This is a genomic window from Bacillus sp. TH50 (assembly GCF_016650565.1).
Taxonomy (GTDB): domain Bacteria; phylum Bacillota; class Bacilli; order Bacillales; family Bacillaceae_G; genus Bacillus_A; species Bacillus_A mycoides.
In genome coordinates this window covers 922,745-1,153,430 of sequence record NZ_JAEKFM010000007.1, presented here as the reverse complement: position 1 = coordinate 1,153,430, position 230,686 = coordinate 922,745, and the positions used below count along the sequence as shown (strand labels likewise).

General features: G+C 35.3%; 240 protein-coding genes, 1 tRNA gene, 8 pseudogenes, 5 riboswitches and 5 other annotated features (2 of these 259 cut by a window edge). Of the genes and pseudogenes, 75 read left to right on the top strand and 174 right to left on the bottom strand.

The window, feature by feature from the left end:
- Positions 1-526, bottom strand: partial view of a transglycosylase domain-containing protein gene (locus JFU23_RS23040; protein WP_201032780.1) — the 5' portion only. Its footprint begins 1,514 nt before the window's first position; 526 of the gene's 2,040 nt are visible here — the first part of the coding sequence; its start codon is at positions 524-526; the stop codon falls past the left edge of the window.
- A 310-nt stretch (positions 527-836) separates the two neighbouring features.
- Between JFU23_RS23040 and JFU23_RS23035 the strand changes: the two genes are divergently transcribed.
- From JFU23_RS23035 to JFU23_RS23025, 3 genes are all read left to right on the top strand, one after another.
- Complete coding sequence (locus tag JFU23_RS23035; RefSeq protein ID WP_000231445.1) at positions 837-1,457, top strand: DUF47 domain-containing protein; 621 nt, start codon at positions 837-839, stop codon at positions 1,455-1,457.
- Between the two features lie 11 nt (positions 1,458-1,468).
- The gene (locus tag JFU23_RS23030) at positions 1,469-2,467 is read left to right on the top strand and encodes an inorganic phosphate transporter (protein ID WP_002030715.1); all 999 of its coding nucleotides are present in this window, start codon (positions 1,469-1,471) and stop codon (positions 2,465-2,467) included.
- A gap of 117 nt (positions 2,468-2,584) precedes the next feature.
- Positions 2,585-3,385 (top strand): sulfite exporter TauE/SafE family protein, encoded by an 801-nt coding sequence (locus tag JFU23_RS23025; protein WP_201032779.1) that lies wholly within the window; start codon positions 2,585-2,587, stop codon positions 3,383-3,385.
- A 293-nt stretch (positions 3,386-3,678) separates the two neighbouring features.
- On the opposite strand, the gene JFU23_RS23020 is transcribed toward JFU23_RS23025, so the two are convergent.
- Complete coding sequence (locus JFU23_RS23020; RefSeq protein ID WP_201032778.1) at positions 3,679-3,906, bottom strand: hypothetical protein; 228 nt, start codon at positions 3,904-3,906, stop codon at positions 3,679-3,681.
- A gap of 170 nt (positions 3,907-4,076) precedes the next feature.
- Between JFU23_RS23020 and JFU23_RS23015 the strand changes: the two genes are divergently transcribed.
- Complete coding sequence (locus tag JFU23_RS23015; protein ID WP_002149445.1) at positions 4,077-4,589, top strand: Crp/Fnr family transcriptional regulator; 513 nt, start codon at positions 4,077-4,079, stop codon at positions 4,587-4,589.
- Positions 4,590-4,618: 29 nt separating this feature from the next.
- Here the strand turns inward: JFU23_RS23015 and hmpA are convergent, their stop codons facing one another.
- The 3 genes from hmpA to JFU23_RS23000 all read right to left on the bottom strand — a co-directional run bounded on the left by hmpA (position 4,619) and on the right by JFU23_RS23000 (position 7,748).
- Positions 4,619-5,827 carry an NO-inducible flavohemoprotein gene (gene hmpA, locus JFU23_RS23010; protein ID WP_002193219.1) on the bottom strand — a complete coding sequence of 403 codons (1,209 nt, stop codon included), beginning with the start codon at positions 5,825-5,827 and terminating at the stop codon, positions 4,619-4,621.
- A gap of 190 nt (positions 5,828-6,017) precedes the next feature.
- The gene (locus JFU23_RS23005; protein ID WP_201032777.1) at positions 6,018-6,536 is read right to left on the bottom strand and encodes a hypothetical protein; all 519 of its coding nucleotides are present in this window, start codon (positions 6,534-6,536) and stop codon (positions 6,018-6,020) included.
- Positions 6,537-6,650: 114 nt separating this feature from the next.
- On the bottom strand, positions 6,651-7,748 hold the full coding sequence (locus JFU23_RS23000; RefSeq protein ID WP_201032776.1) for a site-2 protease family protein: 1,098 nt from the start codon (positions 7,746-7,748) through the stop codon (positions 6,651-6,653).
- 152 nt (positions 7,749-7,900) lie between these two features.
- Between JFU23_RS23000 and JFU23_RS22995 the strand changes: the two genes are divergently transcribed.
- Positions 7,901-8,098 (top strand): hypothetical protein, encoded by a 198-nt coding sequence (locus JFU23_RS22995; protein ID WP_000776287.1) that lies wholly within the window; start codon positions 7,901-7,903, stop codon positions 8,096-8,098.
- 183 nt (positions 8,099-8,281) lie between these two features.
- Here JFU23_RS22995 and JFU23_RS22990 read toward each other — a convergent pair whose 3' ends face one another.
- Positions 8,282-9,133, bottom strand: coding sequence for a YhfM domain-containing protein (locus JFU23_RS22990; protein ID WP_201032775.1), 852 nt, complete (start codon positions 9,131-9,133; stop codon positions 8,282-8,284).
- Positions 9,134-9,241: 108 nt separating this feature from the next.
- Between JFU23_RS22990 and JFU23_RS22985 the strand changes: the two genes are divergently transcribed.
- Entirely contained in the window at positions 9,242-10,018 is a 777-nt protein-coding gene (locus tag JFU23_RS22985) for a class I SAM-dependent methyltransferase (RefSeq protein ID WP_201032774.1), read from the top strand.
- Positions 10,019-10,057: 39 nt separating this feature from the next.
- On the opposite strand, the gene JFU23_RS22980 is transcribed toward JFU23_RS22985, so the two are convergent.
- On the bottom strand, positions 10,058-10,267 hold the full coding sequence (locus JFU23_RS22980; RefSeq protein ID WP_000880630.1) for a hypothetical protein: 210 nt from the start codon (positions 10,265-10,267) through the stop codon (positions 10,058-10,060).
- 263 nt (positions 10,268-10,530) lie between these two features.
- Positions 10,531-10,789 (top strand) — a binding site (T-box leader).
- A gap of 57 nt (positions 10,790-10,846) precedes the next feature.
- Between JFU23_RS22980 and brnQ3 the strand changes: the two genes are divergently transcribed.
- Positions 10,847-12,202: a branched-chain amino acid transport system II carrier protein BrnQ3 gene (gene brnQ3 / locus JFU23_RS22975; protein ID WP_002140993.1), complete on the top strand. Its 1,356-nt coding sequence runs from the start codon at positions 10,847-10,849 to the stop codon at positions 12,200-12,202.
- A 24-nt stretch (positions 12,203-12,226) separates the two neighbouring features.
- Here the strand turns inward: brnQ3 and JFU23_RS22970 are convergent, their stop codons facing one another.
- The 6 genes from JFU23_RS22970 to JFU23_RS22945 form a co-directional block, all read right to left on the bottom strand.
- The gene (locus tag JFU23_RS22970; RefSeq protein ID WP_002126339.1) at positions 12,227-12,583 is read right to left on the bottom strand and encodes a DUF3992 domain-containing protein; all 357 of its coding nucleotides are present in this window, start codon (positions 12,581-12,583) and stop codon (positions 12,227-12,229) included.
- Between the two features lie 10 nt (positions 12,584-12,593).
- Positions 12,594-13,226, bottom strand: a complete 633-nt coding sequence (locus tag JFU23_RS22965) for a response regulator (RefSeq protein WP_000598709.1) — start codon at positions 13,224-13,226, stop codon at positions 12,594-12,596.
- Positions 13,223-14,278: a sensor histidine kinase gene (locus tag JFU23_RS22960; RefSeq protein ID WP_002011673.1), complete on the bottom strand. Its 1,056-nt coding sequence runs from the start codon at positions 14,276-14,278 to the stop codon at positions 13,223-13,225. The genes JFU23_RS22965 and JFU23_RS22960 overlap by 4 nt, the downstream gene beginning before the upstream one ends.
- Positions 14,278-15,018 carry a cell wall-active antibiotics response protein LiaF gene (gene liaF, locus JFU23_RS22955; protein WP_002126337.1) on the bottom strand — a complete coding sequence of 247 codons (741 nt, stop codon included), beginning with the start codon at positions 15,016-15,018 and terminating at the stop codon, positions 14,278-14,280. Before liaF ends, JFU23_RS22960 begins: the two co-directional genes overlap by 1 nt.
- Before the next feature lie 106 nt (positions 15,019-15,124).
- Entirely contained in the window at positions 15,125-15,787 is a 663-nt protein-coding gene (locus JFU23_RS22950; protein WP_201032773.1) for a PspA/IM30 family protein, read from the bottom strand.
- A gap of 44 nt (positions 15,788-15,831) precedes the next feature.
- Positions 15,832-16,188 (bottom strand): lmo0954 family membrane protein, encoded by a 357-nt coding sequence (locus JFU23_RS22945; RefSeq protein WP_002011676.1) that lies wholly within the window; start codon positions 16,186-16,188, stop codon positions 15,832-15,834.
- 310 nt (positions 16,189-16,498) lie between these two features.
- Here JFU23_RS22945 and JFU23_RS22940 point away from each other — a divergent pair, with 310 nt between their 5' ends.
- Positions 16,499-16,921, top strand: coding sequence for a GNAT family N-acetyltransferase (locus JFU23_RS22940; protein ID WP_002011677.1), 423 nt, complete (start codon positions 16,499-16,501; stop codon positions 16,919-16,921).
- 68 nt (positions 16,922-16,989) lie between these two features.
- On the opposite strand, the gene JFU23_RS22935 is transcribed toward JFU23_RS22940, so the two are convergent.
- The 3 genes from JFU23_RS22935 to gltP form a co-directional block, all read right to left on the bottom strand.
- Positions 16,990-18,306: a Na+/H+ antiporter NhaC family protein gene (locus JFU23_RS22935; protein ID WP_201032772.1), complete on the bottom strand. Its 1,317-nt coding sequence runs from the start codon at positions 18,304-18,306 to the stop codon at positions 16,990-16,992.
- A 94-nt stretch (positions 18,307-18,400) separates the two neighbouring features.
- Positions 18,401-18,506, bottom strand: a riboswitch (SAM riboswitch).
- A gap of 120 nt (positions 18,507-18,626) precedes the next feature.
- Positions 18,627-19,145 carry a ribonuclease FAU-1 family protein gene (locus tag JFU23_RS22930; RefSeq protein ID WP_201032771.1) on the bottom strand — a complete coding sequence of 173 codons (519 nt, stop codon included), beginning with the start codon at positions 19,143-19,145 and terminating at the stop codon, positions 18,627-18,629.
- 68 nt (positions 19,146-19,213) lie between these two features.
- Positions 19,214-20,488, bottom strand: coding sequence for a glutamate/aspartate:proton symporter GltP (gltP, locus tag JFU23_RS22925; RefSeq protein ID WP_078203009.1), 1,275 nt, complete (start codon positions 20,486-20,488; stop codon positions 19,214-19,216).
- Positions 20,489-20,980: 492 nt separating this feature from the next.
- Between gltP and JFU23_RS22920 the strand changes: the two genes are divergently transcribed.
- On the top strand, positions 20,981-22,252 hold the full coding sequence (locus JFU23_RS22920; protein WP_201032770.1) for a murein hydrolase activator EnvC family protein: 1,272 nt from the start codon (positions 20,981-20,983) through the stop codon (positions 22,250-22,252).
- Positions 22,253-22,350: 98 nt separating this feature from the next.
- Entirely contained in the window at positions 22,351-22,515 is a 165-nt protein-coding gene (locus JFU23_RS22915) for a hypothetical protein (RefSeq protein ID WP_165762392.1), read from the top strand.
- Positions 22,516-22,542: 27 nt separating this feature from the next.
- Here the strand turns inward: JFU23_RS22915 and JFU23_RS22910 are convergent, their stop codons facing one another.
- The 12 genes from JFU23_RS22910 to JFU23_RS22855 all read right to left on the bottom strand — a co-directional run bounded on the left by JFU23_RS22910 (position 22,543) and on the right by JFU23_RS22855 (position 33,567).
- Complete coding sequence (locus JFU23_RS22910; protein WP_201033306.1) at positions 22,543-23,898, bottom strand: sodium-dependent transporter; 1,356 nt, start codon at positions 23,896-23,898, stop codon at positions 22,543-22,545.
- Between the two features lie 111 nt (positions 23,899-24,009).
- Positions 24,010-24,256, bottom strand: a binding site (T-box leader).
- Between the two features lie 61 nt (positions 24,257-24,317).
- Positions 24,318-24,935, bottom strand: a complete 618-nt coding sequence (locus JFU23_RS22905; protein WP_002166092.1) for an NAD(P)-binding protein — start codon at positions 24,933-24,935, stop codon at positions 24,318-24,320.
- Complete coding sequence (locus JFU23_RS22900; RefSeq protein WP_002030685.1) at positions 24,910-25,662, bottom strand: sirohydrochlorin chelatase; 753 nt, start codon at positions 25,660-25,662, stop codon at positions 24,910-24,912. The genes JFU23_RS22905 and JFU23_RS22900 overlap by 26 nt, the downstream gene beginning before the upstream one ends.
- A gap of 1 nt (position 25,663) precedes the next feature.
- A complete protein-coding gene (cobA, locus tag JFU23_RS22895) occupies positions 25,664-26,440 on the bottom strand; it encodes a uroporphyrinogen-III C-methyltransferase (protein ID WP_002030683.1) in 777 nt (258 codons plus the stop codon).
- Positions 26,441-26,524: 84 nt separating this feature from the next.
- Entirely contained in the window at positions 26,525-26,725 is a 201-nt protein-coding gene (locus JFU23_RS22890; protein ID WP_000366913.1) for a DUF3906 family protein, read from the bottom strand.
- A 10-nt stretch (positions 26,726-26,735) separates the two neighbouring features.
- Positions 26,736-28,358, bottom strand: coding sequence for a nitrite/sulfite reductase (locus JFU23_RS22885; RefSeq protein ID WP_201032769.1), 1,623 nt, complete (start codon positions 28,356-28,358; stop codon positions 26,736-26,738).
- Between the two features lie 11 nt (positions 28,359-28,369).
- Positions 28,370-28,963, bottom strand: coding sequence for an adenylyl-sulfate kinase (cysC, locus tag JFU23_RS22880; protein WP_201032768.1), 594 nt, complete (start codon positions 28,961-28,963; stop codon positions 28,370-28,372).
- A gap of 12 nt (positions 28,964-28,975) precedes the next feature.
- The gene (gene sat, locus JFU23_RS22875; protein WP_002011693.1) at positions 28,976-30,112 is read right to left on the bottom strand and encodes a sulfate adenylyltransferase; all 1,137 of its coding nucleotides are present in this window, start codon (positions 30,110-30,112) and stop codon (positions 28,976-28,978) included.
- Between the two features lie 39 nt (positions 30,113-30,151).
- Positions 30,152-30,856 carry a phosphoadenylyl-sulfate reductase gene (locus tag JFU23_RS22870; protein WP_002011694.1) on the bottom strand — a complete coding sequence of 235 codons (705 nt, stop codon included), beginning with the start codon at positions 30,854-30,856 and terminating at the stop codon, positions 30,152-30,154.
- Between the two features lie 106 nt (positions 30,857-30,962).
- Positions 30,963-31,106: a YezD family protein gene (locus JFU23_RS22865; protein ID WP_000116159.1), complete on the bottom strand. Its 144-nt coding sequence runs from the start codon at positions 31,104-31,106 to the stop codon at positions 30,963-30,965.
- Positions 31,107-31,178: 72 nt separating this feature from the next.
- Positions 31,179-31,287: riboswitch (SAM riboswitch) on the bottom strand.
- A gap of 116 nt (positions 31,288-31,403) precedes the next feature.
- Complete coding sequence (lysA, locus tag JFU23_RS22860) at positions 31,404-32,720, bottom strand: diaminopimelate decarboxylase (protein WP_201032767.1); 1,317 nt, start codon at positions 32,718-32,720, stop codon at positions 31,404-31,406.
- A gap of 180 nt (positions 32,721-32,900) precedes the next feature.
- Positions 32,901-33,082: riboswitch (Lysine riboswitch) on the bottom strand.
- Between the two features lie 89 nt (positions 33,083-33,171).
- Positions 33,172-33,567 carry a DUF3888 domain-containing protein gene (locus tag JFU23_RS22855; RefSeq protein WP_016092994.1) on the bottom strand — a complete coding sequence of 132 codons (396 nt, stop codon included), beginning with the start codon at positions 33,565-33,567 and terminating at the stop codon, positions 33,172-33,174.
- Between the two features lie 253 nt (positions 33,568-33,820).
- Here JFU23_RS22855 and JFU23_RS22850 point away from each other — a divergent pair, with 253 nt between their 5' ends.
- Positions 33,821-35,707 (top strand): LTA synthase family protein, encoded by a 1,887-nt coding sequence (locus tag JFU23_RS22850; protein ID WP_002086724.1) that lies wholly within the window; start codon positions 33,821-33,823, stop codon positions 35,705-35,707.
- 182 nt (positions 35,708-35,889) lie between these two features.
- The gene (gene pssA / locus JFU23_RS22845; protein ID WP_002011698.1) at positions 35,890-36,591 is read left to right on the top strand and encodes a CDP-diacylglycerol--serine O-phosphatidyltransferase; all 702 of its coding nucleotides are present in this window, start codon (positions 35,890-35,892) and stop codon (positions 36,589-36,591) included.
- 32 nt (positions 36,592-36,623) lie between these two features.
- On the opposite strand, the gene JFU23_RS22840 is transcribed toward pssA, so the two are convergent.
- From JFU23_RS22840 to ilvE, 20 genes are all read right to left on the bottom strand, one after another.
- Entirely contained in the window at positions 36,624-37,604 is a 981-nt protein-coding gene (locus tag JFU23_RS22840; RefSeq protein ID WP_080448125.1) for a 2-hydroxyacid dehydrogenase family protein, read from the bottom strand.
- A gap of 135 nt (positions 37,605-37,739) precedes the next feature.
- On the bottom strand, positions 37,740-37,904 hold the full coding sequence (locus tag JFU23_RS22835) for a YozQ family protein (RefSeq protein ID WP_002011700.1): 165 nt from the start codon (positions 37,902-37,904) through the stop codon (positions 37,740-37,742).
- Between the two features lie 68 nt (positions 37,905-37,972).
- Positions 37,973-38,992, bottom strand: a complete 1,020-nt coding sequence (locus JFU23_RS22830; protein WP_002011701.1) for a histidinol phosphate phosphatase domain-containing protein — start codon at positions 38,990-38,992, stop codon at positions 37,973-37,975.
- A 12-nt stretch (positions 38,993-39,004) separates the two neighbouring features.
- The gene (gene hisE / locus JFU23_RS22825; protein WP_002011702.1) at positions 39,005-39,328 is read right to left on the bottom strand and encodes a phosphoribosyl-ATP diphosphatase; all 324 of its coding nucleotides are present in this window, start codon (positions 39,326-39,328) and stop codon (positions 39,005-39,007) included.
- 10 nt (positions 39,329-39,338) lie between these two features.
- Positions 39,339-39,644: a phosphoribosyl-AMP cyclohydrolase gene (gene hisI, locus JFU23_RS22820; protein ID WP_002086731.1), complete on the bottom strand. Its 306-nt coding sequence runs from the start codon at positions 39,642-39,644 to the stop codon at positions 39,339-39,341.
- Positions 39,641-40,399: an imidazole glycerol phosphate synthase subunit HisF gene (hisF, locus tag JFU23_RS22815; protein WP_088034932.1), complete on the bottom strand. Its 759-nt coding sequence runs from the start codon at positions 40,397-40,399 to the stop codon at positions 39,641-39,643. The genes hisI and hisF overlap by 4 nt, the downstream gene beginning before the upstream one ends.
- A complete protein-coding gene (gene hisA / locus JFU23_RS22810) occupies positions 40,393-41,112 on the bottom strand; it encodes a 1-(5-phosphoribosyl)-5-[(5-phosphoribosylamino)methylideneamino]imidazole-4-carboxamide isomerase (protein WP_002086736.1) in 720 nt (239 codons plus the stop codon). The genes hisF and hisA overlap by 7 nt, the downstream gene beginning before the upstream one ends.
- Positions 41,085-41,714: an imidazole glycerol phosphate synthase subunit HisH gene (hisH, locus tag JFU23_RS22805; protein WP_002011707.1), complete on the bottom strand. Its 630-nt coding sequence runs from the start codon at positions 41,712-41,714 to the stop codon at positions 41,085-41,087. The genes hisA and hisH overlap by 28 nt, the downstream gene beginning before the upstream one ends.
- Positions 41,715-42,299 (bottom strand): imidazoleglycerol-phosphate dehydratase HisB, encoded by a 585-nt coding sequence (gene hisB / locus JFU23_RS22800; RefSeq protein WP_002030662.1) that lies wholly within the window; start codon positions 42,297-42,299, stop codon positions 41,715-41,717.
- Positions 42,299-43,588: a histidinol dehydrogenase gene (hisD, locus tag JFU23_RS22795; RefSeq protein WP_201032766.1), complete on the bottom strand. Its 1,290-nt coding sequence runs from the start codon at positions 43,586-43,588 to the stop codon at positions 42,299-42,301. Before hisD ends, hisB begins: the two co-directional genes overlap by 1 nt.
- Positions 43,589-43,599: 11 nt before the next feature.
- On the bottom strand, positions 43,600-44,235 hold the full coding sequence (gene hisG, locus JFU23_RS22790; RefSeq protein WP_033708301.1) for an ATP phosphoribosyltransferase: 636 nt from the start codon (positions 44,233-44,235) through the stop codon (positions 43,600-43,602).
- Positions 44,211-45,473: an ATP phosphoribosyltransferase regulatory subunit gene (locus JFU23_RS22785; protein ID WP_201032765.1), complete on the bottom strand. Its 1,263-nt coding sequence runs from the start codon at positions 45,471-45,473 to the stop codon at positions 44,211-44,213. Before JFU23_RS22785 ends, hisG begins: the two co-directional genes overlap by 25 nt.
- Before the next feature lie 309 nt (positions 45,474-45,782).
- Positions 45,783-46,364 carry a 3-isopropylmalate dehydratase small subunit gene (leuD, locus tag JFU23_RS22780; protein WP_002126281.1) on the bottom strand — a complete coding sequence of 194 codons (582 nt, stop codon included), beginning with the start codon at positions 46,362-46,364 and terminating at the stop codon, positions 45,783-45,785.
- Positions 46,342-47,736, bottom strand: a complete 1,395-nt coding sequence (leuC, locus tag JFU23_RS22775; RefSeq protein WP_002011716.1) for a 3-isopropylmalate dehydratase large subunit — start codon at positions 47,734-47,736, stop codon at positions 46,342-46,344. The genes leuD and leuC overlap by 23 nt, the downstream gene beginning before the upstream one ends.
- Positions 47,736-48,800, bottom strand: coding sequence for a 3-isopropylmalate dehydrogenase (gene leuB, locus JFU23_RS22770; RefSeq protein WP_201032764.1), 1,065 nt, complete (start codon positions 48,798-48,800; stop codon positions 47,736-47,738). The genes leuC and leuB overlap by 1 nt, the downstream gene beginning before the upstream one ends.
- A 78-nt stretch (positions 48,801-48,878) precedes the next feature.
- Positions 48,879-50,399, bottom strand: coding sequence for a 2-isopropylmalate synthase (gene leuA / locus JFU23_RS22765; protein ID WP_002064438.1), 1,521 nt, complete (start codon positions 50,397-50,399; stop codon positions 48,879-48,881).
- 1 nt (position 50,400) lies between these two features.
- Positions 50,401-51,417, bottom strand: a complete 1,017-nt coding sequence (gene ilvC, locus JFU23_RS22760; RefSeq protein WP_201032763.1) for a ketol-acid reductoisomerase — start codon at positions 51,415-51,417, stop codon at positions 50,401-50,403.
- Between the two features lie 21 nt (positions 51,418-51,438).
- Positions 51,439-51,948: an acetolactate synthase small subunit gene (ilvN, locus tag JFU23_RS22755; RefSeq protein ID WP_000822948.1), complete on the bottom strand. Its 510-nt coding sequence runs from the start codon at positions 51,946-51,948 to the stop codon at positions 51,439-51,441.
- Complete coding sequence (ilvB, locus tag JFU23_RS22750; RefSeq protein WP_201032762.1) at positions 51,945-53,645, bottom strand: acetolactate synthase large subunit; 1,701 nt, start codon at positions 53,643-53,645, stop codon at positions 51,945-51,947. The genes ilvN and ilvB overlap by 4 nt, the downstream gene beginning before the upstream one ends.
- A gap of 73 nt (positions 53,646-53,718) precedes the next feature.
- Positions 53,719-53,947 (bottom strand) — a binding site (T-box leader).
- A 15-nt stretch (positions 53,948-53,962) separates the two neighbouring features.
- Entirely contained in the window at positions 53,963-54,859 is an 897-nt protein-coding gene (ilvE, locus tag JFU23_RS22745) for a branched-chain-amino-acid transaminase (protein WP_201032761.1), read from the bottom strand.
- 415 nt (positions 54,860-55,274) lie between these two features.
- On the opposite strand from ilvE, the gene JFU23_RS22740 reads away from it, so the two are divergent.
- Both JFU23_RS22740 and JFU23_RS22735 read left to right on the top strand, forming a co-directional pair.
- Entirely contained in the window at positions 55,275-55,514 is a 240-nt protein-coding gene (locus tag JFU23_RS22740; RefSeq protein WP_002011724.1) for a DUF3911 family protein, read from the top strand.
- An 86-nt stretch (positions 55,515-55,600) separates the two neighbouring features.
- Complete coding sequence (locus tag JFU23_RS22735) at positions 55,601-55,840, top strand: YkuS family protein (protein WP_002011725.1); 240 nt, start codon at positions 55,601-55,603, stop codon at positions 55,838-55,840.
- A gap of 428 nt (positions 55,841-56,268) precedes the next feature.
- Here JFU23_RS22735 and JFU23_RS22730 read toward each other — a convergent pair whose 3' ends face one another.
- Positions 56,269-56,358, bottom strand: coding sequence for a hypothetical protein (locus tag JFU23_RS22730; protein WP_000608225.1), 90 nt, complete (start codon positions 56,356-56,358; stop codon positions 56,269-56,271).
- Positions 56,359-56,466: 108 nt separating this feature from the next.
- On the bottom strand, positions 56,467-56,874 hold the full coding sequence (ytfJ, locus tag JFU23_RS22725; protein WP_201032760.1) for a GerW family sporulation protein: 408 nt from the start codon (positions 56,872-56,874) through the stop codon (positions 56,467-56,469).
- A 307-nt stretch (positions 56,875-57,181) separates the two neighbouring features.
- Between ytfJ and JFU23_RS22720 the strand changes: the two genes are divergently transcribed.
- Positions 57,182-57,556, top strand: coding sequence for an imidazole glycerol phosphate synthase (locus JFU23_RS22720; protein ID WP_201032759.1), 375 nt, complete (start codon positions 57,182-57,184; stop codon positions 57,554-57,556).
- A 34-nt stretch (positions 57,557-57,590) separates the two neighbouring features.
- Here JFU23_RS22720 and JFU23_RS22715 read toward each other — a convergent pair whose 3' ends face one another.
- On the bottom strand, positions 57,591-58,934 hold the full coding sequence (locus tag JFU23_RS22715; RefSeq protein ID WP_201032758.1) for a TrkH family potassium uptake protein: 1,344 nt from the start codon (positions 58,932-58,934) through the stop codon (positions 57,591-57,593).
- Positions 58,935-60,150: 1,216 nt separating this feature from the next.
- On the opposite strand from JFU23_RS22715, the gene JFU23_RS22710 reads away from it, so the two are divergent.
- Positions 60,151-61,386, top strand: a complete 1,236-nt coding sequence (locus JFU23_RS22710; RefSeq protein WP_098636234.1) for a dicarboxylate/amino acid:cation symporter — start codon at positions 60,151-60,153, stop codon at positions 61,384-61,386.
- Between the two features lie 22 nt (positions 61,387-61,408).
- On the opposite strand, the gene JFU23_RS22705 is transcribed toward JFU23_RS22710, so the two are convergent.
- Positions 61,409-61,564: a hypothetical protein gene (locus tag JFU23_RS22705; protein WP_002011733.1), complete on the bottom strand. Its 156-nt coding sequence runs from the start codon at positions 61,562-61,564 to the stop codon at positions 61,409-61,411.
- 153 nt (positions 61,565-61,717) lie between these two features.
- Positions 61,718-62,137: a MarR family winged helix-turn-helix transcriptional regulator gene (locus JFU23_RS22700; RefSeq protein ID WP_002064429.1), complete on the bottom strand. Its 420-nt coding sequence runs from the start codon at positions 62,135-62,137 to the stop codon at positions 61,718-61,720.
- Between the two features lie 162 nt (positions 62,138-62,299).
- Between JFU23_RS22700 and JFU23_RS22695 the strand changes: the two are divergent.
- Both JFU23_RS22695 and JFU23_RS22690 read left to right on the top strand, forming a co-directional pair.
- Positions 62,300-62,730 (top strand): annotated as a pseudogene (locus tag JFU23_RS22695) (regulatory YrvL family protein).
- 33 nt (positions 62,731-62,763) lie between these two features.
- Complete coding sequence (locus JFU23_RS22690) at positions 62,764-63,351, top strand: thioredoxin family protein (RefSeq protein WP_201033305.1); 588 nt, start codon at positions 62,764-62,766, stop codon at positions 63,349-63,351.
- 31 nt (positions 63,352-63,382) lie between these two features.
- Here the strand turns inward: JFU23_RS22690 and uppP are convergent, their stop codons facing one another.
- Positions 63,383-64,174, bottom strand: coding sequence for a bacitracin resistance undecaprenyl-diphosphatase (uppP, locus tag JFU23_RS22685; RefSeq protein WP_002011643.1), 792 nt, complete (start codon positions 64,172-64,174; stop codon positions 63,383-63,385).
- Between the two features lie 182 nt (positions 64,175-64,356).
- Here uppP and JFU23_RS22680 point away from each other — a divergent pair, with 182 nt between their 5' ends.
- The 3 genes from JFU23_RS22680 (at position 64,357) to JFU23_RS22670 (ending at position 66,133) form a co-directional block, all read left to right on the top strand.
- A complete protein-coding gene (locus tag JFU23_RS22680; protein ID WP_201032757.1) occupies positions 64,357-65,715 on the top strand; it encodes an MATE family efflux transporter in 1,359 nt (452 codons plus the stop codon).
- Between the two features lie 76 nt (positions 65,716-65,791).
- A complete protein-coding gene (locus JFU23_RS22675) occupies positions 65,792-65,965 on the top strand; it encodes a hypothetical protein (RefSeq protein WP_000343684.1) in 174 nt (57 codons plus the stop codon).
- Between the two features lie 18 nt (positions 65,966-65,983).
- Positions 65,984-66,133 carry a hypothetical protein gene (locus JFU23_RS22670; RefSeq protein WP_000743737.1) on the top strand — a complete coding sequence of 50 codons (150 nt, stop codon included), beginning with the start codon at positions 65,984-65,986 and terminating at the stop codon, positions 66,131-66,133.
- A gap of 26 nt (positions 66,134-66,159) precedes the next feature.
- Here the strand turns inward: JFU23_RS22670 and JFU23_RS22665 are convergent, their stop codons facing one another.
- A complete protein-coding gene (locus tag JFU23_RS22665; protein ID WP_201032756.1) occupies positions 66,160-66,669 on the bottom strand; it encodes a biotin transporter BioY in 510 nt (169 codons plus the stop codon).
- Between the two features lie 99 nt (positions 66,670-66,768).
- Here JFU23_RS22665 and JFU23_RS22660 point away from each other — a divergent pair, with 99 nt between their 5' ends.
- A complete protein-coding gene (locus JFU23_RS22660) occupies positions 66,769-67,677 on the top strand; it encodes an aminoglycoside phosphotransferase family protein (RefSeq protein WP_201032755.1) in 909 nt (302 codons plus the stop codon).
- On the opposite strand, the gene JFU23_RS22655 is transcribed toward JFU23_RS22660, so the two are convergent.
- The 5 genes from JFU23_RS22655 to JFU23_RS22635 form a co-directional block, all read right to left on the bottom strand.
- Positions 67,674-67,835: a hypothetical protein gene (locus tag JFU23_RS22655; protein WP_002126244.1), complete on the bottom strand. Its 162-nt coding sequence runs from the start codon at positions 67,833-67,835 to the stop codon at positions 67,674-67,676. The two genes, JFU23_RS22660 and JFU23_RS22655, sit on opposite strands and share 4 nt — an antisense overlap.
- A gap of 98 nt (positions 67,836-67,933) precedes the next feature.
- A complete protein-coding gene (locus JFU23_RS22650) occupies positions 67,934-68,707 on the bottom strand; it encodes a hypothetical protein (protein ID WP_012260605.1) in 774 nt (257 codons plus the stop codon).
- A gap of 24 nt (positions 68,708-68,731) precedes the next feature.
- A complete protein-coding gene (locus JFU23_RS22645; RefSeq protein ID WP_002086759.1) occupies positions 68,732-69,178 on the bottom strand; it encodes a flavodoxin in 447 nt (148 codons plus the stop codon).
- Positions 69,171-69,335: a hypothetical protein gene (locus JFU23_RS22640; RefSeq protein ID WP_002086761.1), complete on the bottom strand. Its 165-nt coding sequence runs from the start codon at positions 69,333-69,335 to the stop codon at positions 69,171-69,173. Before JFU23_RS22640 ends, JFU23_RS22645 begins: the two co-directional genes overlap by 8 nt.
- Before the next feature lie 223 nt (positions 69,336-69,558).
- Positions 69,559-70,737, bottom strand: a complete 1,179-nt coding sequence (locus JFU23_RS22635) for an amidohydrolase (protein WP_063219070.1) — start codon at positions 70,735-70,737, stop codon at positions 69,559-69,561.
- Positions 70,738-71,096: 359 nt separating this feature from the next.
- On the opposite strand from JFU23_RS22635, the gene JFU23_RS22630 reads away from it, so the two are divergent.
- The 5 genes from JFU23_RS22630 (at position 71,097) to dltD (ending at position 75,413) form a co-directional block, all read left to right on the top strand.
- Positions 71,097-71,243, top strand: coding sequence for a teichoic acid D-Ala incorporation-associated protein DltX (locus JFU23_RS22630; protein ID WP_002011626.1), 147 nt, complete (start codon positions 71,097-71,099; stop codon positions 71,241-71,243).
- A 12-nt stretch (positions 71,244-71,255) separates the two neighbouring features.
- A complete protein-coding gene (gene dltA, locus JFU23_RS22625) occupies positions 71,256-72,770 on the top strand; it encodes a D-alanine--poly(phosphoribitol) ligase subunit DltA (RefSeq protein ID WP_002140951.1) in 1,515 nt (504 codons plus the stop codon).
- Positions 72,767-73,933 (top strand): D-alanyl-lipoteichoic acid biosynthesis protein DltB, encoded by a 1,167-nt coding sequence (gene dltB / locus JFU23_RS22620; protein WP_201032754.1) that lies wholly within the window; start codon positions 72,767-72,769, stop codon positions 73,931-73,933. The genes dltA and dltB overlap by 4 nt, the downstream gene beginning before the upstream one ends.
- 68 nt (positions 73,934-74,001) lie before the next feature.
- On the top strand, positions 74,002-74,241 hold the full coding sequence (gene dltC, locus JFU23_RS22615) for a D-alanine--poly(phosphoribitol) ligase subunit DltC (RefSeq protein ID WP_002011622.1): 240 nt from the start codon (positions 74,002-74,004) through the stop codon (positions 74,239-74,241).
- Positions 74,238-75,413 carry a D-alanyl-lipoteichoic acid biosynthesis protein DltD gene (gene dltD, locus JFU23_RS22610; RefSeq protein ID WP_002126231.1) on the top strand — a complete coding sequence of 392 codons (1,176 nt, stop codon included), beginning with the start codon at positions 74,238-74,240 and terminating at the stop codon, positions 75,411-75,413. Before dltC ends, dltD begins: the two co-directional genes overlap by 4 nt.
- Before the next feature lie 17 nt (positions 75,414-75,430).
- On the opposite strand, the gene JFU23_RS22605 is transcribed toward dltD, so the two are convergent.
- Positions 75,431-76,567, bottom strand: a complete 1,137-nt coding sequence (locus tag JFU23_RS22605) for an NAD(P)H-dependent flavin oxidoreductase (protein WP_012260603.1) — start codon at positions 76,565-76,567, stop codon at positions 75,431-75,433.
- Positions 76,568-76,640: 73 nt separating this feature from the next.
- On the opposite strand from JFU23_RS22605, the gene JFU23_RS22600 reads away from it, so the two are divergent.
- Positions 76,641-77,561 carry a S66 peptidase family protein gene (locus JFU23_RS22600; protein WP_201032753.1) on the top strand — a complete coding sequence of 307 codons (921 nt, stop codon included), beginning with the start codon at positions 76,641-76,643 and terminating at the stop codon, positions 77,559-77,561.
- 27 nt (positions 77,562-77,588) lie between these two features.
- Here the strand turns inward: JFU23_RS22600 and JFU23_RS22595 are convergent, their stop codons facing one another.
- From JFU23_RS22595 to JFU23_RS22585, 3 genes are all read right to left on the bottom strand, one after another.
- On the bottom strand, positions 77,589-77,987 hold the full coding sequence (locus tag JFU23_RS22595; RefSeq protein WP_002011614.1) for an SseB family protein: 399 nt from the start codon (positions 77,985-77,987) through the stop codon (positions 77,589-77,591).
- Positions 77,988-78,074: 87 nt separating this feature from the next.
- On the bottom strand, positions 78,075-78,629 hold the full coding sequence (locus tag JFU23_RS22590) for a cysteine hydrolase family protein (RefSeq protein WP_016094496.1): 555 nt from the start codon (positions 78,627-78,629) through the stop codon (positions 78,075-78,077).
- Between the two features lie 13 nt (positions 78,630-78,642).
- Complete coding sequence (locus JFU23_RS22585; RefSeq protein WP_201032752.1) at positions 78,643-79,056, bottom strand: carboxymuconolactone decarboxylase family protein; 414 nt, start codon at positions 79,054-79,056, stop codon at positions 78,643-78,645.
- Positions 79,057-79,179: 123 nt separating this feature from the next.
- Between JFU23_RS22585 and JFU23_RS22580 the strand changes: the two genes are divergently transcribed.
- Positions 79,180-79,632: an Lrp/AsnC family transcriptional regulator gene (locus JFU23_RS22580; RefSeq protein ID WP_002011610.1), complete on the top strand. Its 453-nt coding sequence runs from the start codon at positions 79,180-79,182 to the stop codon at positions 79,630-79,632.
- Positions 79,633-79,732: 100 nt separating this feature from the next.
- Positions 79,733-79,915: a DUF3913 family protein gene (locus JFU23_RS22575; protein WP_000707108.1), complete on the top strand. Its 183-nt coding sequence runs from the start codon at positions 79,733-79,735 to the stop codon at positions 79,913-79,915.
- A 29-nt stretch (positions 79,916-79,944) separates the two neighbouring features.
- On the opposite strand, the gene JFU23_RS22570 is transcribed toward JFU23_RS22575, so the two are convergent.
- The 17 genes and pseudogenes from JFU23_RS22570 to JFU23_RS22490 form a co-directional block, all read right to left on the bottom strand.
- Positions 79,945-80,958 (bottom strand): CPBP family intramembrane glutamic endopeptidase, encoded by a 1,014-nt coding sequence (locus JFU23_RS22570; RefSeq protein WP_201032751.1) that lies wholly within the window; start codon positions 80,956-80,958, stop codon positions 79,945-79,947.
- Between the two features lie 313 nt (positions 80,959-81,271).
- Positions 81,272-82,048, bottom strand: a complete 777-nt coding sequence (locus JFU23_RS22565) for an ABC transporter permease (protein ID WP_201032750.1) — start codon at positions 82,046-82,048, stop codon at positions 81,272-81,274.
- The gene (locus JFU23_RS22560) at positions 82,048-82,950 is read right to left on the bottom strand and encodes an ABC transporter ATP-binding protein (protein ID WP_201032749.1); all 903 of its coding nucleotides are present in this window, start codon (positions 82,948-82,950) and stop codon (positions 82,048-82,050) included. The genes JFU23_RS22565 and JFU23_RS22560 overlap by 1 nt, the downstream gene beginning before the upstream one ends.
- Positions 82,951-82,964: 14 nt before the next feature.
- The gene (locus JFU23_RS22555; protein ID WP_201032748.1) at positions 82,965-83,756 is read right to left on the bottom strand and encodes an ABC transporter permease; all 792 of its coding nucleotides are present in this window, start codon (positions 83,754-83,756) and stop codon (positions 82,965-82,967) included.
- Entirely contained in the window at positions 83,753-84,451 is a 699-nt protein-coding gene (locus JFU23_RS22550; RefSeq protein WP_137057566.1) for an ABC transporter ATP-binding protein, read from the bottom strand. Before JFU23_RS22550 ends, JFU23_RS22555 begins: the two co-directional genes overlap by 4 nt.
- On the bottom strand, positions 84,448-84,828 hold the full coding sequence (locus JFU23_RS22545) for a GntR family transcriptional regulator (protein ID WP_002030586.1): 381 nt from the start codon (positions 84,826-84,828) through the stop codon (positions 84,448-84,450). The genes JFU23_RS22550 and JFU23_RS22545 overlap by 4 nt, the downstream gene beginning before the upstream one ends.
- A 193-nt stretch (positions 84,829-85,021) precedes the next feature.
- On the bottom strand, positions 85,022-86,395 hold the full coding sequence (locus tag JFU23_RS22540; RefSeq protein ID WP_201032747.1) for a putrescine aminotransferase: 1,374 nt from the start codon (positions 86,393-86,395) through the stop codon (positions 85,022-85,024).
- On the bottom strand, positions 86,396-87,889 hold the full coding sequence (locus JFU23_RS22535) for an aldehyde dehydrogenase family protein (protein WP_201032746.1): 1,494 nt from the start codon (positions 87,887-87,889) through the stop codon (positions 86,396-86,398). It abuts the gene before it with no gap.
- 269 nt (positions 87,890-88,158) lie between these two features.
- Positions 88,159-90,288 (bottom strand): sigma 54-interacting transcriptional regulator, encoded by a 2,130-nt coding sequence (locus JFU23_RS22530; RefSeq protein ID WP_201032745.1) that lies wholly within the window; start codon positions 90,286-90,288, stop codon positions 88,159-88,161.
- A 144-nt stretch (positions 90,289-90,432) separates the two neighbouring features.
- On the bottom strand, positions 90,433-90,681 hold the full coding sequence (locus tag JFU23_RS22525) for a biotin/lipoyl attachment domain-containing protein (RefSeq protein ID WP_002149602.1): 249 nt from the start codon (positions 90,679-90,681) through the stop codon (positions 90,433-90,435).
- Between the two features lie 418 nt (positions 90,682-91,099).
- Positions 91,100-92,449 carry an APC family permease gene (locus JFU23_RS22520; RefSeq protein WP_201032744.1) on the bottom strand — a complete coding sequence of 450 codons (1,350 nt, stop codon included), beginning with the start codon at positions 92,447-92,449 and terminating at the stop codon, positions 91,100-91,102.
- Between the two features lie 422 nt (positions 92,450-92,871).
- Entirely contained in the window at positions 92,872-93,840 is a 969-nt protein-coding gene (nrdF, locus tag JFU23_RS22515) for a class 1b ribonucleoside-diphosphate reductase subunit beta (RefSeq protein ID WP_002011508.1), read from the bottom strand.
- Between the two features lie 94 nt (positions 93,841-93,934).
- A pseudogene (locus JFU23_RS22510) lies at positions 93,935-95,320 on the bottom strand (ribonucleoside-diphosphate reductase subunit alpha); the annotation flags it as partial.
- Between the two features lie 401 nt (positions 95,321-95,721).
- Positions 95,722-96,420, bottom strand: a pseudogene (locus JFU23_RS22505) (ribonucleotide reductase N-terminal alpha domain-containing protein); the annotation flags it as partial.
- On the bottom strand, positions 96,407-96,766 hold the full coding sequence (gene nrdI, locus JFU23_RS22500; protein ID WP_000959445.1) for a class Ib ribonucleoside-diphosphate reductase assembly flavoprotein NrdI: 360 nt from the start codon (positions 96,764-96,766) through the stop codon (positions 96,407-96,409). The pseudogene JFU23_RS22505 and the gene nrdI, both read right to left, overlap by 14 nt.
- Positions 96,767-97,243: 477 nt before the next feature.
- Positions 97,244-97,561 (bottom strand): hypothetical protein, encoded by a 318-nt coding sequence (locus JFU23_RS22495; protein WP_201032743.1) that lies wholly within the window; start codon positions 97,559-97,561, stop codon positions 97,244-97,246.
- A 25-nt stretch (positions 97,562-97,586) separates the two neighbouring features.
- Complete coding sequence (locus JFU23_RS22490; protein ID WP_002011514.1) at positions 97,587-97,781, bottom strand: hypothetical protein; 195 nt, start codon at positions 97,779-97,781, stop codon at positions 97,587-97,589.
- 261 nt (positions 97,782-98,042) lie between these two features.
- On the opposite strand from JFU23_RS22490, the gene JFU23_RS22485 reads away from it, so the two are divergent.
- Positions 98,043-98,621, top strand: a complete 579-nt coding sequence (locus JFU23_RS22485) for a GNAT family N-acetyltransferase (RefSeq protein ID WP_201032742.1) — start codon at positions 98,043-98,045, stop codon at positions 98,619-98,621.
- Between the two features lie 60 nt (positions 98,622-98,681).
- On the opposite strand, the gene JFU23_RS22480 is transcribed toward JFU23_RS22485, so the two are convergent.
- Positions 98,682-99,284, bottom strand: coding sequence for a histidine phosphatase family protein (locus tag JFU23_RS22480; RefSeq protein WP_016093022.1), 603 nt, complete (start codon positions 99,282-99,284; stop codon positions 98,682-98,684).
- Positions 99,285-99,377: 93 nt separating this feature from the next.
- A complete protein-coding gene (locus tag JFU23_RS22475; RefSeq protein WP_162531637.1) occupies positions 99,378-99,533 on the bottom strand; it encodes a hypothetical protein in 156 nt (51 codons plus the stop codon).
- A gap of 256 nt (positions 99,534-99,789) precedes the next feature.
- On the opposite strand from JFU23_RS22475, the gene JFU23_RS22470 reads away from it, so the two are divergent.
- Positions 99,790-99,975, top strand: a complete 186-nt coding sequence (locus JFU23_RS22470; RefSeq protein ID WP_002064385.1) for a YkvS family protein — start codon at positions 99,790-99,792, stop codon at positions 99,973-99,975.
- A 50-nt stretch (positions 99,976-100,025) separates the two neighbouring features.
- Here JFU23_RS22470 and queF read toward each other — a convergent pair whose 3' ends face one another.
- From queF to queC, 4 genes are read right to left on the bottom strand one after another with little or no spacing between them, the layout of a single operon-like run.
- Entirely contained in the window at positions 100,026-100,523 is a 498-nt protein-coding gene (gene queF, locus JFU23_RS22465) for a preQ(1) synthase (RefSeq protein WP_201032741.1), read from the bottom strand.
- Positions 100,524-100,541: 18 nt separating this feature from the next.
- A complete protein-coding gene (gene queE / locus JFU23_RS22460; protein ID WP_201032740.1) occupies positions 100,542-101,258 on the bottom strand; it encodes a 7-carboxy-7-deazaguanine synthase QueE in 717 nt (238 codons plus the stop codon).
- Positions 101,251-101,742 carry a 6-carboxytetrahydropterin synthase QueD gene (gene queD, locus JFU23_RS22455; protein WP_002011526.1) on the bottom strand — a complete coding sequence of 164 codons (492 nt, stop codon included), beginning with the start codon at positions 101,740-101,742 and terminating at the stop codon, positions 101,251-101,253. Before queD ends, queE begins: the two co-directional genes overlap by 8 nt.
- Positions 101,742-102,404: a 7-cyano-7-deazaguanine synthase QueC gene (queC, locus tag JFU23_RS22450; protein WP_002168840.1), complete on the bottom strand. Its 663-nt coding sequence runs from the start codon at positions 102,402-102,404 to the stop codon at positions 101,742-101,744. Before queC ends, queD begins: the two co-directional genes overlap by 1 nt.
- A 93-nt stretch (positions 102,405-102,497) precedes the next feature.
- A riboswitch (PreQ1 riboswitch) is annotated at positions 102,498-102,541 on the bottom strand.
- 208 nt (positions 102,542-102,749) lie between these two features.
- On the opposite strand from queC, the gene JFU23_RS22445 reads away from it, so the two are divergent.
- Positions 102,750-103,958: an ATP-binding protein gene (locus JFU23_RS22445; RefSeq protein WP_201032739.1), complete on the top strand. Its 1,209-nt coding sequence runs from the start codon at positions 102,750-102,752 to the stop codon at positions 103,956-103,958.
- Positions 103,959-103,967: 9 nt separating this feature from the next.
- Here JFU23_RS22445 and JFU23_RS30645 read toward each other — a convergent pair whose 3' ends face one another.
- From JFU23_RS30645 to JFU23_RS22430, 4 genes are all read right to left on the bottom strand, one after another.
- On the bottom strand, positions 103,968-104,084 hold the full coding sequence (locus JFU23_RS30645) for a DUF6254 family protein (RefSeq protein ID WP_242483533.1): 117 nt from the start codon (positions 104,082-104,084) through the stop codon (positions 103,968-103,970).
- A 105-nt stretch (positions 104,085-104,189) separates the two neighbouring features.
- Entirely contained in the window at positions 104,190-104,723 is a 534-nt protein-coding gene (locus JFU23_RS22440; RefSeq protein ID WP_002030551.1) for a DinB family protein, read from the bottom strand.
- A 139-nt stretch (positions 104,724-104,862) separates the two neighbouring features.
- Positions 104,863-106,557: a M3 family oligoendopeptidase gene (locus JFU23_RS22435; protein WP_201032738.1), complete on the bottom strand. Its 1,695-nt coding sequence runs from the start codon at positions 106,555-106,557 to the stop codon at positions 104,863-104,865.
- Positions 106,558-106,717: 160 nt separating this feature from the next.
- Positions 106,718-107,164 carry a MarR family winged helix-turn-helix transcriptional regulator gene (locus tag JFU23_RS22430; RefSeq protein ID WP_002011538.1) on the bottom strand — a complete coding sequence of 149 codons (447 nt, stop codon included), beginning with the start codon at positions 107,162-107,164 and terminating at the stop codon, positions 106,718-106,720.
- 194 nt (positions 107,165-107,358) lie between these two features.
- Here JFU23_RS22430 and JFU23_RS22425 point away from each other — a divergent pair, with 194 nt between their 5' ends.
- The gene (locus JFU23_RS22425; protein WP_137057671.1) at positions 107,359-108,855 is read left to right on the top strand and encodes a DUF3149 domain-containing protein; all 1,497 of its coding nucleotides are present in this window, start codon (positions 107,359-107,361) and stop codon (positions 108,853-108,855) included.
- A 29-nt stretch (positions 108,856-108,884) separates the two neighbouring features.
- Here the strand turns inward: JFU23_RS22425 and JFU23_RS22420 are convergent, their stop codons facing one another.
- Complete coding sequence (locus JFU23_RS22420; RefSeq protein ID WP_002011543.1) at positions 108,885-109,166, bottom strand: aspartyl-phosphate phosphatase Spo0E family protein; 282 nt, start codon at positions 109,164-109,166, stop codon at positions 108,885-108,887.
- Positions 109,167-109,655: 489 nt separating this feature from the next.
- Between JFU23_RS22420 and JFU23_RS22415 the strand changes: the two genes are divergently transcribed.
- Positions 109,656-110,426, top strand: coding sequence for a divergent polysaccharide deacetylase family protein (locus JFU23_RS22415; protein WP_201032737.1), 771 nt, complete (start codon positions 109,656-109,658; stop codon positions 110,424-110,426).
- 67 nt (positions 110,427-110,493) lie between these two features.
- Here JFU23_RS22415 and cbpA read toward each other — a convergent pair whose 3' ends face one another.
- From cbpA to JFU23_RS22360, 11 genes are all read right to left on the bottom strand, one after another.
- The gene (gene cbpA, locus JFU23_RS22410) at positions 110,494-111,117 is read right to left on the bottom strand and encodes a cyclic di-AMP binding protein CbpA (protein ID WP_201032736.1); all 624 of its coding nucleotides are present in this window, start codon (positions 111,115-111,117) and stop codon (positions 110,494-110,496) included.
- A 125-nt stretch (positions 111,118-111,242) separates the two neighbouring features.
- Positions 111,243-111,872 (bottom strand): class II aldolase/adducin family protein, encoded by a 630-nt coding sequence (locus JFU23_RS22405; RefSeq protein WP_002011549.1) that lies wholly within the window; start codon positions 111,870-111,872, stop codon positions 111,243-111,245.
- Between the two features lie 249 nt (positions 111,873-112,121).
- On the bottom strand, positions 112,122-114,422 hold the full coding sequence (locus tag JFU23_RS22400; protein WP_201032735.1) for an NEAT domain-containing leucine-rich repeat protein: 2,301 nt from the start codon (positions 114,420-114,422) through the stop codon (positions 112,122-112,124).
- 438 nt (positions 114,423-114,860) lie between these two features.
- Positions 114,861-115,643 carry a DeoR/GlpR family DNA-binding transcription regulator gene (locus JFU23_RS22395; RefSeq protein ID WP_002030497.1) on the bottom strand — a complete coding sequence of 261 codons (783 nt, stop codon included), beginning with the start codon at positions 115,641-115,643 and terminating at the stop codon, positions 114,861-114,863.
- A gap of 40 nt (positions 115,644-115,683) precedes the next feature.
- Positions 115,684-116,868, bottom strand: coding sequence for a saccharopine dehydrogenase family protein (locus JFU23_RS22390; protein WP_201032734.1), 1,185 nt, complete (start codon positions 116,866-116,868; stop codon positions 115,684-115,686).
- Positions 116,865-117,962, bottom strand: coding sequence for a 2-aminoethylphosphonate--pyruvate transaminase (phnW, locus tag JFU23_RS22385; RefSeq protein ID WP_201032733.1), 1,098 nt, complete (start codon positions 117,960-117,962; stop codon positions 116,865-116,867). The genes JFU23_RS22390 and phnW overlap by 4 nt, the downstream gene beginning before the upstream one ends.
- A gap of 34 nt (positions 117,963-117,996) precedes the next feature.
- The gene (phnX, locus tag JFU23_RS22380) at positions 117,997-118,773 is read right to left on the bottom strand and encodes a phosphonoacetaldehyde hydrolase (RefSeq protein ID WP_201032732.1); all 777 of its coding nucleotides are present in this window, start codon (positions 118,771-118,773) and stop codon (positions 117,997-117,999) included.
- A 21-nt stretch (positions 118,774-118,794) separates the two neighbouring features.
- On the bottom strand, positions 118,795-120,552 hold the full coding sequence (locus tag JFU23_RS22375) for a putative 2-aminoethylphosphonate ABC transporter permease subunit (RefSeq protein ID WP_201032731.1): 1,758 nt from the start codon (positions 120,550-120,552) through the stop codon (positions 118,795-118,797).
- The gene (locus tag JFU23_RS22370) at positions 120,553-121,554 is read right to left on the bottom strand and encodes a putative 2-aminoethylphosphonate ABC transporter ATP-binding protein (protein ID WP_016119857.1); all 1,002 of its coding nucleotides are present in this window, start codon (positions 121,552-121,554) and stop codon (positions 120,553-120,555) included.
- A gap of 19 nt (positions 121,555-121,573) precedes the next feature.
- Positions 121,574-122,650, bottom strand: coding sequence for a putative 2-aminoethylphosphonate ABC transporter substrate-binding protein (locus JFU23_RS22365; RefSeq protein WP_201032730.1), 1,077 nt, complete (start codon positions 122,648-122,650; stop codon positions 121,574-121,576).
- 228 nt (positions 122,651-122,878) lie between these two features.
- The gene (locus JFU23_RS22360; protein ID WP_000240799.1) at positions 122,879-123,031 is read right to left on the bottom strand and encodes a hypothetical protein; all 153 of its coding nucleotides are present in this window, start codon (positions 123,029-123,031) and stop codon (positions 122,879-122,881) included.
- Between the two features lie 100 nt (positions 123,032-123,131).
- Between JFU23_RS22360 and JFU23_RS22355 the strand changes: the two genes are divergently transcribed.
- A complete protein-coding gene (locus JFU23_RS22355; RefSeq protein ID WP_002011568.1) occupies positions 123,132-123,515 on the top strand; it encodes a DUF3905 domain-containing protein in 384 nt (127 codons plus the stop codon).
- Between the two features lie 39 nt (positions 123,516-123,554).
- Here JFU23_RS22355 and JFU23_RS22350 read toward each other — a convergent pair whose 3' ends face one another.
- The 5 genes from JFU23_RS22350 to phaR all read right to left on the bottom strand — a co-directional run bounded on the left by JFU23_RS22350 (position 123,555) and on the right by phaR (position 128,762).
- A complete protein-coding gene (locus JFU23_RS22350) occupies positions 123,555-124,904 on the bottom strand; it encodes a TrkH family potassium uptake protein (RefSeq protein WP_002011570.1) in 1,350 nt (449 codons plus the stop codon).
- A 23-nt stretch (positions 124,905-124,927) separates the two neighbouring features.
- The gene (locus JFU23_RS22345; RefSeq protein ID WP_201032729.1) at positions 124,928-126,121 is read right to left on the bottom strand and encodes an NAD(P)/FAD-dependent oxidoreductase; all 1,194 of its coding nucleotides are present in this window, start codon (positions 126,119-126,121) and stop codon (positions 124,928-124,930) included.
- 94 nt (positions 126,122-126,215) lie between these two features.
- A complete protein-coding gene (gene phaC, locus JFU23_RS22340) occupies positions 126,216-127,301 on the bottom strand; it encodes a class III poly(R)-hydroxyalkanoic acid synthase subunit PhaC (RefSeq protein WP_000206840.1) in 1,086 nt (361 codons plus the stop codon).
- Positions 127,302-127,384: 83 nt separating this feature from the next.
- On the bottom strand, positions 127,385-128,128 hold the full coding sequence (locus JFU23_RS22335) for an acetoacetyl-CoA reductase (RefSeq protein ID WP_201032728.1): 744 nt from the start codon (positions 128,126-128,128) through the stop codon (positions 127,385-127,387).
- Positions 128,129-128,279: 151 nt separating this feature from the next.
- Positions 128,280-128,762: a polyhydroxyalkanoic acid synthase subunit PhaR gene (gene phaR, locus JFU23_RS22330; RefSeq protein ID WP_000566956.1), complete on the bottom strand. Its 483-nt coding sequence runs from the start codon at positions 128,760-128,762 to the stop codon at positions 128,280-128,282.
- Positions 128,763-128,960: 198 nt separating this feature from the next.
- Between phaR and phaQ the strand changes: the two genes are divergently transcribed.
- From phaQ to JFU23_RS22295, 7 genes are all read left to right on the top strand, one after another.
- Entirely contained in the window at positions 128,961-129,413 is a 453-nt protein-coding gene (gene phaQ / locus JFU23_RS22325) for a poly-beta-hydroxybutyrate-responsive repressor (RefSeq protein ID WP_000903018.1), read from the top strand.
- A gap of 42 nt (positions 129,414-129,455) precedes the next feature.
- A complete protein-coding gene (gene phaP / locus JFU23_RS22320) occupies positions 129,456-129,980 on the top strand; it encodes a polyhydroxyalkanoic acid inclusion protein PhaP (RefSeq protein ID WP_002011575.1) in 525 nt (174 codons plus the stop codon).
- 101 nt (positions 129,981-130,081) lie between these two features.
- The gene (locus tag JFU23_RS22315; protein ID WP_001067911.1) at positions 130,082-130,525 is read left to right on the top strand and encodes a MaoC family dehydratase; all 444 of its coding nucleotides are present in this window, start codon (positions 130,082-130,084) and stop codon (positions 130,523-130,525) included.
- Positions 130,526-130,667: 142 nt separating this feature from the next.
- Positions 130,668-130,853 carry an alpha/beta-type small acid-soluble spore protein gene (locus tag JFU23_RS22310; RefSeq protein WP_000241212.1) on the top strand — a complete coding sequence of 62 codons (186 nt, stop codon included), beginning with the start codon at positions 130,668-130,670 and terminating at the stop codon, positions 130,851-130,853.
- Between the two features lie 112 nt (positions 130,854-130,965).
- Entirely contained in the window at positions 130,966-132,285 is a 1,320-nt protein-coding gene (locus JFU23_RS22305; protein ID WP_033708914.1) for a TrkH family potassium uptake protein, read from the top strand.
- 38 nt (positions 132,286-132,323) lie between these two features.
- A riboswitch (yybP-ykoY riboswitch) is annotated at positions 132,324-132,496 on the top strand.
- 79 nt (positions 132,497-132,575) lie between these two features.
- Entirely contained in the window at positions 132,576-133,370 is a 795-nt protein-coding gene (locus JFU23_RS22300; RefSeq protein ID WP_085309901.1) for a TerC family protein, read from the top strand.
- Between the two features lie 209 nt (positions 133,371-133,579).
- Positions 133,580-134,431, top strand: coding sequence for a formate/nitrite transporter family protein (locus JFU23_RS22295; RefSeq protein ID WP_201032727.1), 852 nt, complete (start codon positions 133,580-133,582; stop codon positions 134,429-134,431).
- A 27-nt stretch (positions 134,432-134,458) separates the two neighbouring features.
- On the opposite strand, the gene JFU23_RS22290 is transcribed toward JFU23_RS22295, so the two are convergent.
- The 9 genes from JFU23_RS22290 to JFU23_RS22250 all read right to left on the bottom strand — a co-directional run bounded on the left by JFU23_RS22290 (position 134,459) and on the right by JFU23_RS22250 (position 142,613).
- Entirely contained in the window at positions 134,459-134,770 is a 312-nt protein-coding gene (locus tag JFU23_RS22290; protein ID WP_002064363.1) for a cyclic-phosphate processing receiver domain-containing protein, read from the bottom strand.
- 14 nt (positions 134,771-134,784) lie between these two features.
- On the bottom strand, positions 134,785-135,507 hold the full coding sequence (locus JFU23_RS22285) for a prepilin peptidase (protein WP_085309897.1): 723 nt from the start codon (positions 135,505-135,507) through the stop codon (positions 134,785-134,787).
- 112 nt (positions 135,508-135,619) lie between these two features.
- A complete protein-coding gene (locus JFU23_RS22280) occupies positions 135,620-136,330 on the bottom strand; it encodes a LutC/YkgG family protein (RefSeq protein WP_060751333.1) in 711 nt (236 codons plus the stop codon).
- Positions 136,330-137,751 carry a LutB/LldF family L-lactate oxidation iron-sulfur protein gene (locus JFU23_RS22275; protein WP_002011586.1) on the bottom strand — a complete coding sequence of 474 codons (1,422 nt, stop codon included), beginning with the start codon at positions 137,749-137,751 and terminating at the stop codon, positions 136,330-136,332. Before JFU23_RS22275 ends, JFU23_RS22280 begins: the two co-directional genes overlap by 1 nt.
- Before the next feature lie 16 nt (positions 137,752-137,767).
- Entirely contained in the window at positions 137,768-138,487 is a 720-nt protein-coding gene (locus tag JFU23_RS22270; protein ID WP_002011587.1) for a (Fe-S)-binding protein, read from the bottom strand.
- 175 nt (positions 138,488-138,662) lie between these two features.
- Complete coding sequence (locus tag JFU23_RS22265) at positions 138,663-139,340, bottom strand: FadR/GntR family transcriptional regulator (RefSeq protein ID WP_307838371.1); 678 nt, start codon at positions 139,338-139,340, stop codon at positions 138,663-138,665.
- 229 nt (positions 139,341-139,569) lie between these two features.
- Entirely contained in the window at positions 139,570-140,970 is a 1,401-nt protein-coding gene (locus JFU23_RS22260) for a sensor histidine kinase (protein WP_201032726.1), read from the bottom strand.
- 3 nt (positions 140,971-140,973) lie between these two features.
- Positions 140,974-141,645, bottom strand: coding sequence for a response regulator transcription factor (locus JFU23_RS22255; RefSeq protein ID WP_201032725.1), 672 nt, complete (start codon positions 141,643-141,645; stop codon positions 140,974-140,976).
- A complete protein-coding gene (locus JFU23_RS22250) occupies positions 141,642-142,613 on the bottom strand; it encodes a YncE family protein (protein WP_002011594.1) in 972 nt (323 codons plus the stop codon). Before JFU23_RS22250 ends, JFU23_RS22255 begins: the two co-directional genes overlap by 4 nt.
- A gap of 288 nt (positions 142,614-142,901) precedes the next feature.
- Here JFU23_RS22250 and JFU23_RS22245 point away from each other — a divergent pair, with 288 nt between their 5' ends.
- The 4 genes from JFU23_RS22245 (at position 142,902) to JFU23_RS22230 (ending at position 148,162) form a co-directional block, all read left to right on the top strand.
- On the top strand, positions 142,902-144,011 hold the full coding sequence (locus JFU23_RS22245) for a CdaR family transcriptional regulator (protein ID WP_201032724.1): 1,110 nt from the start codon (positions 142,902-142,904) through the stop codon (positions 144,009-144,011).
- 117 nt (positions 144,012-144,128) lie between these two features.
- Complete coding sequence (gene glcD, locus JFU23_RS22240; protein WP_201032723.1) at positions 144,129-145,541, top strand: glycolate oxidase subunit GlcD; 1,413 nt, start codon at positions 144,129-144,131, stop codon at positions 145,539-145,541.
- Complete coding sequence (locus JFU23_RS22235; RefSeq protein WP_201032722.1) at positions 145,538-146,866, top strand: (Fe-S)-binding protein; 1,329 nt, start codon at positions 145,538-145,540, stop codon at positions 146,864-146,866. Before glcD ends, JFU23_RS22235 begins: the two co-directional genes overlap by 4 nt.
- A 465-nt stretch (positions 146,867-147,331) precedes the next feature.
- A complete protein-coding gene (locus tag JFU23_RS22230; protein ID WP_002030537.1) occupies positions 147,332-148,162 on the top strand; it encodes a CAP domain-containing protein in 831 nt (276 codons plus the stop codon).
- A gap of 35 nt (positions 148,163-148,197) precedes the next feature.
- Here JFU23_RS22230 and JFU23_RS22225 read toward each other — a convergent pair whose 3' ends face one another.
- The 11 genes from JFU23_RS22225 to inhA1 all read right to left on the bottom strand — a co-directional run bounded on the left by JFU23_RS22225 (position 148,198) and on the right by inhA1 (position 161,330).
- Positions 148,198-148,803 carry a DUF1648 domain-containing protein gene (locus tag JFU23_RS22225; protein ID WP_201032721.1) on the bottom strand — a complete coding sequence of 202 codons (606 nt, stop codon included), beginning with the start codon at positions 148,801-148,803 and terminating at the stop codon, positions 148,198-148,200.
- A 91-nt stretch (positions 148,804-148,894) separates the two neighbouring features.
- Complete coding sequence (locus tag JFU23_RS22220) at positions 148,895-149,818, bottom strand: RluA family pseudouridine synthase (protein ID WP_201032720.1); 924 nt, start codon at positions 149,816-149,818, stop codon at positions 148,895-148,897.
- A 100-nt stretch (positions 149,819-149,918) separates the two neighbouring features.
- Complete coding sequence (locus tag JFU23_RS22215; protein WP_002011605.1) at positions 149,919-150,335, bottom strand: hypothetical protein; 417 nt, start codon at positions 150,333-150,335, stop codon at positions 149,919-149,921.
- Between the two features lie 99 nt (positions 150,336-150,434).
- Complete coding sequence (locus tag JFU23_RS22210; protein WP_201032719.1) at positions 150,435-152,627, bottom strand: MMPL family transporter; 2,193 nt, start codon at positions 152,625-152,627, stop codon at positions 150,435-150,437.
- A 109-nt stretch (positions 152,628-152,736) separates the two neighbouring features.
- On the bottom strand, positions 152,737-153,384 hold the full coding sequence (locus JFU23_RS22205) for a phosphatase PAP2 family protein (protein ID WP_201032718.1): 648 nt from the start codon (positions 153,382-153,384) through the stop codon (positions 152,737-152,739).
- Positions 153,385-153,443: 59 nt separating this feature from the next.
- Positions 153,444-154,493, bottom strand: coding sequence for a spermidine/putrescine ABC transporter substrate-binding protein PotD (potD, locus tag JFU23_RS22200; RefSeq protein WP_002011485.1), 1,050 nt, complete (start codon positions 154,491-154,493; stop codon positions 153,444-153,446).
- A gap of 38 nt (positions 154,494-154,531) precedes the next feature.
- Positions 154,532-155,332: a spermidine/putrescine ABC transporter permease PotC gene (potC, locus tag JFU23_RS22195; protein WP_002011483.1), complete on the bottom strand. Its 801-nt coding sequence runs from the start codon at positions 155,330-155,332 to the stop codon at positions 154,532-154,534.
- Positions 155,333-155,338: 6 nt separating this feature from the next.
- The gene (gene potB / locus JFU23_RS22190; RefSeq protein ID WP_002126118.1) at positions 155,339-156,187 is read right to left on the bottom strand and encodes a spermidine/putrescine ABC transporter permease PotB; all 849 of its coding nucleotides are present in this window, start codon (positions 156,185-156,187) and stop codon (positions 155,339-155,341) included.
- The gene (gene potA, locus JFU23_RS22185) at positions 156,184-157,167 is read right to left on the bottom strand and encodes a spermidine/putrescine ABC transporter ATP-binding protein PotA (RefSeq protein ID WP_061675899.1); all 984 of its coding nucleotides are present in this window, start codon (positions 157,165-157,167) and stop codon (positions 156,184-156,186) included. The genes potB and potA overlap by 4 nt, the downstream gene beginning before the upstream one ends.
- Before the next feature lie 237 nt (positions 157,168-157,404).
- A complete protein-coding gene (locus JFU23_RS22180; protein ID WP_201032717.1) occupies positions 157,405-158,772 on the bottom strand; it encodes an aldehyde dehydrogenase in 1,368 nt (455 codons plus the stop codon).
- A 170-nt stretch (positions 158,773-158,942) separates the two neighbouring features.
- Positions 158,943-161,330 carry a M6 family metalloprotease immune inhibitor InhA1 gene (gene inhA1, locus JFU23_RS22175; RefSeq protein ID WP_201032716.1) on the bottom strand — a complete coding sequence of 796 codons (2,388 nt, stop codon included), beginning with the start codon at positions 161,328-161,330 and terminating at the stop codon, positions 158,943-158,945.
- Between the two features lie 342 nt (positions 161,331-161,672).
- Between inhA1 and JFU23_RS22170 the strand changes: the two genes are divergently transcribed.
- The gene (locus tag JFU23_RS22170) at positions 161,673-161,807 is read left to right on the top strand and encodes an anti-repressor SinI family protein (protein ID WP_000276222.1); all 135 of its coding nucleotides are present in this window, start codon (positions 161,673-161,675) and stop codon (positions 161,805-161,807) included.
- Between the two features lie 79 nt (positions 161,808-161,886).
- Positions 161,887-162,210, top strand: a complete 324-nt coding sequence (locus tag JFU23_RS22165) for a helix-turn-helix domain-containing protein (protein WP_002011473.1) — start codon at positions 161,887-161,889, stop codon at positions 162,208-162,210.
- 82 nt (positions 162,211-162,292) lie between these two features.
- On the opposite strand, the gene calY is transcribed toward JFU23_RS22165, so the two are convergent.
- The 6 genes from calY to JFU23_RS22135 form a co-directional block, all read right to left on the bottom strand.
- Entirely contained in the window at positions 162,293-162,886 is a 594-nt protein-coding gene (gene calY, locus JFU23_RS22160; protein ID WP_085309867.1) for a biofilm matrix protein CalY, read from the bottom strand.
- Between the two features lie 447 nt (positions 162,887-163,333).
- Complete coding sequence (locus tag JFU23_RS22155) at positions 163,334-164,167, bottom strand: DUF4047 domain-containing protein (protein WP_085309865.1); 834 nt, start codon at positions 164,165-164,167, stop codon at positions 163,334-163,336.
- Positions 164,168-164,328: 161 nt separating this feature from the next.
- Positions 164,329-164,916 carry a CalY family protein gene (locus tag JFU23_RS22150; RefSeq protein WP_085309863.1) on the bottom strand — a complete coding sequence of 196 codons (588 nt, stop codon included), beginning with the start codon at positions 164,914-164,916 and terminating at the stop codon, positions 164,329-164,331.
- A gap of 63 nt (positions 164,917-164,979) precedes the next feature.
- Positions 164,980-165,549, bottom strand: a complete 570-nt coding sequence (sipW, locus tag JFU23_RS22145; protein ID WP_105584185.1) for a signal peptidase I SipW — start codon at positions 165,547-165,549, stop codon at positions 164,980-164,982.
- 196 nt (positions 165,550-165,745) lie between these two features.
- Complete coding sequence (locus JFU23_RS22140) at positions 165,746-167,032, bottom strand: D-alanyl-D-alanine carboxypeptidase family protein (protein ID WP_002126097.1); 1,287 nt, start codon at positions 167,030-167,032, stop codon at positions 165,746-165,748.
- Between the two features lie 154 nt (positions 167,033-167,186).
- Positions 167,187-167,414 (bottom strand): hypothetical protein, encoded by a 228-nt coding sequence (locus tag JFU23_RS22135; RefSeq protein WP_085309857.1) that lies wholly within the window; start codon positions 167,412-167,414, stop codon positions 167,187-167,189.
- Between the two features lie 283 nt (positions 167,415-167,697).
- Between JFU23_RS22135 and JFU23_RS22130 the strand changes: the two genes are divergently transcribed.
- Positions 167,698-167,922, top strand: coding sequence for a hypothetical protein (locus JFU23_RS22130; RefSeq protein WP_201032715.1), 225 nt, complete (start codon positions 167,698-167,700; stop codon positions 167,920-167,922).
- Between the two features lie 172 nt (positions 167,923-168,094).
- Positions 168,095-168,167, top strand: a tRNA-Val gene (locus JFU23_RS22125).
- Between the two features lie 554 nt (positions 168,168-168,721).
- Here JFU23_RS22125 and JFU23_RS22120 read toward each other — a convergent pair.
- The 3 genes and pseudogenes from JFU23_RS22120 to JFU23_RS22110 form a co-directional block, all read right to left on the bottom strand.
- Positions 168,722-169,231 carry a hypothetical protein gene (locus tag JFU23_RS22120; protein ID WP_097881748.1) on the bottom strand — a complete coding sequence of 170 codons (510 nt, stop codon included), beginning with the start codon at positions 169,229-169,231 and terminating at the stop codon, positions 168,722-168,724.
- A 25-nt stretch (positions 169,232-169,256) separates the two neighbouring features.
- On the bottom strand, positions 169,257-169,418 hold the full coding sequence (locus JFU23_RS22115; protein WP_201032714.1) for a hypothetical protein: 162 nt from the start codon (positions 169,416-169,418) through the stop codon (positions 169,257-169,259).
- 95 nt (positions 169,419-169,513) lie between these two features.
- Positions 169,514-169,713: pseudogene (locus JFU23_RS22110) on the bottom strand (IS1595 family transposase); the annotation flags it as partial.
- Between the two features lie 569 nt (positions 169,714-170,282).
- Between JFU23_RS22110 and JFU23_RS22105 the strand changes: the two are divergent.
- Positions 170,283-170,606: a hypothetical protein gene (locus tag JFU23_RS22105; protein WP_242483547.1), complete on the top strand. Its 324-nt coding sequence runs from the start codon at positions 170,283-170,285 to the stop codon at positions 170,604-170,606.
- Here JFU23_RS22105 and JFU23_RS22100 read toward each other — a convergent pair.
- Positions 170,555-170,671 (bottom strand): annotated as a pseudogene (locus tag JFU23_RS22100) (IS1595 family transposase); the annotation flags it as partial. The gene JFU23_RS22105 and the pseudogene JFU23_RS22100 sit on opposite strands and share 52 nt — an antisense overlap.
- A gap of 117 nt (positions 170,672-170,788) precedes the next feature.
- On the opposite strand from JFU23_RS22100, the gene JFU23_RS22095 reads away from it, so the two are divergent.
- A complete protein-coding gene (locus tag JFU23_RS22095; protein ID WP_201032712.1) occupies positions 170,789-171,727 on the top strand; it encodes a BsuBI/PstI family type II restriction endonuclease in 939 nt (312 codons plus the stop codon).
- 48 nt (positions 171,728-171,775) lie between these two features.
- On the opposite strand, the gene JFU23_RS22090 is transcribed toward JFU23_RS22095, so the two are convergent.
- The 7 genes from JFU23_RS22090 to JFU23_RS22060 form a co-directional block, all read right to left on the bottom strand.
- Positions 171,776-173,287, bottom strand: a complete 1,512-nt coding sequence (locus JFU23_RS22090; RefSeq protein WP_097883074.1) for an Eco57I restriction-modification methylase domain-containing protein — start codon at positions 173,285-173,287, stop codon at positions 171,776-171,778.
- Between the two features lie 150 nt (positions 173,288-173,437).
- Positions 173,438-173,593 carry a hypothetical protein gene (locus JFU23_RS22085; protein WP_201032711.1) on the bottom strand — a complete coding sequence of 52 codons (156 nt, stop codon included), beginning with the start codon at positions 173,591-173,593 and terminating at the stop codon, positions 173,438-173,440.
- Positions 173,587-174,078, bottom strand: coding sequence for an MAE_28990/MAE_18760 family HEPN-like nuclease (locus JFU23_RS22080; protein ID WP_207200015.1), 492 nt, complete (start codon positions 174,076-174,078; stop codon positions 173,587-173,589). Before JFU23_RS22080 ends, JFU23_RS22085 begins: the two co-directional genes overlap by 7 nt.
- 4 nt (positions 174,079-174,082) lie before the next feature.
- Entirely contained in the window at positions 174,083-175,195 is a 1,113-nt protein-coding gene (locus tag JFU23_RS22075; protein ID WP_097883080.1) for a DUF262 domain-containing protein, read from the bottom strand.
- A gap of 347 nt (positions 175,196-175,542) precedes the next feature.
- The gene (locus tag JFU23_RS22070; protein ID WP_097883083.1) at positions 175,543-176,703 is read right to left on the bottom strand and encodes a site-specific integrase; all 1,161 of its coding nucleotides are present in this window, start codon (positions 176,701-176,703) and stop codon (positions 175,543-175,545) included.
- A gap of 63 nt (positions 176,704-176,766) precedes the next feature.
- Positions 176,767-176,979 carry a helix-turn-helix domain-containing protein gene (locus JFU23_RS22065; RefSeq protein WP_097883086.1) on the bottom strand — a complete coding sequence of 71 codons (213 nt, stop codon included), beginning with the start codon at positions 176,977-176,979 and terminating at the stop codon, positions 176,767-176,769.
- 111 nt (positions 176,980-177,090) lie between these two features.
- The gene (locus tag JFU23_RS22060; protein ID WP_097883089.1) at positions 177,091-177,549 is read right to left on the bottom strand and encodes a hypothetical protein; all 459 of its coding nucleotides are present in this window, start codon (positions 177,547-177,549) and stop codon (positions 177,091-177,093) included.
- Positions 177,550-178,184: 635 nt separating this feature from the next.
- Between JFU23_RS22060 and JFU23_RS22055 the strand changes: the two genes are divergently transcribed.
- The 3 genes from JFU23_RS22055 (at position 178,185) to JFU23_RS22045 (ending at position 181,430) form a co-directional block, all read left to right on the top strand.
- Positions 178,185-179,690 carry a P-loop NTPase family protein gene (locus JFU23_RS22055; RefSeq protein ID WP_201032709.1) on the top strand — a complete coding sequence of 502 codons (1,506 nt, stop codon included), beginning with the start codon at positions 178,185-178,187 and terminating at the stop codon, positions 179,688-179,690.
- Positions 179,663-180,142, top strand: coding sequence for a hypothetical protein (locus tag JFU23_RS22050; protein WP_201032708.1), 480 nt, complete (start codon positions 179,663-179,665; stop codon positions 180,140-180,142). Before JFU23_RS22055 ends, JFU23_RS22050 begins: the two co-directional genes overlap by 28 nt.
- A 232-nt stretch (positions 180,143-180,374) precedes the next feature.
- On the top strand, positions 180,375-181,430 hold the full coding sequence (locus JFU23_RS22045) for a hypothetical protein (RefSeq protein ID WP_097883094.1): 1,056 nt from the start codon (positions 180,375-180,377) through the stop codon (positions 181,428-181,430).
- A 345-nt stretch (positions 181,431-181,775) separates the two neighbouring features.
- Here the strand turns inward: JFU23_RS22045 and JFU23_RS22040 are convergent, their stop codons facing one another.
- Both JFU23_RS22040 and JFU23_RS22035 read right to left on the bottom strand, forming a co-directional pair.
- Positions 181,776-182,081, bottom strand: coding sequence for a DUF960 family protein (locus JFU23_RS22040; RefSeq protein ID WP_097883097.1), 306 nt, complete (start codon positions 182,079-182,081; stop codon positions 181,776-181,778).
- Between the two features lie 51 nt (positions 182,082-182,132).
- Positions 182,133-182,639 (bottom strand): JAB domain-containing protein, encoded by a 507-nt coding sequence (locus JFU23_RS22035; RefSeq protein ID WP_201032707.1) that lies wholly within the window; start codon positions 182,637-182,639, stop codon positions 182,133-182,135.
- A 588-nt stretch (positions 182,640-183,227) separates the two neighbouring features.
- Here JFU23_RS22035 and JFU23_RS22030 point away from each other — a divergent pair.
- Both JFU23_RS22030 and JFU23_RS22025 read left to right on the top strand, forming a co-directional pair.
- Positions 183,228-184,874, top strand: a complete 1,647-nt coding sequence (locus JFU23_RS22030; RefSeq protein ID WP_201032706.1) for a DUF262 domain-containing protein — start codon at positions 183,228-183,230, stop codon at positions 184,872-184,874.
- The gene (locus JFU23_RS22025) at positions 184,871-187,033 is read left to right on the top strand and encodes a DUF262 domain-containing protein (RefSeq protein ID WP_201032705.1); all 2,163 of its coding nucleotides are present in this window, start codon (positions 184,871-184,873) and stop codon (positions 187,031-187,033) included. Before JFU23_RS22030 ends, JFU23_RS22025 begins: the two co-directional genes overlap by 4 nt.
- A gap of 779 nt (positions 187,034-187,812) precedes the next feature.
- Here the strand turns inward: JFU23_RS22025 and JFU23_RS22020 are convergent.
- From JFU23_RS22020 to JFU23_RS21980, 9 genes are all read right to left on the bottom strand, one after another.
- Complete coding sequence (locus JFU23_RS22020) at positions 187,813-187,950, bottom strand: hypothetical protein (protein WP_201032704.1); 138 nt, start codon at positions 187,948-187,950, stop codon at positions 187,813-187,815.
- Positions 187,932-188,570 (bottom strand): hypothetical protein, encoded by a 639-nt coding sequence (locus JFU23_RS22015; RefSeq protein WP_201032703.1) that lies wholly within the window; start codon positions 188,568-188,570, stop codon positions 187,932-187,934. The genes JFU23_RS22020 and JFU23_RS22015 overlap by 19 nt, the downstream gene beginning before the upstream one ends.
- A gap of 942 nt (positions 188,571-189,512) precedes the next feature.
- Positions 189,513-190,754: an ABC transporter permease gene (locus JFU23_RS22010; protein ID WP_201032702.1), complete on the bottom strand. Its 1,242-nt coding sequence runs from the start codon at positions 190,752-190,754 to the stop codon at positions 189,513-189,515.
- The gene (locus tag JFU23_RS22005) at positions 190,747-191,646 is read right to left on the bottom strand and encodes an ABC transporter ATP-binding protein (protein ID WP_201032701.1); all 900 of its coding nucleotides are present in this window, start codon (positions 191,644-191,646) and stop codon (positions 190,747-190,749) included. The genes JFU23_RS22010 and JFU23_RS22005 overlap by 8 nt, the downstream gene beginning before the upstream one ends.
- Before the next feature lie 32 nt (positions 191,647-191,678).
- A complete protein-coding gene (locus JFU23_RS22000) occupies positions 191,679-191,837 on the bottom strand; it encodes an SDR family oxidoreductase (protein ID WP_043313409.1) in 159 nt (52 codons plus the stop codon).
- A gap of 253 nt (positions 191,838-192,090) precedes the next feature.
- The gene (locus JFU23_RS21995; protein ID WP_201032700.1) at positions 192,091-192,453 is read right to left on the bottom strand and encodes a hypothetical protein; all 363 of its coding nucleotides are present in this window, start codon (positions 192,451-192,453) and stop codon (positions 192,091-192,093) included.
- 136 nt (positions 192,454-192,589) lie between these two features.
- Positions 192,590-192,772, bottom strand: coding sequence for a DUF3976 domain-containing protein (locus JFU23_RS21990; RefSeq protein WP_002011459.1), 183 nt, complete (start codon positions 192,770-192,772; stop codon positions 192,590-192,592).
- A gap of 28 nt (positions 192,773-192,800) precedes the next feature.
- Positions 192,801-193,178, bottom strand: a complete 378-nt coding sequence (locus JFU23_RS21985; RefSeq protein WP_201032699.1) for a permease — start codon at positions 193,176-193,178, stop codon at positions 192,801-192,803.
- Positions 193,175-193,390 carry a helix-turn-helix transcriptional regulator gene (locus JFU23_RS21980; protein WP_002188807.1) on the bottom strand — a complete coding sequence of 72 codons (216 nt, stop codon included), beginning with the start codon at positions 193,388-193,390 and terminating at the stop codon, positions 193,175-193,177. The genes JFU23_RS21985 and JFU23_RS21980 overlap by 4 nt, the downstream gene beginning before the upstream one ends.
- 826 nt (positions 193,391-194,216) lie before the next feature.
- Here JFU23_RS21980 and odhA point away from each other — a divergent pair.
- The 6 genes and pseudogenes from odhA to JFU23_RS21950 all read left to right on the top strand — a co-directional run.
- On the top strand, positions 194,217-197,084 hold the full coding sequence (gene odhA, locus JFU23_RS21975) for a 2-oxoglutarate dehydrogenase E1 component (RefSeq protein ID WP_002011454.1): 2,868 nt from the start codon (positions 194,217-194,219) through the stop codon (positions 197,082-197,084).
- 129 nt (positions 197,085-197,213) lie between these two features.
- On the top strand, positions 197,214-198,470 hold the full coding sequence (gene odhB / locus JFU23_RS21970; protein WP_002168867.1) for a 2-oxoglutarate dehydrogenase complex dihydrolipoyllysine-residue succinyltransferase: 1,257 nt from the start codon (positions 197,214-197,216) through the stop codon (positions 198,468-198,470).
- Between the two features lie 125 nt (positions 198,471-198,595).
- Positions 198,596-200,515, top strand: coding sequence for a putative thiazole-containing bacteriocin maturation protein (locus JFU23_RS21965; protein WP_085309821.1), 1,920 nt, complete (start codon positions 198,596-198,598; stop codon positions 200,513-200,515).
- Positions 200,512-202,461, top strand: a complete 1,950-nt coding sequence (locus JFU23_RS21960) for a TOMM precursor leader peptide-binding protein (protein WP_201032698.1) — start codon at positions 200,512-200,514, stop codon at positions 202,459-202,461. Before JFU23_RS21965 ends, JFU23_RS21960 begins: the two co-directional genes overlap by 4 nt.
- Before the next feature lie 22 nt (positions 202,462-202,483).
- A complete protein-coding gene (locus tag JFU23_RS21955) occupies positions 202,484-204,046 on the top strand; it encodes a SagB family peptide dehydrogenase (protein WP_201032697.1) in 1,563 nt (520 codons plus the stop codon).
- Positions 204,047-204,120: 74 nt separating this feature from the next.
- Positions 204,121-204,324: pseudogene (locus tag JFU23_RS21950) on the top strand (SAM-dependent methyltransferase); the annotation flags it as partial.
- A gap of 32 nt (positions 204,325-204,356) precedes the next feature.
- Here the strand turns inward: JFU23_RS21950 and JFU23_RS21945 are convergent.
- Complete coding sequence (locus JFU23_RS21945; protein WP_002030461.1) at positions 204,357-204,767, bottom strand: DUF3908 family protein; 411 nt, start codon at positions 204,765-204,767, stop codon at positions 204,357-204,359.
- Between the two features lie 158 nt (positions 204,768-204,925).
- Complete coding sequence (locus tag JFU23_RS21940) at positions 204,926-206,260, bottom strand: FAD-dependent oxidoreductase (RefSeq protein WP_050000088.1); 1,335 nt, start codon at positions 206,258-206,260, stop codon at positions 204,926-204,928.
- Positions 206,261-206,459: 199 nt separating this feature from the next.
- On the opposite strand from JFU23_RS21940, the gene JFU23_RS21935 reads away from it, so the two are divergent.
- On the top strand, positions 206,460-206,882 hold the full coding sequence (locus tag JFU23_RS21935) for a hypothetical protein (protein ID WP_002188801.1): 423 nt from the start codon (positions 206,460-206,462) through the stop codon (positions 206,880-206,882).
- Positions 206,883-206,925: 43 nt separating this feature from the next.
- On the opposite strand, the pseudogene JFU23_RS21930 reads toward JFU23_RS21935, so the two are convergent.
- Both JFU23_RS21930 and JFU23_RS21925 read right to left on the bottom strand, forming a co-directional pair.
- Positions 206,926-208,163, bottom strand: a pseudogene (locus tag JFU23_RS21930) (TcaA 3rd/4th domain-containing protein).
- Positions 208,164-208,182: 19 nt separating this feature from the next.
- A complete protein-coding gene (locus JFU23_RS21925; RefSeq protein WP_002086912.1) occupies positions 208,183-208,965 on the bottom strand; it encodes a zinc ribbon domain-containing protein in 783 nt (260 codons plus the stop codon).
- A 351-nt stretch (positions 208,966-209,316) separates the two neighbouring features.
- Here JFU23_RS21925 and JFU23_RS21920 point away from each other — a divergent pair, with 351 nt between their 5' ends.
- Positions 209,317-210,150 carry a hypothetical protein gene (locus tag JFU23_RS21920; protein ID WP_078178304.1) on the top strand — a complete coding sequence of 278 codons (834 nt, stop codon included), beginning with the start codon at positions 209,317-209,319 and terminating at the stop codon, positions 210,148-210,150.
- Between the two features lie 14 nt (positions 210,151-210,164).
- Here the strand turns inward: JFU23_RS21920 and JFU23_RS21915 are convergent, their stop codons facing one another.
- The 10 genes from JFU23_RS21915 to trpE all read right to left on the bottom strand — a co-directional run bounded on the left by JFU23_RS21915 (position 210,165) and on the right by trpE (position 219,360).
- The gene (locus JFU23_RS21915; protein WP_033730649.1) at positions 210,165-210,848 is read right to left on the bottom strand and encodes a DUF2278 family protein; all 684 of its coding nucleotides are present in this window, start codon (positions 210,846-210,848) and stop codon (positions 210,165-210,167) included.
- A gap of 91 nt (positions 210,849-210,939) precedes the next feature.
- Positions 210,940-212,439 carry an L-lactate permease gene (locus JFU23_RS21910; RefSeq protein WP_063226134.1) on the bottom strand — a complete coding sequence of 500 codons (1,500 nt, stop codon included), beginning with the start codon at positions 212,437-212,439 and terminating at the stop codon, positions 210,940-210,942.
- Positions 212,440-212,566: 127 nt separating this feature from the next.
- Positions 212,567-212,917: a DUF4029 domain-containing protein gene (locus JFU23_RS21905; RefSeq protein ID WP_201032696.1), complete on the bottom strand. Its 351-nt coding sequence runs from the start codon at positions 212,915-212,917 to the stop codon at positions 212,567-212,569.
- Positions 212,918-212,991: 74 nt separating this feature from the next.
- Positions 212,992-213,768, bottom strand: coding sequence for a tryptophan synthase subunit alpha (trpA, locus tag JFU23_RS21900; RefSeq protein WP_002011422.1), 777 nt, complete (start codon positions 213,766-213,768; stop codon positions 212,992-212,994).
- Between the two features lie 3 nt (positions 213,769-213,771).
- Positions 213,772-214,965, bottom strand: a complete 1,194-nt coding sequence (gene trpB, locus JFU23_RS21895) for a tryptophan synthase subunit beta (RefSeq protein WP_002086917.1) — start codon at positions 214,963-214,965, stop codon at positions 213,772-213,774.
- Positions 214,962-215,576, bottom strand: coding sequence for a phosphoribosylanthranilate isomerase (locus JFU23_RS21890; RefSeq protein WP_201032695.1), 615 nt, complete (start codon positions 215,574-215,576; stop codon positions 214,962-214,964). Before JFU23_RS21890 ends, trpB begins: the two co-directional genes overlap by 4 nt.
- A complete protein-coding gene (trpC, locus tag JFU23_RS21885) occupies positions 215,573-216,334 on the bottom strand; it encodes an indole-3-glycerol phosphate synthase TrpC (protein WP_201032694.1) in 762 nt (253 codons plus the stop codon). The genes JFU23_RS21890 and trpC overlap by 4 nt, the downstream gene beginning before the upstream one ends.
- A gap of 1 nt (position 216,335) precedes the next feature.
- The gene (gene trpD, locus JFU23_RS21880; RefSeq protein ID WP_085309791.1) at positions 216,336-217,361 is read right to left on the bottom strand and encodes an anthranilate phosphoribosyltransferase; all 1,026 of its coding nucleotides are present in this window, start codon (positions 217,359-217,361) and stop codon (positions 216,336-216,338) included.
- Positions 217,358-217,945 (bottom strand): anthranilate synthase component II, encoded by a 588-nt coding sequence (locus JFU23_RS21875; protein WP_002086924.1) that lies wholly within the window; start codon positions 217,943-217,945, stop codon positions 217,358-217,360. Before JFU23_RS21875 ends, trpD begins: the two co-directional genes overlap by 4 nt.
- Positions 217,942-219,360: an anthranilate synthase component I gene (trpE, locus tag JFU23_RS21870; protein ID WP_201032693.1), complete on the bottom strand. Its 1,419-nt coding sequence runs from the start codon at positions 219,358-219,360 to the stop codon at positions 217,942-217,944. Before trpE ends, JFU23_RS21875 begins: the two co-directional genes overlap by 4 nt.
- 51 nt (positions 219,361-219,411) lie before the next feature.
- Positions 219,412-219,656 (bottom strand) — a binding site (T-box leader).
- A gap of 42 nt (positions 219,657-219,698) precedes the next feature.
- Positions 219,699-219,937: a binding site (T-box leader), on the bottom strand.
- Between the two features lie 308 nt (positions 219,938-220,245).
- On the opposite strand from trpE, the gene putP reads away from it, so the two are divergent.
- Positions 220,246-221,724 carry a sodium/proline symporter PutP gene (putP, locus tag JFU23_RS21865; protein WP_137058715.1) on the top strand — a complete coding sequence of 493 codons (1,479 nt, stop codon included), beginning with the start codon at positions 220,246-220,248 and terminating at the stop codon, positions 221,722-221,724.
- A gap of 163 nt (positions 221,725-221,887) precedes the next feature.
- Complete coding sequence (locus tag JFU23_RS21860; protein ID WP_016101541.1) at positions 221,888-222,286, top strand: Ig-like domain-containing protein; 399 nt, start codon at positions 221,888-221,890, stop codon at positions 222,284-222,286.
- Between the two features lie 30 nt (positions 222,287-222,316).
- Here the strand turns inward: JFU23_RS21860 and JFU23_RS21855 are convergent.
- Positions 222,317-222,712 (bottom strand): annotated as a pseudogene (locus JFU23_RS21855) (PH domain-containing protein).
- A gap of 87 nt (positions 222,713-222,799) precedes the next feature.
- On the opposite strand from JFU23_RS21855, the gene JFU23_RS21850 reads away from it, so the two are divergent.
- On the top strand, positions 222,800-223,471 hold the full coding sequence (locus JFU23_RS21850) for a DUF4386 domain-containing protein (protein ID WP_201032692.1): 672 nt from the start codon (positions 222,800-222,802) through the stop codon (positions 223,469-223,471).
- Here the strand turns inward: JFU23_RS21850 and JFU23_RS21845 are convergent.
- Positions 223,461-224,036 (bottom strand): Crp/Fnr family transcriptional regulator, encoded by a 576-nt coding sequence (locus JFU23_RS21845; RefSeq protein WP_061674952.1) that lies wholly within the window; start codon positions 224,034-224,036, stop codon positions 223,461-223,463. The two genes, JFU23_RS21850 and JFU23_RS21845, sit on opposite strands and share 11 nt — an antisense overlap.
- Before the next feature lie 186 nt (positions 224,037-224,222).
- Entirely contained in the window at positions 224,223-225,134 is a 912-nt protein-coding gene (locus JFU23_RS21840) for a DMT family transporter (protein WP_002030492.1), read from the bottom strand.
- A 203-nt stretch (positions 225,135-225,337) separates the two neighbouring features.
- Between JFU23_RS21840 and JFU23_RS21835 the strand changes: the two genes are divergently transcribed.
- From JFU23_RS21835 to exsF, 6 genes are all read left to right on the top strand, one after another.
- Positions 225,338-226,069 (top strand): alpha/beta hydrolase, encoded by a 732-nt coding sequence (locus JFU23_RS21835; RefSeq protein ID WP_002030493.1) that lies wholly within the window; start codon positions 225,338-225,340, stop codon positions 226,067-226,069.
- 90 nt (positions 226,070-226,159) lie between these two features.
- Positions 226,160-226,678, top strand: a complete 519-nt coding sequence (locus JFU23_RS21830) for a YjcG family protein (RefSeq protein WP_002011397.1) — start codon at positions 226,160-226,162, stop codon at positions 226,676-226,678.
- A 1-nt stretch (position 226,679) separates the two neighbouring features.
- Positions 226,680-227,102 (top strand): GNAT family N-acetyltransferase, encoded by a 423-nt coding sequence (locus JFU23_RS21825; RefSeq protein ID WP_002064289.1) that lies wholly within the window; start codon positions 226,680-226,682, stop codon positions 227,100-227,102.
- Positions 227,103-227,201: 99 nt separating this feature from the next.
- Positions 227,202-229,268: an ATP-dependent helicase gene (locus JFU23_RS21820; RefSeq protein ID WP_002140859.1), complete on the top strand. Its 2,067-nt coding sequence runs from the start codon at positions 227,202-227,204 to the stop codon at positions 229,266-229,268.
- Between the two features lie 143 nt (positions 229,269-229,411).
- Positions 229,412-229,882, top strand: coding sequence for a spore coat protein CotY (gene cotY / locus JFU23_RS21815; RefSeq protein ID WP_002011392.1), 471 nt, complete (start codon positions 229,412-229,414; stop codon positions 229,880-229,882).
- Between the two features lie 167 nt (positions 229,883-230,049).
- On the top strand, positions 230,050-230,553 hold the full coding sequence (exsF, locus tag JFU23_RS21810; protein WP_002011391.1) for an exosporium protein ExsF: 504 nt from the start codon (positions 230,050-230,052) through the stop codon (positions 230,551-230,553).
- Positions 230,554-230,629: 76 nt separating this feature from the next.
- On the opposite strand, the gene JFU23_RS21805 is transcribed toward exsF, so the two are convergent.
- Positions 230,630-230,686: the 3' end of a hypothetical protein gene (locus JFU23_RS21805; protein ID WP_033708144.1), read on the bottom strand. The gene runs 129 nt beyond the window's last position; the window shows 57 of its 186 coding nt (coding positions 130-186); its start codon lies off the right edge, out of view; the stop codon is at positions 230,630-230,632.

Genomic DNA, 230,686 nt, shown 5'->3' with positions numbered 1-230,686 from the left:
TCATATACATTTCAACAATGTCATCTTTCGTATAAGTACGTTCTATTTTTTTCGTTAGAAAGTATTCCTTTATTTTACGCGAGAATGTACGGTCTTGCGTTAAAAATACATTTTTCGCAAGTTGTTGTGTAATTGTACTACCACCTGCCACAACTTCACCGGCTGTAATGTTCTTAAATACAGCACTTATAATTCCACTATAGTAAATACCATGATGACTAAAAAATTCCTTATCTTCTACTGCAACAATTGCTTGAACCATAATATCAGGAATATCTTTCCTTTTGACCCCTTCTGTTTTAGAAGAAGCTAATTTAGTCGCAACTTCATTATTTGCATCATAAATTAAAGTCGGTTGTGGAACAGCTTGTTTTAATTCAGATATATCTTGAATGGAAATTATTATATTTACAACAATAAATAGAGTAGCAAGTAAACTTCCCAATACAATTAATGAATTGCGTAGTTTCTTCCTCTTATTGAACCACTCAAGCGTTTTTTTAAAGTGAGTGTTCTTCAATTTCATTGGTTCACTTCCTTCATTTGTTTACACTCTTTTTTTAAAAGGAAGAATATACCTCCTTTTAAATTTATTATAATAACGTAGTCGTTCCTATAGTGTAAAGCTTTTCTTTCACATTCATACTTTTTGCAAGAAAAGGACATTCTACAAGTAAGATATTCATTGTTGAGTATTAATATTATTAATACAACAATGAGAGTTTTGTTAAGTTTTTGTAAACTTTTCGATAAAATGTTTTAAAAAACGACAGTTTTTTGTTAGAATTGATTAGCCAATATATTTTACATATATTACTTTTGTGGGGGTAACAATAATGGTCTTTAAATCAAAAAAAGATAAATTTTCTGAAATGCTTATGAACGTTTCCGAAAATTTAAAAGAAGGCGCGCAGTTTTTCGTGGAGTATAAAATTAAAAATGCTAGCGATTTAAAAGAGTTTTCTATGCGCATGAAAGAGTATGAGTCAAAAGGTGACTCATTCATTCACGAAATCATTATGGAGCTAAACAAAGCGTTTATTACTCCTATTGAACGTGAAGACATCCTACAACTTGCAATGAGTATGGATGATGTATTAGACGGATTAGATCACAGTGCTGGTCTATTCGAAATGTATTCTATTACAGAAGCTGATGAATACATGATTAAATTCGTTGAAGCAATTAATCAATGTGCGATTGAGATTGCAAATTCTGTTGAACTACTTTCTAAAAAGAAATTAGTCGATATTCGTACAAATGCGATCAAGATTAAGGATTACGAGTCACAATGTGATGATATTCGCCGTCATGCGATTAAGCACTTATTCTCTCGTGAGAAAGATCCGATTAAGATTATTCAATTTAAAGAGATTTACGAAGAGCTTGAAGAAGTAGCTGATAGCTGTCAAAGCGTTGCAAACGTATTAGAAACAATCATTATGAAGAACGCGTAAGGAGTTTGATCATGGATACACTCTTGATACTGACCGTTTTAGTAGTCATTTGCGCTTTAGCTTTTGACTTTATCAATGGATTTCACGATACAGCAAACGCTATTGCAACGGCTGTTTCAACGAAAGCTCTAAAGCCTAGACATGCAATTGTTATGGCAGCTATTATGAACTTTTTAGGTGCGATGACATTTACAGGTGTAGCAAAAACGATTACAAAAGATATTGTTGACCCGTTTGCTTTGCAAAATGGTTCTCTTGTAATTTTAGCTGCTTTGCTTGCGGCAATAGTCTGGAATTTGATCACTTGGTACTATGGCATTCCAAGTAGTTCTTCGCATGCAATCATTGGCGCAATCGCTGGTGCAGCAATTGCTGCTGCTGGTATTAGCGCATTAAACTATAAAGGGTTTATAAAAATTCTTGAAGCTTTAATCATTTCACCGATCATCGCTTTTGTTATTGGTTACATCGTATATAGTATTTTTAAAGTGGTATTTAAAAACTTTAACTTAACGAAAACGAACAAGAACTTCCGTATATTCCAGATTTTCACCGCTGCATTGCAAGCTTATACGCACGGTACAAATGATGCACAAAAAGCAATGGGAATCATTACGATGGCTCTTATGGCCAATAACTATCATACTTCTGGCGATATCCCTTTCTGGGTACAATTATCTTGTGCAATCGCAATGGGTCTTGGTACTTCTGTCGGTGGTTGGAAAATTATTAAAACTGTCGGTGGACAAATTATGAAAATTCGTCCTGTAAATGGTGTAGCTGCCGATTTATCATCATCACTTGTTATTTTCGGCGCAACATTTATTCACTTACCGGTTAGTACGACGCACGTTATCTCTTCTTCTATTTTAGGAGTTGGTGCTTCACATCGCGTGAAAGGTGTAAAATGGGGAACTGCAAAACGCATGTTAATTACATGGGTTATTACACTTCCTATTTCAGCTTCTTTAGCTGCATTATTTTACTACTTATTACACTTAATCTTTTAATCAAAAGTCGTCTTCCTTATTTTTCTAGGAAGACGACTTTTTTGTGAACAAGCCTATTTCTTATTAAAAAGCGTGTATAATGATTGATGGATAAGTTATATAGAGGAGTTGGCAATTTTGGAATACATCATGTTACTTTTCATCGGATTAATCGCCGGGACAGTCGGGAGCCTAGTCGGACTTGGAGGCGGAATTATTATCGTTCCGTTATTAATTGGATTACACAGTTTATCACCACAACTCGCAGTAGGAACTTCTATGGTAACAGTCGTTTTTACAGGGCTGGCTTCTACCCTTACTTATATGAAACATAAACGGGTAGATTATAAAAGTGGACTTATTTTATTTATCGGGAGTGGCCCTGGTGGTATTATCGGATCATGGGCAAACAAATTTTTAAACCAAGATACATTTTCTTTATACTTTGGGATTTTTCTTATATTCGTCTCCATTCTTCTTATACTACGAGACAAATTGAAACCTCTTTCCCTATCAAATATGACTGTAATTAAGCGATCTTTTACAGATAACGAAGGAAATACTGTAGACTATCAATTCCCACCATTTCTCGCTATCTTTATTGCCTTTATAGTTGGATTTATATCCGGATTATTTGGAATTGGTGGTGGTGCCTTACTTGTGCCAGTGATGATGCTCCTTTTTGCGTTCCCAGCACACATTGCTGTAGCAACTTCAATGTTTATCGTATTTCTCTCAGCAATTGTAAGTTCTTTAACTCACATCTCTCTAGGAAATGTCAGCTGGGCTTATGCATTAATTCTTATTCCTGGTGCATGGATTGGCGGAAAAATCGGGGCTTATATTAACACAAAATTAAGCGGTAATGCAGTAATTAATTTATTACGTATCACATTAATTATTCTTGGAACTAGATTAATCATTACTTCATTTTTATAACGCGTTCTTTCTAGAATGCGTTTTTTCTTATACACATGAATATAAAAAGGCTCCTAGGAGAACAAATAAAACTAAACAAACACTTAATAGCATAAAATTTGAAATATGTAATTTCTTCAAGTTGATCACTCCTATAGCTATGACTGTTATCTTTATGATAGCGAAAAAACAGTTATCTTACAGTTACAAAGCGCTAACAATGCAAAATCATTTATTACAAATTTTATCCTTATATTTCATTTCTTTGTATAATCTATCGATTCAATAAAAAAAGATGTCATATTGACATCTTTTTAGTGAAGAAGTGACCATCCCATAAAGTCTTCATGTACCTGGCACGCCCTCTTATCGCTTCGATCATATAATTCAGCATAACTATCTGTTTCTTCATCATAAGCCATCGTATAAATAATTTGGCCGTCTATTTCAACGGATAAAACGACTCCACCTTTCATCTCTTCTACATGAATGATAGCATTCGCCGGAATTCTCATATCCGTCATCTTCATCGCATCTAACAATATACTAAACCCCCTACAGCGTATTCATTGCTAGTACTATTACACACTAAATAGTATACTACTGTAATAGCATACATTTCGTCAATGAAATTGCTGTTTAAAAAGCATATTGTCTTTATACATATACGCTAAAATATAAGAAATAGAAATGTTTTAATGGGGGGCTAACATTGATTCTACATAAGGGAGATGTATTATTCCGTCAAGGTGAGGACGGTCCATTATATTTTATAAAAACAGGTTTATTAAAAGTTATTCGGTTAGAAGAAGACGGAACACCATTTTTATTTAATATTATCGTTCCTGGTGAAACGATACCTCACCATTCTTTAATTTCACCGAAGGAATATCACGGTACAGCTATTGCTTTAATGAAAACAGAAGTGGAGCCTATAATTAGCAATGAATGGTACGACAAACTTCAGGCAAATCCTGCATCATATGAAAATATCGCTATACAATTACAATCGAAGTTAAGAATGATGCAACAGCGTATCGATCAATTGACAACTGTCTCTCCTAAAGAGCGCCTTCATCGTTTACAAGAGTGGTTCACCTTATATTTAGGTGACATCCCTATTTATGAAATATTAACACAAACTGAAATTGGTCAGCTCATAGGTGTACGCCGCGAAACAGTTAATCGCTTATTAAGAGAACAAGCAAAAAACGAGGTAAAATAATACCTCGTTTTTTGCTTGGCAACATTAATCTATTGTAAGCTTGCTGCGGGACCGAAAAATTCATAATGAATGTTCTCTTGTTTAACACCCAAATCAATTAATGCAGCATTTATATGCTTCATAAATGGTACTGGACCGCAAAAATAAAATTCTGCTTCAGTTGTTGGAATAATAGTTTGTAACCATTCACGTTCAATGAATCCTTCTTGATCAAAATTCTTCATTTCCACATCTTGCTCTGTCGGTGAAGAATAGCAAGTATATGCTTTAACTTGTTCATACTCTTTTTCTACTGTCTCAACATGCTCTTTCATCGCATGTGTATTACTATTTATCGCCGCATGAACAAAGCATACATTACGCTTTGATTCTTGTTCAATTAACGTATTTAACATACTCATCATCGGTGTAATACCTACTCCACCACTAATTAGTACAACAGGTAATGTTGACTCCATATTTAATACGAAATCTCCCGCTGGTGCACTTACTGGTAAGACATCCCCTTCCCCTACATGATCATGTAAGTAATTAGATACTTTACCATCTGGTGTATCTACACCTTTTTCTTTCTTTACACTAATACGATAATATTCTTTTCCTGGAGCATCAGACAAGCTATATTGACGATTATGTGTATATGTCTCACCTTTAATATTTATTTGAATCGTTACATATTGTCCTGGGATGAATGAAGAAACTTTCCCGCCATCTTCAGGTTTTAAATAAAATGATGTAACAACGTCGCTTTCCTTCACTTTTTTAACAATCACAAAGTTGCGGAAATCTTTCCATCCACCTTCTTTATGTGCAGCTTCTTCATACATACCCGCTTCAATGCTAATGAATGCATCAGCAATGACGCCATACGCTTCTCCCCATGCATTTAAAACTTCATCAGGTGCGCCTGCAACCTCTTTAATCGCTCGTAGTAAGCATGTACCTACTATTGGATAATGCTCTGCTTTAATACCTAAACTTCTATGCTTATGACCAATTTGTTTTACAACTGGAATAATAGCTTCTAAATTATCAATGTACATTGCAGCTGCATAAACAGCATTTGCTAATGCTTGTTGTTGTCTTCCTTTTTTCTGGTTCGTATGGTTGAAAATATTCAATAACTCCGGATGTTCCGAAAATAAAATTTGATAAAATCTCGTTGTAATCTCAACGCCTTTTTCTTGTAATAACGGTACTGTTGACTTTACGATTTCAATTGTTTTTGCACTTAACATTGTATCCCACTCCTCTATTTCCTTAACTGTTTTTAGTTTAACTGAATTGTATAATTCATATTGTGATTTTAATCACTATTAACATGGTGTTTTTGTGAAAAATATATGAACAATGCACATATTAAGTAAATTTTAATTAGCCCTCATTAATTATGCTCAAAAAAAGCTAACTAGAATTCTAGCTAGCCTACTACTTCGTTTGTATTGCTTGTTCAATTACTTGTATATGCTGCCCATCTCCAAACTCGGTATACCCCCATACATTCGTCTCACCTTTATATTTATTTACAAGTATATCCAAGTCATGATATACGCGATGAGCATAGATTACATACTCCATATTCTGAAGCTCCACACCTTTTTTTACAATTTCATAACTTCTATTCACATCGCGTTTTATTTTTTCATTTTTTATTTCTTTATGTATATTTTTTAAAGAAGCTTCTTGCTCTTGAAACCATTGTTTAAAATGTTTCCAATCCCCATCTGTATATTTCTCTGCCTTGCCATAATTCAAGAAATCATTATAACTTTCATGTGTCGTACGAACAAAATCGAGTGTCTTCTTCTTCTCTTGCACCTCTTCTATTTGTGCTACTGTATTTACTCCAGCAGACTTATTCGCATAATATAATAGTACTTTCATAAGACTATAGCTCGCTATTGCCATCACAGTAATAGTTACCAATACACTTAACAATTTCTTCATATACAGAACCCCTTTTCTACTATGAATATTACAATATACTGTTACACTTGTAACATTCTCTCGTAGAAATGTAATTCCTGTTTAAATCCTCCTTTTCATTTCGACACTATTTTTCTACAAACTTCTCCTTGGTAAATGCTCTTGTAAAACAACATAACCTTCATAAGCTGTATAACCGAGTATAGCCATTAATCCGATATAACAAGCAAATACTGTCCATTTCGTTTTCGTATCGACTTTATAATAATTTTCTTGTTGTTCCTTTTCTGTTTCCCATTCATTTAATTTTCTTTCTGACATTTCAAATGCTTCTCTTATATGAATTGTATGCATTTCTTTTTCATCTTCATATGGGACATAATTAAGTGGCTCAAATTTTGGTAAAAGGTACTCTAGCACTTCAATCTTTTGAAGTTCTCCTGTTTTTAATTCTTTTTCACGTTCTCTTTGTCTTAATACATTCATTTCATGGTGAATCATATAAATCGTTCGATGCACCGCACCAGTTTCTTTTAATTCCTCTTCAAGCCTAGCAACATATTCTTTCATTCCATCGATTTTATATCCTAATTCCTTAATCGGCTCATCTCTCTTTATTACTCTATATAGTTCCATACAGCCGATAATAAAAATAAATCCTCCTAAAATACTCTTGAAGTAAATAGAATAGCCGAGTAGTAAAACTAGCCCTGCTCCCCAAATTTTCGTGCTTACAACTGAAATTATTCGTCCACCATCTAATGGAGAAACTGGAATTAAGTTAAAGAAATTAATCATACTTCCAAGTAAAATAATAAGCGCCCAAAACGGCTCTTTCGTGATTATATACAGTGGGATCGCGGGTAAAAATGAAAGCAATCCGAAAAGAGGTCCCATATATGCAATGTAAGCTTCATCTTTTGCATTTTTCGGCATCTCTTTCATCCCAATAAGAGCTCCCATAAATGGTATGAAGATTGCTGGCGATGTTGGTATCCCTTTCTTTCTCGCTGCCCATAAATGCCCCATCTCATGTACAAACAATAAATATACGAGTGCTACCCCAAACTTCCAACCATATATGACTGCGTATGCACCAAGCGATAAAAACATACTAAATACTGTTGAAAATTTTGCTAACTTAAAAATTGCAAATATCCATTTTAACTTAGATAGTAAAAATAACCCTATTGCAACGATAACTCCCCATAATCCTTTTTTATTATTTTTCATATTCCTCTCCTTTATCTCGCTTTATTGAGCCATATACACTCATCAAAACTTATTCTTTTTCTCTATTATGACATATTTTTTTCTATTGTTAGAAATAATGTTTATTCCATCCATTTTTAGCCAAAAATAAAAATAAAAGGAGGTAAATACAAATGAAATTACAATCTCTTATGATAGGCGCTCTATCGTTTTTAGCTTCAACTCTTATTTTTTATACCGTCAGCTACGTATTATTATTAGATTGGTTGCCAAATCACTTATTTATAGCCCTTATTATTCTTTCTGCTCTTATGATTTCCTTTCTAATTACACGAAAATCAATGAATGAGCCATCTGCAAAAGCAAAATAATAGAGGGGATCTTTCCCCTCTATTATCATTTCCTAGGAAAGGCCATATAGACTTTATGATTCTTACTGCCCGCTATTTACGGACAGTAAGAATCCCACCTCAAAATTCGGCTGGAGCAAAGAATTTAGGTAGGAGTCGTGCTAATAATCAGCGGGGGATGCCCCCCCTGATTAAAATTTCACTTTATCTTTGTAAATTCATTTTTTCACCATACTCTTTAACAATTTGAATAATGTTTTGAAATGCTCCTACTTTTTCTTTCTTACTATTTAATATTTGTAAATCGTGATTATCATAATAGGTTTCTAGTGATTTTAATTGTGATTCTGAAGCATCTTTTATCGGAACAGTAACATTCAACTCATACTGTTTATACCCTTCCTTTACTTTTTCAGCTGAAATTATTTCACTCTCTTTTGCGCCAATTAATTTTTGGACCTTTTCCGGGAAAATTAATTGCAAATAATATTCTTGTTCCTTTGCTAACTTATTATATAGTGATTGTGAAATCGTATAACGTACTGTATAATTCATTTTTTGATCACCAGCTTTAATATGAAACGCAGTAATCTGCATGTCTTTTTTTGTTACTTCCGTTAAAGTGCCTACCTGCATCTCATCTTCTTTTTGTTCTGGAATCTTTGGAAAGATAGCCAAAAGCTTTTCCGTATCTTTTTCGTTAAGCATATACATATCTTTCTTATATTGAATCCATCCTCGGCGATCTTCTCCTCTTAACCATGCATAATATGTTTCTTTTTTTCCATCACTACTAATTTGTATTTCATATTCCGGTTCACCAAAACTACCCGTTACTTCTTGTTTTTCCGCTTTGTTTATAATATCCACCACCAACTCCGCATCCATTTTCTTTAAATTTTTTTCTTCTTTACCTTTTTGCATAACAGTTACTTGTAATGGTTCTCTCATTTCATTCACTGTCTCCTCTACTTGTTTCGGTTCTTTCTTTTGCTCGGATTGACCACACGACGCGAGTAAAATAACACATAAAAATATTAAATATTTCCCTTTCAAATCGATTCTCCTTTTCCAATAAGAAATTCTTATAATCCTCATGCATAAAACAAAAACGTTACATTATATAGAATGAGCTATACTATAAACTGAAGGGAGGATTTTACAATGTCCATTAATTTTCATGATGCAAATAATAAGTATACGTATGCAAATCGTAACGCACATATTTCATGGCAGGAAACAATAAACAATATTGTAGATGTGCAAAATAAACAAGTAATTGATATAGGTTGTGGTGGCGGCATTTACACGAAAGAACTTGCTCTTATGGGAGCCAAAAGTGTTGTTGGGCTTGATTTTTCAAAAGAAATATTACAAGCTGCAAAAGAAAATTGTAACGACTTCCCAAACATTTCATTCATTCACGGTGATGCACATAATATCTCATTCCCTAATGAAACATTCGACCTTGTCATTTCTCGTGCAGTCATTCATCATTTGCATGATATTCCCACATTTATACGAGAGGCTTCTCGCATATTAAAAAAAGACGGTATACTTATTTTACAAGACCGGACCATTGAAGATTGTATAATCCCAGGAAGTCCTGAACACCTTCGTGGATATTTTTTCTCTGTCTTTCCAAAACTCATTGAAACAGAAGCGAAAAGAAGACCAAAAACCACTACTATTCAGCAAGAATTACAACAATATTCTCTTCAAGCGTTCCCCATACAAACACAATGGGAAGTACGAAAAGTACATGATTCTGTAGAGGCTTTGCTACAAGATTTATCTCCTCGAACAGGCCGATCCATTCTATATGAACTAACAGATAATGAACTTTCTCAACTTCTACATCATATCCAAACGGCATTACAAAACGTCTCTCCTATCATCGAAAGAGATCGTTGGACAATTTGGAGCGCAAAAAAATTGTAAGGAAGGAAGCCTCACAAAGTAATGTGAGGCTTCCTTCTTTCATAATCTAATTTTGCAACACTCTTGATATCCTCCACTCCTGGCCTGTGCACTTCCACACTTCGGACATACTAAATATCTAGACTGATTTGTCAACAAACTACCTTTTTGAAAGAGTAAAACTTCTGCTTGTTTAAACGAACGCGAATAATATAACCACATAAAACCAATTATAGCAATAATGCCAAATAATACTCCCATCGCAAGCATTTCAGTCACCTCTTTTGGTTTGTTCTTTCCAGCAAGTGGATTGTTGTATTATTCTCTGCAAATTCAAACAATTCCTTCCTTACTCCTATAAATATCGATTTTCTCCATAAACTTTACAATTCTCTATAATGTTTTACAGCATTTTTACAAATAGTATTAACCCTTATATTCTCAGCTATATTTCTACAGGAAAGTGTATTTCCCAAAAAATATGTTGACTTTCTAAAAAAAACGTGTGAAAAATACTGTCAGAATACTTGAATTAAAATTCATTGACGAGAACGAGTACGTTATAGGACTGTTCCCCAGAGAGTTGGCGATTTGCTGAAAGCCAACGTTCAGTGCTTAACCGAAAATCATCTCCGAGAAGTAGAACCGAATGCTAAAGTAAGTTCTTACCGGATGTCCCCCGTTACAAGGAACACGTATCATGTTGTACGTTGCAAAGCCGTATACATATAGATTTATTTCTACATGTATAAATTAGGGTGGTATCGCGGGTAAATATAACTCGTCCCTTTCTTTAGGGACGAGTTTTTTGTGTTCTTACAATGAATTTACAAAAAAGGAGGAAAAACAATGAACACTGTATCAAAAAAACATGTTTTTTTCACAGGCCTTATGCTATTTTCTTTATTTTTTGGGGCAGGAAATTTAATTTTCCCTCCAATGCTTGGACAAAATGCTGGTGAAAACTTTTGGCCAGCAATGATTGGTTTTTTACTAACAGGAGTCGGCTTACCACTACTTACTGTTATCGCTATTTCTCTATCAGGAAATGGAATGCAACAACTTGCAAGTCATGTTCACCCATTATTCGGAATATTCTTTACGGTAGTTGTATACATTGCAATCGGTCCATCTATGGGCATCCCACGTGTTGCTAATGTCGCTTATGAAATGGGGGTTAGTTCTTTCTTACCAGAAACTATTCGCTCTAGCAGCCTAGTGCTATTTTTATACACAGTCATCTTCTTTTCTATCGTATTTTGGCTTAGTTTAAACCCTTCTAAGCTCGTCGATCGTATCGGAAGTGTATTAACACCTATTTTATTACTCTCTATTTTTTTATTATTCGTTAAGAGTGTATTTACACCACTTGGGCAATCTGGACCAGCCATGCAAGAGTATCAAACTTCTCCAATTTTCAAAGGTTTTATGGAAGGATACTTAACGATGGATACCATTTCAGCACTTGCATTTGGGATTATCGTTGTAAATGCAATTCGCTCAAAAGGTGTGAGTGATCGTAAATCAATTGCCATCGCTACAGCAAAAGCAGGACTTATTGCCGCTACTGGTCTCGTACTTGTATATGGTGCACTTGGCTGGCTCGGTACAACTAGTGTCTCTCTCGGATACGCAAAAAATGGAGGACAGCTACTTACCGTTATCGTACAACAATTATTCGGTCCATATGGTCTAATTCTATTATCTCTTATCGTTACACTTGCTTGCTTAACAACATGCGTTGGACTTGTATCTGCGTGCAGTCAATACTTCTCAACATTATTGACAAAATTTTCATACAAAATGTTAGCAAGTGTCATTTGCTTGTTAGGATTATTAGTTGCCAACTTAGGTTTAACAAAAATTATCGCCATCTCTGTTCCTATTTTACTTGTTGTATATCCAGTTGCAATTGTACTCGTGTTATTATCATTACTTCATAAATATTTCGGTGGCTATCGATCTGTTTATGTATGTGCTTTAATCGGAACAGCAGTTGTTAGCGTTTTTGACGGATTAAAACAAGGGAATATTCCTGTTTCATTTATCACATCTTATTTTGAGTTTATTCCATTATATAATGAAGGAATTGGCTGGTTAGTACCAGCATTAGTTGGGGCTATTATCGGTTTTGCTATCGCAAAATTAAGTGGCGCCAAAGCAGTACCATTAACGGATCATTCACCTGAATCGAAAGTATCATAAAAAAACTCCCATTTCGGGAGTTTTTTACATTTGATAAGAAGTATGATTAAAGCTACTTACTTTATAAGCTTTCGTATAGTAATCAATATTCGTATCCACTGTTTCTACTTTTACAACATCATAGCAATCTTCTTGCTTCACTAGAAATAAATAATATTCTTCTGTTGCCTCAATAATTGCAATACGATCTGTTTCAATATCATATTGTTCACAAAGTGCTTGCAACGCATTCACATAGTTACCTAATTTTTTCGTTTCATCCATTCCAAATATCGTTTGAACTAACATACACTCTCTCCCCTTTGTATGTACTGTTAACACCTTAATGATAACGCTTACATAAATAACCGTCAATAAAAAGCTTTGACCATATATAGTCAAAGCTTCCTTCTCATTTCGTCAATTGGTGTCTAAACGCATAAATAACCGCCTGTGTCCGGTCACTTACATTTAGCTTATTTAATATATTACTCACATGTGTCTTTACTGTTTTAAGGGCAATAAACAACTCATCTGCAATCTCTTGATTACTTTTCCCCTCTGCAATTAATAACAAAATTTCAGACTCTCTTTCTGTTAACTCCTCATGCAAAGGTTGTTCTTTCTTCTGACGCATACGAGACATCATTTTGCCAGTAACTTTCGGCTCTAATACCGTTTCCCCATCATAAGTAGCTCTTACAGCATCTGCAATATCACTCGCTCTTGATGTTTTTAATAAATAACTTGTCGCCCCCGCCTCAATAACAGGATATAACTTTTCATCATCTAAAAAGCTCGTGACAACTACAATTTTCGCTTCTGGCCATTCTTGAATAATAGCACGTGTCGCTTCAACCCCATCCATCTCATCCATAACAAGGTCCATTAAAATAATATCCGGTCTTAATTGCAAAGCTAACTCTGAACCTTTTCTTCCATTTTCAGCTTCTCCAACTACTTCAATATCTGGCTGCGTTGATAAATATGCTGATACACCCATTCGAACCATTTCATGATCATCAACTAGTAATACTTTTATCATGATTCTCCCCCTCTCTCAATCATAATAGGTACTTTCACTTCTATTTGCGTACCTTTATTCGGAAAACTAAGAACTTTTAATGTACCACCAATTTCATGAACTCGCTCTTGCATTGACCTTAAACCGTATGAACCAGCCTTATTAACACCAACTTTAAACCCAACACCGTCATCAATAATTTTCAAAATCGCATATTGATCAATTTTCCGAAGGCGTACTTCGGTTTTCTTTGCCTTCGCATGCCGTAAAGTATTAGACAGCGCCTCTTGTACAATACGGAATAAATGATCCTCTACACCTTTTTTTAATTGAATCGGTTCAATTAACCATTCAATTTTCATATGTTGCTTTCTAGACAGTTCTGTTAATAATTCTTCTATACCCTCTGTTAGTTTCTTACCTTCTAACTGCACTGGGCGTAAATGAAGGAGCAATGCTCTCATTTCTGATTGTGCATTTACAACCATATTCTCAACAAGCTGCAACTGTTTTTTCGTCGTGTCTGGAATTTCAGCTGCTTGCTCATTAATGGCTGACATCATCATCGACATTGCAAAAAGCTGCTGACTTACAGAATCATGTAGCTCTCTCGCTAATCGATGCCTTTCTTGAGAAATCGCTTCTTGTCTCATCTCTTCATTCCAATGGGCTCGTTCATTCGTTACTTTTTGAAATAGCCCAGCTTGCTCCTCTAAGCGACGAGCAAGACCAATTACTTTTCGTTCCACTTCATGAAATTCATCGTCCGCAGTAAATGAAACATCACTCGGAAAATTCCCTCGCTCTACTTCAAATAGAAAAGTATTTAATCCTTGTATACGCTGTTCTATATAATAACCGATTGCATATCCTACAATTCCTCCGATAAGAAGACTCGTACTCATAATAAACAAGCCAATTGGAACAGAAGCAATGGATTCTTTCCAGAGTAAATCATAAACTTGTTGCTCGCTTTTCCATACATATACAATTGTACAAATAAGTGCGATACTAACAGAGGACAACATAGAATAACGAATATACATCCACGAAATATTCCTTTGTTTTTTCATTATACTTTCCTCACTTCCGTATCGCCTACGACAAGCGAAGAAATAATTTTAATACGACGAGGGGCTTCTTTATACTGTTCTGTTCTAAACGTAACATTACGGTTAAATCCAGTTTCTTCGTGTCCTGGCAGGAGCACTCGCCCAACAATAACAGAATGATTTAAAGACAATTCAATATCATATGGTACATATAAGCGAATATTACCAATAACGCCCCTAATCACAATAACCGTTTCTCCCTCTGGAATCATAGCAGTTGTTAAATCAATCTCGACGTCACAAGCACCATATTGGACGTTAATATCCTCTATTTCATAAATATGATCCATCATTCGTACATTACCTACAAACATATTTTTTATATACGGTTCTGTACGATATATTTGTTTTTCTTCATTTATATATCCCTTTTCTTTAATTTCAACTTTCATTGCTTTTTGCCGATGTCCTTGTTGAATAAGTTGATAACCAATTAAAGCTAAACAAGCAAACACAACAAGTACGAATGCCGCTGATGAAAATAAGAAGAATAAGAAGACAATACCACCGACAAATAAAAATACATTCCCTCTTACATAACGGTTCTTCTTTCGATAATGTCTTCCAAACATAATCATAATAAATGCAAATATTAGACCACCTGGTTCAAAATGTCCAAGTATCATATCAAGAAAAAGACCGAATCCAAATATGATGAGGAGCATCCCCATAAATTGTGTTTTTGAAAATTGCTTCTTCATTTCAGCTCCCCCCTCCTTGTCACATATACATAGAAGAAAAGGCATTGCTTTCCAACACCTTTTCTCCTATCACTATATCATAAGCCTGTTTTATTATATACTACAATTATTTTGTTACTTCTTTCGTTAACGATACTTCATTTTTCTCTTTCATTTCACTCTCTAGTTTTGCAATTTTCATATCAAATGTATCACGCTCATGCTCTTCATTTATACGAAGCTCTATGTCACGAATGTGATCTTCAATTTCTTCGAATCGTAAGAACGGATTATTTTCATCCATTTTATGCATAGCAGTATTCATACGGCGGTTTGCATGCGCCATATTTTCGCGTGCCATTAATTCCATACGCTTTGCGTTCATTTCTTTTAATTTATTTTTCATTTCTGAAAGACGACGCTCTAACTCATCAATTTGCTCTACAACACCAGCATACATTTCTTCTAAGCGAGTTACTTGCCCTTCATAATACGCTACTTCTTCTAATGCACGTTCATGCAATTGCAATTCGCCTGCTTCTTGTGCCATGATAGCTTGCTTTGATCTTTTATTAACGAAATAACGTGCTTGCTCAAGCTCACGAGCGAAGTTAGATTTTAATGTTTTATGACGCTGAATTAACTTCTCAATTTTTGTTATTTCACGCTCACTATCGCGTAAATATTGGTTTAACATAGCAATTGGATTTTTTCTTTCTTTCTCATCTAACACATTATGAAAATCAGCTAAAATTGCATCGCGTACACGTCCGAATAAAGATTGTTTCATTATAATCTTCCTCTCTTCTACTTTATAATTTGATTTATTTTACATTAGTTTTTCATTAACTTGTTCCACTCATCTTCAAAGTTGCTATATGGTTTAGCACTTTCTGGAGCAGAATCAACAACTACATTTTTTCCTTTTTTCCACTCACGGTATCCGTAGTATAAAACTACTAATGCTGCGATACCGATTAATGCTGGGGAATGAGAAAGTGCAATGGACAAACCGATTAAACCAACAATACCCCAAGCTAACTTTCCAAAGAATGATTTAGCTCGCACAAATGATTTATAGCTCCAGTACACAACTCCTGCTCCAATGGCGAATCCTACAATACCAGCAAGACTACCAAGAGCAATTAAAGCCAAAATACCGGCTGCGATAAACGCTAGAAATTGTTTCATCTTGTGCTTGCCTCCCTTCGATTTGATACTCTTATCTTAACTATTTTTTCATTTTTTCATAACGAGCTTAAGAACCGTTTTTAACTCAGACTTAAGACTGAGTTAAATTCAGCCTTTTGCAAAACGAACATGTATGCGATGCGTATAGATACAGAAAAATTCTTATTCAATAACGGATGAAAATCTCAACTTGCGCGTCCAAAAAATTAGCAATACATACAAACGTTTATTAAATTACATTAAATATATTATTAAGAAAATTATGTTAAAATAAATCAGAAGGCTACATTTAAATTAAAGGGGATATATCATGAATTTACACATTACGAAAGAAATCAATACCGCCGCTAAAAACTATATAAACAATCAGCTTTATGAATATAATTTAAAGCACTTTCCATCTGATTTAAGAGACAGATACTTAGAGATTCATTTATTTCTTAAAGATGAAAATGGTAAAATATGCGGGGGAATATTAGGTGAAGTCTGTTGGAATTGGTTAGAGATTCACTCTTTTATCATCGATGAAGATATACGTGCATTAGGGTATGGAACTAAACTGTTATTAGAAGTAGAAAAAATCGCTTTAGAAAGAAATTGTGATTTTATAAAAGTTGACACTTTAAGCTTTCAAGCATTAGATTTCTATAAAAAATATGGTTATAAAGAGTATGGTATCCTCGATAATGTAGGAAGAGATTATAAACACTACTATTTGAAAAAGGATTTATAAATAATAAAAAACGCTCAGAGAATGTTCTCCGAACGTTTTCAACTGCTAATAATAAATGTCTCTTTATGTTATGCAGTTTTATGATACTCTTTTTTTTCCGCCACTTTAGAAAATCTCGGGAAACCAATTAATATAGAAATGATTCCACATACTCCAACTAAAATTGGATAAAATGCATATGGTAACAATTCGACCGGAGATAACGCAGCAAATCCTGCCGCTGTTAACATTTGAGCACCATATGGGATTAACCCCTGTACACAGCAAGAGAAAAGATCCAGTACACTCGCTGATTTACGGGGATCAATTTCATACTGATCCGCAATATTTTTCGCAAGCGGACCTGTAAAAATGATAGAGATTGTATTGTTTGCTGTACACACATTCGTCATACTCACTAAGCCAGCAATACCAAACTCCGCTCCTTTTTTCGAACGAATATTACGTGTTAAAAGATTCATTAAATATTGAATGCCACCATTATACTGGATAAGTTCAACCATACCACCGATTAAAATGGCAAGTAACACTAACTCCATCATACCGCCCATTCCAGTCGTTACACTTTTAAAGAAACTCTCTAACGTATAACTTCCATCTATAAGGCCGATAGCACCTGATAATATTGTTCCACCAGTTAACACAATAAGTACATTCCAGCCAAGTAGTGCTGTAATAAGTACTCCTGCATACGGTAAAATCTTTATCCAGTCAAAACTATGGGCTTTAACTTGTGTATCACTTCCTAAAGTAATTATTACTAATAGTACAATTGTAATAATAGCGGCTGGTAATACAATTAAAAAGTTCGTTTTAAACTTATCTTTCATTTCTGTTCCTTGTGAACGAACAGCAGCAATTGTTGTATCTGAAATAAATGATAAATTATCACCAAACATCGCTCCGCCCACAACAGTAGCCATCGTAAGCGCAATTGAGATATCAGTTTGCCCACTAATACCTACAGCAATCGGTGCTAATGCAGCAATTGTTCCCATTGAAGTTCCCATCGCTAATGAAATAAATGCCCCTATAACAAAAATTCCAGCAACGATAAATCCTGGTGGCAAAATGGATAACGCTAAGTTAACAGTGGAATCAACTCCGCCCATTCCTTTTGCTGTTTCAGAAAACGCCCCTGCAAGTACAAAAATTAATACCATAATCATAATATCAGGGTTTCCTGCACCTTTAGCAAATCGTTCTACTTTCACATTAAAGCTTTCCTTACGATTCATCACTAAAGCAATTCCTACAGCAATTGAAATTGCTACAAGTATCGGCAATTTATAGAAATCACCTGTAATAATTCCAGAACCAATAAATAGCGCCAAAAATATTCCAAGTGGTAATAACGCTACACCATTTCCTCTCGTTTCTTTCAAAGTATCATCTCTCCCTAGTTTTCAACCTTTTCTAATGAACAACAAAAGACCTCTTCCAATGAGAAGAGGTCTTATACATCTATAAGAAACACTCTTCTCATCTTTCAAGCACATGCTTGCTGGATTTGGCACAGCACTCTGAAATCGAGTCCGCTGCCGAGGCATCGTAGGGCCAGTCCCTCCGCCTCTCTTTATAAGAAGGTTTCATATTTATTTTTTAATAATAATTTCTTTCCTAACTTTACTCGCTTACAAAACAAAAGTCAATTATTTTTTGTATAGATTTTTTTGGTAATTATACAAAAATATGAATAAACCAATCATTTTAACTTTTCGATTTCTTTATCCAATATTGAGATCCAATAAAATTTTCTATTTTTTATCGTCGCGATAATCCATTTTGTTGTATTCCATGCTAACTCATATTCTTCTTTTGTAACATCACCAATTTTATAGGCATCCTCTAACTCGTCTTCATCCAGTACATAGATCTCACCGTTCGGTAACAATACTACATCTAAATATAAATCATCAAAATAAGGTAAACCACGCTCGTCTATTTTATATTCTTTCGTCACGTCGATATAATATTGTACTAATTGTTTTTGATTGTCTAACATAGCTGTAATTGCAAAGTTTTTTCCGTTTATAAAATATTGCATCCATGTATACCCATCACCTGCAATGCAAAGATTTTTACCATTGTATTCTTTATGACTAGGTTCTCTCACTTTTTTTATGTCCAGTATCCCTAACATTCCATCCTCTACTTGCTTAACCCTATAATCCTTCTCTATTAGTCGCTTCCACGAAGAACCGTCACCATATTTACGTTTCATTACGTCCGCTCCTCTTCTATATATAGAAAAGCCCCCACATATTATGTGAGAGCTTGTTCATATTATAATTAAGCCGCTTGACCCTTTTCAGATATCTCTTTTAAATAGGCTTGTCCTTTTTCAGCGTCATATTGACCTTCCCACTTAGACATAACTACAGCCGCTAAAGAGTTACCTACAACGTTAACTGCTGTACGAGCCATATCAAGAATACGGTCAATACCTGCAATAAACGCTAAACCTTCAGCTGGAATACCTACTGTACCAAGTGTTGCTAATAATACAACGAATGATACGCCCGGTACACCTGCGATACCTTTTGATGTAACCATTAATACAAGTAATAACGTAATTTGTTGTGTAATGGATAATTCAATACCGTACATCTGTGCTAAGAAAATTGCCGCAATTGCTTGATATAAAGTTGATCCATCTAAGTTAAATGAATAACCTGTTGGAATAACGAAAGATGTAATTGCTTTCGGACAACCGAATTTCTCCATTTTCTCCATAATTTTCGGTAAAACCGTTTCTGAACTTGCTGTAGAATACGCTAAGATCAGCTCGTCTTTTAAAATCTTAAAGAATTGGAAAATGTTTATTCCAAATATTTTCGCTGTAAGTCCTAATACAACTACAACGAAGAAGATCATTGCTCCGTATACTACAATGAGTAATTTCCCTAATGGAATTAATGAAGCTAATCCGAATGTAGAAACTGTAACACCAATTAATGCGAATACACCAAATGGTGCAAACTTCATAACTTGGTTCGTTACATAAAACATTGCATCTGCTACACCTTGGAAAAATTGTAGAACTGGTTTACCACGCTCACCAATTGCTGCTACACCTAAACCAAATAATACTGAGAAGAAGATAATAGCAAGCATATCACCTTCAGCTAATGATTTCATAATGTTCGTCGGAACAATATTTACAAACGTATCCGCGAACGAATGACTTTGTACTTGCTCTGTCGTAGCTGTATATTTTGAAATATCAGTCTTTGTTAACTTATCCATATCAACGCCTTTTCCAGGTTGGAAAATGTTCGCTATTAATAGACCAACAACAATTGCAAGTGTTGTAATAATTTCAAAGTAAATAATTGTTTTTCCGCCTAGTCGGCCTAACTTCTTAACATCGCCAACACCAGCAACACCAACAACGATACTTGCTACAACAATCGGTACAACGATCATTTTAATTAATCGGATGAAAATATCACCAATTGGTTGTAAGTACTTCACCACTTCCGGATTGCCAAAGAAAATCGCCCCAACTGTAATACCAAGCGCAAGTCCTATTAAAATTTGCCATGCAAGTCCTATTCTTTTCATACTTGTGGTAACCCCCTCTTCGATGTGTCACTCTATCTCTCATTCTATCTCTATAAAACATGAAATTAAGAGTATTACATATTATTCGACAATTCACTACATTTTGTCCCTGTTAAAAATCATAAATCAAAATTTAAAATCTGACAACAAAATAAGTTTGCACGAATGCAAATAATTTTCTTGACAAAAACAAACTTCATGTCAGAAAACCTCACATGAAATCGATTCCTTACTAGTGATTGCTAGGTTTTTAAAATACTGTTTCATTATGGAAAACTCCATCATTTCCCATGTTTTTTAAAAAAAATATAGAAATTGATATCTTTTTCTATACATTCAAGAATTTTAAATTTATGACAAACACTACGAAAAGATACTAAATTCCGACAAAAATTAGCAAAATTATAAAATTTTCTTTACATTATGATTACAACGATAGACACTCTTCTTCTTATGATATATAACATTCATAGGGAAAGGAGCAAGACAACCATGAAAAAGAAATTTGCAGCATTTAGTGTTTTAGCAGCTGGAACGATTTTCGTTTCCCCGTTACTTTCACCCGTATACGCTGAAACGAATGAGAATAAATTATCTAATATTCAATCCGAATTAGAAGGCAAACAAAATGACTTACAAAATAAATCAGCTGAGAAAGAACAAATAGAAAAAGAAATCCAGGAATTACAAAAGAAAATCGACGAATTAACTACTTCTATTAATAAAAACGAAACTGAATTAAACGATACAAAAAAAGAAATTAGCAACACACAGCAAGTTATTACTGAAAAAAAGAAACATATAGAGCAATTACAAACGAACATAGATACACGGCAGGAAGTTATTAAACAACGACTACAATCTATGCAAGAAAAGCCTCGTACGAGTATCATTACAGAAGTAATAACAAGTTCTGCAAATATTGCCGATCTTGTTGATAATATGTATTCTGTAAGTTTAATTTTAAATAACGATACAGATATTGTGAAAAAGCAAACAAGTGATCAGAATGCTGTGACGACAGAAAAAGAAGCTGTTGAGAAAAAAGAGCAACAATTGAAAGAATCCGAGCAACAATTAGTACAAAAACAACAAGAGTTACAAAGTAATCAACAGCAGCAACAAACTCTTATTAAAGATCTACATACGAAAGTATCAAAAGTAGATTCCGAGATTGAAGGATTAGAAGAGTCACAAGGTATTTTAGAAAACCAACGTCAAGCTGTTCAAAAAGCAATTGAAGAAGAAAAACGTGCGGAAGAAGCTCGGAAAGCTGAAGAGGCACGCAAGGCTGAGGAAGCAAAAAAGCAAGCCGCTGCTGCTAAAGAAAGCACACAATCCGCACCAACACCGCAAGATACGAACAAAGGTGGATTTATTAAGCCAGCCGCTGGATCAAAAACTTCTGGATTCGGCGCACGTTCTTTAGATAACCATAAAGGAATCGATATCGCAGCTTCGGGAACAGTTCCAATTATTTCCGCTGCAGATGGCGTTGTTATCCGTTCAGAATTATCCTCTAGTTACGGAAACGTTGTTTACTTATCTCACCGTGTTAATGGAAAAACATATACGACAGTGTATGCACATATGAATAGCCGCTCTGTATCAAATGGACAAACTGTAAAACAAGGCGATCAACTTGGCTTTATGGGAAATACCGGTCAATCTTACGGACAACATTTACACTTCGAACTTCATATCGGGGAATGGAATGTTGGTAAGACAAACGCAGTTGATCCGTCTCCTTATATCGGATTATAAAAAATCTCGGTGCATACCGAGTTTTTTTACTACTTCACACTTTTTAGGCGTTTTACATAAACTACAGCTAAATGCCTATATTTTGCGAGGTGATAAATATGAATACACAATTACAAGAAGAAATAGAAGAAGCTAGAGAAACATACATCGGCCGTTTATTTACATTCGGCGGCTCCGCGTTATTTTTAATTGGATCATTTATCGCAGTTGTCACAGCTTATAAAGCATATAATCGCTTATTAAATACTGCTACAACACAATAAAAAGACGGAGAAATCTCCGTCTTTTTATTATGCAAACATTTTAAATACGCCTATCGCATTTAAAAATACGATAATTACAGTTACCGGAATAACATAACGAAGTAAGAAGAACCAAATGTTAAATAATGTTTTCCCTTTCGTTTCCGTAACTTCTAATTCTTTCATTAATAACTCTTTACTCATTTTATTTGGTACGAATAGCGAAATGGCTAGCACTCCGAGTGGCAGTAATACATTACTTACCGAAAAATCGACGAAATCAAAGAATGTCTTACCAAATATTTTCACATCACTCATAATTCCAAACGATAACGCTGATGGAATACCAACTGCAAAAATAAGAATACCAATTAATAACGAAGCTGACGGACGCTTCTTCTCATTATCTTTCGCAACAGATGCTACTACAATTTCAAGCATTGAAATCGCAGATGTTAAAGTCGCAAAGAAGAATAAAACTAAAAACATAATGAAGAAAAATTGTCCAAATGGAATTTTTGCAAAGACAGCAGGAAGAACGATAAACAGTAGCCCTGGTCCTTCTGTCGGTTTAACTCCTAATGCGAAAATCGCCGGAAAAATCGCTAATCCTGCAAGTACTGTAATAAATACAGTTAAACTTACAATAGATGTTGCTGATTTAGCTAAATGCTCTTCTTTCTTTAAATACGAACTATACGTTACCATTACCGAGGCACCTACCGTTAGTGAGAAGAAAGATTGCCCCATCGCATATAAAATAGTATCTGCTGTAAGCTTTGAAAAATCTGGTTTTAAGAAGAACTCTACCCCAGCCATAGCACCATCAAGTGTTAACGCACGAATAATGATAGCAATAAATAAAATGAATAATAACGGCATCATGTACTTACTTGCTTTTTCTATGCCTTTTTCCACACCTTTACTAACAACAAAAATGGTACAAAGCATAAAGATGAATTGCGCCCCAATCGCACTTACTGGATTTGAAATTGTTTCAGCAAACAATTGTCCATAATCGACTACTCCGTTCCAGAAACTACCTGTGACACTATAGTATAAATAAAGTAAAATCCATCCACCTACAACACTATAAAAAGATAGTACGCTAAAACAAGTAACAACCCCCATACGACCAATCCAAGGATATAACTTGCTATTCGGTACTAATACTTTATAAGCTGTAACGGCCTCTTTTTGAGTACTACGGCCAATAACAAATTCAGCTAAAAGAAGAGGCATACCAATAAATAAAGTTAATAGTAAGAATACAAGGAAGAATGCGCCTCCCCCACCATTACCTGCAACATATGGAAACTTCCATATTGCACCAAGACCTACTGCGGCTCCGGCTGCTGCGAGTACAAAGCCAATTTTCGACGACCATTGCTGTGTTTCTTTCATCATAAATTCTCCTTTTCTGAATATTATAACTTTTATCAATTATACACTTTCATTTCATACTCGCACACCTCCTTTAGAAAATAAAAAAGTCCCCTACACGCAAATATGCATGTAGAGGACGATATATGTAATAGAATACCGTGGTACCACCTCAATTGGATCAATAAATCCCACTTGTTCAGGTACAGGAAAATTCCGATACCCTATCCTTTTAACGGCGGAACCCGGGTTGCCTACTGCAATGTTCAGCATACCTCTCGCAAGCCCATTCTGTATATTTTATCGTACCGGGCTCACACCTTACCCCAGCTCTCTGAACGCATCAAATATACGTACTCTTCTTGCTCATCGATTTCATCTTTTGAAGTTACTTGTGATTATAAATTATATTTTTATATTTGTAAAGCACAATTCGCTCACTATCCTATATAAATTCCCCTCTCTAATTCTTGTAAAAAAAGCTCTCTTTTTTGTTCACTTTGAACATATATCGACTTTAATACTTCTTGTAACAATATATTTTTTTGCCTTTTCTCTACTTGTAATTCTTTCACTTTTAGTCTAACTTCATATAAAAAATCAAGATACGATTCATACTTCTCATCATATTTATTTGCGATATCATCACGAATTTTTTTTGCAAGTTTCGGACTTGCCCCTCCAGTAGAAACAGCTACATTAAGCAATCCACGATGAATTGCCGCCGGAAAATGAACATTTCCACTTTCCGGATTCGTAATAACATTTACCAATTGATTCACTGCGGCATCTTCAGCAATTTGTTCATTTAGTACCGAATCACTAGTCGCTGCAACTACTAAAAAAGCATCTTTAATATCACTTTTCTCATACTCTCTTTGATACCAACGAATTTGCTTTTCTTCTACAAGTTTCACTAAATTTGCATCTAATTCTGTACTTACTACAACAATATCCGCACCTTGTTTTAGTAAAGGAATAATTTTAAACCCCGCTACTTTCCCTCCACCAATGACAACAACACGTTTCTTATCAACTCGCACTGTAAGTGGATACATATTGATCTCCCTTCAATATTTCCTCTGTTTTCTGAATTAACATCTCTCGAAACGCTACATTCTTTCCTAAATAGGGACTTATTTTTATCTCTTCCGACTCATATTGACGCACTTCTTTCTCAACATGTTTCATGAGTAAGCCTGTAAATAATAAGTAAGGTAACACAACAATGTTCCGTTCTTTTTGTTCTACAATTTCTTTCAACCTCTCATCAAACTTCGGCTCCGCGGCTGCTAAATAACAAACTTCCACCTCTTTAATGTTCTCTTCTTTTTGAAATAAAGAAGAAATCCACTTTATGTCTTGTAAAGTTTCCGGATCACTACTCCCTCTTGCAACGAGCAAAAGTGTTACTTCTTCTTTATAGTCTTTAATACCACTTCCGTTATATACCGCTTTTACAAGCACTTCTGATACACCAAATGGATTACCATACACTATTTTGATATCCGGATATTCCTCGTTTAACTTTCGTAATTCAAACGGAATATCTTTCTTTACATGTCCTGCCGCTAATAAAAAAACAGGAATAGCGACAATCTCTGTAGCACCACGCTTCACACATGTACGAAATCCTTCTTCAATAGAAGGATTCGCTAGCTCTAAAAAACAAATTTCTTGAATATTTGCCTCTACACGGTTCATACATGACGTAATAAATGCAACCGCTTCTTCTTTTGCTGCTTTCAAACGGCTTCCATGACATATATATATAACAGCCTTCATTTTACAATACTCCGCTTACTTGATATGCATTTTCCGTTTGTTTCTCAAACCAATGTATCTTTTCTCTAAAACGGACAACTTCTCCAATAACAATCATACTCGGATTTTGAATTCGTTCTTTTTTGGCAACATCTACAATTGTTCCTAACGTCGCTGTAACAGTACGCTGCATAGATGTCGTTCCCCACTCAATGATAGCGGCAGGTGTACTTTGATCTTTTCCATGTTTTATTAGTTGTTCACATATGTAAGGTAAATTACTAACCCCCATATAGACCGCTAATGTATCTACACCTTTCGCTAAACTTTCCCACTTCACTTCCTCTTCAGCCCCTTCTTTCCGGTGCCCTGTCACAACAGCAAAACTTGCACTTGCATCGCGATGCGTTACTGGAATTCCAGCATAAGCAGGAGCAGCTATACCAGCTGAAATACCAGGAATAATTTCAAATGGGATACTTTGCTTCGCTAACGCTTCAGCTTCTTCTCCACCTCTTCCAAATACAAATGGATCTCCGCCCTTAAGTCTCGTTACAACTTTTCCTTTTTTCGCATATTTAATAAGAAATGTGTTAATTGTCTCTTGCTTCATCGTGTGATAATTTGGAAGTTTCCCGCAATAAATTAAATCCGCTTCAGGCTTTGCATGAGAAAGCAATTCTTTATTTACGAGACGGTCGTACAATATAACATCAGCCTTCTCGATGCATCTCAACCCTTTAACAGTAATTAAATCCGGATCACCAGGACCCGCCCCGACGATATAAACCTTCCCCATAATCTCTCCTCATTTCTACTATAAAATGAAACTTCCACTCTTAATCACGAATGGAAGTTACTATTATTTCGTATTACATGTTCTCTACTCATGAATAACAAATGCCGCCCCTTTTCGAATCTTCTTTTTTTCAAACAAAGAAATCTCTTTCACTTCTGGTAACGGTAAAAAATGTTTTTCAAGCTCAATTTCCGCAAGCTTAAATGCCTGTTCTTCACTCTGAGCAACGACAACAATTGGAACAATACTATTTACTAATACAGCTTCAAATCGATATAAGTCCATATTGCCCCTCCTAAGATGCTATTACTTCTTCTAATACACGATTTAGTACAATTTGTAATTCTTCCACTCCAACACGTCCTACGAAATCATAAAACGTTTCGGCTAGTAATTTATTCTTTTGGAAATAACTTAAAAAGGACACGAGAACATCCGGCAAATCTTCTCCATCTATTTTCCCTTTTAACTTTTCGTTATATGCTCCTCCGTCTAATAGTGTTCCGCCCACATATATTTCAAACGCCTCAACGATTCCCTTTTCCTTCGTTTTCAGTTTTATCCCTTGCAAACCAATATCAGCAATTTGACGTTGACCACATGAGTTCGGGCATCCTACCATATGAATTCGAACTGGAACATCGAGTGCAATTTGTGTATCTAAGTACTCTGCGATTTTGCGTAATCTTTCTTTCGTTTCTACTAACGCAAGATTGCAATACTCAATGCCAGTACATGAAACCGCATGACCGATAAACGATTTCGGATTTGCTGAAATTGCTTCAAACAACGGTTCACTTAATAATCCTGCAACATTTTCTGGCAGAACATTCGGAATAATGAAGTTTTGTGAGTTACAAGTTCGAATTTGCCCGTTTCCATATTGCTTTGCAATTCTTGCAATCTCAAACATTTCCTTTGCGTGTAAACGCCCTACTGGTACATTAAAGCCGACATACTTTAATCCTGCTTGTTTTTGATCTTGAACGCCATAAAAGTATCCTGCATTCCAGCCTTTGAGAGCACTTTCCCCTTTACTTTGCAATGGGCCTGTGTATTCTACTAGTTTCTCTTTAAATTTCTCAGCGCCCCAGTCAGCGACAAGAAATTTCAAACGTGCTAAGTGGCGTTTTTCACGATATCCAAAATCACGGAATATAGTAGCAATTGCAATCGACACTGCCTTCACTTCTTCTGGTAAAACGAATACATCTAATTCTTCCGCTAAGTATGGACGAGCTGATAATCCTCCGCCTATTTTTATATGAAACCCAACCTTTTCCTCACCATTTATTTCTTTCGTAGCAGGTGTAAACGCCACACAGTTAATCTCTGCATTTGCTGAATTATAAATGTTAGAACTAATAGACATTTTGAATTTACGTGGTAGATTAGAAAACTCTTCATTATGTTGGAAGTAATCGTATATTTCTTTAACAATCGATGTTGTATCAAATAATTCATTCGCATCAATTCCAGCAAGTGGATTACCTGTAATATTACGCGTAATATCACCGCATGCCCCTGCTGAAGATAAACCAACTCTAGCTAACCTCTTAAAAATATCCGGAATTTGCCCAATTTCTAACCAATGAAACTGAATCGCCTGTCTTGTCGTAATATCTAACACATCACGCCCATAATCTTCAGCAATGGAAGCCAACACCTCTGCCTGCGCATTTGTAATAATTCCAGAAGGAATGTTGACACGCATCATAAAATAGCCCGCTTCTTTCGGCCTTTGCAAATACAATCCCGCCCATTTAAAAGCGTCCCACTCTTCTTTCGGAATAGATTCAAATCCATTCTCCGCATAGTAAGGAATATCATTAAAGATTTCTAATCCGTCTTTCTCTAATTTCTTTTTCTCTGTTTGATTTAATTTTTCATTATTAGCCCACACTTTTTCATAACTCATCTTTTATCCCCCTATATGAAACTACGCTCTTGCAAGTACTTCACAATTTGCTCTGCACATTCTTCAATAGAATACTTGTGCGTTTCTACAATTAATTCTGCTTGTTTTGGTTCCTCATACGGTGAATCAACACCAGTAAACTCTTTAATATCACCTTGTCTCGCTTTTTTGTATAACCCTTTTGGATCACGTTTTTCACACTCTTCAATTGGACATTTTACAAACACTTCTATAAACTCATCTGCCGCTAATAAATCCCTAACTTGTTTTCGATCTACTTGAAATGGTGAAATAAACGCTGTAAGGACAACAGTACCTTGATCTACAAATAGCTTCGCCACTTCGCCAATACGTCTTATATTTTCCATACGATCACTTTCAGAAAAACCTAAGTCTTTATTTAAACCGTGCCGAATGTTATCCCCATCTAGCACATAATTTCCGATATTCTTTTCAAATAGTTTACGAGCAACCGCATTCGCTACTGTAGATTTGCCCGAAGCTGATAAACCAGTAAACCAAACTACAAAACTGTGATGCCCATTCTTCACTCTTCTCTCATTTTTTGAAACAGAAGCTGTATGCCAAGTAATATTCGTATCCATCTCATTCTCTCCCTATTCTGTTACTACTTCTTTTTTCAAACCTTTAATTAGCACTTCCACTACTTCTTTACGACTAAATGTACTTGGCGGAATCTCACCATTCCTTAACATTTCTCGTACTTTCGTACCCGATAAGATGACACGGTCTTCTTTTCCATGCGGACATGTTTTCGTTGAAGCCATTGCTTCACATTTCGTGCAGTAAAAACTATGTTCAAAAAATAACGGCGTAATCCCTAACTCTTCTACTGTAAAATTCGTAAAGATTTCCTGCGCTTCATATGTTCCGTAATAGTCCCCTACCCCAGCATGATCACGCCCTACAATAAAGTGGGTACAACCAAAATTCTTTCTTACTAGTGCATGAAATATCGCTTCCCTTGGTCCTGCGTAACGCATTGCTGCAGGAAATACACCTAAAAAGACACGATCTTTCGGATAATAGTTTTGAAGTAATACTTCATAGCTTTCCATCCTTACATCAGCAGGAATATCATCTGACTTCGTTTCCCCAACGAGCGGATTTAAAAAGAGACCATCTACAATTTCAAGGGCAGATTTTTGAATATACTCATGGGCACGATGTACTGGGTTTCTCGTTTGAAATCCAACTACTGTTTTCCAACCGCGTTTTTTAAATTCTTCTCTCGTTTCAATTGGATCTAAATGATAAGAAGGAAACGGATTATTTCCAAAGCGTTTTGTAAGAATAATAGCTCCTCCAACGTAAACGTTTGGTCGCTCATATAATTTTTTCACACCTGGATGTGCTTCATCCGTCGTTTTATATACAAGTAACGCTTCTTTTTCTTTATCTGGTACAAAAATATCTTCTATTTGAATAACACCATATACATTTCCGGCGTTGACAAGTTTTACTTCCTCTCCAGCCTGCAGTTTCTCGGCTACTTCTTCTGTTACCGGTAGTGTAATCGGTATACTCCATACGCTACCATTTGCTAAACGAAGCGTTTCTACTACTGAATCATAATCTCTCTTCCCTAAAAATCCTGTAAGAGGGCTATATCCTCCTGTCGCCAAAAGTTCTAAATCACTAAGTGCAATTTTGTCTATCTCGATTTCCTTTACAATGTTCGATATTTCATATGTTTCATCAATGCGGTTTACTAATTCATTTGTTGTACTCATCTTCTTATATCCCTTCTTAGCTTTATTTCAAAATCTATCTCATTGAAAGTGAAGGCCACATTCCGTCTTCATTTTCCCAGCCCATCTTCCATCTCTTGAGTTGCCACCATCACCTACAGGTAATGTACATTTCTCACACCCAATACTCGGATAGCCAACATCATGCAATGGGTTATACGGCAAACTATGTTTATATACATATCGCCAAACTTCTTTCCAAGTCCAATGAATGAGCGGACAAACTTTAATAGATTGAAAACGACGATCTTGATTTATAAACTGTGTATGCTTACGCGTTTCTGATTGTTCCCTTCTTAAGCCTGATATCCACGCTTTTTCCGCTGCTAATGATTTTTCTAACGGTAAAATTTTTCTAATACTACAGCAAAGATTCGGATTACTTTCCCATAACTTCTCTCCATGAAGCTTCGCTTGTTCATCGAGTGTAAGTTCTGGCTGTTTTTCTATAATATTTAATGAAGGAAATCTCTCGCGTACCTTCTTAATTAATTCGTACGTTTCTTGAAAATGAACATTTGTATCCAAAAATACAACTTTAGCAGATGGATTTACTTGGTTTATAAGATGCAATAAAACCATTCCCTCCACCCCAAAGCTACATGCATATACAATTTCATCTTTATATTCGTTATAAGCCCAACTTAATACTGATAGCGCGCCTTTCGTTTCATCTTCTTCAGAAAATGAAACACTATTTTCTTTCCACGTTTCGTACGTCAACATGTTTTTTCCCCCTGTAAAAGCAAAAAGACGGCTTTAACCTATTAAAAATAGATTAAAACCGCCTCTAGTTTTTCTAGTCAGCGCTTTTTACTTTAAACGAACCTTTTTACTTTAAACGAACCTTTTCACTTTTTTCTAATTGAATCACTTTTCCATCTTGCACAACAATTGTAATGGAACCATATTTCATATCAGCAAGCATCGCTTGAATTTTCTCAGATACTTCATCAAAATGCTCCCGTACGCTCACGCAAACAGCCCCCCTTTTTATTCATAAAAAAAATCTTTCCCATTTCGAAAAGACTGTTCGGTAATATATTTTACCTTATCTTTCAAAATGGATTCCATTTTGCTGGATTTAGCACCTTGCTTTCTATAAGCAGGTTGCAGAGCTTCGTAGGGCCAGTTCCCTCAGCTTCTCTTGATAAGCTTTGTATTTGTATTTTATCACAATTCTGATTTTTTTCAATCCTAGTTTTCCGATATATTTAATTATTTTTCTTTTTTAAAAGGAGTTGCCTTTACTAGACAACTCCTTCTTTCTCATTCACACCAGCTCTTTAATACGTATGCGATCGTTCCCAATGATATTTTCATATGTTTCACGTTCTACGACAATTTGTGACGTCCCGCTTTTTGCAAAGACGACAGCTGGTCTACGAATACGATTATAATTATTCGCCATCGAGTACCCATATGCCCCCGTACAAGAAATTGCTAGTAAATCAGAAGAAGCAACTTGCGGTAAGTTAATATCCCAAATCAGCATATCTCCACTTTCACAGCATTTCCCAGCAATCGAAACGAGTTCCTCATTCTCATCATTCCCTCGATTCGCCAACATCGCCTCATAACGGGCTCCGTATAGAGCTGGTCTTAAATTATCTGTCATTCCACCATCGACTGAAACATATTTCCGAATGCCAGGAATCTCTTTCACCGCTCCGACTGTATAAAGTGTTGTTCCAGCATCACCTACAATACTACGACCTGGTTCAATCCATATTTCTGGAAGCGGATATTCACATAATGTAAATTGTTCTCTTATCGTACGTGTTACAGCGTGCACATACGTTTCAAGTGTTAACGGTGTATCTGAATCCGTATAACGTATACCGAAACCTCCGCCCACATTTAATACTTTCATCACATAATGTGTTCGCTCTCTCACTTCTTCTAAAAATTGGCGGAGTACTTCAATTGCTCGAACAAATCCAGCCGTTTCAAATATTTGTGATCCGATGTGCGAGTGAATTCCTAGCACATTATAATTTGATTTTTGCAAGGCAAGCTCAATTGCTTGCATCGCTTGACCATTTGAAACACCAAATCCAAATTTCGAATCCTCTTGACCTGTTGTTATATATTCGTGTGTATGTGCCTCTACTCCAGGCGTTACACGGATTAATATGTTCACAAATTTCCCATGTTGCATTGCTAAATCATGTAAAATTTCTAATTCTAAGAAATTATCTACTACAAAACAACCGATATTCGCCTGAAGAGCCATAATCATTTCTTCTTCTGTTTTATTATTTCCGTGAAAATGAATACGCGATGCCGGAAAACCAGCTTGGAGCGCAGTATATAATTCTCCTCCAGAAACAACATCTAAAGACATATTCTCTTCACGAGCTACTCGGCACATCTCCATGCACAAGAACGCCTTGCTTGCATATGCTACTTGATAAGAGAAGCCACTTTCTTTAAAAGCACGATGAAACGCGCGGCACTTTCCTCGAATAGACTCTTCATCGTATACATAAAGTGGTGTTCCGTATTGTTTTGCTAGCTGCGTCGTATCGCACCCACCAATTTCTAAGTGTCCTTGCCCATTGATTCGGCTTGTGCCGTGTAAATACATTTGAATTCCTCCCTTATTTCCTCTAAAACTCATAACCCCAATCTTCTATTCATTGCAGCACGCTTTTAGATAGACAAAAAACGCGCGGAACAATGTTCACACGCGTTTCTTATTAGGAAAAATATATATTGAAAAAATAAACGAGTTGTTATCTCCTCAAAATAAGAAACCGCATCAACATCTCCAAATAGCTCTTCATAAAATAAATCTTATGACAGTACTACATTTATTCAATGCAGTCCCAATATATGAATAAGATGGTTATTCTTATATTTCGGCAATAGTCCCTTTCAACCTATGATCACAGATTCCATTAAATCTCCCATAGCTTACTCTTTCCTATCGCGGCCTCTACCTTTGAGAGTAGATGAGGTAAGTCTATTTAATTTTCAAACATCTAATTGTTGCTATTAACAATACCAAAGGACCATTTTATTTGTCAAACAATTTTTTATATTGTTTTTTTACAGTTTAATTTTGTATCATTTGGTAAGCGCTTTACTGAAACCTTTGTCACTTCCCATTCGCCCTCTTCGTTATTAAATGTAATCGTTACCTTCTCAAATGGTGGAACAATTTTCCCACCAACCTGTTCATACTTCGTTACTTCAATACTCGCTTGAAATAAATATGTACCACTATACACTTTTTTTAAACTAATAATTTTAGGACATTGATAAGGCTTCAAGCTCCCATATTGTTTTTCAATTGCCTTATTTATTTTTGGAAATAAAACAGAATAAAGGGCATCTTCCATAAGGGGTGCATCATATTGTGCTACCGACACACTCGGTGAAGCAAAAAGTATAACACTACTGCATACTATAAAATATAATAATTTTCGCATTATAACCTCCGTTTTATTACTCGATTCTTTTTGCGCACGATAATTATCATACATAGAAACTCCGTTTTATTGTCTCCCACTGCCCTTTTTCTACTCAATTATTATAAAAAAGCCCACAACTCTCTTTTATTTTCGTATAATGATACTCATAGTATAATAAACATAATAACAAAGGACTGTTCGTATATATAAAATGAGGCGCTAATCAAACCGGCTCACAAGAACCGTCATGCTTTTAGGAGAGGAGTATATTATGCTACAAAATCTGTTTCCAAAACTGCGATTTGCACTAGTTGCAGTCGTTTTATTATGGATAAAAACATATATTGTGTACAAGCTAGCATTTGATATTAGAATTGATAACTTCTTTGAAGAGTTTATGCTTTTTATTAACCCACTAGCTTCGTTACTTTTATTTTTTGGTTTCGCTTTACTTGCATCTAAGTACCGAAACCGAATTATTATTGTAATTAGTTTTATACTGTCATTTATTTTATTTGGAAATGCAATGTTTTACGGGTTCTATAACGATTTTGTTACTTTCCCTGTTTTATTCCAAACAAATAATATGGCTGACTTAGGGACGAGTATAAAAGAACTCTTTACGTATAAAACATTACTTTTATTTGCAGACGCAATTATTTTAATGTTTATTTCGCGTAAATTCCCATCATTTGGTGATAAAACACCCCTTTCTCGCTCTGAGAAGCGAACTTTCTTTAGCGGTGTAACAGTATTATTAGCACTACAAATTGTTGTTTCAGTTATATATAAACCACAAATGTTCTCACGCTCATTTGATCGTCAAACTGTCGTGAAAAATTTAGGGTTATACACATATCATCTATTTGATATTACACTTCAATCTAAGTCTTCAGCTGAGCGTGTATTTGCAAGTGGAGACGGGTTCTCTGAAATTAAAAACTATACAGACTCAAAAGATAAACAAGTTGATAAAAACCTATTTGGAGCTGCAAAGGGTAAAAATGTAATTTTAATTTCAATGGAATCTACACAAAGTTTTGTTATTAATAAAAAAATAAATGGAAAAGAGATTACTCCATTTTTAAATGAGTTTATTAAAGATAGTTTTTATTTCGATAACTTCTATCATCAAACGGGACAAGGTAAAACTTCTGATGCTGAATTTATCGTTGAAAATTCCCTTTATCCGTTAGACCGTGGTTCTGTATTCTTTACTCATGCAACAAATGAATACACTGCCACACCAGAACAATTAAAGAAATACGGATATTCTTCTGCTGTCTTCCATTCAAACGATAAAACGTTTTGGAATCGTGACGTAATGTATCCTGCGCTTGGATATGATCGTTACTTTAATTTAAATGATTACGTAGGAACGGAACAAATGTCTGTCGGTTGGGGATTAAAAGATAAAGAGTTCTTTGAGCAATCTATTCCAAAGTTAAAATCTTTACCACAACCGTTCTATACAAAATTTATTACGTTAACAAACCATTTTCCATTTCTTCTAAATCCAGAAGATCAATATGTTGATGAATTTAATTCCGAAAGTGGTGTTTTAAATCGCTACTTCCCAACCGTTCGTTACACGGATGAAGCTCTTAAATTATTTATTAAACAATTGAAAGACGAAGGACTATATGATAATTCCGTTATTGTCATTTATGGTGATCATTACGGCATTTCTGAAAACCATAATGCAGCTATGGCTCAGTTCCTTGGGAAAGACGCTATTACACCGTTTGATTCTATGCAATTACAACGCGTCCCTCTCATTATTCATGTGCCTGGCCAAGAAGGAAAAGTCATCTCTAAAGTATCTGGTCAAATTGATATTAAACCAACGTTACTTCATTTACTTGGTATTAAAACAAATCAATCCGTAGAATTTGGAACAGACTTATTTACGAAAGAAAAAGACCCTCTTATGGTAATGCGGGACGGCAGTTTTGTTTCGGAAGATTATGTTTATACAAAAAATATGTGCTATAAAAGAAGCACAGGTGAAGAAGCTGATTTAACACTATGTCAGCCTTATATTGAAAAAGCAAAAACAGAATTAAAATTATCCGACAAACTCATTTATGGAGATTTATTAAGATTTGATCCTAACAATCGATATAAAACCGGAACGATGACAACGAAATTTGAATAGTGTAGGAAGCAACTTTACAAAAGTTGCTTCCTTTTTTTACTTATTTTTCAAATTTCTCTTCTATACAATCTTTCACAAATTGGGAATTTTTTTCGTATGAGAAAGAAATTTATGGTATGATAAAATAAGTAAACTTTCATACACTAATTAAGAATTTATAACAGAAAGCAAGGGATCAGATTTTGTATAGAGCAGCTATTCCAAACTTATTTACGCTCGGGAATTTATATAGCGGATTTTTGTCAATCGGCTATGCATCTTTAGGATATTATAAATCAGCTGCTATTTTAGTACTGATCGGGATGATGTTAGATAGTCTTGATGGTCGTGTCGCTCGTTTATTACGCGTTGATTCACAAATGGGAAAAGAGCTTGATTCACTCGCGGATGTTGTAACATTTGGCGCAGCACCTGCTGTTTTAATGTATTACACATCTTTTTCCAACTATGGAATCATTGGACTATACATAGCGGGATTATTCCCTCTGTTCGGAGCATATCGCTTAGCACGATTTAATGTAACACCATCTTCTACTTCTATGAAATATTTCACTGGAGTTCCGATTACTGCAGCAGGAGGGCTTGTTGCTTTCTTAACATTATTTTCACATACCATTCCAAAAATTGTTCTCATTACCGTATTTGTAACGTTCGCATTTTTAATGGTGAGCCGTGTTCGTATCCCAAGTTTAAAAGATGTACCAATTCCACGATATAGCATAATTATTACACTATTTTTAGTTGGAATTATTATCACAATGTACCAAACAAGTTTTGGCAACATTTCTGTTTTCTTATTCATTGCCATTCCACTATACATTTTGTATATGTTATCTCAATTTATTAGACAAAGACCTTCTAAAAAAGCGAATAAAGAAAAATAAAAAAACCTTCCGTATTTCGGAAGGTTTCTTTTTTATTTTGTAACTAATACCTTTTGATTTACAGGTGTTACAGGTTCTTCACCATTTAATACAGCTAAAATATTTCTTACTGCCATTTCAGCCATTGCATCACGTGTTTCGAATGTTGCATTTCCTACGTGAGGAGCAAGTACTACATTCTTTAATCCTTTTAGCTCTTCTGTAATTTTCGGTTCAAATTCAAATACGTCAAGAGCTGCACCTTCAATTTCATTCGTTTTTAGTGCATGAGCAAGTGCTGATTCATTCATAATTGGTCCACGTGAAGCATTTATAATATATGCTGTTTTCTTCATCATTTTAAACTGTTCTTCATCAATCATATGATGTAATTTCGGATTATAAGCACAGTTAATTGTAATAAAGTCCGCTGTTTGTAATAATTCTTCCAACGTTACGTATGTCGCTTCCAGTTCACTTTCAGCTTCAGGCTTTCGATTTGGTCCTGTATATAAAACATTCATTCCAAATGCTCTCGCACGCTTTGCAACTGCCTTCCCGATTTCTCCAAGGCCAATAATTCCGATTGTCTTACCGTGTACTTCGCGGCCCAAGAAGAATAACGGTGCCCATCCGTTAAATCCAGTTGTACGACATAACGTATCACCTTCAGGAATTCTACGTGCAGCTGCTAAAAGAAGTGCAAATGTTAATTCTGCTGTCGCTTCAGTTGATACTTTCGGTGTATTTGTAACAGCAATACCCTTTTCTCCTGCATATGTGTAATCAATATTATCGTAACCAGCACCATAATTTGCGATAATTTTCAAGTTTGGTGCTGCGTCAATAACCTCTTTCGATACCTTCGTAGAAAGTAAGCTTAAAAGTGCATCTTTATCTTTTACACGTTCTGCTAACTCTTCTACACTAATTAATTCTTCTTTATTGTACATTTCTACATCATGATTTTTCAATAATTTTAATCCGATTTCTGGAATTTTCCCTGCTACTAATATTTTCGCCACTACTAACACCTCTTCTATACAAAATATGATATCTCTTATATTTCATTGTAAGAAATCTACATATAAAAACCAAGGGATTTGATTATAGTTTTGAAAATCGACACTTTTCCATAAAAAAAGAGGAGATGCAACTCTCCCCTCTTTTTACGCTTTTTCTTGCGATTCTTTCCCAAGCTTCGCATCGATTGTTCCTTCTGCAACTGTATCGCTAATTTGTTCCTCAATAACTGAGTTAGCAGTATTATTTGTTTCAGAAGTATAGGCTTGATCTGCCGCTTGTACGTTTTGTTTATTTTGTTGTTTCACCATTTTTCATCCTCCTTTTCATTCTTTCTTATTTTGAACAAAAAGGGTGATTTTCATCAAAAAATCGTGTTTCATTTTGAAATTATTACTTCTTCTTCAAGCAATCTCATCGTTCTTACTCGTTTCGTAAATGTAGCTATGTGAGAAATATCATGATTGCGTAATGTCTTTATATTCTCTTCCACATACTTTCCTAAATCATTCGGATAATGGGCATCTGAGGATAGAGTAATCGGAACTCCATGCTTAGCTAATACTTGTAAATAAAGCGGACTTGGGCACATTTCGCGCACAGGATATCGATAGTACAATCCCGCATTTATTTCTGTTGCTGTATTTGTTTCCACTAACGCACGAGCAATTTCCTTATAATAAGAAAGCTGTTCATTCTCATCTAACCGGTAATTAAATACTTTTATGTTATCGAGGTGAGCTATAATATCAAAAAGCTCGGAACGAACAGCACTTTCAACTGTAGCGAAAAACGTGTGATATAAAGTATGTAACTCATGCGTACCAAAATACTCTTTCGTATCTGGATTATCAAATCCCCATCCATCTATAAAATGGACCGAACCGATTACATAATCAAAGTCTCCTAATGCTAGTAAACCTTTTAACTCTTGTTCACCCCCGATAAAATAATCCGCTTCAATTCCAAGTTTGAGCGTTATCCCTCGTTTACTCCATCGCTCTTTTGCCTCTTCAATCGCCTTTGTAAAATCATAAATAGACGTTACTCTTACTTGATCTAACCATTCTTTTTGCAGGCGACCAAGCCTAGAATCACTAATATCTACATACTTTTCATAATATCCTTTCGCTTCATGAAAACGATATAAATGATCGACAATACCAACTTCTTTTATACCTTTTCGCACAGCTTCTTCTAAATATAAATCAATCCATTTCGCTGTAAATGGACCTTCCTTCACACGTCTTTGCAGGCGTTCTTGTGTTTTCATAAGCCATTCCATAGAATGTTTTTCTTCTTTAAGCGGTTCAAAATATTGTAGCGCATCATTTATTTTAGCTAGCCACCCTATTGAATATGGTCCTTCTTCTAAATGAATGTGATAGTCCACTTTCATCCATATTCCCCCTTATAATGTATCTATTTCTCTTCTGTCCCCTACTCGCGAAAGCTTTCCATTTCTTTCTTTCACTTCTTGCATGACATCTTCTAATGGAATATTTTTTTCGGCTAATAGAACAAAACAGTGATAGAACACATCAACCATTTCTTTTACTATTTCTTCTTTATCATTATTTTTAGACGCAATAATTACTTCGGTGCACTCCTCACCAATTTTCTTTAAAATTTTATCTTCACCTTTTGAAAATAAATAATTCGTATATGATTCAGAGAGTGGATTTTTCTTTCGTTCTTCAATTGTTTCAAATAATAACTTAAGGATATCTTCCATATGTATCCCCCTATATAATTTTGTAGTGAAAACACGTTTTTTCTCCCGTATGGCAAGCAGGCCCTACTTGCTTTACGACAACAACGATTGCATCTTGATCACAGTCTAAATAAAGTGATTGCACATATTGGACATTTCCCGATGTACCTCCTTTATTCCATAACGATTGTCTCGAACGGGAATAAAACCATGTTCTTTTCGTTTCCAGCGTCTTGTCATACGCTTCTTCATTCATATAAGCTAACATTAAAACTTCTTTCGTATCTTCCTCGATAACAACAGCTGGTATCAATCCTTTTGCAAAATTAGGTTTCATAACCGCACCTCAACGTTTGCTTCTCTTAATTTTCTCTTTACATCTTGTACAGTCGCTTCACCATAATGAAAGATTGATGCCGCTAATGCTGCATCAACTGTTGTCTTTTGAAATACTTCTATAATGTGATCTACATGACCACATCCACCTGATGCGATTACTGGAACAGAAACGCTGTTTGAAATTGCTCCTGTTAAACGAAGATCATATCCATTTTTTGTTCCATCTGCATCCATACTCGTCAGTAAAATTTCTCCTGCCCCGAGCTTAACAACGCGCTTTGCCCATTCGATTGCATCCATCCCTGTATCGACTCTTCCGCCGTTCACGTATACATTCCATTTATCTTCCTCTACTTTTCTAGCATCAATTGCTACGACAATACATTGTGAGCCAAAATGTTCCGCACCTTCCTGGATTAACTTCGGATTTCTCACTGCCGCTGAGTTTATTGAAACTTTATCTGCTCCAGCTCTTAGTAAATTGTACATATCTTTAACACTTGAAATCCCCCCGCCAACTGTAAGAGGAATAAACACCTTTGAGGCTGTTTGTTCTACAACATCTATAATCGTTTTTCGCCCTTCATGCGTCGCAGTGATGTCTAAAAATACGATTTCATCTGCTCCCGCATCATTATATAATGCGGCTATTTCAACAGGATTACCGACGTCTTGTAACCCTATAAAATTCACACCCTTTACTACCCGCCCTTCTTTCACATCTAGACATGGAATAATTCGTTTTGCTAACATAGTTTTGTTACCTGTAACACTTTTTCTAAATCAATCGTTTTCTCGTAAAGTGCCTTCCCAATAATGACGCCATATATGTTCATATCATTTAATCTTTTCACATCTTGAATAGATGCGACACCTCCAGATGCAATCACACGAATACCCACGCTTTTTTGCAGTAACTCTAATTGCTCAAAATTTGGTCCTGCAAGTGTCCCATCTTTTGAAATGTCCGTAAACACAATCGTTTGAACACCTACACTTTCCATTTGCTTCGCTAAATCGATGTACGAAATTTCAGACACATCTAACCAGCCCCTCGTTGCTACGAAACCATTTTTCGCATCAATTCCAACTATGATTTGCTCCTTATATAGACGAACCGCTTCTTCTAAAAATGATTTATCGTAAAGAGCAGCCGTTCCTAATATCACTTTTTCTACACCTACTGACAACAACTTCTCCACTGCCGCGAGTGACCGAACTCCTCCTCCAATTTGCACCGGAATACGTACCGCCTTGCAAATTTTTTCAATGACAGGTAAATTTACTGACTCCCCAACAATTGCTCCATCTAAATCAACAACGTGTAGTATTTTCGCTCCAAGTTTTTCAAATATGATTGCTTGTGCGACTGGATCTTCATTCATCACCGTTTCTTTACTAAACTCTCCTTGATAAAGCCTGACGCATCGTCCTTCTTTTAAATCGATAGCTGGGAAGATTTCCATGCTTCTACCACCCCTTTGAAATTTTTTAACATTCGCATCCCAATTTCCCCACTTTTTTCAGGATGAAACTGTGCGCCAAATATATTTCCTTTTGCTACAAAACCAGGTACTTTCACTCCATATTCACTTGCCCCATACACAATTTCATTCGGACAATCTGCATAATAAGAGTGGACATAATATACGAAAGAACCGTCCTCTACTCCATTCCAAAGCGATATTTCTCCTTCTTTTTTTAATTCATTCCACCCCATATGTGGAATTTTATAAGGAACTTTTAACTTTCGAATAACACCTGGCAATAAATTTAATCCGTTACAATTTTGTAGTTCCTCACTTTTTTCAAATAAAAGCTGCATTCCTAAGCAAATACCCAGAAGCGGTTTTCCTAAGCTCCCAACTTCTTTTAGCACACATACTAAATCTTTTTCTTCTAAAACGCCCATCGCTTTCGGAAATGTGCCTACTCCTGGTAAAATAACTCCATCACTTCTCAATATTTCTTTTTTATCATCCGTTATGATGTACTCTGTTCCAATATATTTTAATGCTTGTTCCACACTACGAATATTTCCCATTCCATAATCTATAATTGCAATCAATTACAACATCCCTTTCGTTGAATTTACACCATTAATATTGGCATTTTTATCGACTGCCTCTCTAAGCGCTCGACCGAACGCTTTAAATAAAGCTTCAATTTTGTGATGTGTATTGCTTCCGTATAAAATGCGAGCATGTAACGTAATATTTGCAGCATGAGCCACTGCTCTAAAAAATTCTTCCGTTAATTCTGTGTCAAAATCCCCTAGCTTCGGATTTGTTAATTCACCTTGAAATACAATATATGAGCGCCCGCTTATATCAATCGCGACAAATCCTAAAGATTCATCCATCGGTACATACGCTGAGCCGTAACGGTTAATCCCTTCTTTATTTTGCAATGATTCTTTCAAGCAAGTTCCGAGTACAATTCCAACATCTTCAACCGTATGATGAGCATCAACGAATACATCACCTTCAGCTTCAATTTGCAAACCAAATCTTCCGTGTCTAGCAAATAAAGTTAGCATATGATCAAAAAATCCAACTCCTGTTTGCACAGAAACATTCGTACTTTCATCAAGTTGCAAACTTAATTTAATTTTTGTTTCCGTCGTCTCACGTACTTGACTAGACTCGCGCATTATTCTTCCTCCTTAAACCTAATTTGGATTGCTCTTGCGTGTGCATGTAAACCTTCTTTATTTGCAAGTTCTACAATATGATGCTGTACACTTCTTAACGCTTCTTCCGTATACGAAACGAAGCTTGATTTTTTTACGAAATCATCGACGGATAACGGAGAAAAAAATCTTGCCGTTCCACTTGTCGGTAATACGTGATTCGGCCCCGCCAAATAATCTCCGAGCGGTTCAGGTGCATATGGACCAAGAAAAATTGATCCAGCATGCTTTACATAAGCTAGAGCATTCATTGGCTCTTTTATGTGTAACTCTAAATGTTCTGGAGCGATTTCATTTGATAAATGAAACGCCTCTGCTAAAGAAGGGACAATAAAAATTGCTCCATTTCTTTTTATGGATTCACGAGCGATTTCACTTCTAGGCAACGTCTTTAGCTGCCTTTCTATTTCTCTTTCTACTTCTTTAGCAAGCTTTATATTTGTTGTAATACAAATAGCTGTTGCCCTCTCGTCATGTTCTGCCTGTGATAATAAATCAGCAGCAATATATTCGGCATTTCCTGTTTCATCTGCGATAACTACAATTTCTGATGGTCCAGCAATCATATCGATATTGACTATCCCATATACTTCTCTCTTCGCTAGCGCGACATATAAATTCCCTGGCCCAACTATTTTATCTACTTTAGGAATCGATTCCGTTCCATATGCTAGAGCAGCAATTACTTGAGCACCACCGGCCATATATATTTCATCTACACCTGCAAGACTTGCAGCAGCTAAAATATGCGGATCAATTCCTCCTTGCTTCGGCGGTGTTACCATTACAATTTTTTTCACTCCTGCGAGTTTTGCTGGCAATACATTCATTAATACTGATGAAGGATACGAAGCAGTCCCGCCCGGCACATATACACCTACATTTTCTAACGGACGAATAAGCTGCCCTCTAATTACCCCTTCACTCACGCAATCAAACATAGATTGTCTTTTTTGCTTTTCGTGATACGAGATAATATTTTTCTTCGCCTCTTTTAACGCTTCTAAAAAAGCTTGTTCTACAAACTTACTTGCTTGTTTTATTTCTTCCTCACTTACACGAAAATCTTTTGTCTCTACACCATCAAACTTTTTTGTATAGAACGATAAAGCCTCATCTTTACTCTTCCTTACGTTTTGAACAATTTCACTTACACTTCTTTGAACAGTTTCTTCTATTATATTAGCGCTTTCTCGTAGCGATTTTATTTTCGATAAAGCCTCTTGGAAATCTTCAAAAACTATCTCCATTTAAAGTCCCCCTATTTCCCTGACAAAATTTCTTGTTCCATCATATTTATAATACAGAATATTTCGTCTTTTTTAGTTTTCAATGCAGCCTTATTCACAATCATTCGAGCTGATATAGAGCACATTTCCTCAAATACAATTAACCCGTTTTCTTGTAATGTTTTTCCTGTTTCAACAATATCAACAATGGCATCTGCCAAACCTAGAAGTGGAGCAATCTCTACAGATCCTTCTATTTTAATAATTTCTACATCCTCCCCTTTATCATGAAAATATGTAGAAGTAATGTGCGGATATTTCGTAGCAATTCGTTTTTTTCGATAACTCTTCGGATTATACGTAGGAATAGAAGCGACACAAAATTTACACACGCCCACTCCTAAATCGACCATCTCATATATATCTTTCTCAAATTCCATTAATATATCTTTTCCAACGACTCCAATATCAGCTACGCCATGTTCTACATAAGTAGCAACATCTACCGCTTTCACTAAAATAAATGAAATGTTTGTGTTTTTACTTTTAAACACAAGTTTTCTTCCTTTATCTTTGAGCTCTGAACAATCAATTCCAATTTTTTCAAACAGTGGAATAACATGCTTTTCTAATCTTCCTTTCGTTAACGCAATTTGAATGTTACGCATGAAGCCTCCCCTTCTTTCTGGATGATCCATTTCTCTCTCCATACATATTCCACTAGTGACTCACTCTTCGCCTCAACGACTATCATTATTTTATTCTTGTTTGCAAATTGAAAAGTATCGTTTAAATTAGAGAATAAAGATAACTGGGCATTCTTCCCGTCCTTTTGAAGTAAATTTCGTAACCTTTCCGCTTCTGCTAATCTATTTAACTCATAATGAATCATAATATCTATTCTCTTTCGTTTATATGGTTCTTGCTGCTCTTGAAGTGCCTTAACTATTTGATTTACTTGCACCGCGAGCCCAACCGCTGGCATCATCTCTCCAAAATTTCCAATTAACTCATCATATCTTCCGCCACTAACAATCTCTTCTCCAATTTCATATATATACCCTTTGAAAATAACACCCGTATAATAATCCAAATGTTGAACCATACCTAAATCAATTGATATGTAAGAGCCATATCCTAACTGTTCAATTGTTTCATATATTTCTTTCACTCTCGCAATGGCCATTTTCATTTCATTACTTGAGGCGAGTTTTTCTGCTTCCTCAACAACATCTAAACTCCCGAATAACCTTGGTAGTTTCTCAAGTAACCTTACTGTTTCATCACACCGATTTAATTTCTTTTCTTCTATAAAGTGTGAGAGTGCGGCATAATTTTTACTTTCAATATACGTTCTAAGTAACTTCTCTTCTTCATCATTAATGGGGAGCTTTTTTACGATACATTTATATAACTGCACTTGCCCAATCTCAATTGTGAAAGATTGCACCTTTAATTTTTGAAGTGCTTGAATTACGCTTATCACACATTCAATTTCAGCCCTTACATTTTCAATCCCGATAATTTCAATACCACTTTGCACTATTTCATTATATTTCCCAGTAAGGGACTCATTCGCCCGAAATACATTCCCGCTATAAGTTACTTTAAGAGGAATATCTCCTCTCTGTGTTCCAATTACTCTTGCTAAAGGAATTGTCATATCTGGGCGTAAAACGATAATCCGTCCTTTTTCATCGAAAAATTTATACATCTTTTCTTCATCTATCGGCCTGTTTTGAAATGCAAAAACATCATAAAATTCAATTGTAGGTGTCCTTATTTCTTCATAACCTCTCTCTAAAAAGGTCCGTCTTAATTTTTGTTCCACTTCTTCAATTAACGTACATTCTTCGAATAAGTAATCTCTCGTTCCATTCGGATTTGCCCGTTTCCACTTTGTCATCTGAATTCACACACCCTTCCCTCTTTAATTTATGCCCATTACATCCACCCAAACCGAAAATAAAAAGAGCCTTGTAGACAAAATACCTACAAGGCTCTTTAGTAGAGTGTAGGTACAACGGGAATAACCCTTGTGCCTACACGTTTTCACGTTAGGTTCAAGGGTTTCATGTATGATGATGTAGTTTTGTAAGCATTTTAATAGATTGCATGATATTCATAATACTTACTCCCTTTCTCCTCTGATTTTTTACATATTATATAACAGTTAATTCTGAATGTAAATACATTTCGAATATTCTATTTTCAGTTAATGTGAAGCTACTTTTCTTTCATACTCTTCAATTTCTTGTTCATATTGCATTGTAATGCTGATTTCATCTAGACCATTTAATAATTTTTCTTTCCACATTTTCTCGATTGTAAAATGAAACCTGTGCGTATTCGTAATAATTACTTCATTCTCTAAATCAACTTCCATTTGATCTCTCGCATTCGTTTTGGCAAGTTGTTCACGCATCTCTTTATCCATTACAATCGGTAACATACCATTCTTCATACAATTCATATAAAAAATATCTGCAAATCCTCCGGCGATAATAACGCGGAAACCATAATCCGCAAGCGCCCAAGGGGCATGTTCTCTTGAAGAACCACATCCAAAATTATCACCTGTAATTAATATACTTGCTCCTTTTCGTTCTTGTGCATTAAGGGGGAAATTAGGATTTTCATGGCGCTCATTATCGTAACGCCACTCATCAAATAAATATTTTCCAAATCCCGTCCTTTCAATTCTCTTCAAATATTGCTTCGGAATAATTTGATCTGTATCAATGTTATCATTCATAAGTACTGCGGCAGTACCTTTATGAATATGAAATGGTTCCATCGTAACTCTCCTTTCTAATATCAACAAAATGACCATATAACGCAGCTGCTGCAGCCATAGCTGGACTTACTAAATGTGTTCGTGCTCCTTTCCCTTGCCTTCCTTCAAAATTACGATTTGAAGTAGAAGCACAATGTTCTCCTTCAGGTACTTGATCTGGATTCATCCCAAGACACATTGAACATCCAGGCTCTCTCCATTCAAATCCCGCTTCTTCAAATATGCGATGTAAGCCTTTTTGCATCGCCCGCTCTCTCACACTTTTTGATCCTGGTACAACGAGTGCTCGCACACCTTCTTTTACCTTTTTCCCTTTTACAACAGATGCAGCAATTTCTAAATCAGATAAACGTGAATTTGTACAAGAACCAATGAAGACATGCTTAACAGGAATTTCAAACGTACTTTGCCCAGGGCTCAATCCCATATATGAAAATGCTCTTTCATCATTTTCGTTATGCTTCTCTGGTAATTTTTCATCAATAGGAACACCCATACTAGGATTTGTTCCCCAAGTGACATACGGTGCTAAATCCGTAACATCTACCGAAATATGTAAATCATAAATTGCATCTGAATCTGTATAAAGCTCCGACCATTTTCCCGTAAACGTTTCATAGTCTTTCGGTGCATATTCACGCCCTTTTACATAAGAAAATGTTTTCTCATCTGGTGCAATGATGCCAGCTTTCGCTCCCCCTTCAATTGCCATATTGCAAAGTGTCATTCTCTCTTCCATACCCATATCACGAATCGTCTCTCCGTAGAATTCCATTACATGCCCCGTTCCAACCGCTACACCGTACTTTGAGAGAAGATGCAAAATAATATCCTTTGCATAAACGCCTTTCGGTAACTTTCCTTTTAATTCAATCCCCATCGCTTTCGGTTTTCGTTGCCACAGCGTTTGAGTTGCTAATACATGTTCTACTTCACTCGTACCAATACCAAACGCTAAAGCACCGAAAGCACCGTGGGTTGCTGTATGGCTATCACCGCATACAATCGTTTTCCCCGGTTGTGTGAGCCCAAGTTCTGGTCCTATAACGTGAACGATTCCTTGCTCTTCATCACCAATATCGGCTAATCGCACCTTAAATTGTTTACAATTGTCACGAAGTGTATCCAATTGCTGCTTCGCAATGCGATCGGTAATATTCCAAACATCTTTCGTTGGAATATTATGATCCATCGTTGCAAACGTTAATTCCGGTCTCCGAACAGTTCGATTTGCAAGCCGCAAGCCTTCAAAGGCTTGCGGTGACGTTACTTCATGAACGAGATGAAGATCGATATATAATAAATCCAATCCATTTTCATTCGTTACAACTACATGTCTTTCCCAAAGCTTATCTAGTAACCTTTTCCCCATTATCTTCCTCTCCCTACTAGTGCCTGCTCTTCCATTTCTTGAATAACTGCCCTCGTAAATGAAGTTGTCGTCTCATTCCCCCCAATATCAGCTGTACATTTCCCAGATTGAAGAACTGCAGAAATTGCCTCTTCAATCGCATACCCTTCTCTCGTTAATCCAAATGATTGCCCAAGCATCATCGCTACTGAACGCATCATCGCAATTGGATTCGCTTTATTTTTACCTGCAATATCTGGCGCTGATCCGTGAATAGGCTCATATAAAGACGGCCCGTTTTCCGCATGGCTCGCTGATGGAAGCATTCCTAATGACCCTGCTAATACAGAAGCCTCGTCGCTCAAAATATCACCAAATAAATTTTCTGTTACGATAACGTCAAATCTCCTTGGGTTTCGAATTAACTCCATAGCAGCTGCATCTACTAAAATGTGCTCTAATTCAACATTAGGATAACGAAGAGCTACTTCTTCCGTAACAGCTCTCCACAATTTACTAGATTCTAAAACATTCGCTTTATCAATAGAGGTTACTTTTTTCTCTCTCTTACTCGCTAATTGAAAAGCATACGACACGATACGTTCAATTTCATGACGATGGTACGTAAGTGTATCAGTTGCCGATTCTTCCGTTCTTTCTTTCGGATAAGAGAAATAAATACCGCCTGTTAGTTCACGAACGACAACGAAGTCAATTTCATCTGCGTTTTTTAATGGCGATAAATGTGCAGTTGCGCTTTCTACTGTTACAGGACGAACGTTCGCAAATACACCAAGTCCTTTTCTTAAAGCTAATAATCCTTTCTCTGGCCTTTCTTTCGCATCATCCCACCGCGGTCCACCAACCGCTCCAAGTAAAACCGCATCACTCGCTAAACAAGCGGCAAGTGTTCGCTGTGGTAATGGTTGCCCATTTAAATCGATAGCCGCTCCGCCAAAGTACTCATCTTGTAAATGAAAGTGATGTCCATATAGCCTCTCTACCATACGCAATACTTCCTTCGCGCTTTCCATAATTTCCGGACCAACACCATCACCCGCTAAACAAACGATACGTTTTTCCAATTAAAACACTCCTTTTTATCTGAATTTTCAGAAATATATTTTGATAAGTAAGGGACGATCCCCTCACTTATCAAACAGTTACTTCACAAGAGTAATAAAAGATTTTAATTTTCCGGCCGCATGAACATACGCTCTCGCCGATGCTTCTAATACGTCTTGCGCAACACCAAAACCTGATACTTGATGAGTTCCTTCTTTTAATTCAACATGAACATGTGCAAGTGCATCTTGACCTTGCGTTATAGATTGTATGCGATAATCCGCTAAGTCACATTCTAATCCTAAAATTCTTTGAATTGCATTATAGATCGCTTCAATACTTCCAGAACCAGTTGCTGCATCTTCGTACATATTTCCTTCCTCATCTTTTAGTACAACCGTTGCACACTGTGTACTATTTGATACGAAATGTACTTGCAATTGAGTAATGCTATATTGCTGGGCCGCAAATGCTGCTTCACCAAGCATAAGCGCACGTAAATCTTCTTCTGTAATTTCTTTTTTACGGTCAGCCAAGTTTTTAAATGCTTCAAACACCACATCTCGTTCTTCTTTTGTAAACTCATAACCAAGTTCTTTCATTTTTTCAGTAAACGCATGGCGCCCGGAATGCTTTCCTAATACAAATAAATTTTGTGACTCTCCAATCAGTGATGGTTCAATAATTTCATACGTCGTTACTTCTTTTAATACACCGTCTTGATGAATACCTGATTCGTGAGCAAAAGCATTTGCTCCAACAATCGCCTTATTTTTCGGTACAACCATACCCGTTAACCGACTTACTAACGTACTCGTCGCTTTAATTTCTTTTAATGTCATAGAGGATTCTGCTTCATAGAAATCTTTTCTAATATGGAGAGCAACCGCGACTTCTTCTAGCGCCGCATTCCCCGCTCTTTCTCCAATTCCATTAATCGTTCCTTCTACTTGTAACGCTCCGCCTTCAACCGCAGCTAACGAATTCGCTACTGCCATCCCAAGATCATCGTGACAATGACAAGAGAAAATTGCTTTTTCATACGACGGAACGGATTCTTGTAAGTATTTAAAAAGAGAATAATATTCTTCTGGATTCGTATATCCAACTGTATCAGGAATATTGATTACATTCGCTCCTGCGCGAATCGCGACTTCTACTGCTTCAGCTAAAAATGCTCTCGATGTTCTTGTTGCATCTTCTGCTGAAAATTGAACTGTTGGAAATAGTGATTTCCCGAGCGTAACCGAGCGATGTATGCTATCTAATACATCTTCTTTTGACATACAAAGCTTATATTTCATATGAATGTCACTCGTAGCTAAAAATACGTGTAAACGAGGAGAGACAGCGCCTTTCACAGCTTCATAGGCTCTTCGAATATCACTTTCTTTCGCTCTAGCTAAACTCATAACCGTAGCATTTTGAATGGTATTTGCGATACGTTTTACCGATTGAAAATCACCTTCAGAAGCTGCTGCGAATCCAGCTTCCATTACATTAATACCAAGTCTCTCTAGTTGCCTCGCAATCTGTAATTTCTCTTGTTCATTTAAATTAACTCCTGGTGATTGTTCGCCATCACGAAGCGTCGTATCCATGAACAAAATTTGCTTCATATTATTTAATCCCTGCCTTTACTCGCGGCTGTACAAACGGCATCATTTCACGTAATTTACGTCCAACTACTTCAATTTCGTGTTCATTCTCTTTCTCATTTGTCGCATGGAAATTTGGTTTTCCTGCTTTATGCTCTGCAATCCAGCCTCTTGCAAATGTACCATCTTGAATTTCTGCTAGCACTGCACCCATCGCTTTCTTCGTATCTTCCGTTACAACGCGTGGTCCTGATACGAAGTCGCCCCACTGCGCTGTATCTGAAACTGAATATCTCATATTTTCAAGTCCGCCTTCATACATAAGGTCAACGATTAGTTTTAGTTCATGTAAACATTCAAAATATGCAACTTCCGGTTGATAACCAGCATCAACTAACGTTTCAAACCCAGCTTTTACTAGTGCAGTCACTCCGCCGCAAAGTACAGCTTGCTCTCCAAATAAATCTGTTTCTGTTTCTTCTTTAAACGTTGTTTCTAATACACCTGCTCTCGTCGCCCCAATTCCATCTGCATATGAAAGTGCCTTTTCAGTCGCAACTCCTGTTGCATCTTGATATACTGCAAATAATGCAGGAACAGCTCCCCCTTCCGCAAACGTACGACGTACTAGATGTCCTGGACCTTTCGGTGCTACTAGAAATACATCTACATTAGCTGGCGGTTTTACTTGATCAAAGTGAACATTAAATCCATGCGCGAAAACGAGAGAATTGCCACCTTGTAAGTTTGGTGCAATTTCAGCTTCATATACTTCCGGCTGTAATTCATCAGGTAGTAGAATCATTACTACATCTGCTTTTTCTGCTGCTTCCGCTACTTTATATACAGAAAAACCGTCTTCTTTCGCCTTATCCCATGACTTCCCTTTCCTCAGTCCTACTACCACATCAAATCCGTTATCACGTAAGTTTTGCGCATGCGCATGGCCTTGCGATCCATATCCGATGATTGCTACTTTCTTTTCCTTTAATACATTTACCGTTACGTCTTTTTCATAATAAACTTTCGCCATTTTCATTTCCCCCTATTTTTTAAATAATTATTGAATTAACATAACTTGTTTATCTTGTTTTTTCATACTACGTGTAAATGCTGTTACACCTGTTCTAGCAATTTCTTTCAAACCATATGGACGAAGTAATTCAATTAACGCTTCTACTTTCTCCTGGGTACCTGTTACTTGCACCACTATGGAATCCTTCCCAACGTCTATTACAGCGGCTCGGAACGGTTCAATTAAACTATATAATTCTGCTCTTGCTACAGACGTTGCTACTTTAATAAGTGCAAGTTCTCTAGCGATCATCGCTTCTTCTGTAATATCTGATACTTTCAGTACATCGATTTGCTTATGCAGTTGTTTAATTAACTGCTCAACTTGCTGTTCATTTTCAACGTGTACAACAATCGTCATTCTCGAAATATCCGATGATTCCGTATGACCTACTGAAATACTTTCAATATTAAAATGTCTACGTGTCATAACACCTGTAATTCGATTTAACACACCGCTTTGATTTCGAACTGTCGCTGTTACAATTCTCTTCACCTTTTCTCCACTCCCTCCATTTGATGAACGCCTTTTCCTGGGGCAACCATCGGCATTACCTTTTCGGATTGAAGTACGCGGCAATCAATTAAAACAGGCTCTCTTAACTTAATTGCATACTGTAATTGTTGCTTTGCAAGAAGTGGGTCTTCAATACGAACACCTTTTATACCATAAGCATTGGCAAGCGCAACAAAATCTGGTTGGCATGAAAGTATGGAGTGCGAATATCGCCCATTATAAAATTCCTCTTGCCATTGTCTTACCATCCCTAAAGCTTCATTATTTAAAATAAAAACTTTAACTGGTAAAGAATGCTCTTTTAATACACTTAGTTCTTGCAAGGTCATTTGAAATCCAGCATCACCGACAATTGCAATAACTAGTTCTTCAGGCTTTGCGATTTGTGCACCTATTGCTGCTGGAAACCCGAAGCCCATTGTTCCCAACCCCCCAGAGGTTACCCATCTATCTGGGTTTTTCAGCGGATAATATTGAGCTGCCCACATTTGATGTTGCCCAACATCTGTTGTTACAATCGCTTCTCCTTTCGTAATTTCGTATAGCATATCAATTGCATATTGAGGTTTAATACGCTCTGCATGTTCTTTGTAAGAAAGAGGGTATTTTTCTTTTCTACTATTCAATAATGAGAGCCAATCATTGTGATTTATTTCCCCTTCCTTAAAGTTGAGTAGAGCTTCTAATGCTTGCTTCGCACTCGCAACAATAGGGATTTCAGTCGGCACATTTTTCCCAATTTCCGCTGGATCAATATCTATATGTGCGACAATTGCCTCTTTAGCAAAATAAGCTAAATTTCCAGTAAGACGATCATCAAACCTTGCTCCTATATTAATAAGTAAGTCACATTCGTATAACGCCATATTTGCGGTGTATGAACCGTGCATTCCTCCCATCCCTAGAAATAGTTCATCATCTGGCGGAAACCCACCAAGACCAAGTAATGTATGAACAACTGGAATATGATATTTGCGAGCAAAACTTGTTAATTCTTTCGATGCTTTCGCATGCAATACACCTGCTCCAGCTAAAATTAACGGTTTTTTTGAAGTCGCAATCGCTTGTAATAATTTGTTTATTTGTAGTAGATTCGGTTCGTAATTAGGCTGGTATCCTGGTAAATCCATTTGTACATCACTACATCGCTCACCTTTCTCTACTACCATATCTTTCGGAAGGTCAATTACGACTGGGCCTGGTCTTCCTGTTCTAGCGATATGAAATGCTTCTTTAATAATTCGGGGTAAATCCGATGCTTTTCGTACTTGATAATTATGTTTTGTCACCGGCATCGTAAGCCCCATAATATCAGCTTCTTGGAAAGCATCACTCCCGATTAACGTTGTTGCTACTTGCCCTGTAAATACAACAAGTGGCAATGAATCAATCATCGCGTCAGCTAGACCAGTAATAACATTTGTAGCACCCGGTCCACTTGTTGCAATTACCACTCCTGGATTTCCTGTAATTCTTGCATATCCTTCAGCAGCATGAATTGCACCTTGCTCATGCCTCGTTAAAATATGCGGAATTTCACAATCATAAAGCGCATCATATAGAGGTAAAACCGCACCACCTGGATAACCAAAAATCACCTCTACTCCTTCCTTTTCTAGCGCTTCTAACAATAGCTGTGCACCAGTTGCCAGTTTCTCTTCCGTTTTTGAAGACATTTTTCTTATAAGCCCCCTTTTTTAAAACATTTATAAAATAAAAAAATCCTACGTCCACACTCCAGCTATGTGCTGAAGGGACGAAAGATTTCGCGGTACCACCCTTCTTTGCAAGATTACTCTTGCCTCAGTGACTCGGGATATGAGTCTAGCTAATAACGGAGCTACCGTCTAAGCCTAAACAAACGTTTCAGCTTAGCACTCAAGGGTGATGTTCGTCGACGTGAACCATCGGTTTCCAGCAACCACCGACTCTCTGTGAGGCTTCACAGTCAACTACTCCTCCCTATCAACGCTTTATCATGTCATAAGAGCTATTATCCAACTTTATTTTCTTCGTAAATTTTCTCTCCATCTTCTACAACTAATTTACGGAATTCTTCTAATAAACGATTCGTATGTGGCCCTGTTCTACCTAAACCAATCGTTCTTCCATCTACTGTCGTAACAGCAATTACTTCAGCAGCTGTTCCTGTTAAAAACACTTCATCAGCTACATATACATCATGCCTTGTAAATAATTCTTCTCTTACGTCATATCCAAGTTTTTCGCCGATTTCTAAAATCGCGTTTCGTGTAATACCTTCTAACGCTCCAGCAGAACTTGGTGGTGTAATTAATTTATTTCCCTTCACAATAAATACATTATCTCCAGAGCCTTCAGCTACATATCCTTGGTCATTTAACATAAGTGCTTCTTGTACTCCAGCTAATTTCGCCTCAATGCGAACTAAAATATTATTTAAGTAATTTAAAGATTTTACTTGAGGCGATAAAACATCCGGGCGATTGCGACGCGTTGCAACTGTTATAATCGGAATCCCTTTTTCATAATATTCTTGTGGAAATAAAGATAATTGCTCTGCAATTACTACTACATTTGGTTTCGTACAAGAATCGGGATCTAATCCCAAGTCCCCAGGTCCTCTTGATACAACGAGGCGGATATATCCATTAGATAGCTTGTTTTGTCGAATCGTTTCAACAACGATTTTCGTTGCTTCTTCTAACGTATATGGAATTTCTAACATGATGGATTTCGCTGATTCATATAACCGGACAAGATGCTCTCTCAAACGGAAAACATTACCGCTATATACCCTAATTCCTTCGAACACTCCATCGCCATATAAATAGCCATGATCATATACTGAAACCTTTGCTTCGTCTTTTGGAACAAATTCTCCATTTAAGAAAATCCACTGCTCGTTCACTTGAAAGCGCCCCCTATGTTCTATGAGTTTTTTATTGTTTCCTAGTCTACTCTCCTTTTCAAATAAATCAAGTGAATTTTTAGAAAATTTTTAATTTTTAATCGTACGTACATCTTTGTTTATATTGATTTAATAACATTGTTAACGTTTACAAAAAAGTCAAAAAATTTTTTCGTCAAATTCTACTAAAAAAATATTTGTTTAAAAGAAGGGTTTTCGCCAATTGATACGAATCTATTGTATTCAATAAACGGACGTCCGATTTTATAAATCCGGGAATATACAACGACTTTTGGTGAAAAAGGGGGAAAATAACAAAAATAACGCTGTCTAAAAATAACATTCATATTTTTCATTTAGTAATCATAATCCTATTTTTAAAAAACAATTTGTCAAATTGAAGGAGGAAATAACAATGGCGTGTGTACAAATTAAAGGAACGAGACAAGAGGTAGTAGAAATGCTACAACTATTTGATCTAATGGATACGAAAGGATTTTGTAAATTCGATAATTACGTTGAAGTAGAACCAAATAGTAGGAAACATAACAACTACACAGCTTCAATCGATATTCAGTCTAATAACAGTTCAGCACAAGATACATTAAATGATCAATTCGTTAGTCAAATGCTTACTGGTGTATATAACGACTAAACAAATATTCTCTTCCTACCATCTTTTCATAAATATATGCTATGGACTTGAGCATACTAGCAACTAGATGGTAGGAGGTGAAAATTATGGCTAGAATTGGTGTTGAGAACTCTTTAACAGATGTTCAACAAGCTCTTCAGCAACAAGGACATGAAGTCGTTTCACTTAACTCTGAAAATGATGCACATGGGTGTGATTGTTGCGTTGTAACCGGGCAAGATTCTAATATGATGGGCATTGCAGATACATCGATAAAAGGATCTGTAATTAAAGCACATGGTTTAACAACAGATGAAATTTGTCAGCAAGTTGAAAACCGCACTTAATCATTTTTATCACATTATTTGTGAGCTAACATGTAAAGGGAATGGAATGGTCCCACTGATTATAGTTTCAATTTATTTATAGAAAGAGGGCTCCTTTTCAAAAGGAGCCCTCTTTTTTATATTCACCTAACGGGAAAGTAACATATACTGGATGAAAGCCCTACCTCTCTCTCATCATTACGGTTCCACTGACCGCTCCTTGATTCACTAGTATACATATAAAGCTTACATATACAATTTATAGGGTTTGTTCACAAAAGTTGTTGGTAAGACTACCCGATCTTTCGCAAACTTTTCGTATTATATTCATAAGATTTATTTACTTTACACTAGCTTTAACCGAGACACGAATTAAAATTTTAACACCAATACAATAACTTGTCAACATTTTTTACAAATTAAAAACAGACATTAACGGTTTGTCTGTTTTAGAATGGAGCTTTTTCTTTTATTACATATACAACAAAACCGCTTACTAACATACATAAGCCAACTACTAAGTTTTTGATATTAATCATAAATTCCTCTCCCTTATTCCACACATCATATATATTTACAGTTCAATTATTCCGCTCGTCATAAAGCGCACTTTTTCTAATATATCATAATTCCTAAAAAATGCAAGTTCACTTTTGGCGACCATTCACAAATTTATCCACAGTGCTTGGCACAGTATTTAACGCTTTTTCAATTAAATGTGTACTACTATTGAGATGCAACACTTGCACACCGTTAGAACCAACTACTAAAAAAGCAACTGGGCTAATAGAAACCCCAGCCCCGCTTCCGCCTCCGAATGGATGACTTTGCTTGTTCTCTTTATGCTGCCCTTGTCCGCTGTTATGTTTTTCGGAAATAAAATTACCTTTAAAGTCACTTCCACCAGCTCCAAAACCAAAAGCCACTTGAGATACTGTTAATACTACATTTCCATCAGCTGTTGAAACCGGACTTCCAACAATCGTATTTACATCTACCATCTCTTTTAAATTTGTCATTGCTGTTTTCATTAAATTTTCAATTGGATGTTCCATTATGTACTACACCCTTTCCTCATTATTCTTTTTTATACTTTCCAAAATAGAGGAAGTCATACTAAGTTTTCCTATTTCGAAAAAACATTTTCCACTTTCCAATTGGATATTACTCCCTGTACATGCTCGGATAAAGTGAAACTTTAATCAGTGGAGGTTTTGTTCATCCCCCACTGATTATTAGCCCACACCAATCGGGCGTTCACGAGCCGCAGGGCTCCAGCCAAATTTTGAGGTGGGAGTCTTACTGCTCGCAAATAGCGGGATAAAAACAGTAAAGAGATACATACTACTATTGAGCCTTGTTATGAAAGGAGTCCTTACTTTGACTGAGAAATTTGATGAATATAAAAAAAGAGATCGAATAGATAGTGATTATAAAGAAGAATACGCAGCTGAAGTTGCACCACATCGTATCGATTATGATGATAAAGATAACGATGATGTAAGATCGTCTGCAGCTGGATCGACTGCTGGTTTTATTGCTCTTGCCTTAGCAATATTATCATTATTCACATTCCCAACACTATTTGGTCTTGTGTCTGTTCTACTTGGTATTTACGCTTATAATCGCGGGGCTACTGTAACTGGCGGTACCGCTGCCATTGTGGGTGGTATCGCTGCACTCATTGCGATTTTATTCCGAGTGGCGCTTATTGGTTTATTGTTCTCTCTTTTTTAAAAAGAAAAAGGTATCTCGCTTTATGCGGGATACCTTATCCTGTAAATACATCTTCTGATGGATATTTAATTTTTTGTTTTGCTGGTCGTGCCAAAGAGAACACAAGTGTTAACGGTCCGATTAATCCACAAAACATAACAAACATAATAATACATTTTCCAAACGCCGATAGCTTCGCAGTAATCCCCATTGTTAACCCTACTGTACCAAACGCTGAAATTGTCTCAAATAATAACTGAATAAAACTGAAGTCTTCTGTAAGCATTAATACAAATACCGCTGTAAAAATAAGTATTTGACTAGCAACGACAATTGCTAACGCTCTCGTTACTGTCGACATTTTAATCGTACGCTGAAACAAAACAAAATCCTCTTTCTTTCTAAAGAAAGAAAGAACTGATGTAATTAAAATAACGAATGTCGTTAACTTAATTCCACCGCCTGTCGATACACTTCCCGCACCAATAAACATTAATACCATTGTAAATAGTATCGATGACTCTTCCATCCCCCCATAATCTACCGTGTTAAAACCAGCTGTACGAGGTGTAATTCCTTGGAAGAACGAAGCCCATAATTTTTCATTTAAAGGTAAGTGCCCCAAAGTCTTCACATTATTATATTCCAATACAAAAATCACAATCATCGCAATAACATTAAGTGCTATCGTTCCAACAATCATGATTTTGGAGTGCAGTGATAATTTTCGAAAACTACGGCTATACCATATATCAATTAATACCGTAAACCCTAACCCTCCTATTACAATTAAAGAACAAATCCCAATATTAATAATAGGATCTCCTACATATCTTGTTAAATTATCTGGCCAAAGCGCAAAGCCGGCATTATTATATGACGCAATAACGTGAAAAATACTATAGTATAAACCTTTTCCAAAACCAAACTCTGGAATAAAACGAATCGATAAAAAGATAACTCCAATTAGCTCAATACAAATAGAAAAAATAAAAACACGTTTTACTAATTTCACAAGACCACCAATATTTGTTTGATTAAATGCTTCTCCAATTAATAATCGGTGGCGTAAACCAATTTTTTTCCCTAATACCCAAACAATTAAAATGGCTATCGTCATAAGACCGAGACCACCCGTTTGAATTAAAAACATAATAACAATTTCACCAAACATCGTAAACGTACTCGCAGTATCTACAACACCTAAACCGGTTACAGTCGCTGCCGACGTAGCTGTAAAGAAAGCATCTACCCAACTAATATGTACTTTCGTTGCAAACGGTAACTTTAATAACAATCCTCCGACCACAATTAAACAAAAAAAGCCTAATGCTAAAATTTGTGGTGGATTCAATCGTATAAAACGATTATACAACCCTTGTTTTTTTGCTACTTCCATATCACTAACTCCCTTTATCAAGTGAAGCTTTTATCCCCTCATAAATAAAGAATCTTTAAGAGCCTACAAGTAGCGGGATAAACCTTATATTCTTATAATATAGTTGAGCATAATCCTTTTTTTCATAGATTTCAACTTTTATTTATATTCAGACTCCTATCGTTTTACAAAAGAATATTTTCTATTATATCTCCACTTATACTATAACTCTTACAACAACTATTTTATCCCTTTTCAAATTCCCATATCTTTCACTCCAAGTTCACACGAGGGTCACATCTACCTTTTATAGTATATGTATCGAAGCTGTTCCTCCCTAATTTATAAGACATTCCCCAGTGTCTTTGAATAGCTTCCATCCCTAATTAAATTGACATAAATTGTCCCCTTCCCTTGACCATCCTATATGTGATGGTCTTATTTTTTTATTCTTTCTATCTTTTATTTGAAACTCCCTCTCTCTTTCACTCCATGTTCACACGAGGATCACATCCACCTTTTATAATATATGTATCGAAGCTGTTCCTCCCTAATTTATAAGACATTCCCCAGTGTCTTTGAATAGCTTCCATCCCTAATTAAATTGACATAAATTGTCCCCTTCCCTTGACCATCCTATATGTGATGGTCTTATTTTTTATTCTTTCTATCTTTTATTTGAAACTCCCTCTCTCTTTCACTCCATGTTCACACGAGGATCACATCTACCTTTTATAGTATACGTATCGAAGCTGTTCCTCCCTAATTTATAAGACATTCCCCAGTGTCTTGAACAGCTTTCCATCCCTAATTAAATTGACATAAATTGTCCCCTTCCCTAGGCCATCCTATATGTGATGGTCTTATTTTTTTATTCTCTCTTTCTTCTTACTTAAAACTCCCTCTCTATTTCACTCTATGTTCACATCTATCTTTTATAGTATATGTATCGAAGCTGTTCCTCCCTAATTTATAAGACATTCCCCAGTGTCTTTGAATAGCTTCCATCCCTAATTAAATTGATATAAATTGTCCCCTTCCCTAGGCCATCATGTGATGGTCTATTTTTTTTCCAAATACATAAATGTATTCTTTCCACATATTTCAGCAAAACTGGACTATATACATTGAAACAGACAGCTTTATACTAAATATCAAGAAAATATTGTCAAAATAGGTATTTTTTCGGTATAATTAATTTAGAAAGCAATTTTACAAAAACAAAAAGGGGGGGGTATTGAAACAAACAAAGGCAATCTTAATTGCATTATTTCTCGGTCTAGTTGTCGGACTCACTTTAAATTTAGCTGCTCCATCTATTTTTGAGCCATTGAATCAATATGCGTTCAATCCACTTGGTCAACTGTTTATTCGACTTATTAAAATGCTAGTTGTTCCTGTTGTGTTCATTTCTATCGTACTTGGGGCTGCTGGTCTTGGAGATCCGAAACAACTTGGAAGAATTGGTTTAAAATCAATTTCATTCTTTCTCGTAACAACAGCTGTCGCTATCTCTATTGCAGTTACATTTGCACTTATCATAAAACCAGGAGCTGGCGGTAACTTTAAAACAGACGGGCTTAAGTATGAAGGTGCAAAAACTGAAACATCTTTCGTTGATACATTGCTGAATATTGTGCCAGATAATCCAGCAAAAGCGATGGCTGATGGGAACATGCTACAAATTATTGCCTTTGCCGCATTGATCGGACTCGGTTTAGCTGTTTTAGGAAAACGAGTTCAAGGTATCCATTCATTACTTGAACAGGGCAACGAATTAATGATGTATCTTGTTAATCTCGTCATGAAATTAGCTCCAATCGGAACATTCGGGTTGCTCGCTTCGTCCGTTGGTAAAATGGGTCTTGCAGGCGTCGCTGCGATGTTCAAGTATATGATTGTCGTTATGTTGGTACTCATTATTCACGGTGTCTTCGTATACGGCGGCTTATTAAAGGTACTAGCCAAAGAAAGTATTATTCGTTTCTTTAAACATTTCGGTCCGGTAATGGCAATTGGGTTTAGTACATCTAGCTCTAATGCGTCCCTTCCATTTGCCATGAAAACCGCCCAAGAAAAACTTGGAGTTCCAAAAGCGATAAGCTCTTTTGTACAACCACTAGGTGCAACGATTAATATGGATGGTACTGCTATTATGCAAGGGGTAGCAACTGTATTTATCGCTCAAGTATACGGCGTTGAACTTACATTACCACAATTAGCTATGGTCGTATTAACTGCTGTACTAGCTAGTATCGGTACTGCAGGTGTACCAGGTGTTGGACTAGTAATGCTTACGATGGTTTTAAATCAAGTAAATCTACCAGTAGAAGGCATTGCTTTAATTATCGGTATTGACCGCATTCTAGATATGTCTAGAACTGCTGTAAATATTTCCGGTGATGCAATTTGTGCAATGATTGTTGCAAAATCAGAAGAAAAATATAATACGGATCAATCTGCAGCATCTTAAATCAAAAAAGGAGTGAATCATTTCACTCCTTTTTTGATTTACTTCCTTTTTTCGAACGATATTCTTTTCCTTTATTATCATTTCCCGTTTCAAATTCAGTACTAAACTCCTGCTGGAATTGCCCTGATTTTGGTGAACCTTGATTTCCACTTCCTTGACTACCATTACGATTCGTCATATTTCTCCCTCCTTCCTTTATTAGTAGTATGGCGCTCTATCTTTTTTCATACACATTTTATTTTTTATCATCTATTACACACAGAAGAAGACCTTCCATATATGAGGAAGGTCTTCTTTTTCATTAAGTAAGCGTTTTCTTATTTGTAATTATTTAAATAAGTTTTTTAGAAATAGATATCATTATATCCATTTCATCTTCTGAAAGTGCGGAAAATCTTTCTTGTAAATATTTCTTTTTCTCACCTTCCATTTTCGCAACTAACTCTTTCCCTTGTTCTGTAATCTCTAAATATACAACTCGGCGATCTGATGTAGAACGTGAACGAGTTACAAAGCCTTTATTAATTAATTTTTCTGTAACAGCTGTAATATGACTATTCGACACATTTAACTCATTAGCTACACGTGAGACCATTTCTTTATTCGTACGGTTCAATATTCTAAGGACAATGAACTCATTCCACGGTATGTAACCACCAAATATTTTTCCAATATCATTACGCAACGTGCGAAACATTGCAAAAACATTTGTCGATAGTTCTTCCATTAATTGTTCTCGATTTTGAGACAACTTCGACAGCCCCTTTTATTTAATTTAGTTAAATAAAAACCTTATTAATAATTTTACACGAAATCTTACTTTTTGTCACCTTATTTCCCCATAATTCGTAGTTTTTTAATAGATATTTCATGGTACAATGAAATTGATTTTCCAAAAAAAGGAGTTGGGGTAATGAGTGAAGAAGACAAACTTTCTAATCTCAGTCTAAAAGATAAGACTATTATTATTAGTGTTGTTATTCTTATTCTCATTATATTCTTTGCATTTATATTTTTTGTATATGTGGGAATCTTTCATATTACAGGTATAGAATATTCATCAAGAACAGCTCTACTACTCTTTTTTTACTCATTCTTTTATTAGACGGTATTACATATTTTATATTCATTTTCTTTAAAGTGCTCCTACATCCAATGATGACAAGTATGCCCAATTGGCTCTCAATTGCTCTGCTCTCTATAATTGAAATTACGTTAGATTGGTTTGTCATACATACCGCCGATGACTGGATAGAGAGTGTACAAATGCCCAACATAGCTGAATTATGTGTCGCACTATTCCTTTACACACTAAATAAATTATTTAGTGATAAGAAAGAGTAAGAATACAAGCTTTTCTATATAAAAATTGGTACAATAAAAATAAATCATACTAAAGAGGTGTTACTTATGAACTTACTACAATGGGCTGATAAAGGCATGTCCTTTGATACATATGTGAATGAAATGAAAGTAAACCAATACGAGCTACTACACATTTACAATAACTTTTTAATTCCAAATGAATTACTTCCAGTTTTAGAAGAACGTCAAAATGATGGCTGGCGCGTTATCGTATTAACAGCTGACTGGTGCGGCGACGCTCTTTTATGTGTACCTGTTATGAAACGAATTTCTGAAGTTGCAAATATTGATATGCGTTTATTAATTCGCGATGAAAACTTAGAGTTAATGGATCAATACTTAACAAACGAAACAGCACGTGCGATTCCAATCTTTATTTTCATTGATAAAGACGGAAATGAACAAGCCGTCTTTGGACCACGAGCTCCAAAAATACAAGAATTAGTAACTTCAATGCGCGCTACATTACCTGAAAAAGAAGATCCAACATTCGAAGAGAAACAAAAAGAAATGTATGCTAATTTCCGTGCTACATTAGCTGATGATACTTCTCTTTGGGAACATGTAATGGAAAGCATGATTGAGAAAGTAGTAAAATAAAAAAACCTGCCGATTTCGGCAGGTTTTTTTATTACATAATGAAGAAATAGAATACCGCAGCTAAAATGAAACGATAGTAAGCGAACGGTGTTAGTTTTACACGAGCTAATAATTTTAAGAATGAAACGATTGCAAGCAACGCAACAACGAATGCTGTAATAAATCCAGTTGCAAATAACGTTATATCAGCCGAGCTTAATATATCCCAGCTTTTAATTAAATCTAAGCCACTTGCAGCTACCATCATTGGTACCGCTAAAATGAACGTATATTCAGCTGCCGCTGTATGCGAAACGCGAGCTAATAAACCACCACTTATTGTTGATCCAGAACGAGAAAATCCTGGCCAAAGTGCTAAACATTGGAACATTCCAATTGTAAATGCTTGCTTATATGTAATTTCATCTAACGTTCTTGCTGTACTTGGTTTTGAAAACTTCTCAGCAACAATCATTAAAATACCACCAACTACTAAGCTAATAACAACCGGTCCTGGACCGAATAAAACTTCTTTAATTGTACTATGGAATAATACACCAAGAATTCCGGCAGGGATCATCCCGATAATAATATGTAATAAATTTAACGATGGCCCATCTGTTACTTTCCCTATTCCAACCAATGACCATAAACGCTTCCAAAATATAACAACAACTGCTAAAATCGATCCCAACTGAATAACAACTTCGAAAACTTTCGCTCTATCGTCTTCAAATCCAATTAAGTGTCCTGTTAAAATCATATGTCCTGTTGATGATACTGGTAGAAACTCTGTTAAACCTTCAACAGCACCCATGATTAATCCAATTAACCAATCAGCCACAATTAGTGCCTCCTTAATAACGCATATGTAATTTTTTCACACCTTATCATAATACCTTATCCCTTTTCAAAGTGCATCCTTTTTTTATTGATTTCATTTGTTGTATACGCTTATTTCTTTTCTATTTTTTGATTAAATTGTATGATAATAAGAGTTTGTTTTTTACGTTGAAAGGGGATTTTATGAAAGAAATTAATTCATTCTCACAAAAGTTAAAGCAATTTTTATTACTCTTTTTCCCGATTTTTGTAACGCAAATGTCATTATTTGCGATGAGCTTTTTTGATACGACAATGTCAGGACATGCGAGTCCTATTGATTTAGCGGGTGTTGCTATCGGAACAAGTATATGGCTTCCCGTTAGTACCGGCTTAACAGGAATTTTAATGGCTACTACTCCTATTGTTGCACAGCTCGTTGGATCAAAGAAAAAGGAGGACGTTCCCCACATTGTCATACAAGCAGTATATTTAGCAATTTGTGCTAGTTTCGTTGTTATCCTTATCGGATTCTTCGCTGTTTCACCTATTTTAAATGGCATGCAATTAGAAGAACCGGTGGAACGTATTGCAGCACAATTTTTAATTATTATCGCGATTGGAATTATCCCTTTATTTACTTACACCGTCTTACGTGGATTTATTGATGCATTAGGAAAAACTCGAACAACGATGATTATTACATTACTATCATTACCAATTAATGTAGTATTAAATTACTTATTAATTTTTGGTCACTTTGGCTTTCCAAAACTCGGTGGTGTTGGTGCGGCAATCGCTTCTGCAGCAACTTATTGGTGTATTTTAATTATTACGGTTATTATTATTCGTACGAAAGAGCCTTTCGCTTCTTTCAATATCTTTAAACAGTTATACCGCCCTTCCTTTACAATCTGGAAGGAATTCCTGAAACTTGGCGTCCCTATCGGATTTGCTATCTTTTTTGAGACGAGTATTTTCGCTGCGGTAACACTTATGATGAGTAATTTTAGTACGACAACAATAGCAGCACATCAAGCAGCTATGAACTTTGCTTCCTTGTTATATATGACTCCTTTAAGTTTAGCAATGGCAATGACGATAGCCGTTGGATTTGAAGTTGGAGCAAAACGATACAATAATGCGAAACAATATGGGTTTATCGGAATTGGGTTAGCCCTTGCGTTCGCTCTTTTATATTCAATCCTTCTTTATTTCTTTGATGATGAAATTGCTTCTATTTATACGACAAATGCAAATGTCCATCATTTAGCTAAAGAATTTCTTATATTCGCGATTTTATTTCAAATTTCAGATGCGATTGCAACTCCAGTACAAGGAGCACTTCGTGGTTATAAAGACGTAAATGTTGCCTTAATTATGACATTAATAGCTTATTGGGTAATAGGTCTACCTCTTGGCTACATGTTAGCAACTTATACTGACTGGGCAGCAAAAGGTTATTGGATCGGTCTTATTATCGGTCTAGCATTTGGAGCAATCTTCCTGCTTATCCGTCTCTTTCAAGTACAAAGAAAATATACAACACAAAGCAGCCGCTAATGATATAGCGGCTGTTTTCTTCATGCATATTTTTTCTTGTAACGTGTAACATAATGAAAAAGAAAGGTGGATACATATGGACGAAAAACAAAAGAAACAATCATTCGATGAAGAATTCGCCCCTGAAATTTCACCTGGATATCGGCAAGATGTACATAAGCCACCTAAATATAAAAATACTTCTTTTTTAATGGGCATTACCATTTTCGCAGCTGTATTACTCGTGCTCATCATTTTCGTCTATTTTTAAAGAAGGGTGGTCTATTATATGAAGAAACAAGATTCAAATCGTTCAAAAAGAACTGTGAAAACGGAAAAAGGATATGCAGGAGATTCTGTTCATACACTGAAACAAGTTGAGCAAGGAAATTTATACATTGCTCAAAAAGAACTTGGTCAACAAAATGAAAATCTTTAAAGTCCCTCTGCTTCTAGAGGGATTTTTCATTGTACGTACTGTTTTTGATCTAACACCATAAATATATTATTAACCTTTACAATTTTCATGTCATAATTTAATTTCATTTCACTTCTCTTACCATTTTCAATACCAGCAACGTACGCTACAGCATGATAGCGAAAACTCTCATCTGTCTCTTCACGTATCTCTTCGTTTGTAAATTTATACTCTAAATCCCGAAAACGGTTTGGGTAATAATTTTCTATTAACTGTTCATACCCTCTATTTACAAATATTTCTTCACCTTTTCGTTTCACATCTTCTTTATTATTAAACTCAAACACTGATAGTTGCGCTGTCACAAAGTGTTCTCCTATCATTTTTATTTCTTTATCAGTTAAAGTTTCTATACTTTTGTTCTTTAATTCCTTATTTAACTCGTAGCGATCTATCGGTTTAAAGGTAGCAAAAACCTCCTCTTTATATGGCCAAAACAATCCAAAAGCGATACATAGAGAAATGATTAATATTCTTTTCTTCGTAATGCACCCCACCCTCCTCCATAATGATAGTTATATTTTAACATATAGAAAGAAAATTCTGATATCATAAAGTGGAATAACCTACCTTTAACTTAGAAACGAGGAACAATTATGGACTCTTACAAACAATATATAAAAGAAGCTCTACCAGATCTTTCTATACATTCATATATGCAAAATGAAGAAGGGTGGGATAATGTAACGGTTATTATAAATGACGAACTACTATTTCGTTTCCCACGAAAACTTGAATATGCAAACCGAATTCCGTTAGAAAAAGAACTGTGCACAATTCTTTCTCATTCATTACAAGAAATTGCAGTCCCTAAGTATAAACTATTGTATAAGAATAATTGTAATACCGTTCCATTTTGTAGCTATTATCCTCTCATTCACGGTGAACCGTTAACAACCGAAATAGTTACCAAGCTAGAGAAAAAAGAATTGAAAGCAATCATTACACAATTAGCCACTTTCCTTGCGGCTTTACATAGTATTCCTTTAAAACGTACTGAAACGCTAGGGTTCCCTATCGAAAAAACACTTACCTACTGGAAAGAACTACAAACAAAATTAAATCAATATTTTACTAACAATCTTACTTCATTACAGAAATCAGCCTTAAATCGTTTATTCGAGAATTTCTTTACCTGTATAGCTAAATCTACCTTTCAAAATACAATCATCCATGCTGACTTTACACATCATCACATTTTATTTAACAACCTGCACAAAAACATTTCGGGAGTTATTGATTTTGGTGATGCTCAAATTGGCGATCCTGCTTTTGATTTTGCTGGACTATATTATGATTTCGGTCATGAGTTTACTACTTCTGTATATGAACAATACAGTGCACGTATTTCTCACCACGATCCATTACTCATTCACCGCATCACTACCTTTTATCAATACAGCCCTTTACTACATAACCTTATTTATAACATTGAAACAAACAACGAAATAACATTAAAGAAGAATGAAGAACAGCTTAAAGCAATACTACAGGGACGAGATTAAATTCTCTCCCTATACTCTCTCTCCTCATACATCATTAACTTTTTATCCATTTCAACAATAACTTTATACAATTGAAACGCCTGTAAAATTTGCAGTTGAATTCCAAAAGGAGCATTCTGTTCTTTTAACCATTGAAATACTGCCGTTTCATCTTTCATTGATTATTCCTCCTCTTATTAAAATCTGCTACTTATATACCGTAAATGATGAAAAGCTTTTCATGTCAATAACAAAAAAGGATGCAAATTTGCATCCTTTAATGTACTATATTTTTCTTCTGCTTCGCTTCTTTCTTTACTTCTTCCCTTTGGCATTCACTACGAAACGCACAACTCATACACTCAGAACGAAAATGACGCTCTGTATAGTGCTCAGGTTGCTGCAACATTTCTTTCATTCTAAATAAATCATCCATTCCAGTTATAATATCTTCCTGCTTTGGAATGTACTCATACTTAGTTCCTTCTATTAAATTAATAACTTCAATTTTCCCTGGAAGAATACCGAAAGCTTTATAACTGAATACTGTCATTAGCTTCTGACAAAGAGCAAGCATTTCCTCATCCGCATCGATAACATACTTTTTAATTACAAACGATTCAGCACTCCACTCACCAACTTCAAATGTCAATGACATGTGGACACCTAACTCTTCCATATATGTTTGAAACTTCTCATATAAAAATAACGGCGGTGCCTGACTATCATCCCTTTCAACAAACTGTAATAAGTGATCAGTTAGCTTTGCTAAAACAATATAGTACTCCGCCTTTGAAGCAAACATATTAATCCTTACTTTTTTCCAATACTTTTCTATTAATATTAAAAGTACAATTTTCGTTTGTTGGCCCGCAGGTAGCGTGTAATATTCATTAATAATTTGATTCACAATCATTTGTGCTATTTGTTGCCATTCAAATGAAGAAGGTTCTCTTCTTTTTATATGACGGAAATAAAATTTATGCGGACAACGCATAAAATCATACAAATGGTAATCTGTCATCGTTTTGATTGAGATTTTCTCATGCAATTGCTCTTCATCTCCCTTCTGCCATTAAGAAAGGTGTTTTACGAATTCAGCTCCAAACTGTAAACATTTTTCTACATCTTCATCTTCTGGCGTTAATTCTACTTTCAATCCTTCTAACACAACTGCTGCCCCGCGCTCCTGCAGCTTTTCTATTAAAATATCAACCGCTACCCCGTATTTCGGATAAGCCGAATCACAAGAACCGAATGCAGCTGCTTTTTTACCAGTTAAGTTAATAGAATCCATTGCATCATAAAAATCTAAAAAATCATCAGGAAGATCACCATCTCCCCAAGTATAAGCACCTAAAATAATCCCGTCATATTGCTCTAATATAGAAGCTTCTGGTGTATCCATAATATCAATTACTTCAATCTCATTTTCTGTTTCACGAATCGCACCCGCAATATGGTCAGCCATTTCCTCTGTATTTCCACTCATACTTGCAAAAATCATTACTAACTTACTCAACTGAACCTCTCCTTTTACCTTGTATCTCTTTTTCTGTTTGAAGTGTACTCTTCTCACCTACATATTCAGAACGAATTACATTTCGTTGCCATTCAATATGCTTATCAACATCTTTATTTTTTAATTCCCTTCGTAAAAGGTGAAATGTTTTTCTCATTAAGGTTCCTCATCTGTTTCATTGATAATAATTATCAATTTCAATTATACCATTAGATTAATTGAAATTGATTATCAAAGTCAATAACTATTTTTTTAAAAATAGTTAAAATGTACAAGCTTGTCCGTTAGCTATTCATATACTATAAATGAGCATAGTTCTTTCTCAGCCCTCTCTGACGGAAGAAATAAAAGCAACTGCAATAGAGTGCAGTTGCCTTTTTTTATGCTTTATCAGTTTCTAGTAGTCTTATAGTTGTCTCTAAAAATAGTTCCACTCCATTAATTAAAGCCGATTCATCCACATCAAATTTCGGATGATGATGTGGATAACAAGTATCAATATTTTTATTCCCTGTTCCTAATTTAATGAAACAACCAGGTGCTTTTCTTAAATACGCTGAAAAATCTTCTCCTCCCATAGAAGGTTCAAGATGCACAATACGCTGATTTCCGAACAATTTTATCGCACTTTTTTCTACTATTTTCGTAATGTACTCATTATTAACAACTGGATCATATCCGTAACGATACGTATATGTATAATCTCCCCCATGTGCTTCTGTAATTCCTTTTACAATTTGCTCAATTTTCTCTTTTGCTTCCTCTCTTAATGTTTGATTAAAAGATCGAACAGTTCCCATTAAAGCTGCTGCACTAGGAATGATATTATCGGCCATCCCCCCATGAAATTGTGTAACTGACACTACTCTATGCATAAAAGCACTTGTATTTCTTGATACGATATGTTGTAAATTTGTAATAATTTGTGCTCCGATAGCAATAGGATCTATCGTTTCTTCTGGTCGTGCCGCGTGACCACCCTTTCCTAAAATTTCAATTGTAAATACGTCTGGTGCTGCCATCATAGGGCCATATACAATTCCTATCTTTCCACTTTCTAATCCAGACATAACGTGCAAACCTACTACATAATCGACGCCGTCCATAACACCGGCCTCCACCATTTCTTGTCCACCACCGGGATACACTTCCTCTGCGTGCTGAAAGAACAGACGGATTTCGCCTGCAAAATCTTCCTTCATATTTGCTATCGTCTCTGCTGCACTTAATAAAATAGCTGCGTGAGCATCATGCCCGCATGCATGCATTATTCCTTTATGCACAGACGTATAAGGTTTCCTTGTCTCCTCTTGGATTGGTAAAGCATCTATATCAGCTCGAATCGCAACTACTTTCCCTTGTTGCCTTCCTCTTTTAATTGCTAGCACACTGTACTGCGTTGGTCTCGTTATTTCAAAAGAAGAAAATGAGCATAATGTTTCATATATAAATTGCGAAGTTTCTTTTTCATGAAACGATAATTCCGGATACTTATGGAAATGCCGTCTCCATTTAATGATATTTTCCTCTGAAATAAAACTCCTCCACTCTCTTTTCATAATAATTACCTCCTTTTAAAAGGCTCTATACCTTGAAAATGTACTAAGTACCCAGTGATTATTAACCCACTCCAATTCAGGAATAACAAAACAAATATTATATTTTCCCGCCTTCTCACAATCCACTTTTATACATTCACACAATCCACTTCCTATTTACATGTCAAACCCATTACAAATTCATGCTGAATGTAATATAATTGCTAAGTTAGGGATTTTCTTTTTTAGTATTTAGTGCTAATATCAGAAAAGAGCCTTTTGACTTATTTTTACCTAAAATGTGGGATTTTGTTTTTTTCACAATAATGTAGGACATGATACCTACAAAGAGCTATTATTTCATTAAGCGAGGGAAAGACATGGAAAGATTAAAAGAGATATGGTCTCAACCACTCACACAATGGGTTGCAAAGACGGTTTATTACCTTGCAATTTTATTTGCATTGCTTTGGTTGTATGGATTCCATGATACAAACACAAGTACATTTATTTACAACGAATTTTAGGGTGGGAACGTTATGAAGTTATTAGAACAAATTGAAAAGTGGGCTGTAGAAACGCCTGATCAAACCGCTTTTGTTTGGCGAGATGCGAAAATTACGTACAAACAATTAAAGGAAGATTCTGATGCGTTAGCACATTGGATTTCTTCTGAGTATCCAGATGATCGTTCACCAATTATGGTTTATGGCCATATGCAACCTGAAATGATTATTAACTTTTTAGGTTGTGTAAAAGCTGGACATGCTTACATTCCTGTAGATTTATCTATCCCAGCTGATCGCGTACAACGTATCGCTGAAAATTCTGGTGCGAAATTACTTTTATCAGGAACTGAAGTAACTGTAACTGATTTACCAGTTCGCATTGTAAGTGAAGACAACTTAAAAGATATTTTCTTTACTCATAAAGGGAACATTCCAAATCCTGAACATGCGGTAAAAGGTGATGAGAACTTCTACATTATTTACACATCAGGAAGTACAGGTAATCCGAAAGGGGTTCAGATTACTTATAACTGTCTTGTTAGCTTTACAAAATGGGCTGTAGAAGATTTCAACTTACAAACAGGGCAAGTATTCTTAAACCAAGCACCTTTCTCATTCGATTTATCTGTAATGGATATTTACCCATCGTTAGTAACAGGTGGTACACTTTGGGCAATCGATAAAGATATGATTGCACGTCCAAAAGACTTGTTTGCTTCTTTAGAGCAATCGGATATACAAGTATGGACTTCGACACCGTCTTTCGCAGAAATGTGTTTAATGGAAGCCTCTTTCTCTGAAAGTATGCTACCAAACATGAAAACATTCTTATTCTGCGGTGAAGTGTTACCAAATGAAGTAGCTAGAAAATTAATTGAGCGTTTCCCGAAAGCAGCAATTATGAATACGTACGGTCCAACAGAAGCTACTGTTGCTGTAACAGGCATTCACGTTACAGAAGAAGTGCTTGATCAATACAAATCACTTCCAGTTGGCTACTGTAAATCAGACTGTCGCCTTCTTATTATGAAAGAAGATGGTACAATTGCACCTGACGGTGAAAAAGGTGAAATCGTAATTGTCGGTCCAAGCGTAAGCGTTGGCTATTTAGGAAGCCCTGAATTAACAGAAAAAGTATTTACCATGATTGATGGTGAGCGTGCCTATAAAACAGGTGATGCTGGCTATGTAGAAAATGGTCTTCTATTCTATAATGGTCGTCTTGATTTCCAAATTAAGCTTCATGGTTATCGAATGGAATTAGAAGAAATCGAACATCATCTTCGCGCGTGTTCTTACGTAGAAGGTGCAGTTGTTGTTCCAATTAAAAAAGGTGAAAAATATGATTACTTATTAGCGGTTGTTGTTCCTGGAGAGCATTCGTTTGAAAAAGAATTCAAATTAACATCTGCAATCAAAAAAGAACTCAATGAGCGATTACCAAATTACATGATTCCACGTAAATTCATGTATCACTCTTCTATTCCAATGACACCAAATGGAAAGGTAGATCGCAAAAAATTATTGAGTGAGGTTACAGCATGACCGCATATGGATCATTTTATTTTTTCGCTATAGTAGGCATTTTATTAATACCTACTATCATAGCTGGATTAAAAGGTAAAATGTTGCGTAAATATAATGCCGTTTTAACATTAGTAATGCTCGTTATTATCTTCTCTGATAAACCGAAGCAAGCAATCATGTTAGCCGCATTTATTATTTGGCAATATGCCCTTATTAAAGGCTATTTAATTTTAAGAAAACAAAATAATAGTACATTTAGGTTTTATATGGCTGTTATTTTGTCGATTTTACCGCTTGTTTTAGCAAAAATTGCACCGTTTGTACCTGAGCTAAAGTTTGTTGTATTTTTAGGAATGTCCTATGTAACATTTAGAGCAGTACAAATGGTATTTGAAGTTCGTGATAACTTAATTAAAGAACTTTCCTTCTTTAATTTCTGGGAATTCGTTTTATTCTTCCCAGCTATCTCAACGGGACCTATCGATCGTTACCGCAGATTCCAAAAAGATATTCAAAAGCCACCTAGTGTAGAAGAATATCAAAATTTACTATATACAGGGCTAAACCGTATTTTCCAAGGTTTCTTGTATAAATTTATTATTGCTTACTTAATAAAGCAATATTTTATGGATCCGGCATTCGCTCAGCAAGATACAATCCTATCAAATATGATTTACATGTATAGCTATAGCTTATATTTATTCTTTGACTTTGCTGGTTATAGCTCATTTGTAATTGGTGTAAGTTATATGATGGGAATTAAAACTCCAGAAAACTTTAATAAACCATTCATTAGTCGTAACATTAAAGACTTCTGGAACCGCTGGCATATGAGTTTATCATTCTGGTTCCGTGACTTTATTTACATGCGTTTCGTCTTTTTCGCAACGAAGAAAAAGTTAATTAAAAACCGTTACACAATTTCGTATATCGGTGCATTTTTAAACTTTTTCATCATGGGAATATGGCATATTACTGGTGAGCATGTGTATCAATACATTATTTATGGTCTTTATCACGCTGCCTTGTTTATCTTATTCGATATTTTCGAACGAAAAAACAAGAAGCATAAGTTTTGGCCAAACAATAAATTTACACACGTCCTTGCGATTGTAATTACGTTCCACGTTGTATGTTTCGGTTTCCTGATCTTCTCTGGACACCTTAACAGATACTTTTAATGCACCCTTCTTATACTATTAAGAAGTTGCACATATAATATATTTCGGATATAAAGGAGATTTTAAAAATGGCAGAATTCAAAGAGCAAGTATTAGATATTTTAGAAGAAGTATGTGAAAACGATATTGTGAAAGAAAACTTAGATGTTCAATTATTTGAAGAAGGTATTCTTGATTCTTTCGCTGTAGTATCTTTATTAGTAGAATTCCAAGAGCGTTTAGAGATTGAAGTTTCTATTTCTGATTTTGACCGCGATGAGTGGGCTACACCAAATATGGTTATTAAAAAGTTAGAAGAAATCCGATGAACAAAGTGAAATTTGGTCCGATGCTTTTAGCATTGGCCCTTTTTGCTGTATTCTTACTTATTCCTACGCGCTTCCTACTCCCACTTTTAAGTGATGAGAAAGTAGAACAAGCTGCGACTTCTTTAAAAGAAGAAAAGATTCAAAGTATGATTTTACAGCAAAAGATGTTAGCAGACCCGAAATATCTTCCGATGTACGGTTCATCGGAATTCGCACGTATGGATGCTTTCCATCCATCGAATTATTTCAAAGTAAAGCCTGAAGGATTCACACCATTCCTACTTGGGCGCGGTGGAACACAAGACCTTGTACACGTATTAAACTTCACATCTACAATGGATCAATTGAAAGATAAGAAAATGATATTCGTTCTTTCTCCGCAATGGTTTGTACCACAAGGTATTGATGAGACACACTTTGCACCTAACTTTTCAAAACAACAAGGTTACCACTTCATTTTCAACGATGATTTAAAACCTGAAATGAAAAAACAAATTGCAAAACGCTTATTAAACTTTGAGATTGTTAAAAAAGAAACTTTATTAAAAATTTCGCTTGAAGGTATCGCCTACGATGATACAAAGTATAAAGTAAAAGCACTTGCTGCTAAACCTTTCGCTTATATTTATCGTAACATTCTAGATCGTAAAGATTTATTTACAGTTATGTTTAATATTAAGCCGCATAAAGAACAGCTTGATCCATCATTGAAACAAATGAACTGGGAAGAAGCTCGTAAGCATGCTGATCAAACAGGTGCAGTAGAATCAAGCTCCAACGAATATGGTATCGAAGATGATTACTTCAATAGCAAAATTAAGAAGAAATTAAAACAACGTGAAGGTTACTTAAAAAATGATGCTTATGACCAATCACCAGAATATGAAGATTTACAAATTGTACTTGATTTATTAAAACAATCTGGCGCAAAACCGCTCTTCATTTCTGTTCCTGTAAAAGGTCCTTGGTATGATTACGCTGGCTTCCCGAAAGAAAAACGCGAATTATACTACAATAAAGTTCATGAGCAAATTAAGCAAGCTGGCTATCCAATTGCTGATTTCTCAAATCATGAATATGATAAGTACTTCTTAAAAGATCATATGCACTTAGGTTGGAAAGGCTGGGTTTACATCGACGAAGCTATCCAACAATTTTATAAAGCAAACTAACGAAAAGACCGCTTGAATTATTCAAGTGGTCTTTTTTTATATACATCTTGTAATTGTTCAATTACGTTCTCTGCTTCTTTCATGACACGTTTCACTACGTGCTGAGCTGATTCCGTTCGTGCTAATGATGATGCTTGTCCCGCCCAAAGCGACATATACTCTTCCTTATTTTGCTTCGCTGCTTCTTGACGTATTTTTGAAGTTAATACGTTTTGCACTGGATACATCGGTAAATTCTCTTCTCTTCCTTCATGTTTCTCTATAAATTCATTACGAATACCCCGTGCATATTTCCCGGAAAACGCACGGGTTACCGTTGTACTCGTATCTGTACTATGTAAAATCGCCTCTTTATACACGTCATGCGTAATACTTTCTTCACTCGTTAAAAAGGCTGATCCCATTTGAACAGCCTCTGCCCCTAACGCAAATGCCGCAACAAGCCCTTGCCCATTCATTACACCACCTGCTGCAACAATCGGGATATGAGGTACTTCCGCTACTAATTGCGGGATTAATGCAAATGTACCAATCATCGCATCTTGTTCTTTCCCAATAAACGTTCCTCTATGCCCTCCTGCCTCGCTACCTTGCCCGACAATAATATCTACCCCTAACTTAGCAAGTGCTTTCGCTTCCGCTACATGGGTAGCTGTTCCGATAACTTTTATCCCTTCCTTTTTCAAATCATCTATTTCTTCTTTTTCTAACGTTTGAAATGCAAAACTAACGACTGGTACCTTTTCCTCTAATAATACTTGTAATTGTTCTTTATAGCTTTTTGGAAGTTTTAAAGTCTTTTCTTCCTCTATACCTAATTCTCTATTCACTCCACTAAGTAATACTTTCGCCTCGTTTACCTTCTCTTCTTCTATCTGTATCTCTTTCGTTAAAAGTAAATTAACACCGAAAGGCTTATTTGTTAGTTCCCTTATTTTATAAATCGCTTCACGGATTTGTTCTGGGCTCATATACCCTGCTCCAAGCGTACCTAATCCTCCGCTATTACTCACAGCTGCAACAAGTTTTGACGTTGTAATCGCTCCTGCCATACCTGCTTGAATGATCGGATACTTAATTTGTAATATATCTATTACTCGACTTGTAAACATCATTTTCCCTCCTACTTTCCCTATACCTTCTTTATATGACATGCTTTCCCCTTCTTTTACAAGGATTGAACTTTCGCTCAAGCGAATATATTGAAAGAGAAGGAGGCTGAGAACAATGATTTATCCAAATGCTTTGCAAAAAGGTGATACAGTAATGGTTATTGCACCGTCTGGCCCACCAACACTTGAGAATATATTAAAAGGTGTGAAAGTATTACAAGAGATGGGATTATCCGTAATAATTGGAAAGAGTGTTTATGAAAAATATGGATATTTAGCTGGAAGTGATCAAGTTCGTCTTGATGATATACATGAAGCATTTACAAATACTGAGGTCAAAGCAGTCTTTTGTGCACGAGGTGGTTACGGCAGCGCTCGTCTCCTCCCTTACATTCAATATGAAATCATTCAACGGAATCCAAAGATTTTTTGGGGATATAGCGATATTACGGCTTTACATACTGCCTTTTCACGTTATGCGGAGCTGGTTACTTTTCATGGTCCAATGATTGAAGAATTAGGAAAAGGTATAGATTCTCTCTCCTTATCTTCTTTCAATCAACTATTCCATCCGTATTCATCTATCTTATATGCATCAGAATGTATCGTACCTACCTCTCCATGTACAGTTACAGGCACATTGACGGGAGGGAATTTAACTGTGTTAACAAGTATAATTGGCTCGCCCTATGAGATAAATACGTCAAATAAACTTTTATTGCTTGAAGATATTGGTGAAGAACCGTACCGCATTGACCGGATGTTAAATCAACTACTTTTATCTGGACAGTTTAATGAATGCAGCGGCGTTATTTTTACAAGTTGTCACGACTGCAACCCTTCTAAGCCATCTCAATCATTGCAAACAATATTATATGAATATTTCACGCCATATAATATACCTGTGTTATTCGGTTTACCGATTGGACATATAAGTCCAAATATCGGTATTCCCCTCGGAGCTACAGCAACAATAAATACAGCTAACAAAACTGTTTCTATTTCTTCTGGTATAGCCACTCCATGTTCAAATTAAAAAGGAAAAGCTGCTAAGCTTTTCCTTTTACTTATAATAATTAAAGATTCGTCCTGATGCTATCTCTGCAATTTCTTCTGGAATAAATGTTTTACTCATATCTGTTCCAACATTTAATACAGCTGTCGCATCTTTCTCGATGCTACCCAATAATTCTTTTCCACGTATCGTAATAAGGGGTGTACCTTCTGGCAACACATCTTTTACAAATTTCAATTGTGTAAAGAACGGAACGATCCATCTACCCTCTCCTTGGAAATGACGCAAACGAAGTGTTCCTTCCGTTGCCCCGTCTTCTGCTTCAAGTGAACCAGCAACATAAAACTCCGTTGTTAAGAGCAATTCATAAAATTCCTTTTGCTTTTGTTTATCATCTCCTGCTAAAACGAGTACTTCTTCTATTTTCTTTACTGGAATTTGCTCCATATGATGACACCCCTATTTTCAAAATGATTATACTTAGATTATACGAAATATTCTTATTTTTTTCTACATAATTCCACAATTATTTTCTTAAAATAATTTTAAAACACCTTCAGTCGTAACGATTTTGGCAAATTCATCATGTAAGTTTACAAGTGTCATATTGTGAATGTCCTCTGCACTATACTCTGTCCCGTCCAGACCTTTACGATTGAATGTAGCCGTCGCATCGCTCACTAAATACGTTGTAAGCCCTAAATTACCTGCCATCCGTGTTGTAGTCTCCACACAATGATTTGTTGTTAATCCTACAATCACTACCGTATTACATTTTTGTTCTCTTAATTGTTCTTCCAAATTTGTCCCAATGAACGCGCTATTAACGGATTTCTGGATAATTATTTCATCTGGCATTGGTTGCACTTCTTCTTTAAAGTTTACCGTTTCCGCATGTTGATAAAACATCGATTGAACATTTTCTTTATTTACATGTTGAATATGAAAAACTGGTAGTTTTCTTTTTCTCCATTCTTCTAACAAACTTTTCATATTTTCTTCCGCCAAAAGGTTATTCCTCACGCCCCAGTATGGTAAGTTGAATGCTTCCTGTACATCAATGATTATAAGTGCTGCTTGATTAAGCATAATATCCTCCTAATTAATTGGGCTGTAATTGAAACAGAAAACCAAGTTGCTGCGAAGCAGTAATAAAACAAATATAGGCACAAAGCTCTACAATTTCTTTTTCAGTCCAATATTGTTTTAATATATGAAATATATTATCATCTATCGCCTTTTGGTCATGAACAAATGCATGTGCAAAAGTAACGGCTACGCTAATTTCTTCTATTTTTTGTATATCATCCGGCTTTCCCTTTGCCATACAGTACGGACATTCATTCCCAAACGCTAATGTTCTTCTTACTTGCTCCTTTAACTCTATGGAAAGGGCCCCTGTACTATACAGTGTATTCTCTAACGTACTCCACGAATTTAATATATCTGGATTATGACCTAATAATTTTTGAAACTTTGTATCTCCTACATTTGATAATGTAATTCTCTCCATCATTTCCCCTCCTATTTCCTTCTTTTTTATTGTAAAATAAATAAAGTTCACTTTACATTTCATATGAATCTTAATTTTAAATTTTTCTTTACAAAAATTTTCATTTTACTGGAGGTATATTTACAAATGCAATTAGACCGTGTTGATCGAAAAATTTTAAATGAATTATATAATGATAGCCGCCTTTCGATGCGTGAATTAGCAAAACGAGTAAACTTATCGGCTCCGTCTACTACAGAACGTGTACGTAAACTTGAAAGTGAAGGGATTATTCAAAAATACACAATCGATATCAATTATAAAAAAGCAGGACTTGTTTTAGATTGTATTTTAGAAATCACTTTAAAAAATGGTGATACAACACGTATGCAACAGTTTATTCAGTCTTATCCATCTGCAAGTTTTTGTTACCGAGTAACAGGAAGCTTATGCTACATTGTAAAAATCTCTGTTCCTTCACTCGTTGAACTTGAAGAATTTATCAATGATGTTTCTTCATATGCAACGACAGTTTCTCATATCGTATTATCAGAAGTAGCTCTTACTCCGGACATTGAACATATATTCCCAGAAGATTAATTCATCTTTATTCACAAAAAGAGTAAAAACCCCTTACATTAAGAATAAAAATGATATATCATGTATTAAAATACATAAAGTTCGAGAAAGGGGCTTTACATTGAAAATCTGGTTTTATGAAAAAACGGCACAATTAGATGACTTGCTTGGTATTTGGGACAATGTTCCGACCATCCCTCGAATTGGTGAAAAAGTTGAACTTCTAAAAACCGTTCGGATCGTTACAGATATTAAATATGTAAAGAACGGTAATAATTTTCGTGTAGAGATTATTACAAATTAAAAAGTAGCTCTTTAGGAGCTACTTTTTAATTATCTATTATGCGCTTTCTTTATAACAATTTTATCTTCTTCTACAGAAACTATTACATAATCATTTTCTTCTAACCGAAGCTTATTTACAGCTTCATCAGGTAGTTCTACAGCCATCAATCTATCTGTTACTATCACTTGGCTATATATTTCATTTTCTTCTGATGTATTCACTACTTTTTCTTCATTTATGAAACGAATCGGTGGCACACCAACTTCTTTTACTGTACGCCATTGGTTCCAAGTAAAAGGAATGAACCATAATAAACCGATAATCACAAGACCAATGCCGATCCATAAATTACTTTGTGCTTGTAATTCAGTAATCGAGATTGCGTCACTTCCATCTCCACCTACAAATTGCATACTCGTTGCAATCAAATTATTTAGAGCATGCACAGCAATATTCGTCCATATATTTTTTGTCTTTATGTATAGAAGGCACATAATAACACCGAACATGAAAGCACCGATAACATCAAAATGTCCTAGTCCAAAAATAAGAGAGGATATAATAACCGCTCGTTTAATCCCCCATTTGTACGCCATTCGCTGCAAGAAAAAACCTCTAAAAATAACCTCTTCCATTATTGGGGCTAATACACATGCTGAAATGAAAGTAAATATCGTCATGTATATGTTACTCGTATTAATTACATTTCCATCTTCTAACATGGTAACTAAGAAATTAGGTAAAGTATGTGCTAAAATATAAAATTGAATTTGGGATATACCGACTGCAAAAATCATTCCCATGATCGTTGCTAATACAATTAACCCCCAATGTAAACGTCCAGGCTTATCAAAAAAGCTTTTAAAAACAACATTATTTTTACTTGTTTTTAAATATAGCCACAATAGTGGAAATGCAAAAAATATTGATATTTGTGACAGTAACTCTATCGTATTGTCAGAAGCACCTGATAAATTTAATGGAATCATCGTCAGGAACATCCCTATAATCATCCATCCAAAAAAACTACGTAGCCTTATACGTGAAAATGCATGTTGCATATGGAACACCTCCAGAGATGATATAAAGTGAAACTTTATTCAGTATTTTATGGGTAGCCCTTCTCCACAAATGGCCGGATAACTAAATTATAATATGAATATAGTTGAAAATCTTCCTATTTTTCTCACTTTATTCCGAATAATATACGTATTAAATTATATAATAACGATCCTATTTGATATACCATATCAATGTTCTTCAACTTAGTTAGAATTATGTTCCTAAGTAAATATGTATCTGCCACACTTAAAAGCTACATAAATCAAAAAAGCTGGTTAATAAAAATCCCCGTTAACACGGGGATTTTTTCGATTATAATACGTCACGTTTTTGGAATAATACACTTGATGCTACAAGTAATACAGCAAAGTATGCAACTACAAGTAATAATGAAGTTGTAAACGTAAATTCTGCAAATGGTGGTTCCATTCCACCGCTTACCAATTTATTACTGTCGTAAGCTCTTAAATCTAAATGGAAGAATACTACAAACTTCGCTACACCTTTTGCAAACATCATTAGTACCATATTAATTGGTCCTTGTAAGAAAAATAGGAACATCGTAATAATTAATGGTAATACAGAATTTCTAAATACATTAGCTAAGCAAAATGAAAGAGTTGCAAAGAAGAACGGTGAAAGTACTTGATATAAAATGGACTTCATTACGATTCCTAACGTTACTCCTGTTTTACTGCCATCCATTACAATTCCGCCAATAATCATTGCGATTAACGTGCTAGCAAATATGATAAATAATATAGTAAGTAACACTGTAATATATTTAGAGAACAAAACTGTAATTCGTTTTCTCGGACGGATTAATAACTGCTTAATTGTACCTTTTTGGAACTCATCAGTAATTGTACGAGACGCAATCGTAATTCCAAAAATTGTTGCAAATAAGGTAATTAAACCAATCTCTGAACTTACAAAATCTAAATATGATCCTTTAAACTCATTTCCTCCTCCCCATTTCAGCATCGCTAAAACTCCCAAAATCTCCAATGCTGCAATTACACCTATTAAAATGTACATACCTTTTTTCGCATGTAACTTTAAAAATTCATTTTGAATTAATTTAAACATTACGCTTTCACTCCCCCTGTAATCGCTAAGAACTCATCCTCTAACGTTTTATTTTGAACAGTAACACCGTATACGAGTACATCAGCATTCACTAACTGTTTTACAATTTGCGGAATCTCTTCTTTCATTACAGATGCCACAGCTACATTTCCTTGTACTTTACCTTTAATAATTTCGTTCGCTTTTTGAACTTGATCTACTTCAAATGCAACTACAACTGTTTCATCATGCTTCGCTTGTTCATGTAAGTTATACTCTTGTACAAACTCACCTTGCTTTATAATAACTACCCGATCACACATTAATTCAATTTCACTTAATAAATGACTTGATACAATGACTGCAATATTTTCTTCTTTCGCTAATCGTTGTAAATAATCACGAATTTGGCGAATACCAGCTGGATCTAATCCATTTGTCGGTTCATCTAAAATTAAGATTTTCGGCTGATGAAGTAACGCCTGCGCAATTCCCAAACGCTGTTTCATACCAAGTGAGTATGTTTTCACCTTTTTATGAATCGCATGCTCTAATTCAACAAGCTTTACAATTTCAGCGATGCGCTCTTTACTAATTGGGGTAATCGCCATGTTCGCAAAATGCTTTAAATTTTGCATTCCAGTCATATAATCATATAGCTCGGGATTTTCTACAATCGCTCCAATTTGCTCTAGCGCCTTTTCTCGCTCTGTGCGAATACTATGACCACAAATTGTAATATCACCTTCTGTCATAGAAATAAGACCTGTCATCATACGAATTGTCGTCGTCTTACCGCTACCGTTCGGTCCAAGGAATCCGTATACCTCTCCTTCACGAACCTCAAATGATAAGCCCCGAATAATTTCTGTTCTACCGATTTTTTTTCGGATATTTTCTAATTTCACTACTACATTTCCCAATGATGATTCCTCCTTTAAACTTCTAGTTTTTTGTCGATGATGCGCCCTGTAACTACTAATAATATAATTGTTAATAAACAGTTAAAACATAGATTTAAAACTGTAATATCTGTACCAGAATAAAATGATGTATTTAAAAAGCCGTTTTGATCTATAAATCCAATATTATTTATGGCAAACACATACTTTTCTATTTGCTGAAAGATATATGTTATTCCCCCATTAAATGCGATAAAAACAACGAATAAGATTACGCAAACAATCTTACTCATCGATGATTTCACATTGAATAGCTTCGTAATTACTATAATTAAATAAATAGAAACTATCATATTAACAAAATCTAGTCCCCATAAGAAAATAGATAACATATGATGTAATATTCCATAATCATATAAACTGTGGATTGCTTGCTGAACACCTAAATCTGTTTTTCCATTGTAAACATTTAAAGAAAAATAGTATAGAAAAATGATTCCTATTCCTAGCAAAATCATAAAGAGTAGTACACAAAATAAAACATTTGCACATATATACTTTTGTGCTGAAATAGAAGTACAACGTAACATAGAGTTTTTTAGCATTTTTCGAAAAGACGATATACCTGTTAGAAGAATTGCGAATCCATTTATACCTAGTACGATAAAAAATATAATAATGATTATATCTTGCCTACCTGAAATTCTAGCTCCTGAAACTCCTTTCATATTAAATAAAAGAATTAATGAAACTGTAATAAATCCGAAGTAAATAATGGCTATTTTTCTCTTATTACAATTATACAGATAAAGAAAAAGCTGACTCATTTCTCATAGGCCTCCTTAAACAGCTCATGTACTGCTTTCCCCTTTTGAAATCGTAGTTCTTCCACATTTTCATGCAATATTATTTCTCCATCTTTCAAAAAGATTACTTCATCAAATATATTTTCGATTTCTCTTATTAAATGAGTTGATATAAGCAGCGTACAATCTTCACGATAAAATTTAAGGATTAGCTCAAGTACATGCTCCCTAGAAACGAGATCAATCCCGCCAAGCGGTTCATCCAGTACGTATAACTTCGCTTTTCGAGAAAATGTTAAAATGATTTGCAGCTTCTCAATCATCCCTTTTGACAATGCTTTAATTTTTTCTTCTAACGGTATTTTAAATTCCGTAATCGTATCTACCGCTTTTTGAATGTCGAAGTCTTTATAAAAATCTCGATAGAAAAATAAAGAATCTTTTACCGTCATCCAATCATCAAAGACTGGCTTATCAGACATAAATGAAACAATTTCTTTCGTCTCTAACCCTACTTTTTTACCGTTAATTACTATGCTGCCTTCAGAAGGATGCTGCAATCCTGCAATCATTTTTAATAACGTCGTTTTCCCGCTTCCGTTATCTCCAACAAGCCCAACGATTTTTCCTTCTGTAATCTCTATGTTTAACTCACGGATCACTGCTTTTAATCCGTACCGCTTCCATAGATTTTCTATTTTTAATAACTCTGTCATTCGCTCTCCTCCCTTTTCTCATGTAATGAAGAACGAAGGATTGTAAGAATTTCTTCTTCTGAAAAACCTAAATTGTCCATTCCATCTATAAAAGAATGAAGTAATTCTTTCGCCATATCTTTTCGCAGCTCCATAATTTTCTCCCCTTCATTCGTTACATATCGCCCCATTCCTCTACGTGTTACAACAACTCCATCCCTCTCTAACTCTTGAAATGTACGTTGAATCGTATTTGGATTTACTTGTAATTCACTCGCTAATTCACGTACGGAGGGAATTTTATCGCCAGGCAATAAATGACCCGTTACAATTTCTTTCTTTATGTATTCCATTACCTGAATGTAAATTGGTGTATTTGGAGAAAACTCGATTTTCATTTCTCCCCTCCTGTCTTAGTGTGTTAGTTAAATAGTACACCAAGACAAATTATATGTAAATACTTACAATGAAAAATGTAATAAAAAGGCAGTGTAACTTTTCGTTACACTGCCTTCCTGTAATAACATACAGGTAAATCTATTCTAATTATAGTTTCAATCGTTTGAATTCACATATAACCTTATACAAAATTTATTTTACTTTTACTTGAGTTAGCACAGATTTAAACGTATTAATAACTGTATCTACTTCTTCATAACTAATTGTAAGGGATGGTTCAATACGAATTGTTTTTGAGTTAATTAATGTTCCCGCAACAAGAATTCCTTGATCAAACATCGCCTTTGACACTTCATAACCAATCTCGTCTTTATGGAATTCAATCCCAATCATTAAACCTTGACCACGAATTTCAAAGATTTTATCTTCGTGCCCTTCTGCAGCTTGTTTCAATCCATTTAAGAAATACTCCCCAACTTCCATAGCTCGTTCCGGTAATTTCTCTTCCAATAATACATGGATTGTTGCAATTGCAGCAGCACATGCAAGAGGATTTCCTCCAAATGTCGTTGTATGCATAAATGGATTTTCAAACCAACTTTTGAATACTGTTTCTTTCGCAACAATAGCTCCCGCTGGCATTACACCTCCACCAAACGCCTTCGCAAGACAAATAATATCCGGCACGATATCATATAATTCTGCAGCAAACATTTTTCCTGTACGTCCCATTCCAGTTTGTACTTCATCAAAAATAAGGAGTGATCCAAACTCATCACAAAGCTCTCGTACTTGTTTCAAATAATTTTCTGGAGGTAAAATAATACCGCCCTCTCCTTGAATTGGTTCTAAAATAACTGCTGCAACATCTTCTCCCACTAATGCACATGTCTCAAATGTTTTTCTCATCATATCAATATCGCCAAACGGAACATGACGGAAACCCGGAATTAATGGTAAAAATGGCTTACGGAACATTCCTTTTGCCGTCCCAGATAAAGCACCAAGGCTCTTACCATGGAAAGCACGCGTTGTAGCAATGAAAGTTGTTCGTTCACTATACATTTTTGCTAGTTTTAATGCTGCCTCTACGCTTTCTGTTCCACTATTTGTGAAGAAGGCGTATTTCAAATCACCAGGTGTAATATCCGCTAAAATCTTTGCAAGCATTGCTCGAAGTGGATCTAGTAAATCCTGACTGTGCAATGCTTGACGCTTTAATTGATCCGTTACAGCTTTTACCACTTTCGGATTACGGTGACCAACATTATAAATTCCAAATCCACCTAAACAGTCAATATACTTTTTGCCATTAATATCCATGAAGCAAGATCCTTCATCTGACCATTCTACTGCTGCAAATTGTCCATCTTTTGTTACTGTTTTTCTATAAGCAAGAAAACCAGGGTTTACATGCTCTCTAAATCCATCTACTGTTTCTTTTTGAATCCAGTTTGCCTCTTCTTCAGTAACCTTTTCTTTTTCAATTAACTGTAGTACTTTCGTAATATACTCATTTACATTTGATTCTTTCTCATTCAATTTATTTTTCACGTTCGTTTCCATCTAATTCACCTCTACATTTTTTTTATTTGCAAACCAACCAATAGGTTCTACTTCTAGATTTATATTAATCTGCTTAATTTCTTGAAATTCTTCTAAACCAAACGTTCCTAGACTACGACCTATACCACTTTGCTTATATCCGCCCCAAGGCGCCTCATTGTATGTTGGGTGATAGCTATTAATCCACGTAATTCCTGCGCGAAGTTTGCGAATTACGCGCATTGCTTTTGCACCATCGACTGTAAATACTCCTCCAGCCAAACCATAGTCTGTACCGTTTGCCAACTCAATTGCTTCCTGTTCGTCTTTAAACTTTTGAATTACTACAACAGGACCGAAGATTTCTTCCTGGACAATGCGCATATCAGGTTTTACATTGACAAAGACTGTTGGTTCAATAAAGAAACCATCACCTTTTCCATCCTCCATTATTCGTCTACCTCCGCAAGCAACGTTTGCACCTTCGTCTTTCCCAATTTCAATATAGCGTAATACTTTTTCCATATGTTCTTGACTTACAAGTGGCCCCATTTCTGATTCTGGATTATCACCAGGTCCAACGTTAATTTGATGTGCTCGCTCTACAAAACTATTAACAAATTTATCATAAATCTTTTCTTCTACAAGGATTCTTGATCCTGCTGAACATACTTGTCCGCTACCTGCATAAATACCGAATAGAGCATAATCAATAGCGGTCTCAAAATCTGCATCTGCAAAAATAATATTCGGAGATTTCCCTCCAAGTTCTAACGAAATCTTTTTCATATTATCTGCCGCTGTTCTCATAATGTGCTTACCTGTTTTTGTTCCACCTGTAAAGGAAATCATATCCACTTTATTACTCGCTGCAATTTCATTTCCTACTATTGGACCGGCCCCCATTACCATATTGGCAACACCTTTTGGTATCCCTACTTTTTCAAGGATTTCGAATAGCTTTGTTGCAGTGATTGGTGTCACTTCAGAAGGTTTAAACACAATTGTATTTCCAGCTGCTAAAGCAGGTGCAATTTTCCATACACTCATCAATAGCGGATAATTCCATGGAACAATTAATCCACAAACACCGACTGGCTCTCTTACAACCATCGCTTGCATCGGATCGGCTACATGATATGTTTGACCATCTGGCTTTGTAATCAATCCGGCATAATAGCGAAAACAAGCCGCTGCATCTCCAATATCTCCTTCTGCCTCACGGTACGTTTTTCCATTATCCATTGTTTCAAGGTATACTAATTCTTCCATATTTTTATCAATTTCATCTGCTATTTTAAATAAATATGATGCCCTTTCAGCAGTGGATGTCGCTGACCAAATTCCGCTATCGAAAGCCATTCTTGCCACTTCTATCGCGTATTTTGCATCCTCAATCGTTCCCTCAGGTGCATATGCTATACCCTTGCCATTCGCAGGGTTAATAATCGTTCTTTTCTCTTGATTACTAGACTCTCTCCATTCACCGTTTACATACATTTTTAAATCTAGCACTATATTGAATCCCCCTTCATCGATCGTTTATATATTTATAAGCAATTTTCATGCCAATATTTAAAATCCAAAGGAATCATACATAAACTGACTATTTTCTTAAAAACAATAAACAATTTATGCACTCTCGCATACAATATTCCATTTTGCATAAAACGGAATGTTAATCATTTCCGCTACCGCCTTCACCACTCGGGACTTGAATCCCAGAGAATATGTACATGCTGAGCGCACACAAAAAGGAGAAGTCTATGTGACCTTCTCCTTTTTTAGGAATATGAGATGATATCAGCCGCTATCTCTTTTTCACTAACAATCTTTTGATATTTACGACTCACTGAAGATTGGCTGATTCCAAGAGCTTTTGCAGCCTTAGTCGTTGTTTTATACTGCTTCATTGCAAGTAAAATCAATTGTTCTTCTACAGAATGTAGTGCCTCTTGTAATGGTAATACTCTTGTAATAACTGGTTTTGATTTTTTAAAGTCATAACCAGTTGTTAAAAACTTACTAACAAACTCCGCTTCAATTACTGGATCGTCTGCTGATACTACTAAACGTTCAATCATATTTTGTAATTCACGGACATTTCCTGGCCATGAGTAAAACTCTAGTAAGCTAAGCGCATCTGGAGTTAAATGATAATTTTTATTATATTTTTCATTTAACTGTTGCAAGAAATGAAAGGCAAGTACCGGAACATCTTCCATTCGCTCTCGTAGAGGAGGCACTCGCAACGGAATTACATTTAGCCGATAAAACAAATCTTCACGGAATGTTCCAGATTCCACCATCTTTTCAAGACTCTTATTTGTAGCAGCAATAATTTGTACATTTATTTTCGTAGGGATTGTACTTCCAATAGGAATTACTTCTTGTTCTTGCAAGACTCTAAGCAATTTCACTTGCAAATGTAAAGGCATTTCTCCAATTTCATCTAAAAATAAAATACCTTGATCCGCCCGCTTAAAATATCCTTCTTTTCCATTTTTATCAGCTCCTGTAAAAGCACCTTTCGTATAACCAAATAGTTCACTTTCTAGCAAAGTTTCTGGAATTGCACCACAATTTAATTTTAAAAATGGCTTTGAAGATCGGTTTCCAAGTTGATGAATTGCCTGAGCAATTACTTCTTTTCCGACGCCAGATTCTCCAGAAATAAGAACATTGGAAGAAAAATCTGCTATTTTTTTAGCTTGGTTAATAATTTGCTCCATTTTCGGACTACAGTAAATAAGCTTCTTAAGAAAACGATCTTTATTTTTAAAGTCATCTAACTCCTTCTTATATTGCTCTGATATCTTCTTTATTTCATGTAATTCCGTCTTCAATCTCGTTGCTTCGGTAATATCCCTTGAGGCAATAATAATACGATGAAGCTCTCCGTTTTCATTAAATACAGGGTTTCCAACAGCTAATATTTTTCTTCCGCTTTTTGTTTCTTGTACAACTGATACCTTTTTTTGTTTTTCCAACACTAATCGCGTAACAGACGGACTGAATAATCCTTTATTTTCTAATTCTAAAAGATTTTTTCCTAAAAGGTCTTTCAAACTACTCCCCCAAAAATCATTGATAACCGTTTCACTATAACGAATTAATTCCCCTTTATGATTAACAACTAATATTTCATCATAAATACTAGACAAGATTGCATGTAAATCTTTATTTAAATCCTTTATATATTCAATTTCCATCGCCATGTCCTCGACCATCGGCAAATCTTGTACAATTATAACCATCCCTTCAATACTTTGATCAAAGTTTGGAATCGGACTATAGTCAACTAATACACCCATCTCATTTGTGATTTGTAATTGATTCAAGATCGTTTTTCCCGTTGTAAATACGTTATTAATGTGCTCTTCATTAAAAATCAGTTCTGCTGGTACATTCATAACTTTTTCAGGAGTCGATTTAATCATCTTCAAACCAGACTCATTGCAATTTACAATTTTCTTTTCACGATCTACTACAAAAATCCCCATTGGAATAGACGTTAAAATAATTTTCAATATATCAACACTCTGATTTTCTTGTTTAAATAGTTCTGCAAAAACATCCTCTCTTCTTATATATCCTGTTAGCTCATCCACTTCATTTTTTACTATGGCAATCGGCGCTCCAATAATTTGAAAAAGAGCTGTTAAAGAAATATCTTTACTAAGATGACATATTGTATCTAGTGAAACAGCATTTGAAAGTAATAGCTTAGAAGTTAATTCCTTACTATTTGATAGCAGATCCTTCACATGAACGTATGCAAATAATTTCTCTCCTCTTTTTAAAAATAGAAACGATTCTTTTATATTTTTAACATCTATATTCCATTCCTTTTCAGATTGATCGATAGGTAGAGAAACTATGGGTCTAATTTTTGTATGAGCGATGGAAAACATTCTGCTATTCCTCCTTTGAACTATTTAATTTGTATTGTATCATTAAATACAGATTTTTTTAATTAATCTGAAAATAAAACATTTCTTTCTTTATTTAATAAAAAAAGGAAGATGAGTGCCTCCATCTTCCTCATTGTTCTATCATTAATCACTACCACTAACGAAAAGATCTTCTTGAATATAAGCTAATACCATACCTGGAATTACTTTATCCCCAGCCTCTACTTCTAAAGATTGAACTTCTCCACTACATCCCATCTTAATTACTTCCAGTTTACCATTCATATCTTTAATAGAGAATAATGGCTCCCATTCATAAATTCGAGAATCCTTATTAATAGACACTTTTTCAATTATTCCATAACACGGACTCGTAATAATATCATAATACACAATCAATCATCCCTTTCTTTTATTCTATTAATATTGTTCTTCTAACCTTTGTGACTGAAAACACCCCGCTTTTATATTTTTACTAATTGTACAAAGCAATAATTGTGCCAAATGAAAATACTATATTGATCATCATTTATCAGCCATACTCCCTAGACTTGCCCCTCTTCCTTATGAATCGTTGAATGAATTATGCAATACTGCATGGTTGCCCAATCTTCAAAGAAAAAGACATCGGATCCATTCCCGATGTCTTTTTCTTTTTTATCCCGCTATTTGTGGGCAGTAAAACTCCCACCTCAAAATTCAGCTGGAGCAAAGAAGTTAGGTGGGAGCCCCGCTGCCCGTAAACGCCCGATTGGTGAGGGCTAATAATCGGCGGGGGATGAACACCCCCCCCACTGATTATAGTTTCACTTTATATTTCCTGTGCTTCTTCAAAATGCATTTGCGGAGGAGCTGAACGGAACATATTTGTAACATATAGAAGGTACCCAATTCCAATAGCAGCCCAGCAAAGTCCCAAAATAAGTGAATGGATATTGAGATTAAACCATAGTACGGCTACAGTAGCAGCACCCAAAATAGGCATAACTAGGTAATTTAAGAAATCTTTTATCGTCTTATATCTTTTTTGCTTGATTATATAGTAAGAAATTACAGACAAATTAACAAATGTAAATGCAATAAGCGCTCCAAAGTTAATAAGAGATGCTGCTGTTTCTAAATCAATGAATATAGCGAAGAGCGAAATAATTCCTACAAAAATAATATTATATACTGGGGTTCTCCAGCGAGGATGAATGTATCCGAATATTTTCTTCGGAATTACATTATCTCGCCCCATTACGTATAATAACCTGGATACACTTGTATGAGAAGCTAAACCAGACGCAAGTGTCCCCATAAGGGTTCCTACTAAAAAGAAAGCTTGAAATAATTTCCCGCCAACATATAGCGCAATTTCTGGGGATGCTGATTCTTGATTTTTAAATACAGATGTATCTGGAAACATAGATTGTGTAAAATACGTTGTAGTAATGAATAAAACTCCGCCGATTAAAGCAGTAAGAAAAATAGCTCGAGGAATTGTTTTTTTGGCGTTTGGTGTCTCTTCTGAAAATGTAGTTATTGCATCAAAACCTAAAAATGAGAAACAAAGAATTGTCGCACCTGCAACTAACGGTGATATTTGTATATCTGATTGAAAAAATGGCTGAATGGAAAAGATTTCTCCTGTTCCCTCTCCCGCTAATAAGCCTTTTATAACTAGAAAAACAAACACGGCCATTACTAACACCTGAAATATTACTAAGAACGTATTGAAATTAGCAGTAACATTTACGCTAATCATATTTATTAATGTAACCAGGAGAACAAAGCCAATGACCCATACCCAACTAGGAACACTTGGGAAAAATGCTGACATATAAATTCTCGTTAATAGTGCGTTCACCATTGGTAGAAACAAATAATCCAATAACGCGGACCATCCAATAAGAAACCCAAGCCTTGCACTAATTGTCTTCTGTGTATACGTATAAGCAGATCCTGCCGTAGGAAAAACCTTTACCATTTTGCTGTAGCTTGCAGCGGTAAACAACATCCCTGCTAATGCAATAAGATAAGCTCCTGGAACATGACCACCCGTTTTTTCAGAAACGATTCCAAATGTATCAAACCCAACCATCGGTGTCATATACCCGACCCCTAGCATAACAATTGACCAAAGCCCTAATGAACGTTTTAAACCAACTACTTTTCCCACCTATCATTCCTCCTACTTTCTCTATCTAAGTTCCATTTAAAAATCGACAGTTAAAAGGAAGCGTTTTCAAATGACTATATTTCACACCGCATATTACCTCCCTTTCCTTTACTTTTTAAATATTCATGCAATTTTTAAGCCAAAATTTCTAGCATTTAAAAATTCAATAGTAAAAAGAACGTATAGGTGGAGTTGGTCCTCATTTCTTCTCATTTTTTATTCATTTTGACATAAGTTATTCAATCTCTCATACGACTAAATATGAAAAATAAAACTTTAATCCTTGTTTTTTCATTCCCACTTCCTCAAAAATTGGGCTTTTACAAGATTAAAATATTCCCATGAAATAATAACATTATGTAAACTATTCATAGCAAAAAAGCTGTCTTTTCTATAAAGACAGCTTTTTCTATAACACTATATTAAAAATTGAATACGAAGTCATCGTCTGCTAACTTTTCAACATTCGTTGCTTTTACGTAACCATTTCCTTTTACAGAGAAGAAGTCATGGTTTTTCGTATCTGTACGTAAACCATTTAAAACGATTGGATTAATTTCTTCCTCTTCAAACTTCGGCTCAAGCCCTAAGTTCATAAGTCCTTTATTCGCATTGTAACGAACGAAACGATTTACATCCTCTACAAGACCGATAGAAGTGTAAATTTCTTCTGTATATGCCAATTCAATTTCATACAGTTCCATTAATAACTCTTGCGTTTCCGTTTGTACTTCTTGTTGCTCTTCTGCAGAAAGTTCTGTGAAGATTTGTTGTGCTAAAATACCAACGAATACGCCGTGAATTGACTCGTCACGAATTATTAAGTTAATAATCTCACCACTTGCCGTCAATTTACCTTGACCCGCTAAGTAAAGTGGATAGAAGAATCCACTATAGAATAAGTAACTTTCTAAGAACACACTTGCTACCATTGCCATGTATAACTCTTTTTTCGTTACTTCAGGCTTTAATAAACGACGATAGTAACTAGTAACAATACCAGCTTTTTTCTCAAGTAATGGATGGTTATCTACCCATTCAAAAATATCATCAATTTCTTCTTCAGTAGCTAACGTTGTGAAAATATGGCTGTAACTCTTCGCATGTACTTCTTCCATAGCGCCCATGAAAGCTAATACACTTTTCGCTTGTAAATTTTCAAGATGAACAAGTACAAGTGGCATCCCTTCGCCACCTTGTTTCGTATCTAAAAGTGTTAAACCACCTAATACACGCTTATAAGCAATTTGCTCTTCTTTTGATAATTGTGCCCAAGTATTTTTGTCAGAAGACACTGCGATTTCTTCTTCTGTCCAAAACTGAGCGATGTTTTGCTTCCAAAACATTAAACTAAAATCATCTTCTTTTTTGTTCCAGTTTACCGCACGCATTAAATCGCCCCTTCTCTAAATAAACATAAAAAATTGATAACTAAGCATGAGCAGGGTTCAGAAAAACCCTGCTCATAATGTCTCACTTTTTATATTAAACGGTACAAGCCACGCACTCTTCCACGCTTAATTTACGTGTTCTCGTATAATAAAGACTCTTCAAGCCTTTTTTATGTGCATAAATGTAGTAACGTGCTAACTCACGTGTTGAAATATCACTATTAACATAAAGAATTGTACTAATTCCTTGGTCAATATGTTCTTGAACTTCTGCGATTAAATCAATTAATTTAAACTGATTCATATCATAAGAAGATTTATAGTACCAGAACGTATCTTTTGATAAATACGGCATTGGATAATATGTTGTCGCATTCGCATACGTTCTTGATTCAATTTGACTTACGATTGGCATTACGCTTGAAGTTGCATTTTGAACGTAACTGATCGATTGTGTCGGAGCGATTGCAAGACGATATGAGTTGTATAAACCATTCTTCTGTACTTGCTCTTTTAAACTTGTCCAATCTTCTTTTGTTGGAATATGAATTCCTTCAAATAATTGCTGAATTTTTTCAGTTACTGGGCTGTAATCTGTCGTTTCATACTTTTCAAAGTATGTGCCGTTTGCATAATCAGACTTATCGAAGTCTTTAAATGTTTCGCCTTTTTCTTTAGCGATCTCCATACTTTTCTCAATCGAGTAGTAATTTAACATCATAAAGAATGTACGAGCGAATTCTTTCGCTTCAGCACCTTCATAAGCGATTTTATTTTTTGCTAAATATCCATGTAAGTTCATTGCTCCAAGTCCAACTGAATGAAGCTCATCATTTGCTTTTTTCACAGTTGGAGCATTCGGAATGATCGTCATATCAGAAACAGCTGTTAAAGCTTCCATTCCCGCATGAACTGCTTCACGAATTTCTTTATTTTCCATTACGTTTACGATATTTAACGATCCTAAGTTACAGTTAATATCACGGCGGATAATGTCTTCTGTACCGTAATCATTTATTTCAGAAGTTTCTTGTAGCTGGAAGATTTCTGTACATAAGTTCGACATCTTCACAGTTCCAATATCCTTCAGTGGATGCTGGTTATTTGCATTTGATTTAAACATTAAGTATGGGTAACCAGACTCAAGCTGAATCATAGCAATTTTAATAAGCATATCACGCGCACTAATATCTAGTGGCTTCTTCTTCACTTTCGGATTGCTCATTAATTCATCGTACATTTCGTCGATATCTATATCATCTAAATGTTTTCCGTACTCTTTAAATACTGTATAAGGCGCGAAAACATGGAAAGGTTCGTTTTTCTCAGCAAGCTCAAAGAACTTACTTGGAACGATAATTCCGATTGATAGAGACTGAATACGGCTCTTCTCATCGGCATTTATTTTTTTGGTATCAAGGAATTCAATAATATCCCAATGGAAAATGTTTAAGTATACTGCACCTGCACCTTTTCGTTGCATATTGTTACTCCATATCGTCAAAACGTATGGGGGATAGTCATTTCTGCTATCCTCTCTATATCGCTATAGAGTTCAGACCATATCTTCTTCTCGCCAAATTCTTCATTTAACCATTTATCATATGTTTGATGCACATGAATATGGCATAAACTATAATAAATGTATACACCCTTTGAATTTGGTTGTTTTGAGAAGCCAGGTTCGAGCTACTTAGTCACCTACATAGCCACTTGGTCGTTGAACCTTCTCCTTATCTAATAAATTTAGGAGCTCGGCTGCTGATTTCCTGCAATCTTGGATTTTCAGGGTTCGCTACGTAATTTCTTCGTAGTATCCTACCTTGATATACTCAGGCGTTCCAGCAATTGACCTGGTTTTATAGTTGAGCCATAAAGTTAACCCAACTGATTCGCATACGAAAACGAATCTTCAAGTAATTTCATAACAGGTACTACACCACTTGCGGCGTTATCAATACCTTTAATTTGCTCACCACGTGCACGTAGCTTAGATAAGTTTAAAGCTACTCCACCACCGATTTTCGATAATTGCATTGCAGTATTAATGTTAAAGCCGATTGAATTTAAGCTATCATCCATTTCTAACAAGAAACAAGACACCATTTCTCCTCTTCTGCTTCGTCCCGCATTTAAAAAGGTTGGTGTCGCTGGTTGGTAGTTTTGTTTTACAATCATGCTTGCGAAGTGTTTTGCCTTCGCAACATCACCGCGTCCTAAGTATAATGACACAATTGCTACACGATCTTCATAGCTTTCTAAGTATTGTTTTTGATCATTCGTTTTTAACGCATAATCTTTATAGAACTTAGATGCTGCCATATAAGATTGGAACTCGAAGTTTTCACCATAAGCGATGTTATAAACTCCTTCTACTTCCTCCAAGCTATACTCGTCCAGAACATTGTAATAGTAATCATGTTCTTTCATATATTCCATTCGCTCTGCCACGCTATTAAAATGAACGGTATTCTCTCTAGCTTCTTCCATAAAGACTTCTAATGCCTCTTTATCTTTATGAAGCTGATAAAAACCGTCCTGCATTTGCGTGATTTCATTATTCAGTTCAATGTGTCGCAATCTCCCGCACCCTTTCTTTAAAATATTCTACATCATTATTTGTTCCAGATAACTCAAATTTTGATACAATAGGCACTTCATATTTAGTAGAGATTTTGTCAGCACTTGCACCAAACATGTCTCCCCAATTACGATTGCCACTTGCAGATACGCCTTTTAATTTTTCATTATTGCGTTCTAAAAAGTCTAAAACACGTTCCGGTACATTTCCAAAACCTGTTGTATACGTAATAAGAATAAAGTCTTCATCTAATACTAGAGCTTCATCAATTTGAACGGCCGGCATATTTAATTTGTGAATGAAACGCTTCACGTTTCCTGTCATAGAATCATATGCAACTAACATTTCCGACCCTCCCTCTCCAATCTATATTCTCTGTATGTCGTTTCTTGATTTCTCTATATATTGTATTACGTTTCAAAATAAGACACAAGATATATGTATAAATTCTTTCTTTTTTTAAATTTCACTTTTCGACATGACCGTCGATTTTTTTCAATACAAAGACTATGAAACAACATTCTAAAACTCATGTCAATAAAGTGCTTTTCAAAAAAGTTGTCAACGAATTTAACCTTATTTTTAAAAAAGTTACCAATATTTTTTGTCATAAAACAGTAAATGCTGGAGTAATATATTTCTCCAGCATCACGCAAAAAAGAACAGATATTAAACGATAATCTGTTCTAACAAACGATTACATTTATCAATTTTACTTTATTAAATATTATACATATTCTTTCGTTCCTCGTTACATACTAAAAGATAACTATTATAGAAAAAGATTATTATTATGGAACTTCAATTTATTTATGAAAAAAATTATTCAGGGTGCTCAATACGCAAAATATCTCTTACAAATATATGATGTGGATTCTCATCTTTATCGAGCATTGTACATATAGGAGCTTCTTCATCAAAGTATACGATCATTCCTTCTACGTACTGATATGTATGTTGAACTTGTACCGTTACTTTAATTTCTACTGCTTGTTCATACGCCCTTTTTATTTTCCGAAGCATTTTTGCTGAACATTTTCGTTTCTCTGGATACATAACCATTCCCATAAACCTATTCCCAGCTCTATCTTTCCACATATAATCCCAATGTGGCAATATGCCTTGTTTAAAATCTCCCATAATTCTCCTCTCCTTTATCTTCTATTTATGAACGTGGTGTTTCTGAATATGTATAAATTACCTGTCCACCGCGCTGTGCGTTCCCGATAATATGTTTAAAATCTTCTCGATTTACAACAACTTCTCTGAACGTATAAAATACATCTTTCGTCGCAACATACTCCTTTATTTCATCATTTTTCAGCTGATCCAAAATTGTATTTGCTAATTGTTTATCCATGTATTTCACCTCTCTGCAATATTTTATTCTATCGCATCTTCTATAGGTCCACAACGGTAAAATTATCCCGTTACTATTATGTAATTCACTTTCATTATTTTTATATCTATATCACTTTATTATATTCGCACTAAATATCATATACTAACATAGCTACTTCTCTATATCAAACTTTTTGATGCCCTGTATAACAAAGTTCCAAATCACTGTTTGATATTTTATTTTATGCTACAATATATATTTAGAACTAGGAGGGATACTATGATTCGGAAAGCAAAAAAGACAGATGCGGTAGAAGTAGCACCTTTATTGTATAACGCTCTGCACGAAATTGCTGAAAAAATCACAGGTAGCACAATTGAAGCAAAAGTAATACTAGGACTTGAAACATGGTTCATAAAAGAAAATAATCGATTGAGCTATGAAAACTGTTTAGTGGCTGAACAAGATGGAAAAGTAGTTGGGGTTATTGTCGTTTATCACGGTAGTGACGCTGAACAACTTGATGCACCAATCATACACTACTTAAGAGAACTACATGAAGACGAATCCATTACGTTAGAAAAAGAAGCTGAGCTTGATGAGTATTATATTGACACATTGTCAGTTTCAAATATGTACAGTGGACGTGGCATTGGCTCTAAATTAATCGATGCAGCTGAACTTCATGCAACTGAAAAAGGGCATGAAAAAATCGCCTTACTTGTTAATTTAGAAAACAAACGCGCTTTTTCACTATATGAAAAACTTGGTTACAAAGAAGATAAAACCGTTATGCTCGTCGGTGAACCGTATGCCCATCTAATAAAACCATTACGGTCATTGGTTTCTATATCTTAAAAGGACAATTCTTTTTTACTTGTTATGTAGAGAAAGAGGCTGCCAAAGGGACAGCCTCTTTTAAATTAATTTTGTATTTAATACATTTCCATCCATCGCCTCATGAAATGTATACGTTGTACATCCCCATGGCTTCCTATGGAAAATAGGCGAACCAGACCACCCCATTGCCCTCAGTTCAGTCCCAATCATCGCATTAAAATAACTATGACCTACAAGGGCAATATGTCCATGTACGAGCGCATAGCGGTGCAACATATTAGCGGCTTGCCTTGCTCTTTCTCGTACTTCCTTATAAGACTCAACCTCTTTACTATAACCAACTATCCATCGTGTACGTCCAATAAACATCCATACATTCGGTTTACATTTCAACCATTTCGGAGCATAAAAACTCGTTGGAACTTCAGCTTCCCTAAAAAGAGGATTTTGCATAAAAGATAGGGAATCCAATAACTCAGCCGCTGACTGTACAGCGCGCCTTTGATCACTCGTTACAACCAGTTTCGCTGATTCAATCGCCTCAATTGTTTCAATTGGTATAGGAGTTTCTTTTACTGTAGTCCCTAAATCATATTGCTTCATCCATTCACGAAATGAAATAATTGTCATTGGCTCTATAGTACTGTCCAAACGACCATGACGAATAAAAGAAATTCGCATTCTTTCCACTCCCCATTCATCACTTACGAACTATATTACGAACTATATTACGTACTATTTCTTATTGCCATCATACCATGCATAAAAAGAAAGTTATATATCCCCACCACTATCATGTGTTATCGAAGTGTGCACACCATCCAGTCCATCAAAATATGTAGTTGTTTCATGATGACGCACTTTCTTCAACTGTATATATGAAAATAAAAATAATAAAATCGCTATAAAGCTCCCCACAATTTCAAACATCATTTTACCGCCCCTAATTTCTCCCACTTTAGTAGGGTATTGTATCTTTTATTATACTCCCGTATAAAGATGTATGCATTTTCATCATTCCTCTCCTAAACAATATTTTTTACATATTTCCTTACAAAAAGTGAATATTTTTCGAATTTTTACTTTGGAAACATTTACAAAGTAGTAAATATAGTTCAAAATAAGAAGAAATAAAAAAGCCCAAATTATTCTTTTTTTGGGAAAACTGGAACAAGGAGAGTTGCTTATGCAGATCGCAGAAACTGGAGATATCATTGAATTTAAAGGTGGAATGCAAGGCCGTGTTCAAAAGGTAAATCAAAACTCCGTTATTGTTGATATAACAATTATGGAGAATTTTAGAGAACTAGATATGGAACCTCTTACAGTTGTAAGCCATAAAAACTATACTGTCATTAATCAACATGCATAATATAATAGAAAGAAAGGATCTGTATATCATACAGATCCTTTCTTTCTATATTAACGATTATCGATCTTTTCTGGATATAAATCGTGATTCATCATGCGGTAGTCTGCCATTTTCTCATACTTAGTTCCTGGGCGGCCGTAGTTACAGTAAGGATCGATTGAAATACCACCACGTGGTGTAAATTTCCCCCATACCTCAATATAGCGTGGATCCATTAATTTAATTAAATCATTCATAATAACGTTCATGCAATCTTCGTGGAAGTCACCATGATTTCGAAAGCTAAATAAATATAGCTTTAAAGATTTACTCTCTACCATTCTTTGTTCTGGAATGTAGCTAATATAAATTGTTGCAAAATCTGGTTGTCCTGTTTTCGGACATAAACTTGTAAATTCAGGACAATTGAATTTTACAAAGTAATCACGGTTTGGATGGTTATTATCAAATACCTCTAAAATTTCTGGGCTATATTCCAATAAATATTTTGTATTTTGATTTCCTAATAATGTTACATCTTTTAAATCTTCATCTAATCTTCCTGCCATTTTAAACATCCCTTCTCATTATACCCCTCGTTTATTTCCCCATACTAACGCATGAAGCTGAGGCAGTACTTTCGCATCATTCATTTCTTTACAATTCACAGCTTTTTCAATAAGCCACTCATATTTTTCTAATAGTTTTTTTATAAGCACCGCATCATCCACTGTTTTCGTATCATCATTCCCTACTTGTAAGAAAAATGGTACATTCGGATAACGCTCGTGCATCTTAACTGCATATTCGAAATCTTGATCATCGAATACTACTACTTTTAAACTAAAATCTTTCCCTGCTAGTTTATGAATAACAGAATCTAACATCTGAAAATCTGTTTTCATAGTTGAACTTGGTGGTTTTGGAGAAATCGTTACCTCATCAATTTGAAGCAACCAATCTTGCCATTTACTCCCTTGCGTTTCTACCGCTGTTCGCATTCCATTCTCCTTTAATATAGAAAGAAGAAATTGCATATTTTTCAGCAAAACAGGATTTCCACCCGAAATCGTAACATGAGAAAAATTTTCTCCACCAATTTTTACAAGCTCATTCCAAATGTCTTCCGGTGTCATTTGTTTAATTTGATCTTTGGCCGATCCATCCCATGTAAAAGCAGAATCACACCAAGCACAGCTATAATCACAGCCCGCTGTACGGATAAACATTGTCTTTTGTCCTACAACCATCCCTTCTCCTTGAATGGTTGGACCAAATATTTCTAAGACGGGGATTTTACTCATCGAGCATCCACTCCCGTCTTACTTCCGCATAACTAGTCGGCGTCTCAAAAAGACGAACAAATTCAACACGAGCTCCCTTATATTCGTTCGCACGATTATCTTTCGTTAATGCTTCTGCCATCTTTTCATAAATCCAAACGACCATATTTTCAGCAGTCGTATTCATTTCTGGCAATGTTTCGTTTAAATAACGATGATCTAAATAAATTTCTATTTCATTTTTCCAAATCTCTTTTATATCTCCAAAGTCAATTGCAAGGCCTATTTCATTTACATATCCGCTAATTCCAAATACGACTTTATATGTGTGACCATGTAAATTTTTACATTTACCTTCATAGCAGTGTAAATGGTGCGCTGCGTCAAATGTAAATTCCTTGCTGACCATTACTCTTTTATTATGATATTTGAGTTGTTCACGCTGAATATCCTTGTCCATTTTTTGCAAATTTTCTACGATGCGAAATCCAAAAAAGTTATCCATTAGTTGCTCGCTCCTTCGCGTTCTTGTAGATACGTATCTAATCCCGCTTTACGAAGTTGACATGCTGGACATTCACCGCAACCATCACCAATGATTCCGTTATAACATGTTAATGTTTTTTCTCTAACAAACTCAAATGCTCCAAGTTCATCCGATAATTTCCATGTCTCTGCTTTATCAATCCACATAAGTGGTGTATGAATAACAAACGGATAATCCATAGATAAATTTAATGTAACGTTTAATGATTTCACAAACACGTCACGACAATCTGGATAACCACTGAAATCAGTTTCACATACACCCGTTACAATATGACGTGCTCCAACTTGTTTTGCTAATACAGCCGCAAATGATAAAAATAGTAAATTTCGTCCATCTACAAATGTTGATGGCAATTCACCTTCTTCATGTGTAATCTCCATATCCGTTCTCGTTAACGCATTTGGAGCAAGTTGATTTAATAGGCTCATATCTAGTATCGTATGTTTAATTCCTAGCTCTTTCGCAATTTCCACTGCACAATCAATTTCTAATTTATGACGTTGATTGTAGTTAAATGTTACAGCTTCCACTTCTTCAAACTGCTGTATCGCCCAAAATAAACATGTTGTACTATCTTGTCCACCACTAAAAACGACAACTGCTTTTTCTTTTTTCATTTCACTCATTCTCCTTCTCTACTACGAATAAGAAGAAAGAACGTTCTTGAACTGTCACAATAAAAAAACAAAACAATACCTTAGGATATTGTTGTTTCCATAGTTTTTTATAGAGGGAGTTCGCGAACCTCTCCCATGCAGTGCACGGAATTTCTTCTTTCATTGACAAAGATTATTGTAACATATTGTATACTACCAGAAAAAATTTCTGATTTTTTCCGCTATTTCATATTTCATTTCTTTCATTTTATAGTATGATTAATTTAATGTGAGAAGAGAGGAGGCATCCCACTGAAACTCTTTATTATTTATCTCTTTTTAAATATATTATCCATCCTTGTTACAATGCTTGTGTATCATTTATTTTGGAATCAAAAAGGGAAACGCTCTCCTAAATTAAATTCAGCTATGTTTATTGCATTATGTTGCCTCGCTACCATACTATGTATCACTTTCGCAGCAAAAACAAACTATGGATTTCAATTTGATATGCGTCATATCGTATTAATTGTCGGTACATTAACAGGAGGTCCTATTGCCGGTGCTTCCATCTTAGCTGTATTAAACATATACCGCTTCTTATTAGGAGGAATAGGTGTTTTCCCATCCTTTATCGCTTCGGTTCTACTATTCATTGTTCTACTATTAACATACAAACTGTTTAACCGAAGTTCTAATCGTATAAAAATAGCACTCGCTATCTTTTACAGTCTCATATTCGGATTTGGCTGGATACCATTTTTCCTTTCAGAGGTTACAAATACGGCAGATTATATACCACATATCATCGTGTACGAACTATGTACGATACTTGGTACAATCCTTATTTTATATTTGCTACACATATTACAAACGCAAGTTCGTCTCCAAAATGAACTTATGAATGCTGAAAAATTTCATTTAATCGGTGAAATGGCAGCTTCTATCTCTCATGAAATTCGTAATCCTTTAACTGCAACGAAAGGTTTTTTACAACTTTTACAGTCAGATACATGTTCTGAGAAAGAACGAAAATTATATATCGACATAGCCATTAATGGTATCGAACAAGCAAATCACGTTCTTACAGACTACTTAACTTTTGCAAAACCGAGTATTGAAAAAGAACAACAATTACAAGTAGAGGAAGAATTACTTCATGCGTTGTCTTTGATCACACCTCTCGCCAATTTAGCAAATGTTCGTATAAATTATATAAAACAAAGTACATCTTTCTTTATCGCTGGCGAAAAGCAAAAACTGAACCAATGTTTATTAAATATTTTTAAAAATTGTATTGAGGCTATGCCTACAGGTGGCGACCTTATTCTTACATTAGTTCCAGACCATAAACATATACAACTATATATAAAAGATACAGGAGTTGGTATGGATCAAGAACAAATAAAACGCCTTGGATCACCTTTCTACTCAACGAAAGAAAAAGGGACCGGACTCGGAATGATGGTCGTCTTCAGCGTCATTCAAGCAATGGATGGAAAGATTGATATTATAAGCGAAAAGGGTACAGGTACAACTTTCTTATTAACTTTCCCACTCATACAAAAAACGTGATGAACTTCATCACGTTTTTTCTGTTCCTTCAACTAATTCTGCAAAAGCTTTCACTTTCTCATGTGGCTTTTGATTTTCTTTCCGAGCTTTCCAGGCGCGCTCTTCTTCTCTCTTTTTCTTTGACATGCTTTTCAACTCCTTCTTTTCTTTTCTCCATGTAGTATTCCAAAATGAGAAAGAAAACTATGCATGAGTAAAAAAGAAAAGAAGCGGTTCCCCACTTCTTTCATTTTAACGCTGTAAAATTGCATGTTTCGCTTCTTTTAGCTGTGTAAGATGTCTTTGTTCGTGTAAATCTAGAAATTGAACCCATTGATATAAATTCAAATCATTAAAAATAGGATGTTTTAATCCATTTTCAAATAATTCTTTTTCATCTATTACACTATGAAGGGCATGTAATAATTCTTGTCGTGAATGTTCTAGTAATTGAATTCCTTGCAGTTTTTTCATTAATGTTTCTGTTGGTTTCATTTGTTGAGGAGCTTCCCTTTTATGTGTGCGATCAAGCGTAAGTTGGAGGTCTTTAAATGGAGCAAGTTTTCTTTCTTTTTTTTGCAAAGCGTATACAAGGGCAGATGTGACAGACTGTTCAACTAAATGCAAATGATGCAAAATTTGAATAATACTCCATTTATCACGGCGTGGCTTTACATTCACCTCCGTATCATTTAACATTTCAATTTCTGATAACAGCGTGCTTCGTGTAGACTGTAATGAGTGGACTAAAGTTTCTAAACTAACATCCATATTAGATTGAAGCATAGTGCTTTCCCCCCTTTTGTTGGTGAAAAGGGGCGCTCCCCATTAGAAACACCCCTAAAATAATTCTGAATTTTCTTTTATTATCTCATCATTTTTCTATTATGTCGATGTTAAACATAGGAAAAAAGTGCATGTTTTTTTACAATTTTGTGTCGTCAACAGCACGTAACCACGATTCAATTTCTGTAATTACACTTTTTACACACCCTTCAGCGAATGGTGATGTTAAATTTGCAACTTCTACTAATTCTAAGAATGATTTACTTCCACCTTGTTGACAAAGATTCACATAATCTTCCCAAGCCTCTTGTCTATTATCTCTTGCACGTTTCCAAAATTGCAGTGCACAAATTTGAGCTAACGTGTAGTCAATATAATAGAAAGGTGAGCTATAAATATGACCTTGACGTTGCCAGAAACCACCACGCTCTAAATAATCATTATCTTCATAATCACGATGTGGTAAATACTTCTTCTCTATGTTACGCCATGCTGACTTACGTTCTGCTGGCGATGCTTCTGGATTTTCATATACATAATGTTGATATTCATCTACAGATACACCGTACGGTAAAAATAGAAGTGCTGAACTTAAGTGTGAGAAATAATATTTATCCGCATCTTCTTCAAAGAATAACTTCATCCATGGCCATGTAAAGAATTCCATACTCATTGAATGGATTTCACATGCTTCATATGTTGGCCAATTATATTCTGGAATTTCATACTTACGACTTTCATATACTTGGAAAGCATGACCAGCTTCATGTGTTAATACATCAATGTCCCCAGACGTTCCATTAAAGTTTGAGAAGATGAATGGCGCTTTATAATTCTCGATATATGTACAATATCCACCACCAGCTTTTCCTTTTTTCGCAACTAAATCTAATAAATCATTATCGAGCATGAAATTAAAAAACTCATCTGTTTCAGCTGATAATTCTTTATACATCTTTTTCCCGTGATTAATAATCCAATCGGCATCGCCTTTTGGAGTTGGATTACCTGTAGCAAACTCAAAGTTTTCATCATAATAAGCGAGTTTTTCTACACCAATGCGTGCTTTTTGTCTATTTCTTAACTCGGTTGCAACTGGAACGATATAATCTAATACTTGCTGACGATAGTTCGCTACCATTTCAGCATTATAATCTGTACGATACATTCTTGCATATCCTAAATCAACAAAGTTTTTAAAACCAAGTGTTTTTGCGATTTTCGTTCTCACTTTAACAAGCTCATCATAAATACGATCTAACTCTTCCTCGTTCTCAGCTAAAAATCCGTAGTATGCTTCACTTGCTGCTTTACGTTCACTTCTTTCTTTTCCTTGCATAAACGGAATAAGTTGCGATAACGTTCTTTCTTCTCCTGCAAAGTCAATTTTTGCAGATGCTAATAACTGTGTATATTGTGAAGACAATTTATTCTCTAATTGTAAATCTTTCACTACTTCATCTGAATATGTTTTTAAATCACATTCAGCTAGAGCAAATAATTGCTTTCCATAATACGCCTCTAATTCTTCGCGGAATGGAGAATGAATTAACGCATTATAATACTTTGTACCATACCCTTGTACAACTGGAGAGAATTCATCAAAGAAATCCTGCTCATCCTTATAAAAGGCATCTGTCGTATCAACAGAATGACGAATGTAACAAAGGTTACCCATTGTACCAAAGTCATTACGAATTTCGTTAATTGAATTGATAACTTGTTTTTGTTCTTCTACAGTTTTTGCGTTATCAAACTTCTCTAAAGCAACAGTAAATTTTCCTTTTAATTCTTCAATATTTGGCCGTTTATATTCATAGTCTTTAAATGACATGAACGAGCCCCCTCTCCATTATATGCATCATTATTATAATTCAATTCTTACTTACAAATCTCCTCTTATTCTTCAGCAAAATGCGGTAGATGATGTCATAAATACATGCACACAAAAAAGCCTTGGATTTCTTTATCCAAAGCTCCTTTGGAACATATCATCATTTTTCATACTTTCCAATTTTTTTCAATAGCTCGAGTAATTCATCCTTCTCATCCTTCGTTAACATTTCAAAAGACTGATATATAACTTGCTCATGACCTGGAAAAATAGAAGCAATAAAGCTCTCTCCAGACTCCGTTAATTGTGCATAAATAACACGCCTATCATTTGGACATGGAATTCGTTTTACAAGCCCTTTTTTCTCTAGCTTATCTACAACGTATGTAATGCTGCCACTAGCTATTAAAATACGCTCACCGATTTGCTGAAGTGGTTGGCCTCCTTTATGATATAGTAATTCTAATACAGCAAACTCAGTTGGATTTAATCCGTTACTTTGTATGGATTTATTTGTAGTATCCATAACAGAACGATGTACACGGGATAATGCAATAAATACTTTTAAAGATTGAGAAATGTCTTCTCGCTCATTATTTGATGTCATACTATTTCAACCCTTCACTTAAATTCTCCGCAACAAAAAGAAAAGCAACGTAGCACTTCATTACAACTTCCGAATGAATATTCACTCATTCCTTTTCCTTTCCCTAATGTAATGCAAATGATTCTTGAATAAAAACATGACAATTTTAACATAGTTTATATATAATGATAATAAAAAAAGAAGGAGTACCAAATTTGAAAGTCAAATTACAAAGCATAGTTTTTTACATACTGCTTGTTATACTGCCAACGATAGGGATTGGTGCCACATTTTTTTCATATCACACTTATCAAATGAAACAGGCAAACAAACTATCTGCTCACACTGTTCTCTTTTTATATAGAGACTATTTAGACCATCACCTTGGTGAAGCTATATCTGCCTTAGAAATGCTCGCAAAAGTCGTAGGGACCGAAACTGGAAACATCAATGGGATTAAACAGATTGTACATGATACCGATGGAAATGATGAACGTTTTTCCGGTCTATATTACGCTACGACAGATGGGATGATTACACTCGCATCCCAAGGCGATTCGCCGCCTATTGACGTTTCTGACCGCCAATACATCCAAGATGCATTGCAATCTAAGAAAACAACTGTATCATCAGTTATTACAGATCGCGTTCTTGGACATCAAGCTATTATGATTGCGTCTCCAATATTTAATAGACAAAAGGAACTCTCAGGCTTATTATTAGCAAGTTTACGCTTTGACTACATTTCAGCCTCTTTAAATGCTATTAAACCACAATATCATTTCGAAGTGACTGATAAACATGATGTAGTTTTTCTAACCGATGATAATAACGAAACAAGCGATGGGCATTCTAACATGCTTACTACCCCACTCCAAAGATTAAATTGGAAAGTCTCTGTTTCTCCGTTACCTATTCATCAACAAACTTTATACCAGTTAGTTTCAATAGAGTGTATAGCTACTTTATTTTTAATGTCTATTTTATTTTTACTTGCTCAATATATGTTATTAAAACGTCAAACAAAACTAGAAAGACAACAAAATGAACTACAAAAAATTGAATTGGTTGGAACTTTTGCAGCTAGTACAGCTCATGAAATCCGTAACCCTCTTACTGGAATTAAAGGACTCGTTGCTCTGTTAAAAGAGAAATATAAAGATGAACAGGATCAGTTCTACTTTTCCGTAATCGAACAAGAAATAGAACGGATTAATGAAATTGTAAGTGAATTTCTTATTCTTGGAAAACCAACTGCCATCATTGAACAAACATATGATGTAAGAACGATTCTTAATGAGGTAGCATTAATTATCCAATCTGAAGCGAATCTACATAACATTGTATTTCATTTACATTTGCCAGACCATCCTGTTCATATACGTTGCTCAAAAGACCATATGAAACAAGTGGTTTTAAACATTACAAAAAATGCAATTGAAGCTATGGCTTCTAGTGATACATTAACCATTGTAGTAACAAACAACGAAAAACACGCACACTTGCAAATTATTGATACTGGAAAAGGGATTCCTAAACATATTCAAAAACACCTCTTTCATCCGTTCTTTACTAATAAAGATACTGGAACAGGTCTTGGGCTTGTTATATGTAAACGAATTGTAGAGATGTACAATGGGCATATATTTATTGATAGTAAAGAAAACAAAGGAACGACAGTTCATATAGAGATTCCATTACACATAGTATAATTATCCTTATCCTAAAAGGGTAATTATACTTATTTCATAAAACCAGCTACAAACATTCTCCAAAAATTGTTTGATTTCCCTTCATACCCAATTTGAAAAATAGGAACCTTTATAATTGAAAACCATTTCGGTGTTTGTTTTTCTTTGTAACGCTGATACTGTACGATAAGCTTGTCCAATTCTTGACTAACTTGAATTGTCTCCATACTATTTAACCCACTTGTTAATCCTAAATGAATCATTTCTTCACGTTTCATATGAATATCATGCGAAAGCTTTTCTAATGTGTACTTCCTTTTTACAGTAAACATCCATATCCCCCTTATTTTTCTTCCATACTCTCAACGCCTCTTCTACTTTAGCCCTTTAAACACTTAATTCTATTTAAAATTGAAGAATCAGAAAATTTAACATTTTTCCCCTGTAAATTACAAATCTTTACCCTCACTTTGAGAATTATTACAAATTATTCTATCTTTGTAAATACATTCGCAATAATAGACATTTTTTTCATCTTCTTTTTTGTAAATACTCAGTAAACAGTGGATTCTCTATTTTCAATGTACTTTTCTTCGACATTTTTTGTTTAATTTATGTAAAAACGCAAAACATAATGATGATTGATAAAGTGAACTTTAATTAGTGGGGGTTTTGCCCATCCCCCACTAATTATTAGCCTTCACCAATCGGGCGTTTACGGGCAGTGGATTTTCCACCTAACTTCTTTACTCCAGCCAAATTTTGAGGTGGGAGTCTTACTGCCCGCAAATAGCGGGATAAAATAGAAAGGAAATATTTATATGCGCAAATATACTATTACAGTTCTCATCTTCACCCTGTTCATACCAGTCTTCCTCTTTCCTATTCAAGCTAACGCTCATACGAATAAAGTTGCTATTGTCATCGATGATTTCGGCAATAATATGAAAGGCACAGATAAGATGTTATCACTTCCTATTCCACTCACTGTTGCTGTTATGCCATTTCTTCCTTCTACTAAACAAGATGCAATAGCTGCCCATAAAAAAGGGCATGAAGTTATTATACATATGCCAATGGAACCAATTAGAGGAAAAAAAGAGTGGCTTGGACCAAAAGCGATTACAACAGATTTAAGCGATGAAGAAATAAACAACCGACTCGAACAAGCAATTCAAGAAATACCTCATGCAATAGGAATGAACAATCATATGGGATCAAAAGTAACCGCTGATGAAAGGATTGTACGTCTTATACTTTCTGCCTGTAAAAAGCACGGTTTATTTTATTTAGATAGTAAAACAAACCCTAATAGTGTTGTCCCAAAAATCGGTAAAGAATTAGGCGTTCCTATTATTGAAAACCAATTATTTTTTGATGATGTATATACGGTAAGTCACATTTCAAAACAAGCACAATTACTCATAAAAAAAATCCAAGACAAACCCATTATGGTAGCTATCGGACACGTTGGGGCTCCAGGTGAAATTACATCACGTATTATCGAAACTTCTATTCCTAAAATTCGTGAGCATGCAGACTTTATTTTTTTATCTGATTTAGCATTATCTCCACCTTCTGTTTCAAAATAAAATTCATTTCTCGCACTAAAAAAGATACCTATCTACACATAGCAGATAGGTACCTTTCCTTTTCAACTTAAATATAATCTACATGACTCACCCTAAATCCCTTTTTCTCTATCTTGTCAATTAATTGCTTTAATTTTTTTTCATTTAACTCATCCGATATATTTACGATAACACGGCGAATATATTGATCACCGTTATCAAGCGTAAACAGTCCACCGATATTATATGCTTTTAATAATGTCCCAAGCTCTTTAATTGTTCCCTTACAATCTTGTGTTGCAATTGTTAATATATAACCACCCGTCCGCATACCGAACGAATCCTCAATGACATCAAATACATTAGAATGTGTTAAAATGCCGACAAATTCATTATACTCATTTAAAACCGCTAAAAACGGGAGACGACGAATAACGTAAAAAGCTCTAAAAAAAGAATCCTTTTCAAAAATAAACGAATTTGGACTTTCCAGTACATCTTCTGTACTTACATCCTCTAATCTGCTATTACACTTCTTTTCTAAAAGATCTACTTTATAAATAATCCCCGTGAATTCCTTCTCATTTTCTGCTAATACAGGAATTGCGCGAAATCCCGTTTCATTCATAATTTGTAACGCCTTTTCACCAGAATCATTCGTTTTGCAAAATGTCACCTGCTGTTTTGGCAGAAAATGATATTTAACTCGCAAAATATGTTCCTCCTTACATGTCAACATGTAATCTATATATAATAAGGAGACCTATATTTTATGAGTAAAATTTCTTTTTAAAACGCTTTCATTTTTAAGGGATGATAATCTTTGTGAATACATCTTTATATAACAGAACTTTTTGCCCCTTTTATCATTAAAAGCTTTACGTGATAGTTCATTAAATACTCTATACCTTCCAACCATTTTTTCGCTTCTTCTGGAGTTTTCCCCCACACGATCATTCCGTAATTATGAACAAGGACTACTCCTCCACCTTCAATAAAATTCGGAACATTATTTTCTAATAAATTAGCGAATTTCTTTTCATCTTCTACAATTGGAATTGTCATTTCTGTAATACCGTCTTTTCCAAAAACACGTTCCACACTACGTTTTTCGAATGTTACTTCTCCTTCTTTCCCATATAGCTCTGACATTAAATGACTATCTACAGTCTGTACTTGTAAAATGCATTCTGCACTACTTTTTTTATAAATATCCGCATGCATAAATGACTCTATAGCTGGTTTTTCTTCGTTTTCAAATACTGGCTCACACATGCAATTTACGACAATAAAATCTTCTTCAGAAAATACCCCTTTATCTCTTCCCTCTACATTCACTAAAAATGTTAATGGCTCTTTTGACGTACACATAGATAAACTAATTTTCGTACCATAAAACCAATCGCGAAGTGCCAATTCTGCTTTCACATCTTTTAATTCGTTCCATTTTTTCAGAAAAAATAACATTTCGTCACCCCCGGCGTAATATTAATATAATATTCAAATCCTTTCTATATAAAAGGAGTATTTTTTGATTATTCTAAAAATTTAATTGAATTATCACACGAGAATGCCTTTTTGTCAATATGGTTTCAGCACCTATCGGAAAAATAGGCCTATCACATGTAAACACTCCTGTCTATTTAGCATTTGATTTTGTACATATAAAAAATACGTTATTCTTCTTATTAAAGAATAACGTATTTTTCTCATTTATTATTTTTTTATTGCCCTATACAGAAATTGCGCATATTGCTCACGTGTTACGAAATCATCCCCTAAAAAGTTCCCATTCCCGTCACCTTTTGATATATTATTATCCACTAATGCTTTCACATATCCTTCTGCCCAATGACCTGTTGGTACGTCTGTAAAGTTCTCCAAATTATTTTCAGTTTCATTTAACTGAAATACTTTTTGTAATACTACTGACATCTCGTACCTAGTTAATACTCCTTCTGGACGAAACTTACCTGTACCATCTCCTTGCATAATTCCAGCTTGTGCAACTGTAGCAATATCTTGCTCAAACATATGCCCTTTCGTATCAGTAAACATCTCTTTCTGCTCTACTTTATTTTCTAATTTCAAGTACCTTTGTACTAAAGACGCAACTTGTCCACGAGTAATACTATCCCCAAATCCAAATTGTCCATTTCCATATCCCTTGAAAATATTTTCTTTCGCTAAATAATGAATTGCTTCTTCTGACCAATGTCCTTTTGGTACATCTTTAAATTCTACTACCTCTACTTTCTCATCTTCTTTAGAAGTATTGTCTTCTTTAGAATTGTTGTCCCCTTTACTTTCTACTACATTTTGAATTACAGATCCTGTAAAGAAGATTCCTGTATCCGCAAATGGATCTTTCACTCCAAATTCATATACTTTCTCACCTGGTGTACTCCATTTCACTACACCATTACTATACGTACCACCATCACTCTTCAGACGGATTTTTGTAGATACCTCGCCGTCTTTTTCGTATATAGGTACTTTTACTTCTTTATTTACTTCTGTATCCTCTAAAAAGACTTTTTGGTTTTGGACATTAATATAAGCTTTCTTACTTAGTTCTATTACTGGTGTAACATCGCGGATTTCATTTGCAACAAAACTTAAATATACTAACTTATTCAACTTACTAACTGGCGATAAGTCTGAAATATAATTTGCTTCTAAATCAAGTTTTTGTAAGTTTACTAGATTTGATAATGGAGTAATATCCTTTAACTCATTATTAGGTAAATCTAATTCTGTAAGCTGAGTCATTTTAGCAAGTGGTGTCACATCTTCAATTTGATTTTTCCCGATAAATAATTTATTTAATTGATTCATTTGATCAATACCCGATAAATCTTTAACCTTATTACGCGTTAATACTAAGTCCTTTAAAGGTAATGAGTATAACGGTTTAATATCTTCAATTTGATTACCTGCTAAAGTTAAGTATGTTACATTTTTCAATGCGCTTAATGGAGCAACATCCGTAATTTTATTATTTGCTAAATTCAAGTAATCTAGTTGTTCCATTTTCGCTAATGCTGTTACATCTTCTATTTGGTTGCCTGATAGATATAAACTTTTTACATTTTTCATTTCAATTAGTGGTGCAACGTTTGTAATTTTATTATTACTCAAATCAAGAGATTCTAAATTTTCCATCTTAACAAGTGTTGTTACATCTGAAAATTCATTACCACGCAAAGCTAAATGATTTAATTGCTTTAAATTCGCAAAGAACGACGGATCTGTTATCTTCGCATTCGCAACTGTTAAAGATTTTAAATTTGGCATATATTTTAATGCACTATAATCCAGAATCTCATTCGTGTTTAAAAACAAGTCCTTTACTTGTAATAACTCTTCTTTCGTAATTGGTGTATTTAAATCTTTTCTATTAAATACTTTTTTATTAACAAGTTCTCTTAATTTGTTATCTGTTATCATATTTTGATTATCAACTGGATTATCTGTTTCCGTATTGCCTGAATTAGAGTTATCATCTGGTTTCTCTGTTTCTTTTTCACCTACAGTTGGATCTTTAATTTCAAATTGAACTTGATATTTGTGATCATATCCAATAGCCGGAATAAGTATATGCATTTGCATATTGTGCTTCTGCTCAAATTCGCCAATTTTAAATTGGACTACTTTCGTTCCATTTTTTCTTTTATCTTCTGACAGAACTTTCACATCATGAAATACACCAGGTTGATTTCTATCTTCTATTCTAAGATATTGAAAATAATCGCTATCTTGTATTGTTACAGTAACGATTTTTTTCCCATCTTCAATTGCTACTTTAGGATTTTTTATGTACTGAGAAACCATAGATGGCTCATCTTTTTGATCCTTATATATTTTAATCTCAGTATCATACGTGCGATCACTGGCTGCTGCTACCGACTGGTTTGCTTCAATTTTTATTGCTGCTAACGCTGGAGTAGAATACGCAGCAAATGGAATAGCTAATGTTGTTGCTACTACTAGAGCTTTAATATAACTTTTTTTCAAAATAATATCCCCTTATCTTATATATATTTCAATTGATAATTACTATCAATTGCTAACATAATAAATGATAATGAATCTCATTATCATTGTCAACAAGAATATTACATTAAGTTTATATTTCCATAGATAAAAAATAAAAAGCCCTTTACTCAAAGGGCTTTTTTGCCTATCGTATGAAGGATTTCACTTTTTTCTTTTTCATTAATAACACCAATTTTTTGCAAAATGTTTGCATACAATACAAGTTTATTATATATCCGTTCCGACATACTTTCCCTTCTTTCCTTCGACCAACTTTTTTTGTATTGGTAAATTATATGAACGAGATGAGAAAATGTGTCCACTTTTTGCATAAATACAAAGCTTTTATTTTTTTACTTGCTGATAGTAAAACTCCCACCTAAAAATTAGGTGGGAGTTTTAACGTATTCAATTCATTTAGCAAACTGTCCATTGAATATTATGCTTTTTGACTTCTTCTTCAAAACTATAGGGCATTTTCTTATCACAAATAATATGTTGAATACGAGAAAATCCTGCTATTCGGTAGTTCCCTTTGACGCCTACCTTTGTATGATCGCATAAAATATACGTTTTCTCAGCTAATTTCATCATCGCTTCTGACAGTTTCGCCTTTTCTAATTCAAAGCTAGAAACCCCAAAACCTTGCAACAACCCATCAATCGAAACGAATGCTTTATGAAAATGAAATTGATGAATTACTTGCTGTGAAATAGACCCCGACACACGTGAATGTTTTGGAGATACTTTCCCGCCTATAAATAAAACTTCACCGTGAAACATCTTTTTATTAATAGAAGAAATTAATTGTGTTGCTACTGGAAATGAACTTGTTACAATCGTTAAATTTTTACGATGAACAAGATATGGCACCATTTGAAGTGGTGTACTTCCATCATCAATCGCAATAACATCTCCATCTTCCACAAACGTTGCTGCTTTATACCCAATTCTTTTCTTCTCTTCTATATGCAGCATCTCTCGTTCTAACATCGGTGCCTCTATCCCAGCTCCCGGAAGTTGAACGGCTCCACCGTAAACTTTCTTCAATTTTTTTTCACGATCTAATTCTTCTAAATACCGACGAATCGTCTCTGTTGATACTGCGAACTCTCTCGCTAATTCTGAAACTTTTACTTTTCCTTTAAACTCTACCTTCTCAAGAATTGTCCTCTTTCTCTCTTCACCTACTACAGACATAGCCTCACCCCATTTATATCTACCTCATAAACTGTCTTACTTATACAAAGTTATAATTTTCTTTGTAAGTAGAAATCTCTTCATGAATATAAATACCGCGCTTTTCTAGTTCGTCAAAAATAATTTGTGGATTTTCGAAAGCTTCTTCAGGAGTAATAACACCGGCCTTATTAACTACTCCTTTTGCAATTAACTCTGTAGCGATTCCAAATGGGATACCAACATTTCTTGTATAGGCCCTTAATTTCTCCCAACCTACTACAGAACCGTCAGATAGCGGATGTGTATGGTATAACACATGCCTTTGTTTTTGATTATTTTTCATACCTACTACTTCTACATGAAGTGCATAACCATAAAGCTCTGTTGCTTGTCCTTCTTTCGATTTTAATAGATACTTCGAAATACAATCCATAATACCAATTTCTTTACCGTTTATTTCAATTTGATCATTACGCAATATACCATAATCATATAAAGCACGAACGAGCTGCATATTTTGCTCTGGCCAAGTTCCTCTTGTTTCAATAAGCTGTACACCTTTATCTTCCAGTGCCTTTGCTAACGTAATCGTTTCTGAATGCGGGATTATATACTGCATTGTTTTTCCGTAAGGCGCTGGTAATTCAATTTCTCTCGGGCGCGCAAACGGAGGTACTTGCTTAAATTCACTTTCCTCATACACTGTACGCGTTGGCAAATGTGGATCATATTCATATGTCGTTGTCTCTGTAATTGATGCAGAAAAAGCAATTGGACGATACGAGCCATGACTTACTCGAACTGACTCTACAGTATCTAGCTGATTTGCTGCATGCATGGCCATCATTTGCGTTACACCTGGTGTCATACCAAACCCAGGTAAACATGTTGTTCCATGTTGAACAAATTTAGAGTGGGATTCATTTTCTTCACCGAATCCATTTAAGTTCACACCGTGACAGCCGGCATCTGCGATACAGCGAGTAGACAATCCATTTAACTTTATCGTCGTACCATCCATTACAATGTCATAGCCTTTCATTTTTGCGACCGTATCCTCATGATTCGTCACATCGACTTTCACAAAATCAACACGAGGATCATTTAACCACTCTACTACTTTACGGCCCTCTTCTTCGTTAAAATCGGCTACCGTAATCGTCTCAAAAGATGAAAATTGAACTAAATCTAAAATTGCTTCACGACAAATTTTACCTGCTCCACCTAAACAAAATACTTTCATCCTATAACAACTCCTTTAGCAATACTATCAACTAAACGTTTTATATCTTCTTCATGTACATCACCGATATTTCCAATGCGGAACGTATCTACTTTCGAAATTTTGCCTGGATAAATAACAAATCCATATCGCCTCAATTCGTTATACAGCTGCAAAAATTCAAATCCTGCTTCTGGATAAATGAAAGATGTAATAATAGGAGATTGATATTTTTCATCTACTAATGGCTTAAAGCCTATTTCTTTCATTTTGTTCACTAATAATTTTTGATTATTATAATATCTATTATAACGGGCTCTTACCCCGCCTTCTTCTTCTAATTCAAGCAATGCTTGATAGAAGGCGCGTACAATATGGGTTGGTGAAGTAAAGCGCCATTTCCCATTTTGCTCTTCCATCGTTTCCCACTGATCATACAAATCTAATGATAAAGAACGAGCTTGCCCTTTACATTTCAATAGTTCATCACGATTTGCGATGACAAAACCGAATCCGGGAACACCTTGAATACATTTATTCACACTACTAATTAGAAAGTCAATTTGCAACTCAGCGATATCTATTTCAATACCACCGAAACTACTCATTGCGTCAACCAGTGTAACTTTTCCATATTGTTTTCCCAATTTACATACGTCTACAATTGGATTAATAATACCTGTAGTTGTTTCACAATGAACAACTACAATATGCGTAATCTCTTTATCTTGTTGCAATAACTTTTCTACTTCTGCAATATTAGTAGGCTCCCACTCTTCTGTTTGACTGACCATCACATCTATATGTAACATCTCTGCCATTTGTACAATCCGCTTACCGTACGCACCATTTGTACAAACTAGCAGCTTTCCGTTTCTAGGAATAACAGAACCAATTACTGCTTCAACCGCAAACGTACCGCTTCCTTGCATTAAAACTGTTGTGTACTTTTCTTCTTCCTTTGTCGCTAACGATACAAGCCTATTTCTTACATCTTGCACCATCGTGTTATATTCAACATCCCACGTACACCAATCGTATAACATAACTTCTTTTACAGTTTTTGTTGTCGTTAATGGTCCTGGTGTTAATAATAAATAGTGATTTTCATTCATGATCGTGTGCCCCCCTTTATGAAATAATAAGTTCTTATTTCTCGATATGTTCAATTACGTTTTCGAGCTCCTGCATCGTTTCAATTGTAAAATGAGCCCCATTTTCAATGAAACGATTACGAACTACTTCTATTTTTTCACGAAGCTCTAACGGATCCATATTCTCAACTTCCTCTTCCGTTAAACCGAGCTCACTACTACCGAGGATTACACCAACTGTCCACATTCCAGCATTTCTGCCCTCTTTCATATCTGACACGGTGTCTCCAACTTTTATCATATGATTCATTGGGTATACACAGAGTTCCATCGCATTTTTATAACACATCCACGGATATGGACGACCTGCTGGAACATCATTTGGCGTCACAAGAAAATCAGGTTTATACCCTTGTATTTCTGCTTCTTTTGCAACAATGTCCATCATTTCTCTCGTATAACCAGTTGTTGATCCAATTTTAATACCTCTTTCACGTAGTGAAGAAACCACTTCTTTTACCCCATCAATTGGCGTGGCATAGTACGGTAAAATAGCAAAGAGAATTTCTTCAAATTCTTCATACATCTCATGAATGTCTGCTTCTGTTGGTAATTGTCCGAAGACATGCTTCCACTCATTCGCAATACGAGGCATTTCTGTTAGTGCCCTTACATGATCTATTTTTAATAATCCCATTGGCTTACGTGCTTCTTCTACTGTAATTTCAACACCACGTTTATGAAAAATCTTCATGAATACTTCTAATGGTGCAAAACATCCGTAATCAACTGTCGTACCTGCCCAATCAAAAATAACTGCTTCAATTTTCATTCTATCCATCACCCTTCTTACTTATCTTTTTTGCCATTGTGAAGTTCGGTTACGAAGTGCTTTCGTTCCCCATTCGTATAAAACTCTCACTACAATATTGGTAACAACAATAAGTACACTCATCGCAGCTGCTGGTGCTACATTTCCTGCATCATCCATATTTACAATTGATACAGCAGCTAGTTTAAAATCAGCCGCATATAAGAACACTACTGCCGATACAGTCACCATTGAATTTACGAAATAGTACATAACAATTTCTAAAATAGCTGGTAAACACATCGGTACTGTTACTCGAAAGAAAGTTTTATAAAACGGTACGCTCATCGACTGTGAAACAAGTTCAAACTCTCGGTCCAGTTTCTTTAAAGCAGTCGTTGCGGTAACAAACGTTACAGAGTAAAAATGAATGATATTTACTAATACTAAAACAGCAATTGTGCCATATAAGGAATGAAACGGATTTGTTACTGAAAGTCCTAGAATTTGAATTGTTGGTTGACTGAAGAAAAAGACATATCCTAATCCAAGTACTAATCCAGGAATCGCTAACGGTACAATAGAGAAAAAGTAGCCTACTTTTCTGAAAAACCGTAGCTGTTCTATTTTTTCAATCGCATAAGCGAACACAAATGTTAAAATCGCCCCGATAACTGCCGTAATAGCTGAGACAATTACACTATTTTTAAATGCTTCAATTCCGTCTCCTGTCAAACTTGAAAAATTAAAATGCTCAAGTGTAAAACTCATATTATATGGCCATACTTTCACACTTGCAGCAATACCAACTGCCACAAATAAAAGAATGATCATAAACGTGACTACGCTACAATATACGAATGAAATAACATCTCTTTTCTTATTATTTATTATTCTGTAAGGTACTGCTTTTGAAGATAAGAGATTCGCCTGTTTTCTTTGCGTAATACGATCAACTGCAAATGCGAAAATAGCTGGGATCAATAAAATCATTCCGACAGTTGCGCCCATGGACATATTTTGCTGTCCAATTACTTGCTTATATATGTCAGTAGCAAGTACGTTATATTGTCCTCCAACAATTTTAGGTGCCCCAAAATCAGTGAAACTAAGTGTAAATACAACGAACATCGCACTAATTAATCCGTATTTCACACTAGGTAAAGTAACCGTAAGAAACTGTTTCACTTTACTTGCACCCAACATATTAGAAGCTTCATATAAACGATAATCAGAACCTTGGAGAGCAATTAATAAAATAAGGAATGCTTGCGGAAATGTATACATAACTTCAGCCATTACAATTCCTACTGGTCCGTATAACGGTATTTGTATTCCTTCAAATAAACCAAACATCCCTTTTGTTATTAACCCTTGATTACCAAATAAATATGTAAGCGCAATACCGTGCATCATCGTTGGTGCAAATAATGGTAATAATGCTATGTATTGAAATACGCGCTTTCCAAAAACATTTGTACGAGCGATCGCATATGCGTAAGCGAAAGCGAGTGTAACCGAAATAATTGTTGTAGCGCTCGAAATCCATATCGTATTTTGTAGTGATTGAACTAGCGTTGGTGTTGTGAAATATTTACTGAAATTCGCAACACCAACAAAAGCTCCATCTTTATCATAAAAGGCTTGTGTAAACAGTTGTAATAAAGGCAATACAAGCATGATAAAAAATGAAAGAAGCATACCAATAATTAATAGTCTTTGTATCCACTCTTCTTTACCGATACGTCTCTTAATCTTTTTTTTTGTACTTTCTGCCTTAAAGTTTTCTAACATCTCCATCTATACAATGACCTTCTTTCCATATGACAACATATGATTTTCTGAGAAAGAGATTTGAATTGGCTTTCCTTTTCTAATAGCAGTTTCCTCTACTTCTGATGCCAATATATCCACTACAATTTTCTCATTATAAAGGTGTGTTTTCTCTTCTATGACCCGCACTTCCGTCCGGTATACAGAACCGCGAAATTCCATGCTTTCTACAACTGTTTTAATACCATTATTTTGTACAACTGTTACATGTTCAGGACGAATCGCATGTTCTTCGTTATTTTTCGAAAAGAAATTAATAGAACCAATAAAATCTGCCACAAACGGATTGGCTGGTCTTTGATAAATCTCCTCTGGTGTTCCAATCTGCATAATTTCCGCATGATTCATTACAACAATTTTATCAGCCATCGTTAATGCCTCTTCTTGATCATGCGTTACCATAATAGTTGTTACTCCCACTTTTTCTTGTAAATCACGCATTTCTCTGCGCAACTTTTCACGCACTTTTGCATCTAAAGCAGATAACGGCTCATCAAGTAACAAAATATCGGGAGACAGAGCGAGCGCACGTGCAAGTGCTACTCGCTGCTGTTGTCCACCAGAAATTTGAGCAGGATATTTATCTTTTACATTCAGCAAATCAACAAGTTCTAACGCCGATAGCGCTTTTTCTTTTACTTCTGCTTTTCCATATTTTTTTGTTTTTAAGCCGTATTCAATGTTTTCAAGTGCAGTTAAATTCGGAAATAATGCATACGATTGAAAAACCATTCCGAAGTTCCTCTTTCCAGGTGGTAATGCTGTAATATCTTTTCCATTCACAGCAATACTACCTGTTGTTGCCTCTTCTAGCCCCGCTAAAATCCGGAGCAATGTCGTTTTCCCACAACCACTTGGACCCAATAAACAAACAAACTCATTTTTTTTCACAGTAAAAGAAATATCCTTTAACGCTGTAAATGCATCAAACTGTTTTTGAATGTGTTGAATTGATAAATATTCGCTCATTTTTCTCTCTCCCACTCACTTACTTTTTCGGTTCTGCTTTTTGGCCAAACTCTTTTTCCCATTTTTCTAAAATTTTGTCACGATTTTCTGCTGCCCATTTAAAGTCATTCTTTTTATATAACTTTTCTGTCACATCTTTAGGGAATCCATCTGGAAGTTTATAATCATTTTTAATTGTCGCAAATCCATTTTTCTCGAAGTATAACTTCATTACATCATCTGTAATTGCCCAATCTAAAAATGCTTGCGCTAATTTATCATTTTTAGCATTATCTTTCTTAATAAGTGCGTTCGCTTCTACTTCCCAGCCTAATCCTTCTTTCGGCAGTGCAACTTCAACTGGTGCACCTTTTTGTTTCTCTTTCAAAGCACTATAAACCATTGATACACCAACTGGATATTCACCTGCGCCTGCTAATTTCGCTGGTTTTGAACCTGAATGAGTATAAGTTGCCATATTATCATGAAGTTTCTTCATGTAATCCCAGCCCTTATCTTCTCCCATAATTTGTAGCCATGCAGAAACTGTTAAAAATCCTGTTCCAGAAGAAGCCGGATGCGGCATAACTAGCGTTCCTTTATATTCTGGTTTCGTTAAATCTTCATATGATTCTGGCATCGGTAAATTTTTCTTCTTCAATTCTTCTTTATTTACAGCAATCCCCGTCATAAATGCAGTATTTCCTACCCATTTTTCTGGTTTCTTATCGTCTTTAAATTGCGGAAGGACACGATCTGCTCCTTTTGGAGAGTATCCTTTTAACATATCTTTTTTATCTAAAGCTAATAGACTAGACGCTGCAGTTCCCCATACAACATCTGCTTGTGTATTTTTTCCTTCAGCTAGCAATTTCGCTGTAATAACTCCTGTTGAATCACGAACAATGTTCAACTTCACGTCTGGGTACTTCTGTTTAAAAGAATCAAGATAAATCGGTACAAGCTCTTCTTCAATCGCTGTGTAAACAGTTAATGATCCAGATAATTTATCATCTTTTACTTTTGCTCCAGCACTTTCTTCTTTCTTTGCACCACACCCCATTAATAACGAAAATACCATTCCAGTTGCTACAGCTTTAAAGATTGTTTTTTTCACTGTCTCTCTCTCCTTTTACAAATCTTATGTACAACTCTAATATAAACAACTAGTGTAAAAGCAGTATTAAACCAACATTAATCTTTTGTTTGTTGTTTGTTTTTGTGTAATACGTTGCTACTTCTATGTTTTTTCGCATTTTTCTGCTAATATCAAACGTGAAATTTACAAATACTTTAAAAAACCTTTATAATCCCACAAAAAAATGAAGCGTTTGTAAAAAACGCCTCATTTTTGTTTACCTTTTTTTGAATTACGATTTGCATACTTCGCACTATTTTCTCCTTCATACTCTAATGCAAATTCTGCATCTGGTAAGCTTTCTTTCGGAGTTTTATTATTATTAATTGCTGCATTTTGTTTTACTTTTCTTTTTACCAACATATTCACCTGCTCTCACGAAATAACTTTCTATTCTAGTTTGAAACAACTTACAGTAATTATTACTGGGAAGTGTTAACAAGTACATAAGTGCTTATAGATGGAAATACTACATACGAACAAGCCATTACAAAAAGGAGCGATTACTTTGAAAGAAAAAGAAACGATACAATCGCCAATTTTAGACGAGACGCTCCCTCATCAAATGAACTTTCCTTCTTTTAAAGGCACAGGCAAAAAGATGCAACAACCTTTTATAAATCAATATGATGTTGTAATTGGAGATAGTAAATACGATTCCACTAACAGTCCTCTTAATAATTGGAGTGATGAGGTAGATCCTGCCATTATGGCTGGGGAAGAATGGATCCATCCTACAAATGATATCGGATGGATTGCAGAAGAGAATCAAGAATTACTTAAAAACGAAGTTGATAATAAAAATGATGCTTTTATGCATCCCCAATTCGGAATTAACGACTAAAAAAACCATTCTACCTAACGCAGGTAGAATGGTTTCATACTATCCAATAATAATTCGCTCTTTCGGGTACTTATAGCGAGCTGGTTGCTCTCTTCCACCACTAGCTAAAATAAATGTCAAAATACCGACGCGTCCGATAAACATAAGTACAATAAGTACAAGTTTACCAACAGTTGTTAAATCAGGAGTAACACCTGTTGATAGTCCCGTCGTTCCGAAAGCAGAACAAACTTCAACGATTAAGCTCATAAGCGGTACATTTTCCGTAATAGATAAAATGAATAGCGCTGAGGCACATAATAAAATCCCCATCGTCATAACGACAGATGCTTTCAACACGTCCTCTTCATGTAGCTGACGTTTGAAAACTCGGACTGTTCTCCCGCCTCTTGCAAATGTATATAACGATAATATACTAACTGCAAATGTTGTTGTACGTATTCCGCCCCCAACTGAACTTGGAGATGCCCCAATGAACATTAATATACTCATAAATAAAAGCGTTGGTTGTGATAATTCACGTATGTCCATTGTAGCGAGTCCTCCACTTCGCGTCGTCACAGATTGGAATAATGTATAAAATACAGTTTCATGCCATGACTTTCCTACTAAAAAATGATTTCGTTCTAATAGAAAAATCATAATTGTTCCAACAATAACGAGTACAAAAAATGTCGTTGTCGTCAATTTTGTAAATAACGAAAAGCGAAATAGTTGTTGTCGCCTTTTACTAAGGAATTGTTTTACTTCCATTAACACTGGGAAACCAATAGCTCCTAAAATAATAAGCAACATATGAATCATTTGAACAATATAATCTTTTTTGTACGGAATAAGTGATTGTCCTGTTAAATCAAATCCTCCGTTCGTTGTTGCGCTCACAGCGGCAAAGAAACCGTGAAAATAAGCTTCTTGCCAAGTCGGGAAATATAGTAAGAACCTTGTACCTAACAGTATTGCTCCAATGAGTTCTATCGAAATAATTACAATTAAAATAGAACGCATCAATTCTACAAGGCCCGATAAATTCCCTTGGTTATGGTCTGCCATAATTAATCTTCTTCTTTGCAAACCAATCTTTTTCCCCGTTATAATCCAGACGAATGTACCAAGCGCCATAATTCCTAATCCGCCTAATTGTAAAATAAGGGCTAAAACAATAATTCCTGCCGTTGTAAACGTATCTGAAATTGTAACAACAGACAGTCCCGTAACACTTACCGCACTAACAGATGTAAATAGTGCATCGATAAATGTCCATTTCACTTCAGGCTTCGTAACAAATGGTAAACTAAGCAAAATTACCGACACGACTACTGCTAGTAAATAAAATACAACGATAAGTTGTACGGGACGTAACTTTTGTAAAAACTTTTTTATATCTCTCATTCCATCACTTCGCTACCTTTTTTCTATCGATTAAATAAAGAAAAATCATCACTTTCTTCATTTGTAAATAACTGCTGAAATAGTTTCGCAAATACCATTCCGTATACAGTTCCATTTCCCCCATACGGCAGTGCGTAATATAAATTATGTATTTTTTTATCTTCTTTTAAAATAGGAAGACCGTCATGACTGCCACCAAATGCTGCTGCCCAATAGTACTCTGCCCGTATATTTTTATACTGCGGGAACATTTCTTTTACAATGTTAATAAGAAGATCACGCTTATGCAGTAATTTCGTATCGCCGATTTTTTGAATTTTCAGCGCCTCATCTAATCCGCCTATAACAATGCGGTTTTGATACGTTCGACTATACAAATACGGACGTGCTGTTTCCCAAATTAACGATTGCTCATGCCAGCCTTCAAAATAATCTATCTTATTTGTCACAACGGCATAAGACGTTTCTACTGTTGTATTTTTTTCTTTCTTTCCAAAAATTGCTTCATAACCTGTCGCCATAATAATATTCTTTGCTACTATTTTATTTCCTGTATTCGTGTAACAAATTAAATCATTTTGGATTTGTTTAATATGTAATGCCTCTGTATGTTCGTATATAGTAGCGTCCATTTGTTTCGCTTTATGCAAAAGACTATGCGCTAATAAATACGGATTCACTTCTGCATCACCGCTTGTATATAACGCTGCTTGTTTTGCAAATGAATAACGTTTCTTAATATCAGACTCTGTAAAATATTCAACCGGAAATCCATAATGGCGTAACGTATTATATTCTTCTTGTAAAAATGAAACATCCTCATCTCTACTTGCATAATACAAACTATTTCGCGGAATAAAATGGGGATCAATATCGAGAGTTGGCACAACCTTCTCCATTGTTTGCAGCGCTTCATAACAAAGTCTATATGCTCGTACCCCTTTCTCTTCACCAAATGTATGAATAAGAGAGGTTAACGATTTATCATGAACAAATTGTAATAATCCTGTATTTGCAGCTGTGCTACCACATGCAATTGCTCTTTTTTCAATGAGCATAACACGCATTCCAATTTTAGCTAACGAATACGCTATATGAGCACCCGCTTCTCCACTTCCAATTACTAGTACATCACATATCATATCATTTTCTAACGTTGGATAACAAGGTACAGAAACTCCAGAATTCCAAAACAACTTACCAGTCATAAGCTTCATAATTATACTCCTACAATGTATTTTTCTCCTTCCTATGTTTCGTCATTTTCCATAAAAAAATCCAACTAACATAAGCTAGTTGGATTTCTTCTCTTTAATTAGAACGCTCTTCAAGCCAATTTCCAACCGTCGGATATGTTTGCTTTACAGCTGTTCCACCATACACGATAGACATATGTCCTGTCGGTAAACATACATACTGTTTATCTGTGCTAGAAATATGATCAAGTAAAGCTTCTACTTGACATGGCAGAGCGATATGATCACGTTTCGCAGAAATATTTAAGACATTCGCCTTAATATTTGCAAGGTCTACCTTTTGTCCGCGAATAACGAGTTCACCCTTCACTAATTTATTATTTTGATAAAAATCACGAATCCATTGTCTATACGATTCACCTGGGAACGGAATACCATCGCCTACCCACTTTTGAACTAATTTCCAACTTTCGACGAAGCGCTCATTTTCTGAACGATCGACTAAAGCAACATATGGACCGACAAAGTTTGTAATTGGTTTTAACATCTTATTTCCGAAATCAATCATTTCTGGCGGAATATTTCCGAATGTATCAACCGCTTTATCTAAATTGAAATATTTCTCATCTAATAAAGGACCGTATAATCCTGTTTCAGAGAAATCAAAAGGACTTGTCATAAAAATCAAGTTTCGAATTGGCATGTCCGGATGAAGCGCTGCATAAATAGATGTTAACGTTCCACCCATGCAATAACCAAGTAAAGAAATCTCGTCCGATTTTGCAGTTCTCATTACTTTTTTCACTGCTTTTGCAATATAATCGAACACGAAATCATCAAACTTCAAATGACTATCTTCTAAACCGAATGTGCCCCAATCAAGCATATACACATCAAAACCACGATCTACTAAATATTCCACTAAACTATTTCCTGGAGTTAAATCCATAATATACGGTTTATTAATAAGAGCGTATATTAATAAGATTGGAACTCTCTGTGTTTTTTCTTGTTTTGGAATGTAACGATACAGCTTCGTTTTATTCTTCGTCCAAATAACCTCTTTCGGTGTTAAACCAACTTGTGGTTCTGGTTCGCGTAATAAAACTTCGCTCGCTCTTTTCACACGGCGATATGCTTTACGATATTCTTCTGGGTACAACTCCAATTGCTTTTCCCATTCCGTTACGAATGTAGTCATTTTTCCTATCTCCTTTTTGGTCAATTTCTTTCTAAAAAAAGAAGTGCATTCCTGCTATGGATATGCACTTTTTTCCTACTTCATTACATGTATAATCCGCCGTTAATGTTTAATTGCTGACCTGTGATATACGCACCGTCACGGCATAGATATACTACACCTTTTGCAATTTCATCAGCTTGACCAAAACGTTTTTTCGGGATTTTCGCAACGATTTTTTGACGCACTTCTTCTGGTACTTCTGCTACCATTTCAGTATCAATAAATCCTGGGCAAATTGCGTTTACAGTTACATTTGTTCTTGCAAGTTCTAACGCTAATGATTTTGTAAATCCTAGCATACCTGCTTTTGCTGCTGAGTAGTTTGTTTGTCCAAATCCACCAGCTTGGCCAATAATAGAAGAAATACTAATGATTCTTCCTTCTTCTGCTTCCGATATGTATGGAAGTACCGCGCTTGTCGTATTAAATACACTGCTTAAGTTCACGTCAATTACGCGCTCCCAATCTTCACGATTTAATTTTTTGAATGTACGATCTCTTGTAATACCAGCATTATTAACAAGAATATCAACTTGACCAAAATGATTCACAGCTTCTTCTACAAGTCTGTTTGCATCTTCTACTTTAGAAACATCCGCTTGAACTGCATAAACGTCATGTCCTTCTTTTCCTAATTCACTTACTAAGTTTTCAGCTGCTTCTTTACTGCTGTTATAGTTAATAACTACTTTTGCTCCCTCTTCTGCTAATGCTACTGTAATTGCTTTTCCAATTCCTTTTGCCCCACCTGTTACGATTGCTACTTTGCCATTTAATTGAACCATTTCTTTTCCCCCTTAAATGAATTTGTGAACGATTGTTATGAATCATTTTGGTACTCATACTATTGAGTCCATATATTAATTATGTTTCGTTGTTTATACATGAAAAGAGATTCTCCCTCTCTCTTTTACACGTTATAAACAAACGCCATTATCATTTTTTATTTTCTGGCTTATTTACAGGCTTTACTTCTTCTTTTACAGGTACTTGTAGTTTAGCTAGTACTGCATTTTGCTTTTCTAGCAATTCTAAAATTTGATCAACTTTCGTTTCTAACGTGCGCATATCTTGTTTTACTTTCGTAACATCACGCTTTAATGTAGGAGCTTGTCCTAATGAATCCACTTTCTCTTCTAGAATTTCCTCGATGTTATCAACTTTATTTTCTAAGTTAATAACAAGCGTAGCTACTCTAGCGATATCCTCTCTCGTCGGCACATTCACCTGTTCTAAATAATTTTTTGTCGTATCATTTAATGCTTTTTGATAAAACAAATTCAAATCTAGAACGCTGCCCATCCAAGCAGAATATTCTTCTGTTTTAATTGTTTCATTGAGCGCTTTTCCCCAAAATGTTTCGGTTTGTTCATAAGCATTTTTCCATGCTTGCAATGGATCGAATTTTTGATCAATCACTTCGACTACACTCCCTTTTTCGTTTTTGAAACAATTCAACCTATTCACTATTTTCTAATATTCCGAATAAAACTTCAAGTATATATTTTATTTTTCTTTATTTTCTAACAAATGTATTGACATTAAAAACAGATAGGTGTAAATTGCACTTATAAGCAAAAAATTCCATCTAACTGATTCATGAGGTGATGCACAATCATGCTACATAATGAACCAGAACACCCAGAAAGTTTGGAAAAAAACCAAGCGAAACAACCAAACTCCATGCCAAAAAACTTCTTAGTTCCTTTCTTACTTCTCTGTCTAAAAGACTGGAGTCTTCATGGTTACAAACTTATTCAAATGCTAATGGACATCGGCTTTTCTTCTGTTGACCAAGGTAATGTGTATAGGACACTACGCAAATTAGAAAAAGAAAATCTTATTTCTTCTACTTGGGATACAAGCGAAGGCGGGCCAGCGAAACGAATTTATTCTTTAACAGAATATGGAGAGCAATATTTAACAACATGTGCGACTTCTTTTGAACATTATCAAAATATGTTGCGGACGTTTTTCACGTTATACACCAATGCATTCTTTCCATTTTCTACTTCTCCAGAAAAGGATGAAAAGGATTCTTCATCTTCACCTGGTGGTACAGCAGAGTAATCTGCGTTCACAATATGCAAAAAAACATTTGGAGGTCAAACAATGGAAACTAAGCCATACGAATTAGTCGATGCATTTTGGAAAAACTGGTCTCAATCTCTTTCCCTCTTCTCTTCAGCTGGGAAACAATTAGAGCAACTTACTTTAGAAACGTTAAAACAACAACAAGACGCTTTGCATAAATTAACATCAGGAGTAGATGAACTAGAAAAAGAACTACACCAATTCACTGCTCAGTTCAATAACCAATATACAGACTATGTGAAGCAATTAACTGGAAACTCCTTAAATGATCAAATTAACGAGTGGCAAGAAAAGTGGAATGAGCTTTCTAATCAAATGCACCAACTTACTGTTTCGCCTACGAAAACATCTTTGTCTATTCTTACTCAAACTAGCGGCCAATTTGAAGAAACAACAAAACACTTTATCGAACAACAACAGTCGCAACGTGAAGAGGTTCAAAAACAGTTAGAAGTTTTTTTGGGAGAGTTCAAGTCCAAACAACTAGAACTCGCAAAGCAGTTCGAGGAAAACTCAAAAAATCTATTTACTTCCATCAAGTAAGAAAAATGTGGCAACTAACTGCAGCACAAACAAAACTCTTTCTTCCTCCTACTACATCAAGATGGCTTACATTTTTCGATATGGAAAAGAAGGAGGACAAAATGAATCCATTTCAAGAAGCACAAACTGTTCCGGAGCTTCGTTACGATGAGATTCAAGTCGGTGATCAAGCATCACTTACAAAAAAAATTACGGATGAGGACGTTATCAATTTTGCAAAATTGACTGGAGATGTAAATCCTATTCACATTCTAGACTCTTTTGCAAAAACGACAATGTTCAAAGAACGTATTGCCCATGGCATGCTCGTTTCAAGTTTTATTTCTACCATTCTTGGAACGAAACTTCCTGGCAAAAATACGATTTATTTATCACAAAACGTTTCATTCCGTGCTCCTGTCAAAATCGGTGATACACTTCGCGTTGTGGCAGAAGTTATTAAAAAACGGGACGATAAAAAAATTATCACATTGCAAACAAACATATATAATCAATCTGATGATATTGTCGTAGAAGGTACAGCGACAATACTGAAAAAAGAGTAGCAAATTTGCTACTCTTTTTTCTATCCAAGAACTTCTAATCACACCGTTTACTTCCGTGTATGAGTACGTCGTTTACACATAAAATAACATTACCAGATAGCACTTAGCTAAACTGGATTACTCTTTAAGGATGTGTATCAACATGGTGAAAACAAACAAATTACTAGTTCCGGGTGCAGAGCAAGCACTTGAACAATTCAAATATGAAATCGCACAAGAATTCGGTGTAAGCTTAGGATCTAATACAGCATCTCGTTCTAACGGATCAGTTGGCGGTGAAGTAACGAAACGTCTTGTTGCTTTAGCTCAACAACAATTACGCGGATAACTATATAACCTATGGCTTAGAGGCAGATATTCTCTGCCTCTTTCTTTTTAACATACATAATAGTGATTCTTCACATACTAGTAAGAGCAAATCGAAAGGAACGATATGTGAAATGAAACGGATTAACATTAGCATGAGTCCTCCCCGTGTTCTTACTGTATCTTTTATTATGCTATCAATTATCGGTACATGCCTATTGAAATTGCCAATTGCTACAACAACGTCTATTTCATGGCTCGATGCTTTATTTACAACGGTTTCTGCTTGTACGGTTACAGGGCTTGGTGTTGTGGACACTGGTAAAGTATTTACCTTATTTGGCCAATGTGTCATTTTAACACTTATACAAGTTGGCGGGCTTGGCATTATGAGCTTTGCTGTTTTAATCGCAATTATGCTCGGCAGAAAAATCGGCCTTCAAAACCGGATTTTATTACAACAAGCATTAAACCAAACAAATGTCGGCGGAATCATTCGTCTTGCAAAAGCATTATTTTTATTTTCTTTTACTGTAGAATGTATCGCTACTTTACTTCTCTCTTTTGAATGGGTACCAAAATACGGGGTTGCCAAAGGTATATATTATAGCTTTTTTCATTCTATCTCAGCCTTTAACAATGCTGGGTTTTCTGTGTGGAGCGATAATTTAATGTCGCACTCCCATAGCATTCTCGTCAATCTCGTTATTTCTTCCCTCATTATTTTAGGTGGGATTGGTTTTACGGTTATCGTAGATATAAAAAGAAAGAAAAACTTTAAAAACCTTACTTTGCACTCAAAGCTTATGCTCTCTTCTACTCTAATCGTCAATATTATTGCTACAGCTTTTATCTTTATATTTGAGTTCCATAATTCAATTTCCATGAGAGGTTTTACACCATTTGAAGAAGGTATGGCTGCTTATTTTCAAGCGGTTTCAACACGTACTGCCGGGTTTAATACTGTTGATATCTCTGCATTATCAAAACCTTCACTTTTATTAATGATGCTTCTTATGTTTATTGGTGCTGGCAGTGCTTCAACTGGTGGTGGGATTAAGTTAACGACTTTTTTGATTATGTTTTTCGGCGTATTTAAATTTTTGCAAGAACAAGATGATATTGTCGTGTTTAAAAAATCCATTAAAGATACGCTCATTGTCAAATCATTAACGATTACTATTATTTCAATTTCTTTTATTTTTCTTTCCATTTTAATTTTAAGCATCACTGAGAAGGTTCCTTTATTAATGAGTGCTTTTGAAGTATTTTCAGCATTTGGAACTGTCGGCCTTAGCATGAATTTGACGCCACACTTAACAATCATCGGCAAAACAATTATTATCTTTATGATGTTTTTTGGAAAGATGGGGCCTTTAACATTAGCCTTTTCATTTGCACGTAAAAAACAAAGAAAAATAAAATATCCAAACGAAGATATTTTAACAGGTTGACAACCGTATAAATTATCCATATAATGAGAGTACAATAGCATATCTCCAAAGGGGAGTAGCGTCCAAGAACTATTTCTTGGAAACAAAGTCGTCATTACGTAGAACTTAGTTCTTCCGGCTTTGTTGGCATTTTCATTACATATGTCTAGCAAGACCTTTGCCTATCAACGGCAGAGGTCTTTTTTGTTTTCAAATTCCTTCCACCGTTGATACGCAGGAGTATGGGGAAACTAAACAGTGGGGAACTTCTTCACTTGTTTAGTCTTTATAGAAATGAGAGGAGAATGTACATGGATGTATCATTATTATTGGAGTATGGTTGGGTATTACTCATCCTAATTGCACTAGAGGGGATTTTAGCGGCTGATAACGCTCTCGTTCTCGCAATTATGGTAAAACATTTACCAGAAGAAAAACGAAAGAAAGCACTATTTTATGGATTAGCAGGAGCGTTCGTTTTCCGCTTCGGATCACTATTTATGATTTCGTTCCTAGTAGATGTATGGCAAGTGCAAGCAATTGGTGCGATTTATCTTATGTTTATCGCGGGGAATCACTTATTTAAAACGTATGTTAAAAAGAATACACATGAAGAAACAGAAGAAAAAGAAGCAAAGAAAAAACAAGAGAACTTTTGGTGGACTGTATTTAAAGTCGAAGTTGCTGATATCGCCTTCGCAGTTGATTCAATTTTAGCTGCTGTTGCATTAGCAGTGACTTTACCGAAAACAGGATTAGGTACGGTTGGTAGTCTTGATACAGGTCAATTTATCGTTATCTTTACAGGTGGACTTATCGGATTAGTGATAATGCGATTTGCAGCAACTGCTTTCGTACAAATATTAAAACGTAAACCAGGACTTGAAACTGCAGCATTTTTAATTGTAGGTTGGGTTGGTGTGAAATTAACAGTTTATACGCTAGCACACCCTGCTTTAAATGTCCTTCCGCATTCATTCCCAGAATCCACTCCGTGGAAGCTTACATTCTGGATTGTATTAGTTGGAATCGCAGTTTGCGGTTGGTTCTTCTCGAAAGAAGTAGAAGTAAAAGTAGAAAAGAATTTAGACGAAAAAGCGCTGTAATTACAGCGCTTTTTCTTTTTTCTTGTTTCAATTCCCCTCTCTATTTTCAGAAAAAATTCCATTATACTACCTTTTGTAAACGCTTCCTTTCTAGATGTATGTCCTTTTTGTGAAATATTGCACAAACTTATTGAAACTATGAACAAATCCATGTACCTTATTCATATAAGGAGTATTTATAGACGATGTATTAAAGGAGCGTATTACTCATGCTAGAACAAGGATTAGATTACGTTGTAAAACTGGCTAAGAGCAAAAAACAAATGCTAGATATAAATCCAATGCAATATTTCATTCGTGCTGCACTTGCGGGCATTTATATCGGTTTTATTATTGTACTATGTTTTAAATTAGGTAACTTTTTTCATATTGCAGATTCACCAGCAACATATTTAGCTTCCTCCATGTTTTTCGGAATTGCTCTCGTACTTATTATATATGGCGGCGCTGAATTATTTACTGGCAATACAATGTACTTCACAGTGGCAACTTTAAGAAAAGAAACAACGATTTCTGATACACTTCGCAACTGGGTTGCTTGTTATGCAGGTAACTTAGCTGGCGCTTTATTCTTTGCCTTACTATTTTACGCAACTGGAATTTTCGAAGCAATTGATCGCAGTCATTTAATGAATAAAGTTGTTGAAGGAAAGATGAATACACCTACAATGCAATTATTCTTTAAAGCGATTTTATGTAACTGGCTCGTATGTCTTGCCTGCTTCTTACCTTCTCAAGTGAAAGGTGACACAGCAAAAATATTAATGATGATGATGCTCGTTTTCACTTTCTTTTTATCTGGTTATGAGCATAGCATTGCAAACTTATCACTGTTTGCTTTATCTTTAGTATCACCACATCCTGAGACAATTTCTTTTGCGGGCGCTATTCATAACTTAATTCCAGTTACAATCGGTAACATTATTGGCGGATCCGTATTTGTCGGTATGGTATATCATTACTTAACAAAGAAAACACCTGTTGTTGAACAAGAGAAAACTCAATTAGTTGGAGCTCAAACGGAGGAAATTATTCCTTTACAAGCACATATGAAACATTAAAAACTCCAAAGTTTTACTTTGGAGTTTTTAGCTCCCTACATATTTCAAGGCAATATAAGGATTAATTTCCCCGTTTTCCTTCCCTCTCTCTATGCTCTTTTTCATCTGATGCATACCGATGACATCATTTGTATGAAGGTGAATTTCATTAACATATAAACCTTCGTTGCAGAAAGCTTCTACGAAATCTAACCCACTTTTTTGTCGCCATCCCATATTATAATCGAGGGAAATAATATTCACCTCATTATCCCTAACAATTTGCAAGGCAGATTCTACTGTAGTTGCCAAAACATATCCGTATGGGCAACTTCTTTGATCATCCATATATACATTCATTTTCTATCTCCTCTCTATTTTGCATATGTGACCAACACATAACATATTGCTCCTAGGCTAATAAAAGGTCCGAACGGAATTGGAGTTCTTATGTTTATACGTTTTAGCGCTATACCTATCCCGAAAAAACAAAGACTAAAGCAAGATGCTAAAAATAAAGTTATAAAAACCCCTTTCACTCCGACTATACATCCGAGTAACGAAAGTAATTTTACATCACCTCCGCCAAGACCATCTGGATAAATCTTTTGCATGCAATATAACAAAATGAATATAGTTCCACTACCAGCTAAACTATCTATCCAAGTAACTAACGGTACAAAAATACATTCTAAAATAAGCAAAAGCACAAACCAAATTAAAATACGATTAGGTATTAGCATATATACTAAATCTGTAACTGAAATAATTAGAAGTAACGAAAAAAGCGATAAAATGATGATGAGCTCTCTTTCCATTCCAATTACATATACAGTAAGAAAAAATAAACTGCCTGTAACAAATTCAAATACTATGTACAAACTTGAGATTTTGCTCTTACAATTCGTACAACGCCCTTTTTGTATACAAAATGAAATGATTGGAATAAGTTCTTTCGGCTGTAACGTATACTTGCAGTAATGACAGTACGAACGCGGTGTAATAATAGATTCCCCTACTGGAACTCTCATCGCAATCACCATAAAAAAAGAACCAAACACCATACCTATTAACAATGCATATAAATAAGTGAACATCCCTTCCTCTCCTTTCCAAAAAAACATAACAAAAAAAGGAGAGAACTTCTACTTCATATTATCTTTATTCTATTAAAAAAGCAGGCCGTTTTCCGGCCTGCTTTCCCCTATTTTATACGATGAAATATACTGCTTTTAACGGCCCGTGTACTCCGACAACAAGATTCATTTCAATATCCGCAGAGTTACTTGGTCCTGTAATAAAGTTAATACAAGATGCAACTGCTTCACCTTTTTCCACACGAGAGTTCATATGTTGAACTGCTTGTGTAATACGCGGTACAAGTGTTTCACGTGGAATAATAGCAAAGTATACAGTCGGTAAAAAGTGTAAAGAACGCCCTTGTCCTTTATGACTTTGTACAACAATCGTACCAGATTCAGCTAAAGTATAATCACTAAATGCAATACCGATATTCGCTTTTTCCGCTATACGCATATTCTCTTCTTTTTTCTGAGGATCCCATACATTTACCTCAACATTTTGCTTTGGAAGCTCTTCTTTAAATAAAGAAGTCAATCCATAGGAATCAAAACGTTCATCTGCTGATAATATAATAGGTCCTCCGCCGTTTTCAACGATTACTTTTTGAATATCTTCACGTAAGCGGTCGTTTGTCGTTTCCACAACAGTTGTATGAATGTTTGTACATTGCTTTTTAAATACTTCTAACAATTCTTCTTGTGAATAATCTTTTAACGTTTCTACATTCACATTACTTTTCCATGCTGGTCGTTCTACACCTTCTGTTTTACGCGCGCGCCCAAGTTCTTTTGCGATATTATCTAGAAAGGACTCACGGTTTTGAATTAATCCTGTCATTATTTGTCCCCGCCTTTCTTATGATCTTTATACCAATCACGGAATCGTTCTTTACTTGGAGCCGGGAATTCACGAATATCCGTCCAGTTTTTAAGTGGTCCAACACCTTTTGATACACGGTTACCAGATGTAAATGGGCTCATTGCTGCCGGTGCCATTTTCGATCCCATTTTATATAAAGCTGCTGAAGAAGCACCCATACTAAACATTTTCATTGCTAATTTTTCTGCAAGTGGGGCACGACCTTCTTGCTCAACGATAACTTGACGATGTTTTAATAATAAATCATGTAATGGAATTTTTACTGGACAAGCTTCTGTACATGCTCCGCATAAACTAGATGCATAAGGAAGCTCTTTGTAATCGTCATACCCACCTAAAAGTGGTGTTAATACCGCACCGATTGGTCCTGAATAAATAGATCCATACGAATGTCCACCAACGTGACGATATACGGGACATACGTTAACACAAGCGGCACAACGAATACATTGCAATATTGAACGGAATTCCGATCCAAGAATTTGAGAGCGGCCATTATCAACAACGACTAAATGAAACTCTTCTGGTCCATCTACCTCTTCCTCTTGAATTGGTCCTGCTACTGTTACATAACTTGTTAATTTTTGACCTACCGCACTACGACATAGTAAACCAACTAAAACATCTAATTCTTCCATTGTCGGAACCATACGTTCCATACCCATTACTGCAATTTGTGTTTTCGGAATCGACATGACAAGATCGGCATTACCTTCGTTCGTCACTAAACAAAGAGAGCCAGTATTTGCAACAGCGAAGTTACAACCTGTCACACCAATTTCTGCATCCATAAATTTCTCACGAAGTTGTTTACGAACAAACTTTGTCATTTCGTATGGATCATCAGAATTTTCATATCCAAGTTTTTCTTTAAATACATCACGAATTTGCGTTCTGTTTTTATGAAGTGCAGGCGCAATAATATGTGATGGTGGATCGTTATCTACTTGCAAGATATACTCTCCTAAGTCACTCTCTAACACTTCACAACCAATCTCTTCAAGGGCATGATTCATACTAATTTCTTCAGTTACCATTGATTTTGATTTTACAACTTTCTTCGCTTGTTTCTTTTTTGCAACGTCTTGAATATACTTTGCTGCATCCTCTTTCGTTTTCGCAAAGTAAACGTGACCGCCTCTTTTTGATACATTTTCACTTAACTGCATTAAATAATAATCAAGATTTTCTAACGTATGTTGACGAATTTGTTCACCTAGTTCACGCCACTCTTCCCAGTTTCCCAACTCGTCAGCTGCTTTTAATCGATTTGTATATAAACGCGTTTGTGCAGAAGATACCGCTCCGCGCATAAACGAATCTTGAATTCCATCGCCAACGCGATCATTAAATTTTTTCTCACTGATTTTCATAGACATAGCTTATGTTCCCCCTTCATGAGCGACTATTCAAGACCTCAGCAATATGCATTACTTTTACTTCTTTTCCTAAACGCTCAATACGTCCGCCAATGTTTAACAAACACCCACAATCTGCACCGATTAAATAATCAGCACCTGTTTCCATTACACTATCTACTTTTTCATCTACCATTTGCTCAGAAATTGGAGTCATCTTAACTGAAAACGTTCCCCCAAACCCACAACAATTTTGCACGTTCGGCAGTTCTCTCACAATTAATCCTTTTACGCTTGATAATAAAATTCCTGGTGCCTCTTTTACTCCAAGCAGGCGTGTCATATGACAAGATTTATGAATAGTAGCTATCCCTGGTAAACTTGCACCAACATCTGTAACTTTTAAAACATCTACAATAAATTGTGTAAATTCATATGTTTTATCAGCAACCTTTTGTGCACGTTTAGCCCACTTCGGATCATCTTTAAAAACATGCGGATACTCATGAAACATTGTCGCACAAGATCCAGATGGCGTAACGATATATTCTGCATCTTCGAAAGTTTCAATCATATGTTTCATCGCTTCTTTTGCTGCTTCTACATGGCCGCTATTATAAGCAGGCTGACCACAACAAACTTGTGCTTCTGGAAATTCAATTTCACAACCTAAACGCTCCAATACTTCAACTGTTGCTTTACCGACGTTTGTTTCAAACATATCGACTAAACAAGTAACAAATAAAGTAACTTTCATAACTATAATTCCCCCTCATTACAACTCCGCCAAAAATCATATGGTCATCAGATGACTAAGATTAGAAGAAGTAGGCTCAACCATGGCCTATCCTCTCCCCCTTCTAAAGAAAACGCTTACTTAATCTCTCTATTTTATCAGAAAATTAGATTTTTTAAAAGATTAAATTACGCATTTATATCGTACCTGTGACAATATGTTCTACATTTGTTAAATGATCTAGCATCGCTTGCTGCGCTAATTCCACATCTTGCTTTAACACCGCATCATATATAGATTGATGCTCTTCTAAAAGTCGTTCTGATGTTGTTTGTTCACCATATAAAATAATGCGTCTTGATTCACCAATCGTTTCAGCAATCATCTCTGAAACATGATTCATGAGCTCAAGCAAGATGTTATTATGCGAAGATTCTGCAATTCCCATGTGAAATTGAAAGTCTGCTTTTTCGCCAGCCTTCTCATCTCCAATGCTCTTTGCCATTTCATCTAACCACTGCTTCATATTTTGCAAATTAGCTTCCGTACGTTTTGCCGCTGCCGCTCGAACTGCCCCCACTTCGAGCACCTTCCGTACTTCTAATAAATTCAAAATATCCTCTTTCTTCATTAATAACTTGTTATTTAGTGATTTTGTTAATGAAGAAGGATCGAAATTCCTTACATATGTACCTTCTCCTTGTTTCATTTCAATTAAGCCCATTGCTCTTAGCGCACTTAGCGCTTCACGAACAGCAGATCTGCCAACTTGAAACTGCTCAGCTAATTGATGAACAGGAAGTAGTTTGTCACCAGGTTTTAACGTACCATTTTTAATCATTGTTAAAATAGCTTCAGATACTTCTTCGTAAATTTTTTTCGGTTTAATAGATTTGTACTCCAGTTAAATCACCTCAGTATCTTCCAAACAACAATTGTAACGTTTTATAAGAACTTAGCATCCATAACTATTTTAGAACGAATTAGTAAGAAGTACAAATGTTTTGTTCATAAAATAGTCAAATTTTTGATATTCGTTTGATATTAATTAATACATTTACGCGTAACTATTTACCTTCAATATGAAGAGCATATTCCAAAAGTTAGAATATGCTCTCCTCATCTTGTGCTTTTAATTTAATACTAACTGTCGTGCCCTTACCTTTTTCACTTTCTATTCTCCACTCACCGTCATGTATATGAACAATTTGCCTTACAATTGCAAGACCTAAACCTGTTCCACCGTGTTGACGACTTCTCGCTTTATCTACTCGGTAAAAGCGTTCCCCCAGATTTTCTAAATGCTCTCTATCAATACCTATTCCTGTATCTTTTATGTGCAATTCACAATAATCATCGATTTGCTTTAATGTTATTATGATATCCCCGTTTTGATTTGTATAACGTATCGCATTATCTAATACATTATGAAGTACTTGTTGCATACGATCCTCATCAATCATTACGATAATTTCAGGATTTAAATTCGTTGAAATACGAAGGTTTTTTTCTACAAACTGTAACTCGTACGTATTTAGTACATCTTCAATAAGCTGTGAAAAAACGATAGGTTGTTTCTTTAAGGGAAAGTGTTCACCTTCTAGCTGCGCTAGATCTAATAAATCATGAACGAGGCGCTGCATGCGACCTGCTTCTTTATGAATAAGTTGCGTTACTTTTTCCTGCTGCGGCCCCTTCGCTACACCGTCTAAAATAGCTTCACTATATCCTTTAATATAACTAAGCGGTGTTCTAAGTTCATGCGAAACATTAGCTAAAAATTCCTTACGCTTTACATCTTCTGTTTCTAAGGAATTTGCCATTTTATTAAAGGCTTTTCCCAATCGTCCAATTTCATCTTCTGAAGAAATTGTAATCCGCTCTGAGAAATCTCCAGTAGCCAAATGATTTGCAACTCGTTCCATTTGCGAAAGCGGTCTCGTAATGGCGATAATAATTTTTCTACCAATCCATATTGTAATTAAAATCATTGCAAGTGCTAACGGCGCTAAAATAAGACCCATATCAAATATTAAGTCTTTTATACTTTTTAAAGGAATATAAGAGTATACAATACCAACTAATTTTTTATTATCTAAAACAGGGATGACAACACCCATAATATTACGATCAAAATGTTCTTCATACCCTATCTTTGTCACAGTTTTCCCATCTAATAGCGCCTGTCTATCCCCTTCACTTATAAGAGAATGATGGTGAACATCAAAAGGCAAACATGCGCTTAAATCACGCGGATTGTATACGAAAAGGACATTTGAACTAGATATTTGATCATATGCCCTTACTTTCTCTTCAAAAGTGGATACTCCTTCACGTTTATCATATTGCGTGGCAAGGCGTTTCCCTTCCATTACTAATGAATCTTTTAAATTATCAACGTATAACTTTTCATATGAGTATAAAGATACAAAATAAAGAAAGGAAACTGTTACACATACTGCACATACTACTGTAAGCCAAAGCTTTTGTACCATCGTAAACATACGTTACACCTCAAATTTATAACCTACACCCCAAACGGTTTGAATGTAGTTTCCACTTTCTCCTAGCTTTAGACGCATCGTTTTCACATGCGTATCTACCGTTCTTGTACTTCCTGCATAATCATATCCCCACACCTTTTCAAGCAATTGTTCCCGGCTAAATACTTGTCCATTATGTTGGCAAAGAAAATATAGTAAATCGAACTCTTTTACCGTAAGAGGAATCGTCTCACCATTCGTCTCGACCCTCCTACTTTTTTCATTAATAAGAATCGGTCCAAATTGAATCTCTTCTTGCTGTTCTTGCTTTGTATATCGTCTTAAAACAGCTTCCATACGAGCAATTAGTTCCCCGGGACTAAATGGCTTTACAATATAATCATCTGCTCCCATACGTAAGCCGTTCACCCTATTCCACTCTTCACCTTTTGCTGTTAAAAATATAATAGGTACATCCGACGTTTTTCGAATCTCTTTACAAACTGAAAGCCCATCCATCTCAGGCATCATAATATCTAGTACAACGAAATCGTAATGATCCGTCTCTAATTTTCGAAGTGCCTCTTTTCCATTTTCAGCTTCTCCCCACTCGTATCCGAAGTTATCTAAGTACATTCCGACAAGTTGCCTCATATCATTTTCGTCATCTACGACTAGCACGTTATATTTACTCATTGTCCTTCCCCTTCTCTCTCTATGAGTTGAAACGGTCCTTTTCCGACTTTAATTGTTTGTTTTATTTTCATATTCTTCATATCCATTACGCATACTTCATCGCTATCATAACTAGCTACATATCCTTCTGCACCGCTTTTCAAAAATGCAAATGGATTAGATCCTACTTCTGCAAATCCTACCTCTTGATACGTACTTGCATCAAACTTTCTAAGCGTATTTGAACCGTGACTTAGCGCATATACATACTTATCATCCTTTGTTATATTCACAGGCATAAACGGAGCATGTAAAGAACGCATCATCTCTCCGCTCTGTAAAGAATACACTAATACTTTCTCATTCACTTGACTTCCATCACCATGTCCACCAATCCATATTTCTTTCCCATCAGCGCTAACCGTTGCTCCTGTTGATGCTGGTGGAATCATAAAGGACTGTATCACTTCTTTTTTCTTTGTATCAATGGTCGTTAGTTTCGTATCATAAAAGTTGAGTACAGATAACTGGTTATGATGCTCTACCATCGTTATCGGCCCTTTTCCTGTTGAAACACTCCCTGTCTCTTTTCCTTTTATCGTAAAGAACCTTACCTTTTGTTCATTTTGATCGGCAGCAAATAATTGTGTTCCATCATCTGATGCGATAACATTAGCAATTCCTTTTCCAATCTTATATTTGTCCACTTGTCTTCCTTCTGCTAGTGAATATACATACATATATTCTAATTGCTTACCATAAACAAGTATTTCCTCGCCATTTGGAAGTAGCGTAACCCCCGCAATCGGCTCATTTAATTCCCATGTTGTTAATAGCTTCTTTGTTTTTTTATCAATAAAACTAATACTACCTTCCTTTATATTCGTTGTTATAATAACACTTTTATCTTTAGCAATCGGTGTATACGAACTTCCTTGACACCCTACTAATAGAAATAAAAAACAGAGAAGAAAAACATACTTTCTCAAAAGATTCCCTCCATCTTCGGATGATTTCGTTATAATTGTAAAATAACAAATAAATGTGTGGAAAATGTGAAATCTTCCTTTATTAATAAAGTGAAACTTTAATCAGTGGGGGTTTTCTTCATCCCCCACTGATTATTAGTTGAACCAATCGGGCTTTTATGGGCAGTTGATCCCCCATCTAACTTCTTTGCTTTCGCTGAATTTTGAGGTGGGGGTCTTACTGCCCATTAATGCGGGATAAACTTACATCTATAATGTACAACAAATAGAATTTGAGGTGTGTAAATTATGCTTTTTCCTGATTTAGCGAATAAAATTGTACGTGAAGTACGCAGATTAATTACTGAAAACATTATTATTATACAAGGCGTTATTATCGCAAGTACAGATGCGGAAAGAATCGGTCAATTTCATGAAGGTGCACTCCGCTGTGCGAAACAAAAGAAAACTGTCATTATTACAAAAGACGATGAACGACGACTGCAAGGTGTAAAAGCTGGGATGAACCTTCCTTTACTATTCCATGACGAAGTAATCGGCGTGATTGGAATTACAGGAGAACCTGAAAACATTTCACAATACGGAGAAATATTACGTAAGATGACCGAATTATTAATTCATGAAAACTACTTTTTAGAACAATTAGAACTTGAGCACCGGTCTTATGAAGCATTTGTCTTTGATTGGCTTCAAAATACAGACTGGTCTCCAAGTTTTCTCGATCGTGCAAAAACGCTTGGCATTGATTTATATAAGAAGAAACAACTTATTTTATTATCAATCGCCCAAGATAATACGATGCTCCAGCGTAAAATTTGGCAACATATGCGCAACATTTTAGCAAAAGAAAATTTATTTGTTCGCTGGGGAAATGATCGGTTTATTTTGTTTACAACAATCCAATCCAAAGAGCAAACCTTTCAATTTTTAAAACGGTTAAAACAAGACTGTGAAACTTTATTTTCTATTACTTTATATATCGGGATTGGACAAGCAGTTACGCCAAGCAATATGAACTTATCGTACGAACAAGCATTACGCGCCCTTTCAGTATCACTTGAAACGAAAAAAATTGTATTTAATGAAGATTTACGTTTAGAAATGTGCTTACAAGATATTTCTACTGAAACTCGAGAACAGTTTCTAGAGCGTACCATTGAAAACTTAGTATCATCTCCTGAGCTTATGCACACTTTACGTTTATTTATCGATTATAACCAATCTTATAAGCAGACAGCTGAGCAATTACATATACACATTAACACATTGCATTACAGGCTAAAAAAGATTGAAGAACATACAGGACTTGACCCGAAACAATTCAAAGATTTAAATGTTTTATACTTCGCACTCCTCTTATTAGATAATCATACAAAAAATAACGATAAAATTGATTAATCTTTAGATGATTGTACATAGAAAGAATCCTCCAACTTTTTTATCATTATAATGAAAGCACTGTTACAACGTTTTTTATTATGACGAAATACGTTAACAGTTTGAGGGGGATTTCCAATGTTAGAAAAGCAAATTATTGATTCATTCGTATCTATTGTTGGCGAAGATAATGTAGATACATCCAATATGGGGCGTTTAACTTATAGTTATGATGCCACTCCAAACTTCCAAGCGATGCCTGATGCAGTCATTGCTCCTCGTAATACAAATGAAATAGCTGACGTGTTAAAAGTGTGTAACACTCATAAAATCCCCGTATACGTTCGCGGGTCTGGAACAAATCTTTGCGCTGGAACGTGTCCACTTGAAGGTGGTATCGTCCTTATTTTCCGCCATATGAACAATATTTTAGAAATTGACGAAGAGAATTTAACAATTACTGTACAAGCTGGTGTTATTACACTTGATATTATTAAAGCAGTAGAAGAAAAAGGTTTATTTTATCCACCAGATCCAAGCTCTATGAAAATTTCTACAATCGGCGGTAACATTAATGAAAACTCCGGCGGATTACGTGGTTTAAAATATGGCGTAACACGTGATTATGTAATGGGGCTTGAACTTGTCTTACCGAACGGCGATATCATTCGCACTGGTGGTAAATTAGCAAAAGATGTAGCTGGTTATGATTTAACTCGTTTATTTATTGGTTCTGAAGGAACACTTGGTGTTGTTACGGAAGCTATATTAAAACTTGTCCCTATGCCTGAAACGAAGAAAACGATGCTTGCGCTATATGAAGATATTAACGAAGCTGCTCGAGCTGTTTCTGCTATTATTGCAAATAAAATTATTCCGGCGACACTTGAGTTTTTAGACCAACCAACAATTGAAGTTGTAGAAGAGTTTGCACAAATCGGTTTACCAACTGACGTTAAAGCAATTTTATTAATTGAACAAGATGGCCCGCCCGAGGTTGTCAATCGAGATATCGAAAAAATGGCTAACGTTTGCCGTGCTATGAATGCGGTCGATGTTCGCGTTGCAAAAGATGAAGCCGAAGCAGATGCGCTTCGTACAGCACGCCGTAGTGCACTATCAGCACTTGCAAGACTAAAACCGACAACAATATTAGAAGATGCAACTGTACCACGTTCACAAATCGCTCCAATGGTTGAAGCAATTAATGCAATTGCAAAGAAATATAATATTCCTATTTGTACTTTTGGTCATGCTGGTGATGGTAATTTGCATCCGACTTGTATGACAGATGCCCGTAATGAAGACGAAATGCACCGTGCTGAACAGGATTTTGCTGAAATATTTGCGAAAGCGATTGAGCTTGGTGGTACGATTACTGGTGAACATGGTGTTGGCGCAATGAAAGCTCCGTATTTAGAAATGAAATTAGGTAAAGAAGGTATTGCTGCTATGCAAGGGATTAAACAAGCCTTCGACCCAAACAACATTATGAATCCTGGAAAGATGTTCGCGAAAGACTCTCGTAAAAGAGTGGTGGTTGAGCGATGACCACATTAAATAAAGAAAACATTCAAAAGGAATTTAAAGAACGATTAAGTGAAGATGAACTACTAAACTGTATGCGATGCGGCTTTTGTTTACCAACTTGCCCTACTTACATTCAATCTGGGTATAAAGAATCACATTCCCCACGCGGACGTATCGCCTTAATGAAAGCCGTCGTTGATGGTTTAATTGAGCCGGATGAAGATGTTGAAGATACATTAAATGTTTGCCTTGGCTGCCGCGCTTGTGAACCTGTTTGTCCATCTGGTGTGAATTATGGACATTTATTAGAAGAAGCTCGTGATATTATTAATCAAAATAAAAAGTTCTCCATGCCCGTGAGAGCTGTTCGTAAAGTTGTTTTTGAAGGACTATTCCCGCATCAAAACCGAATGCGAACATTAACAGGACTAATCGGATTTTACCAGCGTTCTGGTTTACAAACGCTAACACATAAAACAGGTATTATGAAGTTATTCCCTGAAACACTTGCAACGATGGACCTCGTTTTGCCAAAAGTCCCTAAAATGAAAGCAATGAAAGATCGTCCTGAATTTTTACCTGCTGAGGTGGCAAAGAAGAAACAAGTTGCATTCTTCACAGGTTGTTTAATGGATACGATGTTTTTAGAAACAAATAACGCAACGATGAAACTTCTTCAGTTAGCTGGTTGTGATATCGTTATTCCGAAAACACAAAGTTGCTGCGGGGCATTACATGGGCATGCTGGTGAAAAGAGTGGAGCAAAAGAATTAGCAAAACGAAATATAGAAGCATTCGAAGATTTACAAATCGACTATATCATTACGAATGCAGGTGGTTGCGGAGCTTACCTCGTAGACTATGATTATCTGTTAAAAGATGATCCCAAATGGGCTGAACGCGCAAAGCAATTTGTTTCTAAAATTAAAGATATTACTGCTATACTAGTAGAACTAGATTTCCATAAACGTAATGACTTACGACTCACGCCGCAAATCATTACGTATCAAGACTCTTGTCATTTACGCAATGTTATGCGAACATCTTCGGAACCTCGTATGTTACTAGAGGCCATTCAAGACGCAACATACCGCGAAATGAAAGATGCGGACCGTTGCTGTGGTTCTGCTGGTATTTATAATATTGTCCATTCGGAGTTATCAATGGAATTTCTAGATTACAAAATGGACCGTGTACATGAAACAGATGCAGCGACAATTGTTACTGCAAATCCTGGGTGTCTATTACAAATGAAACTAGGTATTGAACGTGAAGGTCTTTCTCATAAAATGAGAGGAATTCACATTGTTGATCTATTATTAGAAGCAATTGAAACCAACTCGTAATAACTCGTAACATACGTAATAATAGGAAAACGGCTATCTCCTTCGTCTATGTAAAGAGATAGCCGCTTTTTTGTCCGCTACAACATTAAAAATATGTTACTTTATTATAAAAAAGAACAACAGAAACATTACAGTTTTGTAAAAATACATCCAGTATATTCCTCAAAAAAATGCTAAAATCATTGATACAATAGGATTCTTCATTTTTAATATAGGTACATTTATCCAAAAACACCCTCTTAAAACCAAGTATAAAAATGCTACAAATTCCTTTTATACTCTATGTTTCTCTTATTTCATCCCTTTCCTCCTCTTAGGATAAATTAGGAAAATTTTAAGTCTATGAATTTTTTTCCATCTTTTTTCTCGCAAATTGTATGCTACGATGAATTGGTCAGTCAGACAGGCTGTCAAAAACAAATCGTGTGAAAACAAATTAAAACTTTATATAGGGGGACACACATCATGAAAAAGCGTGTTTTATTATCTGTAGCTGCTGCAACAGCTCTTACTTTAGGAGTATCTTCTTTAGATGCACAAGCTGCAACAGTACAACCATCTAACATAAAGGTTCAAAATATTCAGCATTCAAAAATGATGATGAAGCAAATGAGCCAACAAGAATTACAAGCATTCTTACAATCTATGGGAGTTGAATCATTAGCACAATGGAACCAAGGACAATTCCAACAAGATTGCTTCATTCCTGGTCAACAGCCTACTGAAAATGTTGTTACTGAACAACCAACAGCTAAGCCAGAAGCTCAAAAGCCTGCTGAGGAAACTCAAAAACCAGCTGAACAAAAGCCTGCTGAAGAAGTTGCTAAACCAGAAGCTCAAAAACCAGCTGAAAACAACAATACTCAAAACGAAACACAAAAACCAGCTGAGCAAAAGCCTGCTGAAGAAGCAAAATCTTTAAGCGAATTCGAACAACGCGTTGTTGAATTAACAAACGCAGAGCGTACAAAACAAGGCTTATCAGCATTACAAATCGATACTGAATTAAGCAAAGTAGCACGCATTAAGTCTGAAGATATGCAAAAAAACAACTACTTTGATCATAACAGCCCTACATACGGGTCTCCGTTTGATATGATGAAGAAATTTGGTATTTCTTATAAATCTGCAGGTGAAAACATCGCCCAAGGACAACGTACTCCAGAAGAAGTTGTACAAGCTTGGATGAACAGTGCTGGACACCGTGCAAACATCTTAAATAGTGGCTTCACTCATATCGGTGTTGGCTATGTAGAAAGCGGCAACTACTGGACACAACAATTTATTACGAAGTAAATAAAAAGAGAGTCTTCTAGGAGAAGACTCTTTTTTTATGTTTCATAGCTTTCTAATATGTATGCGTATAAAATGTAGAACATAAACAAAATAGACCCGCAGCTTATTACACTAATTAACAAGTAAAATCCCCACTTCAGGCTCAAAAGCAACGAAAATAATATGCTGCATGCCATCACTTGAAAGATTCGCCTACTAACTAAACGGATTTTTTGTAATTTGATCGGTTCTTTCTCTCTATCCTTCACCTTTTTAAACACTTTACTAAACATAAAAAGAAACATACTAATTCCAATCGTTAGTCCTGTCTGAAAAGATATAATACTTCCCAAATTAATAAAGAGAATTAGTATATGGACAAACATCATAAATAAAGTAATACTCTTTATAAATCCATTTATAATGAAATAATCCCCTTCATTAAACTTATATATATTATGTAAAATAACATATACTAATCCATGTAAAATAATAATAAGGACAGGGATAAATAATACGACAACTTGTTTACTCATAAACTCGTTCGCTCCACCATTCTCGTTCCAATGCACTGCCATACGAGTTGGTAAATATGGATAAATACATAGAGTAAGTAAAAGACAAGCGAAAAATATCCCTAGCATATATTTATATTTGATCAAGTAATTCTCACCTCTCTTTTCTCTTAACGGCTTCGCCTCTTTCAGAGAAATCCCTGCAAAAATCTACCTTTTTCAACTTTAAACTTACACTTTACCTATTTTCTCTTTCAAATTTTTTCATTGTATCGTTTAAATTTGTAGGGAAAGGTACGTCAACAACGATCTCTTCTTTCGTAATCGGATGCAAAAAATTAATCTTCATCGCATGTAACGCTTGCCCGGACATATATGTTGTTTGCCCACCATATAATACATCCCCAACTAATGGATTTCCATTATAGCTCATATGAACGCGAATTTGATGCGTTCTACCGGTTTCTAACTGTAACGTTACGAGCGTCGCATTTTGTTTTTTAAAATATTTCTCTACTTTATAATACGTTATAGCTTGGTCTCCCTTTGGAGAAACACGACGCCTTGTAGCATGATGTCGATCTCTTCCGATAGCTGCATCAATTGTCCCCTGCTTCTTTTTTACTTTTCCTTCAACAAGTGCCATATACGTTCTTTTGATTTCCCGTTCCATTAATAAACGATCCATAATTGCACCCGCAATTCTATGTTTTGCGAATACAACACCACCTGTCGTATCTTTATCTAATCTATGGATATGCCGAACCTTCGTCTCTAAACCTTGCATTTGAAAATGAAAAGCAACAAGATTGGCAAGTGTTCCCGTCCCATTTTTTTCAGAAGGATGTGTATCCATTTGCCCCTGCTTATTTACAATGAGTACGTGATCGTCTTCAAACACTACATTTAATTCACCATATTCCGGCTCTACGCCGTACTCCTCCTCCATAAACATATGAACTTGTAACTTATCTCCTTCTTTTAAAAGTTCATTCCATCTCCTTTGTTCTCCGTTAACCGTAACACCTTTTTCCATACGAAGCTGATGTAATAACTTTTTTGGTACTTCCCATTCCATTTTTAACAACGACTCAATACTTATACCATTCCACGTCGCTGGAACTGTAATTTCGCACCATTCGCCCTTTTTCTTTGTTTCCATACTATAATCACCTTATTTCTATTGATTCTCTCATTGTAACGGAAAACATACTTTGATGCACCGTCAAAAATAGAGGACAGTCTTATAATCGACTGTCCCCTCACGCTCTAAGCCTTTTCATCTCCTGCAACACTTCTTCAGCTTTTTGTTCATACAACAAATCTTTAAAGAAATCCGCCAATCGTTTATAGTCGTTGTACGTATCTAATAAGTCATCTATTTTCTCTCCTTTCATAACTTGCTGCTTTTGCTTCATTTTTACTGGATAACGATACCCCGATACTTCTTGTATTTTGTAATACTCATCCTCTACTTGAATAACTTTTACAATTTCCTCTTCTTCCGCATCCATCGTATACCCGTCAAATTCTCTAAGTAGTTCATAAATAATATGAGTCCATTCATCTTTTGGGTAAAACCCTTTTTCTAACCGATAACCGACAATGCGATACATATGCCCATCGTTTTCAGCAAACTGTACTGTATCATTTAGCTTAAACTTAAAATAACGAAACATTGCCTTCACCTACTTGTATGTAATCTTCTTATCACATACTATGCGCAAAATATAGGCCCTGCTATTCATAAAAAAACTCATCTATAAGATGAGTTTTTTTTATGATGATTTTCCTCTTTTCTTTCGAAATGGTAGCCACCAGTTCCAATTCCCAAACAATTTCATTAAACTTGGTACGAGCATGAGACGGATAATTGTTGCATCAAGAAATATTGCTAATGCAACCCCAAGCCCCATCTGCTTTACTGGTAAAATATCAGTAAAGGCGAACGCACCGGTAACAACAATCATAATTAAAGCGGCGGACGTAATAATCCTACTTGTCGAAACAAGCCCTTCTAACGTTGCTTGATCGTTATCTCCTGTTTCTTCATAAAGCTCATGAATACGTGAAATAAGAAATACTTCATAATCCATGCTAAGCCCAAATACGAGGCCGAAAATAAAGATTGGTAATACAAATAAAACTGAACTCTCTTCTAATCCGAAATGACCACCTTCAAATAACCAAATTACAATTCCAATTGTTGCACTTAAACTAAGTACGTTCATAATAATAGCTTTAATTGGAATGAGTATAGAGCGGAATGCGAATAATAAAATGACAAAGGTTGATCCAAATATAACAGACATACCAATTGCAACTTTATCTTTAATTTCATCTTCTAACTCTTGCTGGAACGTCGTCATACCGCCCAAATAATAAGTAACATCATTTTCTTTATAATTCTTTTTGAAATCACGAACCCATTGTTTTGCGGTTTCTGTACTTGGCTTCGTATCCAAAAAGACTTCCATTGTTGTTTTATTCCCTTTCGTATACGCTTCAAATACAGGAGCTATTTTCGCAGCCTCTGGCGACTGTAACATTCCAGCAACTTGATCTGCTTTCATTCCATTTAGCCCGTCATATACACTTTTCATCTTATATACTTGCTTATCGTCTTTTAACTTTTGAACAACAGCTTCTATCTTTTGTAAACTTTCTTTTTCTGTTATATCTTTCTTCGTCTCTACTACTAATGTCACATCAGCGTGTGTTTGGACAATTTTATTAAAGGCTTCTTCATACTTCTCAAATGCAACTCTCGTATCACTCTTTTCAGGTAACGCTTCAACACCAGGAAACTGCAAGTTAGCTGTACGTAGCGGTAATAAACAAATAACAATAAATGTTGTAACAACAATAATCATGACGATTGGATGTTTCATTACAAACTGTGCAAATTTACGCCATACATTGGATGGCGTAGGCGCCGCCTGATTCTTTTTTAATATCCTTTTACCAATTAAAGATAATAGCGCCGGAAGAAGTGTGAGCGAAAACAAAATGCTCATAATAACGACAATCATCCCGCTAATAGCAACAGACTGAATATAATCTATCTTAAAGAAAAATAAGCCTGATAAACCGACGAATACACATAACCCTGAAAATACGATAGCACGCCCTGCCGTTTGATACGTAATCGCTATCGCTTCTTTCACTGTTCTCTTCGCAACTTCCTCTCGAAAACGATTTACAAATAACAGTGCGAAATCAATTGATAATGCGAGTCCAATCATCGGTGCAACATTTAACACGAAAATAGATAGCTCTTTATCACTACCTATAAAATATAAAATCCCCATCGTACTAATGACACTAAGCGCACCATTTACAATCGGTAAAATAGACGCAATCAGACTACCAAATGAGAATAATAGTACGAGAAAAGCAATAGGTAATCCAATCATCTCTGCTACTTTTAAATCATTTTGCGTTCTTTCATTAATCTCTTGATTAATTTTCGGATATCCTGTCGGTGTTACTTTTAATACGCTATTACTTTCCTTCTCGATTTTTCCGGCAAATTGTAATGTCTTTTCCATTCGTTCTTTATTTGTTTTCCCGGAAAATAAAATCGTCGCATAACCGATATCATCTTGTAGCATCTCTTTATTTTGCATTGGATGATGGAAAGATTCGTATTTTTCTTTCTCTTCAATTTGATTTATTATCCCCTCTATACGCTTTTGAAAATCCTCATGCGAAGTATCCTTTTCCTTCTCAAAAACGAGTAAAAGTGTATCTTGAGACTGCTTAAAATCTTTATCTAAAATTTCTTTCGTCTTTTGATAATCCCCTTCTGTTTGGAAACCATCACCGCCCAATACTCCTGGAAGTTTTGGAGCAAAAATTCCGAGCACTATCGCAAGTAGTAGTAATGCTACAATTACTGTATAACGAAATTGATACAAAAAAGTTCCTAACTTCCCCCACTTATCAATTTTATGTACATTTGTCTTCACACAGTTTCACCTACTTTATATAATTCACTTGTCATTTATACTTTATCACATCTCCCCATAAACAAAAAACGTCTAGAAAAACTATAATACTAGTTTTTCTAGACGTTTTTTATCTCTCGTTATTAAGTCCCAATCTCTCGGTAAGTAAACGATGACAATAAATTGCGATGATTAACAAAATGCCACCTGCGCAGTAACCAGCTAAAATATCAGTCGGGTAATGAACATTTAAAATAACTCTACTTAATCCAATCAATATAATTAATATGCCCATCGAAATCGTAATACCACATTTTCCAGCTATGCTTTTCAAATTGGCAGCAATGATATAGGCAAGAAAACCGAATGTTATAATAGATAGCATTGCATGTCCGCTTGGGAAGCTATACCCAAGTGCGTCAAGTGCCTCATTTAATGATGGGCGGTCTCTTTTTGCAATTTCTTTTATTCCCTTATTAACAAGGTGTGTCGTTAATATAGCCATTGGATACACAATCATAGCAGCATAATAACGCTTTTTCCAAAAAACGAGCAAGCTTATAATTAGTGTCGTTATAACTCCAATTGCAGATCCTAGCTTTGTAAAGTATGAGAAGAATGTAAGTGAGCTTTCCGTTTGCAATCCTTTTACCATATCACGTACGTATGTATCCATCATTGTAACACCACCTACATATACCCTCCAAGCGATGATACTAAATAGAACAAATAACAAAATGATACACATTAATTCATACTGATGTAACTTTTTCTTCAATCGATTTCCTCCTACTATGAAAAAATGCGATTTCTACTTTAGAAACCGCATTTTCTTACTTATTTACCTTTTGTTTTCAGCTCTGTCCAGTAGCGATCGTAGTCTTTTAACTTATCGTCTACATCAACAAGCCACTCTGTACGATCTAATTCTTCTTTTGTTAAGAAGATCATGTGATTATCACGATATTCTTTACTATGAAGAGGATGAGCTTTTTCATTTGGATTACTGTAACCAATTGACTCGTAGTTTTTCACACTTACTTTTTCATCTAATAAGTAGTTCATAAACTTCTCTGCAAGTTCTTTATTTTTCGCACCTTTTGGAATTGCTAACGTATCAGCCCAAATTGTGCCGCCTTCTTTTGGTACAACGTATCCTACATCTTTATTGTCTTTCGCAATGAATGCTGCGTCTCCAGACCAAACTGTCCCGATCCAAGCATCTTCTGTAATGAATTTTTGTTTAATGTTATCTGTATCGAATGCTAATAAGTTTGGAAGTAGCTTCTGTAAATCAGCAGACGCTGTCTTTAACTGTGCATCCTCTTTCGTGCTATTAGAGAAACCGTTTTTCTTAAGTCCCATTCCTAATACTTCACGAGAATCGTTTAATAAAGTAACATGTCCTTTATATTTCTCGTTCCATAAATCATTCCAGCTTGTAGGTGTTTCTTTCACATACTTTTTATTGTATGCAATTCCTGTTACACCCCAAGTATATACTAGAGAATACTTATTCTCTGGATCAAACGCAGGTGTTTTAAAGTTAGAAACAAGGTTCTCGATGTTCGGGATATTCTTCTTATCTAAAGGCGCTAATAAGTCCATCTTCGCCATCGTTTTCACCATGTAATCAGATGGCTGAATTAAATCATATGTCGCGCCACCAGCTTGTAATTTCGCAAGCATTTCTTCATTACTTGCATATTTATCGTAGTTAATTTTCACGTTATATTTCTTTTCAAAATCTTTTAAAACTTGCTCATCAAAATTGTCAGCCCAGCTATAAATGTTTAATTCTTCTTTTTTCTCACCACAACCAGCAAGTACACCTGCAGCAAGACTGAAGCTAATTGCTATACCAGCTAATCTCTTCACTAATTTCATCGGTTTATTACCTCCTCGTTCTTTCTATATCATTCGTATTATAAAGGAAGGTGTCCTCCAGAGTTTTCTTCACCGTCTGCACCTTTATTACGGAAGATTTCCGATAGCACCATTAATCCTACAATTACAACAATTAATATTGTAGAAAGAGCATTAATTTCAGGTGATACTCCGCGCTTAACCATACTATAAATGTATAATGGCAATGTTGTTGATCCTGGTCCTGATACGAAGAAACTAATTACAAAATCATCAATCGATAATGTGAATGTTAATAATGCGGCTGAAATAACTCCTGGTGCAATTGCTGGAAACGTTACATAACGAAACGTTTGCCACGGCGTTGCTCCTAAATCGTTTGCAGCCTCTTCTAAATCACGTCCCATACCAGAAAGACGTGCCGCTAAAATAACAACAACAAATGAAATACTGAATGTAATGTGTGCAATAATAATTGTTGTTTTTCCAAGTTCCATACCTAATTGACTAAATAGGATAAGTAAAGATAATCCCATTAAAATATCAGGAATTAAAATTGGTAAATATACAAGACCGTTAATGGCCCCTTCAAAACGATATTTGTAACGGTGTAATGCAATAGCAAAAATCACACCAAGAACTGTCGTCACAATTGTCGTTATAACAGCAATCGTCATACTATTTACAAACGCATCAATAACATCTTGTTTTTGAAATAAATCTGTATACCAATGGAGTGTAAAGCCCTCCCATTCCGCATTAATGCGAGAATCGTTGAAGGAATATACCATTAAAACCATCATTGGAAAATACAAAAACAATAAGATTAACCAAGAATAAGAAACTAAAAACTTCTTCATTTTTGCCTATTCCCCTCCGTTTCCATCATATTTATATACTTTCGTTGCACGATAATATAAGTAAATTAACAGAACAGAGAATAGAACAACAATCATAGATAACGCAGAACCAAACGGCCAGTCACGTGAACCTAAGAATTGGTTTTGAATTACGTTTCCGATTAATGCTACTTTCGATCCACCCATAACGTCTGATACAACAAACATTCCGATAGATGAAACGAATACTAAAATAGAACCAGTTGTAATCCCTGACATCGTCATCGGTACTGTTACATTCCAAAATGCCTTTACTGGTGTTGCTCCTAAATCATAAGCCGCCTCTAGCTTACGCTTATCAAGCTGCTCAATTGCTGCATACACTGGTAAAATCATAAATGGTAATAAAGAATATACCATTCCGAGTATTACAGAAGGCGTATTATATAGCAGATTTAAAGGTTCACTAATAATACCTAGTTTCAATAGCAATGTGTTTACAAGTCCTTGTGAACGTAAAATAACAATCCATGCGTATGAACGCACAAGAAAGTTAATCCAGAACGGAATCGTTGCCAATAATAGAAGGATAGAACGATATTTACGATCAACAATTGTAATTGTATAGGCGAATGGATAACCGATTAATAAACATAGTACTGTCGTAATAACAGCTATCTTCACTGTTTCCCATAACGTCCCCATATATAATGGGTCAAACACACGTGCTATGTTATCTAATGTAAATTTCATTTCCACTGTCCCGTATGCTCCGCGCTGCATGAAGGCAAATGCTAATACGAACAGAAGTGGAATTAGGAAGAAGAGTAACAGCCATACGACTGTAGGTAATGCGAGTAATTTCCCTTTCTTCAATTTAAGGTCACCTCGTCCTCTTGCTCCCAGCCTACATATACATTATCTCCAATGCTCCACTGCGTTGCTTCTTCAGCAGTTTGGTATGCCATTAGTAATTCCGCTGTTTTCTCCTCACGTACATATAGCTTTTCCATATTTCCAACAAATTCAATATCTTCAATATGTCCAAGATGGTATTCTTTTAAAATTGGCTCTTCAACCGAGCGAACTTTTACATTTTCAGGGCGAACTGCTACGTAGTTTTCCCCATTTTTCACGATATTATTTTCACCGATGAACGTCGCAACAAACAATGTTTTCGGCTTATTGTAAATTTCCTTAGGCGTGCCGACTTGTTCGATATGCCCTTTATTCATAACGACAATACGATCACTCATACTCATCGCTTCTTCTTGATCGTGCGTTACATATATGAACGTAATTCCTAAATTACGTTGTAAGTTTTTCAATTCACGTTGCAAATCTTTTCTTAACTTAAAGTCAAGCGCTCCAAGTGGCTCATCTAATAGTAATACACGTGGGTTGTTTACAATTGCTCTTGCAATTGCTACACGCTGCTGCTGTCCACCAGAAAGCTTCGAAGGTTTACGATTACGGAACTCAAGTAACTGCGTTAAACGCATTGCCTCTTCCGCACGTTCTTTCTGCTTTGCTGCTGATACTTTTTGCATTTTCATACCGAAACAAATATTTTTTTCAACATTCATATGTGGGAATAGTGCGTAATGTTGGAACACTAAATTCATATGACGCTTGTATGGCGGCAAATCGTTAATCTTTTCATCATCTAATAAAAGATTTCCTTTAGTTGGCGTTTCAAATCCTGCGATCATACGAAGTAAAGTCGTTTTCCCGCAACCACTCGGTCCTAAAATTGTTAAAAATTCTCCTTCTTTAATATCTAAAGAAAGAGGGGGGATAATCACTTGATTTCCAAAATGTTTTTCTACTGCTTCAACTTTAATAATCTTTTTCATTTTCCCGTCCTATCTACCTTAAATTTTAATTTTTATATTCATGAATAAATATTTATGTTCTATAGACTATTTTTTTGTTTCGATCCAAACAAAAATGGTTGTTTAGCAGCGTTCTCTTCTATTCTTTATGTAGTATGTTTGATTCATTTTCGCATGATACATATGTCGAACAGAAAAACCCCTTCAGTTGCGAAGGGGTTTTTATCATACGGCTAAGCCTACTGATAAACACCATCATCATTTTAACAACTTTCGTATGAATTTTAAAGCACTTTTTGTAGAAGAGTAACGAATTTTCATGTCGAATGCTGTAGATTGGGACAAAATGCTTTTATAATGGGAAAAAGTCCGAAAACTTTGTTCACCATGATAGCTGCCTAATCCACTGCTTCCAACGCCCCCAAAAGGTAAATATGGCGTTGCAAGATGATATACGACATCATTTATACATCCTCCGCCATATGAAATATTACTCGTCACTTTCTTTTGCACTTTTCTATCTTCAGAAAATACATATAGTGCTAACGGCTTTGGATGGTGCTGAATCGTTTCAATTACCTCTTCTATTTTGTCATATTCTATAATTGGTAAAATCGGCCCAAAAATTTCATCTTCCATAACAGCACTTTGCCATGTAACATTCGTTAACACTGTCGGCTCGATGTGTAATGTTTCTTTCGTATAATTCCCGCCAATCACAGGTTTACCGTCTTGTAAAAATGTACATAGACGTTCAAAATGACGCTCACTCACAATTCGCACATAATTGTCATTTTGCAAAGCATCTTTTCCATATTGCTCTGCGATTTCATGTCGTAATGCCTCGATTAACTGCTCTTTCACTGAAGAATGAACGTACATATAATCAGGCGCTACACACGTCTGCCCAGCATTCAAAAACTTCCCCCAAACAATCCGTCTTGCGGTTACATCTAGCTTTGCATCTTTATGTACAATACATGGGCTTTTCCCGCCAAGCTCTAACGTAAGAGGCGTTAATTTTTTCGCCGCTGCTTCCATAACAACTTTTCCGACACCAACACTACCTGTAAAGAAAATATAGTCAAACGGTTCCTTTAAAAGTGCAGTGCTTTCCTGAGCACCGCCTTCTACTACCGATACAAGCTCTTCTGGGAATAATTCACCTAACATTCTCGTAAGCACTTTTGAAACGTTTGGCGTTAACTCTGACGGCTTTAAAACAACTGTATTCCCAGCTGCCAGCGCTCCTACTAGAGGTGCAATTGCTAACTGAAACGGATAGTTCCACGGTGCAATAATAAGCGTCACACCATACGGTTCTGGTACTACCTTCCCCTTCGATCCGAAATGAGTTAGTGCTGTTCGAACTCGCTTCGGTTTACTCCACGATGACATATGTTTCAATTGAAAAGAAATTTCTTTTAATACATACCCCACTTCCGTTGTAAACGACTCATGAACTGACTTATTTAAATCTAATTTCAATGCTTGAAATATCTCTTCTTCAAAACGCTGAATTCCATCACAAAGCTTTTTCAAATTATTTTTTCTTGTTTCTATACTTCTCGTATATCCATTATAAAAATATTGCTTTTGTTTATTTACAATAGAGGAAATACTCATTCACTCACCTTCTCCCACTATGTTTATCCAATTCTTTCATTATTTATATAGACTTCATATGTAACAAATTTCTATTCTTAAAGTTACATTATATATAACTTTTCCCTTTATATAAAATTCATTGCTCACAAAAAACTACCGAAAGAAAATCTCTCGGTAGTTTTACTGTATTAACGGTATAAACGAACAGCACCTGCAGAATTATCATCAGCTTGTCCTACTACTTCAAACTTCAGACCAAGCTTCGGTAAAATACGTCCTGCATCTGGAATCTGTTGATTAATATACGTTTTCGAATCATCAAACTTCGGTACACCAGCTAAGCCATTATACGTATACGTTCCACGCGTTGGAGATACAACTTTCCAAGCTGGCGTTTTGTCGAATGAGAACGCCGCATCAGCGATCTGGAATCGTGTACTACTGTCAATTGTCGGCTTACCATTTAAAGTTCCTACAATTGCTTCTGGATGAGAATCAACTACACCAAGGAAACCGTGTCCTGGATGTAAACCAACCCAGTTATCTGAGTAAGCTGAGTCTGCATACCATACAACCATACCTGAGTTATATTCTGGACCGCGAGCAAATTTCAATGCGCTATCTGATCCAGTATGGTTTCTCCACTCTACATAGTAGTTATGTTTCTTCTTCTCTGTTCCGCTAGAAACAACGAAACCATCTAATTTAAATTGTGATGTACCTTCTGCATCATCTGAGAATGCAACTTTACCATCTACTGTTAATGACGCATTATCAAGTAGGAAACCATTTAATGCTAAACCACCATCTGTAATGTACTCAAATGTTAATTTTACTTTCTTACCTTTGAATTGACTTAAATCATATGATTTGTCAATCCATTTTCCATTTGTCGAATCTGCATTTCCACTATTTGCTTTCTCGCCAAGTCTTTCAATTAACGTTTGTTGTCCATCTTCTGTTACAGCGTGTACTTCAAGGAAATCATACTCAGCTTCAATCTCATATAATGATTTGAAATCGAATTTCGCATTCGTTGCATTTGTTAAATCGAACAGTGGTGTTTCCATTTTCGTGTGAAGATTGTCACCTTTTGTGCTGTAGTAATACTGTTTACCAAATGCTGGAGCAATTGTTTTTACATCCTTATCTGGTAAGTTAACACGAATCATACCTGGTCGGCTAGATTTCGTAACACTTTGGTCTAAATATGTTGCTAGACCGACACCTTTATTTAATTTCTCGTAATCTACTTCTACGATATTTGCCCAGTTACCACCGATTGTTTTTTGGAAAAACTCTTTATTTTGTGGTGAGAAACTCGTTGGCGTTGTTCCTGCGATCTTACCAGCCCAGCTTCCGCCACTCATAACAGACCAAGCTTGAATTGGTTCACCATGACCGGTATAGTCTGTATCATACTCATCTGGAAGACCTAAATCATGACCATATTCATGTGCGAATACACCAACCGCACCATCTTCTGGTTCAATTGTGTAGTCGAATGCTGCCATCTTTCCACCCCAATATGGAACTTTCGCTTGCGTACCTTCAATTGCGAATGGTTTTGGTCCAACTGTCCAGCGATGTGACCAAATTGCATCATCACCTAATTTACCACCGCCAGCTTCTTGTCCAACACCCGCATGAATAATCATTAAGTGGTCAATTAAACCGTCCGGTTGATTTTGATTTCCATCAGCATTTACATCGTATTGATCGAACTGATCAAACTGTGATAAATCAAGACCACTATCTACAGCTGCTTTTAATGCATCTTTTACTAAATCACGTGGTCCTTTTGGTCCTTTATTATCATGACCTGTAGCAGCATCTGCACCGTAATCAGCAGCTTTACCAGGAACTGTTAACCATTTTGTAACTGTTCCGTCCACTGTGTAACTACCACCGGATTGCTCTTCGTAATATTGTTTAAACGTTTCGATTTTGCTTCCATCCTCTAACGCGAATGGCTCATCACCGAATAACATTTTTTCATAGTGTTCTTTGTTAAAGTCTTCCGAATACATATAACCAGGTTCTTTATCGATGTTGTTATGTTTAAAGTCAGCGTACTCTACAAGTAAAACAAGTACCTTATCTTTACGAACATCGCCGTTATATGCTTTTTGTTTTGCTGAAGAAGTTGGTACTTTACCATTTAGTCCGCCTTTAACTGGGCCTGTCGCTGCAGGTGTCCCTGTTGCTGGCTGATTTAGTTTTTCTTTCGTGTCTGCTTTCGCATCTTTCACTTTCTTTAAAAAGTCAGATGCTTCTTTCGTAAGTTGATCCCCATTTGTTGCTTCTTTCCCAGGATTTTCACCCTTTTTGTTCTCTACGTACTTTTCGACAGCTTTCTTTGTTTCTTTCTCTGAAGCTGACGAATCAATTACCCCACGTTTTTTTAGCGCATCTGCTAATCTTTCTTCTGGAATTAAGTGATCATCAACTGGACTTGTAGCTGTCTTGTTCTCCGGCGTTTCAGCATATGTAGGCTGACTTCCAGCACCAAGTGACAAGCCTAGAACAGCTGTCAAAGCAATTGATGATAACACTTTAAACGGTTTCTTTTTCATCCCTTATTTCCTCCCCTAATATAAAATATGTATTACATATTTTATATTATTAAAAATTCAATATATTTTCAATATTTAGTTATATTATGTAATTTTTTTAATATATTTGTAAAAATTTCATAGTTAGTATACGAATATATCACAATTCAACAATGTTTTCAGAAAATATTGAAAATATCTGTCAGAAACTTTATAATCGCCATAGAGGGAATTTAATGGGGATTTTATCTTTGTTGCATCTACAAAATATTTGATGATTCACTATATAAAATACAAAATTCGATTGTATTATCATATATTCTGTAGCAGCAGTTATGACCGATAATTAGGGAGGAATTACAATTGTACAAAGATAAGACGGACACACTGGATCAAGAATGGATTGATTTAATACTTGAAGCTCTAGATGCTGGCATTGCCCTGCAAGATATCGAACACTTTTTCCAACGTATGAAGCCATCAAGTCAAGCTCAATAGCCTTGTTCTTTTTAACGAAGTTTATGTTATAATAATGACATCATAAGACGACGACATATTGATAGAAAGGTGCGCAAATATGATAGGAGAACGTATAAAACGCCTTCGTTTACAAAAAGGCATTTCACTAACAGAACTCGCCGAAAAAGCTGGTGTAGCTAAATCTTACATTAGTTCTATAGAACGGAATTTACAAAAAAACCCTTCCATTCAGTTTCTTGAAAAAATTGCAGCTGTTCTACAAATTCCAGTTGATACTTTACTTCATGATGAAACAACAACGGAAAGTCATCTAGACTCCGAATGGACACAACTCGTTAAAGATGCGATGAGCTCTGGTGTCTCAAAAGAACAGTTTCGTGAATTTCTCGAATTTACACAATGGAAGAAAAATCAACAATAATACATATGAAAGAGTGCTTAAAACGGGCACTTCTTTTTTTCTTTATAAAAAAAAGCGGGGAATCCCCCGCTTTTTTTATTTATTATTTTTCTTCGCCATCTGTTTGGTTAGCATTAAATGTCCATTCTAAGTTCAATGAATCGCCTTGGAATTTGTTTTGATCTTTACCATCATCTTCGAATACAAATTGTACCCATAGATAGTCTTCTGTTCCAGCCTCTAATCCACCTTTTTCTCCCCACTCAGGAGCAAAGATATCTTTTGCTAAAAGATCTGGATCAGCATTTTGTAAATCAGCTAAAGTTGTTTCATATACAGGCTCACTTTGTTTATCCCAGTTCCAAAGGAATTTCACCTTAATGTGCTTACCAAAGTCTTCACCAGCATTATTACCATTTGCATCTTTCACAGTATACTTTGTCGCTAATTTAACGTCTTTAATTGCTAAAGTACCGCTATTCTTTAATAAGAACTCTTTCTTAACAGAATCCCCTGGTTTTAAATCTTTAATATCTACAAGCGTTTTAGGGTCTAATGTAAGATCTAACGTCCCAGCTGCAAATGTATTGTTTGACACTTCTTTATCGCTAAAGAATGCAAATGTTCCTCCACCAATTAAAGATAACCCCAATGCTGCTGATGCAACTCCCATACCTAATTTCTTTTTCAGACTCACAATCAATTCCCCCTAGCTGTTTTTTGTATTTTTATCTCTTATTTCAAAATAAGAGGTGTAACTAAAACTATATTAGCTTAGCTAATATTTGTTCTTTTTTAAAACCTTAAGTTCATTATAACGAACAAAACTATATAAGTACAATATATTTTTTAATTATTTTTATTTCTCAACATTTTTCCTTTTTTCAGAAAATTATTGAGAAATAAGGTGAAACTTTAATCAATGTTTTTCTGCCCATCCCCACTGATTATTAACCTTCACCAAGTGGTGGGCTGCCAACTAACTTCCTCACATTCGTTAAATTTTTAGGTGAAGACCTTATACCTACGAATAGTGAAATAAGAAAAACAAAGCAAATAGGTGAGTAGTAGGGGTCTCTCACCTATTTGTCTTATGATTGTAGTTTATTCCTTCCGAAATGCTGCTGTATTTTACTTACTATTCCTATTTCTTCTGTTCTTCTTGTTTCTTACTTTCTTCTAGCTTTTTTGCTTCTTCCTGTTTCTTACTTTCTTCTAGCTTTTTTGCTTCTTCTTGTTTCTTACTCTCTTCTAGCTTTTTTGCTTCTTCTTGTTTCTTACTCTCTTCTAGCTTTTTCGCCTCTTCTTGCTTCTTACTCTCTTCTAACTTTTTCGCCTCTTCTTGCTTCTTACTCTCTTCTAACTTTTTCGCCTCTTCTTGTTTCTTGCTCTCTTCTAATTTCTTTTGCTTCTCAGCCTCACTCACTTGCTTTGCTGTTTCATCTACTAATAATTTCTCAAAAGCTTGAATTTGTTTATCAATCACCTGTAATTTAACCTCTTTATCAACATACTCACAGTTTTCTTTAACTATATGAAAACCAGCATTCACATACGAGAATACTTGCTTATTAGATTCACTTTCATTTTCCTTTAACTCTTCTTTCGCTTTGTTATACGGACTTTCTATTGATTCATATACTTTTTGTAATAACTCTCTCTCAGCAGCTATTTTCTCACGCCCTTGCTTCCACGTAACAAGCACCTGTTCTAACTCTTGAGTGGAAGTGAAAGTTAATTTCGATTTCATCTCTTCATACTCATGCAAAATAACTTCCTTATGTTGCTTAGCTTGCTTTGTTAACTGATCAACTGTTTTTGGAAAAATACTTGCTGTAGAAATAGTAGCCTGCACTTTCGTCTCATGAATGAAAGCTGCCTCTGTATAAGTCATCATTTGAGAACCTAAATAAAAAGTAATAGAGCACAAACATGGCAATATAAGCATCTTTTTGAATTTGCGAGGTGCCTTCAGCATTTTAATCTCTCCTATCGAACAACTTGTTCTTTATCAAGAACTATACCTTTATTATAATAAAGTGAATTACAAAATGATATAAAAATTATGTTTCTTTTTACATTTCTCTTTTAACACAAAAAGAGACTACCACTTTTGATAGTCTCTTTTTGTTGTCATTATTATTTCGTTTCACCATCGCCTTGCTGTGCATCAAACGTCCAAGTTAATTGTAACTTATCGCCTTGGAATTCATTTTGATCTTTTTTATTATCAACGAATTCAAATTTCACTTTGAATTTATCAGATTTACCTGCAGAAATACCTTTTTCATCCCAGAACCAAGCAGCTAAATCATTATTTACTGCTGTAAGTGTATCACCCTTCAATTTATTTAATGTAGTTTCTTTCACAATCGTCTCATGCTTATCTACATTTTTTAAGAATGTTACTTTAATATGTTGACCAAAATCTTCTTTATTATCTTTCTTCGTATCTTCTACATTATAGTCTGTTTTTAATAGAACCTTTTTAATATTTAAAGAGCCTTTATTTTCTAGTTTAAATTCTTTTTCAATTGTATCACCAGGTTTTAAATTCGATACATTAACAACTGTTGATGGATTTAATGATAAATCAAGCGTACCAGCCGCAAATGTATTATTTGACACTTCTTTATCGCTAAAGAATGCAAATGTTCCTCCACCAACTAATGCTGCTCCTAGTACTGCTGATGCGATACCCATCCCTAATTTTTTCTTTAAAGTCATGTCCAAATCCCCCATAATATATATATTTGTTAATTTCCTCGTAGGAAATAATAACTAAGATAACTAGACGGATTGTTCTACTTTTTTATCTTTCTTTTCTCCGTCGATGCTACGAATAGCGCCAAAAATAGAAATCGCGGAATAGCCAAGTAAAAAGACTCCTGGAATAATAAGAAGTAATGCTGCTCCCGCTTTTGAACTCGCATAATTCAGTCCATAACCAACGTATGGAACTGTAATATCTGCATACTTTCCGATTACATTCTCTGCAAGTACTGGTGCTAAATCTGGTCCGTTGTTGTTATCCCCTTTTGTTTCATACATTACTTTTCCATTTGTATCTTTCACACCGATAATACGGTGAGTGACAATTTTTTCATCTTTCTCTTTAAACGTAATAACATCACCTTTTTGATATTTAGAACCATCTTTCGTTGGCTCTATCGCAATGATTGACCCTGTCAAAAATGTTGGTTCCATCGATCCTGAAAGAACGCTCTTAAATTGATATCCCATCACTGTTGGATCCCCGCCACTCGCTTTTGAAGAAATAACTACAAAAGCTAAACAAACCATTACCGCAAATAAAACAAATGAGATAACGTTGCTAATCACCTTCCAAATTAATTTCATCGTCTCTCTCCCTCTCCGTTGTTTTATGTTATTTGAAGTATACAATATTCATTTAGTTCTCTAACGAGAACACAAGTAAATAATATAACGAACGATTTGGAAATGCAATAAGAAAATTTACAATTATTAGTTAAATCATTTTTGAAATGCATACAAAAAAGACCGTGACAAAATCTCATCACGGTCTACTAGCAATTTATTTTTCTTCTGATTTCATCCCTTGGTTATTTCGGCGCAGCACTACATATAAAATCGCTCCAAATAATAAAATCGCACCTATTCCAACACTTATCACTTTCACATTCGATTCCTTTACTTCAGGTGCAACTGTATCTTTTTTAGGCATCGCAAAAGTAACATCTTCTTTTGAAAGAACATTTATAGTCGCAATCGTTTGATTATTCTTTATAATATCTACCGCACCAACTACTTCACCGCGATGAATTCCTTTTTGATACAAAGATTCTTTATCCACTGAATTAACCCGAAAAGCCGTTTTTATATTTTTTCCTTCATCTTTCTTTAGCATAAGCTCTGCACTTTTTTCCAGCTCAGAATCAACATCTTTATTTAAATACTTTGCCTTTTGGTGCCAACTATGTTTATCTAGTACAGTTTGCTTCGTAAATTGCCCAAAAGAATATTCCGCCATCTGCTTCAAATCTTCATAAATTTCAGGTCTTTGAGAAGCCATTACTACATTTATAATACGATTTCCATCCTTCTCATTTAATAAAACGAGCGTATTGCGTGCTTCATTCGTAAATCCTGTCTTACCACCCATGCTATATGGATTTTCAAAATAAGTAGACTTATTAAAAATAGAAACTGTTTGCGTAGATGTCGTAACCGTCGTTCTTTTCGTATTCATCGCTTGTAAAATTTCAGGATACTTTTGCACACCTCTCGTAATCATGGCCATATCATATGGCGTCGTATAATGATTTGGATCATGCAATCCATTTGGCGTTACAAAATGACTATCTTTAGCCCCTAATTGCTTCGCCCTTTCATTCATCATATTGGCGAAGTTTTCAACACTTCCTCCAATACGCTCCGCAATCGCATACGACACATCATTCGCACTCAGCACCATTAAAATCATAAGTGCAGTATTTCTATTAATAGTCTCACCAGGGTGAAACTCAATTTGATAATTACTCTTCTCTTGATCTAATGCTAATTGTGAAAACGTAAATTGATCCTCTGGCTTCGTATGCTCCATCAGTAAAATCGCCGTTAACACTTTCGTCATACTAGCAGGGAACGCACGATGATGTGCATTTTTGTCGTACAACATATCTCCTGTTTTCGCATCAATCGTAGTCGCAAACTGACTAAAAACATTCGGCCCTTCCGCAGGTGGAGGTGCCACTTGCTCCGGATTTACTCCAATATTCGTCTCAGCATATAACGTCATAGGTGTCAAAAAAAATAAACAAATAACCATAACAAAAACCGAAATTTTCTTAAAATTTACCATATGACTCTCCCTTTTCCCTTTACTTTCACATTCTATAAAATACCTCTACCAACCTATATGTAATTTGTATTAATTTGGAAGAATATTCACTTTTTTTACTATATCACACTTTTACGATTAGGAACATAAATATACAACAAAAAATAAGAAGGAATTACTCTTTCTTATCCTTCTCATCAATCAACGAATCTATTAACTTTTGTCCAGCTTCTTCGGGCGTAATCTCGTCCGTCATACCCATAAACGACCAACCTTTAGAATCGACCCACTCAACGAACTCTTGTAAAAACTCATCATGCGTCACATCCACATCAAGAATCGAACCATCAATCGAAATCGTTCTATTTCTAGACACATGCATCTTAAACGTTTTTCTTACCATTACAATTATTCTCCCTCTACTCCTGAATATTTATAAATATCTGGTACTTCTTTTATACATGATTTCTTGAAAATTGTAAAAAGGATATATTGGCCAATTTGCATATTAAAAATGAAAATCTCTTATTATATAACCCTCACACTACATTCATTTAGTCATAAATTACGGAATACATCCATATAAAAAAACAAACCAACTTATATTCTATCACACTAAATACACTTGACTTTAGTACAATCAAATGGAATATATTAGAAAACACCTTAAAATGAGGAGGAACTCCATGGCGCGTTGTACATATTGTAAAACGAAGTGGAAAGTAAAAGATGTATGGTCGATACTCGTGACATTTGAAAAAGATTGTCCGTATTGCTTCGGAAGGCAATATCTATCAAAGAAAACATTGAACGCTATGCCAGAACTTATAAGCTTATCTTTACACTTCTTATCCCCTTTTCTTGTTGACTTAAGCGATGAAGGTCCTTTGGATTGGTATCGGAAATCATAACAAGTCATCATCTTCTACGTATTAAAAATAAAAACATACATTATAATATAAATTCTAAAATAAACCTTTTTTCCATTACACATCTAATATAAAATATTGTAAAATTTCAGTTAATTATATATAATTGCTTTAGCAGATTTATTAAAGATGCTATTAGATAAGCATTTTTGAAGATCCCGTAGCTCAGCAGGGAGAGCGCCACCTTGACAGGGTGGAGGTCGCTGGTTCGAAGCCAGTCGGGATCATATGAGAAACCCCTTGAATATCAAGGGGTTTTCTTTATGTAGCAAACTTTTGTCTCTTTTTGAAAGATAAACTTTTTGCTGGTTGGTCAAGATTTGGTCAATAACTGTTTCATTTGGTCAACGTCATCCTTCATGTATTTTACAATGTGGCTGTGTTAAATAGTATCATTGATATTGATAAACAAAAAAGGAGCATTAAGGCTACGCATACTTTATTGTCTCGTTATTCGTTGAATGTCTGTTTCTACAGTATACACTCGTCTGTTTAAAACTCATGTCTTGTCATCAACATGTTCTTTAATTTTTTCTTTATAAGTAACAAGGATTTCAATAAAATTCTTTTACAATTGGTTTTGACCTTCTTTTATTTCTGTTAAATCTGTCCGCAAATGGTTCTGACCTTCTTTCGCTTCTGTCATGTCCTTTCGCATCTCTTTTAACTCGTCAAGAAGTTATTTTAACATTTCTTCCATTCCCCATTCCTTCAAGTTCTTTTTCATACATAATCCCCAAATTTCGTTGTATTTTTGTTCCGAATTAACTAACCCTACATCTTAATTTTTGGGAGCTGATTTAATTAAATCAATTTGCTTTGTAACGTACTTTTTCTCATCCCAAGTATATTGAAGTTTTAAGTATCCAATATAACCGCCTTGTACACTATCATCTCGTACAACATAGGCAGGAACAGTTGCGAACAATTTTCCATTTTTAATATTATATTCAATTAACTCAATTGCAAAGAATCGGTTTCGTGGATTTATATAATCATACTTGAAAATATCAATTGTATGCTTCTTTTCACCTATATAAATATTAACAAGATTATCATTTTTTATCGTCATTTTTATAGGTTCTGCTTTAGCTTCATAAAATCTACTATATGGGTCATGTATTTGATTGAGAATATGGAGGTCTTTTAGGGGATTACCAAGACCGGCCTGATCATTATTTAACACAACGATAACGCCTTCTAATGAGTCGCCATTTATATCTTCTTTATAAAGTGCAGGGGCATATTTCCCGTGATACCATTTCGGAAAATAGTATACAGATTTCTCCATATCTTCAATCTATACCATGAAATTTTCATAATCCATCCAGCTTTTTTTCTGCTATTAAGTAAATATTTTGATGCCAAACTTTCGATGGAATACTCAAAAAGACTACTCTTTCACTTGCGTAAGCCTTCTCAAGATTCAAACTTATCATCAATACTATAAAAGCAATCACAAATATATTTTTGCACATTGGCACACCCCTTTTTACTTAGGTTTTCCAAATGGAAATAATAAAATCATAAGTAAAAAGTCGGTTTTATTTGTTCACTTCATATAGAAGACAAACTAAACATTAAATTTTGAAAGACGTAAGCTATCATAAGTGTCCATCATTTCAAATACAAACGATACTATAAGGAATTCTTTAATATTTTACTTTCGTTGCCTCGACTATCTACAAATAGGAACCAAGCGAGGTCATTATCAAGATATTTTATAGCCATACCTTTAAAACGGTATATCCATTATTTCATACGAGAATTTAACAGCCTGAATGTTCCGAAAACAAAAAATCATAATTTCTATTGCATAATTTTAACCACCTATGGTACTTTAATACTGAAGACTATCTGCAACGTCGCAGGCAAAATTAGGAGGGGTCATTTTGAAATACTCATAAAAAAAACAAAAAAATAAATCATAATTTCTATTGCATAATTTTAACCACCTATGGTACTTTAATACCGAAGACTACCTGCAACGTCGCAGACAAAATTAGAGGGGTCATTTTGAAATACTCATAAAAAAACAAAAAAATAAATCATAATTTCTATTGCATAATTTTAACCACCTATGGTACTTTAATACCGAAGACTATCTGCAACGTCGCAGACAAAATTAGGAGGGATCATTTTGAAATACTCATAAAAAAACAAAAAAATAAATCATAATTTCTATTGCATAATTTTAACCACATGTGGTACTTTAATACTGAAGACTACCTGCAACGTCGCAGACGAAATTAGGAGGGGTCGTTTTGAAATACTCATTAATTATTGATACAGTGAAATCACTTCTTGAAGAATTAGCTTTCCCACAAAAAAGCATTACTGATATGACAGCTATTTGTGTCCTAGCCTTATCAGATACAAAAACTCGCGAGAATCTTATTAAAGGGAAAAATTGCTTAGCAGATGGAGCAAGAATTACAGATATATTAAGGTTTGCGGAGAATGATTTAGGAAAAAGTTATGCGGAAAATACTCGTGAAACAATTCGAAAACATAGTTTAAAATACCTTGTCGATAATGGAATGGTGTTAGTTAATGCCGACGATCCAAATCGTCCGACTAACTCTGGATTAACCAATTACACCCTTTCAAATAACTTTGTACTTTCATTGCTTCGACTATCTACAAATAGGAACCAAGCGAGGTAACTATCAAGATATTTTGTAGCCACACCTTTAAAACGATCTATCCATTGTTTCATATATGAATTTAAAAATCCTAATATTTTTAAGGCTGAATATTAATTTCTATTGCATAATTTTAACCACATGTGATATTCTATAACTAAAAACCACCTGCGACGCCGCAGGTGGAATAAGGAGGAGTCATTTTGAAATACTCATTAACTATTGATACAGTGAAATCACTTCTTGAAGAATTAGCTTTCCCACAAAAAAGCATTACTGATATGACAGCTATTTGTGTCCTAGCCTTATCAGATACAAAAACTCGCGAGAATCTTATTAAAGGGAAAAATTGCTTAGCAGATGGAGCAAGAATTACAGATATATTAAGGTTTGCGGAGAATGATTTAGGAAAAAGTTATGCGGAAAATACTCGTGAAACAATTCGAAAACATAGTTTAAAATACCTTGTCGATAATGGAATGGTGTTAGTTAATGCCGACGATCCAAATCGTCCGACTAACTCTGGATTAACCAATTACACCCTTTCAGATAAATTTGAGAAGCTTCTAACAGCATTCCAAAAGGATTCAATGGAATTTAGCCAATTAAAAGGAGAGTTTATTAATATTGAGCTTTCAAATAGAAGGGCTGAACTCAACTCATTAAAAAGACAAGATATTCAGGTTTCTATACCAGGTACAGGCGCAACTCTTACGTTATCACCTGGCGAACATAATGTAATTGAAAAGTTTATTGTAGAGGAATTATTTAAATTAGAATATAAAAACCCTCACCTGGTCTACATTGGCGATACAAAAGACAAGAATAAATTTAATGAACCTGAGCTATGTACACATATAAAGCTTACAATTGATGACCACGCAAAATTACCTGATGTGGTAGGATTTGACGCTGATACAAATACCGTTATTGTTTACGAAGCCGTAGCTTCATCTGGTCCAGTTGATACTTTACGAAAAAAAGAGCTGATTAATCTTTTTAAAGATTGTCCCTTCAATATTAAATTTCACACTGTATTTTTAACTTCTAAGCTGTATCAACGCTATTCTTCTGTAATTGCAGAAGGAACAGTAGTGTATATAATAGAATCTAAACAAAAAATTTCTTATGAAACATATTAGAGAATGAAAAGAAAAAGGGACTCAGTTTTTAAAACTGAAGTCCCCATTTTATTCAAATAAAACTTTATTAATGATTGCATCTATTTCTTCTTGATGTGGTAGTTCAAAATCATAAGTTTCCCCTAAAATTTCTAGATCTTCAACAGCTGGATATTTTAATGACTTTAAATCAGAAACATTTACCTGTGTATTACCGCTAAATGTCCTAAAATAAAAATCAACTAACGAAGAGTTTAAGTAAAGAGATAATCCCTTAGCTAAATTTCTGTTTATTAATCCTTCATTCTTTATATGGTAGTAATTAACCTTATTATCAAATGCAATATTAACTTTACCTATCAATGCACTATCGTACACAGCGGCTACAATTCTTTTTCTTTCTTCTTTTGAGCTCATTCTTTTTACAAGAACATAAATACCTGGTGGTCTTAACCTCTTAATGTTACTTTCATCTTCAATTAAGTATCCAGGCTTCTTTCCCTCAATGGGCCATTGAACTATTCCATTCTTAAAATTCTCAGGATAAATTACAGGGAGCGCCCACAGAGTATTTTCACATGACAATAAGCCTTCCTTTTCTCTAAAATCAACAATCGGTCCTGTAGAAACACTGATATTTAAATCTTCCAACTTACAAGGGAGAGAGTGCATTCTACTCACAACTTCCGTGTCATCTTCCCTTATAATCCGAATTACTTTTTCTGTATCCGTCGGAAAAATAACATCGTCAAATCTCTTTTTTGTTTTGCGTATTTCTGAAAAGTCATCATTAATGCTCTCTGTAATATAAATATTATCTGACAAATGCTGTTTTTTTCTTGCTAGCAGCATTATCAGAGTTTCCTGGAGAACATCATCATAGAATATATCCTTTCTAGATTCAAAAAGATGCAACTTTTCTAACCTGACATTGTTTATCATATCATTCCTAAATGCTTTAAAATATTGTCCATTACAAAAACTACGGGGAACAATACATACCAATTGTGCATTTTTCTCCAATAAGCGATATGATAAGGCCACAAAAGCTGCATAGTAATTTGGAACATCAATGCCTACTTCTAAAGTCAAAGTCTTATGCCAGGAATCCGTATTTAATTTTTTATAAGGCGGATTAAGTATAATAAAATCGAATTTTTTAGAAGTTTTATCCACTTTCAATTCACTTACTGAACTTTCAATAAAATCTTCATTTTTAATTATGATTTCTAATTGAATATCATTTTCACTACATAATTCACTACATAATTCCATATTTCTTCTTAAATCTGGGAATAAAGTTTTATCTATTTCATAGAGTAGCACGTTTATTTTTTTCGGCTTGTGCTCCCATGTGCATATATAAGCTATAAAAGAAGCTGTTAGATTTCCCACACCAGCACCAGCATCCAGAAAATTAATAACAGTTTTTTTTATTGGTTTAAACATTGAACTCATAAAATATGCCACTTGCATTGGAGTAAAAAACTGCTCATTTAAATCCTTATTAATATCTTCTATCCTTCTATTTGTTGTGTCACTTGACTTCTCATTAATATCCCTTAAAAAATCTAACATCATTCAGATACCTCCATAAGTAACATTATATATTATTTAATACTCCCTTTGAATTATTCATATCCTGTAAAATTCAAAAAGGATTGAACAAATACTCCTTTGTTCAATCCTTTTCCTTTAAATTATTTCTTTTAAACAGCATGATTTTTCATACTATACTTTTAAATATTCCTTTTCCTCAGCTGCTTCAATTACTTGGTTTTTAAAACTTTCCATTATAGACAGCACCTGATCATATACTTCTGCAAAATTATATTCTGTATCTTTATAACTTTCACCGTGGACTATTTCATGTCTATATTTTAACATCTCATTATCAATATAATTTTTTTAGTTTCATAGATATTCTGTAACCCTATACTCTTTAATATCTCATCAAACAATTCGAAACTCAAATTGGAATCGGTATTAATTATTCTCTTAAAAGGTTTATCATCATATTTGATATAAAACACTTCTTCCTGAAGACTCTCTAATTTGGATAAAAATTGAGTATGGACTGAGTTTTTCGGGGAATTTCCACTTAATATAACATCTTTTTTAACCTTAAATGCTAAAAAATTCCCCTTTAAGTCTTTATTTTTAATTTTTTGAGTACAAATGTAGACGACATAATAGTTTGCTACACTTCGTATAAATCCTTCCCAATGAGCACATAATAACGCAATCCCACTTCGAACAAGAGTTTTTTTTGAAAGAGCTACATTATTCTTCTCTATGGCCATTTTCAATTGCAATAACTCCATTTTTCTCCAAGAAAAATCTTTATCGATTCTTTCTTCCAAATTTTCCAAATCTCTAATCTTCATTTTTAAATAATTCCCTTGATAACATAGTTAATTCCTGGAATCTTGCAATTGGTCTTCTTCCACGCAGAGTAGCATGTTCAAATTTACTGTCATATGGTATTTGCTTAATCAATTCTATTAATTGTTCCTTATTCTCCCATGGATCTTTACTTTCACTCAATCCAGTTACAAGCGACTCATACAAACTAAGTGAAAATCCGCCTTCAGAATTTTCCTTATCTCTATTATATTTTTTGAAAGCTTTATCTCCTAAAGTTTCATTCAATAACTCTATTGCCTTTATAAATTCTTCAGAATATTGTTCTAAGTTAGCTATATTTAGCTCCATCATATTAATCAATTCTTCTGTTAAATAAATACCAATATCCTGTTGTAAATTTATTTCTTCTAAATTTGCAGAACGAGCTATAATATATCTCACTATTAATTCTTTATCAAACTGCTCTTCCAAACTTTTCGCAGTTAAACATGTTATTGATTTAAATATTGCATTCTCTGCAAGGGTATTTACAGTTTCGAAGTATTTTGGATTAACCATAAGCATTAAACAATTTCTAATTTCTTGATCTGTAAGTTTAGAATTGTTCGTATTTAATCTTTGGAACATTTCATACTTTGCTTTTGGGTTTGCTGTACTATCAATTATAATAAAATCCAACTTACTTCTTTTAATCTTCCTTCTTAAATCAGCACTCAGACTATTAGTCGTATCATCTTTGTTATCCCACCATTTTCCTTCTAATGAAGGTAAAAACTTGGTTTTAGTCATTTGACTAGGTTCATATAGTTCTTCCTGTTGATTTCTTTTCTTTAGAATCCCCATAAACTCTAGTATTGTGCTAATCCTTTGAAGGCCATCGATTACATCCCATTTACCCGAAGCTTCTTGTGCTACAAAAATAGGTGGAATAGGAATTCCTAAAATAATCGATTCTATTAAGTCTGACTTTTGGTTTATATTCCATCTAAAGTATCTTTGATATTCCGGGAATATTTCAATATCTCCCTCGTTGTATAAATTAGCTATTTCTCCAATAGACATCCTATAAGCATCAGTTTTAATTTCATTGATACTAGCTGCAATTTCATTTTCTAGACTCATGATTATCACTCCAATATGTTGAATACTATTATTATCCCAAAAATATGTATATTTTTATATAAAAATATTTTTACAGCGAATATTTTATTAATTCCTACAATTAATAGTGATATAAACAAACTACTTAAGAAAATGATTTCACTTATGTTATTTAGAGAATGTTTATGGTTATTCTAATCCTCTTAACTACACCGATATAACTTTCTCTTAACAATATCAGTGTAGTTAAGAATAACCAATAACTATAACATGTTAAATTGAATAAAAAACCGCGCCTACAGTTCATCCCTATTAATCCTAAACAACATACTATCCCTGACGTTGGTACAAAATTAATTATACGATTTTTAGTCTAAATTAATTTCTATATTATCCTTATCCCCCTCATCAAACAACATCTTTCCAAATTGGATTGCTGTATCTTTCTGCATACTCGGCAATAGGTGACTATATGTATCCAATGTAATCCTAACATCAGCATGTCCCAACCGTTCCGATACAATTTTAGGATTTACTCCCTGTAATAACAACAATGTCGCATGAGTATGTCTCATATCGTGAAATCGAATTTTAGGGATATCTGCTTTTTTAATGATAGATTTAAAGACTCTACGAATATTACTTTTATGAGTAGGTGTACCAAATTCTGTACATACTACTAAATCTAAATTCTTATAAGAACGATTTTTTTCTCTTTCTCCTCTTATAAGTAGCCAATGCTTTTTTAAGGCTGTAACCGTTTCTTCTGGTAAATCAATTGTCCGTGAACCTGATTTTGTTTTTGTATAAGGCAATAGGTCTTTTCCATCACTACTAAGCGTTTGAGTAATACGTACACAGCCATTTTCAAAATCTACATCTTTCCAACGAAGTCCCAATATTTCTCCTTGTCTCATTCCTGTTGTTAAGGCTAGTAAAAATGCTATATAGTATCTTCCGCTCTTTTTGGCATACTTCAAGAACTGCCTTACCTCTTCTACATTCCATACTGTTATCTCTTTCTTTACTGCTTTTGGCCGATCTACAAGAGCAGCAGGGTTACGAGCTATTAATCCCCATCTTTCAGCTTTTTTCAATGAATCGTTAATTAACGTATGTACTTTTTGAATATTTTCATCCGATAAAACCTTTTCTTTCGTTAGTTTGTTATATAACCCTTGTATAATTATCGGATTGAGTTTTGTTAATTCCACATCTCCTATTGCTGGAATGATGTGTTTTTCAACAACCCATCTATATGTATTTAGAGTTTGCTTCTTTACCTTCGTCATTTTATCTTCTAAAAATCGCTCTGACAAATACTCTTTATATAGAATTTTATTTGGCTGTATGTATGTTCCCAATGTTAGTGATTGTTCTAACTCTAGCATCGCTTTCTGAGCTTCTTGTTTTGTTTTAAATCCCCTCTTTTTAAATTGCCTTGGTTTGCCGTCTTCTTTTTTTCCATGTGTTAAAATAAAATACCATTTCTTTGTATTTTGATCTTTCTTTACTGTTCTGCCTGCCATTATCTTCATCCTCCTAAATATACAAATTAAAAAGCAGCGACAATTCCATCGCTGCTTGAAAAATTAATAACTATTTCCCGTGTACTCTTCCATTTTCATGTTTACTTTAGAAAGCACATATTGCTGGATACATACTTTAGGAATTCGATACAATTTTCCAACTTTAAATGATCTAACTTTTCCTGATTGTAATAATTCGTATGCTTTGTTTCGCCCAATGTTTAGCATTTCCATTAAATCTTCTACGTTTACAACATCATCGTAATTCTCAAACATAGCCAATCACCTCTTTTCTTAGCGCTCAAACTTATAATATATATCTAGAAAATCTATCTTTACTTAAATGTTTATGGGAAATTAAATGTAATTATCTTTCGTTATTTGATGTTAAAAAACTTTATTCAATATATTTTCGGAAGCAGATTTATTCCTCATTTTCTTTCTAAAATCCCCTAAATGTATAACCTTGATGTCACCATTCGGATCATTTTTCTCTATAAATTTTCTTAGTTTCTTTGAATTCCCATAATATAACCATAATTTATTTTCGGTATGAACTGCTTGTAATTTAGCAATTGATCTTTTACGCAAACCTCCATCAATTGATATTGCCCACTCAATATCTCCCAACTCATTCATCCATATCACGTCAATATAACCACTTTTGTTCATAGCATAAGTTTCTAGTTTCATCCTTGCTCCTTCATATCCAAATTTCCTCCCTAACCCAATCACATAATTACATAACTTTCTATTCAATTCATCACTGTTTTTCACATCTTTTAACAGTACATTTATTCGTTTAAGCACCATATTTTTAATATATAAAACATCAATCGTATTCAAATTAATCACCTCGTCGTATTCTATAGCTTGCTCCAAATAAAAAAGAGATGTTCTTTCTACAAAGCGTAGAAATCATCTCTTTATCACTCTCATTATTGTGCAACTTTCAAAGGATTTTTTCTAACCATTGTAATCCTTTATTCGTCCACTATAACGTTACACTATTTGTTTTAACAATTTTATCTGTTCCGTCCATCCCATATTCCCTCGTTTTACAAGAAATTAAAAACAACGACTATTTTCCCCCGTTTATTTACCCAAAGATATTCATTTTTTTGCTTATATTCTTCTATCTGAAATTGCACTTTAGTAAGGACATACTCTAGTAATTCGTAAACCCTGTTTCTTTCTATATCTAACATTTCTATTTTCTTTTCAACAGTAACTACATCATCATAATTTTAAAACATATGTTACCCCTACCCCCTTTCTTAAAATTCCAGCATTGTAATGTACGGCTAAAATATTTTAATTTACTATTACTCTATTGTTTATGGTTAATTATTTTTCATTATATTGTATCCTTCTTCTTTATTTTGTTTTATATTTTACATAATAAAATAAATGAAAATATGAAAAATAACATCTAAAAACTTCATATTTTCACATATTTTTGATGAGAGGAGATAATTTTAATGAATAAAAATCAATTAGAACTTTTAAAACTTCCTATTTACTTCCAAAAAATACTTACTGATAATGAATACGGAATAAACGAAGAAGGTGATTTACTCCTTACTAAAAATGAAAAACAAAATAAAGTTTGCAATTTTTTACCGATTTTAACGCAGATTATTTATAAAGAATCAAATGGTGTTTACGAAGAGTATAAGTATATTTTTGAAGGCGTTATAAAAGGAAGAGAAAGACTCCCGAGAATTGAAGTTTTTACGAAAGACCTAAACAATAAAAAATGGATAAAAAATTGGAATCCCTTCTGTAAGCTATATCCCAAAATACAAGAAAATTTCGAATTAATATTAGACTTTGTGTACCTCCTTTCAAAGGAAGTAAATAAGTCAATAGAATTTGATTCAATTGGCTGGAACGTCTATAACAATAAATGGGTATACCTATATTCGAATGGGTCGTATCCATCTATACTAGAAAATAATTTACAAGCCAAGACATCGGTACAAGGATTTGACCTATTAGCTAATCCGAATCTCTCCGAAGAAAAGGCATTCAAACACACCTTGGAAATGCTCGATCTATGTGACCCTAAACTTACTTACTCACTTTTATGTTTCCTGTTAACCTCATTGCTTACAACACCTTTGACTCAGACCAAAGATTTAAGTCCTAACTTTTCCCTCTGGATTTACGGCAGGTCAGGAACTGGGAAAACAAGTATAGCAGAGTTGTTTTCTAAAGTATTCGATAAAACAAATATGTTACGTGTTGATGCATTTAGAAATACTATGAAAAAAGCTAGTTTAGATTATAAAGATTGCGTATTAATCTTGGATGATTTTGGTACATCTAAAAATAAAAATGATGAAAACAATACAATGGCAAAGGTTGAAAATATGATTCGCTCTCTAAGTGATAAGTCCAATTCCTTAGATAATGAAGTGGTTCCCAAAGGGATGATACTGTTTACTGGTGAAAAGTTTATAGATATGAATGAAAAGAATCATTCAACCGCAGCAAGACTCATACGCGTTAAAATGGATAATATTTTCAATTCCACTGAAAATAATTTTGAAAAAGTACGGGTAGAAAAATTTACAGAGTACAAAAATGGTCTTTACTTGCAAACAAGTATAAAAAATTACTTACGATGGTTAGAGACTAAACTAAATAATAATTTATTGGATGATTATCATTACGATTTTATTAAATTGAAGAAAGAATTAGATGTAACTATACACGCTCGAGTAGTTGATAGTATCACTCACATGATTATAGCTTTTAATTTCTATATGACTTATGGAAAGGAAATGGGGTTTATTACACCAGAGCAGTATATAGAACACTGTAACAAAGCTCGAGAAATACTAATGACAGTATTAATAGAACAAAAAAAGGCTGTTCTTCCTCCTCTTGTTGAGCAATTTATAGATGTGCTAAAAAAATTACTGATAGAAAAAAGATTAAGGTTATTGAAACAGTGGATCTTATTTATGGATCCAAATTAAATAACGATAATAACATCTATGGTATATTGGACTTGAATAAAAACAGTTTAAAGCTTCAATGGGCTTCAGTACTACAATTTATGGATGATTATTTAAGCAGGCAGGAAAACTTTGTTCCTCTATTTAGTCATCAAGGCAAGACATTAGGAAAATTATTATCATCACTTGGTTATATTAAGTTTAAAACATATGAAAATACTAACAATGTAACAACACCATATCCAATAATTTCTGATAACAAGGAAGGCAGAAGTAGGGTAATCGATTTTTATGCAGATAAAATACCTGAAATTACGGATATTGTACAAGAATTGAATCCAAAATTGGATTTAGACGCGTTTACTACTGCTTACGATCAAGAAGTTAATGATGAAAGACATTCTAAGAAAAGAAAAAAGAAAAAGGAATTTACCTACATGAATCTTGGGGAAGAAACTACCTTTAAACGATAATCTTTGTAGCACATTCAGCAGCAAGTGGAAAATAAAATCATTCCATGATGAAGATAATCAAAAACACTATTGCTTTACATAAAAAATACAAAGATAGCTCTTAAGCCATCTTTGTATTTTTTAAAATTCTTAGTAACAGTACTTTGACTTAAATAATATACCCCCTCCGCTTACCATGTCTGTACAATACAGCATGCTGCGTTATTGGGGAAATTGAGTGAGGTATTGTTATATGATTGATATGATGTATGTAAGTTATAAACTGACGAAATCCGAGTATAATAACATCTTTAAACAATTGCAAGCTTATTTAAAAAAGTATAAAACCTCTCACCAACTTCGTAAGGATTCTTGGGATAAAGGTGCTTATATTTCTAACGCACTATCCAGATATGGATTTCAAGAAATCCGACTAAGAAGTAATAAGTGGGGATACAGATCCATTGAAATTAGATTACGCCCTCAATTATTGATTGATTCCAACGGTTATTATAGAGTGACGAAGTTATCAGAGTTTAAAACCGTTCAAACTAATTTTAATTATGTGCTTAAAGACATACTATCATTAAACGTCCCCGATTTCTTTGAATGGAAAGCAAAGAGAATTGAAGCAGCAATCGATTTGACTATTGATGAAAGCTTAATCCCTAAATATTTGTTCTTGTTCAAAAAAGGGAACATACCCGATTACTTTCTTGATAATAGACAGACTCAAAAGTATTGGAATTCTAAAACAAATGTGTACTTGATGTCTGCATATAAAGCGGTCAACTGGTATAACAGATACGAGACTCTACTACTTAAAGAACAGCAAAAAAATAAGAGTTTTTTAGATTTTTCAGAGACTAGGGGGATTTTACGCTTCGAGACCCAAGTCAGAGACAGCGATGAATTTGTCATTGATGTGTTGAATCAGCAGCGTTGCAAAAAGGAAATCATGAAGTTTTATAAGCTAATTGTAGGAAAAGGTGGCTATTACACATTGGAGAATGCTATAGAACTGGTAAATCAAAAAGTCGATGATGGACAAATACAAATGTCATTAAAAATGCTGTTAAGATTGATTAATAAATGTGGTAGTGTCGTTAAGGCAAAACACAGTTATATACAACGAAAGGATGTTCATAAGGCAGCAGATACATTTAGCAAACGGATTAACCTATTAAGAGAGTTAGGAATAAATCCAGTTACATTGCCGTCAGACTGGGAGATTTCCTATTTAGAGAACTTATATGACAAAATCGAGGGGAGCTTAGATGAAGAAGAGGAATCTTATATTTCAATCTAATCACTCCTCTCTAATAAAAAGACGATAGCATTCACGAATGAAATAAAAATCACTAGAAAAACAATCGTTATTTTAGTCCTTTCTACATACTCATTTTTTCGCTCTTTCGTGCTGCTATCGTCTACTATTTAATTATTGATTAAAAATTATATTTTTAGTGTTTTAAAATAAAATCTAATGTGAGACTTATTTTTTCACTTGTAATTACAGAAAATACATTTATAAAATGTATAATCACTTATCTTTCTTGCCAACTATGTGTAGAATAACTTTAATTACTTCAATTAAGACCTCACCAGTTTTAGAACTCATCCTTTTCACCTCTACTTTTAATGTTGTATCTTATCAGTAATCCGATAGTAAAAGCATCGTTGCATATTTTCCATTATCTATCATCCACACATTACAGTTAATCACCCCCTTAGAATTTAATTTAAATTTGTATTCTAATTGCAAAGGTGGAGACTCCTGTGTATTACAGACAAGTTGATGTTCATGATTTGATCGCAACTCAAATACTTGCAAGTAGTCCAATCGATCTTCAGCGGCTTTTCGACAATCAATAATAAGCCATAAAAACTGCTGTAATTCTAAAGGAATTATATTCTGTACCGCTTTTGTAGCATAACGTCCCTGATTTACATCAAACATGTATGTCATTTCTCCTTTTATTTAAATAACATGAACAAATTATATTTCTTCTTACATATGCCCTTTTTCTTTAAGTGAAATAAAACTCTCCTCACAAAAAATAAGATGGTCTAACACCTCTATACCTACAACTTTTCCTGCTTCAATGAGTCGTTTTGTAACTTCAAGATCTTCTCTACTTGGAGTAGGATCATTACTAGGATGATTATGCGCAACTATAATTGAAGCAGCATTTGAGATAATCGCTGGCTTCAGCACCTCCCTCGGATGTACAATACTAGAATTTAAACTACCAATATGACAAACGTTGATAGCAGTAGGCTGATTTTTAATATCAAGACAGAGTACAATAAAATACTCTCGATCAGCTCCATCTAGAAACTGCTTAAACAACAAACTTGCATCTTCTGGAGATTTAATTCTTCTTTCTTTGTAAAGAAGACTGCTCTCTTTTACCATTTTTAGTTTTACGATGTCGACTCGTTTTGCTGGTTGATTCGTACCAACAGATGGTTCTAGTACTCCTTGCTTTCCTGCTCTAATCTCACGATATATCACTTTTTACTCCTCCAATCATAAGAAAAGGGTTGCTCTTCATTTGAAAAGCAACCCTTCTTGTATTAATTCATATAAATAATATATATTTATTCGATTAGAGTTTACTTTTCCCAAGATACTAAATTCCTTTATTTTTTATGCATCCCTTTTCAGCACATATAATAAATGAATGAAAAAACACTCCATTCTCAGCATTAGAATAACAATACATCCAATTATTCAAACGTAATATATTACATTCGATATACTTCTACTTTCTTTAAAATACCGTGAAATGCCCAGATACAAGCACCATCATACAGCCACTTCCTCCTTGAAATCCATTATGAGGACTTAACTAAGTTGTGTCCTTATGACTATACTAGCCCCACTTTTCAGTATATTTATATGGTATAATTTGCATAAATTAATACCTACAACCAATGACTTTATCTCTCCAACATCTCCAGATAACTTACTAAAATAGTAAAATAGTAAAATATGCATTAGGAGGATATGGAGCTGGAAGTACAAAAATTGAGTAAGAAACTTGTTAGATTAATCAATTCTAGCTGGTAATCTATTTATAGGATGAAGGAGTGAAAGTACATGGAGCATATTGCTTTAAAATCTGTTAATGAGTTAATCGATGTCGAACATTATTATATACCGTCGTACCAGCGTGGATATCGTTGGACTGCTACACAAGTTAAGAACCTATTAGATGACTTGTATGAGTTTATGGGAAAAAGCTTTGGAAATTCAGAAGCCTTTTATTGCTTACAACCACTAGTTTTACGTAAACGTGAGGATGGCAGTTATGAAGTCATAGATGGACAGCAACGCCTAACAACAATTTCAATTTTATTAACGTTTCTAAAGGAAGATTCTTATGAGTTAGAGTATGCAACTCGTGGAAGTAGTGCTGAGTTTTTAAGAAGTATGGGGCAAGAAGAGTTGGAAGAAGAAGTTCATAACATTGACTTCCATTTTATGCGTGAGGCTTATATCACGGTAGAAGAGTGGTTCAAAAACATTCAAGTCAATCGCCAAACAGTCAAGAAAAAGTTTTCGATTATGCTCGGAGAACAGGTGAAGTTTATTTGGTACGAGGTTGACCCAAAAACAGAAGTACGTGAAATTTTCAGTCGATTAAATATTGGTAAAATCCCACTAACAAACGCGGAATTAATAAAAGCAAGACTGATGTTAGAACTGCCTTATAAAGATCGTGTGGAACTGGCAACACAATGGGATCATGTTGAAAGATTCCTGCAGCGTAGCTCGTTATGGTACTTTCTTGGTGTACAAAAACCATATGAAAATCGAATTGAATTTTTATTTGATATTATTGCAAATAACACATCGAATATCCAAGTCGATCCATATTACACATTTTATGTATTACAAGAACATGACACGAAACAAATCTGGCAAAACATTTTAGCAATAATGGCGATTTTTGAAGAATGGTTCAATGACCGTGAGCTTTACCATTACATAGGCTACCTAACAATCAAAGCTCCGATTACGAAGTATCTCGCTTTATACAACAATGACAAAGTATTGTCGAAGCGCCATTTTAAAGAAGTGCTTCGTCTAGAAATGATAGATAACATTGACATTGAACGTTTAGATGAGCTTGATTATCACAATCACTATGGGCAAATTAAACAAATTTTACTACTCTTTAATGTACTGACAATGCTCAATCAACAACAATCCAATAGTCTGTTCCCGTTTGATAAATATCACCAAATGGATTGGAGTCTAGAGCATATCCATGCAAGAAATACAGAGGGGCTACGAACAAAAGCACAATGGGCGGCGTGGATTGTTGATGCGACTCAGTATTTAGAAAAATACGAGACTTATCAGAAAATAGTTGAGCAACTGAAAGAAGCGGATGTAGAAAAGTTAACAGAGAGTCAATTCGAACAATTATCAATAATAGTACTTGAACAACTCAAAGGCGAACTGGTTTACGAAAGTGATGGTATAGAAAATTTAGTGTTGCTTGATCAAGCGACAAATATTCGCCTAAGTAATCACTTCTACCCTATAAAATATAAACGTCTCATTGCATATGACCAAGAAGGTGGCTTTATACCACTCGCTACACGCAATACTTTTATGAAATATTACAGTGAAGAGGTCGACAATTTTGAAGTTTGGACACAACGAGACCGAGAGGATTACTTAAACGCGATTAAAACGACACTGACGCAGTTTATTGGAAAGGTGGCAACTGTATGAGAACTACATTCATGCAACTATTAAAAAATTACCAAATTAGCATTCCAATGATTCAGCGTGATTACGCGCAAGGAAGACTAGATCCAAAAGCTCAAGCCGTTCGCCATCAACTTGTGCCATCATTGAAAAAGGCATTACAAGGAGAGTCTCTCGACTTTGACTTTATATATGGTACGATCGAGCAACAAGGAGAAGAAATGGTACTACTACCGCTCGATGGACAACAGCGTTTAACGACTTTATGTTTACTACATTGGTATTTAAATATGAAGGAAGAGGGAAATTTAGGCGAGCTTCTGCAACGCTTCTCATATGAAACACGCCTTACAACAAAAGATTTTCTCGATCATTTATTTAAAAGCAACTTTACGTTAGATGACTTTTCAGAAGAACCTTTATCCGATGTTATTCGCAATGAGAAATGGTTCCGTCATCAATGGAAATTTGATCCTAATATTAAAGGGATGCTAGAGATGCTTGATGCGATTCATGCTGAATTGCAGTCACTTTCTCAAGAAGTTTTACACTTGCTTACAAGCGAAGACTGCCCAATTACATTCTCATTTATGGATCTCGATCAGTTCGAATTAGGCGAAGAATTATACATTAAAATGAATGCACGTGGGCGGGCACTATCGTCGTTTGAAAACTTTAAAGCACAATTTGAACAACTTCTTGATTCACTTGGATATCATAAGGAGATGAAAGCTTTCTCATTTAAACTCGATCAGGAATGGACAGATTTATTATGGTCGCATTTAGGAACAGCGAAAACGCTTGATCGTCCGTTTTTAAATATTTTTGCATTTATTTCATCTGCATTACAAGTGAAGAAAAAGGTGACTTCCAATGTGTTTGTGAATAAGCGTTATACAGAGATAGAGGTACTGCGTGAGATTTATAAAGAAAACGAAGCGGTACAGTATTTATTTGCTGTACTAGAAGTATGGTGTAACGTTAATGATAAAAATGAATTATTTTCTAAAATTGTACAAAAAACACCTCTATTCATTGCAGAGCCTAATTTATTTAAAACTGTAATTGAAAATGGAAATATTACGCTTCCAGAACGTATTTATTTCTATACAGTTACACAAGCCCTTCTGCACGATAAAAAAGAGGAGTTGCCATCACTGTTACGCATTATTCGTAATCTTGTACAACGTATTCGTCAAGAGAAGCAAGGCAAATATATATCAAATTTACGTTATGATAGTATCGGTGATATTTTTAGAGCAATTGACCTGTTTATTAAAAGCAACGATGATCCATATAAAACATTGGCTACAATTGAAAAGCTCCCTGGCTTTACACGCGATAGTGTGGAGCAGGAACGTTTTAAAGCCAAGCTACTTGACCAACAGCCAAATTTAAAGGATGCATTATTTAAGTTAGAAGATCTTTCCGAGCTTGCAGGGAATCTTTCCGCACTTCGAGATGCTTTTGAAAAATATGGCGAAGACTTAGTTCCTTTAGTTAGACACATGATAACGCTCGATCAAGGATTAGTAGCACGTGCATTACTTACTTGTGAAGATTATAAGCATCAACTTGGCTCGTCATCACTTGGAGATTTTTTAAATTGTGAGCGATACTTATACGGCGGAAACACTCGAAAAGCGTTTTTATGGACAACACCAAAACTTCAAAAAGTTTGGAGTGAATTTTTCGACAACTATTTTGCAGTAAAAAAATCATCGGTAAAAGAGACGCTCCAATATATAATTGATACAAAAAATTCATGGAACAAAACACATTATGCTTACTATTTTGTAAAGTATCCTATTATATTTAGCGGCCAGCATTTTACTTTTGTGTTTGAATATGAGAAAGAATTGCTTATTGAAAAGATTAATGGTAAAACGGCCCGTTCTTTACATATAAACCCAATTTATGAAGCTGTTATTAATGAAATTCCATATCTTTGTCATAGAAATATGAGCATTGCGAAATCAGCTGACCGTAGTATACTTTTCACAAAATCAGAAAAATCATTATGGCTAGAGAAAGGTAACTGGACAACTAGTGATAAACTTATACCTTTACTTGATGAATATAAAGCACAGCTCCCAAATGATTTAGACCTTGTCGAACAAGGAGTGCAACTTGTACAGATGTTACAGCAAAAAAATATAAAAGTTACGAATATAAATTCATAATTTAAAAAAACGTTGTTAAAAGCAATAGTATTCAATTAAACAGGCTAATAACTTGCCAATATCTATAAATAAACAGTTTAATATCCTCATGATATACTAAAAATGTACATGTTACGAATGGGTGCTATAATATGAAAAAACTCGCTGATTGCCAGCGAGTTTTTGTGTTTTTATACCAATATATATATATCAAAACGATGGTCATTTAGAAAATAAATTTCAGAAAAGTACTTAGAAATGGATCTGGTTCATCTAGCATTGATTCAATTTTAGAGAATATCTCTTCTACTTCCTCTTTTGTTTTAAATTTATGATAAACAGCAGCAAAATCAAATTTGGTTAAAGGATTTCCAGATCAATAGGGCACAATACCTGATTTTATCTTACACATTCTATTTTTAAGAGTTTTAATTGCCCTATAGTTAACCAGTCTATCAAGAATTAATTCATACTTATTATAGACATAGCTTATCATTTCTATTTCATGGGAATATGCAAGTTTCATGTATTGTTCCAATGATTGATACTTTTCATTGAATAACTCTATCTTTTCTCTTAATCTCCACATTTTCCAAGCTAATTTATCGTAAATTTTGGATCCTACACTCTCACTTTCTTTCCACCAAACATTTTCCCCTAATAACTATCTTTCTGTCCCTCCAAAAATAGTACTTAGAACAATTTTATTATATAAACGAGTTATATTTATGAGATTCACAAAGGAAAAATTAAGAAAAAGTATTCGTCCTCTTTTTAATGAATGCTCTCTATTGAAATACTTATCTTCTTCGCTCTGTTAATCTAATTATATAAGCATTTATACTTTCAATTATTTCATTAATATTTAAACCAATCCCACAGATATTCGGCTTCAGTTCAAGCCATTTAGCTTTTTCCGCTAACTGAGAGGATAGCATATGTTTCCCCCCTTATCTAAAATTCGTATGTTTTCTAATTTCTCTATTGCAAAACTAGTATTAATGGAAGATACATAATGCACTTTTGATTCATCAGTATCTATAAGGGACATTGTTCCTATTACTTCAAATGAAAAGCTACCTCTGTTTGACCTTAACTCCATTTCTATCATCTGCGTATCATATTCTTCATCCCAAAACACTGAATACCTAAATTCTCGTTTTTCGCTCATAATTTCCGTTGAATTATCGTATGGGTCAACTACCTTTAAATCTCTTAAACGCCAACGAGGAGGCAACAAAAAATTCCATAAGCCACCGTTACCTCGATTAGATGGTCCTAGTGGCAAGTTTTTATGATTAAATTGAAATCTAACAATATTTGAAGATGAGGTCTGAGTGAAAGTACGTAATTGAGTTTCTATTTTTCTTATTTGACATTGGTCTGAATTATATATCATTGTTCCACCAACTGAAAAATTCGGGCTGCGTCTAAGCCTTTGTGCGTTTGATAAAGATTCTACTATTACATGAGAGTTTAAATCCTTTGGTGTAATATTAAAGTTAGTGAGTTTACCATCTACATTTAAATAATCAATTATCGCAACTTCTAAATACATCTAAACCTCTCCTTCAGAAACCAGTTTTTGCAAATTTCAAAAACTACATTTACTTATGATACAACTCACCATATTTTAACACAACCATTTCTTTAAATTTATAAGAAGCTACGTAAAAAATGGTCAAGATTCTGGTCAAGAAATTTCATTTTTCTACGTTACAGGATTTGCATCCAGAAACATAGAATATTCTATAAAACCTTGATACACCTAGCTTTACGCTCGATATTCCCGAAACGTAAAACATACGTTTCTTATCTTGACAGGGTGGAGGTCGCTGGTTCGAGGCCAGTCGGGATCATATGAGAACCCCTTGATAGTCACGGGGCTTTCTTTATGTAGCAAATCAATATATTATTTTTATAATAATTTTTTATATACTGTTCAAGATTTGATCAATATCTCCCTTTTGGTTAACGATTAATTTTTCATATGAAAATAAACTTATGATTTTAAATCTCTTATTAGATTTGAGTCAATATTTTAGACAAAAAAGCTCAATCTAAGCTAGCTTTATTTTATTTGATTTACTGCTATTTGTAATATCGTTCACCGTGATATAGCAAAGTGCGATTCTAAACTTGTAATAATCAACATGTCTTCAAAAAGCAATAAATATATCCACTTCTTTCAACTTATATTTCGATTGAAACATTGCGTAAGATTCTGTGAAACTTCCAGTTCATCAATCGCTAATATTATATTTATACCATTTCCCCTACTTCTTTTCCTCAATTTTTGAGAAAGATATAAATTATATCACCCATAGCTCTGCGTTGTTCACCAGAACTCAATTCTTCACTCTCTTCTTGGGAGCTTTTTAAAGTTTTCTTTAAAAAATAGCCTAATACAATAATTTATATATAAAAATTATTGTAACAACAAAAAACTACATAGATTAACCATGTAGTTCTTTGTTGTTGTAAAATGAATGGGCCAATCTTATTTTTTCCCTAACTTGATTGCCTTTTTTATATTACTGAATGCACCTTTACCATATAATAATACGCCACCGCGGTAAACACGACTCGTTAAACCAATCATCATACATATTGTTGCTAATAGAATCGCTAATGCAAGCGCAATCTCCCATACTGGGATATTGAGGAATCCAATTCGTACGAGCATAACAATAGGAGTAAAGAAAGGTATATAGCTAGTAATGGTAACAACCGTGCTGCTTGGATTTGACATTCCATAAAGTGCGATATACAAAGCAGCAATTAACATAAATGTCAGCGGCATAACAGCTTGAGAAGATTCCTCTATACGACTAATAACAGAGCCGAGTAGACAAGATAATGAGCCATATAATAAGAATCCTAATGTGAAGAATAGAATCCCATAAAACACTAGAGTAGGAGCAACAGAATTTAAATCAATACTATTTAAAACATCATTTTTCGATTCATTAATTGCTGTTTTATACCCTACAGTTGCGACCAAGCCCCAAATTATTATTTGTGTAATACCTGCCAATAATGTTGAGAAGAGCTTCGCATATAAATGTTTTGTAGGCGAAATACTTGAAACAACTAACTCCATGACACGAGAAGATTTTTCTGTTGCAACATCTGTAGCTAATTGTGCAGCATACATTAATATCATTACATAATTTAGCATGATAAAGGTATTAATTAAAATTCCTACACCCTCTGTATGTTCTCCATCTTTAACCTTATCTGAAACAGTTTTGGTTTGTATTTCTACTGGCGTTGTTAACACCTTTAATTCATCTTGTGATAGATTTAATTGCTGCGCGAAATTAGAAGATTGTATTTGAGATAAAATCGTTTGAACCTTACTAACATCTTGCTGATTTGTATCTGTCTCAGTTATATACGTAGCCTTTAGTTGCTTATTATCCAATTCCTCTACAACGATTGCATATGTATAATCACCATCTTTAACACCTGATTCTGCTTTTTGTTTATCCGTACTATGTTTAACATGTATCTTACTATCGACATTTTTAAACACTTGTTGAATTTTTGTATATAATTCTTCTTTTTCTGTAACGACGACAACTTGCTCTTCCTCGTTACCTACAAAATAGTTATAAATTTTTTCAAAATTCATCATTCCTATAATTAACATAGAAATCATGATTGTAATAACAATATATGATGTAGCTTTTACCTTAGATTTATAGTTTTGTAAAAAAATCGTCCAGAAACTATTCATGCTGTGCACCTACTTTCTCAATAAAGATGTCATTTAATGTAGGCTCTTCTACTGCAAACTTTTTAACATACCCTAACTTCGTTATTTCTTTAAATAAAATATGCGAAACTTCTTCATATGAAATTTTAAGAGTAACTGCATTCTTACGTTTCTTCATACTTTCTACACCTTTTATTTCTTTCAAATGGTCAAAGTCATGATCGCCAACGATTACAACATTCTTTTTACCAAAATCACTTTTAATTTTTGCAATGTCTCCCTGAACAACAGGTACTCCTTTGTGCATGATACAAATGTGTTGACATAACTCTTCCACATGTTCCATACGATGTGAACTAAAAAGAATGGACGACCCTTGTTTTTGCATATCAAGAACGGCTTCTTTTAACATTTCAACATTTACTGGGTCTAAACCACTAAATGGTTCATCTAAAATTAAGAGTTCAGGCTTATGTATAATCGCTGTTATCAGCTGAATTTTTTGCTGATTCCCTTTTGAAAGTTCTCCTACTTTTTTGTTCAGATTCTCAGTTATATTAAAACGCTCCAGCCAATAGTGAAGTTCTTTTTCTGCATCTTTACTTTTCATGTTCTTTAGTTTTGCAAAAAAGTTAACTTGTTCTTTGACAGTCATTTTCGCATAAAGCCCACGTTCTTCGGGTAAATACCCAATCTTATCCGTTACATCATAATTTATAGGCTTACCATTCCATGAAATGGTTCCGCTTGATTTCGATAAAAGGCCAAGTATCATTCGAAATGTAGTCGTTTTACCTGCTCCATTCCCGCCCAAGAATCCAAATATTTCACCTTTTGGTATCTCGATATTCAAATTATTCACTGCAACATGCTCGTCAAATTTCTTTGTTAAATCTTTAATTAGTAAACTCATTATCCACACCCTTAATTCCCAAGATGATTTATTTATACAATTGTATATCCATAGTCAACAACAATATTTTGCCCTCTGATGGCATCACTTTTATCAGACATTGAAAATAAGATGACGTTTGTAACATCTGAACTTCTAACAATTTCCCTATATGGTATTTTTTTCAACAACTTATTTCCTTCAAAAATCATTCATTACCAACAAATGTTATATTTTTCATTATAAGGTTAGCATAAGATTTAGAATAACCAATATGCAATTTTGAATATTTTAATATTTTTATAAGGTATTTCTTTGAAAAAATTTTCGTTATGTACTTTAAAACAACTTATAGGCACATTTAAGCTGCTCAATAGATAAATCATTCGTTTCTATTTTTTCAAACGTTCCTGCTTTCCATTTCATAACGTCACTACTCTCTATTAAAAATTTGTTTCTTCATTATTATAGTACTTGCTTTAACATCGGCCTTACTACTCTACATTTTTCACTCTTAGGTTCTTTTACGAGTATAGGCGGCCTTTCATCCTCTTCTTCTAAAATCATTTCAAATACTTCTGTTTTTTCTTGTAATATGTTGGATTCACTATCTTTAGTAGGCTGTTTGCTCGTTTCAATTTTCTTTGTTACTTCACCAAGTCTTTGTCCGATTTCTTCTGCTTTGGCAGGTTCATTCGTAACGTAGTATTCCTGGCCCTCCCATACTAACATAGGTGGCACTTGTTCTCGTTTGTTACATATTATATAAGTAATACTAGCTATAAGTAGTAGACATGTTAATAAGAAGAAGATAGTTTTTTTGTTCATATACTATTCTCCTTATCTATCATTTTATTGGATTATATAATAGGAAATATAGTCACTAAATAGTTTTTATGGTATTTTTTAGTATTAATTTCAAATAGAAAAACCTTACTATAAAGTAAGGTTCCGTTTTTAAATTCTATAATGTTTTATTAATTAGAACGATCATTACGATAATCGCTATAAACATAACAACTAAACAGCCGATCATTTTATAAAATCCTCGTTTCGTTAACGTTCCGCCTTGAACGTCTTTACGAATAAATAAGAATACCGCTAAAAATAATACAAGCCCCATGCCAAAAGCATACATCATTTGCATATGTTAATCTTCCTTTCTCTTTTACATCTTAATATCTTTTCGATAAAACAACAAACGATATAAAAACTGTACTCATCGTAAGTGCCATTAATATATTCAATAGTTCAACCGAAGATAGCGTAATTACTTTTAAGTTTAAGCCAATAGAGAAAAGAAGATAGTATGCCGTTAGTGCAAAAAAGCTGAAGAACATTCCTTTATAACGAATAAGTTTCATTCGCTCATCTTTTTCTTTAAATTGCGGGTGCAAGTAGCTTAGGCAAAAACACATGATCATCATTGCAAGTACTGTATAGGTTGGAATTGGCGGTGCAGAATGAGTCATTATACCTGCTAATATCATAGTTCCGCTCATAATTAAAAAGATAATCCCCATAATTACAAAGTACTTTTGTGAATAATTCATCCTTTCTCCCCCTCTTCTTTTCCTTCATAAATAAATACATGTTCTATCGTTGTCTGAAATGTTTTTGCTATTTCAAATGCTAATGGAAGTGATGGATCGTATTTCCCTTTTTCAATTGAAATGATGGTTTGTCTGGAAACCCCAAGTTTCTCAGCCAATTTTTCTTGAGATAGTCCAAGTTTTTTTCGGTATTCGACCATTTTATTTTCCAAGGAAATTTCTCCCTCCTCCCTTATACCGAGTATATATGTAAAGGAAACTTTACGTCAAGTTTCCTTTACATTCATTTCGCTTATTTTTCATTCTATTTATATAGAAGAAACTTTTTCAAATTCAGCACGTCTATTTTGAAATGAAACATGGAACAATGTATATAGCCGTTACTATATCTCCTCTCCGTTTTTATGAAAATTTAATATCTCCATATTTGTTTTATCCTTTTAAAATGTTTCATTCTGCTCTTTATCGGGTGAAATGCGCTATTGTTTTTACGTTGTTTTTCGCCATATTTATAGAAACTAACGGTTTATGAAGCATTTTTTATGTATAGCCACTTTTTTTGTAGAAATCCTTCATTTTCCTTTCGATATTTAACACTATCGAGATAAAGTTTATGGTAAATTCATAATTTTTTATTTTTTATACTATATTCCGTTATATTGTTGTATAATATCAATGAAAGCGCTTATTATTCCAATATACATAATTCGAACTAAATTTTATCGAAACATTCTGATAGTTATACTTATATTTAAATGCAACAATTATAGGTATTAATGTAGGTATACCAAATATATCCACCCCGTTTTCCCGTGAAATTACTTTATAACATGAAAGATTAACTTGGGTGATAAGTTATTGTGAATGTTTTTTTACAAAACAGATAAGTAATAGTGTTTGGTATTATGTAAATTATTGTAATAACATAAGAGTAAAGAAAAACATTTACATTGATTATTGGTTCATCAATTATTGAAAAGAGCAAAATGCACCTTTTTGTATGGAAAAAGGATTATATGCATTGGGAGGTTTAAACAAATGACGAGGAAGAATACAACGACAAACCCTTGGGCCAAGTTCCATGGTCCGAACCTTGGTTATGTTATTGAACAGTATGATCTTTACGTAACTGGAGCAGGTTCTGTTGATCCGGAATTACAAGAGCTTTTTGAAATTTTTGGAGCTCCTTCGTTTCAAGATGATGTCGTAACAGGGGACAACACAGCAACACATTTTTCTCCTCAAAACACAGGGAACATTGAAAAGATTCTTAAAGTCGTTCAACTTGTTGAACAGATTCGTTCTTTCGGGCATACATTGGCTCACATTAATCCGATGGAAGATGCTGCAAACGGACAATCTCTTATCGAGAAAACAATGAACGAACTGAGCGATGCTGACTTGAAAGCGATTCCAGCAAAAACAGTATGGCAAGATGCACCAGAGGGTATTCACACTGCACTTGATGTAATTCATAGATTAAAAGACGTTTATACAAAATCTTTAGCTTATGAATTCTCACATATACAAGATAGTGAAGAACGCGCGTGGTTGCATCAAATGGTGGAATCAAATTCATTGCGTCAACCATTATCAAATAAAAAACGAACTGCTCTTTTAAAACGTTTAACTGCTGTTGAAGGTTTCGAGCAATTCTTGCATAAAACATTCGTTGGTCAAAAACGTTTCTCAATAGAGGGCGTTGATATGCTTGTACCTGTACTAGATGAAATTGTTTCAGAAGGTGCTAAAGGCGGCGTTGAAGATGTCATGATTGGTATGGCTCACCGTGGTCGTCTAAGCGTACTCGCTCACGTATTAGAAAAGCCATATAATCACATGTTTGCAGAATTCAAACATGCAAAAATAGAAGGTGCAGTGGCAAATGCTGGCTGGACTGGCGACGTGAAATACCATTTAGGTAGAGAACAAGTCGTTGGTAATGAAGAGGTTAGCACTCGTGTTACATTAGCTAATAATCCGAGTCATCTTGAGTTCGTTAACCCTGTTGTTGAAGGTTTCGCACGCGCAGCTCAAGAGAATCGTAAAAAATCTGGTCTTCCAGAACAAGATACTACAAAATCATTCGTAATTTTAGTTCATGGTGATGCTGCATTCCCTGGTCAAGGTGTTGTGTCTGAGACACTCAACTTAAGTAGATTGAATGCATACCAAACTGGCGGAACTATTCATGTTATCGCAAATAATGCAGTCGGCTTTACGACTGATAGCTATGATTCTCGTTCTACTAAATATTCAAGCGACCTTGCAAAAGGTTTCGATATTCCGATTGTTCACGTGAATGCTGATGATCCGGAAGCTTGTCTTGCTGCTGCAAACCTTGCGATCCAATATCGTACGCTGTTCAAAAAGGACTTCTTAATCGATTTAATCGGTTACCGCCGATATGGTCATAACGAAATGGATGATCCAGCAGTTACGCAACCACAAGTGTACAAAAAAATTAAAAATCACCCAACTGTAAGAGCAATTTATGCAGATCAATTACAATCTGCTGGCGTTCTGAATGCAGATGAGGTTGAAACAATTACTCAGTTTATACAAGAAGAATTAAAGGCTGAATACGCACAAGTGCCACCAGCTGATACGAGTGCTGCAACAATTCACGTTAAAGTTCCAGAAGTTGTTGCAAAAGGAATCCAGCCGATTGACACTGGTGTTTCAATTGAATCACTTCGTGCAATTAATGAAGGACTATTATCTTGGCCTGAAGGCTTTAACGTATATCCAAAAGTGAAGAAAATTCTTGAGCGCCGTAAAGATGCTCTTGAAGAGAACGGTAAAATTGAATGGGCACTTGCTGAATCGTTAGCATTCGCTTCTATTTTGCAAGAAGGTACGCCAATTCGTTTAACTGGTCAAGATTCACAGCGTGGTACATTCGCGCACCGTCATATCGTATTACACGATACTGATACAAACGAAACATATTCACCATTACACCGTTTACCGAACATTAACGCATCATTCTCTGTTCATAACAGTCCGTTATCAGAAGCTGCTGTTGTTGGTTACGAATATGGTTACAACGTATTTGCTCCAGAAACTCTTGTGATGTGGGAAGCTCAATACGGTGACTTCTCAAATACTGCGCAAGCATTATTTGATCAATATGTTTCAGCAGGAAGAGCAAAATGGGGTCAAAAATCTGGTTTAGTTCTTCTATTACCACACGGTTATGAAGGTCAAGGGCCAGAACACTCTAGTGCACGTCCAGAGCGTTTCTTACAATTAGCTGCTGAGAACAACTGGACAGTTGCAAACTTAACGAGCGCGGCACAATACTTCCATATTTTACGTCGTCAAGCATCTATCTTAGGAACAGAAGCTGTTCGACCGTTAGTGCTTATGACACCAAAGAGTTTATTACGTCATCCACTTACGCTTTCAACTGCTAGTCAGTTAAGCGAAGGACGTTTCCAACCTGCTTTAGAACAAGAAAACCTTGGTGCGAAACCAAACAAAGTAAAACGTCTTGTTTTAAGTACAGGTAAAATGGCAATTGACTTAGCAGCAGAAATCGAAAGTGGTAAGCATGAGTACAGCCTAGATGAAGTTCATATGGTTCGTATCGAGCAGTTGTACCCATTCCCTGCTGAAAAAGTTCAATCTATTATTAAACGCTTTAAAAACTTAGAAGAAATCATTTGGGTTCAAGAAGAACCTCGTAATATGGGCGCATGGCATTACATGGCTCCAATTCTATTCGAACTAGCTGGGGATAAAGTGAAAACAGGTTACATTGGACGCCCGGATCGTTCTAGCCCATCTGGTGGCGATCCATTCGCTCACAAAGCTGAGCAAGAATTAATCGTTGCACACGCTTTAGATGTGAAGTACAACTTCCGTCAAGATAAACAAGAAATTGAAGTTTTCAGCAACTGAAAGTAACAATGAGTTTTTCAGGCTTGGCTGTGGCAGATAGTCTGCCACAGCCAGGCTAACAAATGGAGATTACCGAAGATTAAAGAAGATAAAACACACCGTTAGGCAAATAAGGGGAGGACATTTAAAATGATCGAAATTAAAGTACCTGAGCTTGCAGAATCTATTTCAGAAGGAACTATTTCACAATGGCTTATCAACGTAGGCGACAAAGTTGAGAAAGGTGGCAGCGTTGTTGAGCTTGAGACTGACAAAGTCAATGTAGAAATCATTGCAGAGGATTCAGGTATTGTATCGAAGTTACTAGGCGAACCTGGAGATACAGTTGAAGTTGGCGCTACTATCGCAATTTTAGATGCAAACGGCGCAGCGGTTGAAGTAAGCACACCAGCTCCGGCTAATGAGCAACCAAAACAAGAAACTACTGAAGCACCGAAAGCAGCAGCTCCAAGTGCTGAACAAAATAAAGCGTTGCAAGGTTTACCAAATACAAATCGTCCTATCGCATCACCAGCTGCTCGCAAAATGGCTCGTGAATTAGGAATCGATTTAAACGAAGTACGTAGCACAGATCCACTTGGACGTGTGAGACCACATGACGTACAAGCTCACGCTGCAGCGCCAAAAGAAGCACCAGCTGCTCCAAAACAAAGTCCGGCTCCAGTTGCAAAAACTGAATTTGAAAAACCAGTTGAGCGTGTGAAAATGTCCCGCCGCCGTCAAACAATTGCAAAACGTCTTGTAGAAGTTCAACAAACATCTGCAATGTTAACTACATTTAACGAAGTTGATATGAGTGCAATCATGGAATTACGTAAAGAACGCAAAGATGCTTTCGAGAAAAAACATGATGTACGTCTTGGCTTTATGTCATTCTTCACAAAAGCAGTTGTTGCAGCATTAAAACAGTTCCCATTATTAAATGCTGAAATTCAAGGCGATGAGCTTATCATTAAAAAATTCTATGATATCGGTATTGCAGTAGCAGCTCCAGATGGATTAGTTGTTCCAGTTGTACGCGATGCTAACCAATTGAACTTCGCTGAAATTGAAAGCGAGATTCGTAATTTAGGTCTGAAAGCACGCGATAATAAACTTTCATTAAAAGAGCTACAAGGTGGTACATTTACAATTACAAATGGTGGTGTGTTCGGTTCTCTAATGTCGACACCAATCCTAAATAGTCCACAAGTAGGTATTCTAGGGATGCATAAAATCCAAGTACGTCCAGTTGCAATTGATGCTGAGCGTATGGAAAACCGTCCAATGATGTACCTTGCACTATCTTACGATCACCGTATTGTTGATGGTAAAGAAGCAGTTAGCTTCCTTGTTGCTGTTAAAGATATGCTTGAAGATCCAAAATCATTATTATTAGAAGGTTGATAGATTATTAATCTATTAAAGGCTGTAGAATGAATCATTCTACAGCCTTTTTTCATTATGTTCATATGGGACAAATCACACTACATAGACTAATAATGTATGCCTAAAACGTAAGGGGGATAAACATGAATAACCTTCCAGTTCATGCAAAACTTAAAGCAAATAAGGATACTTTCTTCCTCCCCGATTCAAACGGGGGTGTTTACTTTCGAAATAACTCCAGTTCATTCCGTATGGATGGTGATGGAATTTATGACTGGATTGAGAAATTAATGCCTATGTTTAACGGTAATCATTCTTTGACAGAAATAACCGATGGTCTCCCTCTCCCCTATCAAAATCGTGTATTTGAAATTGGAGAGATTTTATATGAAAATGGTTTCATTCGTGATGTAAGCCAAGATGCTCCCCACGAATTAAACAGTGCATTACTCGACAGATATGCTTCGCAAATTGAGTTTTTAGAAGCTGATTCCCATTCAGGCGCTTTAAAATTCGAAACGTACCGCGCAGCAAATGTGCTTATAATTGGTTCTGGCGATATGCTTACTTCCCTAGTTTCTTCTTTATTAGAATCTGGTTTACCTACATTCCATTATCTTGTTACAGATCGTGCTGAAACAAACTACGATCGAATTCATGAACTAAGCGAACGTGCAAATGCAAATGATGACAATGTACTTATTCAAGAAATAGATATTACAATTGATCGCCCTTTACATGAAGTATTCGAGCCTTTCGACTGGATTTTATATGTTTCCCAAAATGGAGATATTGAAAGTTTAAGAGCAATCCATACTATTTGTAGAGAGTTTAAGAAAAATTTCATACCAGCTATTTGCTTATCAAGAATTGGTTTAGCTGGACCCGTCGTAACCGCAGACCGTGAAGAATGCTGGGAATCAGCTTGGCATCGTCTACACGAAACTACTTTACAAAGTGAAAATCCACCTGAATCTTTCTCACCAATTGCATCTGCAATGTTAGCAAATGTTATCGTTTTTGAGTTATTTAAACATGTCGCTGAAGGTTCACATAGGCAGCATAATCCTCAATTCTTTTTATTAAACTTGGAAACACTTGAAGGAAAGTGGCACCCTTTCATAAAACATCTTCTCGCAACCGATGAAATCTTTACAATTGATACGGTGCAAAATCTTCAAGAAAACCTTGCCCATCGTTCCGGACAATATACTTCAACTGAACTTTTTCGTTTTTTTGATACGTTAACTTCTAAAGAAGCTGGCATATTCCACATGTGGGATGAACAAGATTTACACCAATTGCCTTTATCACAGTGCAATATTCAAGTTGCAAATCCATTATCAGACGGACCTACCTCTCCCCTTCCTACTATAACTTGCGGTGGATTAACTCATAATGAAGCACGTCGCGAAGCTGGCTTAACAGGAGTTGAAACATATGTAGCTGAAATGATTCATCGTCTTATCCCCGAACATACTGATATCGGTATTGGTGCTGGGGAAACGATGACAGAAGGTGTATACCGAGCACTCCAAAAACATTTAAATAATAAGTTATATGAACGCCAATCACATATGCTAGAAGAGATTACAGAGCTTTATTTAACCGAAATTCATGATAAACATTGTAGGTTTTACTACGATGCTCTCTCTACAATTCATGAAATACCTAAAGTAGGAATGAGTGAGGGGTTACTTGGTTTTCCTGTCGTTTGGATCGGTATTAATGATAGATGGTATGGTGCGGCAAATATTAATATAACACTCGCATTAAGAAATGCTCTGCAACAAGCACTCCTTCATATTCAAAATGAAGAGATTCCTTATAAAGCTAATATGTTACCGGAATCATCCATTGTTTTATATAGTACGGATCCTGTTAGAGTAGCAATACAAGAAGAGGAAGAAATTCCAGGCGTACAGTCTTTACAAGTTGCTTTGCAAAATTTAACGGAAAACAACTTGTATCCATTCGTTTTTGATTTAGCTATTGAGTCATTTTTAAGAGACAACTTAGACGGTGTATATGGGGTATTAATTGCAAAGGAGGATGACCAATGACTCAAAACATACTACTTATAGGAGATGGCCTACTCACAGACTATGTACATGAGCAATTGTGTAAGCAATATTCACTCATCCGCCAGCATACAATTACAGAAGCTCTCCCTGAAAACATTCATCTTGCTCTCGTTTTACATGACGGGTCTCCTTCTTCCGTACATCATGATGCTGAGCTTATCTTTCGCTCAAATAATATTCCGTGGCTTCGCGCGTTTACTTCGTTTGGTGAAGGTATTATCGGTCCTTACGTGAAGCCTCTTACAACTGGATGTTCCCACTGCGCTGATGGACGCCGGTTTATAGCTGGCTTTGATCAAAAAGAAATGTGGGAACTACAACGAAAATATGCATTAAAAGCAGAGAACGTGACGAGGCGTGATGGACGCGCCACCCAAAATGGAATGTTACAAATGTGCCAGCTCATTCATGCCGAAACAGAGAAAATATTAGCTCATGGATATTCTTCTTTAGAAAACGAACTCATTTTACTGGACTTACAAACGTTACAATGTACCCGGAATTCGTTTCTTCCAGACCCTCTCTGTCCGGTATGCAGCAATTTGCCTGACGATACAGCAGATGCAGCGCAAATTTCTTTACAACCAAGTTTGAAAACGAGTACTGAAACGTATCGCTGTCGTTCCATTCATGAGCTAAACACATTTTTAACGAGAGACTATTTAGATTACCGGACTGGTATTTTAAACGGCCAAATGCAACATTCTTTATTACCGTTTGCTGATGTCATTATAAACATGCCGTTACTGTTTGGAAATGAAGGTGTCGCGGGCCGGACTCATTCATTTTCACTTAGTGAAGCAACCGCTATTTTAGAAGGATTAGAACGCTATTGCGGTATGTCGCCTCGTGGAAAAAAAACAAATGTACATGGCAGTTTTCGTGAGCTAGAAGATATTGCACTGAATCCCCTCACACTTGGTGTACATACAAATGGACACTATAATCGTGATACCTTTCCGTTTAAACCGTTTGATCCTGATTATGAGCAAAACTGGGTATGGGGATATTCTTTATTACAAAGCAGGCCCCTTCTAGTTCCAGAATCAATCGCTTATTATAGCCTTGGTCATAGAGATGCTTTCGTGTATGAAACATCAAATGGATGTGCAATTGGTGGTAGTTTAGAAGAAGCAATTTTTCACGGCATTTTAGAAATTGTAGAGCGTGACGCCTTTTTGCTCACTTGGTATGCCGAGTTACCTCTTCCCCGTCTCGATCTTAGTTCAGCCAATGATACTGAATTGCAACTAATGTTGGAACGCTTACGCACAATTACTGGATATGAATTATACGTTTTCAACGCAACGATGGAACATGGTATTCCGAGCATATGGGTCATTGCGAAAAATACAAGGCAAGATGGTATGAATCTCGTCTGTGCTGGCGGCGCACATATGGAACCAATTCGAGCTGTAAAAAATGCAATTCATGAAATAGCGGGCATGTTACTTATAACAGATGAAGAGCTTGAACAAAAAAGAGAGAAATATGAAAACTGTTTACAAGATCCATATCTTGTTTCGCAAATGGAAGACCATAGTATGCTGTACGGATTGAAAGAAGCTGAAGAGCGTCTTCACTTCCTTTTACGTGAAGATGCTCCAGTGCAAACGTTCCAAGAAATGAATGCATTACAATCATTTGATATGGATTTAACATCTGATCTTCATCAACTTTTAAACAGATTACATCAATCTGGACTTGAAGTAATTGTTGTAGATCAAACGGTCCCCCTTATAGAAAAGAACGGCTTACATTGTGTAAAAGTAATTATTCCAGGCATGTTACCGATGACGTTCGGTCACCATCTCACTCGGGTTACAGGACTGGATAGAGTGTATACCGTACCGATGACACTTGGATATTGGGCTGAGCCTTTAACGAATGAAAGTTTAAATCCACATCCGCATCCGTTTCCATAATTCATAGTGAGGGGGAAATTTGATGCAACCTGATACTTTTTTACATCATCTCCATTTTTCTATTAATGAAATTATGTCGTCCGATAAAGAGATTGACTGGGAAGACGCACCACTTCCTTATAAATTATATCGAAATTTACCAGTAATCCCTCTCTCTTTAGAAATCCCATTAACTTTGCGGAATTCTTCTACTAAACCTAACTTAGAGGAAATCGGTCATTATCTTTGGTACTCATTTGGTTTAACACAATTATGTCAGCCTACTACTAACCTAGAAAATAATAAAACAACAACTCTATTTCGAAGATTCATCCCTTCTGGGGGTGCTTTATATCCGAATGAATTATATATGTATTTAAAAATTGATCATTATCCAGACGGCATTTACCATTACGACGCCGCACATCACCGTCTTATCTTACTTCGCGAAGGAAATTTCGATTCTTATCTTACAGAAGCACTCGGCAATCGTTGTAACATACATTCTTGTTTTGGTGCTGCATTTGTATCCACTATGTTTTGGAAAAACTTCTTTAAATACAATAACTTTTCGTATCGTCTTCAAGGATTAGATAGCGGTGTTCTCATCGGTCAATTACTTGAATGCGCAAAACAATTTGGTTATACAAATGGTGTATATTTTCAGTTTCTAGATCGGGCAATGAATCATTTACTTGGACTGTCAGAAGGTGAAGAAAGTGTGTATGCTGTTATTCCTTTAAGTACAGAACCGAATACAGATTGGTTTCATGATGATCATCGTAAAAATAAAACCGTTACTTCTCATGACTTGTTGCAGCAAATCCCGCCGTTAACACATGAGCATTTCGTTCGTTCAAAACATGTAGATGACTATCCGATGATAAAAAAAATAAACGCGTCATCTATGATTGAATCAACAGAACACTTCCAAACATTTACCAGTGAAGAACGACAACAATATAGTGCACAGGCTGTACAGCTACCTAAAGTGGCACGTTTATCATATGATTTTTTACAACTTTGTAAAAAACGATATTCACCTGATTCTGACTTCAGTTTAACGAAATGGGATGCAGCCGAGCTCGCTACTTTACTACAAGAAGCGAGCCTCTCCTTCCCTTATTACAACGACCTTGATGGCAAATATTTAAATGAAAACGCACGAGTCTCACTATATGGATGTTTTTATAACGTAAAAGACATAGAAAACGGCGCTTACGCTTATAACAGTAGGACACATTCCATACAGCCAATTCGGTACGGAGACCTTCGTTATTCTCTGCAATCCAGTATGACGATGGATAACGTAAACCTTTTTCAAGTACCACTTTGTCTACATGTAATCGGAAATAAAGATTACTATAAAAATAAATTAGGTTATAGAGGATATCGCATTCATCAAATGGAAGCTGGCATGCTCGTTCATAAACTCGTTTTTGCAGCGACTGCGATGGGGATGGGCGGGCATCCGTTACTAAGTTTTGATACAAATTCATGCGATCAATTGTACGGGATTGATGCCGGAAATGAAACTTCACTCATTCAAATTCCTGTTGGGGCTTACAGGGCGCGTAATTGGTTAAAAGGGTCCTTGCATAATTAGAAGCACGCCGATTAATGGCGTGCTTTTTTTAAAGGAGTTAAATTATTAAAAGCGAAATAAATACATATTCTTATATAAAAAATGATATGAAAGAAGTATTTCGCGTCTTAAAACCGAATGGATCCGTTTTACTAGTCGCTGAAACTTTCAAAATCCAATATCATATGGATAAATTTAAGACGACCGAAGAATTAGTAAACCTTTTTTATGAGACGGGATTTACAAGCGTGAAATGTTACGAAGAAAGAGGGTGCCTTTATTTAATAGGAAATAAGTAAAAAAGCAGACCATTAGGGGTCTGCCTTTTTTACTAGATTACTTTAAAAATACTCTTAATTTGTCTTGCAAATAACCAGTTTTTCGTACCGTAGTTATCATTTAGACTATCTAAATTAATAGCTTTCCCGTTAGAAAACTTAAGTTCTAACGTTGTATTTTTGTCATTTGTTTTTAAGTTGCTATTTGTAATGTCATCATACTTTAATTTTTCAATCTCAATATACTCTTCCTTCTCTTCTCCGATAACGACGTGATCTTGGAAGAAGAAGAATACTTCTACTTTCTTACCGAAACAAAATACGTTTTTCGTATAAATTAATGTCGCGTTATCAAGTCCGACACATACTTCTTTCATCTCTTCAACAACGTTTCCTAAGTCTTCTTCGTTTCTTGCATTTGATTCAGCAATCCATTCTTCGATTGTATTCATGTTAATTGCCATACTGTGCCCCCTGGTTCGTTCATTGCTTTATTAAAAAATAAATACTATATGACAATATAAGCGATACGTACTATGTTTTCAAGGGTGAACGGTATATTCAAAATAAAGTGAAACTTTATTTATTCCCCTTTCACAAAAAAATAGCACTTAAAAAAGTGCTATTCCGCTCTCCTTGCTGCTTGTTGAATTGGATCCCAAACGCTGTTATATGGTGGTGCGTAACTTAAGTCGACATCTTCTAAATCGTGAATACTCATTTTATTGAAAAGTGCCATTGCGATAACATCAATACGTTTATCTACACCTTCTTCTCCAATTACTTGTCCGCCTAACAATTGTTTCGTATCGGCGTGATATAGTAATTTCAAGTGAAGTGGCAAAGCACTCGGGTAATAGCCCGCCATATTTGTTGAATCTACTTTGACCGTCTTATACGGGATGTTTAGCCCTTTCGCTTCTTTTTCATTTAAGCCTGTTCTTGCGAGCGTCAGATTCATAAATTTAATAATGCCTGTACCTAACGTACCTTTGAATGCTCTGCGTTTATCAACCATGTTGAGTCCGGCAAGTCGCCCTTGTTTATTCGCAGTCGTTCCGAGCGGGATATGGTCATGAATTTCCTTTATAACATGGTAATGTGTTGCACAATCACCAGCAGCATATACGTCTTTCACATTCGTTTGCATATAAGCATTTACTTCAATTGCACCTTTATGGTTTTTACGTATATTTGTCCCCTCAAGAAAATCAGTATTTGACTGTACACCGACAGATACTAAAACGAGATCAGTTTTATACGTCCCTTTATCCGTCTCTAGTTGTTCTACTCTTTCTTTTCCTTTAAACGCTTTTACATTTTCATTCGTTAAAATTTCAATATTATGTTTATCTGCTTCTTTATGTATATATTCCGCCATATCGGCATCATAAATTGTGCCAATATGATCGTTTCGCTCAATCATTCTTACTTTCTTACCAAGTTCGACGAATGTTTCTGCCATCTCTAGTCCAATTGCACCGCCGCCAATAATAGTTACAGCCTCAACTTTATTCGTTTCTAGCGTTTTTAATATGCGCTCAGCATCCGGAATTGTTTTTAAAAGATGAACGCCTTGCAAATCTCGCCCTTCCCATTCTGGCATAACAGGACGCACTCCAGTCGCAATTAATAAACGGTCATATGGAAATTCAAAAACATCTTTCGTCTCCGTATGCTCTGCGTACACCATTTTCTTTTCCGTATCTACTTTCGTTACTTCATGACGTACTTTCGCATCAATTCCATATTTATCACGAAACGTCTTTACATCGCGTGCAATTAACTTTTCAGTAGAAGCAATAACACCACTAATCACATACGGTAATCCGCACTGAGCGTATGAATAGATTTCACCTTTTTCTAACGTTACAACATTTGCAGTTTCATCGTTTCTAACAATTTGCATTGCTGCACTCATACCTGCTGCATCTCCGCCAATAATGACATAGTTCACTTTACCACTCCTTCTTTTTTACATACTCTTTACGATTTCCATATTTTATAGAAATAACCCCTACTTCCATTGTAAAGAAATAGAATTCTATCTACAAATTTGGTGCACAAACCTATGCATGAATAGGTATCCGTCGTGTCTTATAAACAAGATGTTTAATATGCTATAACAGTAACTATTGAAAGTAGGTGAAACATACATGTGCGCCGGCCTTCTCGCTCAAACTCCAGAGGAACCGCAAGAACCGAAAGCCGCCATGCCACTTGATCAAGAATTTTCTATTAACGTAACATTATACAGCGCTCGTGCTTGGTTATCTAATGATGAGACTTTCGCACAAACGATTTGGAAAGGCTCTCGCTTCTCTTCAGCATCACACGCTGGCAAGTCCATCTTACCAATCGGTACTGTTAAAATTGTAAACTTATCTGATGATACAATAACAGTTACTGCCTCATCAGAAAAAGATGATACTCTCAAAATAGTCGTACCCCCTCGTTCTGAAGGTGTTTTAACATCTAGTGCATTATCTGATGTGCAAGCAAGTACATCAGGAGGAGCAAGCAAAGTCACATTCCTCTTTCATATCTTTTTCTCAAGGGATCCTGGTCCAGCTAAATAACCATAGAAAAGGTACAGCTATGCACTGTACCTTTTTCACGCGTTTATTCTCTTGATTTGATCAATTCAACATTATAAGTTTCAATATCTGTTAGCTTTCCTGTAAAATACGGATTTTCTCTATACCAAGACTGTTTTGAAAAATACGCTTGCATATCTTTCGTTTGAAACATATGTCCATGTCTTGCGTATATTTCGTTTCTTGCTATTTTCAATTGTTCTTTCGATAAATATGTTAAGTCCGTACTCGTTAATTTTCGAATATCACTATCAGGGAAGATGAAACCATTATATACATAATGAGTCGTAGGCGGTGGAGTAACATTGTAAACAACTGTTTTTTCTACACTTTTCTTTTGAAATGGAAGATTATAAGCCGAAAGTGCCGTTACCGTTTCTACCTTTGTCGTTTCCCTTCCGTTTTCTCCATTTCGTTCTAAATAAATCGCCGCACTTCCATCAGTCGCTATCGGCCCCACGTAATTTCTTCTCCAGTCAACGCAGTAACTGGCTTTTGATTCACGTACAATGTTGCACCAGACGCATTCGTTTGAACTGTAATATATTGCCCTTGCAACGTTAAATCTACCGTTACATTATTTTGACTTTGTTTTATAAGTACAACCTTTTCCTCTCGTGATAGTTTTACATAGTCATTTTTATATTCCGCTTGAAACACTTGAGTTCCTGGAAGAAACGGTCCATATTGCTTCTCAAACTTTTTGTCATTTGTCTTATCAATTTCTTTTCCGTTCATTTTTAAAGATGTACCTTTTTCATTTGAAAGCAGCGTCGTATAATACGTCTTCGCTTTCAATTTATACCGATCAAATAAAAAGAAATACTTCCCGTCTTTCGTTAAAGAAAAATCTGCTCTTTCTATTCCATCCCCTTGTTTTTCACCTTGCCTCAAATATTCGTTCAATTCATTCACGTAAGATGGATTTTCTTTTATATATGAAAATAGAGCCGTTACACTCTCTCTTGTGACAATAACGGCTGGATCATCTGCCGTGGTGATCTCAGCTAATTTCTCCCCGTCCCTCTCTTGTAAAACAGTAATAATTCTCTCTACTTGCGATGATTGTGAGTAATATGAAGATCCATACGCATATAATCCGCCCAATACTATAATAAAAAATGTTAAAAGTGTAATTCGAATTATTGTCCCTTTGCTCATTTTCTGCTTCTTTACTACAGGATCCCGCCTCTTCGTCCCGCAGTTTTGACAAAATTGCACACTGTCTTCAAAATGAGTCCCGCACTTTGTGCATACATTCATCCATTCAACCACCTTTTCGTTAGAAGCCTGTTAATCCCCCGATAAAGGTTTGGATTATCGTTTTAATGTAAGACCAAAACACGATAAACGTTGCAATTCCGATTAAAACATTTGCGATAATAAGTGTGTAAACAGGATCTACTCCGCCGTTGTCTAGTTTTAATATAGCTACAATTATACTAATTCCCATATACGTTGTAGCCAGCCCTAATAAGATTGGTAAAAAAAAGATCAATAGAAAACTAAATAGAAAAGAAAGAACTAGTATAGCAATAGCTGGTGTCGCTATCGTCCCCCATATACCGAATGCTTCAAGAAAAGAAAAAGATGATTTCATCATCTTACCACTTACAAAAATAATAAATCCGACAAATAAAGTTAAAATTAATAAAAAGAAAAAGACCATTACAGATTCTCCAAAGAAAGTAGGAGTAGCTATATCTGGCACTAATGTCCTCGTAACAGTCGCCGCTGCGCTCATCATTCTATAAAAAATACATGCTCCTAAAAAGCAAATAAGCACAAGACTTACAATTCCATTTCGCACTTCAATATTTCCACTTTCCATAATGGCCGATGGTGATTTAAAAGCATTTTTAAAGAACTGAAAATAGCCACTTGCAAATTGTTTCACTTGCTCTACCGTTTCATTCGGACGAGTTTCCTTTACTCGTGCCGGGCGTGATAGCTGCCCTTCTTCCTGCCCACCACTCGCTACCACTTCTTCCGTTAACGAATGTCCACAATTTCCGCAAAACCTTGCTTCCGCTGCATTTTCAGTATTACATGCCGGACATTTCATTCTCTCATCCCTCCTTAAGCATATACCTTATAGGGTGTTACAAATTCAATATATGACTTTGTACATAAAACATGACTACAAGAAAAAGAATATGAAATCCTTCTTTTAAACGAAACTATGTGTGCTAGTAATATAGAAAAATAATGTTATTATGAAACAGAGCAGATAAAGTGAAACTTTAATCAGTGGGGATTTTGTCCATTACCCACTGATTATTAGTTGAACCAATCGGGCTTTTACGGGCAGTTATCTCCCACCTAACTTCCTCGCATTCGCCGAATTTTGAGGTGGGAGTCTTACTGCCCGTTAATGCGGGATAAAGTGAAACTTTAAACAGATTGGATGAAGACAGTGGAATTTGTAAACTCGATTTTTCAAACACTCCTTACAAGTGTGATCCAATTATTTTCTTTAATTGGTGTCATCATTGTAATTGGATTTATATTAGGTTATTTAGAATCTCTCACACGAACGTATTGGTCAAGAGCTTTTGGTAGGAAAGGTTTTCTTTTAACCGCGTGGATTGGTGTTCCCGTTCATGAGCTTGGACATGCAATTATGTGTCTATTATTTCGTCATAAAATTGTAGCAACGCAGTTTTTCCCAACAGATACAAGTCAGGGAGCTTTAGGTTACGTACAACATCAATACAATCAAAAAAGTATATACCAACGAATCGGTAATTTCTTTATCGGCATCGGTCCTATTATTTCTGGGATTACTGCCTTAATACTTTTAATGCGCTATTTCGTACCAGATTCATATTCTTTATTTAATACGAATCTGGAAAAAACTGTTACATCGACTTCTATTAGCTTAGACATGATCCAAAACATGCTAATATCGACGTTTGTATTATTGAAAAGCTTATTTACATTTAGCAATTTATTGAATCCTTCATTTTGGTTATTTTTATTTATCGCTATTTGCATTTCCGCACATATCGCTTTAAGTAAACCAGACATTAAAGGATCAATAGACGGTGTTATCGTCATGTTTATCGTATTATTTTTATTCAATATAATAGCGGGACTGTTTCAGTACGATAGTAACCAACTAATCGGTAAAATGATGAAGTATAATATGTATTTCATCGCGTTTTCTAGTGTGGCGCTTCTTTTCTCTTGTATTTCTACACTTGTGAGTTTTGTGTTTTATAAAATAAGAAGAGGGCGTTCATTGTGAACGCCCTCTTCTCATCAATTATTTCTCTTATAATCACAATGCTCAACCGGAACACGAGCGTGCCCTTCTTCATCGGTACACCATGACTGTGACTGAAAGGCAAGAAAAATACCAATCCACTCTTCCTTCTTCTCAAAGTGAATCAATATCCCACCGTCTTGCCATTTGCCATCATCACCTTGCCATTTCTCTACATTCCCTTGATTCATATGAATATCGTGTATACCGTTTCCAGGTGTAAAGTGGAAATACGAATCCGGAACCTTTTCTTCTGGTCCCCACCTTTCACCAAACGCATAAATAATTGCTTTCTCATCTATTGCTCTTTTTATATAATGTTCTATTTTCTCATTTAAATCATTATCAGATCCCGATTTTTCAGCAGGTAAAGGAATCATTTGCTTTGAATCAAATAAATTACCTCTTACATAATCTAAAGCTACTTTCGGCTCATTGTTTTTCACTTCCGTAAAACCGAACGGTAATGTCGGTAAAATATGAATCGCCTCTGATCGAATATTGTTACTCGCAAAATATAAAACTTCCGACGGATAGCTTTGCGATTTCACGTTAATTGCAATGCGATAATTAACTCCTGCTTCGCCTTGTAAATGAACTTGATAATGAGGTGTTTTCCCTTTTCCAATCTTAGATTGTACAACTGTACCTTTTAATACACCGTAGTTTTTTAAGGGCATCTCTTTCATCTCCTATTCATTTAGTAGAAGCTGTTCATACTTTAGGCATTATCCATATAAAAAGAAAATCCTCCTTTCCCAGGAGGATTTCTTATTTTCTCAACATATACCAAACAATAACCTCCACCACTACAAGCAACACCGCACCAAAAATCATTAACGTCGTCTTCTTTAATAGTTCATTTTCACGATAAGGGATATTACATAAATACGCGCCTAGTGTAATCCGTGATGGACAAGCGATTGTGGCTACTGATGATGCGGTGTTTTGGAGCGTTGTGACGTATTGCCACGGGAGTGCTACGTTTTGCGCTGTTTGCATTTGTAGCTTTATAAACATCGCATTTGATCCTGCGTTACTACCTGTTAAAAAGCCTCCGATTCCCCCAATAAACGGAGCAACGAAAACGAAAAACGTGCCAAATGTTTCACCAGCTGTTTTTGCGAGTAATGAATGCATACCAGATGCGCCCATTAGTTCTGAAATGGCGATAAACATCGTCGTTGTAATTGCGAATGGAATCCATTGTCTTATCGTTTGCGAGAGTGATTGTTTCATAATATTGGATGGAATGCGGAAGAAAATAATTGTAAATAAACAAGTCATGGCGAGCCAAAACCCTGGCGAATATAGTAACTCTAGTTTGTAAGAGTATGATTTTAAATCGAGAACTGCATATGACCTAAGAAAATCATGTAATGCTGGAACGAGGCGAGAAAGTAAAATACAAACTGTTAAGAATATATAAGGGCTAATAATTTTTATAATAGATACTTCTCTCTCTACAGCCGCAGCATGTTCTGTTATAAAGTTTTGCTCACTTTTTCCTTTTAATTTAATGATTAGAAAGCCAAATGTAATGGTAACGATAGAACTTAATATCCCTGCAAGTTCAACACTTACGTATGCGTTAGAAAGATAGATTCCGAGAGAAAATAATAGAAAGAATCCTACTCCTTCCTTACACTTTTCTATAACTGCCTGCCAGCCACCGACAACGTATAAAGAAAGGAAGATAAAATATGCGAAAATCGGGATGCTTAATAATGCTGTATTTGTACCAAGAGTTGTGAGCGGCATGTTAATAAGCTGAGAACCGATAATCGTACCCGTTGCCATCGCGCCCCATGAACTTGCAAGTAAACCGATAAACGATAGTAGCACAGCTTGAAACGGTTTATAACCGAGCGAAAGAAAAATAGGTGCTGCGACCATAAAACCAATTCCGAATCCACTTACTGATTCAATAAGTGGACAAATGCCAAAGCACATAAGAAGCATTTGTAGTAAGCGATCGTGCGTAACTTCTTCTAGAAAACGCGCTACTTGATCGATGTACCCCATTTTGTTCATGAGGTGAAATAAAAAAATACCGAAAAATAAAACGTATCCGACAATAAAACAAATTAACCAACCTTTAATCGTTGCGTGCACAGTTTCACTTATCCCTAATTGGAACGTTGGCGAAAGTAAAACGATTCCGACAGAAACGGCATAAGAAATTAATGAAGCCCTTAATGACGTTTGTTTAAACAAAAATAAACAAATAAAAATCATCATAATTGGGATAAGTGCCAACAATATGGCCATGCTATCATCTCTTTTCGTAAAAATTGCAATTTTTAACTATTATATAACAGATGTTATGATTTTCAATTATTTTTATAACAGATTTAAAAAAGGAGCCGCTTGGCTCCTTTTTTGAATAACTAATATTTTATCTTTTATCCTGAAAAACCGTCTGCTGTCCAATCATTTTTTCTAGTACAACAAACACAATATAAGCACATATTACTTGCAATACAATATTCCCAAGTTTTATTAATTCAAATGAATGGATCCATTGGAATAATTCATTTAATAATACAATCGAAACGATACTAAATAGTTCTATACTAACCGAAAATATACATACTTCTAAAATAGATTGCTCTTGTATTCGATTTAATTGGGAAAAGATGAATACATATCCTAAAAACAGAGCCATCAACTCTATTTTCGTCATGCTAATGAGCCAAGCGTATAATGGTACAGTTAAAAAAAGATATAATAGTTTACGTCTTAGCATGCCTTCTCACCCTCTAAGTTGTAAGTATTTTCTGTATATTTTAACATTTATTACACAAAAGAAACAGAAGAGACTTAAGCCTCTTCTGTTTCTTTCACTGCATGTATTAACTCACAAATTTCTTCTCGCTTTTCATTTTCTAACAGCTCAATGACTTTACTTCCAACGACAACGCCGTCACATATTGTAATCATTTCTTCAATTTGCTCTCGTGTTGAAATACCGAATCCTGCGACTACTGGTAAGTGGACGTGTGCTTTTACTTTTTCTAAGTAACTACGAATCTCATCTTTAAAGTTTTGACGTACTCCCGTTACGCCCGCTACTGTAACGGCGTAGACGAATCCTTGTGATTCACTCGTGATTTTTTCGATTCGTTCAATAGGGCTCGTTACGGTAACGAGTGGAATTAAAGCGATATTCGCCACGCGAAGGAGCGGTGCAATAATGTCTTGTTCTTCATACGGTAAGTCTGGAACGATAATACCGTCCACCCCTGCTTCAAGACAGCTCTCAATGAAACGTTCCTTTCCGAATGCGAGTACTGGATTTAAATATGTCATAAGTACAAATGGAATTTGAACTTCTTGCCTCACCTCTATTAATGCTTGAAAAATACCTTTCAATGTTACACCGCTATCTAATGCTCTTTTTCCTGCCCTTTGAATAGTTGGACCGTCTGCGACTGGATCTGAAAATGGGATACCAATTTCAACGATGCTTGCTCCTGCTTCATCAAGAAAACGAATTCTTTCTTTTAACTTTTCAAGTCCACCATCTCCGCCCATTACATACGGAATAAATGCTTTCTTGCCATTTTCAAACGCTGCTATAATTTTTTCTACTCCCATTTTTTACACCTCTTCCATATAACGTTTTATACTCTCTACATCTTTATCACCGCGGCCGGATAAACAAATGACAAGTCCTTCGTCTTTCTTCATTTGCGGCGCTAGTTTTAAAGCGTATGCAACAGCATGTGAACTTTCTAATGCCGGGATAATCCCTTCTTTTTTCGTTAATAATTGAAATGCTTCTAACGCTTCTTCATCTGTAATGGAATGATAAGAAACGCGGCCAATATCTTTTAGCAAGCTATGTTCTGGCCCAACACCTGGGTAATCCAGCCCTGCCGAAATAGAGTGCGCTTCTTGAATTTGCCCTTCTTCATTTTGCAGAAGGTACATCATCGATCCGTGTAAAACACCGACACTTCCTTTCGTTAAAGTGGCTGCGTGCTTTTCTGTGTGAACACCTTTTCCAGCTGCTTCAACACCGTAAAGAGCAACTTCTTCATCGTGTACGAACGGATAAAACATTCCCATTGCATTACTACCACCGCCAATACAAGCAACGACTGCTTCTGGTAATTTCCCTTCTAACGCTTCGTATTGCTTTTTCGTTTCTTTCCCAATTACACTTTGGAAATCACGAACAATTTGCGGGAATGGATGTGGCCCGAGAACTGATCCCATAATGTAGTGCGTATCGTGTACATGTGAAACCCAGTAACGAAGCGCCTCGTTCACCGCATCTTTTAACGTGCCGCTACCTGCCGCAACGCTTTCTACTTTTGCTCCGAGTAATTCCATTCGAAACACGTTTAATTTTTGTCGTCTCACATCTTCTTCTCCCATGAAGATGACGCATTCTAAACCGAAAAGTGCACATACAGTAGCTGTTGCAACTCCGTGTTGTCCTGCTCCTGTTTCAGCGACAACTTTCTTCTTACCCATTCTTACCGCAAGAAGTGCCTGACCGATTGTATTGTTAATTTTATGAGCTCCCGTATGGTTCAAATCTTCACGTTTCAAATAGATTTTTGCTCCGCCGCAATACTTCGTCATATTTTCAGCGAAATAAAGCGGTGTTTCTCTTCCAACATACGTTTGTAAATAATGATCTAATTCCTTTTGAAACGCTTCATCTTGCATCGCTTCTTTATATGCTTCTTCTAATTCTAATACGGATTGCATTAACGTTTCTGGAACGTATCGTCCTCCGTATATACCGTAATGACCTTTTTCATCTGGATATGCGTAGTTCATTTTGAACACTCCTTCGCTTTTTTAATAAATTGTTTTATTTTCTCTATATCTTTCTTTCCTTCTGTCTCTACTCCGCTGCTCACATCGATCATATACGGCTGAACGGTTCGAATTGCTTCTTCTATATTAAGGATGTTTAATCCGCCAGCTAATATCGTTTTCTCTCGCAACTCATTTGGCATATGTGCGAGTAACTCCCATGAGAATGTCTTTCCGTTTCCTCCGTGGAACTTTTCTTTCGGGCTATCAAATAACAGATAATCTGTATCATATTTTTTCGCACATTCAATATCTTTCTCTAAAGCTACTCCTACCGCTTTTATAGACGGAATATTCAATCTCCTAATTTGATGTTTGTCTTCATCCCCATGTAGTTGCACATGCGTTAACCCGCACTCCTCTGCAATTTTCTGGATCACTTCTACTGATTCATTTACGAAAACACCTACCTTGAAAACGTGGACTGGAATTTCCCCAATAATTTCTTTCGCTAGCCCTGGGGTGATTTTCCGCTTACTTTCTGCAAAAACAAATCCAATTGCATCTGCTCCGTATTCGCAAGCATGTTTTGCTGTTTCAACATCAGTGATGCCGCAAATTTTCACTTTCATATGTTCACCTTACAGTCTTCGAAAAAGTTACTTATAGAAGATGATGTCATAAGTGCTTCTCCAACTAATACACCTTTTGCACCAGCACGTTTGACGCGAATAATATCTTCTTTTGAATGAATTCCGCTTTCACTAATCCAAAGTAGGTTTTCCTCATTCAGTCGTTTTCCGAGCTTTTCAGTTTGGCTTAAATCTACTTCAAATGTTTTTAAATTACGGTTGTTAATACCGATAACGTGCGGATTTAATCGGATTGCAATTTCTAATTCCTGTTCATCATGAACTTCAACAATCGCTTCTAATCCTTTTTCTAGCACGTAGTTATAAAGCTCGTTTAATTTCTCTTTTGACAATACTGCAACAATTAATAAAATAAGATCTGCTCCTGCTTCATACGCTCTATCAATTTGGATTTTATCGATTATAAAATCTTTACATAAAAGCGGAATGTTACTTTCTGCTCTTGCCGTTTGTAAGTCGTGAAACGACCCTTTAAAAAATTGACCGTCTGTTAAAACCGAAACTGCTCCAGCACCGCATTCTTCATATGTTTTCACTTGTTTTGGCACATCAACGTGTAAATTAATATCGCCTTTTGATGGAGACGCTCGCTTTACCTCTGCTATTACAGTAAACTGCTCTAAAGCTTTTACAAGTGAGTGTGTTTTCCTTTTTTCTTTCACTGGTGAATATGTTTCATATAACTCCGCAACTTCTACTTTTTTTTGCTCTACAATTTTGTCTAGAATCGTCCTCATTTTAATTCACCCTTTCTAAATTTTCATGGCTTGCTGCAATTAATAAGTTTAGTTTGGCTAATGCTTTTCCAGAGTCAATGCTGTGCGTTGCTAGTGTAATTCCTTCTTCAATCGTTTCTGCTCTTCCATTTGCGAAAAGGGCTAGACCTGCATTTAATAAAACAGTATCGCGATAGACACTCTTTTCTCCGCTTAATACTCCGAGCGTAATCTTTGCATTTTCTTTTGAATTCCCACCTCTAATTTCTTCATTTTTCACTCTTGAAAAACCATACTTTTCTGGATCAATACTCATTTCTACTATTTCATTATCTTTTAAAACGACGACATGATTTTCTCCCTGTAATGATGCTTCATCTAAAAAGCCACTTCCGTTTACGACGAGCGCTTGTTTTCTGCCAAGTTTCTGCAATACTTCCGCTACTGGCAATAACATATCTCGCTTATAAATACCGACAAATTGTGTTTCTAAATTAACCGGATTCGTCAACGGTCCAATTAAGTTAAAGATCGTCGGAACGTTTAATTCTTTTCTTATTTTCATAATGCGTCTTAATGCTGGATGCATCGCTGGTGCGAATAAGAAGGCAATACCTACATTCTCTAATAAATAGTCAATCTCACCCGGCGTACAGCTTATGTTTACACCGAGTTCTTCTAATAAATCAGCACTTCCTGTTTTACTAGAAACAGCGCGGTTTCCATGTTTCGCAACCTTTACACCAGCTCCGGCAAGTACAAATGCCGATGTTGTACTAATATTGAATGTTTGCGCACCGTCACCACCCGTTCCGCAATTGTCCATCGCGCCTTTTATATGATTTGAAAACGGTAATGCCTTTTCGCGAAGAGCACGAACGAGACCGTATATTTCTTCTGCTGTTTCGCCTTTCGCTTTCAGCAATACTAAGAAAGCTGCAACTTCACTTTCCAATATGTTGTCACTTAATAAAAGAAGTCCCGCTTCATACATTTCTTCTTCTGTTAAATGTTGTCCCTCTACTAATTTTCGAAGATAACTGTTCATACTCTCTCCTCCTCTTTCACTTCTGCTAAAAAGGCACGTATTAACTTTCCGCCTTCTTCTGTTGCAATTGATTCTGGGTGAAACTGTAATCCGAAGAGCGGATAATAGTTGTGACGAACTGCCATGATTTCTCCGTCATCCATCGCTGTCGCAAGTATGTCAAAACACTGCGGCAAACTATTTTGCACTGCGACGAGTGAATGGTAACGCATTGCTGTTAGCGGCTGCGTAACGTACGAAAAGATTGACGTTCCGTTATGTTTCACACGCGATGTTTTTCCGTGTTTAATGCGCTCTGCTCTAACAATTTCTCCTCCAAATGCGGATATGATTGCTTGATGGCCAAGGCAAATTCCTAAGATGGGAACGTTCTTATAAAAATGACGAATAACATCGATACAAATTCCAGCATCTTCTGGTTTCCCAGGTCCTGGTGAGAGCACAATTCCTTTCGGCTTCATCTCCTCTAATTGTTCAATTGTTATTTGATCATTTCTTACGACAACAATTTCTTTCTCGTACTCGCCTAATAGTTGATACAAGTTATATGTGAACGAATCATAATTATCGATAAGTACAATCATTTCATAACCTCCAAAAGCGCTCTCGCTTTATTTAATGTTTCTTCATATTCAGCAACCGGGTCTGAATCGTAGACGATACCCGCTCCTGCCTGAACGTACGCTTTCTCGTCTTTTACAACCATCGTTCGAATTGCTAGCGCCATATCAAGGTTTCCTGAGAATGAAATATATCCAACCGCTCCGGCATATACATTTCTTTTTTCATGCTCTAACGTATTAATAATTTCCATCGCCCTTATTTTCGGAGCACCTGATACTGTACCAGCTGGTAAACAATACGCTAATGCATCAAATCCACTCGTTTGTTTTCGCAATGTTCCGTAAACTTCAGATACAATGTGCATAACGTGAGAGTATTTTTCTACTTTCATATATTTATCTATCGTCACAGAGCCAATTTCACTTACTCTGCCAATATCATTTCGTCCTAGGTCCACAAGCATCATATGCTCTGCTCGCTCTTTCTCATTTCCTAACAGTTCTTTTTCGATTTCCTCATCTTCCTGCTTCGTTTTCCCTCTCGGCCTCGTACCAGCAATTGGGTTTGTCATCACTTTATCCTCTCTTACTGATAACAAACTTTCCGGCGAAGAGCCAAGTACAACATAATCTTGAAAATCGATATAGAACATATATGGTGATGGATTTGCAATTCGAAGTTTCCGGTATAATGCAAATGGATCTCCAATACATTCACTTTGCAAACGCTGGGATAATACAACTTGGAAAATATCTCCGGCCCGAATGTATTCTTTCGCTGTTTCTACCATCGTGCAAAATTCTTTTTCTGTTATAGAAGAAGTGAATGATAATGTTGATCTTATTTCAGTTACTTCTGCTTCTTCTCCCTTTAGCACTTCCTCTTTGTATACTTGCAATCTTTCGTATACTTCTTCATAAGAAGCTGAATCGTCTTCCCTGCATACATATACCAATGACAACTTTTGGCGTAAATGATCGTAAACGGTAAACTCACGATATAGTAAAAGGTGTACTTCTGGAATATTTAATGGATCGTGTAAATCTGCTCCAATGTTTTCATACTGCCGAATGACGTCATAGCCAATATATCCAACTGCTCCCCCGCAAAACGGAAATGGACTGTCTACTTGCGCTGGTGCGATTACCTCTTCTAGCATTTGCAGTACGTTACCCTGCAGCTTTTCTTTTTTCCCATACATCATTCGCTCTACTTCTATACCAACGCTTTTCACTTCTCCATAAGGATTACACCCTAAGTAAGAATAGCGCCCTTTATCTTGATGAAGCTGCGAACTTTCTAATAAAAACTTTTTCTTTCCCTTCATACGTCTATATAAAGAAATTGGCGTAATGCTATCTCCTTCTTCTTCAGCAATTACTAAAAATGTATTTCTTTGTTCTTTTTGCTTCATAAATTCCTCTTTTGTCATCATGCCTTTCACCTCACTCTGAAAAATAAAAAAGTCCCCTACATATCGAAATATGTAGAGGACGATAAATTTACCGTGGTACCACCTCAGGTTGGACGCAAAAGCATCCCGCTTTATTCAGGTACAAAATATATACCTTATCCTTGTAACGGCGGAACCCGGGTTGCCTACTGAAAATAATTGTTCAGCATACCTCTCGTAAGCCCATTCCGTATATGGCACCGCACCGGGCTCCCACCTGTCCCCGGCTCTCTGAAACGTCTCCAATATACGTACTCTTCTTACTTAAACGATTTAACATATTTAATTTTTTGTACACAAAAAGGGAGTACTCATCCTATAGAAAGGACGGGTACTCCCGTGGTGCCACCTTAATTCGTTACGAATGTAACGCACTTTGCCGTATCAAAAAATAATACGTGTCTCTTGTATCGATGAGATCATGTCGCCAAAGCCTACTTCTTTCGTTTCGGTTTGGAAGCTCCGAAGCCCATTCCACATCAATCCCATACTGATTCGCACCAACCATCAGCTCTCTGACATGTTCATCATGTGTACTCTTCTTCATCAACGCTTGCATTTTTTTAAGTTGCACTCATTATAGACCTAACTTTTTTCACAAGTCAATACTTTTTTTAAAAAAATTATTTCTCCCTTCTTTCAATATTATATTGACAAAACAACGTGTTTTTATGTAAATATAATAAATACTCTATTAAAATTAAGGTTTTTTCGTCTGAAATTTATATATTTAAAAAGTAAAACGATGTCAAAAAACGCTTACATTTCTGAAAATTCATATTTGTATATGGATTTTTCAGAATAATCATGATAGATTATAAATATGCAAAATGCATCAAAAGACATGACAAAAGGAAGGGGAACTACATGAGTACGCAGATGTTAACTTTAACTTCTATCTCTATTTACATGCTCGGGATGTTAGTAATCGGCTATTTCGCCTACAAACGAACGTCCAACTTAACAGATTATATGCTTGGCGGGCGTACACTAGGCCCCGCAGTAACAGCATTAAGTGCTGGAGCATCTGATATGAGTGGTTGGCTTTTAATGGGATTACCCGGTGCAATGTTTAGCGTTGGATTAAGTAGTAGTTGGATTGCGATCGGCCTAACACTAGGCGCATACGCAAACTGGCTTTATGTCGCTCCTCGCTTACGTACCTACTCTGAAATTGCAAACAACTCTATTACTATTCCAGAATTTTTGGAACACCGTTTCCACGACAAATCTCACATGCTACGCTTAGTATCCGGACTTGTTATTATGATTTTCTTTACTTTCTATGTAGCTTCAGGATTAGTTTCAGGCGCTGTATTATTTGAAAATTCATTTGGTATGAACTATCATGTTGGATTACTCATTGTAGCAGGCGTTGTTGTAGCTTACACATTATTTGGTGGTTTCTTAGCAGTAAGTTGGACAGACTTCGTGCAAGGAATCATTATGGTAGTTGCCCTTATTCTTGTTCCTATCGTAACAATTATGAATACAAACGGACTTGGACCTGCATTTGATACAATTCGATCTGTAGATCCAACACGTCTAGATATTTTTAAAGGTGCCTCTACTTTAGGAATGATTTCTTTATTCGCATGGGGCCTTGGTTATGTTGGACAACCTCATATCATCGTACGCTTTATGGCAATTTCGTCTGTAAAAGAAATTAAAAGCGCGCGAAGAATTGGTATGAGCTGGATGATTTTCTCTGTTGTCGGAGCTATGTTTACTGGTCTTATCGGTATTGCTTACTATTCACAACAAGGTTTGACATTATCTAACCCAGAGACAATTTTCCTTGAACTTGGAAAAATTTTATTCCATCCACTTATTACTGGATTTTTATTAGCCGCTATTTTAGCAGCTATTATGAGCACAATCTCTTCTCAGTTGCTCGTTACCTCAAGTGCAGTAACAGAAGACTTATATCGTACATTCTTTAAGCGTTCTGCTTCTGATAAAGAACTTGTATTTGTCGGTCGTATGGCTGTTCTTGGTATCGCTTTAATTGGATGTGCATTAGCGCTTAAACAAAATGATACGATTTTAGCTCTTGTTGGATATGCTTGGGCTGGATTTGGTTCTTCATTTGGACCAGCCATTTTATTAAGCTTATATTGGAAACGTATGACAAAATGGGGCGCGCTTGCTGGTATGATTTCAGGTGCAGCCACAGTAATTATTTGGACACAGTTTAAGTTCCTAAAAGATTTCTTATATGAAATGATTCCTGGTTTCGCTATTAGTTTAATAGTGATCATAATTGTTAGTTTACTAACTAAGCCTTCAAAAGAAGTTGAAGAGCAATTTGAGAATTTTGAAAAACAACATAGTCATAATCTATAAAAAGAAAGCTCTGCTGTTACGATAACAGCAGAGCTTTCTTTTAACCGCATTTCGACAATATTCTTCTCGAATTTAACAATTTCTTTATGTTTCGTTAAATTTACTATAACATTCTTCCTTTATATTATTAGTATCGACACCTATACAGAAAGGGGACTCCACAATGTTAGCATCTTTACAGCAACAACATATAAGAAAATTTTCACCTATCACAAACACTTCTACTTCTCTTTTAAACATACAACCTAATCCATCCAAAATTTCAATTGCTCCTTCTGTTATATCTGTAATTGGTATTCATATACAGAAAAATAAGCTTAAAATAAAAACCGGACAAAGTGCCGATTTATCAGCCTCCGTTTTGCCAATGCAGGCAAAGAATCAAGAGCTTATTTGGACAAATATGAACTCCGACGTCATCACCATCTATCCGAAAGGTGAGACAGTAACGATTACTGGAAAAAGTGCAGGAAGAGCAGTCGTAATTGTCACAACTGCTGAAGGAAAATTCCGCGACTTATGTATCGTTCACGTACAACCTTATATGACAAATCCAAAGTGACATAAAGAGAGTAGATATGAATCCACTCTCTTACTTTATTTCAATCCCAGGTTTTTTTCTTTTTAACAACAAAATAAATTCTTCTTTATTTCTTGGAGAAATAAGTTCTGTTTCATATGATCCTTAAACAATTTCTAATCGATCGAATGATAGTGCATAGGCGGCTAACGGATTTTTCGTGCTCGAAATTTGTTTTATATCTCGTATAAATATGCACTTTTTAACGAAACCCGATCTAATAGTAATTGTTTCTTCCCCAACAATATATTTTGTTGAAAACCAACTCCAAATAAATAGTATGGCTAAAGGAATTGTAAAAAATAAAAGAAAATATTCTCTCCCTGCAAATATGGGAGCAAAACACGCTCCAATGCCAACGAAAAAAATCGGATATAACCATACATCTTTTTTTGATGGAAATTCCACTAAACTTCCCCTCCCTTGATTTAAGTCAATGAATCTCCTCCTCTTCCCTATTACAATGAAAACAACATTAGAATAGGAGGACGTATTATGACTGAGCGAAATTTTGCCTTATTTGCAGGCACTTCTCTTCTTATCATGGCATTCACTGCATTTTTTTCTTACGGTTTTGTTCACGGAAATCTCGTTGTACCAAGTAATGCGAGCACGACACTCCATAATATTCAAACTTCAAGTTCACTTTTCAAAGCAGAAATTTTCGGATGGATTATCATTTTTATTACGGATATTATCGCCTCGTGGGCTCTTTATTTCTTTCTAAAACCTATCCATACTAGCCTCTCATTGCTAGCTGCCTGTCTTCGTCTTATGTATACAGCTATACTTGGGATTGCTCTATTCAATTTAATATTTGTATTACTTCTTTCAAAAAACATATTTGCTAATTCAGAAGCATATACAATGTTATTTCTAGAAGCTTTTGAATACATTTGGTCTGTAGGATTAATCATTTTCGGCTTACATCTTCTCACCTTAGGATACGTAACCTTTCAATCTAAAAACATACCGAAAACTATTAGTATATTACTGCTCATTGCTGCAATCGGCTATATCATCATTAACGTAATGAATACGATGTTTTCACAATATGATGCGATTATTTCCATTCTTAACGTTGTCTTTCAACTACCGATGATCGCAGGTGAACTAGGATTTAGTATATGGCTATTGCTTAGAGGTGGAAAAAACTCTACTGTTTGAGTCGTTTCTTAATTCTGCTTAATGATTCTGGCGTAATACCTAGATAACTTGCCAATTGATATTGAGGAACACGATCGATTAAATGCGGTCGTTTTTGTAATAATGATTTGTAGCGCTCTTCTGGTGTCGATGCAATAAATAATGTAAGTTCTTCTTGTACTTCACCAAAATTGTATTCAATCATTTGGCGCGTCATTTCTTCTAACTGTGAATATTTCTTATACATGTCCTTTTCACTATACAGATCGCCAACTACAACTAGACAATCTTCTAGGCACGTTAACGTATGTGGGGATAATTTATCTTGTTTATGATGATTGAAATTTGCGATTGCTTGTTCTTCTGTATAAAAATTTGATGTAACTTCTTTTCCAGATTCATCTATACAATGTTGCCTCACGCATCCTTTTAATACAAAATAACATTTAGACGGAACATCTCCTTGCCCTAGGAGCACTGTTCCTTTTTTATACTCTTCAATTTGTAATTCTTCTACGATCATGCGCTGCTGCTCTTCACTTAATGTTGTAAGATTTGTCATGTATTTCATTAAAATCTCTTTCATTTGGTCTCTCCTTCCCCTTCCCCTTCTATATTTGTATGAGAAACGTATGATGTAACTCCACTATATATTATCTTTTTTCATGCTATATGGAGGGGATTCCTCCTATTGATTTGTTTTATTTTCTGCATAGAACAAAAAAAGAGAAGTTACCAATAACTTCTCTTTTCGTATATTAGAATAGGCTCGTTATAATTCCTGTGTATAAGCCGGTTCGTTCACCACATTTTTTGCTGTTCGCTTTTGTTGCTGTAGTAAGAAAACAGATACACCAAACAATACGAGCATGCTACCGATAATTTGCATTGCGTTTAATTTTTCTCCAAGTAAGAAGAACGCTAGTATAGATGCCCCAACTGGTTCTCCTAAAATACTCATTGAAATCGTTGTTGCATTTACGTAATTTAATAACCAATTATTAATGACGTGTGACACTGTCGGTACAATCGCAAGTAAAAGAAAAATACTCCAATCCCACTTCGTATAGCCTGTAAATGGCACTTGAAGTATGACGTTATAAATCGCTATAAATATACCAGCGAAGGCAAATACAGTGAAACTATAAATCCAATGAGATACTTTCTTTACTGTCGTTTGTCCGATAAATAAATAACCGACAACTGCAATTACACTTAAAAAGGATAATATATCCCCATAAATTGCTTGCTCACTTAGCCCTAAATCTCCCCAGCCAATACACATTACGCCTAGTATCGCAATTCCCATCGTCGCAATTGCTGAATAGGTTGTTCTTTCTTTAAATAAGAAAAAACCTCCCACTAAAGATACGATCGGTTGAAGTGCTAAAATAATCGTCGAACTAGCAACTGTCGTATGCTTTAAGGATTCAAACCATAGAAGAAAATGAAGAGCTAAAAAGAAACCAGATCCAATTAAAAATCCCCAATCTTTTATTTGAATCCTACTAAACTCTTCCCGTTTTTTCCAAACGATCGGCAGCATAATAAGTACGATAATCCATAATCGATACATACTTAAAACGGAAGATGGTGCTGAGGACATCTTTGCAAAAACAGCTGCGAATGAAATTGCTATAATGGAAATTGCTAGTGGTAGTGCGATTGATCTTTCTTGTTTCAAATCCTGTCTCCCCTCTCACCTGTAAAAAATCCCACTTCATTATATCCGTTTTCTTTCACAACTTAAATACTAATTTTTTAGATTCTTCGTACCATTATGGTAAAATAGAAATTAAGGCACCTATTAGTGATTATTTCTTTCCTTTTCACTACAAGCGTTGCTCTTACAATCATTACAGTAAATTTTTATTTAGGGGGATATACATGAATCAAACAATAGGGAGAATTGAAGAAATTTCATTTTTTAGTACATCACTTCAAGAGGAGCTTACACTTCTTGTTTATTTACCAGTAAATTACACACCTCTCCATAAGCATACGGTTGTTATTGCACAAGATGGTAGAGATTATTTTCAGCTTGGTAAAGCGCACCGTGTAATTGAGCGTCTTCGTGAAACTGAAGAAATCGACCGCACAATTATTGTCGGTATTCCATATAAAAATGTACACGATCGTAAGGAAAAATATTTCCCAAATGATGTAAAGAATGCTGCTTACATTCGTTTCCTTGCTCATGAGCTTGCTCCATATATTGATGCAAATTATCCAACGTATCAAATGGGTAAAGGACGCGTTTTAATTGGAGATTCTCTCGGCGGTACAGTTTCCTTCATGACCGCACTTATGTATCCGCATACATTTGGTAAGGTCGTTATGCAATCACCATTTGTTGATGAAACAGTCATGAACTTAGCAAAAGATTTCAAAAATCCGGGGGCGCTAGATCTTTATCACGTAATTGGGACCGAAGAAACAGCTGTCAAGCGTACAGACGGACAAGTATCTGATTTCGTAGAACCGAATCGCGAGTTAAATAAACTACTTACAGATAGAAATTTCATCACGCATTATGAAGAGTTTGAAGGGAATCACACATGGAAATATTGGCAAGCAGATTTACCAAAAGCATTTTCTCATATCCTATCAATGAAATAATAGAGAGCGGTATTCAGAATAATTTGATATAATAGATAAAGAGATTTATTCTCAAAATCTAACTAGACTTGCAAAGGGAGGAATTGGAACATGAAATTAGGAATTGTAATTTTCCCATCAAAAATGATTCAAGATAAAGCGAACGGATTACGTAAACGTTATGATCCGCATTACGCATTAGTTCCGCCACATATTACATTGAAAACACCCTTTGAGACGCAAGATGAACAATTAGAATCGATTGTGAATGAGTTACATACAATCGCAAATAAAACGAACCCTTTCACCCTTCATGTTGGGAAAGTCGGTTCATTCGCACCTGTTAATAATGTTCTTTATTTTAAAGTAGAAAAAACACCTGAACTTACTTTCTTAAATGAAGAAATGCATAATGGTTTCTTTACACAAGAGCGCGAGTACTCTTTCGTACCTCATTTAACAATCGGTCAAGACTTATCAGACGCAGAGCACGCTGATGTATTAGGTCGATTACGTATGAAAGATTTCTATTATGAGCAACCAATCGATCGTTTCCACCTTCTATACCAATTAGAAAATGGAACGTGGACTGTACATGAAACATTCCACCTTGGAAAGGAGAACAACTAATTTGCACGCACAAATCGTACAAACGGACGAACAACTAAGAGATGCATTCTCTGTACGTAAGCAAGTATTTGTAAATGAGCAACGTGTTTCTGCAGAAGAAGAGTATGATGAGTTTGAAGAGATTTCAACACACGTTGTTATATATGATAATGATGTTCCAGTTGGTGCTGGTCGCTTCCGCATCGTTGATGGAATAGGAAAAATGGAGCGCATTTGCGTACTAGCTTCACATCGTAAAAAAGGCATTGGTAAAATCATTATGGATGCACTTGAAGCGTATGCGAAGGAAGAGTCTCTACCGAAATTGAAACTCCATGCTCAAACACATGCTGAATTTTTCTATAAAAAGCTAGGATACGTGACGGCTTCTGATGTGTTTATGGAAGCAAATATCCCACACGTCGTAATGATAAAAGAATTATAATTTTGTAGCAGGAGGTAGCCCCTCCTGTTTTTTACATTGCTATTTTCTTTTTCTTCCGCTAAAGTTAAATGTTGATGCTATAGTTTTGAAGGTGAATATATGACACAAGAAAAATTTTCACAAAAACCGTTAACACACGCTGGCATTCCGCAAGCGGCGTATCATATTCCGAAAACATCTACCCATTTAATTATGGAAGAAGATGCAGATGCGGCGTATTTCCGCGCTTTAGAACAGCAAGGTGTTTATTTAAATGAAAAACAGTTAGAAGCAGTGCAAACGACAGAAGGACCTGTCCTTACACTAGCTGGTGCTGGAAGTGGTAAAACATCTGTTTTAACAACTCGCGTTGGTTATTTAGTTAATGTAAAACATGTCCATCCGCGAAATATTTTACTGCTGACGTTTACACAAAAAGCAGCTGAAGAAATTCGAAGCCGTGTAGCGAATTTACCTGGTATGAATCATGCCGCAAGTAGCTATGTCGTTGCTGGTACATTCCACTCTGTCTTTTTAAAATTGCTTCGTAGTCAAGGATATAATCAGCAAATTTTAGCAAATGAAAAACATAAACAAATTATGATAAAGAAAATTTTGAAAGAATTGCGCTTAAAAGACGATTATGATGCCGAAACGATACTCGCTATGATTTCACTTGAGAAAAACAACTTGAATCGTCCGAAAGATGTAAAAGCGAAAACACCGGTTGAACAAGAGTTCAAAGAAGTATACGAACGTTTCGAAGAGGTAAAACAACGACACAATTATATCGATTTTGACGACATCTTATTAGAAATGTATTATATGTTAGAAAATAACGCTCCCCTGCTTACTCAATTACAAGAGCGTTTTCATTACATTGAAGTAGATGAGTTTCAAGATACGTCGTATGCACAATATGAAATTGTAAAATTGTTAGCCACGCCGAGAAATAATTTATTTATCGCAGGTGATGACGATCAAGCGATTTACGGCTGGCGAGGGGCAAGTCACCAAATTATTTTATCTTTTCCAAAGGAATTTGATAATACTACGATTATCGCACTTAATACGAATTATCGATCTAATCCATTTATCGTAGGACTTGGAAATGAAGTTATTAAGCTCAATCAAGAACGTTTTGATAAAGAGCTATATTCTGTTCGTAACGATGGCATACAGCCGTTTTATGCACGACCTGTGACAACTCTTGATGAAGCAAATCAAATTTTGCAACTCATTCAGGAAAAAGTAGATAGTGGTGAACGAAATTATAAAGATTTTTGTTTATTATATCGTACACATTCTGTAAGCCGTTCTTTACTTGATCAGCTTACAATTCATAAGATTCCATTTATTAAACATGGAGCGAGCCAATCGTTCTACGAACATTCTTTAATTAGGCCCGTATTAGATCACTTACGACTCGTGCTTGAACCGTTCCGCCTCGAATCACTTTCAAATATATTACCAACAATGTATATTGGCCGTGATGAGTGCATTTCATTTATTGAACGTGAACAATGGAAATATGGTGAGGGCCGTTTCCCTTCTCTTCTTCATTTTCTATTACTAAACCCAAGCTTGAAACCTTTTCAAGTTAAAAAAGTAAATGAGCGAATCGATTTTATTAAGTTTATAAAAGAACTTGAACCGAAAAAAGCATTGAAAGAAATTATTCATGGTAAAGGAAAGTATTTAGAGTACTTACAAAGTAATGATCGTTCTTCCTTTACGATGCATAAGGACATACAAGAAGAAATGTTAGAAGAATTAATGGAATCAGCAACTCGCTTTACGGATATTCCAGCTTACTTACAATTTATTAACGAGGCCATTCAAGGTCAAAAAGAAATGGAAGCATTAAAAACAATGCCGCAAAAAGATGCTGTATCGCTTATGTCAATTCATAACGCGAAAGGCCTTGAGTTTCCATGCGTCTTTTTACTCGGAGCAAGCGATGGTATATTGCCGCATACTTCTTCATTAAAAGATGCAAATGACCGTGTGACGGAGACTTCTGAAGCATTAGAAGAAGAACGACGATTACTCTATGTCGCCATTACACGCGCAAAAGAAGAACTTTACATTTCCTCCCCGCAATTTTTCAGAGGAAAGAAACTAGATATATCTCGTTTTCTATATACTGCGCAAAAAGATTTACCTGAAAAGACATCCATTAAATAATGGGTGTCTTTTTCCATATCACGATATGTACATCCCCTCTATATAAATTCCCTGTTTCTATCCTGAGAATTAACGTAATATCAACCATATCCCGTTCATATTGTAATAGTGTATGTCAGAACTCACGATAAGGAGTGAACATAATGAGCTGCAATTGTAATGAAGATCATCAACACCATGATTGTGATTTCAACTGTGTATCTAATGTCGTTCGTTTTATACATGAACTACAAGAATGTGCAACCACAACATGTGGATCTGGTTGCGAAGTTCCATTTTTAGGAGCACATAACACTGCATCAGTAGCGAATACACGTCCTTTTATTTTATACACAAAAGCTGGAACACCTTTTGAAGCATTTGCACCATCTGCAAGCCTTACTAGCTGCCAATCTCCAATTTTCCGTGTAGAGAGTATAGATGATGATGACTGTGCTGTATTGCGTGTATTAACTGTAGTTTTAGGTGATGGTACCTCTGTACCACCTGGTGACGATCCAATCTGTACATTTTTAGCTGTACCAAATGCAAGATTAGTATCAACCTCCTCTTGTATTACTGTTGATTTAAGTTGCTTCTGCGCTATTCAATGCTTACGCGATGTTTCTATATAAAACTGAATACTAATTTAAGCATGGATTGGGTGGCAGATGATTCTGCCACCCAATCCATGCTTAAAAGGTATTATTATGTATTTTTTATAAAATTGGGAACTTGTCTAGAACATAGAACCTGTCCTTTTCATTAACTAAAAGTAGAAACAGATAAAGGAGTGAAAAACATGTTCTCTTCTGATTGCGAATTTAATAACATTGATTGTGAGGCGAAACCAGCTAGTACACTACCTGCCTTCGGTTTTGCTTTCAACGCTTCTGCACCTCAGTTCGCTTCACTATTCACACCACTACTATTACCTAGCGTAAGTCCAAACCCAAATATTACTGTTCCTGTAATAAATAATACAGTAAGTGTCGGAGACGGTATTCGAATTCAAGTAGCTGGTATTTATCAAATCAGTTATACATTAACGATCAGTCTTGATAACGTTCCTACTGCACCAGAAGCTGGTCGTTTCTTCTTATCATTAGGTACACCAGCTAACATTATTCCTGGATCAGGTACAGCGGTTCGCTCTAACGTTATTGGTACTGGTGAAGTAGACGTATCCAGTGGTGTTATTCTTATTAACTTAAACCCTGGTGACTTAATTCAAATTGTACCAGTTGAACTGCTTGGAACTGTAGACATCCGTGCTGCAGCATTAACAGTTGCACAAATTAGCTAGTAAAAAGCGGTATTTCTTAATTGAAATACCGCTTTTTATTTTTACAATAAAAAACACTCACCGTAACATGAGTGTTTCATTCTTCATATTGTTTTATTGTATTCTTCTTTTTCCCACAGTTGCATCCCTTTTT

Excerpts from the sequence above, each read along its gene's own strand:
- JFU23_RS23035 (WP_000231445.1), top strand. The coding sequence starts at position 837 with ATGGTCTTTAAATCAAAAAAAGATAAATTTTCTGAAATGCTTATGAAC.
- JFU23_RS23030 (WP_002030715.1), top strand. The coding sequence starts at position 1,469 with ATGGATACACTCTTGATACTGACCGTTTTAGTAGTCATTTGCGCTTTA.
- hmpA (WP_002193219.1), bottom strand. The coding sequence starts at position 5,827 with ATGTTAAGTGCAAAAACAATTGAAATCGTAAAGTCAACAGTACCGTTA.
- JFU23_RS23005 (WP_201032777.1), bottom strand. The coding sequence starts at position 6,536 with ATGAAGAAATTGTTAAGTGTATTGGTAACTATTACTGTGATGGCAATA.
- JFU23_RS23000 (WP_201032776.1), bottom strand. The coding sequence starts at position 7,748 with ATGAAAAATAATAAAAAAGGATTATGGGGAGTTATCGTTGCAATAGGG.
- JFU23_RS22995 (WP_000776287.1), top strand. The coding sequence starts at position 7,901 with ATGAAATTACAATCTCTTATGATAGGCGCTCTATCGTTTTTAGCTTCA.
- JFU23_RS22985 (WP_201032774.1), top strand. The coding sequence starts at position 9,242 with ATGTCCATTAATTTTCATGATGCAAATAATAAGTATACGTATGCAAAT.
- JFU23_RS22980 (WP_000880630.1), bottom strand. The coding sequence starts at position 10,267 with ATGCTTGCGATGGGAGTATTATTTGGCATTATTGCTATAATTGGTTTT.
- brnQ3 (WP_002140993.1), top strand. The coding sequence starts at position 10,847 with ATGAACACTGTATCAAAAAAACATGTTTTTTTCACAGGCCTTATGCTA.
- JFU23_RS22965 (WP_000598709.1), bottom strand. The coding sequence starts at position 13,226 with ATGATAAAAGTATTACTAGTTGATGATCATGAAATGGTTCGAATGGGT.
- JFU23_RS22960 (WP_002011673.1), bottom strand. The coding sequence starts at position 14,278 with ATGAAAAAACAAAGGAATATTTCGTGGATGTATATTCGTTATTCTATG.
- liaF (WP_002126337.1), bottom strand. The coding sequence starts at position 15,018 with ATGAAGAAGCAATTTTCAAAAACACAATTTATGGGGATGCTCCTCATC.
- JFU23_RS22950 (WP_201032773.1), bottom strand. The coding sequence starts at position 15,787 with ATGAAACAATCTTTATTCGGACGTGTACGCGATGCAATTTTAGCTGAT.
- JFU23_RS22945 (WP_002011676.1), bottom strand. The coding sequence starts at position 16,188 with ATGAAACAATTTCTAGCGTTTATCGCAGCCGGTATTTTGGCTTTAATT.
- JFU23_RS22940 (WP_002011677.1), top strand. The coding sequence starts at position 16,499 with ATGAATTTACACATTACGAAAGAAATCAATACCGCCGCTAAAAACTAT.
- JFU23_RS22930 (WP_201032771.1), bottom strand. The coding sequence starts at position 19,145 with ATGAAACGTAAATATGGTGACGGTTCTTCGTGGAAGCGACTAATAGAG.
- gltP (WP_078203009.1), bottom strand. The coding sequence starts at position 20,488 with ATGAAAAGAATAGGACTTGCATGGCAAATTTTAATAGGACTTGCGCTT.
- JFU23_RS22920 (WP_201032770.1), top strand. The coding sequence starts at position 20,981 with ATGAAAAAGAAATTTGCAGCATTTAGTGTTTTAGCAGCTGGAACGATT.
- JFU23_RS22915 (WP_165762392.1), top strand. The coding sequence starts at position 22,351 with ATGAATACACAATTACAAGAAGAAATAGAAGAAGCTAGAGAAACATAC.
- JFU23_RS22910 (WP_201033306.1), bottom strand. The coding sequence starts at position 23,898 with ATGAAAGAAACACAGCAATGGTCGTCGAAAATTGGCTTTGTACTCGCA.
- JFU23_RS22905 (WP_002166092.1), bottom strand. The coding sequence starts at position 24,935 with ATGTATCCACTTACAGTGCGAGTTGATAAGAAACGTGTTGTTGTCATT.
- JFU23_RS22900 (WP_002030685.1), bottom strand. The coding sequence starts at position 25,662 with ATGAAGGCTGTTATATATATATGTCATGGAAGCCGTTTGAAAGCAGCA.
- cobA (WP_002030683.1), bottom strand. The coding sequence starts at position 26,440 with ATGGGGAAGGTTTATATCGTCGGGGCGGGTCCTGGTGATCCGGATTTA.
- JFU23_RS22890 (WP_000366913.1), bottom strand. The coding sequence starts at position 26,725 with ATGGACTTATATCGATTTGAAGCTGTATTAGTAAATAGTATTGTTCCA.
- JFU23_RS22885 (WP_201032769.1), bottom strand. The coding sequence starts at position 28,358 with ATGAGTTATGAAAAAGTGTGGGCTAATAATGAAAAATTAAATCAAACA.
- cysC (WP_201032768.1), bottom strand. The coding sequence starts at position 28,963 with ATGGATACGAATATTACTTGGCATACAGCTTCTGTTTCAAAAAATGAG.
- sat (WP_002011693.1), bottom strand. The coding sequence starts at position 30,112 with ATGAGTACAACAAATGAATTAGTAAACCGCATTGATGAAACATATGAA.
- JFU23_RS22870 (WP_002011694.1), bottom strand. The coding sequence starts at position 30,856 with ATGTTGACGTACGAAACGTGGAAAGAAAATAGTGTTTCATTTTCTGAA.
- lysA (WP_201032767.1), bottom strand. The coding sequence starts at position 32,720 with ATGTATTTACACGGCACAAGCCGAATCAATGGGCAAGGACACTTAGAA.
- JFU23_RS22855 (WP_016092994.1), bottom strand. The coding sequence starts at position 33,567 with ATGCGAAAATTATTATATTTTATAGTATGCAGTAGTGTTATACTTTTT.
- JFU23_RS22850 (WP_002086724.1), top strand. The coding sequence starts at position 33,821 with ATGCTACAAAATCTGTTTCCAAAACTGCGATTTGCACTAGTTGCAGTC.
- JFU23_RS22835 (WP_002011700.1), bottom strand. The coding sequence starts at position 37,904 with ATGGTGAAACAACAAAATAAACAAAACGTACAAGCGGCAGATCAAGCC.
- JFU23_RS22830 (WP_002011701.1), bottom strand. The coding sequence starts at position 38,992 with ATGAAAGTGGACTATCACATTCATTTAGAAGAAGGACCATATTCAATA.
- hisE (WP_002011702.1), bottom strand. The coding sequence starts at position 39,328 with ATGGAAGATATCCTTAAGTTATTATTTGAAACAATTGAAGAACGAAAG.
- hisI (WP_002086731.1), bottom strand. The coding sequence starts at position 39,644 with ATGAAACCTAATTTTGCAAAAGGATTGATACCAGCTGTTGTTATCGAG.
- hisF (WP_088034932.1), bottom strand. The coding sequence starts at position 40,399 with ATGTTAGCAAAACGAATTATTCCATGTCTAGATGTGAAAGAAGGGCGG.
- hisA (WP_002086736.1), bottom strand. The coding sequence starts at position 41,112 with ATGGAAATCTTCCCAGCTATCGATTTAAAAGAAGGACGATGCGTCAGG.
- hisB (WP_002030662.1), bottom strand. The coding sequence starts at position 42,299 with ATGCGCGAGTCTAGTCAAGTACGTGAGACGACGGAAACAAAAATTAAA.
- hisD (WP_201032766.1), bottom strand. The coding sequence starts at position 43,588 with ATGGAGATAGTTTTTGAAGATTTCCAAGAGGCTTTATCGAAAATAAAA.
- hisG (WP_033708301.1), bottom strand. The coding sequence starts at position 44,235 with ATGCGTAACATTCAAATTGCGTTAACGAAAGGAAGATTAGAAAAGCAT.
- JFU23_RS22785 (WP_201032765.1), bottom strand. The coding sequence starts at position 45,473 with ATGACAAAGTGGAAACGGGCAAATCCGAATGGAACGAGAGATTACTTA.
- leuD (WP_002126281.1), bottom strand. The coding sequence starts at position 46,364 with ATGGAACCATTTCATATTCATAAAGGTACTGCCGCAGTACTTATGAAT.
- leuC (WP_002011716.1), bottom strand. The coding sequence starts at position 47,736 with ATGGGGAAAAGGTTACTAGATAAGCTTTGGGAAAGACATGTAGTTGTA.
- leuA (WP_002064438.1), bottom strand. The coding sequence starts at position 50,399 with ATGAAGCAAATTTTGTTCATGGATACGACGCTTCGTGATGGCGAACAA.
- ilvC (WP_201032763.1), bottom strand. The coding sequence starts at position 51,417 with ATGAAAATGGCGAAAGTTTATTATGAAAAAGACGTAACGGTAAATGTA.
- ilvB (WP_201032762.1), bottom strand. The coding sequence starts at position 53,645 with ATGTCTTCAAAAACGGAAGAGAAACTGGCAACTGGTGCACAGCTATTG.
- JFU23_RS22740 (WP_002011724.1), top strand. The coding sequence starts at position 55,275 with ATGGCGTGTGTACAAATTAAAGGAACGAGACAAGAGGTAGTAGAAATG.
- JFU23_RS22735 (WP_002011725.1), top strand. The coding sequence starts at position 55,601 with ATGGCTAGAATTGGTGTTGAGAACTCTTTAACAGATGTTCAACAAGCT.
- JFU23_RS22730 (WP_000608225.1), bottom strand. The coding sequence starts at position 56,358 with ATGATTAATATCAAAAACTTAGTAGTTGGCTTATGTATGTTAGTAAGC.
- ytfJ (WP_201032760.1), bottom strand. The coding sequence starts at position 56,874 with ATGGAACATCCAATTGAAAATTTAATGAAAACAGCAATGACAAATTTA.
- JFU23_RS22720 (WP_201032759.1), top strand. The coding sequence starts at position 57,182 with ATGAAAGGAGTCCTTACTTTGACTGAGAAATTTGATGAATATAAAAAA.
- JFU23_RS22715 (WP_201032758.1), bottom strand. The coding sequence starts at position 58,934 with ATGGAAGTAGCAAAAAAACAAGGGTTGTATAATCGTTTTATACGATTG.
- JFU23_RS22705 (WP_002011733.1), bottom strand. The coding sequence starts at position 61,564 with ATGACGAATCGTAATGGTAGTCAAGGAAGTGGAAATCAAGGTTCACCA.
- JFU23_RS22680 (WP_201032757.1), top strand. The coding sequence starts at position 64,357 with ATGAAAGAAATTAATTCATTCTCACAAAAGTTAAAGCAATTTTTATTA.
- JFU23_RS22675 (WP_000343684.1), top strand. The coding sequence starts at position 65,792 with ATGGACGAAAAACAAAAGAAACAATCATTCGATGAAGAATTCGCCCCT.
- JFU23_RS22670 (WP_000743737.1), top strand. The coding sequence starts at position 65,984 with ATGAAGAAACAAGATTCAAATCGTTCAAAAAGAACTGTGAAAACGGAA.
- JFU23_RS22660 (WP_201032755.1), top strand. The coding sequence starts at position 66,769 with ATGGACTCTTACAAACAATATATAAAAGAAGCTCTACCAGATCTTTCT.
- JFU23_RS22655 (WP_002126244.1), bottom strand. The coding sequence starts at position 67,835 with ATGAAAGATGAAACGGCAGTATTTCAATGGTTAAAAGAACAGAATGCT.
- JFU23_RS22640 (WP_002086761.1), bottom strand. The coding sequence starts at position 69,335 with ATGAGAAAAACATTTCACCTTTTACGAAGGGAATTAAAAAATAAAGAT.
- JFU23_RS22635 (WP_063219070.1), bottom strand. The coding sequence starts at position 70,737 with ATGAAAAGAGAGTGGAGGAGTTTTATTTCAGAGGAAAATATCATTAAA.
- JFU23_RS22630 (WP_002011626.1), top strand. The coding sequence starts at position 71,097 with ATGGAAAGATTAAAAGAGATATGGTCTCAACCACTCACACAATGGGTT.
- dltA (WP_002140951.1), top strand. The coding sequence starts at position 71,256 with ATGAAGTTATTAGAACAAATTGAAAAGTGGGCTGTAGAAACGCCTGAT.
- dltB (WP_201032754.1), top strand. The coding sequence starts at position 72,767 with ATGACCGCATATGGATCATTTTATTTTTTCGCTATAGTAGGCATTTTA.
- dltC (WP_002011622.1), top strand. The coding sequence starts at position 74,002 with ATGGCAGAATTCAAAGAGCAAGTATTAGATATTTTAGAAGAAGTATGT.
- dltD (WP_002126231.1), top strand. The coding sequence starts at position 74,238 with ATGAACAAAGTGAAATTTGGTCCGATGCTTTTAGCATTGGCCCTTTTT.
- JFU23_RS22605 (WP_012260603.1), bottom strand. The coding sequence starts at position 76,567 with ATGTCATATAAAGAAGGTATAGGGAAAGTAGGAGGGAAAATGATGTTT.
- JFU23_RS22600 (WP_201032753.1), top strand. The coding sequence starts at position 76,641 with ATGATTTATCCAAATGCTTTGCAAAAAGGTGATACAGTAATGGTTATT.
- JFU23_RS22595 (WP_002011614.1), bottom strand. The coding sequence starts at position 77,987 with ATGGAGCAAATTCCAGTAAAGAAAATAGAAGAAGTACTCGTTTTAGCA.
- JFU23_RS22590 (WP_016094496.1), bottom strand. The coding sequence starts at position 78,629 with ATGCTTAATCAAGCAGCACTTATAATCATTGATGTACAGGAAGCATTC.
- JFU23_RS22585 (WP_201032752.1), bottom strand. The coding sequence starts at position 79,056 with ATGATGGAGAGAATTACATTATCAAATGTAGGAGATACAAAGTTTCAA.
- JFU23_RS22580 (WP_002011610.1), top strand. The coding sequence starts at position 79,180 with ATGCAATTAGACCGTGTTGATCGAAAAATTTTAAATGAATTATATAAT.
- JFU23_RS22570 (WP_201032751.1), bottom strand. The coding sequence starts at position 80,958 with ATGCAACATGCATTTTCACGTATAAGGCTACGTAGTTTTTTTGGATGG.
- JFU23_RS22565 (WP_201032750.1), bottom strand. The coding sequence starts at position 82,048 with ATGTTTAAATTAATTCAAAATGAATTTTTAAAGTTACATGCGAAAAAA.
- JFU23_RS22555 (WP_201032748.1), bottom strand. The coding sequence starts at position 83,756 with ATGAGTCAGCTTTTTCTTTATCTGTATAATTGTAATAAGAGAAAAATA.
- JFU23_RS22550 (WP_137057566.1), bottom strand. The coding sequence starts at position 84,451 with ATGACAGAGTTATTAAAAATAGAAAATCTATGGAAGCGGTACGGATTA.
- JFU23_RS22545 (WP_002030586.1), bottom strand. The coding sequence starts at position 84,828 with ATGAAAATCGAGTTTTCTCCAAATACACCAATTTACATTCAGGTAATG.
- JFU23_RS22540 (WP_201032747.1), bottom strand. The coding sequence starts at position 86,395 with ATGGAAACGAACGTGAAAAATAAATTGAATGAGAAAGAATCAAATGTA.
- JFU23_RS22530 (WP_201032745.1), bottom strand. The coding sequence starts at position 90,288 with ATGTTTTCCATCGCTCATACAAAAATTAGACCCATAGTTTCTCTACCT.
- nrdF (WP_002011508.1), bottom strand. The coding sequence starts at position 93,840 with ATGCGTGCGGTAAACTGGAACAAAAAAGAAGATGATTTTAGTTTAATG.
- nrdI (WP_000959445.1), bottom strand. The coding sequence starts at position 96,766 with ATGTTAGTTGCATATGATTCTATGACAGGAAACGTGAAGCGTTTCATT.
- JFU23_RS22495 (WP_201032743.1), bottom strand. The coding sequence starts at position 97,561 with ATGGGAGATTTTAAACAAGGCATATTGCCACATTGGGATTATATGTGG.
- JFU23_RS22490 (WP_002011514.1), bottom strand. The coding sequence starts at position 97,781 with ATGGATAAACAATTAGCAAATACAATTTTGGATCAGCTGAAAAATGAT.
- JFU23_RS22485 (WP_201032742.1), top strand. The coding sequence starts at position 98,043 with ATGATTCGGAAAGCAAAAAAGACAGATGCGGTAGAAGTAGCACCTTTA.
- JFU23_RS22480 (WP_016093022.1), bottom strand. The coding sequence starts at position 99,284 with ATGCGAATTTCTTTTATTCGTCATGGTCGTTTGGACAGTACTATAGAG.
- JFU23_RS22475 (WP_162531637.1), bottom strand. The coding sequence starts at position 99,533 with ATGTTTGAAATTGTGGGGAGCTTTATAGCGATTTTATTATTTTTATTT.
- JFU23_RS22470 (WP_002064385.1), top strand. The coding sequence starts at position 99,790 with ATGCAGATCGCAGAAACTGGAGATATCATTGAATTTAAAGGTGGAATG.
- queF (WP_201032741.1), bottom strand. The coding sequence starts at position 100,523 with ATGGCAGGAAGATTAGATGAAGATTTAAAAGATGTAACATTATTAGGA.
- queE (WP_201032740.1), bottom strand. The coding sequence starts at position 101,258 with ATGAGTAAAATCCCCGTCTTAGAAATATTTGGTCCAACCATTCAAGGA.
- queD (WP_002011526.1), bottom strand. The coding sequence starts at position 101,742 with ATGGATAACTTTTTTGGATTTCGCATCGTAGAAAATTTGCAAAAAATG.
- queC (WP_002168840.1), bottom strand. The coding sequence starts at position 102,404 with ATGAAAAAAGAAAAAGCAGTTGTCGTTTTTAGTGGTGGACAAGATAGT.
- JFU23_RS22445 (WP_201032739.1), top strand. The coding sequence starts at position 102,750 with ATGCTTGTGTATCATTTATTTTGGAATCAAAAAGGGAAACGCTCTCCT.
- JFU23_RS30645 (WP_242483533.1), bottom strand. The coding sequence starts at position 104,084 with ATGTCAAAGAAAAAGAGAGAAGAAGAGCGCGCCTGGAAAGCTCGGAAA.
- JFU23_RS22440 (WP_002030551.1), bottom strand. The coding sequence starts at position 104,723 with ATGCTTCAATCTAATATGGATGTTAGTTTAGAAACTTTAGTCCACTCA.
- JFU23_RS22435 (WP_201032738.1), bottom strand. The coding sequence starts at position 106,557 with ATGTCATTTAAAGACTATGAATATAAACGGCCAAATATTGAAGAATTA.
- JFU23_RS22430 (WP_002011538.1), bottom strand. The coding sequence starts at position 107,164 with ATGACATCAAATAATGAGCGAGAAGACATTTCTCAATCTTTAAAAGTA.
- JFU23_RS22420 (WP_002011543.1), bottom strand. The coding sequence starts at position 109,166 with ATGTTTACTGTAAAAAGGAAGTACACATTAGAAAAGCTTTCGCATGAT.
- JFU23_RS22415 (WP_201032737.1), top strand. The coding sequence starts at position 109,656 with ATGCGCAAATATACTATTACAGTTCTCATCTTCACCCTGTTCATACCA.
- JFU23_RS22405 (WP_002011549.1), bottom strand. The coding sequence starts at position 111,872 with ATGTTATTTTTTCTGAAAAAATGGAACGAATTAAAAGATGTGAAAGCA.
- JFU23_RS22395 (WP_002030497.1), bottom strand. The coding sequence starts at position 115,643 with ATGTCTGTAGTAGGTGAAGAGAGAAAGAGGACAATTCTTGAGAAGGTA.
- JFU23_RS22390 (WP_201032734.1), bottom strand. The coding sequence starts at position 116,868 with ATGAAAGTATTTTGTTTAGGTGGAGCAGGTAAAATTTGTCGTGAAGCA.
- phnW (WP_201032733.1), bottom strand. The coding sequence starts at position 117,962 with ATGAATGAAAATCACTATTTATTATTAACACCAGGACCATTAACGACA.
- phnX (WP_201032732.1), bottom strand. The coding sequence starts at position 118,773 with ATGAAAATTGAAGCAGTTATTTTTGATTGGGCAGGTACGACAGTTGAT.
- JFU23_RS22375 (WP_201032731.1), bottom strand. The coding sequence starts at position 120,552 with ATGGAGATGTTAGAAAACTTTAAGGCAGAAAGTACAAAAAAAAAGATT.
- JFU23_RS22370 (WP_016119857.1), bottom strand. The coding sequence starts at position 121,554 with ATGAGCGAATATTTATCAATTCAACACATTCAAAAACAGTTTGATGCA.
- JFU23_RS22355 (WP_002011568.1), top strand. The coding sequence starts at position 123,132 with ATGGAAATACTACATACGAACAAGCCATTACAAAAAGGAGCGATTACT.
- JFU23_RS22350 (WP_002011570.1), bottom strand. The coding sequence starts at position 124,904 with ATGAGAGATATAAAAAAGTTTTTACAAAAGTTACGTCCCGTACAACTT.
- JFU23_RS22345 (WP_201032729.1), bottom strand. The coding sequence starts at position 126,121 with ATGAAGCTTATGACTGGTAAGTTGTTTTGGAATTCTGGAGTTTCTGTA.
- phaC (WP_000206840.1), bottom strand. The coding sequence starts at position 127,301 with ATGACTACATTCGTAACGGAATGGGAAAAGCAATTGGAGTTGTACCCA.
- JFU23_RS22335 (WP_201032728.1), bottom strand. The coding sequence starts at position 128,128 with ATGGTTCAATTAAATGGCAAAGTAGCAATCGTAACAGGTGGGGCAAAA.
- phaQ (WP_000903018.1), top strand. The coding sequence starts at position 128,961 with ATGCTACATAATGAACCAGAACACCCAGAAAGTTTGGAAAAAAACCAA.
- phaP (WP_002011575.1), top strand. The coding sequence starts at position 129,456 with ATGGAAACTAAGCCATACGAATTAGTCGATGCATTTTGGAAAAACTGG.
- JFU23_RS22315 (WP_001067911.1), top strand. The coding sequence starts at position 130,082 with ATGAATCCATTTCAAGAAGCACAAACTGTTCCGGAGCTTCGTTACGAT.
- JFU23_RS22310 (WP_000241212.1), top strand. The coding sequence starts at position 130,668 with ATGGTGAAAACAAACAAATTACTAGTTCCGGGTGCAGAGCAAGCACTT.
- JFU23_RS22305 (WP_033708914.1), top strand. The coding sequence starts at position 130,966 with ATGAAACGGATTAACATTAGCATGAGTCCTCCCCGTGTTCTTACTGTA.
- JFU23_RS22300 (WP_085309901.1), top strand. The coding sequence starts at position 132,576 with ATGGATGTATCATTATTATTGGAGTATGGTTGGGTATTACTCATCCTA.
- JFU23_RS22295 (WP_201032727.1), top strand. The coding sequence starts at position 133,580 with ATGCTAGAACAAGGATTAGATTACGTTGTAAAACTGGCTAAGAGCAAA.
- JFU23_RS22290 (WP_002064363.1), bottom strand. The coding sequence starts at position 134,770 with ATGAATGTATATATGGATGATCAAAGAAGTTGCCCATACGGATATGTT.
- JFU23_RS22285 (WP_085309897.1), bottom strand. The coding sequence starts at position 135,507 with ATGTTCACTTATTTATATGCATTGTTAATAGGTATGGTGTTTGGTTCT.
- JFU23_RS22280 (WP_060751333.1), bottom strand. The coding sequence starts at position 136,330 with ATGACAGGATTAATTCAAAACCGTGAGTCCTTTCTAGATAATATCGCA.
- JFU23_RS22275 (WP_002011586.1), bottom strand. The coding sequence starts at position 137,751 with ATGTCTATGAAAATCAGTGAGAAAAAATTTAATGATCGCGTTGGCGAT.
- JFU23_RS22270 (WP_002011587.1), bottom strand. The coding sequence starts at position 138,487 with ATGAAAGTTACTTTATTTGTTACTTGTTTAGTCGATATGTTTGAAACA.
- JFU23_RS22260 (WP_201032726.1), bottom strand. The coding sequence starts at position 140,970 with ATGTTTACGATGGTACAAAAGCTTTGGCTTACAGTAGTATGTGCAGTA.
- JFU23_RS22255 (WP_201032725.1), bottom strand. The coding sequence starts at position 141,645 with ATGAGTAAATATAACGTGCTAGTCGTAGATGACGAAAATGATATGAGG.
- JFU23_RS22245 (WP_201032724.1), top strand. The coding sequence starts at position 142,902 with ATGCTTTTTCCTGATTTAGCGAATAAAATTGTACGTGAAGTACGCAGA.
- glcD (WP_201032723.1), top strand. The coding sequence starts at position 144,129 with ATGTTAGAAAAGCAAATTATTGATTCATTCGTATCTATTGTTGGCGAA.
- JFU23_RS22235 (WP_201032722.1), top strand. The coding sequence starts at position 145,538 with ATGACCACATTAAATAAAGAAAACATTCAAAAGGAATTTAAAGAACGA.
- JFU23_RS22230 (WP_002030537.1), top strand. The coding sequence starts at position 147,332 with ATGAAAAAGCGTGTTTTATTATCTGTAGCTGCTGCAACAGCTCTTACT.
- JFU23_RS22220 (WP_201032720.1), bottom strand. The coding sequence starts at position 149,818 with ATGGAAACAAAGAAAAAGGGCGAATGGTGCGAAATTACAGTTCCAGCG.
- JFU23_RS22215 (WP_002011605.1), bottom strand. The coding sequence starts at position 150,335 with ATGTTTCGTTATTTTAAGTTTAAGCTAAATGATACAGTACAGTTTGCT.
- potD (WP_002011485.1), bottom strand. The coding sequence starts at position 154,493 with ATGAAATTAGTGAAGAGATTAGCTGGTATAGCAATTAGCTTCAGTCTT.
- potC (WP_002011483.1), bottom strand. The coding sequence starts at position 155,332 with ATGAAGAAGTTTTTAGTTTCTTATTCTTGGTTAATCTTATTGTTTTTG.
- potA (WP_061675899.1), bottom strand. The coding sequence starts at position 157,167 with ATGAAAAAGATTATTAAAGTTGAAGCAGTAGAAAAACATTTTGGAAAT.
- JFU23_RS22180 (WP_201032717.1), bottom strand. The coding sequence starts at position 158,772 with ATGAGTATTTCCTCTATTGTAAATAAACAAAAGCAATATTTTTATAAT.
- inhA1 (WP_201032716.1), bottom strand. The coding sequence starts at position 161,330 with ATGAAAAAGAAACCGTTTAAAGTGTTATCATCAATTGCTTTGACAGCT.
- JFU23_RS22165 (WP_002011473.1), top strand. The coding sequence starts at position 161,887 with ATGATAGGAGAACGTATAAAACGCCTTCGTTTACAAAAAGGCATTTCA.
- JFU23_RS22155 (WP_085309865.1), bottom strand. The coding sequence starts at position 164,167 with ATGCTGAAGGCACCTCGCAAATTCAAAAAGATGCTTATATTGCCATGT.
- JFU23_RS22150 (WP_085309863.1), bottom strand. The coding sequence starts at position 164,916 with ATGACTTTAAAGAAAAAATTAGGGATGGGTATCGCATCAGCAGTACTA.
- sipW (WP_105584185.1), bottom strand. The coding sequence starts at position 165,549 with ATGAAATTAATTTGGAAGGTGATTAGCAACGTTATCTCATTTGTTTTA.
- JFU23_RS22140 (WP_002126097.1), bottom strand. The coding sequence starts at position 167,032 with ATGGTAAATTTTAAGAAAATTTCGGTTTTTGTTATGGTTATTTGTTTA.
- JFU23_RS22135 (WP_085309857.1), bottom strand. The coding sequence starts at position 167,414 with ATGGTAAGAAAAACGTTTAAGATGCATGTGTCTAGAAATAGAACGATT.
- JFU23_RS22130 (WP_201032715.1), top strand. The coding sequence starts at position 167,698 with ATGGCGCGTTGTACATATTGTAAAACGAAGTGGAAAGTAAAAGATGTA.
- JFU23_RS22120 (WP_097881748.1), bottom strand. The coding sequence starts at position 169,231 with ATGGAGAAATCTGTATACTATTTTCCGAAATGGTATCACGGGAAATAT.
- JFU23_RS22115 (WP_201032714.1), bottom strand. The coding sequence starts at position 169,418 with ATGTGCAAAAATATATTTGTGATTGCTTTTATAGTATTGATGATAAGT.
- JFU23_RS22105 (WP_242483547.1), top strand. The coding sequence starts at position 170,283 with ATGACAGCTATTTGTGTCCTAGCCTTATCAGATACAAAAACTCGCGAG.
- JFU23_RS22090 (WP_097883074.1), bottom strand. The coding sequence starts at position 173,287 with ATGATGTTAGATTTTTTAAGGGATATTAATGAGAAGTCAAGTGACACA.
- JFU23_RS22085 (WP_201032711.1), bottom strand. The coding sequence starts at position 173,593 with ATGTTAAAATATAGACATGAAATAGTCCACGGTGAAAGTTATAAAGAT.
- JFU23_RS22075 (WP_097883080.1), bottom strand. The coding sequence starts at position 175,195 with ATGAGTCTAGAAAATGAAATTGCAGCTAGTATCAATGAAATTAAAACT.
- JFU23_RS22070 (WP_097883083.1), bottom strand. The coding sequence starts at position 176,703 with ATGGCAGGCAGAACAGTAAAGAAAGATCAAAATACAAAGAAATGGTAT.
- JFU23_RS22065 (WP_097883086.1), bottom strand. The coding sequence starts at position 176,979 with ATGTTTGAGAATTACGATGATGTTGTAAACGTAGAAGATTTAATGGAA.
- JFU23_RS22055 (WP_201032709.1), top strand. The coding sequence starts at position 178,185 with ATGAATAAAAATCAATTAGAACTTTTAAAACTTCCTATTTACTTCCAA.
- JFU23_RS22045 (WP_097883094.1), top strand. The coding sequence starts at position 180,375 with ATGATTGATATGATGTATGTAAGTTATAAACTGACGAAATCCGAGTAT.
- JFU23_RS22040 (WP_097883097.1), bottom strand. The coding sequence starts at position 182,081 with ATGTTTGATGTAAATCAGGGACGTTATGCTACAAAAGCGGTACAGAAT.
- JFU23_RS22030 (WP_201032706.1), top strand. The coding sequence starts at position 183,228 with ATGGAGCATATTGCTTTAAAATCTGTTAATGAGTTAATCGATGTCGAA.
- JFU23_RS22025 (WP_201032705.1), top strand. The coding sequence starts at position 184,871 with ATGAGAACTACATTCATGCAACTATTAAAAAATTACCAAATTAGCATT.
- JFU23_RS22020 (WP_201032704.1), bottom strand. The coding sequence starts at position 187,950 with ATGCTATCCTCTCAGTTAGCGGAAAAAGCTAAATGGCTTGAACTGAAG.
- JFU23_RS22015 (WP_201032703.1), bottom strand. The coding sequence starts at position 188,570 with ATGTATTTAGAAGTTGCGATAATTGATTATTTAAATGTAGATGGTAAA.
- JFU23_RS22010 (WP_201032702.1), bottom strand. The coding sequence starts at position 190,754 with ATGAATAGTTTCTGGACGATTTTTTTACAAAACTATAAATCTAAGGTA.
- JFU23_RS22005 (WP_201032701.1), bottom strand. The coding sequence starts at position 191,646 with ATGAGTTTACTAATTAAAGATTTAACAAAGAAATTTGACGAGCATGTT.
- JFU23_RS22000 (WP_043313409.1), bottom strand. The coding sequence starts at position 191,837 with ATGATTTTTGAAGGAAATAAGTTGTTGAAAAAAATACCATATAGGGAA.
- JFU23_RS21995 (WP_201032700.1), bottom strand. The coding sequence starts at position 192,453 with ATGAACAAAAAAACTATCTTCTTCTTATTAACATGTCTACTACTTATA.
- JFU23_RS21990 (WP_002011459.1), bottom strand. The coding sequence starts at position 192,772 with ATGCAAATGATGTATGCTTTTGGCATGGGGCTTGTATTATTTTTAGCG.
- JFU23_RS21985 (WP_201032699.1), bottom strand. The coding sequence starts at position 193,178 with ATGAATTATTCACAAAAGTACTTTGTAATTATGGGGATTATCTTTTTA.
- odhA (WP_002011454.1), top strand. The coding sequence starts at position 194,217 with ATGACGAGGAAGAATACAACGACAAACCCTTGGGCCAAGTTCCATGGT.
- odhB (WP_002168867.1), top strand. The coding sequence starts at position 197,214 with ATGATCGAAATTAAAGTACCTGAGCTTGCAGAATCTATTTCAGAAGGA.
- JFU23_RS21965 (WP_085309821.1), top strand. The coding sequence starts at position 198,596 with ATGAATAACCTTCCAGTTCATGCAAAACTTAAAGCAAATAAGGATACT.
- JFU23_RS21960 (WP_201032698.1), top strand. The coding sequence starts at position 200,512 with ATGACTCAAAACATACTACTTATAGGAGATGGCCTACTCACAGACTAT.
- JFU23_RS21955 (WP_201032697.1), top strand. The coding sequence starts at position 202,484 with ATGCAACCTGATACTTTTTTACATCATCTCCATTTTTCTATTAATGAA.
- JFU23_RS21945 (WP_002030461.1), bottom strand. The coding sequence starts at position 204,767 with ATGGCAATTAACATGAATACAATCGAAGAATGGATTGCTGAATCAAAT.
- JFU23_RS21935 (WP_002188801.1), top strand. The coding sequence starts at position 206,460 with ATGTGCGCCGGCCTTCTCGCTCAAACTCCAGAGGAACCGCAAGAACCG.
- JFU23_RS21925 (WP_002086912.1), bottom strand. The coding sequence starts at position 208,965 with ATGAAATGTCCGGCATGTAATACTGAAAATGCAGCGGAAGCAAGGTTT.
- JFU23_RS21915 (WP_033730649.1), bottom strand. The coding sequence starts at position 210,848 with ATGCCCTTAAAAAACTACGGTGTATTAAAAGGTACAGTTGTACAATCT.
- JFU23_RS21910 (WP_063226134.1), bottom strand. The coding sequence starts at position 212,439 with ATGGCCATATTGTTGGCACTTATCCCAATTATGATGATTTTTATTTGT.
- JFU23_RS21905 (WP_201032696.1), bottom strand. The coding sequence starts at position 212,917 with ATGCTAAGACGTAAACTATTATATCTTTTTTTAACTGTACCATTATAC.
- trpA (WP_002011422.1), bottom strand. The coding sequence starts at position 213,768 with ATGGGAGTAGAAAAAATTATAGCAGCGTTTGAAAATGGCAAGAAAGCA.
- trpB (WP_002086917.1), bottom strand. The coding sequence starts at position 214,965 with ATGAACTACGCATATCCAGATGAAAAAGGTCATTACGGTATATACGGA.
- JFU23_RS21890 (WP_201032695.1), bottom strand. The coding sequence starts at position 215,576 with ATGAAAGTGAAAATTTGCGGCATCACTGATGTTGAAACAGCAAAACAT.
- trpC (WP_201032694.1), bottom strand. The coding sequence starts at position 216,334 with ATGAGGACGATTCTAGACAAAATTGTAGAGCAAAAAAAAGTAGAAGTT.
- trpD (WP_085309791.1), bottom strand. The coding sequence starts at position 217,361 with ATGAACAGTTATCTTCGAAAATTAGTAGAGGGACAACATTTAACAGAA.
- JFU23_RS21875 (WP_002086924.1), bottom strand. The coding sequence starts at position 217,945 with ATGATTGTACTTATCGATAATTATGATTCGTTCACATATAACTTGTAT.
- trpE (WP_201032693.1), bottom strand. The coding sequence starts at position 219,360 with ATGATGACAAAAGAGGAATTTATGAAGCAAAAAGAACAAAGAAATACA.
- putP (WP_137058715.1), top strand. The coding sequence starts at position 220,246 with ATGAGTACGCAGATGTTAACTTTAACTTCTATCTCTATTTACATGCTC.
- JFU23_RS21860 (WP_016101541.1), top strand. The coding sequence starts at position 221,888 with ATGTTAGCATCTTTACAGCAACAACATATAAGAAAATTTTCACCTATC.
- JFU23_RS21850 (WP_201032692.1), top strand. The coding sequence starts at position 222,800 with ATGACTGAGCGAAATTTTGCCTTATTTGCAGGCACTTCTCTTCTTATC.
- JFU23_RS21845 (WP_061674952.1), bottom strand. The coding sequence starts at position 224,036 with ATGAAAGAGATTTTAATGAAATACATGACAAATCTTACAACATTAAGT.
- JFU23_RS21835 (WP_002030493.1), top strand. The coding sequence starts at position 225,338 with ATGAATCAAACAATAGGGAGAATTGAAGAAATTTCATTTTTTAGTACA.
- JFU23_RS21830 (WP_002011397.1), top strand. The coding sequence starts at position 226,160 with ATGAAATTAGGAATTGTAATTTTCCCATCAAAAATGATTCAAGATAAA.
- JFU23_RS21820 (WP_002140859.1), top strand. The coding sequence starts at position 227,202 with ATGACACAAGAAAAATTTTCACAAAAACCGTTAACACACGCTGGCATT.
- cotY (WP_002011392.1), top strand. The coding sequence starts at position 229,412 with ATGAGCTGCAATTGTAATGAAGATCATCAACACCATGATTGTGATTTC.
- exsF (WP_002011391.1), top strand. The coding sequence starts at position 230,050 with ATGTTCTCTTCTGATTGCGAATTTAATAACATTGATTGTGAGGCGAAA.